Here is a 230686-nt window from a genome sequence, read left to right as displayed (position 1 = left end):
CACTCTCCATGTGCCCAGTTACTGTGAGACAGATCGTCCCTTTTGGATTTGTCGGTGATTGACGTCCCATTAATTTCGAGACGGGACAAAAAGATCACAGAAGCACTAGCGCGCATGCGGGCCATTACCGTACTGGAAGGGAGGCTTCGAAGCGCGTTCCCACTTCAAGGTCGGATTGCGCCCGGAGGGTGCCACCATGCGCTTTCACAATCTCATGGCAGATATACAAGCCAAGTCCCAGTCCAGCGGCAGCGTCCTGCCCTGCAGGGCGCCAATAGGGTTCGAATAGCCTTCCCAGATCTTCAGGGGCGATGGGCGTGCTGCCTGGCGGTGCGGGATTCGAAGCACAGGGCGGGGGCAGAGGTGTGGTTTTCGGTGGGCGCGGAAGCGCACGCCGTCGTCCCAGCATATCACCGCACTTCCGCATGGCAGCCTCCAAGAGGGCGAAAAAACTCCTAGTACCATCCAGTGGGATGGTGCTAGGATGGTTGCAGACCTAACCACTTAGCGGGCGACATGGAACGAAAAATGGACCTTGCGGCACAGGGCGGCGCACTTCGCCCCAAGGGCGGCGAGACCGAAAAAATCACGATCAACCTTGGGCCGGTGGACCTCGGGCAGATCGATCTGCTGGTGGAAGAGGGCTTCTATTCGAACCGCACGGATCTGATCCGGACCGCCATCCGCAATCAACTGGCCGTGCACCAGCAGGCCATTCATGAGACGGTGACGCGCCGCGCGCTGGTACTCGGTCTGCAGCATTTCTCGAAGCAGGACCTCGAGGCGGCGTTGGCAGCCAATGAGAAACTGGCCATCCATGTTCTTGGTCTGGCAAGTATTGCTGCCGATGTGAGCCCAGCGCTGGCATCGGCGACGATCGAATCGGTTGTTGTACTCGGCGCGTTTCATGCACCGCCCGCGGTCAAGGCCGCGCTGGCAGGACGCATACGGTAGCTTGCGGCAATGTCGCCGCGCCCGGTTCTTCGGGCCAGATGGGAAATCAACGTGAAAATGAACGACGCGTTTCTCGCCTCGATGCATGAGGCCATGCAGCTTCTTCAGACCGCAGGCCCGCTCGAGGCAACCGCCGTTATCCAACGGGCGCTTCGCCAACATTCGGCGGATGCACCCGCGCCGGAATCGCCGCCGATGCCGGCACAGGTGGTCCAGCACCTGCTGGAGCATCGCACCGCCGAGCCGGCTCCGGCTCCGGCTCCAGCTCCAGCCCCACGCGCCGAAGCCGTGGCAAAGGCGGGAGACTTCAGTCAGCGACGATTCGCCAATGAAGCTGGCAAGCGCGCCTACAAACTTTACAAGCCGACAGGCGAGGTGCACGGCCCGATGCCGCTGGTCGTCATGCTGCATGGTTGTACCCAGGATGCCGATGATTTCGCAGCGGGTACGCGCATGAATGCGCTTGCGGACAAGCTCGGCTTCATGGTCCTGTATCCGATTCAGCCGGCCGATGCCAATGCCTCGAAATGCTGGAACTGGTTCCGCCCGGGCGACCAGCAAGCGGGGCGTGGTGAGCCGTCGATCCTCGCGGGCATGACGCAGGAGGTCATTGCGCGCCACGGCGTCGATCCCGATCGCGTATACATTGCGGGCCTGTCAGCGGGCGGGGCGATGGCCGCCGTGATGGTCGAACGCTATCCCGAACTGTTTGCCGCGGCCGGCGTCCACTCGGGACTTCCGGCGGGCTGCGCCCATGACCTGCCATCGGCGCTCGCGGCGATGAAAGGCGGAAAGGGGCTGGGCGCTTCCAGGCGGGGCGCGTCGCCGCACGCCACGCCACGGCGCCCCTTTATTGTCTTCCACGGCGATGCCGACCACACTGTGCACCGCGCCAACGGCGACCGGCTGATCGAGCCCTACGAACAGGGCAGTGCCCAGAAGCGGATCGAGCGTGACGCCAGTCGCGCCGGCCGCCGCTACACGCGCAGCCTGATCACCACGCCGTCGGGCGTCGATGCCGAATACTGGCTGCTCCATGACGCCGGACATGCATGGTCAGGCGGAGGCACAGGCGGTTCGTACACCGATCCCAAGGGGCCGGACGCCAGTACGGAAATGCTCCGGTTCTTCCTGGCCCATCCGCGCCGTCCGCTGCCTCATCAATAAGAGACAATCCGCCGGGTGACGGTGACGGTGGCGAGCCACTGACTCGCCCCTGCGACCCGTAAGCCCGCATCCCTCCCATAGTCGGGTGTATCGGTCGCGCACACCCCACTTCGACACGCGTGCGATAGCGCTGCCTGCGTGATACCGTGCTCGCCGCCCTCACACTCTATCTGCCGACTATGGTCGCCATCCTGCTTCTGGTTGCCGCATTTCTGTTCATGGCCATGCTGTTGCCGGTCAAGGTTACCCTCGCCGTGGTGGTGATTACCGTGGTGATCGGCTTCGTGGTCAAGGTCGTCGCCAGGATGGTGACGGGCGAAGACCCGACCGTGGTCGAGGCCCTGAAGGCCGTGTTTGTAGCGCTACTGTTCAACGCCATCGCGGCGGCGGCCATGGCCAAGCTGACGGGCGGATCGCTGTCCGGCCCCGCCTCGCTCGTGACCTGGGTGGTGACGTTCATCGCGTTCTCGTTCGGCTTCGTCGTGATGCTGAAGGCCACGCTCAAGCAGAGCGCCGTGATCTCGCTGGTGTCCTCGCCGATCGCCGCGCTGATTCTCTTCGCGGCCGTCAAGATCTGACAGCGGCGCGGCCATCGCGCCGCGTTCCCCCGGCCGCTCAGGCCGTCACCCGCACCTTGCCATCTTCCGACCACAGCAGTTGCACGCGCTGGCCCGGGTAGAAGCTGCCTTCGGATGCCGACTGGGTGATCGCCTGCAGCCGGCCGTCGGGCAGTCGGACCGTGATTTCATATCCGGGGTGGCGCTCCACGCCCGACTCGATCTCGTGCCCGGCCAACCCGCCGGCAAGGCCGCCGGCCACACCTGCGAGCAGCGAACCATGGCCGTGCCCGATGGCGCTGCCGGCCACGGCGCCCAGCAGGCCGCCGCCCAGTTCGCCCACCAGGCTCGATCCCTGGCTGCTGTCGTCGATCTGCACCAACCGCACGCGCTCGACCGTGGCCATCGTCACGGTCTCGGGCAGCGATGTCTGTCCGGCGCTGTAGACGCTGCCCGGCGGCACGTACTCGGCGCAGGCAGAGGCAAGCAGCGTGCTGGCCAGCAGCATGGCGGCCAGCGGGAAGTGCAGCGATGAAGGACGACGTGTGGAAAACATGGGCGGCTCCTGTCGGACATTGACTGGAGCCACTCTACGGCTGGGCGGCGCAGGAGCGTTTTCCGAAAGCCGGGGGCTTTGCGTGTTCGCAGGATGCTAAGGCGCCAGGTGGCTGACAAACAGTTCGGCCAGCATGCGCGCGGACGTCCCCAGCGGCATCGCGCGCAGGCGGATGAGGCCGGCCTGCATCGGGGGCGGCAGCGGAGATAGCGCCGCGAACGCCTGCAGCCCGTTGCCATACATCGGATCGGCCAGCAGTTGCGTGGGGCAGTAGCCGATGGCATCGGTGCGGCGCATCAGTTCCGTCATCAGCGTGGGCGATGTGCACGCCGTGATCTGGCGCGGGACGGGCAGGTCGCTCGTCCGCAACCATTCCAGCAAGGTCTCGCTCTGGCTGCCCGGGGACAAGTTCAAGGTCCACCGGGCATGCTCCAGCGCCTGCCAGCCCGTCGCACCGGCGAGCGGATGGCCGACTCTGCCGGCCGGGACGGCGCTGACCTCGAACAGCGGTTCGAAGGCCAGTTCGGGCGGCAGCTCGTCCGGATCCGCGATGGCGATGGCGAAGTCCAGCCGGCCTTCGATCAGCCGTGGAATCAGGTCGGCAAGAAATCCTTCGCTCAATGACAGCCGCGCATCGGGCTGCCGGGCGGTGAAGGCCTCCCAGACGCGGGGCAGCACATCCAGCGCCAGAAGCGGGGTGACCGCCGCCGCCACGTGCGCGCCGGCACCGCCCTGCAACGCCCGGATCTCGTCCCGGGCCCGCTCCAGCGACGCCAGCGCCAGGCGGGCGTTGGTGAGCAGCACGCGCCCGGCCGCCGTGAACTCCACCCCCTTGTGGCTGCGCACGAGCAGCTCCGTCCCGACATCGTCCTCCAGTTCGCGCAGCGCCTTGGTCAGGGCGCTCTGGCTGAGATGCAGGCTCCGGGCTGCAGCACGGATGGTGCCGTTTTCGGCAACCTGGACGAGGGCTCGGAGCTGGTGCTGGCGCATGACAAGGGTTCCAGGGGAGGGTGGCGATGGTGAACACCAAAGGTGTTCACCATGGAAAATATATCGCCAATTGGTTTTCTCCGGGAGCCATATGATGGAGCGGACCAGAACCGATCCGACCCCCCATGACCGACGCGAACTGCAGTGACCCCGATGTGGACAATATGACGGCCTGGCGGCGGCGCTTCCACAGTCACCCGGAACTCGGCTTCGAGGAATTCCGGACCAGCGCCTTCGTGGCCGGCAAGCTGGAGGAATGGGGCTACGACGTCACCACGGGCATCGCTGGCACCGGGCTAGTCGGGCGGCTTCGCTTCGGCAAGGGCAGCCGCCAGCTCGGCCTGCGCGCGGAGATGGACGCGCTGCCCATTCAGGAGGCCACCGGGCTGCCATGGGCCAGCCAGATCCCCGGCAAGATGCATGGCTGTGGCCACGATGGCCACACGGCGATGCTGCTAGGCGCGGCCCAGCGTCTGGCGGCGATGCAGCGAGAGGGCGTGGATTGGGATGGCACCCTGCACCTGATCTTCCAGCCGGCCGAGGAACTGGGCGGCGCCGGCGGGGCGCGGCGGATGATGGACGAGGCCCTGTTCGCGCGCTTTCCGTGCGATGCCGTGTTCGCCATGCACAACTATCCGGGGCGCCCGGTCGGGCGCTTCTATGTCCGGGAGGGCGCGTTCATGGCGTCGTCCGACCGCGCCGTGATCACCTTCCACGGGGTCGGGGGGCATGGGGCGATGCCCCAACTGGCTGTCGATCCCACGATTGCCGCGGCTTCGACCGTGATGGCGCTGCAGAGCATCGTCGCCCGCAATGTCGATCCGCAGGCTGCCGCCGTCATCACCGTAGGGCGCCTCGAGGCGGGAACCACCTACAACATCATCCCGGAGTCGGCCGAACTGGAACTGAGCATCCGGGCGCTGCAGCCCGAGGTGCGGGCGCTGCTGGAACGGCGCATCCACGAAGTGGTCGAGGGCCAGGCGCGCGCGTTCGGTCTGCGGCATGCCATCGTCTATGAGCGCGGCTATCCGGTACTGGTCAACACCGGGCCGGAAACGGCGCTTGCCGTGCGGGTCGCCCGCAAGCTGTACGGGGCCGATTGCGTCGATGACGACGCGACGCCGCTGTGCGCCAGCGAGGACTTCGCCTACATGCTGGCCGAGCGCCCCGGCTGCTACCTGATGATCGGCAATGGCGACAATGGCCACGCGAGCGGCGTGCCGACCGGCCCCTGCAGCGTGCACAACCCCTCGTACGATTTCAACGACCGCTGCCTGGATACGGGCGCGGCATTCTGGGTGGCGCTCGCCACCGAATTCTTCCACCCCACTGCCTGACTGCCATGAACTCGATTCGCAGAATGCTTGCCCGTTGCACGTTTGCCGCTGTCGCTACGGTTGGCCTGCTCGCCACGCCGGGCGCGGGCGCGGCGGACGCGTATCCCTCCAAGCCAGTCGTGCTGATGGTGCCGTACCCGGCCGGCGGGCTCTCCGATGCGATTGCCCGCAGCATGAATACTCGGCTGTCGAAGGCGCTGGGCCAGCCGGTGCTGGTGGAGAATCTCGGCGGCGTCAGTGGCGCCATGGCGGCGCAGAAGGTGCTGAACGCGCCGGCGGACGGCTACATGATCTTCCTGGGCTCGCCGAACGAGGTCATCCTGTCGCCGCTGTCCAATGCGGCGGTGAAGCTGCGTACCGAGGATTTCCGCTTATTGACGCCGGTCACCGTCAACCGGCTCGTGATGGTGGCGCGGCCCGACCTGCCGGTCCGCAGCGTCGACGATCTCATCGCGCTGGCCAAGGCCAATCCGGCCAAGCCGCTGACGTACGGCAGCGTCGGTCCCGGGTCGATGTATCACCTGGTGACCGAGGACATGGCGACCCGGACCCATATCGGCGTGAGCCACATCCCCTACAAGGGCATGGCGCCGCTGATGCAGGACCTGGCCGGCAAGAACGTCGACTTCGCCATCCTGCCGTACGCGGCCAGCTTCCGCGGCTTGTCCGATCAGGGGCGACTGAAGCTCGTCGGCTGGGCCGGAAACAGCCGCAGCAAGGTCGATCCCGCCATCCCGGCCTTCGGCGAAGGGACGCAACTCAAGGACTTCGACCAGGCGACCTGGGCCGGCATCATGGTCAAGCAGGGCACGCCGGAGGCCGTGGTCGCGCGGCTGCACCAGGCGCTCGTCGAGACGCTGCAGGACGCACAGGTCGTCAGCGGTCTGGAGGCGACCGGTGCGGAGGTGGCCAAGCCCAGCTCGGTGGCTGACGCGCAGCGCTTCCTGCAAGCAGAGACCGGCAAGTTCCGCGCGATGGCGAAGCGGATCCATCTCCAGCCGCAGTAAGCCAGGACCGCAATGTAGAAAGGCCCGTGCCGCCATGCAGCATCGCWTGGCGGCACGGGCCTGTTGCGGCTAGCGCCTCAGCGCCTCAGCGCCTCAGCTCAGGCGCGCCGCGCCGTCAGCCACTTGTCCGACGCCAGCGGTTCCGTGCAGAGGCGCACTTCGCCGATCTGGCCGAGGAAGCCATTCGACGGGACGTTGCCGTAGACACCGCCGCCCACGAAGAAGCGGCTGGCAGCATTGACGGCGGCGATGCCGCGCGTGTTCGACGCGTTGCGCAGCACCGGGGCGCCTTCCACGTACATCACCGTCTCGTTCTTCGCCGGGTCGTTGACCACGGCGACGTGGACCCACTTCTCGGCGATGATCTCGCCAGACCAGTTTGCGGCCGGGTTCTTGGTGCCGGCCGTGCTCGGCGTGACTTCCCATTGCACTTCGCGCAGGCTGGAGATGGCGAAGATCAGCGGGCTTTCGTCGCCGTCGCCGCTGCCAAAGCCGGTGACCGTGCTGCGTCGGCCCTCGCGCTCCATGATGTTCATCCACGCGTTGTTGCCGGCCGTCCACGACGCCGGCACCTTGAGGAATGCCTCGACGGTGTAGCCGTTGTCGAACGTCAACGCATTCAGGGCCGCCGTGGTCTGCGTGGCGAAGTAGCTCATGCGCTGGGGACTGTTCAGTGAATTGGCGAACTTCACGCTGCCCGGGGCAGCCGACAGGAAGTGGTGATCGTTCGACCACGTCAGGTCGCCCAGTTGGGCCGCGCCGCCGTTGGCCAGCGCTTCACGCGAGAGCGGATTGGCACCGGTCAGGTCGTCGATCACCTGGCCGACCGGCACGGCTGCGCCGTCGGTGCCGCCGAAGAAGCGCCAGTGCGCCACGGTGGAAGCCACCAGCGGGTAGTCGTTGGTGTCGGCGGCGGCCTTCTTGTCGGTCAGGCTCGGCTCGGTGTAGTTGGCCAGGATCGCGGCCTTGGCGCGGTCGTTGATCGGATCGTTGCCGGCCGCCGGGATGGCGAAGTCGGCGTTGAAGCGCGCAAAGCGCTTGCGGAAATCGAAGTCGATCTCGAACTGCTGGTTCTTGTCGGTCAGCACCGCTACGTCGAACTCGTTCAGCGTCTCGGTGGGCTTCTGCGGCACCCACGGCGAGAACGAGATGACCTTGATCTTGTTATTGGTCAGGTCGAATTCGTACAGGCGCATCAAGCCGTTGCCGCCCATGTACGCCATCTGGTAGTCGACCACCATTTCCTCGACGGGGTTGCCGAAGTCGTTGGTCTTCGTGAGGTGCGCTGCGCCATGGTAGTGGCCGTTCAGCGTCATGAAGATCTGGTCGTTGTCCTTGATCAGCTTGTCCCACAGCATCAGGCCGTACGGCACTTCCAGCGGGCTGACGCCATCCGGGCCGATATTGAGCAACTGGTGGGTCGAGAGGATGACCGGCACCTTCGGGTAGCGCTTGAGCACGTTGCGCGCCCAGGTGATGGCGGCGTCGGAGGCGCGCCAGGACATCGACAGCACCATGAAGCGGTTGCCGTCCACGTCGAAGAAGTGGTACTCGTGGAAGCCCGACGGATCGCGACCGCCGAAGGTGGCCTGGCGCTGCGCGCGGGTGGTCGGGAAGGTCTTCAGGTACGGCTCGTTGGCCAGGTTGCGCTGCGCGTCGGTGTTCGACGCCTGGCTGCCGGCGTTGACGTAGTCCACGTCCGAGATCACATCGTGGTTGCCGGCCAGGATCGAGTACGGCGCGCGGGCCGCTTCCATGACTTCCATGGCCTCGTCGGCGATCTGCCATTGCAGCGGCTTGCCCTGCTGATCCACCACATCGCCGAGGTGGATCGTGAACGGGATGCGCAGGCTGGCGGCGTTCTGCGTGATCCACTTGGTCTGCGCCAGGAACGGCGTGGTGCCGTACTTGCGCTGGAACTGCAGGTTCTCGTCAGTGGTGGCGTAGCGCGAATAGAACTGCGTGTCGGGCAGCACGGCGAGCGCGAAGCTCGAAACCTTGCCGGACGGCGTGGAGCCACCCGGCGTGGTGCCGGGCGTGGTGCCGGGCGTCGTGGCCGGCGTGCCGGGCGCGGCATCGTCGCCGCCGCCGCACGCGGCCAGCAGGGCCGAGGTGCCGAACGACATGCCAAGGCCCGCTCTGAGCAGCAGGCGGCGCTGGCGGTCTGGAATGCCCTCGAGCTTGACGGTATCGATTGCGGATGGCTTGCCCGGTGTCTTGCTTTGCATTTCTACTTCCCTGTTGACCCACGAAAAGCCCGTGATTCTGGAGAGCGCTCGTGACAGGGTGTTGATCGAAATGTGACGGTTTGGATTGACGGAGGGTCCTGCAGATGAGCACACCGTGCGGCCGCTTTCTTCGGCCGCACGGCGTGCATTCCGACTAACAGAATGACGTTTAGAGCGTGCCCTCTAAACCATCAGGACGGCGGTGGCAATACCTTGCCACCGGTCCAACAGACAGGCGTCGCGCTGTCGCGACAGGACGTTATCTGTAGCGCTTACATACATTTTGCGTCGTGATTTAAGATCGCCCCGCATCACTTTGTGCCAATAACAATACAATTTGAACGGGGTAGTCAATGAACTCCAATTTTTGTCGTGGAATGCCGCGGGCCGGCGTGCGCGCGCCGCAAGCGTCCTCTATCACTCTGGCTGTTGCGCTGCTGTTTCCGATGGCTGCGTCGGCCGGCGAATATTTTGCTTCCAGTCTCGCCGAGCTGCAGTCGGCCATTGCGGCCGCCAATGCGGACGGCGATGCCACGGCCACCATTCGCCTGAGCGCTGACGTGACAATGCCAGGGGGCGCCTGGTCAATCGGCACGCCTACCAAGCCTATCACCCTCGATACCAATGGTTTTGTGCTGACGAAGACCGGCGCGCTGGGGAACTATGCGACATCCGCGGCGGGACCGCTGACGTTGAACGGCACCTATACGGTTGCCCCGAACACGGCGGGCGGCACGGCCATGCTGATCAGCGGAGGCGGCCAGGCCATCGTCAATGGCACCGTGACCGGCGGCAACACGACGGTAGCGGGCAGCGAGAGCGGGGCAGCCATCTCGGTACTGCCCAACGCATCCGTCGTCAACAAYGGTTCGGTCAAGGGCGGCAGCGGAACGAATTCGGCCAACGGTACGGCAGGCGCATCGCTCTCGACCAATGCCAGATTGGTCAACGCGGCCACTGGCACCATCACGGGGGGCGATGCCTCGGGTGGCCAGGCCGGCACCGCCGTGAACCTGACTGCGACCGTCACGGGCGGCGTGGTCAACGCGGGCATTATTCGCGGGGGCGCCGACCTGAGTGGTGGCGGGGCCGGTGGCGTCGGCATACGCGTGGCGGCGGGTACGCCTACCGTCACTAACACGGGGCTGATCGAAGCCGGTGCGGGCGCGGCGGCTATCGTCGTCAATAGCACCACCGGAACGCTGACGGTCGTCAACGCGGGCACCATCCGCGCCGGTACCGGTTACGCGAATGCCATTGAATATGCCTCGGGCGGCACGGGCAGGGCTGTGCTCGAACTGCAGGCCGGCTCCAGCATCGTCGGCAATGTCATCGCCAACGCCACGGTGGCCAATGACACCTTCCGCCTCGGCGGCGCCACCGACAGCGTGTTCGATGTCTCGACCATCGGCGACACCGCGCAGTACCGTTACTTCGACAACTTCGTGAAGACCGGCACCAGCACCTGGGCGCTGACGGGCACCGGCACAGTCACCGCGCCGTGGACCGTGGACCAGGGCACGCTGCAGATCGGCAATGGCGGCACCAGCGGCAGCCTGGCCGGCAATGTGGTCGTCAACAGCGGCGCCACGCTGGCGTTCAATCGTTCCGATGCCCACACCTATGGCGGCATCGTGTCGGGCGCGGGTAGCCTCGCGCAGAACGGCAGCGGCACCACCGTGCTGACCGGCGCCAACACCTACACGGGCAGCACCGCCGTCAACCTCGGCACGCTGGCCATCGACGGCTCGATCACCAGCCCGGTGACGGTAGCCACGGCCGGTACGCTGTCCGGCACCGGCACGATCTTCGGCAATGTCACGAACAGCGGTACGGTCACGCCGGGCGGCGGCTCGGGCGTGCTGACCATCGCCGGCAACTACATCGGCAACGGCGGCACGGTCCGCGTGAACACGGTGTTTGGCGGCGACGCATCGGCCACCGGGCGCCTTGTGGTGACCGGCGATACCTCGGGCAGCAGCCAGATCCGGGCGGTCAACATCGGCGGAGGGGGCGCGGCCACGGTCGAGGGGATCAAGGTCATCGACGTGCAGGGCGCGTCGAATGCCACCTTCACGCTCGCTGGCGACTACACATTCCAGGGCCAGCAGGCAGTGGTGGCCGGCCCGTACGCGTACCGGCTGGTCAAGAACGGCGTGTCGACGCCGACCGACGGTGACTGGTACCTGCGGTCCACGCTGGCCGAAACGCCTGCTGTCGGCGCCTCGGCGTCAGCCGCCGCCACGCCGCTGCTGGCCCCGACCGTGCCGCTGTACGAAGCCTATTCCAGCGTGCTGCAACGCTTCAACGAGCTGGGCACGCTCCAGCAGCGCGTGGGCAATCGTTCGTGGTCGCCCAACGCCGCCGTGCAGGCCGAGCAGGATGCGGGCAAGCCGGTCATTGGCCGTGGGGCGTGGGCGCGCGTGGAAGGTTCGAACACCCATATCGATCCGTCCACCAGCACGACCAGCGCCAGCTACAACGTCCGCATGTGGAAGTTCGAGGGTGGCGTGGATGCGCCGGTCATCGAGAATCAGGCCGGCACGCTGGTGGTGGGGCCGACCTTCCACTATGGCGTCGCCAATTCCAACGTCTCGTCGATGTTCGGCAACGGCGCGATCGATGCCACCGGCTACGGCTTTGGCGGCACGGCGACGTGGTATGGCAACAATGGATCGTATGTCGATGCCCGCGCGACCGTGACCTGGTACGACACCGATATCCGCTCGTCGACGCTGTCGACCAAGCTGGCCAACGGCAACCGGGGCAGCGGTGTAGCCACCAGCGTGGAAGCCGGCCACCAGCTCGCGCTGGGCGGCAACTGGTCGATCACGCCGCAGGCGCAGCTCGCCTGGTCGCAGGTGCGCTTCGACGCGTTCACGGACCAGTACGGCACCAATGTGTCGCGCGATAACGGCAACAGCCTGGTCTCCCGCCTGGGCGTGTCGCTCGATCACGAGGCCAAGTGGACCGCCAGCAACGGCAAGACGAGCCGCTCGCACGTCTACGGCATCACCAACCTGTACTACGACTTCCTGCACGGCACGTCGGCGCGCGTCGCCGACCTCAGCGTCGTCAGCAAGGAGCAGGCGCTGTGGGCTGGCCTGGGCATCGGTGCCTCGCTGAACTGGGACGACGATCGCTACACGGTCTATGGCGAGCTACTGGCGCGCACCAGCGTGCAGGACTTTGGCGACAGCAATGCGATTGGCGCCAAGCTTGGCGTGCGCTATCGTTGGTAAGGCAGCGGCGCGACCCCATGACTGTCCGGCACAGAAGGAATGCCGGCTCATGTCTGACCGGAGAAGCACCGCTGGTCAACCGTGTAACCGGCTGCGATCTCCACCGCCTGTTCGACGAACGGCAAGGTCAGCGGATTGCCGATTTCCTTGTGGAAGGCGATCCACAGTTCAAGGGTTGGTACGTCCCGATTGGCGATCCGTCGATACACCACGCCCTTGACCGGCTGCGCGGCGGCCGAGGCGGGCACCAGGGACACCGCCACGCCGGCGGCCACCATCGCCATCATGGCGTGGTGACGCGCCCCGTCGTGCATGCACGACGGTACGACGTTGTGCTCCGCCAGCCAGGTCATCATCAGGTCGTGCGCATACTGGCCGTGACGCCGTTCGAGCGTGGCAAGGCTTTGGCCATCGAGGTCACGCGCATTGACGCTGGATTTTCCGGCCAGCGGATGGTTCGCGGGGGCGGCCAGGACATAAGGCTCCGACATCAGGCGGCGCGCCTGCAGACGGGAATCGGTGACAGGCGGCCGCAGGATCGCCACATCGAGTTCGTTTCCCAGAAGGGACTGGATCATCGCTTCGGAGCTGGTCTCGCGCAGCGAGTACAGGACGCCGGGCACATGCGCCGAGAATTGCCGCAGGATGTCCGGCACCAGTTCGATGGCGGAGATCGCGGTCAGGCCGATGCCGAGGTGTCCGACGTTCTCCCCGCGATCCGCCTGGGTCACCATTTGCCGCGCGCGGTGCTCGATGTCGAACAGCTTTTCCGCCTCCGCCCGCAAGACCTGGCCTGCCGGCGTCAGTCTCACGCTGCGCTTGTTGCGCTCGAACAGCTGGGCGCCGATCTGCGCCTCCAACTGCTTGATCTGCAGGCTGAGGGGCGGCTGGGTCATATTCAGCCGCCGCGCCGCGCGCGTGAAATTGAGCTCGTCAGCCAGCACGAGAAACGAGGTCAATACGCGGAGTTCGAGGGGCGTGTACATATACAGGATTTGTATAAGTCAGATACAGAAGTAATATTGGAAATATAACTCGCGAGTACGCAGAATGTCTTCACCCAGTCCCCATCAAGGGGGCGAGACCAGAACAACTGCGCGAGACATGACCATCCAACACCCCCTCGACGACCGCCTCCCGGCGCTGCTGCGCAGCGGCGAGCCCCTCCGCGGTATCTTCACCGCCTTGCCCAGCCCGGCCATCGTGGAGATGTGCGCCTACGCGGGCTTCACCTTCGTCATCATCGACAATGAGCATGGCGCGGCCGGTTTCGAAACGACCGAGCACATGCTGCGCGCGGCGCGTGCCAGCGGGATCATTCCTGTTGTGCGCTGCTTCCCCGGCGATATGGCGCGGGTACTGGACATGGGGGCGAGCGGCGTCCAGGTGCCCATGATCGAGACCGCCGATGCGGCGCGCGACCTCGTGCAGCGCGTCCGCTACCCCGCCATCGGCCGGCGCGGCAGCGCCTTCAGCAGTCGCGCGGCCGGCTATGGCGCCTTTCCCGGCGCTCCGCACACCACGCGCAGCAACGAGGGCGTGGCGCTGATCGCCATGATCGAGACGCCCGAGGGCGTGGCCAACGCCGCGGAAATTGCGGCAGTCGAGGGAATCGACGCAGTGTTTGTTGGCCCCAACGACCTGTCGCACGCAATGGGCTTCGGCAACGACTGGAAGGCGCCGGCCGTGGCAGCGGCGATCGAGCAAGCGCTGCGTGCCATCGATGGTCAGGGCAAGTGCGCGGGCATCATCGCGCTGGGCGCCGACGACGAGCAGCGCTACGGCCAGTTTGGTGCGCGCTATTTCGCCACGGTCGCTACCACGCTGATCACGCAGGCGTTCCGGCAGGCGGCGCAGCCTCCCGACATGCCGGCGCCGACGCTGCGTTACTAGCTCGGCCCGGCACCGGGCCAGTCAGTGGCTCGCCATTCCCCATTCACGACGATATTCGCGTGCGCCGCTACGGCAAGCCGCGCCAGGCAGCATGAGCGCACGCCGGGACAGGCCGGTCGATTTCGGCGGCAGCGTAGTGCTGGTGACGGGCGCAACGGGCGGCCTGGGTCCGCCATCTGCCACGCGTTTGCGGGAGCGGGCGCGTCGGTGGCGGCAGCTTTATTGAGGCGGGGCCTCCCTACAAGAACTGGAGACAAAACATGAGATTCATGAATCGCTGCGCGCTGCGCGTTGCCCTGGCAATGGGAGGGCTCTCGCTGGTCATGGCCACGCCGGGCGTGCGGGCCGATACCTGGCCGAGCAAGCCAATCAAGTATGTGGTGCCGTTCTCGCCGGGCGGGGTGTCGGATGCCACTGCCCGCATCGTCGCCGAAGGCCTGTCGCAGCGATTGGGACAGCCGGTCGTGATCGACAACAAGCCTGGCGTATCGGGCATCCTCGGCACGCAATTTGTGGCCCGTGCCGAGCCCGATGGTTACACCATCATGGGCGGCACCATCACCACGCACGCGGTCAATCCCTTCTTCTACAAGAAGCTTGGCTATGACCCGGTCAAGGACTTCGTGGCGGTGAACCTTGTGGGCACGGTCAGCAACGTGCTGGTGGTGTCTAACGACAGCCAATACCAGTCGGTCGACCAGATCGTCGCGGCCTTGAAGGCCAAGCCTGGTGCGTTGACGTTCGGCACGGCGGGACCGGGCAGCTCGCAGCAATTGTCGGGCCAGTTATTCCAGAACATTACGGGTACGCGCCTGCAGCAGATCTCCTACAAGGGCGGCGCAGCGGCAATGACGGACCTGATCGGCGGCCAGATCGACATGGTGTTCGAGACGGTTGCCGCCGCCAAGCCCATGCTCGACGGCAAGCGCGTGCGCGCGATCGGCGTGACGTCGGCGCACCCGCTGCCGAGCCTGCCCGGGGTGCGGCCGCTGGCGGAGCAGGGTCTGAAGGGTTTCGAGATGCAGTCATGGCAGGGCATTTTCGCGCCAGCGGGCACGCCGAAGCCGATTGTCGATCGCCTCGCCACCGAGATCGCAGCTGTCGTCGCGACGCCGGCCGTGCAACAGCGCTTGCGCGCGCTCGGCGTGGAGCCGGAGGGAAAGCCGTCCGCTGCCTTCGCCGCGTTTCAGCGCTCGGAAGTCGCAAAGTGGGGCAAGATCATCCAGGCCGCCGGGGTGGTACCAGAATGAGCGAGACAGCACCTGCTTCCTTCTTTACGCCCGAGTACTTCAACGCCTTGCGCAGCGTCGATACACCAACCATCTGCAACGCGCTTGAGCTTGCCATCGGCACGCGCACCGCAAACGGCTTCACGCGCGGCACGCCTGTGGCCGCGCCGGAACCGCTGCCGCCCATCGTCGGATTTGCTCGCACGGCCCGCATTCGCGCTGCGGCGCCCGCGTCGGCGTCGCCGGATGCCATCCTCGCGACGCGACTCGCGTACTACCGGTATGTGTCGGAAGACGACGGTTTGCCACGTATTGTCGTGATGGAGGATGCCGACGCGACGGCGGGTGTCGGCGCCTTCTGGGGAGAGGTCAATACGCTCGTACATCGTGGCCTGGGCGTGTCTGGCGTGCTCACGAACGGCTCGGTCCGCGACCTCGATGTCATCGCGCCGGATTTTCCGGTGCTGGCGGGTAGTGTGGGGCCGTCGCACGCGTTCGTGCGCGTCGAGGCGTTTGCCTGTCCCGTCACAGTATTCGGGCTTGAGGTCTGCCACGGCGACTTGCTTCACGCGGACCGGCACGGCGCAGTCATCATTCCCGGCGCGGTTGCGCGGGATCTGCCTGCCTGCATTGATGAGGTGATGCGCAAGGAGGCGCCAATCCTCGCGGCCGCGCGGTCACCAGGCTTTGACATAACGGCGCTGGAAAGGGCGTTGCGGGCCTCCGCTGACATCCATTGACATGTGGCGGGCTGCCCCCCTCCCATGCACCGAAAACGCAAGTCATGCACCGAAATGTCCTCGCGTTAACCCTGTCCTGGCGCCGCCGCGCGGCATCTCCCATCTCATTCCCCCCAAAAGTTCTACGGGTTATTGCCCGTTGCCCCATGGCACGCCTGTTGCATAGGATTCAAGTGACTTGAATTTGGTGCAGAGGACTTTCCTCGATGTGTTCCGGCGTACGGTCGGCGCCTTGCACCCGTTCGGTCAGGCGCCGGGCCTGCCGCCCGTTGGACATGTCTATATAGGGGAACAGAGTGCTGAAGAAGAAAACTGCGGCCGCCGCCGCGATTGCCGCCGCTGCCACGGGAGTGGTGCTGATGTCCGCGCCGGCGCAGGCAAAGGACGTCGTCAAGATCGCCTTTGTGGGCCCGCTGACCGGTGGCGTGTCGTCGATCGGCTTGGGCGGGCGCAATTCCGCTGACCTGGCCGTCCGCCTGCGCAACGCCGATCCCAAGGCCAAATACACCTACGAACTGGTCGTCCAGGATGACGAATGCCGGCCCAACGTGGGCGTGCAGGTGGCCACCAAGATCGCCGCGGACAAGTCGATCGTCGGCGGCGTGACGCACTTCTGCTCGGCCGTGGCCATGGGCACCGTGGGTGTCTATAACCGCTTTGGCATGCCGGCGGTCGTCTGGGGCGCGGTGCTCCCCGAAGTCACGTACGGCAACAACTTCAAGGAGATCCATCGCGTCAACGGCACGATGATCAACCAGAGTGAAGTGGCGGCCAAGTTCATGACCGGCCTGGGCTACAAGAAGTGGGCGATCATTCACGACACCACCGATTACGGCAAGGGTCACAACAAATACTTCAGTGAATTCCTGAAGAAGGACGGCGGCACCATCGTCGGCACCTTCGGCGTGACGGCCGACCAGCAGGATTTCACGACCGAACTGACCAAGATCCGCGAACTGAAGCCGGACGTGGTCTATTTCGGTGGCCTGACGCCGCTCGGCGTCCGCATCCGCACCCAGATGGAGAAGCTGGGCATCAAGGCCCAGTTCGAAGGCACGTCAGGCATCAAGTCCGATGCCTATATCGAAGGCGTGGGCAAGCCCCTGTCTGAAGGCTCGCTGGCCTTTATCGAAGGGGCGCCGGTCGAGAAGCTGGCCGGCGGCCAGTTATTCATGGAGCGCTATACGCAGCAGAAGTACGGGGAGCCGCCTGAAGCCTATGGTCCGTTCGCCTTTGTCGCTGCCAACCTGATCATGGACGCCGTCGAGAAGGTCGGCCCGGATCGCAAGAAGGTCCGCGACGTGCTGAACGGTACGAAGGACGTCGACACCATTATCGGCAAGGTCACCTTCGATGAGCATGGCCAGAACGTGGTGCCGCTGATCACCAAGTACGTCGTCGAGGACGGCAAGTGGGTGATCTGGGAAGACAGCGCCTACGCCAAGGGCAAGAAGAAGCTGGCCGGACTGTAAGCGTGGTGCAGCAGCCGGGTCCGCGCCGTCTGCGGACCCGGCTCCGGCACTGCTGGACGGTCTATTCAGGCCATTCTGGGGATACCGATGAGTGTATTGGGACAGTACGTCTTCAACGGGCTGATGCTCGGCATGATCTACGCCATGGTGGCGGTCGGCTTCACGCTGTTCTTTGGCGTGCTGGACGTCATCAAGTTTTCTCACGGCGATGTGTTGATGGTGGGCGCCTTCGCAGGGCTTGCCGCATCGGCCGGCGTGTTGGCGCTGCATGTGGATTCGCCGTGGCTGCAATTGCTGGCCATCGTGGTGTGCGCGATTGTCGTGACCGGCTTGCTGGGCGCCGTGATTGCCCGTTTCCTGATCCTGCCTTTGCGCAAGGCGCCGCCGCTGAACACCCTGCTGGCCACCCTGATGCTGGGCACCGTGCTGCGCGAAGCCGTACGCCTGTTCTATCCGGATGGATCGAACCCGAAACCGTTTCCCGCGCTGCTGCCCACCACGGAACTGTCGCTCGGCGCGTTGACGCTTCGCGCCGATAACCTGATCTTGCTGGCGGCAGGTGTCGCCATCATCATCGGTGTCCATCTGTTGATCACGCGCACGCGTTTTGGCATGGCCATCCGCGCCGTGGCACAGGACGGCGAGACGGCGCGCCTGATGGGCATCAACTTCGAAGTGGTGGTGCTGGTCACGTTTGCGCTGGGCTCGGCCATGGCCGCGCTGGCCGGCGTGATGAACGGCCTCTATTACAACGAGATCAACTTCAACGTCGGGCTGCTCCTCGGCGTGATCGGCTTCGCTGCCGCCATCCTGGGTGGACTGGGCAACCTGTACGGCGCCATCCTCGGTGGCTTCCTGTTCGCGGCGCTCCAGGTGCTGGGCAGTGCGACGCTGCCGGCGCTGGTGCCCGATATCCCGAGCGCCTACAAGGATGTCTTTGCGTTCGCCGTGGTCATCGTGCTGATGGCCTTCAAGCCGACCGGACTTATTGCGGAGAAAGCCAGTGAACGTGTCTGACAACGTCTCGAATCCACTGCCCCCTGCCGTGGTTGGCGCCGGTGGCAAGCAGCGCAGCCCGGCCGTGGTGCTGGGCATCGCGGCCATCGTCATCGTCGCCTACCTCTATCTGTTCCTGCACGCGGAATCGCAGCTCTCCGTGGCCGCGCTGCTGGCACTGGCCGTCGCAGCGACGGTCATCGCAGGCAAGTTCAAGGTCACGCGGGCCGTGGAGCAGGCTGCCGCCCGGCGGCCCGGGCTGTCGCGGCTGTGGTCGGTCGTGGGCACGCTGGTGCTGATCGTGCTGTTCCACGAAAGCCATTTTGTCTTGCTGATGCTGTGCGCGGTGCTGTTGTATACCACTGCCTGCCTGGGCCTGACGGTGCAGTTCGGTTTCTCCGGTGTATCCAACTTCGCCGGCGCGGCGTTCTTCGGCATTGGCGCGTACGCCACGGCGGTGCTGGCCGCGCATACGCCCATCCCGTCGATCCTTGTGATCGTGCTGTCCGGCATCGCGGCTGCGGTCATCGGCTCGCTGCTGATCGCGCCGGTGTTGCGGACGCGTGGCCACTATGCGGCGCTGGTGACCATCGCGTTCGGCATCCTGTTCAAGACCTTTCTCGAAGTCAACGATGTGCTGGGCGGTCCGCAGGGCCTGCAGGTGCCCGGCATGACGCTGTTCGGCTTCCAGTTCAACGAAGGCTTGGCGCTGTTCGGCATCGACGTGTCGTTCTACGCCAGTTACGCACTGCTGAGTCTGGCGATCTGCGCGGGCACCTTTGCGGTGGTCAAGGCACTGGAACGCTCGTGGGTGGGGCTGGCCATGGACGTGGTGCGTACCGATGAAACCGCCGCTGCGACCTTCGGCCTCCATATCGCGCGCTGGAAAGTCATCGCATTCATGCTCGGCAACTTCTTCGCGGGCGTGGCGGGCAGCGTCTACGGCATGGTCACGGCGTTCGTGGCACCGAACAACTTCACGTTCGCCGACTCGCTGCTGATGCTGTCGATCGTCATTCTGGGTGGTCTGGGCAATGTCGTCGGCCTTATCCCGGCCGCCATCATCGTGCTGGTGCTCCCGGAGAAGCTGCAGTTCATCCAGGAGTACCGCTTCCTGTTCTACGCGGCGCTGGTCATCGCCATCCTGCTGTTCCGTCCGGACGGGCTATTGCCGCGCAAGATCCGTCTGTTCTTCCCGACCCAGGACGCCAAATGAGCGACGCGATGATCGAGGTACGCAATCTCACGATGCGATTCGGCGGCCTGACTGCGCTGGACAATCTCCAGCTCGACATCCGCCGCGGGGAAGTGCTGGGCCTGCTGGGGCCGAATGGCTCCGGCAAGACCACGTTCTTCAACGTGCTCACGGGCCTCTACAAGGCCAGCGCGGGCACCATCACGTACAACGGCGAGAACGTCATCGGCAAGACGCCGCAGGACATCTATCGTAGCGGCGTGGCGCGGACGTTCCAGCGCTCCCGCCTGTCGCTGCCCCTGACCGTCTTCGACAATATCGTGATCGGCGACTACCAGCACATGCAGCACGGGCTGGTGTTCAACCTGTTTCGACGCAAATCATTCCGGGCCGAATATGAGCGCTACGTGGAATCGGTGCGCGAACTGCTGGGCATCTTCAGCCCCCCGCTGGTGAGCCGGCTATTCGAGCCGGTCGAGTCGTTCACGATGATCGACCGTCGCCGGATCGAGGTCTGCCGCGCCCTGATGAGCCGGCCACGGCTGCTGCTGCTGGATGAACCTTCGGCAGGCATGACCCATGACGAAACCCATGAGCTGATGGACGATATCCTCCAGGTGCGAAGCAAGTTGCAGGACTTGTCCGTCGTGCTCATCGAGCACGAAATGAACGTGATCGAGCGCATCACCGATCGGTGCGTCGTGCTGAACTACGGCAAGAAGATCGCCGAAGGCACGTACGCCGAGATCACCGCCGATCCCGACGTGCAGACGGCCTATCTCGGGGAGGAAGCCGCATGAGCGATAACACGTTGCGCGTGGAGGGCCTGAGCACGGGCTATGACAAGGTCAACGTGCTGCACGACGTCTCCATCGAAGTGCCGCCCGGCAAGATCACCTGCATCCTCGGGGCGAACGGCGCGGGCAAAAGCACACTGATCCGGGCGATCCTGGGCCTGACGCCGGCGCGCAAAGGCCGCATCCTGTGGGATGGCGTGGACATCGCCGCGGAGAAGACGCACAACATCATCGCGCGCGGCATTTCCTGCATACCGGAAGGGCGCAAGGTATTTCCGCGCATGACCGTTGCCGAGAACCTGGCACTGGGCGCCTTCCTGGAGGCCGATCCGGCCAAGGTGCGGGAGCGCATCGCGCGCGTCTACGAGATATTTCCGCGCCTGCGCGAGCGGTCCGCACAGTTGGCCGGCACCATGTCGGGCGGCGAACAGGCCATGGTGTCGATTGGCCGCGGATTGATGGCGCAGCCGCGCCTGCTGGTCATCGATGAACCGTCGCTTGGGTTGTCGCCGCTGTACGTGAAGGAGAACTTCAAGGTCATCCAGCAGATCAACGATCTGGGCATGACCGTGCTGCTGGTCGAGCAGAACGCGCGCCAGACGCTGGCGATTGCGCACCAGGGCTATGTGCTGACGCAGGGGCGCGTGGTTGCGCAAGGCTCGGCGCAGGCATTGCGTGAGAATGACGAAGTGCGCGCCGCCTACTTTGGCTGAGTGCTGGCGGATCGATTCTGGAGACTGATGCTTTGGACCAATATCTCGATCTTCCCGTGCGCGAGCTGGTGGCGCGCATGGCCCGCCGCGAGCTGCGCGCGGAAACCGTCGTGCAGGCTGCGCTCGATCGCATCCGGGCGCAGGACGATGTCATCCATGCGTGGCAGCACGTTGGCGGTGAAGCGGCCATCGCGCAGGCGCGGCGTCTGGATGCCGGCACTGCCTCAGCGGCGCTGCACGGCGTACCGCTCGGCGTCAAGGATCTGATGGATACGGCGGATCTGCCGACGACCTATGGATCGCCGATCTACGCGGCGCATCGACCTGTGCTGGATGCCGCCGCCGTTGCACTGGCGCGAAGTGCTGGCGCGGTGGTGGTGGGCAAGACCGTGACCACGGAATTCGCGACATTTCAGCCGGGCCCCACGTGCAATCCACGCGCGCCCGTGAATGCCCCGCGCACGCCGGGTGGCTCGTCAAGTGGCTCTGCCGCCGCCGTGGCGGCTGGCATGGTGCCGCTGGCATTCGGCACGCAGACCGCAGGGTCGATCATTCGTCCTGCCGCCTACTGTGGCGTGATTGGCTACAAGCCCACCCACGCGACGTTGCCGCTGGCCGGTATCAAACCGTTGTCGCCCAGCCTGGATACGGTGGGTGTGCTGGCCCGACGCGTGGACGATGCGGCGTTGTTCATCGGCACGCTGGCACGCGATGTCTCGATCGCCGAGGCCTGTGCCCAGGCACCGACGCCGTTGCGCGTCGGCATCGTCCGCACGCCGCACTGGGAGCGCGCGGGTGCCGATGCGCGTGCCGCGCTGGAGACGGCGGTACGGACGCTGCAGGGCCTCGGCGCGTCGATTCAGGATGTCGAGTTGCCCGTCGCCTGCCATGGTCTCACCGAGGCCCAGATGGACATCATGGCCTTCGAAGCCGTCGCCGCGTTCGCACCGGAAGCGCGCGATCGGGCAGCGGATTTCAGCGCGGCCTTTGCCAGGCAGCTCGAAGTGGGGCGTGCGGTGACGGGCGAGCGCTTTCGCGCTGCGCTGGCGCTCGCGGAACAGGCGCGCATGTCGCTGGCAGTGTCGCTGGAAGGATTCGATGTGGTCCTGGCCCCCAGCGCAGAAGGCGAAGCGCCCGAGGGCCTCGCCGCTACCGGCGACCCGATTTTCTGCCGCATGTGGACGCTGCTCGGTACGCCTTGCGTCCATGTGCCGACCGGAACGGGCGCTGGCGGCATGCCTGTCGGCGTGACAGTGACCGCGCCACGCCACGCCGATGCACGCGTACTGGCCGTGGCCCATCGTTTATCTCAGGCGCTCGCTCTGGCAGCCTGACATCAGGAGAACATGTTGAATCGCTTGCATCAGCCTGCCGAGGCCATCGTGGATAACACCGTACAGGCCCTCGCCGAACGGGCACAGGACCATGTCGACGCCAATCGCCTGGCGGCATCGCTGGCCGCCTTGGCGCAGTTCGGCGGTCGTGACGACGGCGGCGTGTCGCGCGAAACGCTGACAGCCATCGACCTCGCGTCGCGCCGCCACCTCGTCGATCAGGCGCGCGCGCTGGGCTGCCAGGTGAGCATCGACGATTGCGGAAACCTGTTCTTCCGGCGGGCTGGTAGCGAGGATCTGCCTCCCGTGCTGACCGGGAGCCATGCCGATACCCAGCCGGTGGGCGGCAAGTACGACGGGGCGTATGGCGTGCTGGCCGGCCTCGAAGTGATCGCGGCGCTCAACGCGGCGGGCGTCGAAACGGTGCGACCCATCGAGGTGGTGTCGTGGACCAACGAGGAGGGCAGCCGCTTTGGGCCCGGCGCGATGGGCTCCAGCGCCTTCGTCGAGCCGGCGCGGCTGGCCGGCTATCGCGATGCCACCGACCAGACCGGCGTCCGGTTTGGCGATGCACTGGACGCGGCGCTGGCCGCCAGTCCTGACGTGGAGCGCGTGCCGATGGCGCGACCGATGTCCGCCTGCGTGGAACTCCATATCGAGCAGGGCCCCGTGCTGGAGGCTGCCTCCGTGCCGCTCGGGGTCGTCACGGGCATCCAGGCGGTGCGATGGTTCCGCGTGGAGTGCGCAGGCACCATGGCACACGCCGGCACCACGCCCATGGCCGTGCGGCGCGATGCGATGGCAGTGGCCGTCGCCATCGCGCAGGACCTCTACGCGCTGGCCCCACGCGAACCGGGGGCACCGGGCGCGCCGGAACTGCGCCTGACGCTTGGCCAATGGGCGGTGGTGCCGAATTCGGTCAACACCATCCCGGGCAAGGTGACGTTCACGGTGGACATGCGCTGCCTGGACGATGCCGCCCTCGATCGCGCCGAGGCCGCGCTGCGGCTGGCCTGCACGCGTCATGCCCCGGCCTCCGACGTAGCGATCACGCGCTTCTTCCATCGTGGCCCGACGTACTTTCCCGAATCCATGCTGGCGTCCATTCAGCGCGCCTGCGGGCGGGCGAGCCAGCTTGCTGGCCGAGCGCCGCCGATGCGGCTCACGTCCGGCGCCTTTCACGATGCCATGTACGTGGCCGATCATTGCCCGACCGCGATGATCTTCGTGCCGAGCAAGGACGGCATCAGCCACAACGCGGCGGAGGACACCGACGCCATGGACCTGTTCCTGGGCGCGCAGGCGCTGGCGTACACTGTCGCCGAACTGGCCTGCCGCCGGCCGTGACCGACCCCCGGTGCGCGTGGCGGCCCCTTTGAATACCAACCAACCAGCCCGCATGGCGAAGACCGCGAGCCCGATCCCGCAAGAGCCGGTCGACAGCAAGTCGGCCACCCTGACGCTTGGTGTCAAGCTGCGCCACGCGCGGCTGGTGGCCGGCTATACCTTATTGCAACTGGCTAACAAGGCCGGTTGCTCCGAGAGCCTGATCTCGAAGGTCGAGCGTGGCCTGGCCACGCCGTCATTCACCACGCTCCACCGGCTGGCCGTGGCGCTCGACACCAATATCGGCGCGCTCACCAGCGAGGATGACGCGCACCAGTCGCCGATCCTCCGTCACGGCGAACGGCCCGTGATCCGTGTGGGTGGCGTGGCGCTGGAACGCGTGGTGCTGCCCAAGCGCGGCGGCCTGCTGCAGGCCAACATCCACATCGTCTGGCCCGGCGAAGCCAGTGACGGCCAGATCGAGCATCAGGGCGAGGAAGTCGGCTACGTGCTGGAAGGCAAGCTGGAGCTGATGCTGGGCGACGATATCTACCTGATCGGCCCGGGCGATGCGTTTACGTTCTCGAGCCAGGTGCCGCATGGCTACCGCAACGTCGGCGATGTCGTGGCGAAGGTGCTCTGGGTGAATTCGCCAGCGACGTTCTAGGCGGTCACGGGTGCCACGTCGCCGGCTTGTCGACGGGCATGGCCGGCCGTTGGCTGCCCGCCATGGCGTACGAAAGCTTGTTCGCTGCATCGACGACCGTCTGCGCGAGTTCCAGCAGCCGGTCTTCCCCCAGACGCGCCGTCGGTCCCGAAATACACATCGATCCCAGCAGCCGCCAGTGCAGTCCGAATACGGGCGCCGAGACGCTCGATACCTCCGCTTCGCGCTCCCCAAGCGACAAATGGAAGCCACGGCGCCGGATCGTTTCATAGAGGTCGCCGGGCTCCCCTGAGAAGGCGAGGATCACCCGGCCGGGCGATCCACTGTCGAGGGGCAGGGCCGCGCCAATCCGCACATGGTGCCGGATCGCCTGCGGACCTTCCACACGCACCAGACAGGTCCGCTGTCTGCCTTCGCGAACATAGAACGACGCGCTTTCCCCGGTCTTGATGGTCAAATCGCGCAGCACCGGCTCCACCACGTCCTGCACGTTGAAGGTCGCCTGGTAGCACGCGCCCAGCCAGCCGGCCGCACGCCCAAGCCGCCAGCTCCCGTCTTCCTTCTGCACCAGATAGTTGTCCGCCGCCAGCGTGCGCGCCAGCCGCAGCACCGTGGTCTTGTGGATACCCGTCCTGCGGCTCAGTTCCGCCAGGGACAGCTGCGGATCGTTGACCCCGAAGGCCTCCAGCACGCGCAGCGCCCGCGTGACCGCGATGACGCCGCTCGCGGCCTCCTCAGTACCTGCGGGGCTGATTTCATCACTTTTTGGGTTCATGGCACGAAACGCGTTGCATGGTACGAAACGGCATTGTATGGCGTGAAACGTTCGACAACAATCCGTCTCACAACACAACGAGATTCGGAGACAGTCATGAGCGCGATTCGCCGCTGCATGTTCACCCTTGCCGTCACTTTGCTTGGCGCTGCCCACGTGGCGGCCGCCGCACCCGCCTATCCCTCCAAGCCGATTCGCGTCATCGTGCCGTTCCCGGCAGGCGGGGGCACCGACATCATCGCGCGGGAAGTGACCAACAAGGTTGCCATGTCGACGGGCTGGACCTTCGTGGTGGACAACAAGCCCGGCTCGGGCGGCAACCTGGGCGTGGACGCCGCAGCGAAGGCCCCCGCCGACGGCTACACCATCGTGCTGGGGCAGACCAGCAACCTTGCCATCAACCCCACACTGTTCAGCCATCTGCCTTATGACCCGGTCAAGGACCTGACGCCGATCAGCCTCGTGGCCAGCGCGCCGCTCGTTCTCGTGACGCCGGTCAGCTCGCCCTACAAGACCCTGGCCGATGTCATCAAGGCCAGCAAGGCAAAGCCGGGCGCGCTCAATATCGCCTCGCCCGGCAATGGCACCGTCGCCCATCTCTCGGGCGAGTTGCTGCAGAAGACGGCCGGCATCAAGCTGATTCACGTGCCGTACAAGGGCGCCGCCCAGGCGGTGAACGACCTGATCGGCGGTCAGGTCGACCTGTATCTCTCGTCGGTGCCGACCCTGCTGGCCCATATCAAGAGCGGCAAGCTGCGCCCGCTGGCGGTCACCTCGGCGAAGCGCGTGGACGATCTGCCCCAGGTACCCACCATCGCCGAGTCCGGCTACGCCGGCTTCGAGGCCTCGACCTGGTTCGGTTTCGCCGCACCGGCCGCCACGCCAAAGGACATCGTCACGCGGCTGAATGCCGAGTTCAACAAGGCGCTCAAGTCGCCCGATCTGGCGAAGAAGCTGAACGACCAGGGTGCGCTGGTCCTTGGCGGCTCCCCCGAGGCGTTCGGCACGCAGATCCGTCAGGACATCGCCCGCTGGGCTTCGATCATCAAGGACTCCGGCACCAAGCTGGACTAATCCTCCTCTCCCTTTCCCCTTGCCTACCGGAGCCAAGCCATGAGCCTGCCCAATATCAACCAATCGTTTGAACGCGTATCGGCCGCCGTTGTCGCCAAGGCCGCGAAATTCCAGCCGGCGATTCTCGCCGACGTCGCGGGCCGCCGTGGTGCGCTGCATGGCCGCATCAAGGCCCTGCGCCCGAGCATGAAGCTGGCTGGTCCGGCCTTCACGGTCGAGGTTCGCCCCGGCGACAACCTGATGATCCACGCGGCGCTGGCGCTGGCCCAACCGGGCGACATCCTCGTCATCGATGGCAAGGGCGACCAGACTTCCGCGCTGATGGGCACCATCATGATGAACGCGGCACGCCAGCTCGGGCTGGCCGGTGTGGTCATCGACGGCGCCGTGCGCGACAGCATCGAACTGGAGGAGATGCAGTTTCCGGTCTTCTCGGTGGGTACCAACCCGAACGGCCCGACCAAGGAAGTCGGCGGGCGCATCGGTCACCCGGTCTGCGTCGGCGGCGTGACGGTGTACCCCGGTGACTACGTCTGCGGCGATGCCGATGGCGTGGTCGTGGTCGAACGGGACAAGATCGAGTCGCTGCTCGCCGCCGCCGAACACAAGGAAGCGGCCGAAGCCAAGCGGATCGCACAGATCAAGGAAGGCAATACCACGGCGCCGTGGCTGCTGGCCTCGCTGGTGACCGCCGGCGTGCTCAAGCAGGGAGAAACGCTGTGACGAGCCGGCCCGCCATCATCGTGACGGGGGCGGACCTGGCGCCCGAAGCCCTCGCCATCCTCCAGGACTACGCAATCGTCTTCGCCGGCAAGACCCCGCAACCCGCTGACCTGGTTGCCCTCGCGAAACAACAAGACCCGGTTGCCATCATCGTCCGCTACGGTAGCGTGACGGCCGAGGTCATGGATGCCGCCCCGTCACTGCGGGTGATCGCCAAGCACGGCAGCGGCACGGATACCATCGACAAGGTTGCCGCCGCAGCGCGGGGCGTGGAGGTGCTGGCGGCGGTCGGTGCCAATGCCGCCGCCGTGGCGGAGCATGCGCTGGCGCTGATGCTGGCCTGCGCCAAGTCGATCGTGCCGCTCGATGCGCGCATGCACGGCGGCCACTGGGACAAGGCCACGCACAAGAGTGTTGAATTGAGCGGGCGCACCGTGGGACTGGTTGGCCTGGGCACCATCGGGCTGCGCTTTGCGCGGATGTGCCACGCCATGGATATGCGCGTGATCGGCTTCGACCCGTTCGCCAGGAATCTGCCCGACTACGTGCGGCCGGTCGGACTCGAGGCGATCTGGGCCGAGTCCGACGTGATCTCGCTGCATTGCCCGCTGACGGACGACAATCGCAAGATGCTGGACGCCGACGTGCTCGCGCGCTGCAAGCGGGGCTTGATCGTCGTCAACACCGCGCGCGGCGGGCTGATCGACGAACCGGCCCTGCTGGCGGCGGTCCAGTCGGGGCAAGTGGCTGGGGCCGGGCTCGATAGCTTCGCCGTCGAGCCGATGACCGCGCCGCATATTTTCCACGGGCAACCGGGCGTGATTCTGACGCCGCACATCGGCGGTGTGACGGGTGCGGCCTACGTCAACATGGGCGTGGCCGCGGCCAAGAACGTGCTGGGGGTACTGAACCGCGAGCGGGAGCCGGCGCTGACGAAGGGCTAGCGGGCGGCTTGAAATCCGCGCAACACGCATGGCGACCCCGCCTGGAGCGGGGCGATCAAAAAGACACAGCAGTTTGGAGACACACATGACCACGCAACAACGCGGCGCCGGATGGCTGCCGCAACTGGTAATGGCGGCGCTCGCCGTCCTTTCGATGGGCGTGCACGCCGAGACCTGGCCGGCCAAGCCCGTCAAGATCGTCGTGCCCTATCCGCCGGGCGGCGCCGTTGATGCGGTCACGCGCAAGATGGCGCAGCGCCTGACCGAGCAGACCGGCCAGAGCTTCTTCGTCGAAAACAAGGCCGGGGCGACGGGCACCATCGGCGCGGTCCAGGTGGCGCGATCGGCGCCGGATGGCTACACGCTGTTGGCCAACGACACGACCTACGCGCTGCTGCCCCATATCTTCAAGAAGCTCCCGTTCGACTACGCCCAAGACCTGCAGCCGGTTTGCGCCTATGTATTCGCGCCGATGGGCGTGGTGGTCAAGGCGGACAGCAAGTTCAAGACGCTGAACGATCTGGTTGCCGCCGCGAAGGGGGCGGACAGCAAGATCTCCTATGGCTCGGGTGGCCCGGGGTCGACGCCCCATTTCGCCAGTGAGGCGCTCGGGCTGGCCGCCGGCGCGCACTTCATGCATGTGCCGTTCAAGGGCGCGGGCGAGGCGACCGTGGCGCTGCTGGGTGGCACCGTGGACTTCCAGATGGCCTCCATCTCGGGCGTGATCGGCCAAGTGCAAGGCAACAAGCTGCGCGTGCTCGCCGTGAGCGGCGACAAGCGCCTGCCGGCGCTGCCCGGTGTGCCCACGTTCGCCGAGGCAGGCGTGCGCGGCTATGGCGTCACGAACTTCACGGGTCTTTGGGCGCCGAAGGGCACGCCGGCGGATGTCCTCGCTCGCCTGCAGAAGGAAGTCGCCACGGCGATGGCGACGCCCGACATGCGCACCTACGCCGAGAGCATCGGGGCCGATGCCGGCTATTGGGACGCCGGGGCCTTCCGCAAGGAGATGGGGGCGCGCACGGCGTTCTGGGGTAAGGTCGCCACTGCGACCGGCTTCGAGAAGCAGTGACCGGGCGGACACCCTGCGCAACCCTCTTCAGGTAATCGACATGTTCCTCCTCACCCCGCCAACGATCCGCCAGCCAGCGCGGTTCAGCAGCCTGCCGGAGCGCTATCGCAAACGTCGCCAGACTGATTGGTCCGACGCCAACCAGGGGGGACGGGCCATCGACTCGTTCCTCGAAGGTCCGGTCGTCGACGACGCGGGCAACCTCTATGTGACGGATATTCCCAACGGTCGCATCTTCCGGATCGACAACGGGGGAGAGTGGGAGGTGATCGCCGAGTGGGACGGCGAGCCCAACGGCATGAAGTTCATCGCTCCCGACCAACTGCTGGTCACGGACTACCGCAACGGACTGATGGTGGTGGAGACCCGCACGGGCGAGGTCCGGCCTTATCTGGCGCGCCGCAACACGGAAAGCTTCAAGGGCGTGAACGACCTGACGCTCGACTCGCAAGGCAACGTGTACTTCACGGACCAGGGCCAGACCGGCCTGCACGACCCCACCGGCCGGGTCTACCGGCTGACCCGCGAAGGCCGGCTGGACCTGCTGCTGTCCAACGTGCCGAGTCCCAATGGCATCGTCCTGTCCCCGGACGAACGTTTTTTGTTTGTGGCCGTGACGCGGGGGAACTGTGTGTGGCGGATGCCACTGCTCGCAGACGGCAGTGTGTCCAAGACGGGGCAGTTCTTCACGTCCTATGGTCCCAGCGGACCCGACGGGCTCGCGATGGACCAGTCCGGACGCCTGTTGGTGGCCAATCCCGGGCTCGCCTACGTCTGGGTGCTGAATCACCGGGCGGAATCTGTCGAGGTGATTTGTGGCACTCCCGGCCACTCGTTGACCAACGTGGCGTTCGGCGGACCGGCGCGCAAGACGCTCTACGTGACCGACTCCACCGCAGGCGAGATTCTTCGGGTCGAGATGGATGTGGCGGGCATGCGCTCGCCGCTGCTAGCGCCTGGCCTGCAGGAATGACGAGGGCGGCGCGCCCAGCGCCTTGCGGAACATCGTCGAGAACGCGCTCGGGCTGTCGTAGCCGAGATCGAGCGCCACCTCTGTGACAGGCGTTCCGGCCGACAGGCGCGACAGCGCGGCCAACAGGCACGCCTGCTGGCGCCATGCGCCGAACGACATCCCCGTTTGATGCTGGAACAGGCGCGCGAACGTGCGCGGGCTGCAGTGGAGCTGCCGCGCCCAGTCTTCGGCGGATGCGCCGATATCGGGGTGCGCCAGCAGTGCCGCGCAGAGCCTGGCGAGCGCCGGGTCGCGCGGCATCGGCGCAAACAGGGGCAAGGTTGGCGCGCGATTCAGTTCGAACAGGATGAGCTGCATCAGCGCCCCGTCGCGGCTGTCCGCCGTGTAGTGCGCGGGCACGTCCGCCGAGGCCAGCAGCAAGACATGCAGCAGCGGACTAACCACCAACACCTCGCAGCCCGCACCACTGCGCGGCGCCGACTCCGGCAGCACGTAGACGCTGCGCGTGCTGACCCCGTTCATGCGCACCCGATGCGGCTTCTGCGCCGGAATCCACACGCCCGTATAGGGCGGCACCACCCACGCGCCTTCCTCGGTGCCCACCTCCATCAATCCCGTCATGCCATACAGGAACTGGGCGCGGCGGTGGCTGTGCGTGTCGAGCAGCGTGCCGAAGGTGTAGTCGGTGCCGATGGCCAGTGCGGCACACGGGCTGGCATCGACGCTGTCGAGCGGAACATTGATCATCGGACACGAGAGACGTTGGCAGGATCTCGAAGATTATTGTCCAAACATCGCAAGTTTGCCAGCCGCATCCGCCGTATCGTGATCATCCGTTCGATGGGAAACGAGGGTTAACGATGTCGATGTACGCGGTACTCATGCTCTGCGGCGGCCTGGCCGGCGTGACGACGGTGCTGTTCGGGTTTGGCGGCGGTTTTGTCGTGGTGCCGCTGCTTTATACGATGCTGACGATGACGCACGCCGCCGGCAGCGCCGTGGCGCAGGCGGCCATGCAGATCGCCGTGGCCACCTCGTCGTGCGTGATGATCTTTGGCGCTTCCATGGCGACGTGGCGCCACCATCGCGCCGGCAATGTCGACTGGCCGCGCATCCGGGCGATGGGTGCCTATATCGCCGTCGGTGCGGTCATTGGCGCCGCCGCCGCGAGCTGGCTCAATGGCGACTGGGTGCGGTGGGCGTTCGTCGCCTATCTGGCCGTGACCATCGTGGACAGCACGCTGCGCCCCGGATTCATGCATGCCGGCCCGGGCACCGCGCAGCCGATGACCGCAGGCGCGACGGCCGCCATCGGCATCGGCATCGGGGCGATTGCCGCTTTCCTGGGCGTCGGCGGCAGCGTGATGACCGTGCCGCTGATGCGCCGGCGCGGGGCCACCATGACGCAGGCGACGGCGATGGCCAATCCGCTGTCATTGCCGATGGCGATTGCGGCCACCGTCACCTACGTCGCGCTGGCCTGGCAGCACGGCGCGACCTTCGGGCCCGGTCACGCCGGCTATGTCGACCTGCTGGCCTTTGTCGTGCTGGCGGCCGGCTCCTGGGTGGGGATCCGGCTGGCGGCACGCTGGATCGGCCGCATCCCGGACCGCGTCCACGCTGTCACGTATGTCGCGCTGCTCGCCCTGGTGCTGGTGATGATGGTAGCGGGCGGCAGCCTGGCGTGACTCGCCGGGCCTCAGTTGTCGATGAAAGAGACGAAAGCGTCGAGTTCCAGCCGCTGAATCGCCATGTTGTTCTCGGGCACGCTGTTGTCCGCATAACCCAGTGACATGCCGGCCACCACCATCTCGCAGTCGGGAATGCCGAGGCCCTTGCGGAGCACATCGGACTGCAGCGACCAGATCTGTTGCGGGCAGGTATCCAGCCCCTCCGCGCGCGCAGCCAGCATGACGTTCTGCAGGAAGCAGCCGTAGCAGAGGAAGCTGGCCCACTCCAGGCAGCGGTCCATCGTGAAGATCAGGCCGACCGGCGCGTCGAAGAAGCGGAACTGGCGTTCCACGTCGCGCCGGCGTCCGACGATATCGCTCCGGGCCACGCCCTGCGCGTCGCCTAGCATGCCGCGGAACATGTTGAAGCGTGACGAGTACGGCGCCGGCAGATCCTTCGGAAAGAACGGATACTCGTGGGCCAGCGTGTCGGGGCCGGCGCGGTAGGCGTCGACCGCGGCATCGGTGATTCGCTCGCGTGCGCTGCCGGTGAGCACATAGCATTTCCAGGGCTGGGTGTTGCTTGAACTCGGCGCGTACTTCGCCACCGACAGGATGTCTCTGACCGCCCGCAGCGGCACCGGCCGGTCCAGGAACGCGCGCTTGCTGCGGCGCCCGCGAATCAGTGTCTCGGTGAACCGCGTGGCCGCTGTGCTCATCTCCGTGTCCATCGCCATGTTCATCGCCATGTTCATCGCCGTCTCCATCTCAGCCTCCAATTCCATTTCCATCGCTCTTTTCTCCGTGGTGGGGTCGTGGTGAAAAAATCATAGCCGCGTGGTGGACGGTGAAAAGATGGCGATGCTTGCATGCTTCGTCCGAGAACGATGAACGATGCACCGCACCGGCGCGTCATGCGTGAAGACGGTGCCGAAGTCCGAGGGTTTACCTGTGTGAGCGGAGGTGAAAAACGTGCCGCTTGCACCGCTGCGTGGCCGCGATGCACCGTTGGCAGGCGCGCGCCAAGGCACGCATTCCGGCGTCCATATTCATGGACGCAATGTTCCTGAAAGCCGCGCGCACGGCTGAATCCGGATCGCCTATCTTCTCACTCGGGATCGATGCATCGATTGCATGCGACACACGTTGGAGTGAGTGGATGAACCAGTTGAAATGCCTGCCGCAAGAAGAAATTGTCTGGGGACACGACATCCTGGAGGACGTTGCCGCGTCGCTGGGAGACCGCGGCATCCGCCGCCCGATCACGTTCACGGTCGGGTTCCTCGAATCCTTGCATCGTGACGTCCTGCAGCCCGGCATCCGGGATGGCGTGGGGGCCTTTATCGACCTGCCACCGCATGTGCCGGACTTCGCCGTGCGCGACGGCCTGCAAGCGTGCCTCACGCGTGACGCACAGTCGATCGTCGCGCTGGGCGGGGGCTCGGTGCTCGACGCAGCGAAGGCGGTCTCCTACGCGCACTTCAAGCAGACCGGGCGCTACCTGCCCATCGCGGCCTTCCCGACGACCTTGTCCGGTTCCGAGTTCTCCCACTACTTCGGTGTGACGGAGACGGACGGTCCGCAGAAATTCAAGCGCAGCTACGCCGTGCGCGAAACGGCGCCCAAGATCGTTGCCATCGACCCCCGGCTGGTCATCGATACCCCGCGCGCGCTGTTGCTGAGCTCGGCCATCAAGGGCATCGACCACGCGGTGGAAGGGATGCGCAAGGTGGGCGTGGATCATCCGCACGCGATCCTGGCCGCGCGGGGCGTCGAGCGTTTCCTCGTCGTGTTGGAGAAGTGGCCGCAGCAGCTTGAGACACGGGAAGCCATCGCGCGCGGGCTGGTCTCGACCGAAGACATGCTGCAACTCCAGCTTGGCGCCTGGCAGTGCTACTTCTACCCCGCATCGGTCATCTACGGACTGAGCCATCGCATTGGGCACATCCTCGGCGGCACGTTCGGGCTGCCGCACAGCATGACCTCGTGCATCACGCTGGCGCCCGTCATTCGCGCCTGCGCCGAAGCCTATGGCGACAAGTTCGGCATCTTCGCTTCCGGCAAGGGGGACGTCACCGCTGCCACGGCACTGGCCAACCGCATTGCGGATGTCGTGGACGCGCTGCAACTGCCCAGCCGGCTGGCCGCGTTCGATTTCGACCGCGCGAAGCTGCCCGAGGTGGCGGCGCTCCTGAAGCAGAACTATCCCGCCGAGGTCGGTGACCTGGGCGACCACGCCGGCCAGAAGCTCGATGCACTGCTGGAGAGCATGTGGTGATGACCCATCTCGACGTCCATCCTGATCTCCATCCCGACCATCACCACCGTGATCTGCTGCAGTCGGCCCGCGCGGCCACGCAACCGGCCGGCCTGCGCAAGACGCTCGATGCCCTGGCGACGCGGCAGATATCCGCAACCGCGCTGGCGGAGCAGGCGCTCCACGCGGCGGAAGCGAGCCAGCGATCCATCAACGCCTTCTCGACCATCGACTGGGACCGCGCGCTCAAGGCGGCGGCAGAGAGTGACCGTCGTTACGCCGACAATCGGCAGCGTCCGCTGGAAGGGTTGCCCATCGCGATCAAGGACCTCATCGACACCAAAGGCTTGGAGACCCGCTACGGCTCGGCGGCCTACCTCGGGCACCTGCCCGCCGCCGATGCCGACATCGTGAAAGCGCTGACGGAGCGCGGCGCGATCCTCATCGGCAAGACCACGACCCATGAGTTCGCGTGGGGCGTGACCACCGCCAGTACAAAGTTTGGCGACACGCTGAACCCGCTCGACCGCACGCGCATCCCGGGCGGTTCCAGCGGCGGCGCGGCGGCGGCAATTGCCGATGGGGCCGTCATGGCCGGCGTGGGCACCGATACGGGTGGCTCGGTGCGCATTCCCGCCGCGCTGTGCGGCGTGGTCGGATACAAGCCGACGTTCGATACGTTCTCCACGCGCGGCGTGTTTCCGCTGGCACCCACGTGCGACCATGTCGGCCTGCTCGGGGCGCAGGTCGACGATGTGCTGTTGCTGGCCGATGCCCTTCATATCGAGGTACCCGAAAGCGATGCGTGGCTGTCCGCGCGCCTCGGCGTGATCCCGGAGATCGCGCCGGTGCCGACGAGCCCGGCAGTCGCCACGGCATTCAAGGGGGCGATCGGTCGACTGGGGCAGGTCTTCGCCTGCGTGGACGTCGACACGTCCGGCCTGTTCGATGCCGTATTCGATGCCTTCGCGACCATCGTGCTGATCGAAGGCGGCATCGAGCACTTCCGGCGCAACGATTGGGACCGCATCGCCACGCACTACAACCCGGAAACCGTCGACCGATTGCGGCGTGCGGAGACGATGGACCTGCGCGGCTATGCGGCGGCCCAGCAGACGCGGCGCCAGTTCACGGCCAGGCTGCAGGAGGCAATGTCGACGGTCGACTACCTCGTGCTGCCGACCTGCCCGTGCGTCGCCCCCCATCTTGGCGCTGCAAACGTCGAGATCGGCGCGTGGTCCGGCACGGTCCGCGAGGCGCTGATGACTTACACCGCGCCATTCAACATCGCCGGGTTTCCCGCCATCTCGATTCCATTGCCCACCGGCGACTGCGGCCTTCCCGCGGCGTTGCAGGTCGTGGCCAAGCCGGGCGACGACGGCGCGCTGCTCCAGATCGCGCAGCAGATGGAGTTGCTGCTGCGGGCAGGCACGGCCCACGAGATTTGACCCCCCACAACCAGGAGACGACGATGGACGAAACCGTCAAGCCAGAGCGCGCCGCCCCGGCCAGCGCTTCCCCCGGGCAGACGCCCTACAGCGCGTGGATGCGCACCGACGTGCTGCACTCGCTGCAACACCCGGTCAGCGATCATCCGGGCGAGCATGCGTGGATCACGTCGGTGCAGGTGTCCGAGTTGTACTGGATGCTGATCATCAAGGAGCTGCGGATCGCGCAGGCGCAGTTGCGCGCCAATGACCTGACGCAGGCCATCAAGACCCTGCAACGCGTGGTCGCCCATCATGAGCCGCTTAACGCGACGTGGCGCTCGCTGGCGTGGATGACGCCCAACGACCTGCTGGCTATCCTGTCCCGCGCGGTAGCGACGTTCGGCAAGGACACCGCGCTCCAGGGCTGGACCTACCGGCAGATGGTCTACCTGCTCGGCATCAAGCAGGCGGAGCACCTGCAGCATTTCGAACCGCAACCCGCGCGCTGGGACCAGCTCAACACGACGCTGCACCAGCCGAGCGTCTACGACGACGTGCTCGGCTACCTGGACCGCCACGGCTTCGCGGTGCCGGCCACGGTACTCAAGCGCGACTTCAGCCAGGCCTATGCACCCAGCAAGGATGTCGAGAAAGCCTGGCGCGTTGTGTATGCCAACCCGAACCAGCATGTCGAACTCCAGCGTCTTGGCGAGACCTTGGCCGATGTCGCCGAGGGCTTCTCCGCCTGGAAGCACCTGCACCTGATGGCCACGCGCCGCACGTTCGGCGCCCGCCCGGCCTACTTCGGCACGGAGGGCGTTGCCTGGCTGCTGCCGTCCATGGCGGAGATCCCGTTCCCGGAACTCTGGTCGGCGCGCGGTTTCATCGGCGACCCGCCGGCGGCATGCCCGCACATGCACAAGTAAGGAGAACACAGCAATGGACCATACGAGATTGAAGAGTCTGGCGGCCGATGCCCGTGCCGCCATGGCCGACCCCGCGCGGATCACCATCGTCGGGGACGACGCCGCGCCGCGTTTCGAGCTCTTTCATGCGGCGAGTTCGCTCTGCTCGCAGAAGGTGCGTACGGTCTTGGCCGAGAAGCGCCTGTCGTACCGCTCGAACGACATGATGATCCTCGGTTCGATGGGGCCGGAGGGTGTCGTCGCCGCCGAGCACTACCATCCGCCCTATGTCCGCCTGCGCCTGATCGCCGGGCGAGAGGTGGACAGGGCATTCGTCAGCGGCTACAGCGGGCGCACCTCGGTCGAGACCGAAGGCTTCGATCCGTGCGTGGTGCCGCTGCTGGTGGACTACGAGGCCGGCCGGGTCATCGCCGATTCGAAGCGGATCTGCTGCTACCTGGACGCGGTGTCCCATGACCCGGTGCAACTGGTGCCAGAGGACGCGGTCGCGCGCGCGGCGGTGATGCGTCAGGTCGATATCGTCGACAGGATCCCGAACGGCACGCTGCTCTATGGCTTTCATCCCGATGCGGATGCGCGGCCCGATGTGCTCAAGGCTGGCATGGAACGGGTCTACGACTACAAGATCATGGCGCTCGAGGCGATGATCGCCGCCAATGCGGACGATGCGGTGCTGGTGGCCGCCTATCGCGCCAAGATCGCCAAGGAGCGCGGTGGCAAGTCCGTCCGCCACGACGCGGCGTTCCAGCGGGCCGCGCGCCAGCACGTGGCCAGCCTGTTGAAGGATCTCGAAAACACGCTGTCCTCGTCGTCGGAAACCTATCTCAAGGGCGGCCCGTTCACGCTGGGCGATGTGCTGTGGGGCGTGAACCTGGTGCGGATGGCCTACCTCGGGCTGGCGTCGCTGTGGGAGGAACTGCCGAACGTCACGCGTTACGTGGAGCTGCTCGCCAGGCGCCCGTCGCTCTGCAAGGAGGCGATCCAGGCCACGCTCGGCGCGATGCCGCCTTCGCGGTACATGGAAACGGTGGCGTGCTGCGGCGAGGCCGTGGCGGCTTAGGTTTGGGGTAGAAGCAGTAACAGGAACCAGACGGAGGGGGCATAAAGAAGGGCGGGGACCACAAGTCCCCGCCCTTTCTCTTACCTCAAGCGACCTGGAACGACCTCAGGCGGCCACGGGTTCCTGCTCGCAATGCAGCGAACGTGCCACGGCGGTCACGCGGCGGCCCTGGAAGCGGGCCACGGCCAGGTGGTCCTCGTCGGGCTTGTCGGCGTCGAGGTGTGAGACATGGGTCGCACCGTAGGGCGTGCCGGCCTTGAACATCACGGCGTCGGCGTAGCCCAGCGGCACGATGATCAGGCCCAGGTGGGCCATCGGCGTGTAGATCGACAGCAGCGTCGATTCATTGCCGCCGTGGCGCGACGAGGTCGAGCCGAACACCGAGCCGACCTTGCCGTTGAGCTTGCCCTGGAACCACAGGCCGCCGAGGCCGTCGATATAGGCCTTGAGTTCCGTCGAGATCGAGCCGAAGCGCGTCGGCGTGCCGAAGACGATGGCATCGGCCCACTCGGCGTCGGCCTCGGTCGGCGCTTCGTAGCGGTCGTTCATGGCGGTGGCGTTCTCGAGCCAGCCCGGCGCCTGGCGCATGACGTCGGGGCCGACCACCTCGCGCGCGCGGCGCAGGCGGACTTCCGCGCCGGCCTCGATGGCGCCGGCTGCCACGGCCTTGGCCAGCAGTTCGGTCGAGCTGTTGCGGGAATAGAAGGCGATCAGTACTTTGGGTTTCTGCATGTCAGGTCCAGACAGGGTGAAGTCGGTCAAACGGAAATGGGTTCGAGTCGCCCGAGCAACTCGTCCTTGCGGTCGGCCAGCCAGGGCGGCAACTGGAATTCCTCGCCGAAGTGGCCGGGTTCTTCGTCGATGGCGAAGCCGATATCGGTCGTGGCCGCTTCGAACATCACACCGCCCGGCATCTTGAAATACATGGAGCGGAAGTAGTTGCGGTTCACCGACTCCGAGGTGTCGATGTAGCCCAGCGCCATGAACTTTTCCTTGAGGGCCATCTGCTGGTCCATGGTGTCGACGGCGAACGCCACATGGTGGATCGTGCCTTCGCCATAGACCGAGGAGCCCTGGTGACGATCCGGCTCATGCAGGAATTCGACAACCATGCCGGGGCCGCCGGTGTGCGTCTCGAAACGGTAGTACGGGCCGGTCTGGCCGACCTGGCGGAAGCCGATCGCCTCGCTCATGAAGCGGATCGATTCGGCCACCTCGCGCAGCGACAGCGTGATGCTGTGCACGCCGCGGATCGCGAATGCTTCGGGAATGTCGCTGGCCACGCAGGCCGGGCGCTTGTCGAGATCCGTCTCGACCAGATCGAACTCGATGCCGCAGGGGTGATGAAAACGCTGGCGCCGCTCGTCGAAGCGCGCGGTGATGGCGCTGTCGTAGCCAATGCCCATCGCGTCGAAGCGGGCGCGCCAGAAGTCGAGCGAGCCGGTGGGCACCGAATAGTTGATGACCCGGACCTGGCCCGAGCCGGGGCGCGCCGCAACCCCTTTCTGCCGGAACGGGAACGAGGTCACCAGCGTGCCCGGGTCACCGTTGGCGTTGCCGTAGTAGAGGTGATAGATCGGGTCCTCGCCGTCGAGAAGAACGGTCTTCTTGACGAGGCTTTGCCCCAGCAGCTTGACGTAAAAATCCACATCCTCCTGCGCGTGTCTTACGCCGGCGGTCAGATGATGAAATCCCTTGATCATCGACATTGTCCTCTCCACTTGAGTATTGACGGTCACGAGACAGCGCGGAGCCGCTCATGTGCAACAGCTTAAGCGTTCAATATCGATTGGGCAGCGGTCAGATCGTGTACGCAAGGTTCGGCAAAACCGAACGATGGTCGTACGGCGGGGGCAGGAAGTACCAAGGTTTGCCCGGATGCCACTGGGCGCGCGCGGTGCAGTATGATCGGACCTCGATACCATACCGATATGACAGCCGTTGCCATCGCGACAGCGGACTGCGCGCCCCCATCCAATGCTCGATCTGAAGGACGTGTATTTCTTCGTGCAGGTCGTTGACCGCGGTGGCTTCACCTCGGCCGGCGAGGTGCTGCGCCTGCCGAAGTCGACGCTGAGCCATCGGGTCAAGGAGCTGGAAGCGTCGCTGGGCGTGCGGCTCATCAATCGCACCTCGCGGCAGTTCGCCATGACCGAGGTGGGCCAGGAGTTCTACCAGTACGCGATGAACCTGCTGCGCAGCGCGGAGGTGGCCGAGGAGGCGATGCGCCAGCGGCTGGCCGAACCCAGCGGCGTGATCCGCGTGACCACCGCCGCCGAGATCGCGCAGTTTGCGCTGCGGCACGTGCTGCCCACCTTCCTGTCAGAGAATCCCAAGGTCAAGATCGTCGAGACCGCGACGGACAGGCTGGTGGATATCGTGGGGGAGGGCTTCGACCTGGCGATCCGGGGCCATACGGGGCAATTGCAGGACTCCAACCTGATCCAGCATCCGCTGGCCAAGGCGCCCTGGTACCTGTTCGCGGGTCCGGACTACCTTGAGCGAATGTCCGTGCCGGCGGAGCCGGAAGACCTGATGACCCATTCGCTCATCGGCATGGTCAGCAAGGGACCGCTGCAATGGCATTTGCAGGGCCCCGACAAACGCACCGTTACGGTGCCGATCGATCCGAGGTTCCAGAGCAACAGCCTGATTTCACTGAAGGAAGCCGCCTGCGCAAACATCGGCATCGCGGCGTTGCCAGGGTACATCTGCCAGACGGAGCTGAAAGCCGGCGCGCTGCGGCAGATTTTGCCGCAATGGATCGCCGCCGACGCGCGCATCACCGCGCTCATTCCCTACCGTATCGGCCTGCTGCCGGCGGTGCGCACGATGGTGGACTACCTCGCGGAGGTGCTACCCAAGGTGACCGCCTTCGACCGCGGCTAGTGACGCGGGGCTGGCGTTGGGTGAGCAGCGCACGGCTTTTCGCTACGCGCGATGAGTCGTCGTTGATCATTCACGGCTTCGAATATATGCTGCAGGCATCCCTCCCCACGCCGCACAGCGCGCGCCATGAACCGCAATATCTCCCTGCGTCACTTACGCTCGTTTGTCGAGGTGGCCAACGCCGGATCGTTCACCACGGCGGCGGCGCGCCTGTTTGTTACGCAGTCGGCGCTGACGGCGACCATCCAGCAGTTCGAGGAATCGGTCGGGCTCAAACTGTTCGACCGCAACACGCGGCGCGTGGTCATGACGCAGGAGGCGGTCCGCTTCAAGGCCGAGGCCGACAGGATCCTGCGGGATTTCGACAGCGCCATCTCCGACCTGCAATCGTTCGCGGACAGCCAGAAAGGGCATATCCGCATCGCGGCGGCGGCGTCGGTGATCTACCAGTTCCTGGTCACGGCCGTGGGCAAGTTTCGCCAGCAGTATCCGGGCGTCACGTTCACGCTGCGCGATGCCGGCGCGGAGCAGGTCGAACAGATGGTGATGGATGGGGAACTCGACTTCGCCATTACCAGCCGCCACAAGGGCATCGACGAACTCTCCTACGTGCCGCTGCTGGAAGACCGCTACGGCGTGGTCTGCCGCGCGGACTATCCGCTAGCCAAGCGCGCCGGTCCGTTGCGCTGGGCGGACCTCGAGCCGGAAGATTTTGTCGCCTTCACGGCCGACACGGGCATTGGCACCTTCCTGCACGAGAACGCGGGCCACTGGCCGGTCTTCGGCGGGGAACATGACGAGATTTCGAGCACGACGTCGCTGTTCGCGGTGCTCAACGAAGGCGCGCGATTCTCGATCATCCCGGCCCTGGCGGCCAAGGCGGCGGGCTTCACCGACCTGGCCTACCGTGAGCTGGCCGCGCCGGTGCTGTCACGCGAGATCTGCCTGATCACGCGGCGGCTGCGCTCGTTGTCGCCGAGTTCGCAACGCATGCTCGACATCATCATGGACACCATCCGTGCGCAGGCGCTGCCCGATGGCGTGTCGATCATCGGCGAGGAAGCCGCCCCGCGTCGCGCCACGCGCCGCACCACGCGCCGGAAGGCGGGCTGAAGCGGCCGGCCCCGCGCCCGCGCCGCCCCAGCCCTTCCGGCGTTGCAATCGTCAGTCGAGGTTGATGTGCGCCTCGTCGATGACCTGCTTCCACTTCTTCGTCTCGCTGCGAATCGTGCTGGCCAGGCGCTCCGGCGGGCCGCCGGCAACGTCGAAGCCGAGACTGGTGAGCCGCTCGCGCACCGCCTTGTCCTGCAGCGCCTCGTCGAACGCCTTGTTCAACTTGGAAACGATGGGCTGCGGCGTGGCGCGCGGCGCCAGGAAGGCATACCAGCCGACCAGCTCATAGCCCGGCACGCCGGCTTCGGCCACCGTCGGCATCTGCGGGGCGTTGGGGGTGGGCTTGGCCGTGGTCACGGCCAGTGCGCGCAGCTTGCCTTCCTTCACGAACGGCATCGCCTCGGGCAGGATCGCGAACATCAGCGACGTCTGCCCGCCGATGAGATCCGTCAGCGCCGGCGCTCCACCCTTGTAGGGCACATGATTCATCTGCACGCCCGCCATCTTCTTGTATAGCTCGCCACCGAGGTGGGCCGGCGTGCCGTTGCCGGATGACGCGTAGCTCGTGCCGGGATGCGCCTTCAGGTAGGCGCTCAGCTCCTGCATGGTCTTCACCGGCACCGATGGATTGACGACGACCAGGCTGGCGAGCGTCGTAGCCAGGATGATCGGCGCGAAATCCTTCTGCGGATCGTAAGGGAGCGTCTTGTACAGGCCGGGGTTGGCCGCTAGCGCAGTGGAGGTGCCGAGGAACAGCGTGTAGCCATCCGCCGGCGACTTGGCGACATAGCTCGCGCCGATATTGCCGCTGGCGCCGGGGCGATTCTCCACCACCACTGGCTGGCCCATTTCCTCGCCGATCTTCTGGCCGAGCACGCGCGCGAGCACGTCGGTGGAGCCACCGGCTGGATACGGCACGATGATGCGTACTGGCTTGTTGGGATACGCGGCAACCTCTGCCGGCGTGGCATCGGCCGCGTGGGCAAGGGGCGCCAGCAACCACAGCGCGACGGGCAGGGACAGCGTCTTGAAGATGCAATGCATGACTACCTCTCCACCGGTGCGGCGTGGGTCCGCCCGGATGTTGTGTGGTAAAGGCACCCTCAGGTGCCGGCTCTTGTCTCCTCCGCATGCATGATGCGTGTCGATTCAGGTGGCGTAGCCCTGTTCCCGATCGTACGCGATGCGCTCGAAGTCCCGTTCGGTGGCCGGGCCGAAGCCGCCGCCGCCCGGGGTACGCAGGATCACTTCGTCGCCGGGCTGCAGCGTCTGCGGCTGACGTGCATCCACCGCTTGCCCGTTGATCAGCACTTCCCCGCAGGCGCCGGCCTCGCCGCCGGCAAAACCCGGCGCCGGCACGATCAGCCGTTCCGTCAGGAAGACAATCGACAGGGGCGTGGGATGACGGCTGACGAAGCACACCTCCTCGCCAAGCCCGCCCCGCTGCCGGCCGGCACCGCCGGTGCCCGGGCGCAGTGCCTTGTAGCGGAAGAACAGCGGCGCGTCACGTTCCGCCACTTCCACCGGCGTCGGCGAAATATTGCTCGGCCAGGACATGACGGATGCGCCGTCCTTCCCGGCCGTGGCGCCCAGACCGCCGTTATAGAAGAGCACCGTGGCGAAGGGGCGGCCATCCTCGCGGGTGCCGCTGAGGTTGGCGATCCACAGCGGCGAGCCGGCGCCGGCCATCACGCGCTCGGGCAGCACCTGCTGCATGGCGCCGAAGATGACGGTGGGCACGTAGTGGCCGGTGCAGGCGCGGCCCCCCACCGGCGCGGGCGAGCGCGGATTGAGCAGCGAGCCTTCCGGCGCCACGGCGCGGATCGGGCGGAACAGCCCGTCGTTGTTGGGCAGGTCGGGCAGCAGCAGGCACTTGATGGCGTAGGCGGTCATCGCGCTCGTATAGGCCAGCACGCAGTTGATGCCGCGTGGCTGCTGCGGCGACGTGCCCGCGAAATCGCACTCGATCTCGCCGTTGCCGATGCGCGCCGTGACGGCATAGGTGAAGCGCTCGCCGAAGCCATCGGTCTGCATCATGTAGCGATATTCGCCCTCCGGCAGCTGCGCAATCGCGTGGCGCATGGCGGCCTCGCTGCGGTCGAACAGGGCCTGCGCCAGGTCGTCGATGCCGGGCAGGGCGTACTCGGCCAGGATGTCATCGAGCCGCGCCGCGATCAGTTCCACCGCGCCCACTTGCGACCAGATATCGCCCACGGTTTGCTCGGGCGTGCGCACATTGGTGCGGATCAACTGCAGCAGCGTCTCGTCCACCTGCCCCTCGCGCATGAGCGGCATCATCGGGATATGGAAACCTTCCTCGAACAGCTCGCGCGCATCCACCGAACGGATCTTGCCGCCGATGTCGGGAACGTGGCCCGCCGTCGCGGCGAAGCCCACCAGGCGATTGCCGTGGAATATCGGCTTGACCAGGCACACGTCGTTAAGGTGCCCCGTGCCGATCCACGGGTTATTGGTGATGAAGATGTCCCCCGGCCGCATATTGTCCGCACCGATCTGCGCGATGGCGGCGCGCACGGTGCGTGGCAGGGTGCCGATGAAGGAGGGAATGCTGCCGCTGTTCTCCGCCAACGCGCGACCCGCCGAATCGGTGACGACCACCGCGAAGTCGTTGGCCTCGGTGGAGAGGGTGGAGAAGGACGTGCGCACGATAAGCTTGGCGGCCTCGTTCACTACGGCGCGCACGCGCGTCCAGAACACTTCCAGGAAGATGGGGTCGGCGGCGGAAGCCGCGCCGGGTATGGGTTGGCGGGTCATGCTGCGTGCTCCTCCAGTTCGATGACGAGATTGCCGCTTGCCCCTTGCGTGACGCGGCCCTTCGGTCCCACGACCAGCGTGGAACCGGCGTCCTCGATCAGCAGCGGCCCCTGCGCGCGGAATCCCGCTGGCAGCGCAGCGCGGTCGAAGACCGGGGTGTCCAGGTAGCCATCGGCCTCCCTGAAATAGACCTTGCGCCGGCTGCCGGGCGCGACGGCCACGCCTTCAGGCAGCGTTTCGGCCACGAAGGCCTGTCGCGGCGGGGCCTCGCCCGTCACGCGCAACGTCACCAGTTCGACGGGCACATCGGGCGGGGTACGGCCAAATTTCTCGCGATAGCCGGATTCGAACGCGGCGATCAAGGCGGCGCGCACGATCTCCGCCGGCTGTTTGCCGGTGTAGGGGCCATCGGGCAGGCGCACCGACAGGTTGAAGCCCTGTCCGGCGAAGCGCCCGTCGGCATGGCGCGTCAGCCGTATCGGGCCGAAGCTCTCGTCCAGCGGCGCCAGCGCTTCGCGCGATTGCGATTCCAGTTCGGCAAAGGCGGTTTCCAGCCGCTCCAGCGAATCCGTGGCGGGCCGCACGCTCACCGTGCGCGAGCGGTCGGCGCGTGCCGGTGACACCAGCAGGCCGTATGCAGACGCCACGCCTGCGGCGGGCGGACACAGGATCGTCCGCACACCAATCTTCTGGGCAACGTAGTACGCATGCAATGGCCCCCCGCCACCGGTGCACAGCAGCACGAAGCCGCGCGGATCGCGCCCACGCTCGGCCACGTGCACGCGTGCGGCGCCCGCCATGTTCTCGGCGACGATGTCATGGATGCCCCAGGCCACGCCGGTCACGTCACGCGCCAGCCGCTCGCCCGCGCGGCCAAGCGCCTCGGCGGCGCGCGCCACGCTGATGGCCATCGTGCCGCCGGCGAAGTAATCGGGATTGAGGTAGCCGAGCACGAGATTCGCATCCGTCACGGTCGGATCAGTGCCGCCCAGCCCATAGCAGGCTGGCCCCGGCTCGGAGCCGGCGCTCTGCGGCCCCACCTTGAGGAGGCCCAGGGCGTCCTGATGGGCGATGCTGCCGCCGCCGGCGCCGATCTCGATCAGGTCGATGGTGGTAATGCGGATCGGTAGGCCGCTGCCTTCGGCAAAACGCTTGCGCCGTGCCGCCTCGAAGCCGAACGTGATGGCCGGCTTGCCATCCTCCACCAAACACAGCTTGGCCGTGGTGCCGCCCATGTCGAAGGCCAGCAGGTCTGGCTGCGCATCGCGCAGGCTGTAGTGGGCCGCCGAGATCGCGCCGGCCGCGGGGCCGGACTCGAGCAGCTCGATCGGATTGCGCTTGGCCTCGCCGATATGCGCCAGACCGCCGTTGGACAGCATCATCAGCACGCCGGCGTGCAGGCCGAGCGCTTGCAGGCGACCTTCGAGTGCGTCCAGGTAGCGCGTCGCCAGCGGCTTGATATAGGCATTGGCGACGGTGGTGGAATTGCGCTCGAATTCGCGGATGACGGGCGCGACATCCGATGACAGCGTGACGTGCAGGGTGGGGAAGTCGCGTTCGATCCAGTCGCGCACCAGCCGCTCGTGCGCCGGCGCGCCGTAGGCGTGCAGCAGGCACACGGCGAGCGAATCGACGCCTTGCTCCACCAACTGCCCCACCACCGCGCGCACTTCCTGGGCGTCCGGCGCCTCGATCTCATGGCCTTGCGCATCCATGCGCCCGCCAATCTCGGCGCGCAGCCGGCGCGGCACCAGCGCCGGCGCTGGCTCGATCGTCAGGTCATACAGGTCGTACTTGCGCTCGTGGCCAATCTCCAGCACGTCCCGGAAGCCCCGGGTCGTCAGCAGGCCGGTGGTGCTGCCGCGGCGTTCAATCAGCGCGTTGGTGAACAGCGTGGTGGCATGGACCACGCGCGTGACCCGCTGCGGGTCGATGTGGTGGGTGTGCATCAGCCGGCTGACGCCATCGGCCACGCCCTGCGCCGGGTCGCCGTGGGTGGTGAGGACCTTCAGGCTGACGAGCCTGCCCGCCCCGTAGTCCAGTGCGACGACATCCGTAAAGGTGCCGCCAATATCAATCCCAATTGCCCACATCGTCACAAGGCACTCCCGTCGTCATGAAGTCGTCAGACGATGATAGGAATACCGATTGATGATGACCAATGAAAAATAAAGATCGATTGATCAGTGCTGGCGATATATCGCCGTCGGGCCGCTATGCCGGCTGCCGTCTGGCCAGCAGCGTCACGCCCGGCGGCATGGGCATCTCGGTCAGCGTATCGGTCAGCAGGGCCAGCAGCCGTTGCGCGCTGGGCGCCAGCGAGCGCAGCGGCCGGGTCATCACGCAAAGCTCGCGCGACAGGCGCGGGCCGTGCAGCTCCCGGAACACGAGTTCCGGAAACTCGTTGCGCTGATACGCCAGCGCCGGCAGCACCGAGTAGTAGTTGCCGCGCGCCAGCATGGCGAAGAGGTAGGTGGTGCTTTCCACCTCATCGTGTTCGCCTTGCAGCATGGACCAGTGGGCCGCGTGCGTGCGCAGGAAGTGGCCGATGCCGGTGTCCGCGCTGAAGCCGACATAGCCGCCCGTGGGCAGGTCGGTCCAATCGATCGGCCGATCGAGGGTCGCGAGCGGCGAGTCCCGGTGGCAGACCGCGCCATAGCAGTCGCTCACCAGCGGCGTGTAGTCGAGTTCTTCCGCGCCCCGAAATTTGCTGTCGATGGCGAAGTCGACCTCCCCCTCAAGCACCAGCCGCTCGGTCTGCTGCGCGGCGGGGTTGCGCAGCGAGACCGTGATGCCCGGATACGCGTCGCGAAAACGCGGCAGCGCCGGCACTAGGAACTGGCTGATGACCGACGACGCCGCGCCGATGCGGATATGCCCGCGCTCGCCCTGGGCCAGCGCCACGAGGTCCGAGACGGCGCCGTCGATACCGTTGACCAGCCGTTCCGCCTCGGGCCGGAAGCGCTCCGCATGCCCGGTCAGCGTCACCCGGCGGGTGGTGCGGTCGAACAGCCGGAGCCCCAACACCTCCTCAAGCTGCTGGATGGTGGCGGTCAGCGCGGACTGGGTGATATGGAGCCGCAACGCCGCGGCGGTGAACGAACCGGTCTCGGCCACGGCCAGGAAACAGCGGAACTGCTTGAGGGTGACGTTGTGACGCATCAGGCGGGTGCGAAGGGGTGATTTATCAGAATTTGGTAATAGTGGGCGCAAAAAAGTCGATTGTCCACGGTAATGGCCGTCTCTAGACTGTGTTCGCAACCACGGGGCTGCATACGTGGCCAAGCGAAAAAAATCACACCCTCTGCCCAGGATCCCCCCATGAAGAACCTGTTTGGTCGCGCCGCAGTCCTGCTTGCCTGTTTGCCCACCTTCGCCTTTGCCGGCCCGGAAGATACCTATCCCGACAAGGCGGTCCGCATCGTCGTGCCGTTCGCCGCTGGTGGCTCCACCGACGTGGTGGCGCGCATTCTCGCCGAGAAGCTGCAGGAGCAGTTCAAGCAGCCGTTCGTGGTGGACAACCGCGCCGGCGCCAGCGGCAATATCGGCGCCGAACTGGTGGCCAAGTCTCCCGCTGACGGCTACACGCTGCTGATGGGGGCCACCGGCATCCTGTCGATCAACGACCACCTGTACGGCAAGCTCAACTACAACGCGGCCAAGGACTTCGTGCCTGTGAGCTATGCCACGCAGAATGCCAACATCCTCGTGGTGTCGCCGGGCATGCCGGCTACCAACGTGGCGGACCTCGTGCAACTGGCCAAGACGCGCCCCGGCGCGCTGAGCTTCGCGTCGTCCGGCCCCGGCAGTTCCACGCACCTGTCGGGCGAACTGTTCAAGTCGATGACCGGCGTGAACATGCTGCACGTGCCCTACAAGGGTAGTTCGCAGGCGCTGACCGACCTGCTGGGCGGCAATGTCACGATGCTGTTCGACAACGCGCCGTCGTCGATCGGCTTTGTGCAGCAAGGCAAGCTCAAGGCGCTGGCCGTGACCAGCCGCAAGCGCCTTCCCGGCCTGCCCAATGTGCCGACGCTCGACGAAGCCGGCGTCAAGGGCTACGAATCGCTGTCGTGGAGTGGGGTCGTGGCGCCAGCCGCCACGCCGCGCGCCATCGTGTTGAAGCTCAACCGTGCGATCGATGCGATCCTGAAGTCCGATGACGTCAAGGCGAAGCTCCTGAATCTGGGCGTGGAACCGGTCGGCGGCTCGCCCGAGGACTTCGCGCGCCTTATCCAGGCCGAGCACGACAAGTGGGGCAAGGTCATCAAGACCGCCCAGATCAAGCTCAACTGAGTCACGCCCTGATCGTTATGACGTCTCTCCAGCCGGCCGCCACGCGTGGCCAGACCCTTGCCGAGAAGTTGTTGTCGCGCGCCGCAGGCGAAGCGGTCTATGCCGACGACCTGGCGATCTGCGTGCCGCATGGCGCGATGGGCACCGACGGGTCGATCCCGATGGCGCTCGACTACTTCCGCGACATGCAGCCCGAGGGCGACTTGCCGCCGCCGGCCTTCCCGGAGCGGCTGGTGTTCGCGCTGGACCACTATGGCGCCCCGTCGGGCGAGCAGGCGCTGCGGCTGCAGGACCGGGCGCGCAGTTATGCCCAGACCCACGGCCTGTGCGTGTTCGAGGTAGGCGAGGGCATCGGCCATCAATTGATGCTGGAACGTGGCCGCGTGCTGCCGGGCCAGCTCGTGGTCGGTGCCGATTCGCATGCGGTCAGCTATGGCGCGCTCAACGCGTTTGGCTCCGGTATCGGCTCGTCCGATCTCGCCGGCATCTTCCAGTGCGGACAGCTCTGGCTGAAGGTCCCCGGCACGCTGCGCATCTGGCTGACGGGCACGCTGCCGGCCTACGCCTCGGCGAAAGATGTCGCCCTGACCATGGCCCGGCGGCTCGGCGTGGGCGGGGCCAACTATCTGGCACTGGAGTTCGCCGGCCCCGGCGTGGCGACGCTCGATATGGACGACCGGATCGTGCTCGCCAACATGTCGGTGGAAATGGGCGCCAAGGCCGGGCTGTTTCCGTTCGATGCATGCACGGCGGACTGGCTGTCGGCCAACGCGTCCGTCGACCCGGGCCGCTACACGCCGGTCTCGGCCGACGCCGATGCCAGCTATGTCGATACGATGACCTTCGACCTGTCGGCCGTCGCGCCGCAGGTGGCGTTGCCGCACCGCGTGGACAACGTGGTCGATCTGGCCGACGCGGGCGATACCAAGATCGACATCGTCTACCTCGGCACCTGTACCGGTGGCCGCGTGAAGGACTACCGCGAGGCGCTGTCCGTGCTGCACGCACGCGGCGGCGTCGCGCCGGGCGTGCGGCTGATCGTCACGCCGGCCTCCGAGCCGGTGCGGGCCGAGATGGAGCGCAACGGCATGCTCGCCGAATTCGTCGCCCTGGGCGCCGAGTTGCAGCCGCCCGGATGCGGCAGCTGCTGCGGCACCTGCGGCAGCATTCCAGCGGACGGCCAACGCGTGATCTCGACCGCCAACCGCAATTTCAAGGGGCGCATGGGCAATCGCCATGCGCAGATCTTCCTCGCCTCGCCGCTTGCCTGCGCCACCGCCGCAGCGAGTGGCCATCTGGCGGACCCCCGAGACCTCGTCGTCACGTCATGAATTCGCCGTTGCCCGCCGTCGCCAGTCCCCGTTCCCTTGTCATCGAAGGCCGCGCCCGTCGTCTGGGGGACGATATCAACACCGACTACATCATTGCCTCCAGCCGCAAGAAGCACAGTGTCGATCCGCACGTGTTGCGGCAGTTCCTGCTGGAAGACCTCGACCCCGACTTCGCGGGAAGCGTCCGCGATGGCGACATCCTCGTGGCAGGGCACAACTTCGGCTGTGGCTCCGCCATGGAGGTGGCCGTCACGGTGGTGCTGGCCGCCGGCATCCGCGTGGTCGTGGCGAAGAGTTTTGCCCGCACGTACTGGCGCAATGCCGTGAATAACGGCCTGCTGCTGATTACCGCCGATACCGCCGATACCGAGGCCGTGCCGGAAGGCGCGCCGCTCTCGCTGCGGCTTGCTGGCGCACAGGCCACGTTGCACGTCGGCGCCGAGGGCGCGCACGTGATTGCGTGCGAGCCTGTGCCCGATGTCGTCCTGACCATCCGCGAAGCTGGCGGCCTGGTGCCGTACCTGCGGCAGCACCGCCAGTTCCTCAAGCCATCCCGGCCGGGTTCCGTACCCGGTCCCATCACCCCCCAACCGCTCTGATCATGCCCCTCATTGCTGAACGCCTGAACCGTATCAAGCCGTCGCCCAGTTCCATGGCGGGCCAGCGCGCCCGGGAGTTGCGCGCCGCTGGCCGCGACATCATCGGACTGACTTCCGGCGAGCCTGACTTCGACACCCCGCAGAACATCTGCGAGGCCGCCACGCGCGCCATGTCGGCGTCGCAGACCAAGTACACCGACGTCGGCGGCACGCCGGAGCTGCGCGCGGCCGTTGCCGACAAGTTCCGCCGCGACAATAGGCTCGACTACGCGCCCAACGAGCTGATCGTCGGCACGGGTGGCAAGCAGATCATCTTCAACGCCTTCATGTGCACCCTGCAGGCCGGTGACGAAGTCATCGTGCCGGCGCCGTACTGGGTCTCGTATCCGGACATCGTGCTGCTGGCCGAAGGCAAGCCGGTCTTCGTCAACTGCCTGCCCGAGAACGCGTTCAAGCTCACGCCCGCCCAGCTCGAAGCGGCCATCACGCCGCGCACGCGCTGGCTGGTGCTGAATGCGCCGAACAACCCGAGCGGCGCCACTTATTCGTATGCGGAGCTGAAGGGCCTGGCCGAGGTGCTGCTGCGGCATCCGCATGTCTGGGTGATGACGGATGACATCTACGAGCACATCCTCTACGACGGCCGCGAGTTCGCGACCATCGCCCAGGTGGAGCCGGCGCTCAAGGAACGCACGCTGACCATCAACGGCGTCTCGAAGGCCTACGCCATGACCGGCTGGCGCATTGGCTACGGCGGTGCCCCGGCGGAACTGGTCAAGGCGATGGTCAAGCTGCAGTCGCAAAGCACGTCGAATCCGTCATCGATCAGCCAGGCCGCCGCGCTGGAGGCGCTGAATGGGCCGCAGGACTTCATCGCCGAACGCACCCGCGTGTTCCAGTCGCGCCGGGATGCGGTGGTGAGCGCGCTGAACACCATGCCCGGCATCACCTGCCATGCGCCCGAAGGCGCGTTCTACGTGTTTCCCTCGTGCGCGGCCTTGCTGGGCAAGACCACGCCCGATGGCAAGCGGATCGAGACGGACGAGGATTTCGTGATGTACCTGCTCGATGCGCAGAACCTGGCGGTGCTGCAGGGCGGCGCCTATGGCGTGTCGCCGTTCTTCCGCATCTCGTTCGCCACGTCGATGCAACGGCTCGAGGCCGGCCTGGCGCGTCTGCGCACGGCCTGCGAACAACTGCGCTGAATCACCGCTGACAAGGGAGCGTCCTGAATATGACCGATACCAACCAACCGGTGCAGTGGCCGGCCGGCTATCGCATCAACCCGCGCGCCGAGGGGCCCGCGAAAGCCATCGTCGACGCGTTCCGCGAGATGCCTGTGGCCGCCATCGGTGATGCCATGAGCCGCAACGTCGGCACATATGGCTTGCGGCAGTATCACGCGCGGCTGGAAACGGTGCTCTGCGGGCCGGCCGTGACCGTGCGCGTGCGGCCCGGTGACAACCTCATGATCCACAAGGCGCTGATGATGGTGCAGCCCGGCGACGTGCTCGTGATCGACGGCGGCGCCGACGTCACGCAGGCCCTCGTTGGCGGCCTGATGCGCACCACCTGCGTGGCCAAGCGCCTCGGCGGGCTGGTGATCGACGGGGCGATCCGCGACCTGCTGGAGTGGGCCGAGGACGGCATGCCGATTTTTGCGCGGGGCCATACCCATCGCGGCCCGAGCAAGGATGGTCCCGGCGAGATCAACGTGCCGGTGTCGTGCGCAGGCATGGCCGTCATGCCGGGCGACCTGATCGTCGGGGATGCCGATGGCGTCATCGCGGTACCGGCGGCCGATGCCGCTGATGTCTTGCGCCGCACGCGGCTGCACCTGGAGCGTGAGGCGAAGATCCGCGAAACGAACCGGCTCGGCACGGCGGACCCGGAACGGTTCGACGCCGTGCTGCGCGAGAAGGGCCTGCCGATCTGAGCGGCCCCCGGCTGGGCGTAGCGCTCAGCCGAACACCACCATCGGCGTACCCGGATGCACCGGGGAGTCGATGACGGTGGCGTCCATGCCGTAGACCGTAGCCAGATGGGCCGGGGACAGCACGTTCGCTGGCGTGCCGAGCGCGACGGTGCGCCCGTCGGCCAGCAACAGCAGGCGGTCGCACCAGCGGGCGGCGAGGTTGACGTCGTGGAGCACGACCAGCACCGCGAGGCCATCGGTGCGGCTCAGCGTCCGCACGGCCTGGAGCAGCAGCAACTGGTGGCGCGGGTCCAGGCTGGAAGTGGGTTCGTCGAGAAGGAGCACGCGGTACTCGTCTGCCGCCCGGCAGGCCAGCACCTGCACCAGCGTGCGGGCGAACTGTACGCGCTGCTGCTCGCCGCCGGACAGGCTCTGGTAGGCGCGCGGCGCCAGGGCGCTCACGTCGGCAATCTCCAAGGCGCGGTCGATCAGCGTCGCGAGCGCACGCGGCGTCAGTTCGGGAAACGGGTAGGCACCCATCGCCACCACCTCGTGCGCGGGCAGGTCGAAGCCGAGCCCCGGCGATTGCGGCAGCACGGCGCGGCAGCGCGCCAGCGACGCCACCGACCACGCCGCCATCTCGCGCCCGTTGAGCAACAAGCCCGGCTCCGGGCTCAGTTCCGGCTTCAGTTCGCCGGCCAGCGTGCCGAGCAGCGTGCTCTTGCCGGCGCCGTTGGCGCCCAGCACGCCAAGCACTTCGCCGGCGGGCAGGTCGATATCGATGGCGTCCAGCACGCGGCGGCGGCCACGGCTGCATTGCAGGTTGCGTGCAGTCAGCATGTCAGGCGCTCCGGCGCGTCAGCATCCACAACAGGAAAGGGCCGCCCACGAGGCTCGTGACAATGCCGATCGGCAGCTCGGCGGGAATCACCACCGTGCGCGCCAGCCAGTCGGCCAGCGTCAGGGCAATCGCGCCACCAGCCAGCGTATTCGGCAGCAGCCAGCGGTGATCGGCCCCCAGCGGCAGGCGGATCAGATGCGGTACCACCAGCCCGACAAAGGTGATGGTGCCGGTCACGGCGACGAGCGGTCCCACCAGCAGGGCCGTCAGCACGATCAGGCGCCGGCGCAGGCGCGCGAGGTCGAAGCCGAGGTGCTGCGCTTCCCGCTCGCCCAGCAGCAGCGCGTTCATGGCGCGCCAGTCGCGCAGCATCAGCGCGCAGATCACCACCACGAGCGGTACCAGCCAGGCCAGCATGCTCCAGGTGGCCCCGGCCAGACTGCCCATGTTCCAGAAAGTGAGGTTGCGCAGCTGCACATCGCTGGCCTGATAGGTAAAGAAGCCGACGATGCTGGCGCAGATGGCGTTGATGGCCACGCCGGCCAGCAACAGGTTGGCCACGCCGGGCCGCTGCGAGCCAAGGCGATAGGCCAGTGCGGTGGCGATCAGGCTGCCGCCGAACGCTGCCGGCGCGATGCCGAACAGCCCCTCGGCGCCCAGCACGATGGCCGCCACCGCACCGGCGGCACCGCCCAGCGAGATGCCGATCAGGCCCGGCTCCGCCAGCGGGTTGCGGAACAGCGCCTGCATCACCGCGCCGGAGAGCGCTAGCGCGGCGCCCACGGTCACCGCCAGCACAATGCGCGGCAGGCGCACTTCGATCAGGACATTGCGCCAGATCACATCGTCACCGTCGGTGGCGCCGGACCACAGCAGCGGCAGCAGCTTGTTGTGCGGGATCGACAGCGCGCCGCTGGCGGACGCCCATAGCGCGGAGACCACCAGCACGGCGCACAGGGCCGTGAATACGGCAAGCGGTGGCCGCGGCATCAGCGTGCGGCGGCCACCGGGCGGGCCGCAAAGCCGGCCTGCAGCTGGCGCAGCGCGTCCGGCAGGCGCGGGCCGAAGCCGAGCAGCAGCAGGTCATCCATGACAACCACGCGTTTCTGTCGCGCGGCCGGCGTGGCGTTCAGGCCGGGCTGCGCCAGGAACTTGTCCACGCTGCCGCTGGCACTGACGGACATCGTCGTGGTGACGATGACATCGGGTTTGAGCGCGGCGGCGGCCTCGGCCGAGAACGGCTTGTAGCCGGTCTGGCCGGCCAGCACGTTGGTCGCGCCGGCCAGCGCCAGCATCGCGTCGGCGGCGGTGTCCTCGCCGGCGGCCTGCATCTTGCCGGTATGGCTGCTCACCAGCAGCACGCGCGGACGCAGCGCCGGCGGCTTGATCTCGCGCAGTTCGGCATGGAGGCGTTCCACCATGGCGGTGCCCTGGGCCTGCATGTCCAGCGCGGCGGCCACGCCGAGGATGCGCTGGTCCAGCGCCGCCAGCGTGGGCGCGGAGGGCAGCACCACCACCTTGCTGCCCAGGCGCTGCAGTTGCTCGAAGGCCTGCGGCGGGCCGCTCTGGTCGGACGCCAGCACGAGGTTCGGCTTCAGGCTGGCAACGCCCTCCACAGAGAACGTGCGGTAGTAGCCCACCTTGGGCAGCTTGAGCGCCTCGGGCGGGTAGATGCTCGACGAATCGGCGCCGACCAGCGTGCCGCCGGCGTCGAGCGCATAGACAATCTCGGTGATGGCGCCGCCCAGCCCGACCACGCGGGCCGGCGGCGCCGCGTGGGTCATGCCGGCTGCGCACAGCAGCGAAAGCAGCGCCAGGCGCAGCAAAGTCATGATGAAAACTCCTTCCTGAAAAGACGGCTTACGCCGCCAGCGCCGTCGGGCACAGGGACTCCAGCAGGGCGCGCCACGCCGGCAACTCCGGCTTGCCGGGCTTGCGCTCGCCGAAGAACTGGACGATCAGCTCGCCCTCCGCGCTGTACAGCTCGAGCGACGTGACCCAGCCATCGACCGTGGGCTTGTTGACCACCCAGCTCGACGTCACCGCCGTGGTGTTCAGGTGCAGGTTGAAGGCCGGATCCAGCACGTTGAACCACGGGCCGGTCCGGACCAGCTTCTGCACCGGGCCGGTGTGGATCTGCACGATGCCGCGATTGGCGACAAAGCACATGATCGACAGCCCCGTCTCCGCCGCCTGCTGCAGCATCGTTTCCACCGCGCCGTCGGCCACCTGCTGCGCGAGGTCCTGGCCGGCCGTGCGCAGCGCGCCGATGCGCGACACCTTGTGCTGGCGCAGCATGCTGAAGAAGTCGTGCGTGTCCTTCAGGCCGCGCCAGTCGGCACGCAGCGCTTCGGGGTCGGCGGGCTGGGCGGCCTCGGTGGACGCCGCGAACGGCGCCACCACCACCGGCGTCACCGGCGACCCCGCCGGCAGGGCGTGCCGGTCGATGTACGCCTGCCAGGCTGCCGCGTCGGTGTGGTCGGTGCGGTAGATCTTGTGCACCGCCTCGCCGGCTTTGTCGAAGAACTGGATGCTGTCCCGGCCGTTCTCGGTCACCGCGTAGAAGTACTGCCACGCGCTGAAGAACATGCGCAGGTCGATGTCCGGCCCGAGCACGATGCCGACCGGGCCATCATCGGCCTGGATGTTGTCGTAGTGGCCGTGCCGCTCGTGCACGGCGGCGTCGTTGCGGGACAGCGCCATGACCGACCCGAGCGAGCCGAGGTCGCGGAACAGCGCCTGCGCGGTGCCGCCCAGCTGGCGCGAGGACACGCCGCAGCCGGCGGCTACCAGTTCGGCTTCGGTGGCGCCGAGGCGGCTGGCGCGCTCGCGGATGCGCAGGTCGGGTGTGGCGGCCACCAGCGCGGCGTGGCGCTGGCGCAGGGCTTCAAAACTATCTTGTGCCATAGGGTTCTTGGGTGTCGGGTATCAGGGCTGCACGTCGAAGTTGATGGTCCACGTCTGTGCGCTGCTGTTGACGTTCGGATCCGCGTACTGGATCTTGGTCAGGTGGAAGCGGGCGTAGGTGGAACCTTCGCCACCGCGCAGCATCACGGCGCCTTGCGGATTGGCGGCGATCAGGTGGGCCACGGCGGGCAGGCCGTTCGCGGCCGATGCGGCGGCGGTCGGGAAGTAGGAGAGCCAGCCGTAGTTCAGCGCGTTCGGGTAGGCGCCGGTGTACTTCGGGTTCAGCGCGGACGCGTTGGCGTCCTTGATCCACTGGTTGGCGGCCGTGGGCAGCGTCAGGTCCGGCGCGGTGAGGTCGGCCAGCGTGGCAGTGAGGTTCGAGGCATCGGTGAACTTCGACGCCACCGGCGCACCAGTGCCGTCATAGAAGCCCGCCGGCGTCTTGCCCAGGAAGCCCGCCACGGTGCCGCTGCCGGACTGGCCGCCGTTCAGCTTCACGTTGTAGCGGTTGAACGCGATATGCCACGTGCCGCTGGCCGTGCTGACGGCACCCGCCACCAGGTCGTAGTAGACCCAGTCCGCCGAGGCATTGACCTGGGCCGTGCGCACCACGCCCGGCGCGGTGCGGTCGATCCAGCGGAACGACGGATAACCCGACGTGGTGCCGCCCGAGCCGCCGTAGTAGCCGGTGACCTGCAGCGCGAAGACCGGCGCCCCCACGGTGCCCGTGGTGTCCGCGCTGGCGCTGTTGCTGGTGACGATGAAGGTGCGATAGGTGGGGTAGAGCAGGTGGTCGGTGGCGCTGGCCACGCCGTACTCGAAGGCTGCCGAGCTGATCGAGTTGCTGTTCGCGAACACGCCGGCAGCGGCGTCCTTCAGGAACACGGCGGCAGGCAGCGTGCCATTGACCGGATCGATGGTGGCGTTCTTCCAGGTGGACAGGTCAGCCCAGGTGTTCGCGAGGGGGCTGCCGAACACGCCGCCGCCGCCGGTACCGCTCGTGCCGCTATTGCTCCAGAGCGTGCCGGTGAGCCCGCTGCTGGTGACCTTCAGGTCCCAGCCGGTGCCCGTGCAGCCGGCGACTTCGGCCTTGGTGTTGAAGTCGTAGCACAGCGACGTGCCGGCGGCCGGCAGCGTGAACGTCCATTCGGCCGTCTGCGTGAAGCTCGACGTGGGCGTGACGGTCGGCGGCGCGACCACGCCGCCACCGCCGCTGGTGGGCGGCGTGGTGGCGGTACCGCCGTCGTCGCCGCCGCCGCCGCAGGCGGCAAGGGTCGCGGCGAGCGCGATGATACTGAGCGCGCCCAGCGCGCGGCGAGTGGTGGGTTGGGTATTGTTCATGGTAGTTCGCTCCCCTGGTTGCTTGTTGGAATCAGCGGACGACGTCGACATTGAATCGCGCGCCCAGATAGACAAAGCGCCCCGCCACGGGCCCGAAATCACTGGCATTCGAAAAATCGCGCTGGCGGCCGAACAGGTTGTTCACGCCCGCGAAGACGGCGGCATTGCGGCCGATGCGCTGGTTGACGACCAGATCGAGCGTGCCCCAGTCCGGCGAGCGCGCGCCGGTGGTGGAATCCGCCACTTCGCTGCTCTGGAAGCGCGCCCGTGCGGTGATCTCGGTGGATGGCAGCACGCGCCAGTCCGCGCCGAGCCGGCCCATATGGCGCGGACGGCGGGTCAGCTGCGCGCCGGTGTCGAGGTCGTCTGCGTCGGTGTAGGTGTAGGCGGCGGTCAGGCCCAGCGCCCCGGTGGCGCGCCAGCGCAGCGAGGTTTCCGCGCCCTGGGTGCGTGCCCGTGCCACGTTGCGGTAGGTGTAGGTGGCAATGCCGTTGACCAGCGTGAAGTTGGCCATGTCGGTCTGGATCAGGTCCGAGACGCGGTTGTAGAACAGGTTGGCATCCACCGTCACGCGGTCGCGCCAGCTCACCTGGCCGCCGAGCTGGAAGCTGTGCGACGACTCGGGCTTCAGGTCCGGGTTGCCCAGCACCATGTAGCCCAGCGAGCTGTGGTCGAACAGGTAGTGCCGTTCCTTGAGGTTCGGCACGCGATAGCCCTGGCCATAGTTGGCGCGCAGCACGCCCTTCCAGTCCTCGGTGGCGAGCAGGTTGCCGCGCACGCCGATCTTGGGCGCGAAGTGGCTGCCGAAGTCCGAATCCTGCTGGCCGCGCAGGCCGACGATCATCTCCCAGGTCTCGCTGAACAGGATGTCGTTCTGGAAGTAGAGCTCGCCGGCGCGGCGCTCGGCATTCCCGGCCAGCTCGGAGGCGCCGTTGACGGTCTGGTCCAGCCGCTCGCGGTGGAAATCGGCGCCGAACTGCCAGAGTTGCGAGTACCAAGCCGGCAGGTCGAACTGGGTCGACACATGGTCGGTGCGCTGCGAACTGTTGCGCGTGGCGGTCTGGAAGCTGTTGGAGAACTCGCGCGTGGTGGTGTCGTAGGTCTCGGCCACGCCCGCCAGCCGGGCCCGCACGCCGTTGTCGAAGCGCCATTGCCCGCCGTAGGTATAGCGGTTGCGGTCGATATCCTCGGTCTTGCGCTGCGGCACGTAGTTGGGCGGGGCGTAGTACTGGTAGCGCTGCTCGTCGGTCTCCCGATAGGCGCTGGCGTCGAACCAGAAGCTGCCTGCCTGCGTGGGCAGCCACTCCAGCCGGCCCGCGTACTGCTGGCGGCGCACCGCGTCGCCGTGGCGGGTCCAGCCATCGGGGTCCACCGCGAAGCCCTTGTTGTCCAGGCCATCGGCGGAAAGCCGGCCGCGGAACTGCTCGGTGCCGCCTTCCACGCGCACGTTGCCGTGCAGCAGGCCGGGCGAGCCATCGGCGTTCTGGCCGCCGTAGCTGCCGCCATCGGCCGAAACCGCGCCTGAAAAGCCCTTCCGGATGGGGCGCGTGATGACGTTGATCACGCCGCCCATGGCCGAACTGCCGTATTGCGCCGAACTGGCCCCCTTCACCACCTCCACCCGGTCCACGTCGGTCAGCAGGTACTGGGAGACATCCACCGTGGAGCCGGTGCTGGCCGTAATCGGCAGGCCGTCGATCAGCACCAGCACCTGGTCGCTGGTCATGCCCTGCAGCGTCACCTCGTAGCCCGACTTGCCGTGGATTTCCCGCAGTTGCAGGCCGGGCACGTTCTCCAGTGCGTCTTTCAGCGTGCGGGCGTGGGTGCGCTCGATTTCCTGGCGATCCACCACCTCGGTACGGATGGGCGTCTCATCGATCGACTTCTCCGAGCGGGTGCCGGTGACCACCACGGCCGGCAATTCCTGGCCGTCGGCCGCCAGGGCATGGGCTGCCGGCCACGTCGAAAGCAGGGAGCCGGTAACGAGCGCGATACGTGTGAGACGCATGAAATGTGGGGGCTAATACGAAACGAAGTACGAATGATAATGATTCGCATTGATTTGTACAAGATGACACATCTCGAAACATTTAGATGCATAGGGGAGAGTCAGGCGGGGTGCGGCGGAGCCGGGTCGTCCGGGTGGAGTGGGCTGGAGAGGGCGGCGCGTGCAGGCAGCGGGGCTGGTGCAGGGGTGCGCCGCCCGAGAAAAACGGCAGCCGTCAGGGCTGCCCGCGCGGCACCACCGGCGCAGCCGGCGGCGTGGTGGCCGGCCGCTGGGGATAGACCGACGTACCGAAGGTGTTCCCCATGCGATGGCTGGTGGCGGCGTTGTTATAGAGCCCCAACTGGTTCGACGGCCGTTGCACGATCGACTCGGACGACATCGTCGACTCTCCCTTGCCGGCCGGGCCGCCGCCCGTGGGTTTCAGCTTTTCGGTCAGGCAGTCGTACGAAGGCGCGCGTTCGCCGTTCACCTCCACTTCCACGCACGGCGCCGCCCAGGCCGACGCCATGGGCGCCGCGCTACCCGCCGCGATGGCGGCTATCGCCACCAGCCAGTTCTGCATGCCCATGTCGATGCCTCCGTTCGTGTCGTTCGTGTCGTTCCTGTCGTTCGTGTGGGCGCTCTGCCTCGCCCGAGTATAGCCAGCCGTGCCGCGCGGCCGCGCACCATTTTTTTCTCGATGAAGCTTTTGTGACAAACGACAGTCGGCGCCCGTGCCGGCCGTCTAGGCAACCGAGCGCAACGCTGACATGAAGGCTTTCCATCATGTCTCCCGCTGCCGAATGCTTCCGCATCACGGGCCTTGGTCGAGGCCGCGGGCGCGCCACGGCACCGATTCGAACAAGAGCAATTGAGTCAACAATGCATGACGTGAAGAAGAACGGCCCGCCTTCGAGCTGGAGTGCGGTGTGGCTGGCGGTCATTGGACTGGGAACCTCGGGTTTGGCAGGCGCGCAGCAGGCGGCCACGGCGGAGACGCCCGCCGCCAGCGCCACGGCCACCGCGCCGGGCAAGGTCGAGGCGGCGCGGCGTGTCAACGTCAACGAGTACATCGTGCGCGGCAATACCGTGCTCGACGTCCGCTCGATCGAGCGGGCGGTCCGCCCGTTCCTGGGCCCGGACCGCACCATGCAGGACATCGAGGGTGCGCGGGACGCGCTCACGGCGGCCTACCAGGCCAAGGGATACCAGTCGGTCTATGTCGAACTGCCCGAGCAGCAGGTCAGCGGCGGCATCGTGTTCCTGCAGGTCAGCGAGACGCGCGTGGGCCGCGTGCGCGTGGTGGGCACCGAGTACAACTCGCCGCGCGAGGTGCGCGAGCAGGTACCGGCGCTGAAGGAAGGCGCCGTGCCCGACTTCACGCAGGTGCAGGCGGAGCTGACCGCCGTGAATCGCGGCGCCAAGCGTCAGGTGGCGCCGCTGGTCCGGCAGGGCAGCCTGCCCGGCACGATGGATGTCGACCTGAAGGTGGATGACAGCAGCCCGTGGCGCGCCAGCGTCGGCCTGAACAACGACTACAGCCCCGATACCGAGGCCCTGCGCGCCACCGCCTCGCTGGGGCACGACAACCTCTGGCAGCTCGGCCACAGCGCCTCGCTGAGCTTCTTCGGCGCGCCGCAGGACATGAACCAGACCAAGGTGTTCTCGGGCTCCTACGTGGCGCCGTTCCGGGGCACGAACTGGAGCGTGGAAGCCTCGGGCTACAAGTCGGACAGCAATGTCGCCACCGTGGGCGGCACCAGCGTGCTCGGCAAGGGCCATTCGGTCGGGATCAAGGGCACCTACACCGTGCCGGACACCGGCGCGTGGTGGCACGCCCTGAGCCTGGGCGTGGACTTCAAGGACAACCAGGAAACCACCCGCCTCGGCAGCGCCAGCGACAACGTGCCGCTCAAGTACGCGCCCATCACGCTGTCCTATGCGGGCTTCACCCAGAGCGAGCGCGGCCAGTACGGGCTGAATATCGCGCTGGTATCCGGCACGCGCAGCTTCCTCGGCTACGGCAGCAACTGGGAACAGTTCGACTACAAGCGCTACAAGGCGTCGCCGAGCTTCACCGTGCTCAAGGCCGACACCACCGGCAGCTACAGCTTCCCCGGCAACACCCAGCTCGCATGGCGGCTGGCCGGGCAGATCACCGATTCCCCGCTGGTGTCGAGCGAACAGATCGCGGCCGGCGGCATGAACTCGGTGCGCGGCTACCTCTCGGCCGAAGCCACCGGCGACTACGGCGTGGTCGGCTCGGTCGAACTGCGCGCGCCGCCGCTGCCGTTCTTCCCCACCGTGGTCGAGGACTGGCGCGTGTACGCCTTCGTCGATGGCGGCCAGCTGCGGCTGCGCGAACCGCTGCCCGAGCAGGAAAGCACGTTCTCGCTGGCCTCGGTGGGCCTGGGCACCAGCTTCCGCCTCGGCCAGCAGGTCACGGGCCGCCTCGACCTGGGCTTCCCGCTCAAGGCCGGCCCCCGCACGGAACGCTTCGACCCACGCCTGAATTTCAGCGTCACCGCGAGCTACTGAGCGCGGGCGCCCCTCATATATCTACGGAGAACCCTTGTCATGCGACGCATCGTTTTGCTTCTGCTCGCGCTAGCGAGCACCCTGCTGCCGGGCCTGGCGCACGCCTGGTGGCAGCCCGACTGGGCCTATCGCAAGCCGGTCACGATCGATGCCGGCCCGCAGGGCGGCGCCATCGGCGGCGATGCCGGCCGCACGCCGGTGCTGCTGCGCCTGCATACCGGCAATTTCACCTTCGAGGGCGTCGGCGAGAGCGGCGCCGACCTGCGCTTTGTCGCCGGTGACGACAAGACCGTGCTGAACCACCAGATCGAACAGTTCGACCCGCTGCTGGGCATCGCGCTGGTCTGGGTGGATGTACCGGCCGTCTCGGCGGGCACCCCGCAGCAGATCTGGATGTACTACGGCAACCCCAAGGCACCCGCCTCGGGCAACGGCCAGCGCAGCTTCGACCCCGACTACACGCTGGTCTACCACTTCGCCGAGGCCAACGTGCCGGCGCGGGACTCCACCGCCTACGGCAACAACAGCCAGACCGCCGTGGTGAGCAAGGACGGCACCATCATCGGGCGTGGCGCCCAGCTCGGCACCGCACCGCTGATGCTGCCGGCCTCGCCGTCGCTGGCGCTCCAGGCCGGCGCTCCCTTCACGTTCTCGGCGTGGGTGCGCCCGGACCAGCTCGGCGCGCAGCAGGTGATCTATGCCCGCCGCGATGGCGCCAGCGAACTGGTGATCGGCATCGACCAGGGCGTGCCGTTCGTACAGGTCAACGGCCAGCGCAGCCGCCCGGGCCAGCCGGTGCAGGCCGGGCAGTGGTCGCACCTGGCGGTCAATGCGGATGGCAAGGCCGTCACGCTGTATGTGGGTGGCCGCTCGGCCGCAACGCTGCCGCTGGCGCTGCCGGCGCTGAACACGCCTGCCGCCATTGGCGCGCCGGTGGCCGGGGGTACCGCCGAAACCAGCGGCACGCCGTTCGCCGGTGCCATCGACGAACTGCGCCTGTCGAAGATCGCGCGCCCGGCGCCGCTGCTGCTGGCAGACGCCGTCTCGCAAGGCGCCGAATCGCGCCTGACGGCCTTCGGTCCCGATGAACAGCAGGCCGGCAAGAGCCACTTCGGCTTCATCCTCGCGGCCATGCCGCTGGACGCCTGGATCGTGGTGGCGCTGCTGGGCCTGATGATGGCCACGTCGTGGGCCATCATGATCACCAAGGGCCGCAGCTATGGCGCCAACGCGCGCGCCAACGCCGCCTTCATGACGCATTTCCGCGATACGTCCGCGGCTTCGCTGGACCATCTCGCCAAGACCGGCCGCGTGCCAGCGGAGGTGAAGGCGAACTCGTCGCTGTGGCGCCTGTACGAGGTGGCCACCGAGGAGCTGCACCGCCGCCACCAGATGGGCTACGACCTCAACGCGGTGTCCGACGCCACCATCAGCGCGATCCGCGCGGCGATGGACGGCGTGATGGTGCGCGAGAACGAGCGCATGGCACAACGCATGAACTGGCTCTCCACCACCATCGAAGGCGCCCCGTACGTGGGCCTGTTCGGCACCGTCATCGGCATCATGCTGGTGTTCGTGGTGGCGGCCATGGCCGGCGCCGTGGACATCAACTCGGTGGCACCGGGCATGGCCGCGGCGCTGCTGTGTACCGCCGCCGGCCTCGGCGTCGCCATTCCGGCGCTGTTCGGCTACAACTGGCTGGCCTCGCGCTCGGACGCCATCGGCGCCGACATGGCGGTGTTCGTGGACGAGTTCGCCACGCGCCTGGCCGAAGAGCAGGGCGAGGGCCGCCGCGTGCCCGCCGCGCTGCACAGCGCCTGACGGGGTACCGAAACCATGGCACACGCAGCCAAGTTCGGCACGAAGAAGCGCACCGGCGGCATCAACATCACGCCATTCGTGGATGTGCTGCTGGTGGTGCTGGTGATCTTCATCCTCACCAGCAACGCCAGCATCCCCGGCATCAAGGTGGATCTGCCGAAGGCCAGCGCCTCTGTGGCGCTGGAGAAGCCCAAGACCAAGGCGATCACCATCGACAACGCCGGCCAGGTGTTCCTGGACGCCTACCCGGTGTCACTGCCGGAGCTGGAGGAGCGCCTGCGCACCGAGAAGGCGCTGACGCCGGATTTCCCGGTGATCGTGCGCGGCGATGCCGCCGTGCAATACGCGAAGGTGGTGGAGGTGCTCGACCTGCTGCGGCGGATCGAGCTGAACCAGATCGGCCTCGTCACCGGCAAGCCGGCGTAAGGGAGACAGCGTGAACCGTCGCGATCCCCCGCCTGATTTCCGCGCGCGTGCCGCTGTGCGTATCGGCCCACTGTGGCGCCGCTGGGGCGGGCACCTGATTGGCGCGCTGGCGTTCGTGGTGCTCGCGGCCGTGGTCTGGTACCTGCTGTCCGGCACGGCCAGCACCAAGCGCGAGGTAGCCGCCACGCCCACGCTGGTGCTGCCCCCACCGCCGCCTCCGCCGCCCGAGCCCGAGAAGCTGCCCGAGCCCGAGCCGGAGAAGGTCAAGCCGGAAATCAAGGAGCCCGAGCCCAAGCCGATGGAGCCGCTCGATCCGCCCAAGGACGACAGCCCGCCCAGCCCCTCGAAGGACCTGGGCGACCCGGTCACCATCGACGGCGCCGCCCAGGCCGGCACCGATGCGTTCGGCATCGGCGCGGGCAGCGGCGGCGGCATGACCGGTGGCGGGGGCGGGCTCGGCAGCCGTTCCTACGCGTCGTGGCTGTCCAGCGCGCTGCAGCAGGCGTTTGCGCGTGACCCGCGCACCCGCCAGCTGGCGTTCGACGATATCCGCATCGACGTCTGGCTCGATGCGGACGGCACCGTCACGCGCGTGCAGCTCTCGCAAGGCACCGGCAACGCGAAGACCGACGAAGCGGTCCTCGCCATGGTGCGCGAATTCCGTGCCGACGAACGCCCGCCGGCCACGCTGCGCTCGCCGTTGCGCATGTCGATCAAGGGGCGCCGGCCATGACGATGCCGCGCGCTCCCCATTCCCAACACATCATGCAGAACACACCGATGAATCCCTCCGCCATCCACCCGCGCGCCACGCCCATCACGCGCGCTCCACGCACCCGGCGCCGCGCGCAGGCGCTTGCCCTGGCCGTCGCGCTGCTGGCCGCGGGTGGCGGCGCCAACGCGCAGACCGCCGCCCAGGGCGACAGCACCATGGTCAAGCTGATCCGTGGCCTGATCGAGAGCGGCGCGCTGCGCAAGGACGCCGGCGAGGCCCTGCTGGCGCAGGCCCAGACCGAGGCGATGGCCGCGCAGCAGACCCAGCGCCAACTGGCGACCATGCAGGCGTCCAGCGGCACGGGTGCCGGCGCCGGGGCCGGTGTCGCCACGGGTGCCGCTGCCGGTGCCGTGACCGCCGCCGCGCTGCAGCCTGGCGACGTACGCGTGCCGTACATCCCGGAAACCGTGCGGGACGAGATCCGCGACGAGGTGAAGGTGCAGGTAATGGCCCAGGCCAAGGCCGAAGGCTGGGCCGCGCCGAACGAAACGCCGGAGTGGACCAAGCGCATCCATGTCGAGGGCGATGTACGCCTGCGCAACGAATCGCGCTTCTACTCGGGCAACAACAGCAATATCGAGATCGACTGGGCCGCCATCAACTCGGGCGGTGGCTTCGACGTCAACCCGAACACCAACCTGGCGCTCCCGCCGCTGCTCAACACGCGCCAGAACCGCACGCTCCAGTGGAAGGCCCGCGCGCGGATTGGCGTGCTCGCCGATGTGTCCGAGAGCGTGAAGGCCGGCGTGCGCCTGGCCACCGGCAACGACAACAGCCCGGTCTCCACCAACCAGACGCTCGGCGGCGGGCTGGCCAAGAAGGACGTCTGGCTCGACCAGGGCTGGCTGTCGTACCAGCCGTTCGAATGGGTCAAGATCACCGGCGGCCGCTTCGGCAACCCGTTCGTGTCGTCGGACACGCTGTTCTCGAATGACCTGAATTTCGACGGCATCGCCGCGCAGTTCGACAAGGCGCTGCCCAACCGCGACATCTCGCTGTTCGGCTCGCTGGGCCTGATCCCGCTCGAATACTCGTCGGACGGCTTCCCGGGCAACAGCCAGGACAAGATGAGCAGCGAGAACAAGTGGCTGCTGGGCGCGCAGATCGGCGCGAGCTGGAAGGTGAACGACGACAACCGCCTGCGCGGCGCGCTGGCCTACTACGACTTCCACAACGTCAGCGGCCGGGTGTCCGACCCCTGCGCGCTGTACGCGGGCGCCACCAGCTGCAGCACCGACTGGAGCCGCCCGGCCTTCATGCAGAAGGGCAACACGCTGATGCTGCTGCGCAATATCGCGCTCAACCCGCTCGACCCGGCCAACACGCCGCAGCCGCAGTACGTGGGCCTGGCCTCGCAATTCCAGCTGCTCGACGTCAACCTGCGCTGGGACACCAAGGTGGCCGGCAAGTACATGCTGCGGCTGGACGGCAACTACATCCGCAACCTCGCCTACGACCCGGACGAGATGTTCGCGCGCGCCAACGGCGGCATTGTGAACAACTTCGGCGCCAGCGGCGGCACCAGCCGCGCGGACTTCAAGAGTGGCGGCAACGCCTACATGTTCCAGGCCACCTTCGGCAAGCCCACGCCTTCGGCACGCGGCGACTGGAACGTGCTGGCCGGCTACAAGCGCATCGAGCCGGACGCCATGCCGGACGGCTACAACGATTCGACCTTCCACATGGGCGGCACCAATGCGCGCGGCTACTACCTCGGCGGCTCCTACGCGTTCGACAAGAACGCCTGGGTGACCGGCCGCTGGATCTCGACCAAGGAAGTGTTCGGGCCGCCGCTGTCGATCGACACGCTGCAGCTTGAAGTCAACGCCCGTTTCTAAGGAGGACACCGTGTCCCATCCGTTCCTCCCCGGCATTGCCCTGGCCGCCGCCCTGCTGGTGGCAGGCGGCGCCGCCCATGCCCAGCAGGCCCCGGCCGGCCAGAGCATGGAAGAGCGCCTGCGCAACCAGCTCCGCAACACCACCGCGCAGCTTCAGCAGGCGCAGAACGAACTGGCCGTGCTCAAGGCAGGCGGCGGCAGCCAGCCCGCCGCCAAGGCTGGCGCGGCGCCGGCCGATGTCGACGCCCTGAAGAAGGAGCTGGAGGCTGCCCGCGCGCAGCTGGCCAGCGAGCGCCAGTCGCGCGACGCGTTGCGCCAGAGCCAGCAGCAGGGCCAGGCGCAGGTGGAAAAGGCTGGCGCGCAGATTGCCCAGTATCGCGGCGCGTACGACGAACTGCTCAAGATGGCACGCGGACTGGACGCCGAGCGCCAGCGCCTGGCCGCCGAGACCACCGCGCAGAAGACCGCGCTGACCCAGTGCGAAGCCAAGAACGCGCAGTTGTACGCGGTGGGCCAGGAGGTGCTGCAGGCCTACGAGACCGTCGATCTCGGCACGGTGCTGAGCGCACGCCAGCCCTTTGCCGCGCAGAGCCGCGTGCGCTACGAGCAGATCGCCCAGCAGTTTGGCGACAAGCTCTACGAAGGGCAGTTCTCCGCCGCTGCGGCGGCGCAGGCTGCCCCGTCGGCCCCGCCCGCCCAGTCGGCGAGCCAGCCGGACGCCGCGCCGCAAAAGACGCACTAACCCCTCTTCCACCGATTTCAGATTTCAGGACCAGCCCATGACCACCATCGCCACCCCGTTCGACACCGTCGCACAAACCATCGAACAACCCACCCCGACCCTCCTGCAGACCGTCACGCCGGAGCAGGTAGCGGACGCCATCAAGGCGGCCGGCTGCGCCGTCACCGTTATCGAGCAGGAGGGCGTGCCGCGCCTGCACAGCGCCAGCCATGGCGTCGGCTTCCAGGTGCTGTGGGGCAATGCCGCCGCGCCCGGCGAGTATGTGGATTTCACGCTGAGCTGCCCGCTGCGCGTGCAGGGCGGCACGCTGCCGGAGGGCGTTGTGGCCGAGTGGCACCGCAGCCGGCGCTTCGCGCGTGTGGCGCAGCACGGCGAGTTTGTCGTGCTGGAGATGGATGTGATGGTCTCCGGCGGCGTCGCGCCCACCTATCTCGGCGTGGCGATGCAGCTCTGGGTGCAGATGATGGGGCAGTTCTTCCTGCATCTGCGCAACTTCCAGGCTGCCGGGACGGAAGCGGCGACGGAAGCGGCGACCGATGCAGCCGTCACCGATGACGTCACCGCCGCCACCGCCGCCACCGACGCCGTTGCCGGCTGAAGCTTGCCACGCCCCCCTCCCGGAGGGGGGAGGGCAGTACGGCGCCTTGCAGTCACGGTTACGTCACACAGGAGTCCTACGATGCGGACCGGCTCAAGGCGCCCGCAAGCGGCGCCGTCGGGCATTCCTCAACGGACGACTCATCTTGGATCGTGATGGCAAGGCTGGTCGCATCGCCCAGTGCGCGCGCGCTGGTGGGTTACCTGACGCTGCTCGTGCTCTGCATGGCCTGCCAGAAGCTCCGCGCCCAGCAGGCCACGCCGGACGGCATGGCCGAGATCGCCTTCGACCTGCCGGCCCAGCCGTTGAAACAGGCGTTGGCGCAGTACGACAGGCTGACCAGCCTGTCCGTCTTCTTTCCTTCCGAACTCGCGGAGGGCCGCACTTCGAATCCGGTGCATGGCAGCTATCGCCCCGAGGACGCGCTGCGCAGGCTGGTGGACGGCACCGGGCTGACCGTGCAGGCCGCGGCGTCTGACGCCTTCGTGCTGATCCCCACACCCCGCCCGCCGGATGCGCCCGCGCCAGAGGCCACCGCCAGCCGGCAGCGCCAGGTCGACGGCGCGGTGCAGGCGCGCATCTACCGGGCGCTGTGCGCGCGGCCGTCGCTGGCGTTCGGGGAATACCGGCTGGCGCTGCGCGTGCATGTCGATGCCTCCGGCCATGTGCGGCAGGTGCGGCTGCTGGACACCACCGGCGACAAGGCACGCGATGCAGCCATCGTTGAGACCCTCGAACAGGTCGATGTGGGCCTGTCGCCCACCGATCCGTCGCGGCCCTTCGTGCTGCTGGCCCACCCCGTGCACTGCGACGCACGGGCGGCGCAGGCCGGCGCGTGCCGCCCGGCGTGCGAACGGCAGGCGGGCTGAGCCATGAGCGATTCCACCCGCGCCACCCTGCGCGACCTCCTCGCGCTGCGCTACGAAGACCTCAAGCGCCGCCTGACGTGGCGGCTCGGCTCGTCCGAGCTGGCCAGCGACGCGCTGCACGACACCTGGGTCCATCTGGAAGACCGCAGCGAGGAAAGCGGCCCGGTCAGCAGCCCGGCCGCCTACCTGATGCGGATGGCGACCAACCTCGCGCTGGACCGGCTCCAGCGCGACCGCCGCTATATGAGTGCGGACGAGGTGGACACGCTGATGCTCGAAATCGCCGATCCCGCCCCGGGGCCGGCGCAGACCGTGGCCGCCCGCGACGAGCTGGAGGCGCTGGCGCGGCTGATCGACAGCATGCCGCCCCGGCGGCGGGCGATCTTCCTCGCGGTGCGCGTGGAGGAGCGCTCCAACCAGGAGGTGGCGGTGCGCTTCGGCGTATCCACGCGACTGGTCGGCCTGGAACTGAAACGCGCCCATGAGTACTGCATGGCGCACATGCCGAAGCATGAGTGAAGAAATCGTGCCGATCCGCGTCCGCCCAACCGTCTTGTCTGTAAGCCTGCTGGCCGGGCGCTACCCGAGGATGGCTCGTCTGACGCCATGATCCCAACCATGAATGCTCCGTTCCCCCCACCGCGCGAACTGGATCCCGTCGAGCGGCAGGCGCTCGCCTGGGTGCGCCGTGTCGCGGCGGGCGAGATCACGCATGCCGACGGCGCGGCGCTGCGGCAGTGGTGCCAGGCGAACCCTGCCCACGCCGCCGCCTTTGCCGCCGCGCGCGCCCGCTGGGCCCAGCTCGGCGAGGCCGCCGCGATGGTCAAGGCGCGCAACCCCGCCGCCATGCACGCCAGCCTGCCGGCGGCACGGCGTCCGTCCAACTGGCAGCGGCGCGCGTTCCTCGGCGGCGCGCTGGGCGCCACCGCCGCCACGGCGGTGGCGGCCGTGGTCCACCCGCCGCTGGGCCTGTGGCCCGCCGCCAACGAATGGCGTGCCGACTACCGCACCGCCACCGGCGAGCAGCGGCGGCTGGCGCTGGGCGGCGCCGTCGATGTCGAACTCAATACGCGCACCAGCATCGCGGTGTGGCCCGGCGCGGGCGGCACGCGCGGCATCGACCTGATCGCCGGGGAAGCCGCCATCGACCTGAGCCGTGCCGAAACGCCCTTCGTGGTGGCGGCCGGCGCCGGCCATACGCAGGCGCTTCAGCGCCAGGCGGCGCGCTTCGAGGTCCGGCACCTGGACGGCGCGGTGTGCGTGACCTGCATCGACGGCCCGGTACAGGTGGCCCATGCCAGCGGCACCGTGCAACTGTCGGGCGGCCAGCGCCTGCGCTACGACGACCACACGCTGGGCCGCGCCGAGCAGCTCGATGCCGCGCGCATGCCGGGCTGGCGCCAGGGCTACCTGCGCTTCACCGATGCGCCGCTGGGCGAGGTGCTCGACGAGATCAATCGTTACCGCACCGGCAAGGTCGTGCTGCTGGACCGCCAACTCGCGGCGAAGCCGGTCACCGGCCGTTTTCAGATTCATGCGCTCGACAAGGCCATCGTCCAGATGCAGCGTTCGTTCGGGCTGCACGCGCGCACGCTGCCGGGCGGCATGGTGCTGCTGAGCTAGGTTTTTCGCAGGCACGGTGGTCCGGGTTTTCCCGGATCGCTGTCACGAAATCTTCAAGGAAAAGCTTGCCGATTCCCTTCGGCCCAATGGTCTAGGTCCCAGGAGCATCGACGGCGCTTGCCGTCGGTGGACATGACGACAGGGCCGCCACGCCACGCAGATTGCGAGAGGCGGCCCGCCAACGTTGCTTGACGGGATTGAGATCACCATGCAGATGCGCGCTCACAGCGGGAACATGCCTTCGCCACAATACGGCGGCGGCTTCCGGCTTCCGAATCCACGCCGCCGGCCGCTGGCCCATGCGATAGCGCTGCTGGTGGCAGCGGGCGGCATGCTCGATGGCGCGCACGCCCAGCAGGCCTTCAGCCGCGACTGGATGGCCCAGAAGAACATGATGCAGGGCACGGCGGCGGCCACCGGCCGGCTGCCCAACGGCATGCCGGCCTCCGCGCTGACCAACCCGTCCGCGCAGCAACAGCAGGCCAACCAGCAGCTCCAGCGTTCGATCCAGAACCTCGCCACCACCGCGCAGGCCATCGCCGCCATGCAGGCCGCGCAGGCTGCGGCGCGCAACGCCGCCGCGCAGGACCCGTCCGTCCCCGACGGGCTGGCCGAGGGCGGCCTCAAGGTCGATACCAACAGCCTGACGGCGGGCTGGCAGAACGCCCGGCCGCTGGACAAGGCCACCGGGCAGAAGGTTGTCGATGGCCGGACCGTGGTCTCCATCGAGCAGACCGGCGACCGCGCCATCCTGAACTGGGAAACCTTCAACGTGGGGCGCAACACCACGGTGGAGTTCCACCAGCAGGCCGACTGGGCGGTGCTCAACCGCGTGAACGATCCGCAGGCGCGGCCCAGCCAGATCCAGGGGCAGATCAAGGCCGATGGCACGGTGATGATCGTCAACCGCAACGGCATCGTCTTCAAGGGCACCAGCCAGGTCGACACGCGCAACCTCGTGGCCGCCGCCGCCGGCATGACCGATTCGCAGTTCCAGAAGGGGCTGTTCAGCGAGGCTAAGGGCAGCGGCTACGTCCCCACCTTCGCCAATGACCTGGTCTCGACGGCGACCACCACCTCTTTCGGCAATGCCACCGGCGACGTGGTGGTGGAAGCGGGCGCCCGCATCGCCACGCGCACCCCGCAGAGCGTGACCGAGGGCGGCGGCTATGTGCTGCTGGCCGGCCGCGAGGCGCACAACCGGGGCACCATCGTCACGCCGAACGGCCAGACCACGCTGGCCGCCGGCGACAGCTTCGTGATCCGCCGGGGCATGGGCACCGACGCGAACAAGACGTCCACCACGCGCGGCAATGAGGTGGACGTGCTGCGCAACACCGGCACCACGGCCGGGCTGGTCACCAACGCCGGCCTGATCCAGGCCGCCACGGGCGACATCACGCTCAAGGGCCATACGGTCGAGCAGCGCGGCGTGCTGCTCTCCAGCAGCTCGGTCACCACGCGCGGCACGGTGCACCTGCGTGCCGAGGGCGATGACAAGAGCCGCGTGACGCTGGCCCCGGGCAGCGTCAGCGCCATCCTGCTGGCCGACAGCAACGAGACCGCGCTCGACGTGCAGCGCGACGCGCTGATCAAGGATTCCGCCACCGCCAGCGAGGGCGGCTTCAACCGGCGCGACCAGTCGCTGGTGCAGATCGCCTCGGGCGGGGACGTGCTGTTCGACGCCGATTCGCTGGCGCTGGCCACCGGCGGACAGATCCAGGTCAATGCCGCGCGACGCACGCTGCTGGCCGATCGCGCCGTGCTGGATGTGTCGGGCGCGGTGGGCGTGCGCGTGGCGATGGAGTCCAACAACGTCGAGATCAACGTCCAGGGCAACGAGCAGCGCGACGCCCCGAATAACCGCGATTCCGGCAAGCTGAACAACACCACCATGTGGGTGGACCGGCGCTACCTCGTGCGCGTGCCGGCCGGCACCAACGGCGCCACCACGGACCGCTGGTACACCGGCGGCGGCCTGCTGGAAGTCAGCGGCTACCTGAACACGAGCGGCCACGGCATCGGCGAATGGGGCGCGCTGGGCGGCACCGTGCTGTTCGAAGGCGGCGAGCTGGTCTCGCGGGCGGGCTCGACCATCAATGTGGCGGGCGGCTCGCTGGACGTGCAGACCGGCAAGATCAAGCAGACCTGGCTGCGCGGCAGCGACGGCCAGCTCTACAACCTCGCCACCGCGCCCGGCGACATGACCTACGAGGGCGTGTATCGCGGCTTCGAGGCCACGCACAAGCGCTGGGGCGCCAAGGCCACCGAGCAGTTCTACAACCCGTTGATCGCGCCGCGCGAGCGGCTGGAGAACGGCTACACCGTGGGCCGCGATGCCGGCCGCGTGGTGGTGTCCACCGCCTCGGCCGTAATGGAAGGCGATATCGACGCCACCGTCTATCAGGGCCCGCGCCAGGGCCAGGCGCGTGATGCCGGGCTGGACGGCTACCAGCAGTCCCAGATTGCCGCGCCGCGGCGCGGACAGCTGGTGATCGGCAAGTTGACGCCGCTGTTCGACCCCGCCACCAACACGATCCGGGAAATCCCGACGGCGGTGGCCGGGCAGGTCGACATTGGCGCGGTGCAGGGCATCGCGCAGGGTATCGCGCTCGAAGACGCGCTGCCGGCGGATCAGAGCGGCGGCCACATCCGTCTCGACGCCGGCTGGCTCAACGGGCTGGAACTCGGCGGCTTCACGGTCTTCGCCAAGGATGGCATTGCCGTGGATGCGCCGCTGGCCGTGGCGACGGGCGGCGCGCTGGGGCTGCATGCCACCACGGTGGATATCGGCGCGGACCTTACCGCGCGTGGCGGCACCATCGCGCTCGGGGACATCGTCAGCCGGGGCAGCCCGGGCAACTGGATCGACCGGCCCGTCACCGACGCGCCCACCGGCACGGCAACCGTGACCGTGGCGCCCGGTGTCACCCTCGATGCGCGCGGCCTGTGGAGCAATCTCAAGCAGGACCCGGGCAACATCGACGGGCTGCCCTATGTGAACGGCGGGTCGGTCACGGTCAGCAGCTCGGGCGACGTCACGCTCGGCGCGGGCAGCCTGATCGACGTGTCGTCCGGTGCGGCGCTGATGGCGGACGGCTCGCTGCGCGGCGGGCGCGGCGGCAATATCACGCTCCGCTCGAACCAGTATGACGTGGCCGGCACCGGCTCGGGCACGCTGCGCATGGATGGCGATCTGCGCGGCTACGGGGTGAACGGCGGCGGTACGCTGACCATCGACTCGGGGCTGGGCGTCGCCATCGGCGGCGGCCTGCTGGCCGAATCCGGCGTGCTGCGCGCCGGGGAATCGGTGCCGGTGCACCTGACGCTGGACCAGCCGTTCACGATCAAGGCGGGCACGGTGCTGCCGGTGGATTACACGTTCACGTCCGACACCGCTGCGCCGGGCCAGGTGTCGCCGGGCACCATCGCCATCGCGCCGAGCCGGCCGCTCACGCTTGCTACGCCGTGGGTGGTGCCGCCGGGCGTCGGCTTCAACCCGTTCCTCGTGTACGACACGAACGGCGCCTGGTACGCGAGCGGCACCACGGTGCCCGCCGGGACCGTGCTGGTGCGCACGCAGGGCGAAATGGGCGCCGGTTACGTGGTGCCGGGCAACGTGTTCCCGAACGGCATGCCGGTGGCGATGTACAGCACCACGGTCAAGGCGGGCACGGCGTTCCAGACCGACCATGCGATGGCCGCCGGGGACCGCCTGCCGGCTGGCGTGGTGCTTTCCACCGACGTAGCGGTCAAGCCGCTGCTGGTGCTGGATACCGACCTGTTCCAGACCGGTTTTTCAAAGTACGACGTATCGGGCCAGCAGGGCTCGCAGATCGCCAACGGCGCCACCGTCGACGTCATCATGCCGGTGCTGCGCCATGACACCACGGCGGCGCACATGGTGCCCACCGGCGCGGACCCCTCGCAGGCGCTGGAGCGCTGGCTGCCGCCGCTGTGGGAGGCAGATCCGGTCCATGGCGTGCTGACGCAGCGGCGCGGCGCCGACCTCGTGCTGGGTGGCGGCAACGTCTACGGCCAGGCGCCGGTGACCGTGGGGCAGGGCGCCACGGTCACGGTCGATCCGGGCCACGCGCTGACGCTGCAGGGCAACGGCCAGATCACCATCGACGGTACGCTGAACGCCTGGGGCGGCAGCGTCGCCGTGTTGCAGACCGCGCTGGGCGTGGGCAATGCGGCGTCGCCGAGCGGCACGCCCGATGGCCGCTCGATCTGGATCGGCGGCGATGCCGTGATCGACGTGGCGGGCCGTGCGGTCACCGCGCGTGACGTGCAGGGCCGGGCCTATGGCGAGGTCGCCAACGGCGGCACCATCGAGATCGGCGCGCGCCATGTGGACGGCGCACGGGAGGTCGATGCGGCCGATTCCTTCGTGGTGGTGCGGCCCGGCGCGCGGCTGGACGCTTCCGGGGCGTCGGCAGTGGTGGACGTAGCCGGCGTCGGCCCGATCAACGTGGCCAGCAACGGCGGGGTGATCGCGCTCAGCTCGATGCGCGGCCTGTTCGTGGATGGCGACCTGCGCGCGGCAGCCGGTGGCGCGGGCGCGGCCGGCGGCACGCTGGCGATCAACCTGGAGACGCCGTCCTACCTCGGCGTGGACCGCAACACCCTGAAGGGCGCGGCCGTGGACGACGCGGTGCGCGTGCCGCGTGAACTGGTGGTGGCGCAAATGCAGGGCGACAGCGGCCTCTCCGACGGGCTGCGCCCCGGCATGCGCGATGCCGCGCTGCGCTACGGCACCGCCCGTATCGGCGTGGACCGCGTGGCGGCCGGTGGCTTCGACAACCTGGCGCTGCTCGCCAACGGCCTGATCAGCTTCGATGGCGACGTGAACCTGGCCATGGGCCAGAGCCTGAGCCTGACCGCCAGCGCCATCGGCCTGGCCGAACAGGCTGCGGCCGGCACGCGTGTCAGCCTGGCGGCGCCCTATATGCGCCTCGCCGGCACCACGCGCAGCCAGGGCGAAAACGGCATCATGCCGAACCCGGTGCGCGGCTCCAAGAATTCCGGCGCGGCGGGTGGCACGCTTGGTGTGCCACTGGTAGCGGACGGCACCAGCTTCCTGGCCGATGCGCAGTTCCTCGATATCGTGGGCGAGCTGAGCGTCGGCGCGCGCGGCGAAATCATCCAGAACGCGGTCGATCCGCTCAAGGTGGAGCGCGATGCCTTCGATCAGATGACGCTGCGCAGCGCCTCGGACATCCGCATGTCCGGCGCCGCGCTGTTGTACCAGCCGGGCGACCTGACGCTGGCCGCCTCGCAGATCTACCCGGCCATGCAGGACAGCGGCAGGGTCCTGGTCGGGCAGATCGACGGTGTCAACCAGTGGGGCAGCCCCATCCGCACCTTCGACCCGACCCGCGTGCTGAACATCGAGCGGGTGGGTGATGCACTCCCCGCCACGCCGTACTCGGTCTTCGGCACCCTGAGCCTGTCCGGCCCCACGGTCAACCAGGGCGGCGTGGTGCGGGCGCCGCTGGGGTCGGTCTCGATCGGGACCAGCGGCAACGGCACGGAAACCGGCGTGGTCAACGTGCTGCCGGGCAGCGTGACCTCGGTCAGCGCGAACGGGCTGGTGATGCCCTACGGCGGCACGCTGGACGGCCTGAGCTATATGCACAATGGCACGGACGTGGTGTACCCCGGCGTGGGCGCGGGGCCGACCATCAACCTGACCGGCCACGCCATCGACGTGCAGCCGGGCGCGCTGCTGGAAATGACCGGCGGCGGCGAGTTGACCGGCGCGGCCTTCCTGGCCGGGCGCGGCGGCTCCACCGACGCGCGGATGAACCCGCTGGTGCAGGTGTCGCCGAAGGGCGGCTTCACGCTGCCGGGCCTGGGCACCAATCCCATCTACGCCATCGTGCCGGGCGCGCAGGCCGGCTATGCGCCGATCGTGGCCGAGCACGGCGCCAGCGACCCGGCCATCGGCCGCCAGATCACCATCGGCGCGGGCGTGCCGGGGCTGCCTGCCGGCACCTACACGCTGCTGCCCTCGACCTTCGCGCTGCTGCCGGGCGCGTTCCGCGTGGAACTCAACGGCGCCAGCCAGGCTGGGCTGGGGCAGGGACCGGCGCTGGCCATGCGCAATGGCTCGTACGCCACCTCGGCGCAGCTCGGCACGGCCAACACGACCCTCCGCGATGCGCTGCCGACGCAGGTCTTCCTGACCTCGGCCGACAGGCTGCGCCGGCTGTCGCAGTACAACGAGACGAGCTACGCCGAATTCGGGCTGGCGAACGCGGCGCTCAACGGCGTGCCACGGCCCATGCTCGAGCGCGACGCCAAGGGCCTCCGGCTCGAATTCATCGCCGACATCCAGGCCGGCAAGATCGGTGACGCGCCCGCGCTGCGCTTTGCCAGCGGCACCACCGCCTACGGCACGCCGACGGGCGGCTATGGCGGCAGCGCGCTGGTCGTCAGCAACTCCGGCGACTACGAGATCCTGGCGGCCGGCGCGACGCCGCGGGCGCTGCCCGGCGGGGATCTGTTGAACCAGATCTCGCTGCACGCGGACGACCTCAATGCCATCGGCGCCAACCGCCTCGGCATCGGCGGCCTGCCCGCCGTGGTGCGCTCCGCCACCAACTCGCAGCGCGACAACATCGCCACCTTCACCGGCAATGCGCGGAACATCGTGCTGCGCGAAGGCGCGGTGCTCAAGGCCGGCGAGGTGTTCCTCGTCACCGGTCTCAAGTCTGGCGGCATCGTCATCGAGCAGGGCGCGGGCATCAACACGCTCGGCCAGGGCAAGGCCGCGTGGGATTCCATGGACGGCTACGTCTACGATCCGGCCCGGCTGTCCGTGCTGGCGGTGTCCAACGGCTGGCTGGACCTGCTGCCGCCTGCCATCGGCAATGACCCGGCGCAGGGCCCGGGCCGCATCGACATTGGCGCCTGCGCGGCGGGCGCCGTCTGCAACGGCACCACGCAGCTCTATTCGGAAGGCACCATCGCGGCGGCCACCGACCAGACCTTCGAGCTGCGCGACACGGCGCGCTACGGCACGCGCAACCTGACGCTGGCCGTGGGCGGCATCAACGTGGGGAGCGAGGCGTCGCTGGCCGCCGTGGCCGCGCGCAATGCCCTGACCCCGGGGCTGACCCTCAACCAGGGCGTGCTGGACCGCCTGCTGCGCGGCGACACCAGCGCGGGCGCGCCGGCACTGGAGAATCTGGTGCTGACGGCGCGCGACGCGGTCAATTTCTACGATTCGATCGAACTGTCCACCATCGATCCTGCCACCGGCAAGTCCTCGCTGGAACGGCTGGTGCTGACCACCCCGGCCATCTACGGCCTGGGAGACGCCGACGCCCGTGCCCGCATCCGTACCGACACGCTGGTCTGGAACGGCACCAACACCGCGCCGGGGCAGGTGGCGGCCGGTGGCGCAGGCAACGGCAGCGGGCAGTTCATCGTCGATGCGCGCCAGATCGAATTCGGCTACGGCCCCGGCACCCGTCCGGACACCATCCACGATATGGACCGGCTGGTGCTCGGCTTCGGCGGCGTGGAGTTGAACGCCAGCGAACGCGTCACGGCCAACCAGACCGGCTCGCTCGCGGTCTACCAGACGCGCGGCGCCTGGGATGCGGCCACTAACGCCTACGCCTACAACGGCGGCGACCTGACCATCCACACGCCGCTGCTGACCGGCGCGGCAGGCTCGGTCAACAAGATCCGCGCGGGCGGCGCGGTGAACGTGGCCGCGCCTGCCGGGGCTACCGCGCCCGCGCTGACGAATGTGGAGCTGATTGCCGCGCTGGGCGCGGAGGTGTCGCTCGCCGGGCGCAGCGTGGCGCTCGACACCACCGTGGCGCTGCCCAGCGGCAAGCTCACGGTGTCCGCCGAGGGCGATGTCGTGCTCGGCGATGGCGCCCGGCTGGACCTCGCCGGCCGCAAGGTCGATTTCTTCGACGTCAGCAAGTACAGCTGGGGCGGCGACGTGGTGCTGGAAAGCCAGTCCGGCAACATCCTGCAGACGGCTGGTTCGCGCATCGACCTCTCCGCGCTGGAGAACCGCGCCGGCAAGCTCACCGCCGTGGCGGTGGGGGCTGGCGCGGGCACGGTGGACCTGCGCGGTGCCATCGCCGGCGGCAGCACCGGCGACTACGATGCGGGCGGCACGTGGGTGCCGTACGCGGCCGGCGGCGCCGACATTCGCGGCCAGCAGGTGGCCGACTTCATCGGCCTCAACCAGCGCCTGACGGCGGGCGGGGTCACCGGCAGCCGCAACTTCCAGATCAAGCAGGGCGACCTGACGGTGGGCGACGAACTGAAGGCGCGCGAGATCAGCGTCTCGGTGGATGGCGGCCGGCTGGTAGTCAACGGCATCGTGGACGCCAGCGGCGAGCAGGTCGGCAGCATCCGCCTGGCCGCGCGCGATGGCGTGACGATTGGCGGCGGCGCGCTGCTGGACGCCCATGGCCGCGTGCTGCGCGTGGACAGCTACGGGCAGGTGATCGAGGCGCCCAACCGCGCCGTGATCGACATCAACGCGGGCCAAGGCCGGCTGACGCTGGCGGACGGCGCGCGCATGGACGTGCGCGCCGGCACCGACGGCACGCCGCTGTCGCTCGGCACGGTGGAGCTGAGCGCCCGCCGGCTGGGCGGCGCCACCGGCAACGACGTCGACATCGACGCATCAGGCAGCGTGCGCATCGACGGCGCGCGCGCGATCACCGTCAACGCCTTCCAGACCTACAACGACGCGCCACTGGTCTCCGGCGGCACGGCCGATGGGCGCGACTACCAGTCCATCACCCAGGGCTACCTGGACCAGAAGCACGCGGAGAGCCTGACCTTCATGGGCAACGCGCTGGCCAACGGCGACCTGATGACCCGCAGGCTGGCCGGGCTGCGTACCTACGCGGACGCGTTCCACCTGCGCCCGGGCGTGGAGATCGTCTCGATCACGCCCGATGGCGACCTGCATATCGACGGGGATATCGACCTGTCCGACTACCGCTACGCGAGCGTCAACCCGCATACGCAGCAGACCGGCGTGCGCGGCTCCGGCGAGGCGGGCGCGCTGGTGATGCGTGCCGGCGGGGACTTCAAGATCTTTGGCAGCGTGTCCGATGGCTTCGACGGCGCCGCGCTGCCCGTCACGCCGGACGACAACGGCTGGATGCTGGTCAAGGGCCGCGTGCCCTGGGGCGGCGACGTGGTGGTGCCGACCGACGGCAAGGTCACGCTGGCCGACGGCACATTCTTCCAGCCGGGCCGCGCGCTCAACTACGCGTTGCCGATCCAGGCCATGAGCCTGCGCGCCGGCACCGAGCTGCCCACGCGCGCCACGCTGACAGCGGACCTCGTGCTGCCGGCCGGCACCGTGCTGGGCGGCGCCATCCGCGACGGCGCGGGCAATGTGGTGCATCCGGCCGGCACGGTGCTCTCCGCCGCGCTCACGCTGACCACCGGCATGCAGCTCGACGCGGGCAACCGCCTGCCGGGCGCCGCGCATGTGGCGGCCATGACGTGGCCGGCCGGCGTGCCGCTGCCGTTCCCCGATGGCGCCGTGGTGGACATGCCCACCTACGGCCCGGTCAACGGCGTGGTGCTGGCGGGTGACCTGATGCTGCGCAAGGGCGCCATGATCCCGGCCGAAACCGTGGTGAAGCTGCCCGGCGACGCCACCACCGTGCTGATGCGCGACGCGGATGCCAGCGGCAACCAGGGCCGCACCTGGGCGCTGGCGCCGATGCTGGAGCAGGGCTCGCAGGCGTGGTCGATGCGGCTGGTGGGCGGCGCCGACCTCACGGCGGCCGACACCCGCGCGCTGCAGCCGCGCAGCACGCGCGGGCAGCTCCTGCTGGCCGATACCCACTACGGGCTGGCCCAGCAGACCGTGCTCAAGCCGGGCACGGGCATCCCGGGCAAGTACATCTGGGGGCCGGAGGCCTGGATGTTCGGCGAAGTGCCGGGCACGCCGATCAACCTCGAGGCGTATGGCGGTGAGGAAGCAGTGGCGGGGCTCAACGACCTGGGCCTCGGCATCCTCGTCGAGAAGATCGCCGATGGCACGCCGCCGGTCTATGAGGACAAGATGATGCCGGGGCGCCAGCAGATGTTCAGCGTGCTGCGCACCGGCACCGGCGACCTCGACCTGCTGGCCGCGGCCGACTTCACCATGACCTCGCCGTTCGGCGTCTATACCGCCGGCACGCAGGCGGCCGGCGTGGATGCCGCCTATAACCAGGCGCGCGCCAGGGGCGCGGACGGCACGCTGCTGGGCGCTAACGGCGCCTACCTCGAACCGTTCATCAACGGCGGCGCCCAGAGCACGTACCAGGCGTGGTATCCCGAGCACGGCGGCAACGTGCTGGTGCGCGCGCAGGGCGATGTGCGCGGCGACATCATCGGCACCAAGTCGGGCACCATCCGCAACGACGATGCGCTGGGCCAGATGCGCATCCACTTCGACACCTCGGCCGTGGGCGGCTGGCTGTGGCGCCAGGGCACCGGCAGCGCGGCAGCGCCCGGCGAGGGCGTGCCCACGGCGTGGTGGGTCAACTTCGGCAGCTATGTGGCGGCCAAGGACGACCAGTACGCAGTGCAGGGCACCCTGCCGTTCCTGGTGGGCTTTACCGGGATCGGCACGCTCGGCGGCGGCAATCTGGTGATGGAAGCCGGCGGCAACGCCGGCATGCTGGAATCGCGCATGGGCAATGGCGCGCCGGTGCTCTCGCGGAGCCAGGGTCTGGTGCTGGCCGTGGGCAGCACGGGCCGCGTCTCGGCTGATGGCAGCACGCTGACGCAGACCGGCGGGGGCGACCTCGACATCCGCATCGGCGGCGGCCTGAACCCGGTGGCGGAAGTCCGCAACCAGCCCGAGAGCAATGGCGAGATCACGCCGCTGACCCGCTTCTCGAATCCGCGCCTGGACCTGAACAGCACGTTCGTCAACCTGCGCGGCGCGCTGCGGCTGGAAGCCGGCGCCGTGGGCGGCATCGAGCTGCGCTACGACCGTGCCGATCCGATGGAGACGCGCGCCTACCAGCCCTATGTGGCCACCTCGTCCATCGCGGGCGGCGGGCCGGTGCTGGTGGTGGGCGATGCCGGCGTGCGCATCGAGTCGCGCGGCGACCTCGTCATCGGCGGCGTGGCGGATCCGGGCCGCGTGGCCCAGTTCCACAACGGCACGCCGTTCACGCTCGACGGCACCGCGCAGGATGGCGAGGGCTGGAGCTGGTTCTCGCTGTGGACGCCGTCCACCGCCATCGACCTGTTCAGCGCCGGCGGCAACCTGACGCCGTCCACGTCGTGGACGGACGACCGGGACCGCAGCAACCATAGCGCCACCGACGGCCGCTTCGTGATGCCGTCGATCCTGCGCGCGGCGGCGCCCAACGGCAGCCTGTACTACGGCAACGCGAGTTCCGGCCGGGTCAGCAACAACAGTCCGGAGCAGTCGCCGGTCGGCCTGATCCTGGCACCTTCGCCGGTGAGCCCGCATTTCGCGGTGACGGGCACCGGCGCGCTGGAGCTGCTGGCTGGCGATTCGATCTACGCCGCCGGCTACTCGGTGACCCAGTCCGGCGCCAATCCCACGCTGCTGCCGAGCCCGTTCAACCCCGGCTTCCTCGGCGTGGTCGGTACCGCGTGGTACGGCCAGCACGTGGTCGGCAATATCGACCCGCAGGGTCTGGCGCCCAGCGTGCTGTTCTCGAAGGGGGTGGAGAGCGAGCAGGCGTATCCGCTGTTCAGCCTCACGTCGCCCACCGCATCCGGCTATACCCGCGAGGGGCAGCCGCCCGCGCGCTTCTATGCGAACGAGGGCGATATCGTCGGCCTGCGCACCGGCACCATCATCTACGTGGGCAGCCTGACGGGCACGGTAGGCACCCAGAGCCCCTTGTACGAGGGGGGCGGGCCGGTGGCGATCCGCGCGGGGCGCGATATCGTCAACGCCGGCACGCCGCTGGGCACCTTCGCGATGGCACCGGAAGACGCGCTGGGCTGGTTCGGCCAGTACTACAGCTCCCAGCCCAACGCGCCGCTGCGGCCTACCCGGAACACGATCGCCACCACGCGCGGGAACCTGATCGTGCATGGCAACGACGATGACATCTCGGTGATCTCGGCGGGCCGCGACATCCGGGGCGGCAGCTTCTATGTGGCGGGCCCCGGCCTGCTGGAAGTGACTGCCGGGCGCGATCTCTACCTGGCGGACAAGGGCGAGCTGCGCAGCATCGGCGCGGTGGCCGGTTCGGCGCAGCACGACCGCTCGAACGGCGCGGCGATTGCCGTGGCCGCCGGTGTGGGCGCCAAGGGGCTCGACGGGCTGGGCTTCGACGCCTTCGCCGCGCGCTACCTGGATGCGGCCAATCAGGCCGACAGCGGGCGCCCGCTGGCCGACCAGCCGGGCAAGGCCGTGACCACCTACGGCGGCAAGCTGACGCTGGGTGACTGGCTGCGCGCCGAGTTCGGCTACACCGGCGACGAGGCCGGCGCCCCGGCCTTCCTGGCCGCCCGGCAGGCCGAGCTGGACCAGTCGCGCAAGGCGGCGCTGGCCGCCGGCACCGCGGCGCCCAGCCGCGACCTGCAGCGCGAATACGGACTGGCCGGCCAGCTACACCTGGTCAACTGGCTGACGGACCGCTTCGGCGGCAGCAACGGGCTGGGCGTGCATTTCGATGCCGCCACCATGGACGCGCGGCAGTTCCTCGCCGCGCTGCCGCCGGAACAGCAGCGCGCCTACCTGCGCAACGTGTATTACGCGGAACTCAAGGCCTCGGGCCGCGAGTTCAACGACGCCACCGGTCCGCGCGCGGGCAGCTACCTGCGTGGCCGCGAGGCCATCGCCACGCTGTTCCCGGGGCAGGCTGCCGGCGATCAGAGCGACTATCACGGTGACTATCAGGGCGACCTGACGATGTTCAGCAGCGCGCGGTTCTACCAGAGCGGGCAGGACAACCTGGACGGGCGCTTCACCACGCGTCCCAAACCGGGCACGAAGTACCTGAGCAAGGCCGAGTGGCTGGCCGCGGGCAGCCCCGGCAGCGTGCCGTTCTACGACGTGCTCGATGCCGGCATCCACACCGACTTCGGCGGCGACATCAGCGTGTTCACGCCGGGTGGCCGTACGCTGGTCGGCGTGGACGGCGGCTTCGTGCCGGGCGAGGGTTCCGGCGTGCTGACGCAGGGCGCGGGCGAGATCCAGATGTATGCCCGCGACAGTATCCTGCTAGGGCAGAGCCGCATCTTCACGACCTTCGGCGGCAATATCCTCGGCTGGTCGGCGCAGGGCGATATCAACGCCGGGCGCGGTTCCAAGTCCACCGTGGTCTACACGCCGCAGCGGCGTACCTATGACGATATCGGCCTGGTGGCGCTGTCACCGACCACGCCGAATACGGGCGCGGGTATCGCCACGCTGAACCCGATCCCGGAAGTACCGCCGGGCGATATCGACCTGATTGCGCCGCTTGGCACCATCGACGCGGGCGAGGCCGGTATCCGGGTCTCGGGCAACGTCAATCTGGCGGCGCTGCGGGTGGTCAATGCGGAGAACATCCAGGTGCAGGGCAAGGCGGCGGGCATGCCGGTGGTGGCGGCGATCAACGTGGGGGCGTTGAGCAACGCCAGCGCGGCGGCGTCGCAGGCGGCCAGCGCGGCGCAGGATGCCGTGCAGCGCGACCGCGCGGCGGCGCGCCAGGGCTTGCCGTCGGTGTTCACGGTGCGGGTGCTCGGCAACGGCAATGAGGGCGACGGCAGCGCCGGCGCCTACGCGCCGCGAGGACGCGAAGGCGCCAGCGCCACGCCGCCGAAGTACGATCCGCAAGGCGTGGTGCAGGTGCTGGGGCAGATGGACCTGGGCGAATCGCAGCTGCGCATGCTCACCGCCACGGAGCGCAAGAACCTGGAGCGCTAAAGGACCGTACAGCGGCCCTGACTGCGACCCTTACTGCAGGGGGATGCCAGCGCGGGAAGCCAGTTGCTTCCAGCGCTGGATTTCCTCCTGCTGGTACTGGCGCATCTCGGCCGGGCTGGACATGATGACCGTCGTGGACTGTCGCTTGTAGTAGTCCTTGAGTTCCGGTGTCTCTGCCGCCTGGTGGAACAGCGTGGCCCAGCGGCGCACCAGCTCCGGCGGCGTCTTGGCCGAGACTGCCGCGGCCACCCAGTTGTAGGCCAGGAACTGCGGAATGCCGGCCTCCTGCGCGTTCGGCACATCGGGCAGCAGGTGGGTGCGCTGCGGGGCTGTGTACGCCAGCGCGCGCAGCTTCCCACTCTTCACCAGCTCGATGGCGCCGCTGGCGTCCACCACCGCGAAGTCCACGGTGCCGGAGAGCGTCACGTTGATCGCATCGCCCGCCCCCTTGTAGTTGATGCCGGTGGAGCGCATGCCGGTCATGTCATTGAGCCATTCCGAATACAGCGTGTACGACATCGACCCGCTCGCGTAGTTGAGCGCGCCGGGGCGCTTCTTGCCGTCCGCGACCAGTTCCTCGACGTTCTTGTACGGCGAGTTCGGCGGCACGATGATCAGGCACGGGCCGCGCGTCAGCAGGCTGATGGGCGCGAAGTCGGTCAGCGGGTCGTAGGGCAGCTTGCGGAACGTGGCGGCGTTGGTGGAGAGCGTGGAGTTGCTGCCGATGAAGACCGTGTAGCCATCGGCCGGCGCATTGAGCGCGGTCTGCACACCGATAAAGCCGTTGCCGCCCGGCTTGTTTTCCACGGTGACCGGCTGGCCGGTGAGGTCGCCGATCTTCTTGGCGAAGATGCGCGCGCCAGTGTCCGTGCCGCTGCCTGGCGGAAACGGCACGATGAACTTCACGGGCCGGTTGGGGAAGCTGGCGGCATCGCCCTGCGCCAGGGCGGGGAGGGCAGCCAGCGGCGCCAGCCCGATGGCCGCCGCCAGGGTGGCCAGCGTGTGCAGCGTACGACGCCGGGTTTGGTGAGGGATGGCGCGAACGGTGTCCTGTCGGTGTCTCATGGTGGTCTCCTCCGCAACGGTGATCCGTCGTCGTTTGATGGAGGAAGAGCCTACTGGCTCGCCCTGCACCGAGGCAAGGCTCGGCGGGGCATATCCGTTATGCGCGGGCCGGTATGCGCCGCGCGGGCAGGGGGCCGGGTGCGGGGAAACCATGCCCCGGGCGCGCCGCACCTATCGCACGCATTTCGGATATGCCGTCCGTGCGATAGGTGCGGCGTCCGCGGCTTGCTAATCTCGTCGTCACTTTCGCGGGGCCCCCGGCAACGCGACACATGATAACGACAGGAGACAGCGTGGACACAGCCGCCAGGATAGTGATCCGCCCAGCCGAGCCCGATGGGCCGCTGGCACCATTGCGGGCCGAGGTGCGGGCATTTCTCGCCCGGGTCATGCCAGACCGGCCGCGCCCGTTGCGCGCCAAGAGCTGGAGCGGCTTCGATGCCGAGTTCAGCCTGGCGCTCGGCGCGCAGGGCTGGATCGGCATGACCTGGCCGCGCGAGTTCGGCGGCCAGGGGCGTTCGATGCTCGAACGCTACGTGGTCCTTGAGGAATTGCTCGCCGCCGGCGCGCCGGTCGGCGGCCACTGGGTGGCCGAGCGCCAGAGCGGACCGCTGCTGATGCGCTACGCCGATCCGGCCGTCGCCGCCGAGATCGTGCCGCGCATCACCCGTGGCGAGGTCTACTTCTGCATCGGCATGAGCGAGCCCGACTCGGGCTCCGACCTCGCCTCGATCCGCACCCGCGCCGACCGCGTGGAAGGCGGCTGGGTCATCAATGGCACCAAGCTCTGGACCTCCAACGCGCACCGCTCGCACTACATGATTGCGCTGGTGCGCACCGATCGCGGCGCCGACGAGAAGCACAAGGGCATGTCGCAGTTCCTGGTCGACATGAACTCGCCGGGCCTGCAGGTGCGGCCGATCCGCAGCCTCTCCGGCGAGGAGGGCTTCAACGAGGTGGTGTTTACCGATGTCTTCGTGCCGGACCGCATGCTGATCGGCAAGGAAGGCGACGGCTGGGCGCAGGTGACGGCCGAGCTGACGTTCGAGCGCAGCGGCCCCGAGCGCTACCTGAGCAGCTACGCGCTGCTGCCCCAGATGCTCGATCACGCCGACGCCGCGGACAGCCGCCAGGCCACGGAGCTGGGCCTGCTGGTGGCGGAACTGACCACCCTGCGGCAGATGTCGCGCGGCATTGCGGCCATGCTGAATCGCGGGGAGAACCCGCAGGTGGCCGCCGCCAACGTCAAGGACCTTGGCGCGCTGTTCGAACAGCGAATTCCCGAGGTGGCGCACCAGCTGTTCGGGGATGCCCTGCAGGGGAGCGCGTCGCCGTTCGCGGCCACGCACCGTTATCTGACACAGGTTGTGCCGTCCTTCTCGCTGCGCGGCGGCACCCGCGAAATCCTGCGCGGCATCATTGCCAAGGGACTGGGGGTCCGATGAACGAACTCGAACGCATGCTGGCGGACAGCGCCAGCCGTCTCTTTGCCGATGCCGTGACGCCGGCCCGGATCGACGCGATGGAACACGGCCTGTGGCCGGCCGAACTGTGGGACCAGGTGGAGGCCAGCGGCCTGACCCGCCTCTTCGTGCCGGAAGCGGACGAGGGCGCGCAGGCCAGCTGGACCGAGGGCCTGCCGGTGCTGCTGGCCGGCGCCAACGCCCCGGCGCCGTTCCTGGACACCGCAATGGCAGGCTGGGTCCTGAACCAGCTTGGCGTGGCGATGCCGGGCGGCCCCATCGGCCTTGCCGATCTCGCCGCGCCCGTCAGCGCCTGCCTGCATGACGATGGATGGGCACTCGATGGCGCGGTAGCGGTGCCGTGGGGCCGCTACGTGGGCCATGTGCTGATCCGCGCGATCGATGCCGAGACCAAGGCGCCGCTCTGGCTGCTCGCCGCGACCGGCGCCGCTGCGGTGGAGACCGGCGTGAACCTCGCCAACGAACCGCGCGACCGGCTCACCTTCCAGCGCGTGCCGGACAGCGCGGCCGTGCGCGGCGATCCGGCTGGATGGCCAGCGGCGCCACAGGCACTCGGCGCGCTGACGCGGGCGATCGGCATCGCTGGCCTGCTGGAGCGCATCCTGAACCAGACCGTGCAGTACGCGAACGAGCGGACGCAGTTCGGCCGCCCGATCGGCAAGTTCCAGGCGGTGCAGCAGCAACTGGCCATCCTCGCCAACGAGACCGTGGCCGCGCGCATGGCCGTGGCGTCCGCCTGCGCGGCGGTCGATGCCGGCGACTGGACGCAGGCGGCGATGGTCGCCAAGGTGATCTGCGGGCAGTCCGCCGGCCGCGCGGCGGCCATCGCGCATCAGGTGCATGGGGCGATCGGCTTCACGCACGAGCATTCGCTGCACCAATCCACGCGGCGCGTGTGGGCCTGGCGTGCCGAGTGCGGCACCGAGGCGTACTGGGCGGCCGAGATTGGCCGGCGTGCGATTGCGCGCGGCGGCGATGCGCTGTGGGCGGACCTGACCGCCGCGGCGGCCTAGCCTTCAGACGACACACGGGGAGACACCATGACATGGCTGAAGACGATGCTGGCCGGGGTGGCCGCCACGCTGCTCGCCTACGCGCCGACGGCGCAAGCGGGCGAGCGCGCGCAGGACTTCCCCTCGAAGCCCTTGCGGATCATCGTGCCGTTCACGCCCGGCAGCGGCTCGGACGCCTCGGCGCGCTTCTACGGCGAGGCGCTGGCGCGCGAACTCGGCCAGGCGGTCGTGGTGGAGAACCGGCCCGGGGCCAATGGCGTCATCGGCATCCAGGCGCTCAAGAGCGCGCCGGCGGACGGCTACACGATCCTGCTGGCCAGCAATTCGCCGATGTCGGTCAATCCCCTCGTCATCAAGCAGTTGCCCTATGACCCCGTCGCCGATCTGCGCCCGGTGGCGGGCCTGAGCCGCAATATGAATGTGTTCGTGGTGCCGCTGACGTCGCCGCTGAAGACCATGGGCGATCTGGCCGCCGCCGCGAAGAAGCAGGAGCGGCCGTTCAACGTCGGCACCTACTCCGCCGGCTACCAGCTCGCGGCGGTCTGGTTCGGCTCGCTCGCGGGCATCCGCTTCACCAATATCCCGTACAAGGGCCAGGCGCAGATCATGTCCGACATCCTCGGCAGCCAGCTTGACCTGGCGCTGGTCGATACCGGGGGGGCGCTACCGCTGCTGAAGCAGGGCAAGCTGCGCGCGCTGGCGGTGTCCGGCGAGCGCCGGCATCCGGAGCTGCCGGACGTGCCCACGGTGCGCGAGAGCGGCTATCCGGACTACATCCAGTACAGCTGGGTGTCGTTCTACGTGCGCGCGCAGACGCCGGACGATATCGTCGGCCGGCTGGCCACGACGATGCAGGCCATCCTGAAGACGCCGGAGTCCGCCGCCTACGTCGCGCGTTCAGGGTCGAGCCTGATGCCCTACGACCCCGACGCGATGCGCAGCTTCCACCAGACCGAGATGGCGCGCTTCCGCAGGGTGGCGCAGGCGGCGGGCATCCGTCCGGAGTAGCCGCGATGGGGCGCAGCCGCCATGGACACCCCGGGACGTCAGTGCGCCAGCGGCGCGGCGGCCTGCGTCAGCAGCGTGCGCAGCACCGACACGAAGGGGTGCGTGTGGACGTTGTTGTGCCAGCACAGGTGCACCGGCACGGTCAGCAGCGGGTCCACCACTGGCGCGAAGCGCACGCCGGGATGGCGGCACAGCAGCGGGGCGAGGTAGCCGGGCACCATCGCGTACATGGCGGTGCCCGCCACGGCGTCCGGCACGGCCAGATAGCTGGTCAGCGTGCCGACGATGTTGCGCGTGGTGCCGTGGGCGCTGAAGTATCGGTCGATCAGCTTGGTCACCAGGCCGAACTGCGAGACATCGAGGCAGGGCAGCGGCGTCAGGTCGGCCGGCGTCGGGTGGTCGCCGATCTGGCGATTGCCGGTGGCGCACAGGCAGCCGAACTGGGCGTTGAACAGCAGCTCCGCGCGCAGCGATTCGTGCTCCTCGGCCGGGTGGAAGGCCACCATGACGTCGATGGCGCCGCTGGACAGCGCGCTGACGCCGCTCGGCATCGGCACCGGCTGCATGCGCACGCGCGCACGCGGCGCGGTCTGGCGCAGCGCCTCCAGGAAGCCGGGCGCGATCACGGCCTGCAGGGAGTCGTTGATGCCGATGGCGTAGGAGCCGGTTTCCAGCGCCGGATCGTAGTCGGCCGCCTGGGTGTAGATTTGCTCGATCTGGCGCAGCACGTTTTCGAGCAGCGGCTGCAGTTCCTGGGCGCGGCGCGTGGGCAGCATCTTCAGCGCGCTCTTGATCAGCAGCGGATCGCCGATTTCGTCGCGCAGTCGCTCCAGCATGCGGCTGGTGGACGGCTGGGTGCTGTCGAGCCGCTTGGCGGCCTCGCTCACGCTGTTGCTCTCCAGCAGTGCGGCAAGCACCACCAGCAGGTTGAGGTCCTTCTTGCGCAGGTCCGCGAGCGGCAGGCGTCGGCCGCCCGTGGTGTCGCCCGTGGTGTCGCCTGGTCCGGCGAGGCTGTCTCCTTGCTCCATCGATGTCCCTAGATTTTGTAAGTTGAGGCCGGGCATCGCCCCTGGCGGGGTGCGTCCGGTGGACCCCCGCAGTGTATATCGATCCAGACATAACCCACTATTCGTGCGCCTGATCGGCGCCATCCAACCGAAGGAGACACCCCCATGCATACGAAACGTCCCGTGTCCGAGCTTTCCACCGACATGGTCCAGGTGGCCATGACAGGCCATGTGGCGCAGGTGACGCTGCGCCGTCCGCCGCACAATTACGTGGACGAGGCGTGCATGACGCAGCTGGCCGAAGCCTTCGCCGCGCTCGACGAGACGCCCGAATGCCGCGCCATCGTGCTGGCGGCGGAGGGCAAGGCGTTCTGCGCCGGCGCCAACTTCGGCGCGCAGGACAGCAGCGTGGCGCGCGACCCGAGCCCGTTCTACCGGCAGGCCATGCGCCTGTTCCGCACGGCCAAGCCGATCGTGGCCGCCGTGCATGGCCCGGCCGTTGGCGCCGGCGTGGGGCTGGCGCTGGTTGCGGATTTCCGCGTGACGAGCCGCGACGCGCGCTTCAGCGTGAATTTCAACCGGCTCGGCTTCCATCCGGGCTTCGGCCTCAGCGTGACGCTGCCGCGCCTGATCGGCGAGCAGCAGGCGGCACTGCTGTTCTACACGGGCCGGCGCATCGATGGCGCGCGTGCTGTGGAGATCGGGCTGGCCGACGTGCTCGCCGAGCCCGGCGATGAACTGGCGCAGGCCCACGCACTGGCGGCGGAGATCGCCATTTCCGCGCCGATGGCTGTGCGCAGCACCCGCGCCACGCTGCGGCAGGGGCTGGCGGACCGCATCGTCGAGGGCAACCGGCAGGAGCTGGCGGCGCAACTGAAGGAGTTCGCCAGCGAGGACTTCCGCGAGGGCGTGGCGGCGATGGCCGAGCGGCGCCTGCCGCAGTTCCAGGGGCGCTGAGCATGGAGCGGACTGCCAAGAGCGATCGATCGACGCCCAACGCGCCGGCCGCCATCGGCCCGCTGCATGGCGTGCGGGTGCTGGACCTGTCCTCAGTCGTGCTGGGGCCGATGGCCACGCAGCTGCTGGCCGACATGGGCGCCGACGTGATCAAGGTGGAGGCGCCCGAAGGCGACCTGATGCGCGCCAACGGCGTGGTGCACCACGTGGGCATGAGTTCGATCTTCCTCGCCCTGAACCGCAACAAGCGCTCCATCGTGCTCGACCTGAAAAGCCCGGCCGGACGCGAGGCGCTGGAGCGGCTGATCCCGACCGCGGACGTGCTGATCCACAACATGCGCGTCGGTGCCATCGAGCGGCTTGGCCTTGGCTACGCGGCCGTGGCGGCGCTGAAGCCGGACATCGTCTACTGCGCCGCCACCGGTTTTGGCCAGGACGGGCCGCACCGCGACAAGCCGGCGTTCGACGACATCATCCAGGCTGCGTGTGGTTTCGTGGGGGCGGCGTCGGGGGATGGTGCCGCGCCGGACTACATGCCGAGCCTGATCGCGGACAAGACCACAGGGCTGGCGGTGGCCAACGCGGTGCTGGCGGCGCTGTTCCATCGCGAGCGGCATGGCGCGGGGCAGTACGTGGAGGTGCCGATGCTGGAAACCATGACCGCCTTCGTGCTGACCGAGCATATGGGCGGCATGACGTTCCCGGACAACCCGGGCAAGGCCGGCTACGCGCGGCTGCTCGGCGGCGGGCGCAAGCCGGTGCGCACCGCCGACGGCTGGATGAGTCTGCTGCCGTACACCGAGAAGCACTGGCATGCCTTCTTTGCCGAAGTGGGCCGGAACGACCTCGCCAGCCGCTACGACATCGCCAGCCGGCGCGCGCGCAATGCGCATATCCAGGCGCTGTACGGCCACCTGCGCGAACTGGCGCCCGAGCGGACCACGGCGCAATGGATGGCGATGTGCGAGCGGGTGGACATCCCCGCCACGCCGATCTACGGCCTGGACGACCTGCCGGCGCATCCGCATCTGCGCGAGGTGGGTTTGTTCGAGGAATCCACGCATCCGGTGGTCGGGCCGATCCGCCAGATCCGGCCGACGGCGAAGTTCTCCGAAACGCCGACCGCGATCCACCGCCCGGCGCCGGCGCTGGGCGAGCACACGGCCGAGGTGCTGGGGGAGACGGGGATGGACGCCGCCGAGATCACGGCGATGATTGCCGGGAACGCGCGCTAGGCGTCGAGCGTGGGCACCGTGAACTGGAACACGGCGCCACGCGCCTCGTTCTCGCAGAGTTCCAGGGTGCCGCCATGGGCCTGGATGATCGATCGGCAGATCGTCAGGCCCATGCCCATGCCGCTGGACTTCGTCGTGCAGAACGGTTCGAAGAGCCGCACCGCGTGCTCGGGCGGTACACCCGGTCCGGAGTCGCGCACCGTCACCACCACGGCATGTCCCGCATCGGCGGCGGTGCGGATCGTCAGTTCCCGGGGGCCGTCGTCCACGGCGCTCATCGCTTCCACGGCATTCATGATCAGGTTCAGCATGGCCTGCTGCAGCTGGACACGATCACCCTTGACCGGCGGCAGATCCTCCGCGAGCTGCATCTGCACCGCCACGCCATGCTGGACGACTTCGCCGCGCGTCAGGGTAATGACTTCGCGAATCGCCTCGTTGATCTGCACCCCCTCCTTTTGCAGCGGGGCGTTCTTGAACAGGTCTCGGATGTGGCTCATCATGTCGCTGGCCTGCCGGGCATCCTTGTTGATCCGCTCGAAGGCGAGGCGCGCTTCTTCCAGATTCGGCGGTTGCGCCGCGAGCCAGCGCAGGCCCGCGCTGGCGTTCATCGCACAGGCGCCGATCGGCTGCTTCAGCTCATGGCTGATGGAGGCCGTGAGCTGCCCCATGGTCGTGACCCGGTTGACGTGCGCCAACGCGCTTTGGGTTTCCCGGTAACGGCGCTCGCTTTCGCGGGCGTCGGCTTCGGCGAGCTTGCGTTCGGTCAAATCCAGCACGAACGCGACCCCCTCCTTGCCGCCGTCCTCGAACCGGGCCACGCCCATCATCACCGGCACCCGGCTGCCATCCTTGCGGAAATATTCCTTCTCGAACGGTTGCAGGCGGCCGCTGCGCTTGAGTACCGGCAACCGGTCTCGCAGATCCACCTCGAGCCAATCCGGCGGGGTCATCGCGGTCCAACGCATGCCGCGCGATCGCAAATCCTCGCGGTCGTAGCCGACGATCCGCAGGAAGGCGTCATTGGCCTCGACGATGACCTGGGTGTCCACCTCCCAGAGGAAGATGCCGATGATGTCGGCGTCCACCAGGCGCCGGATCCTGGCCTGGCTTTCCGCAAGCTGGCCGCTCAAGGCCATCAGCATGTTCAGGTCGGCTTGCAGGATGTCCCGGCACATCGACAGCAGCCGGAGAAACTGGTTGCTGTAGGCGTTCTTCTTCCGGTCGAGCACGCAGATCGTGCCGAACACTTCGCCATCGGGCCAGCTGATCGGGAGCCCCATGTACGAGATCATGCCCAGCTTGATATCCGGGTTGGCATTCCAGTCCACGTCCGCGAGGGCATCCGGCACCAGCAGCGGCTGGCGGGTCTCCATCACGGTCTCGCAATACAGCCCCGTATCCAGCGGGGCGGTTTCGGCCGCCTCATAAGGATTGCCCTCCGAATGGCTCGATACCAGCACTTCGATATTGGGTGCCTTGGTCCGCATGATCAGCGCGGACGGCACGCACATGATCTCGGCGAGCAGATTGACAATGTCTTGCCATTTGTCGACGGTTGACAGGGGGACTTCGATGGCGTGGGGCATGGGTAGGACGGGAAGTGCGAATCTGATGTTCTGCGGCGGGAATTCGGTTCAGATGGTAGCGCTAAACCGGAACGACTGAGATGACGGACACGTTACTGCCACATAAGTGACATATCAGGCATTTATTGCCGCCTTCGTCACCATGCACGCACAAAGTCCAATTAAGGCTTGTTTTTTGCTGACCTGTCAATTATTGTTCAGGCAAATAACGCGCAGCACGGCCAAATTGTACGAAAAGCCCACGCTGCGCCACTTTTTTGCATGATTAACTGACAGGTCAGATAATGTTCGAGCAATCTAAGGGAATGCCGCGCGGGGTGAGTCGCCTGGCCAGGCCAGTGCTGTCGACCCTCGTGGTCGCGGTGCTGGCGGGCTGTGCGAACTACGCCGGCATCCGAAGCGACCGCCAGATGGCGCAGCCCGGCCAATACGCCACCACGCAGAGCCTTCCGGCGGAGCAGGGCCGATGGCCCGCGGCGGATTGGGCCGACCAGTTCGGGGATGCGCAACTCAAGGCGTTGATCGCGGAGGCGTTGAAAGACAGCCCGACACTCGACAAGGCCCGCGCCCGCGTGGCGGCGGCGGTGGCGTTCAGCGAAACCGCCAACGCCAATACGCTGCCGCAGGTGGGGGCCGGCTATAGCTGGACGCGCCAGCGCCTGACCGAAAGCACCTTTATCCCGCCCGCGTTCGCCGGCAGCTGGCAATCGGAAAACAAGGCCTTCCTCGGCGCCAGCTACGAGCTGGACCTGTGGGGCAAGAACCGTGAGGCGTTGCGGTCGGCCGTGTCGACGGTGCACGCCAGCGAGGCCGAAGCCGAGCAGGTGCGCCTGACGCTGACGAGCGCCATCGCCCGCAGCTACAACGAGCTGGGGCGCCTCTACGCCCTGCTCGACATTGCGCGCGACGAAGTCGGCCAGCGCACCGAAGTGCTGCGCGTGGCGCGGGGCCGGGTGAAGATGGGGCTCGATACCGAAGTCGAGCTGCGCACTGCCGAGGCCAATCTGGCCGCCGCGCAAGTCAGTGTCTCCGCGCTGGAAGGCAATATCCAGCGCACCCGCTATCAACTGGGCGCGCTGCTCGGGCAGGGGCCGGATCGCGGCCTGGCCATCGCACGTCCCAAGCTTGGCGTGGGCGACGAGATCCATCTGCCGGCCAACCTGCCCGCCGACCTCGTCTCGCGCCGCCCGGACATCGTGGCCGCGCGCTGGCGCGTGGAGGCCACCACGCACGACATCAAGGTGGCCAAGGCCGAGTTCTATCCGGATATCAACCTGAGCGCGGCCATCGGCCTCGATGCCTTTGGCTGGGGCCGCTTCCTGCGCGCGGCGAGCCGCACGGCATCGGCCGGGCCGGCCATCCATCTGCCGATCTTCGACGGCGGCGCGCTGCGTGCGCAGCTCAAGGGGCGCTATGCCGAGTTCGACTTCGCGGTGGCGAACTACAACGACACGCTGATCCAGGCGCTGACCGATGTGGCCACGCAACTGGCCGATATCCGCGCGGTGGACGCGCAGTTGGTCAACGCCACGCGGTCCGACGAGGCCGCGCAGCGCGCGCTCCGGCTGGCGATGGCCCAGTACCAGGGCGGCCTGACCACGCAGTTGACCGTGCTCAACGCCCAGACCACGGCGCTGGCCAGCAGCCAGGTGGTGACCAACCTGCGCATGCAACGCCGCGACCGGCAGATCGCGCTGGCTACCGCGCTTGGCGGTGGGTACACCGAGACCGCCCAGACCGCCCAGACCGCCGAGACCGCCGCCCACACCCAACAGACAGCGGCGGTCCGCTGATCGCCCCCCTTCCTTCGATAACAGACCCTCTCATGACCTCGACTCCTTCCTCCGCTGACAAGCCGTCCGCCACCGCGCCGAAGTCTTCCCGCAAGCGCCTGCTGGCGCTGCTGGGTTTGACCACGCTCCTGGCCGCCGCAGGCTATGGCGCCTACTACTACGGGGTGGCCCGGTTCCACGAACACACCGACGATGCCTACGTGAACGGCAACCTCGTGCAACTGACGCCCCAGGTGAGCGGCACCGTGGTGTCGGTCAACGCCGACGACACGCAGGTCGTGCGGGCCGGCGAGCCGGTCGTGACGCTGGACCCTGCCGATACCCGCATTGCGCTGGCCAACGCCGAGGCCGCGCTGGGCCAGACCGTGCGGCAGGTGAGCGCGCTCTATATCAACAACGATGTGCTGGCCGCCACCGTGCGGCAGCGGGAGGCCGATGTGGCGCGCGTGCGTGACGATCTGCGCCGACGCACCGCCGTCTCCGAGAGCGGCGCTGTGGCGGTCGAGGACATCGCCCATGCCCGCGATGCAGTCAAGTCCGCCGAAGCCGCGCTGGAGACGGCCCGCCAGCAACTCGCCTCGAACCATGCCCTGACCGACGGGGCCGCCGTGGCCGACCACCCCAGCGTGGAGGCCGCCGCCGCACGCGTGCGCGACGCCTACCTCGCCAATGCCCGCAATACGCTGCCGGCGCCGGTCACCGGCTATGTGGCGCGCCGCTCCGTGCAGGTGGGGCAGCGGGTGGCGCCGGGCAATCCGCTGATGGCCATCGTGCCGCTGGACGGCGTCTGGGTGGATGCCAACTTCAAGGAAGTCCAGCTCAAGCACATCCGCATCGGCCAGCCGGTGGCACTGCATGCCGACCTCTACGGCAGCACGGTGACGTACCACGGCAAGGTGGTCGGCTTCTCGGCCGGCACCGGCAGCGCGTTCTCGGCCCTGCCGGCGCAGAACGCCACGGGGAACTGGATCAAGGTGGTGCAGCGCCTGCCGGTGCGGATCGCGCTCGACCCGGCCGAGCTGCGCGCCCATCCGCTGCAGATCGGGCTGTCGATGCAGGTGGATGTGGAAACCAAGGCGCGTGGCGATGCCCTCGACGCCACACGCAACCCCACGCGCAACGCCGCCCCGGTCCGCACCACGTACAGCACGGACGTGTTCCGGCAGTACGGCGCCGAAGCGGATGCCGAGATCGACCGCATCATCGCGCGCAACCGGGGGCAGGGCGGCGAGCAAAGCGCGGCGCGCAAGCGTGAGACCCCCGCGCGCACCGCGTCGTAACCCAGCCATCCCCCAGCCATCACCGCAACCGGAGCCGCATCATGTCTACCGCGACCCCCTTCCAGCCGCCCCCGCCGCTCACCGGCGGCAGGCTGGTGCTGGGCAGCTTTGCCGTGGCGCTCGCCACCTTTATGAACGTGCTGGATTCGTCGATCGCCAACGTGGCGATTCCGACCATCTCCGGCAACCTCGGCGTGTCCGTCCATGAAGGCACGTGGGTCATCACGCTGTTCGCCGCCGCCAACGCCGTGGCCATTCCGCTGACCGGCTGGCTCACGCAGCGCGTGGGGCAGATCCGGCTGTTCGTCGGCTCGCTGCTGCTGTTCGTGCTGGCGTCATGGCTGTGCGGCATCGCGCCGAACCTGACCGCGCTGCTGGCCGCACGCATCCTGCAGGGCGCGGTGGCCGGGCCGCTGATTCCGCTGTCGCAGGCCATCCTGCTCGGCTCCTTTCCGAAGGAGAAGAGTTCGCAGGCGCTGGCGCTGTGGGCCATGACGGCCACCGTGGGGCCGATTGCCGGCCCGGCGCTGGGCGGATGGATGACCGACAGCTACTCCTGGGCGTGGATCTTCTACATCAACGTGCCGGTGGGGCTGTTCGCCGCCGCCGTGACCTGGGCGGTCTATCGCGACCGCGAATCACCGGTGCGCAAGCTGCCGATCGACACGGTTGGCCTGGCCTCGCTGATTACCTGGGTGGCGTCGCTGCAGATCATGCTCGACAAGGGCAAGGATCTCGATTGGTTCGCCTCGCCCGTGATCATCGGCCTTGGGGTGGTGGCGCTGCTCAGCTTCGTCTTCTTCGTGATCTGGGAGCTGACCGAGCCTGACCCGATCATCGACCTGCGCCTGTTCAAGGGCCGCAACTTCCTGGCGGGCACGGCGGCGATCTCGGTGGGCTTTGCCTTGTTCTTCGCCAACCTCGTGGTGCTGCCCCAGTGGATGCAGCAGTACCTGGCGTATCCGGCGGTCAACGCGGGTCTCGTCACGGCGCCGCTGGGCATCTTTGCCGTGCTGCTGGCGCCGGTGGTCGGCAAGCTGCTGCCGAAGGCCGAGTTGCGTGTGCTGGCGACGCTGGCGTTCCTGGGCTTTGCCGCCGTGTTCTTCATGCGCTCGCAATACACGACCGGCGTGGATACCTTCACGCTGGTGCTGCCCACGCTGCTGCAGGGCATTCCGATGGCGCTGTTCTTCGTGCCGCTGACGGCCATCATCCTCTCCGGCCTGCCGCCGGAGAAGATTCCGGCTGCGGCTGGTTTGTCGAACTTCGTGCGGGTCTTCTTCGGCGCGGCCGGCACGTCGCTGGCCACCACGGTGTGGAACGATCGCGCGGTGCTCCACCACGCCCGGCTCGCGGAACAGGCCGGCCCGGGCAATCCGCTCTATACGACCGCGCTCGAGTCGATCCAGACGGCCATGCATCTGTCGCCGGACCAGGCCGTGGCGTTCTTCGAACGGGGGATGAATGCGCAGGCGATCATGCTCGGGCTCAACGATATCTTCTGGGTCTCGGCGGTGATCTTCGTCGCCATCATCCCGTTGATCTGGCTGACCCGGCCTGCGAAGGGCAAGATGTCGAGCGCTGCTGCGGCGGCCCACTGAGGGCCACCCCTTGCTGCTCAGGCGGCTTCGGAGAATTTGTGCAGCAGGCGCAGGAACTCGCTGAACTCCTCCCGCGAGAAATGGCGCAGGCGGTGGTTCAGCACATCCGGGGCGATGTCAGGCACGCGGCTGGCCACGTCCCGGCCCTTGTCGGTCACGATCAGGTTCACCACGCGCCGGTCTGCCTCGCTCCGCTGCCGCTGCAGCATGCCCTTGCTCTCCAGCTTGTCGAGCATGCGCGTCATCAGGCCGGTGTCGATCTCCAGCAGCTTGCTGATCTCCAGCGGCGTGCTGGCCGCGCCCTGCGTGAGCGACAGCAGGATGCCCATCTGCTGGCCGGTGATGTCCAGCGGACGGAGCGCCGCGTCGATCTCCATCAGCAGCCCGTTGCGGGCCTTGTTCAGATGGAAGCCAACGCTCTGCGTCAATCGGAAGTTCTCGCGGTTGTAGTGTTTCACGGCGCCTCGGAAAAGCCAGGAGCCGTCAATGTATCTGATGCGTCAGTCAATGGGAAGGGCGTGCGCCGAGGCCAGCAAGCCGGGCGCTCAGCGGATCACCTTCTGGGTCAGGCTCACGACGATGGCCAGCACGGCCACCACGGCGAGCGCGCGGAAGTGGTCGAGATTGGCCAGCAGGGCGGATTGCTGCGCGAGCACCTGGGCGATCTGCGCCGTGGCGAGTTCGGCGGCGCGCACCGGATCGGACGACGCGGCAATCGCCGCCGTGAAGCGCGCGTGGGCGTCCTGGAACTGCGGGCTGTTGAGGTGGATGGTGTCATGCAGCGTGCTGTAGTGCCGCGTGGTCAGCCATTGCTGGCCCACCGTGGCGATGGTCACGCCCAGCGCCTGGCCGAGCTGGCCGAGCATGTTCTTGGTCTGCTGCGCGTTGGAGAACACGGACTCGTCGTGCGCCACGCCGCTGAAAGTCTGCATGGCCGTCACCGGCATCAGGATCATGATGAAGACCCCGTAGAACGCGAGCGCCGGCAGCACGTGGCCCCACAGGTCGGGCGCGGGTGGCATCCGGCTCATCATCCAGGCCGAGATGGCCAGCGACAGAAAGCCGGCGACGAAGTACTTGCGCGGACTGGGCCAGCGCGGCAGCAGGCGCGAGACGGTCAGCCAGGTGAGCACGCCCGCCGACAACCCCATCGCATAGAACTGCCCGGCGGTGGACCAGGCATGCCCGAGCGAGCGCTGCAGGACAATGGGCAGCAGGTAGCCATTCGCGCCCAGCGTGACGTAGCAGAACGTGAACAGCGCCAGCCCGCACAGGTAGCGCGGCTCGACCAGATGGCGCAGCCGCAGCAGCGGACGTTCGCTGCGGGACTCCGTCCAGATGAAGCCGAGCAGGGCGGTGCCGCCCGCGATGGCGCCGATCACCAGCCAGAGCCGGTCCGCGTAGAAATCGTAGTAGGAACGCTGCAGCACATACAGGACCAGGAAGCTGCCCACGGCCAGCGCGGCGAGGCGCAGTGGATGGGCATCCGAGCGTTGCGTGGGCGGCGCCGTGGCCTCCGGCAGGACGCTGGTGGCCGGGAGCAGCGCCAGCGTGCACCCGGCCACCAGCCAGAAGATCAGCGGCCAGCGGTCCGCGCTGACGATGGCGGAGGCCAGCCAGGGTGCCAGCGCCATGCCGCAGCACACGCCGGACGCCAGCGCCTTGATGCCGAAGAATCGCGCCGGGCTGGGCGGGATCAGGTTCACGGTCAGCCGCGACGACGTCACCATGCCGGCACAGCCGAGCGCCATGACCATGCGGGCGACCAGGAAGGTCTCGTAGCTGTCGGCATGGGCGCACAGGAGCGCCCCCAGCGCCGCCGCCGCCAGCGACCCCTGGACGTAGCGCCGCCATCCCACGCGCTCCACGATCCAGCGCTGCAGCGCGATCACCACCACCGCCACGCTGGCGTAGGCCGCCGCAACGGTGCTGTACTGGTCCGGGCTCGCGCCGATCTCGCCCATGATCGGCGCGGCGGAGAAGGCCACCATGCCGTTCTGGAGGAAGTCGATCGTGGTCAGCGCGCCTATCGTCAGCAGGAGACGTCGGGGAGGCGCGGAAGGCATGGCGGAGGTCATGGCGGAGGTCATGGCGCGCCTAGGAGTTGTCGTCGATGATGCGGCGCACGTGCGCTTCGGCGCGCGCCAGTTCGTCCGCGAACACCGTGGTGCGGTAGTTCTGGCTGGAGGCGTCGATGGCCACCAGCCGCTTGCCGTCCCGGGCGCGCGTATCGACGGCGACCTTCATCGACAAGCCGATCTGTAGCGGGTGGGCCGTCACTTCCGCCGGGTCCAGCGCGATGCGCACCGGCACACGCTGCACCACCTTGATCCAGTTGCCGGTGGCGTTCTGCGCCGGCAGCAGCGCAAACGCGCTGCCGGTGCCGGCGTCCTGCCCGATGACCCGGCCGTGGTACACCACCCGCCGGCCGTACAGGTCGGTGGTCAGCGTCACCGGCTGGCCGAGGCGGATATCGCGCAACTGCGACTCCTTCAGGTTGGCCGTGACCCACAGGTGATCCAGCGGCACCACGGACATCATCGACACGCCCGGGCTGACGCGCTGCCCCACCTGCACCGAGCGCTTGGTCACCACGCCCCCCACCGGCGCCAGGATGCGCGTGCGCGAGAGGGCGATGCTGGCATTGCGCACCTGCGCGGCGGCGGCGAGCACATCGGGGTGAGACCCCACCGACGTCCGCTCGACCAGCGCCTGGTTGCGCTTGAGCTGCTCGCTGGCCATGGTCAGGGCGGCCTGTGCGGCGCGTACAGCATGGCGCGCATGGATCAGTTCTTCGCCCGAGATCGCCCCGCTGGCGACCAGCGCCGAGCGCCGCGTCATGTTCTCCTGCTCCCGCGCCAAGTCGACCGTGCGCAGTTCCACATTGGCGCGATCCTGGCCGACGGCGGCAAACTGCCCGCGCACCTGCCGCACCGTGCGGGCGAGCTGGGCCTGCGCGGCCGCCAGCGCCAGCTGGGCATCCACGCCATTGAGTTCGACCAGCGTCACGCCCGAGGCGACCAGATCCGTGTTGTCGGCGAGGATCGCGGTGACCACGCCGCTGACCTGCGGCGTGACCTGCACCACGTTGCCTTCGACATAGGCATCTTCGGTGGAAACCTGGTCCCGGCCGTATTGCAGCCAGTAGCCGGCCGCGCCAGCAAGCAGGAGGACGAGCAGGACGCCACCGGCGATGCGCCGGCGCCGTGCCGGACGGAGATCGACGGGCGGCGCGGCGGTGGCTTGCGCGGGCGTGGGCTGGCTGGCGGGATTCATGATGCGCTCCGGGTGGCCGCACCGGCGCCTTGGGCCGGCGCTGTCGCGGTGTCATACCCGCCGCCCAGCGCGCGGATCAGTTCGAGGTGCAACGTACGCTCCTGGGTTTCAAGGTCGATCAGCAATTGCTTCTGTTGCAGGACCTGGCCCTCGGCCGACAGCACCTGCAGATAGTTGCCCACGCCGCTGCGATAGCGCGACACGGCCATGTCATAGGCTTCCTGCGTCAGTCGCAGCGCCTGTTGCTGCTCGTCGGCGCGCTCGGCATGCCAGCGCAGGGACACCAGCTGGTTGACCACATCGTGCAGCGCGGTAATCAGCGTGGCGTTGTACTGCTCTGTTGCGGCGTCGTACTCGGCCTGCCTGACGCCGAGGTTGGCGCGCAGCCGGCCCCCGTCGAAAATCGGCAACGATAGCGCCGGGCCGATGCCAAGGGTGCGGCTGCCCGCGGTAAAGAAGTCGGACAGGCTCAGGCTGGACAGCCCGGCAAAGGCGTTCAGGCTGATGTTCGGATAGAACTCGGCCTTGGCGGCGCGGATGTCGTGGCTCGCCGCTTCCACGCGCCAGCGCTGCGCCACCACATCCGGCCGGCGGCCGATCAGTTCGGCCGGCAGGGTGGCCGGCACCGCCGCCGCGTAGCGGTCGCGCAGTTGCGGGGGGCGGATGTCGGCGCCGGCATCCGGCCCCTTGCCCGCCAGTGCCGCGAGCTGGTTCTGGGTCAGCGCGATGATCTCGTTGATGGCGGCAAGGCGCTCGCGCGTGGCGGGGAGGGCGGCTTCGGCCTGCTTCATGTCGAAGGCCGAGTCGAGTTGCGCATCCACGCGCCGGCGTGTCAGGTCGAACGTGTTCTGGCGCTGGCGGTAGGTCTGCTCGGTCAGCGCGCGCTGGGCGTAGGCGGCATCGAGCCGCAGGTAGGTGCGCACGACGGAGGTGGTCAGCATCAGTTCCGCTGCGTGGTAGTCGACCTCGGCGGCGCGCACGCGGTCCAGCGCGGCGTCGAACGCGGCGCGGTTCTTGCCCCAGAAGTCGAGTTCGTAGCCGAGACCGAGCTGCACGTCACTGGCCCATTTCCAGCTGCCGCCGAGCGGGGGTGGCACAAGGCCGTTCTCGCTGAAGCGCTGGCGCGTGGTCCGGGCGTCCAGGTTGACCTGCGGATACAGGGCGGCTTCGGAGCGGCCGGCGAGCGCATCGGCCTGGCGCACCCGCGCGGCGGCGATGCGCAGCGTGGGTTGCCCGGCCAGTGCCGTTTTCACGAGCGCGGTGAGCTGCGGATCACCGAAGCCTTCCCACCATGCGCGGTCCGGCCAGGCGGCCGGCGACAGGGGCGTGTCGGCGAGCGATGCGGTGGCGGCCAGGCGGTTGGGGTCATCGACCGTAGCTTGGGTCTTGAGCCCCTTCATGCTGGCGCAGCCCGGCAGGAATACCGCTGCGCCCAACACGCCAAGGCATACCCAGGCCGGCACGGTACGCGTCTTTGGCTTCGCCATCATTGCTTCTCCGCAACCTTCGCCCGGACGACATGGCCGGGGCTGAACATCGGCCCCGACGACAGGCCGGTTGCCTGATACCAAAGTAGCGGTCGGCCCCGCACGCCGGTAGTGCCCCGCCGGCGCGCACGGTGTTGCCGGAGAGGCACCAATCCTGTGGGTGTTTTCGTTGTTCAATGGGAACCAGCAACAAGCGCACTGTCGTTCACCCCCGATTCTCAACCTCGCAGCAAAACAAGGATCTTCGCCATGTCTTCCGATCAGAGTCTCCCGAATCGCGTGTCACGTCGTAACCTGCTGCTCGGCAGCGCCGCCGCAGCCTCCGCGCTGGTGGCCACCAGCATTCCCGGCGGCGCCGAAGCCGCACAGGCCGCCAAAGGGGCCAGCGCCTCGGCAGCGGGCAAGCCGCACGGCAGCTACATCACCGCCCGCGACGGCACGCAGCTCTACTACAAGGACTGGGGATCGGGTCGGCCCGTAGTGTTCAGTCATGGCTGGCCGCTGCATTCCGATAGCTGGGAATCGCAGATGCTGCTGGTAGCCAGCTCGGGCTTCCGCGCCGTGGCGCATGACCGTCGTGGCCATGGCCGGTCGAGCCAGCCGTGGGAGGGCAATGACATGGACCACTATGCCGACGACCTCGCCACGGTGATCGAAACCCTCGACCTGCGCGACGCCATCCTGGTGGGCTTCTCCACCGGCGGCGGCGAAGTGGCGCGCTACCTCGGCCGCCACGGCACGCGTCGCGTGTCCAAGGTCGTCCTGGTCTCGGCCGTGCCCCCGGTGATGGTCAAGACGCCGGCCAACCCGAACGGCCTGCCGGTGGAGGTCTTCGACGGCCTGCGCGCGGCCCAGCTCGCCAACCGCTCGCAGTTCTATCGCGACGTGCCGTCCGGCCCGTTCTACGGCTACAACCGTCCGGGCGCCAAGCCGTCCCAGGGGCTGATCGATGCCTGGTGGGCGCAAGGGATGCAGGGCGGACACAAGAACACCCTGGACTCGATCAAGGCCTTCTCAGAAACCGATTTCACCGAAGACCTCAAGAAGATCGACAAGCCGACGCTGATCATCCACGGTGACGACGACCAGATCGTGCCGATCGACGCCGCCGGCCGCGCCTCGGCGAAGCTGATCAAGGGCTCCAAGCTGATCGTCTACCCGGGCGCGCCGCACGGCCTGACCGACACCCACAAGGAGAAATTCAACGCCGATTTGCTGGCGTTTATCCGCAGCTGACCTGCGCAACTTCACCTGAAAGGCCCCCACCATGTGCAATGCCAACCCTGCCTACAAGGACCCGGCCGAGCCGGGCCTGCCCAGCGCCGACCTGACGCTGGACCTCGCGCGTACCGCGCTGGTCGTGATCGACCCGCAGGTCGATTTCATGAGTCCCGAAGGGCGGAGTTGGGGCGTGGTGGGGGAGAGCGTGACCGAGCAGAACCTGGTGCCCAACCTCGTCCGCCTGTTCGCGGCGGCGAAGCAGGCCGGGATCTGCGTCGCCATCTCTCCGCACTACTATTTTCCGCACGACCACAAGTGGAAGGTGGCGGGACCGGCGGAGATGTTCCAGCATGCCGTCGGCATGTTCGACCGCCCCGGCGCGCTGACGCTGGAGGGCTTCCGTGACTCGGGCGCCGACTTCATGCCCGAGCTGAAGCCTTACATCGAGGACGGCGAGACCATCATCTGCTCGACCCACAAGCTCTATGGGCCGCAGGCCAACGATCTGGTCCTGCAGTTGCGCAAGCAGCGGGTGGATCAGGTCATCCTCGCCGGCATGGCGGCCAACCTGTGCGTGGAGTCCCATCTGCGCGACCTGCTCGAGCACGGCTTCGAGGTGGCGGTGGTGCGCGATGCCGTGGCCGGCCCCAAGCTGCCCGAGGGTGATGGCTACCATGCGGCGCTGGTCAACTTCCGCTACATCGCCAACGCGCTCTGGGACACCGACGAGACGCTCAGGCGGCTGGCGCGGTAAGCCGGTTCAATCTGCCCGGTCGTCCATCCGATAGTGCGCCGCCATGAATTCGACGAAGGCACGCGCACGCGGCGTGAGATGTCGGGTGTGGGGGTACAGCGCGTAGTAGTGGCTGGTGCTGTCGGCCAACGGCGTGCTGCTGATGCGCAGTGCCACGTCGAAACGCTCGGCCACCAGATCCACGAATTGGTCGCTGCACGACAGGTCCAGGGCGAAATCGGGAAAGCTTGCCTGGAAGGCCGGCAGCCAGTCCGGCAGCTCCAGCGTGCCGATGGCCAGCGGCACTGTCACCCGCAGCGGCCCGGCGAGATGCTCGCGCTCGCCGGTCATCGCCGCTGTCATGGCGTCCAGGCGCGCGGGGATGTCGAGGCTGTACTGGTGATAGCGCTCGCCCGCCGCGGTCAGCGCGAAGCGGCGCGTGGTGCGGTTCAGCAGCTGCACGCCCATGGCGGCTTCGAGCTGCTTTAACTGCCGCGAGACGGTGGAGTGCGACATGTCGAGCCGCTCCGCCGCCGAGAACCCCTTGGTCTCGACGATGCAGCAGAAGATGCGCATGGCAAGCAACTGATCCATGAAGTATCGCGATGTGTCCGGCCAAATGAGAAACGCCCCGCAGGGCGCAGCATGCCCGGCTCGAACGACACCGTGTCCCCATCGGCCGCAAACAAGGCGGAGCCGGCCGGCGCCACATGCTGCACCTGGAACACCGGCATCCGCGCCTGATCCGCGAACGCCACCAGCCGCTGCGCCTGCGCCAGCGCACGCCGGCCGTCCGGGATGGGCAGCCGGCCGGAGAAGTATTCCTTCTGGAAGTCGATGATGACCAGCGCGGTGGTGCTGGCCTCGAGATGGTCGATGGGCTGGGCGCCGAGAATCGCGCGGATACCCGGATGCGGGTTCGCCCCGGCGGCGCCGGTCGATGCGGCCGATACGACGAGCGAGACCCCGACGGTAGCGAAGCGCAAATAGCGTGGCAGATGGAAGTTCATGGAAGGGCTCCTCAGGAAAGAGGCGCCAGTCTAGGTACCGCCACGCTGCACTACAACGCCATGCGCCGCACAGGATTTGTGCGGCGGCTGCACAGGCGGCGCCCTACAACACCCTCCCAAACCACCACAGCGACAGCAACCCGGCGCAGCCGGCCAGCAGGGCGCCCAGCGCGGCGAAGAAGGCGGTGATTTCCACCTGGTTGCGTTTGTCGAACGCCAGCTTGGCGCTGAGGGCGCGGTAGACCTTTTTGAGCTGGCTGGCATCTTCCAGGCGGAAGTATTCGGCGCCGGTCACGTCGGCCACCTGTTTCAGGACCTTTTCGTCGAGCTTGACCCGGGCCGACCAGCCGTCCACCGAGAGCACCACGCCGTCCGTCGTGCCCACGCCTACCGTGTAGATGCGGACGCCGTGGGCGGCGGCGAGTTGGGCGGCCTGGACCACCGCCGGGCCGGCGTTGCTTTCGCCGTCGGAGAACAGGACGATGGCGCCCGAGGCGTAGGAGCCGGGTCGCTTGTCGCCGTCGCTACCCAGCGCATCGGCGGTCTTCTGCGGGGGGATGTCGTCGTCCATGAGGAGCGCCGCGTCGGGGGTGGCCTGCGGGAGCAGCGTGGTGAGCGCGATCAGCAGGCCGTTGCCGAGTGCCGTGCCGCCCTGCGGTTTCAGGCGGTCGATGGCGCTGGCCACGTCTTCCCGGTTGCGGCTGGGCGCGTGCGCCACGGCGGCCGTGGCGGCCATCGCCACCACGCCCACCTTGACCCCCGAGGGCTGGGCGTCCAGCAGCACCTTGGCGGCCTGCTGGGCGGCGCGAATGCGGCTCGGCTTCACGTCCTGCGCGCGCATGCTGCCGGACAGGTCCATCACCAGCATGACGGTATCGATGCGGGACGGCAGCATCAGCACGGCCTGCGGGCGGGCGATGGCGAAGATCAACGCGCTCAGGGCCAGCAGCGCCAGCACGGGCGACACGTGCCGGCGCCAGCCGGCGCCGCCCGTGGTGGTCAGGCCGACGCTGCGCAGCGCGGGATAGTGCACCGCTGCGCGGCGCCGGCGCGCATCGAGCCAGACATAGCCGGCCCCCAGCACCAGCACGAAGCCGAGCAGCCACAGCATTTCAGGCCACAGGAAACTGAAGAGGGGCAGGCGGCTCATCGCATCGATCATGCTGCCCCCGCGCCGCTCGCGGCCCCTTGCCGATGGCGTCGCTGCCGGGCGAAGTGCAGCAGCGCCAGATCGAGCCGGGCGTAGGTCGACAGGGTCAGGCACTCCACGCCGGCCCGCGCGAAGCCCTGCCGCAACTCCGCCTCGCGCGCCTCCGCGGCGGCCGCAAAGCGCTTGCGGAAGGCCGGGTCATGGGTGTCGACGAACATCTGCTCGCCGGTTTCGGCATCCTGCAGCACCACCAGCCCAAGATCAGGCAGGGCCACTTCCAGCGGATCGACCAGCCGCACGGCGACGATTTCGTGGCGCCGGGCCAGCATGGCGAGCGAGGCCTGCCAGCCCGGCGCGCTGATGAAGTCGGAGACCACGAACATCACGGAGCGGCGCTTCGCCACGGACCGCGCGCGTTCGAGCAGGTCGCGCAGCCGGGTGTCGCCCGGCGAAGCGGCGGGCGTGGCCTGCATGCGGTCGAGCAGGTGCAGCAACTGGCGGCGCCCCGCGCGCGCCGGGATCACCGAGGTGGCGATCTCGCCCGCGCCGCCGTAGAACACCGCGCCTACCCGGTTGCCATAGCGCGTCAGCAGCAGCGCCAGCACGGTGGTGAAATCGTTCAGCAGGTCGCGCTTGCGCACGCTGCCGGAGCCGAAGTCGATCGAGCCGCTCAGGTCCAGCAGGAACCAGACTGCCACCTCGCGGTCTTCCTGGAACTCGCGCACATGCGGCGTCTGCAGCCGCGCGGTCACGTTCCAGTCGATGTGGCGCACATCGTCGCCGGGACGATATTCGCGCAGATCGGCCAGGTCGAGCCCAAAGCCGCGGAACAGGGTACGGTAGTCGCCCTGGAGCATGCCGTCCAGCCGGCGCACCACGGTCCATTCCAGGCGGCGCACCAGCGCCTCGGTCTGGCTGACGCGCGGGCCGCCCAGCGGCGCCTCCGCAGGCGGGGGGACCGGCGGGAGCGGGGCGGCGGCGGCAATGCCGTCCGCGCCGGCCCGGCGCCTACCGAACAGCCGCCCGAGCATGGGTTTCCAGTGGCCGTTCCGGCACCGGCAGGGCCTTGAGGATGCGTGCGATCAACTGGTCCGCCGTCACGCCATCGGACATGGCCTCGTAGGAGAGCGCCAGCCGGTGGCGCAGGACATCGGGCACCAGATCCACCACGTCCTCGGGCACGGCATAGTGCCGGCCGCGCAGGAAGGCCAGCGCGCGGGCGCCTTCGATCAGGCCGATGGTGGCGCGGGGGCTGGCGCCGAAGGACACGTAGCGATCCATGTCGGCGAGATCGTAGTTGCCGGGCTTGCGGGTGGCCGCCACCACGCGCACCGCGTACTGGATCAGTTCCGGGTCGACATAGACCTTGCGGCAGGCTTCCTGCAATTCGACCAGATGCTCCGGCGTGGCAATCGCCCCGACATGGATGCGCGGGCCGGTCACGCGATTGACGATGACAACCTCCTCCTCTTCGCTCGGGTAGCCCACCAGCACCTTCATCATGAAGCGGTCCACCTGCGCCTCGGGCAGCGGGTAGGTGCCCTCGGTCTCGATCGGGTTCTGGGTGGCCATGACGAGGAAGGGCGCCGGCACGCGATGCGTCTCCCCGGCGATGGTGACCTGCTTCTCCTGCATCACTTCCAGCAGCGCGCTCTGCACCTTGGCCGGGGCGCGATTGATTTCATCGGCCAGCAGCAGGTTGGCGAACACCGGCCCGCGCACGGTGGAGAACTCGCCGGTGCCCTGGTTGTACATGCGCGTGCCGACCAGGTCCGCCGGCAGCAGGTCCGGCGTGAACTGGATACGCTTGAACGTGCCGCTCATGGTGCGGGCGAGCGTGTTGACGGTCAGCGTCTTGGCCAGGCCCGGCACGCCTTCCACCAGCAGGTGCCCGCCAGCCAGCACGGCCACCAGTACCCGCTCCAGGAAGTGGTCCTGCCCCACCACCACGCGCTTCACCTCGTACAGCAGGCGTTCCATCAGGTTGGCGCTGTCCGCAGCGCTCCGGGCTTCGTCGTTCATAGGCCTCCGCGTCTAGAAGGGGGAAGATCCGATGGATGCGCCGGCACTTTCGATGGTGATGGCAAAGCCAATACCGAGGAAAGTGCCGTCCTTGTTGGGGTTGAGGATGGCCGTGACGATGCCCACCACCTCGCCGTTCATGTTGACCAGCGGCCCGCCCGAGTTGCCCGGGTTGGCGGCGGCGTCGAACTGGATCAGCTTGTCCAGCTTCTGCTTGTTGTCCGGCGAGATGAACTGGCGGTCCAGCCCGGACACCACGCCGGCGGAGACGGACGGGCCGATGCCGAACGGAAAGCCCACCGCCACGACTTCGGCGCCGGGCGCCAGCTCCCGGCTGGAGCCGAGCGTGGCCGCCGGCAGGTCGTCGGGGATGGATTTGGCCTGCAGGATGGCGATGTCCTTTTCCGGAATCGCCTGGAGGATGGACGCCTCGGCGACATGCCCGTCGTGGAAGCGGATTTCCACGCGGCTGGCATCGGCAATGACGTGGTGATTGGTGATGACGATGCCACTTTCCGTCACGACCACGCCGGTGCCGATCTGGCGCTCTTCGGTCTTGTGGTCGGGCATGCCTTCCGTGGCGATTTCGTCACGCGGCGGGGCGGGGGCCGGCGCGGGCGAAGGTGCGGAGGATTTTGGCGAGGATTTCGGCGACGGCTTGGTGTGTGCCTTGGCGGATGGCGCCGGCTTGCTGTTGGGCGCCGCCGGTGCCGGTTGCGCCTTGTCTTCCCCGGGCGCGTAGCTGCGGACTTCCACCACCGACTCGCGCACCGCCTCTGCGGCGCGCGCCGTGCGCGACGGCAGGCTCTTGGTTTGCAGCGTATGGAGCACGGCCGAGTCGATGTCTGCCTGCGTGGGTGCGCGCGGCGGGGCCGGCTGCATCAGCCAGGCGGAGCCCACACCCAAGGAGAAAACGAGCGCGACTGCCGCCGAGAGCCATCCGTAGATCGTCACCCGTTTCATTGCTGCTCCCGAGGTCCCGTCCCGCCGTTGGAAAATACAGTACCATCGTTCTCACTCACGCGCCAAGGAGCAGGGCATGCAGTTTCTCTGGCCGCAAATGCTCTGGTTGCTGCTGGCGCTCCCGCTGCTGGCCGCGGCCTATCTCTATCTGCTGGCACGGCGTAAGAAGACCGCGCTGCTTTATGCCAGCCTGACGCTGCCCCGCGCCGCGCTTGGCACGCGCCAACGCCTGCGGCGCCATATTCCACCCCTGCTGTACTTCGTGGCGCTGGCCCTGGCGCTACTGGCCTGCGCGCGCCCCAGCGCCACCATCACCCTGCCATCGGACACCGTCACGCTGGTGCTTGCCATGGACACCTCGCGCAGCATGGAAGCCACCGACGTGGCGCCCACACGCATCAGCGCCGCGCAGCAGGCGGCGCGGGACCTCATCATCGGCCTGCCGGCCAGCGTGCGCCTGGGCATCGTGTCCTTCGCCACGACTGCCACGGTGGTGCTGCCGCCCACCAACAACCGGCAGGACATGCTGGACGCCATCGAGCGCTTCCAGCTCCAGCGTGGCACGGCCACCGGCAGCGGGCTGATCCAGGCGCTGGCGGTGCTGTTTCCCGACGATGGCATCGATCTCGAGGACATCCTGTTCAATGGCATGTCAGCCCGCCCCGGGCGCGGCCCGCGCTCGCTGGACGAGGCCGCGTCGGCCGATGCCGCGCGCAAGCGCGATCAGGAGCGGGAGGCGGTGCAGCCGGGCTCGTACCGGCACGGCGCGGTGATCCTGCTGAGTGATGGGCGCCGCACCACCGGCCCGGACCCGGCGGAAGCCGCGCGCATGGCGGCCCAGCGCGGGGTGCGTGTCTATACCGTGGGATTTGGGTCGACGCAGGGCGGCGCGGCGGGGGAATCGAACCTGTCTTACTTCATGCAGCTCGATGAACCGGCGCTGCGCGCGGTGGCGACGATGACGGGTGGGGAGTACTTCCAGGCCGGGTCGGCGGCCGACCTGAGTCAGGTTTATCGCCAGCTCAGTGCCCGCTTTGCGATGGAGCGCAAGGAAACCGAGGTGAGCGCGCTGCTGGCGGCGGCGTCGGTGGTGTTGCTGGTGGCGGCCTGCGCCTTGTCGATGCTGTGGTTCCGGCGGTGAGCGCTGGCACGCCGGGGCACCAGCGCGGTGCCTCGGCGTGCCGGGCTGAACGGGCTGGATCAGGCCCCGTCGAGGAAACTGCTGCGCTGGCCGAGCCGCGAGCCTAGTGCGTCGGGCGGCAAGGTGGTGTTCGCTGCCGCGCTCGGGTCCATCGCCGGACTCATGGTGGGGGCGGGGGTGACGGTTGCCGCGATGGGCGCGCCAGCCGACGGCGGCACGCCGTACTGGACCGACTGGCCGGAGCCTTGCGCATAGGTGTCGGGTGCAGCAGGCGGCACGCCTTGCTGCACGCCCACCGGGGACGGCGCGGCCGACTGCATCGGCGGTTGACCCTGTTGCGCCGGTTGCATCGGCTGGGCCGGCAGCGTCTGCTGCGCCAGCAGCGGATAAGACGCGATCATCGCACCAGCCATCAACAGGGATTTCGCCAGATGTTGCTTCATTCGTGTACCTCCTAAAACGCCTACAGGCATGGGAGTGACCACTGTAGCGTCGAGGCACCTGACATTCTGTTTGATTGTGCAACTGTCATTTACGAGCCTTGCCCGTCACGGCAAGGCCGGTTAGTTACGCGCGCGAACCCTGATTAGCGGGGCCTACACCCGGAACTCGGCCAGCAGCCGGGCGCGGTCCTGGTCGAGCGCCGGCGGGTTGCGCACGCCAGAGAGCGCGTCCGCCGTGCCGATCTTGATCGGGTTGCCGGCCACGCGCAGCGCCTTGCCATCGCCGATGCCGATGTCCAGCAGCATGCCGCGCGCCGCCACGTGCGCGTTCTCGACCAGCTCCGGCACGCCGTTGAGTGGACCATGCGGCACCCCGGCGGCTTCCAGCGCAGCTTCCCACTCCGCGGTGGAGGCATCGGCCAGCCGGGCTTCCAGCGCGTCTTTCAGGATGGCGTGGTGCTCGTTGCGGGCCGGCACCGTGGCAAAGCGCGGGTCGCGCGCCCATTCCTCGCGCCCCAGCGCCGCGCAAAGTGTGGTGAACAGCGCATCGTTGCCCACGGCGATGACGATGAAGCCGTCGCGCGTGGCGAACATGTCGAAGGGGGTGATCGACGGATGCCGTGTGCCCAGCGGCTTCGGCACGCCGCCCGTGGCCGAGTAGCGTGCGATCGGGTTCTCCAGCAGCGCCACCTGGCAGTCGAGCATCGAGATGTCCACGCGTTCGCCCAGCCCCGTGGCCGCGCGCTTGAGCAGCGCGGACTGGATGCCGATGGTGGCGTACAGCCCCGCGCCGATATCGCCAATCGATACGCCCACGCGCGCCGGGTTGCCACCGGCCTCGCCGGTCACGCTCATCAGGCCGCCCATGGCCTGCACCACCATGTCGTAGGCGGGGCGGTTCCGATAGGGGCCGGTCTGCCCGAAGCCGGAAATCGACGCGAACACCAGGCGCGGGTAGCGCGCGTGCAGGGTCGCCCAGGTGTAGCCGAGCTTCTCCATCACGCCGGCGCGGAAGTTCTCGATCAGCACGTCGGCCGACTCCAGCATCTTTTCGAGCACCTTGCGGTCGTCGGCCTGCTTTAGATCCAGCGCGATCGATTCCTTGTTCCGGTTGATGGAGGCGAAGTAGGCCGACTCGCCATCCACGAACGGGCCGACCTGGCGCGAGTCGTCGCCGCCGTTGGGGTGCTCGATCTTGATGACGCGGGCGCCAAGGTCGGCCAGCATCATCGTGCAGTAGGGGCCGGACAGCACCCGCGTGAGATCCACCACCGTGAGGCCCGCCAGCGGCAGCAGGCTCTGGCCCGCCGGAGGCGTGGGGGTGGGATTGGCCGGGTTTGTCATTGCATGCTCCATGTCATTCAATCGATCTTCGCGCCGCTGGAGACCGCCAGGTCCACGCCGATCCGGCCTTCGCGCGCCGCGTATTCCTGGAATTCGGCCACCGAGGCGGAGACCGCCACTTCGTCGCCCTGCATCAGGAATTTCTTCTTCAGTTCGGGGTTGGCCATGACCTTGGCGGTGGCCGCGTAGAGCTTGTCGATGATCTCGGGCGGCGTCTTGGCGGGCGCGAACAGGCCGTACCACGCGGACAGGTCGTAGCCCTTCACGCCGCCTTCGGCGATGGTCGGCAACTGGGGGTTGGCCGGCGAGCGCTGGGCGGACGTCACGGCAATCGGCACGATCTTGCCGGTGTCGATCATCGGCTTGACGGACGGCGCCGTGCCGAAGGTGAGCTGCACGTCGCCGGCGGCCACGGCCTGCGCGGACGGCGCGCCGCCCTTATACGGCACGTGGGTCATCTTCACGCCGGCCAGCTTGGTGAAGTAGACGCCGGCCAGATGCGTGATGACGCCGTTGCCGGAGGACGAATAGTTCAGCGAGCCCGGGTGCGCCTTGGCCTGCGCCACGAGGTCCGCCACGTTGCGGATGCCGATGTCCTTGTTCACGGCCAGGATCATCGGCGCCGCCACCAGCCGGGTGATGGGGATGAAATCGGACGGCTCGTACTTGATGTTCTTGTAGAGCACCTTGTCGCCGCCCATCAGGCTGGCCGTGGCGATGTAGAGCGTGTAGCCGTCCGCCGGCGCCTTGGCGACGAACTCGGCGGCGATGGTGGTGCCCGCGCCGGGCCGGTTGTCGACGATGACGGGCTGGCCCAGTTCGCGGCTCAGCGCATCGCCATACAGCCGTGCCGTGTTGTCCGCGCCGCCGCCGGCGGGAAAGCCGATGACGAGGCGGATGGGTTTGGTCGGGTACGCCGTCTGCGGCGAAGCCTGTGCAGGCAGTGCGGTGGCGACGAGGGCCAACGTGGCCAGGGCGGCCAGTGACTGCGTGGATACGGGGGTCTTTTTCATGGTGTGTGTCTCCTCCGGGTAGCTGTATCGCTACTTGCCGCTGAATACCGGCTGGCGCTTTTCCTTCCACGCCGCCGCGCCTTCCCGGAGATCTGCCGAGATCTCCGAGCGATGGATGTCCCGCGCCAGCGCGTCGGCATCGAGCGTGCCGCGCGCCAGCGCGTTGAGGTGCTGCTTCATGCCGAGCAGGGCGATGGGCGCCATGCCGGCAAGCTGGGTGGACAACTGGTCCACCCGCGCGTGGAGCGCCTCCGGCTCGACCATCTCGGTCAGGAAGCCGATGTCCAGCATGGTGGCGGCGTCGATCCGGTCAGTGGTCAGAAACAGGCGCTTGGCGGCGTTCAGGCCGAGCCGCGAGACGTAGCGCGCCATGCCGCCGCGATAGAAATGCAGGCCCAGGCGGGCGGCCGGCATAAACATGTCGCAGCCGGGCACGCCGATGCGGAAGTCGCACGCCAGGCAAAGATCGGTGGCGCCGCCGTAGACGCCGCCGTTGATGGCGGCGATGGTGACCGGGCGGGCGGCTTCGATGACGTCCATGACTTCGCCGAAATTCAGCGCGCCTTCGTCGGCCTTGCCGGCCAGCGAGCCGATGTCGTAGCCGCTGCAGAAATACTTGCCGGCGCTGACGAAGCGGAGCACCAGCACGCGCTCCATCTCATTGACCGCCTCGATGTGATGCCGTATGGCGCGCAGATCACCTGGGTTGAGCCGGTTTGCCACCTCGGGGCGGCGTAGCGCGATGGTGGCGATGGGGCCGTCCACAGTGAGCAGAGGCGAGTTATCATCCATTCCGAAATATCTCCCGGTCGTCTTGATATATTCACGAAGCCTACAGATATTTTCTATCCGGAACAAAAGAGGGTATACCCGTGCAATCACTCCAGGATCGCATCCGAGAAAACGTGGTGTCGGCCATTCAGACCGGCGCGCTGCCCCCGGGGGCACAGATCGACGAGAAGGCGCTGGCCGACGCGTTCGAGAGCTCGCGCACGCCGGTGCGCGAGGCGCTGCTGATGCTGGCCGCTCAGGGGCTGGTGACCATCGTGCCGCGCGCTGGCATGTTCGTGCACCAGCCGACCGCCGCCGAACTGGTGGCGATGTTCGAGACGCTGGCCGAGATGGAGGGCGTGGTGGCGCGGCTGGCAACCCAGCGCATTACGGCGGCCGGCAAGAAAGTGCTGGCCAATGCGCACGAAGCGGCAGCCGAGCACGTCGAGCGCGGGGATACCGCCGGCTATATCGAGGCCAATCGCAAATTCCACGACGTGCTGTACCAGGCGGCAGCCAATCCGTTCCTGTCCGAGCAGATCGTGCAGTTGCGCCGCCGGCTGGCGATCTACTGGCAGAAGAAGGGGCTGATCAACGACGCCCGCGTGCCCAGCTCCCACCGCGAGCACGGGCATGTGGTGGAGGCGGTGCTGGCGGGCCATGCCGACGTCGCCGCCGAGGCCATGCGGACGCATATCTCGGCAGGCGGCAAGGCCATCGCCGATCTCGTGCTGCTGGCCAGTGCGGCGGTGGACCAGGGCGGCGTGCAATCCAGATAGCCAGTCCGGCCCTATGGTAGAAATGCCACACAACTTCTGGTAACTCTCCCGGGTCAGGCGCGCGCCCGCGCCCCAGGCATCTCACCCATACCCAGGAGTTTTCCGATGCGAGGTTTGTTCGTCGCGATCATTGCGGCCTGCGTTTCGGCCGTGGCCAGCGCGGAGATCGTGTGGCCGCCGAATGCCGTCGGCGGTTTCACCCGCAACGGTCTCTGGCGCAACGTGCAGGCGCGCTGCCTCACGGACGGCACGCCGCGCCACGCCGACTGCGCCGTGGTCGATCGCGACCGGGGCCTCGTGCTCTACAAGGACTACGTCGGCGCCTCGCACTACCTCGTGATTCCCGATCATTCCGTCAGCGGTGTGGAAGACGCGCGCGTCTGGACGGGCACGCGCGCCAACGGCTGGGCCTTCGGGTGGGAAGAACGCCAGATCGTGGCGAAGGCGGTCGGCAAGCCCCTGCCCGATACGCTGATCGGCCTCGCCGTGAATTCCCGGGGCTCGCGCAGCCAGGACCAGCTCCATATCCATCTGGATTGCATCAGCGGCGCCGCTCAGAAGTTTCTGAACCAGAGCGGCATTTCGCCGGCATGGGGGGAGTTCACGTTCGCGGGGAAGCGCGTCCGGGCGAAGCGCGTGCCGGTGGACCAGCCGGTGCTGGCCTTCAATCCGTTCGATGAGGTGCATCGCGAAACGGCGGGCACCGCCGGCGACACGCAGGACCGCGGCATCTTTCTCGCTTACGCGGGCGGCGGCTTTGTCGTCGTGGATGAGCCGGTCGCTCTCGCGCCGGCCAACAACGGCCATGCCAGCGATTTCCTGGACCGTGGCTGCAAGCTAGGCCGATAGATCGGGCCCCTGGGAAGGCGCCGGCCTGACCTCAGGCAATTCCGAGAAAGCCTAGGAAATTCAAGCAATTAGTCACACATGACGTAGCGCAAACAGCGCGCTTTGGGCGCTTCCGGCGCCATCGAAACGGAGTACGGTTCTGCCGCAAATCCGAGTCGATGGGGAAGGAAGTGGAAGCAATAGCGCAGCGGAAGGAATACTGGGCGGACGACGGCGACGCCCGGCTGAAGAGGAGGCAGGTCTACTACCTCGACGTGCCCGGCGCCGCGAATGCCGCCGCGCTGTCGGTGGTGTCATTCACTGCCGAAGAACGGCTTGGCGAGACCTACGTCGTCACGGTGCAGTTCACGCACCCGCTCGAACTCGAGCGTGCCGACTATCTCGGCAAGGCCGCCACCTTCCGCATTGACCATGGCGACCCCATCGACGGGGCCGCGCCGCGCCAGTTCGCCGGCTGCATCACCCGGCTCAGCCGGCTCCAGCGCTCCCGCGACCTGTTTAGCTACGAGGCCGTGGTCGAACCGCTCGCCGCACGGCTGAAGCTCACGCAGGCCAGCCGCATCTACCAGCACCAGACCGCGCCGCAGATCATCGAGGCCATCCTGCGCCGGCACGACCTGCAGGGCCATCAGTTCGCCTTCCGGCTGCGCCGCAAGTATCCGCAGCACGCGTTCCGCTTCCAGTACCAGATGTCCGACTGGGCCTACATCCGGCTGCTGATGGAGCAGGAGGGGCTGTACAGCTACTTCGTGCCCGGCAAGTTCGGCGAGATGCTGGTGGTCGGGGATGACATCGACCATTACCTCTACCAGCCGGAACTGCGCGTGCCGTACCGCGAAACCGCCGGGCTGGAGGCGGGCGTGGAGGCGGTGCTGGCGCTGCAATCTCATGCGACGACCGTGGCGGCGTCATTTCGCGTGGCCGATTACCACCCGGGCAGCGCGTGGGAGCGCTTCACCGGCGAGGCCAACGTCGCGCGCAAGGAGGCGACGACCTACGGGCAGTCCTATGTCTTCGGCACCCATCATCTGGACTTCGAGGGCGGCAAGTGGGAGGCGCAGCTACGCCATGAAGCGGCGATGGCCGGCCAGTTGGTGTTCTCGGGCGAGAGCAACGTGCTGGACCTGCGCCCGGCGCGCATCCTCCGCATGGATCTGGCGCTGGCGGAGGCGCCGAACGGGCAGGTCATCACCGAGGTTATCCACACCGGCGCGCGCGATGCCGCCTATCGCAACACGTTCAAGGCCATTCCCTCTGACCGGCGCTTCCGCCTGCCGCTGGCCGAAGACCGCTGGCCGAGGATCCAGGGCACGCTGTCTGCCCGCGTGACCTCGCCGGGCCAGTACAAGTACGCCTACCTGACGCAGCAGGGGCACTACACGGTCCGCTTCGACCTCGATTTCGACACCTGGCCGAACGGCGGCGAAAGCGTGCCGCTGGCGCTGGCCAAGCCGTTCGCCGGGGCGAGGCAGACCGGCTTCCACTTTCCGCTCGTCGATGGCACCTATGTGGACGTGGCCTTCCGCGACGGCAATCCGAACAAGCCATACATCGCCCACGTGCAGCACAACAGCCAGCACGAGGACCTGATCACCAACCGGGACCGATGGCTGTCTCGCAACGTGATCCGCACCCAGAGCAATAACAAGCTGCGTTTCGAGGACTGGGAGGGGCAGGAGGGCGTCAAGCTCTCCACCGACTTTGCGCGCAAGTCGCAGCTGAATCTCGGCTATCTGGTCGACGACAAACGGCAGAAGCGCGGTGAGGGCTTCGAGCTGCGCACGTCCGGGTGGGGCGCCATCCGGGGCGGCAAGGGCCTGTTCCTGTCGGCGGACGACCAGCCCAGCGCCAAGGGCCCACAGCTCGGCATGGACGCGGCCCGGGGTTTGCTCCAGCAGGCGCTCAGTCAGGCCGAAGCGCTGGCCTCCGCCGCGCAGGCGGCACAGGCGGTGGCGGCAGACTACGGCCGCCAGAAGGCGCTGCTCGACAACACGCTGGACACCCTCAAGCAGGCCGGCCTGCTGGCCAGCGCCCCGGCCGGCATGGCGCTGGCGTCTGGCGGCGACCTGCAACTGAGCGCGAGCCAGAACTTGATCGGCACATCGGGTGGCCACGCGGACTTCAGCGCGCTGAAGCGCTTCACCGTCGCCGCCGGCGAGCTGGTGTCGATCTTCGCGCAAAAGCTCGGCATCAAGCTGTTCGCCGCGCGGGGGCCCATCGACATCCAGGCGCAGAGCGACGACATGCGCCTGCTGGCCGACAAGAACGTCACCATCAGCAGCGCCAACGGCCGCGTGGTGATCGAGGCAGAGAAGGAACTGCTGCTGAAGTGCGGCGGCTCGTATCTGCGGTTGTCGCTCACGGGCATCGAGGACGGCACGCGTGGGGACCGGATCATCCGCACGGCCGCTTACACGCTCGATCAAAAGCAGTCGCTCTCGCAGGCAATGAATACGTGGAAGCACGCGGAGTTCGATGAAGCGTTCACGGTCCGGTGGCCGTTCGACGACGAGCCCGCCAGCCATGAGTCGTATGCCGTGCTCCGCGACGACGGCAGCCGCATTCGTGGCGCGGCCGATGCGGAAGGCAAGACGTCGCTGCAGAAGAGCCTCTTCGCCGAGAGCGTCGACCTGCTTTGCCCATTGAAATCCTGAGGACCCCATCTTGGCAGCAAGAGAACGCATCATTCCACCCGAAATCCAGGCGGACGGCTCGGTCCGTTACCGCTCCGTCATGACCCCGCCGGACGACAGCGTTGCGGTCTGCTATCTGGTGTCACGCAGGATGATTCCGGTGGTCTTCGTGCCGGGGGTGATGGGGTCGAATCTGCTTGGATTACGACCCAGACGGCGGTTCAACGGCGAGATTGAACTGACGAAGGAGCCTGTATGGCTGCTCGACAGCGTGGCCGACGCGGCGACCTGGATTCCCGTCGGCGCCGAGTTCCGCAAGATCATGCTGGACCCACTGACGACTTCCGTCTATGGCGGCGGAAAGCTCCCTACCGGGACGTCGCTGACGGAAGACGAGATGAGGCGCCGTGGTTGGGGAGAGATCGCCCACATCAGCTACGGCGGGTTTCTGGCCTGGCTGGAGAACGCCCTCAACGACACCCACGACTTCCTGACGGGCGTGCGCTCGCAACTGATGGAGCCGAGCACCGTGCAACGCGTGGGCGTACAGCCGCTGACGCGTGCGGAGGTGGCGCTGTCCTACAAATACCGATACCCGGTGCATGCCGTGGGCTACAACTGGCTGCAGTCGAACCGCGCATCGGCGGAGCACCTGAAGGCGCGCGTCGAGGCATTCATGGCCTATTACCGGAAGCAGGGATTCATGTGCGACCGGGTGATCCTCGTCACGCATTCCATGGGCGGGCTGGTGTCACGCTGCTACACCGAAGTGCTGGGCGGGCGCGACCGGGTGCTGGGCGTCGTGCATGGCGTCATGCCCGCCACCGGCGCGCCGGCCGCCTACAAGCGCGTCAAGGCGGGAACGGAAAAACCGGCTGGCTGGGCACTGGGCTGCGATGCGGAGGAAATGACTGCGGTCTTCGCACAGTCACCGGGCCCGCTGCAACTGCTGCCGACGCCGGAATACGGCATGCGGTGGCTGAAGTTTCGGGATGGGGACCGTGTGGTGACGTTGCCTAATTCGGATCCATACGAAGAGATCTATATCAAGCGAGGACGATGGTGGAGCCTATGCGATGACAAGCTGATCAATCCTGCGGATAAGAAGAAGGAGACCCTCGAGCGCGACTGGAAGACATATGAATCGATGGTCAAGGATGACGTCAGGCCGTTTCATCAGGCAATCTCCGGTCGATACCATCCGAACTCGTACGCCTTCTTTGGTGATGATGCCAATCACAAGAGCTGGGGCGAGGTGACATGGCAGCGACGCCATCAGGCAGGCCTCGGGCCCGCAAGAGGCTTGCCGGTCGATGACCCGCTGGAGGGCAAGGTAGTGGCGAACAAGGGCACCGGGGAGATCGCCGTCCACACCCGGCGCGGTGAAAACACCGTTCGTACGGTCTTCCAGATCCAACCCGCAGCAGAAAGCGGTGACGGTACGGTCCCGCTCCGCTCGGGTGCCGCGCCAAAAGGAAAGACAAAGGTCTGTCTTGCCTATCGTGGCATCGACCACGAAGGCGCCTTCAAGGCGCTACCCATCCAACTCTTTACGCTTTGGTCGATCGTGAAGATCACCGACGCCGTCAAGCTCACCTCCATGGCGTACAGCAAATGAAGTTCAGCCGTAGATGCTTTACCGCCGGCCTTTGCCTGACGCTTGCAGGCTGCGATTTCTCTCCGAAAATGACCGAGCAAGAACAACAAGCCATCCAGGCACTGACTACCCGGCTCGTCCCGCAATGCGTGGGGCGCTATCTCATCGATATGCCTGCGCAAGTCGAATTGAGCGGCATGGTGAAGATGCGAGGTGCCATCGTCGAGACCATGGCCATGTCGCTGGAAGAGTTCCGGAAAGCGATGGCGGCTCGGGAGGCCGAACTCACCAAGACGCGAAGCATCGATGCGCATCCCTTCCTGTACGTGAACGCGCCGGCGTGGGATGAACATTCACGCTACTTCCTGCATCGTGGCTCGATCGGGGACGATCCGGGAAACCGGGTGCTGGAAGGGTATCGCTGGGAGAACGGTGTCTTCATCAGTATCCAACTTCGATCCTCGGACTACACAAAGCCAGATCAGACCAAGGATCCGCTTGTACGGCAGATGGCGGTCAAGAACGACGTGCCTCGCGCCGCCACACAGGTGTTCGAAATGCTCACCAGCTTCCGCGGCCGGCCGGATGGCGCGATTCCCACGGAGCCCGGCCTCTGCGTTCCCGGCGGGATTCTCCTGGGCAAGTCGAAGGATGACGAGCAGGTCGACGTCGATTTCAATTTGCCGGCCTATCCCGACGTCTACTTCAACGTATTCACCCATTCCAGCCTTCAGGAGAAGACCTCCTTGCTGTGGCGGGGCGGCCCGATTGCCGCTGCGCAACGCGTGCTCGATGACGGGAAGACGTTACGCAGGGGCACGGTGGAGCTGCCCGGTGGCCGGGGCGAGGAGATGGTTATTGCGGGGCCGATGATCGTGACGAACGTCCAGGGGCAGGCGTTCCGGCTGGAGAGCAACGCCACGACCGGCAGCCCGGAGACACCGTTCGTCGCCGTCAAGCTGAGCAACGGCGGCCCCACGGGTCTGGAAGAGCCGTTGAAGAAGGCCTCGCTGACGGAGGCGCAGGCACTGGCCCTATGGGACGCCGTGTCCCGCACCCTGCGGCCCAGGCCGGGTGCTCTCTGAGAAGCCGGCGATGGTCAACGTCAAACAACAACGGTGATGTCATGGAAGTCACGCAACGCATTATCCCGCCCGAGATTCAGGAAGACGGCTCCGTGCGGTATCGATCCGTCATGTCGAAGGGAAAGACCGAGGCGATTTGTTATCTGGTGTCGCGGCGGGTCATACCGGTGGTGTTCGTGCCGGGGGTGATGGGGTCGAATTTGGCTGATAAGGATGAGCAAGAGAACCCCGTTTGGCTTCTGGATAGCGTTAGTACCGTGTTCCATTGGATGAATCGAAATGCGGCCGAGCGGAAGGCGGCATTGAATCCGGAGGACACAGTTGTGTACGGCGGCGGCAAGCTCCCGTCCGAGACCCCCCTGTCGACAGCGGAAATGCGGCGGCGAGGCTGGGGCGAAGTGGCATTTATGAGCTATGGGGAGTTCCTCGCGTGGCTTGAAGGGGCGCTCAACGATACGCATCAATGGCAGACGGGCATACGTTCGACGCTGCTAAATGAGGCGAAGGCCCGCGCGATCGGCGTGGCCCCGCTCACGCGAGACGAAGCCGCCTTGTCCTACAAGTACCGCTATCCCGTCCATGCCGTGGGATACAACTGGCTGCAGTCCAACGAAGATTCGGCAAAGCGCCTGGCGGCCAGAGTCAATGCGTTCATGGCCTTCTACCGGAGTAAGGGATTCATGTGCGACCGCGCCATCCTCGTCACGCATTCGATGGGCGGACTTGTCGGGAGGTATTTCACTGAGTCGATGGGCGGCAGGGAAGTCATCCTCGGTGTGGTGAATGGGGTCATGCCGGCGACCGGCGCTGCGGCAGCCTACAAGCGGGTGAAAGCCGGTACGGAGGGTGCGGCGGGAAGCGTCCTGGGTAGTAATGCCGAAGAAGTGACGGCGGTTTTTGCACAAGCGCCCGGACCCCTGCAATTGCTGCCCACGCCCGAGTACGGCAGCCATTGGCTGAAGATCCGTGATGGCAACCGCATGGTCTCGCTTCCGCAGTCAGATCCCTACAACGAGATCTACACCGTGCGGGGAAAGTGGTGGGCGCTATGCCACGAACACCTTATCAATCCGCTCGATACGTACAAAAAAACAGTAAACGAGGACTGGCAACGGTACGTGGAAACCGTTGAGACGCTAGTGCGCCCATTTCATCGTGCCATCGCGAACCGATATCACGCGAATACGTATGCGTTCTACGGCGACGATACCGCACACAAGACATGGGGAGAGGTCACATGGGGGCGGCGTTATGCTGGGCCGCGCTTCGGGCCGCGCGCCATTGATGACCTTGCCGAGGGAACGGTAATGCACGACACAGGCCGTGGCACCCTTTCGGTCCTCACGCGCAGCGCCGGAAACCCATTGCACGTTGTCTTTGACCTGAACGGTGCAGACGAGAGCGGCGACGGCACTGTCCCGCGCCGGTCCGGCGCAGCGCCACGGGAGAAAGCGAAGGTCTGCCTGGCTTACCGAGGGATAGAGCACGAAGCCGCGTACAAGGTCTTGCCACTCCAGCTATTCACCGTATGGTCGATCGTCAAGATCACGGATGCCGTGAAACAAACTTCCATGGCCTATCGCAAATGAAACGCTTCTCATCGCTACTTATCGTGATCTTTTCGCTTGCGCTACCGGCTTGTGGGAAGACCCCTCCATTGACGCCTCAGGAACAACAGACGGTGAATGCCCTGACTACCAACCTAATCCCGCGTTGTGTGGGACGCCATCTTATCGATTTGCCCGCCGGCGTGACGGTCAAAGGGTCCGCCACTGTGGAAGACGCACGGCTCGAGACGAAGATCATGTCCCTCGATGCATTCAACAAGGAAATCTCCGCGCGCGAGGCGGAACTCAAGGCGGTGAAGAGCATGGACGCTCACCCATTTCTCTATCTTAATGTGCCCGCGTGGGATGAGCACTCCCGCTACTTCATGCACCGGGGTTCGGAACACAGTCACATCGCAATCCGGAAACTGGAAGGCTATCGTTGGGAGAATGGTGTTCGTGTCAAGGTCACGCTGGACGCGTCCGATTTCACCAGTCCCGATCTGGCGGATAACCCAATCGTGCAGCGTATGGAAATCAAGAACAGTGTGCCGCGAAAGGCCAACCATGTCTTTGAACTGCTCACGAATTTTCGCGGCCGGGCCGATGACGATATTCCAACGGAGCCTGGATTATGTCTCCCTCGCGGATACATCCGCGGCAAGGCGCGCGAGGAGGAACGCACAAAGTCGAGGTTCCGTCTTGCAAGCCATGAGGATCTCGGTTTCACCATTCTGACGGACTCAAGTGTCGTTGAAAGGGACTCGCTTCTGCAGAGGCATCGTCAGATCGAGCAGGCGTTGTCGCAGGTCGAGGGCGGGCGAACGGTTCGTAAAGGAAAGGTCGCATTGACCGGCGTCGACGCAGAAGAATGGCTGTTGGAAGGCCCAAGACCCACCACGGAAGTGCACGGGCACCTCTTTGCGCTGGAGGGGAACGCGCTCGCGGACGATGTACTGACGCCTTTCGTGCGGCTCGAAATGGATACAGCGAATCCGCTTCCGGACTATCGTCCGCTCGGACGCGCATCGCTGACCGACGCCGAGGCCCTCGCGGTCTGGGACGCCATCTCCCGAACCCTGCGGCCCCGGCCGAATGCCTTCTGAGCGCGCCGCGATGATGAAACGATATGTGGTGATCAGCGCGCTCGCGGGCGTAGCGCTTGTGCTGCCGGCTTGTGCGAAATCCCCTTCATTGACGGCTCAGGAACAACAGACAGTGAATGCCCTGACTACCAACCTAATCCCGCGTTGTGTGGGACGCCATCTTATCGATTTGCCCGCCGGCGTGACGGTCAAAGGGTCCGCCACTGTGGAAAGCGCACGGCTCGAGACGAAGATCATGCCCCTCGATGCATTCAACGAGGAGATCTCCGCGCGCGAAGCCGAACTCAAGGCGGTGAAGAGCATGGATGCGCATCCTTTTCTCTATCTCAACGTGCCCGCGTGGGATGAGCATTCCCGCTACTTCATGCACCGGGGCTCGGAATACAGCCACATCGCAAACCGGATTCTGGAAGGCTATCGTTGGGAGAATGGGGTTCGCGTCAAGGTCACGCTGGAGGCGTCAGATTTCAGCAGCCCCGATCAGGCGGATGACCCGATCGTGCAGCGTATGGATGTCAAGAACAGTGTGCCGACAAAGGCCAATCATGTCTTTGAACTGCTCACGAATTTCCGGGGCCGCGGCGAGAACGAGATTCCATCGGAGCCGGGATTGTGCTTGCCGGACGGTCTGATTCTCGGAAAAGCGAAAGAGGACGAACGCGTGACTGCGATGTTCAACGTCGCAAGCCATGAGGACGTCGAATTCACACTTGTGACGGATTCGGATCTCGTTGAAAGGAGTTCGCTATTGCAGAGGCATCGCCAGATCGAGGACGCATTGTCGCAGATCGAGGGGGGGCGAACGGTTCGAAAAGGCAAGGTTGCTTTGGCCGGCGTTGACGCCGAGGAATGGCTGTTGGCAGGCCCGAGACCCACCACGGAAGTGCATGGGCATCTCTTCAGCCTGGAAGGCAACGCGCTTGAGAACGATGTGCTGGCGCCTTTCGTAGGGCTCGATATGGAGACAGCGGTCCCGCTCCCGGACGATCGCGGGCTAGAGCGCGCATCGCTGACGGACGCCGAGGCCCTCGCGGTCTGGGACGCCATCTCCCGAACCCTGCGGCCCCGGCCGAATGCCTTCTGAGCGCGCCGCGATGATGAAACGATATGTGGTGATCAGCGCGATCCTGGGCGCATCGCTGGCGCTCCCGGCTTGTGGGAAAGCCCCTCCATTGACGCTTCAGGAACAACAGACGGTGAATGCCCTGACTACCAACCTAATCCCGCGTTGTGTGGGACGCCATCTCATCGACCTGCCCGCAGGAACTTCGGTCACAGGCTCCGCCACCGTGGAAGACGCACGGCTCGAGACGAAGATCATGTCCCTCGATGCATTCAACAAGGAAATCTCCGCGCGGGAAGCGGAACTCAAGGCGGTGAAGAGCATGGATGCGCATCCATTTCTCTATCTCAATCTGCCCGCGTGGGATGAGCACTCCCGCTATTTTATGCACCGGGGTTCGGAACGCAGCCACATCGCAAACCGGATTCTGGAGGGCTATCGTTGGGAGAATGGGGTTCGTGTCAAAGTCACGCTGGAGGCGTCAGATTTCAGCAGCCCCGATCAGGCGGATGACCCGATCGTGCAGCGCATGGACATCAAGAACGATGTTCCCCCGAAGGCCAACCATGTCTTTGAACTGCTTACGAACTTTCGCGGCCGCGCCGAGAACGAGATTCCAACGGAGCCGGGATTGTGCCTGCCGTACGGTCTGATTCTGGGCAAGGCGCGAGAAGGTGAGCGCGTGACTGGGATTTTCACTCTTGCAAGCCACGAGGATGTCGACTTCACACTTGTGACGGATTCAGGTCTCGCTGCAGTAGGTTCGCTATTGCAGCGGCATCGGCAGATTGAGGAGGCGTTGTCGCAGATCAAGGGCGGACGAACGGTGCGTAAAGGGAAGGTCGCTTTGACCGGCGTTGACGCCGAGGAATGGCTGTTGGCAGGCCCAAGACCCACCACGGAAGTGCATGGGCATCTCTTCACCCTGGAAGGGAACGCCCTCGCGGACGATGTGTTGGCACCTTTCGTACGGCTCGATATGGAGACGGCGAACCCGCTCCCGGACGATCGTCCGCTCGAACGTGCATCGCTGACCGACGCCGAGGCCCTCGCGGTCTGGGACGCCATCTCCCGAACCCTGCGGCCCCGACCGAATGCCTTCTGACGGTGGAGTGCATGTGAAAGCGCGCGCCGCAGCAGCCCTCACACTCTGCGCCACCCTGGCGCTCGGGGCCTGTGGCAAGGCCCCCACGATGTCCATGCCGGAACAACAGGCCGTGGATGCGCTGACCCACAAGCTCATTCCCCATTGCGTCGGACGCTACCTGCTGGAGATGCCGCCGGGCATGACGACGCGCGGCACGACGAAGATTCGCGGCATCATGATCTCCACGCAAGCCATGGCCATCGACGCCTTTCAGGCAGAGATCGCCAAGCGCGGCGCCGAACTCAAGGCCGTGAAGAGCGTCGATGCCGATCCCTTCCTGTACGCGAACACGACGTCGCCAGACGGGCAGCCAGGCTACTTCATGCACCGAGGCGCGGTAGACGCCGATCCGGCCAGGCGGACGCTGGAAGGCTATCGCTGGGAGAACGGCGTCCGCATCCAGATCCAGCGCGAGGCCTGGGATTTCACCGACCCGGACCAGTCCGCCAACCCGCTCGTTGGCAACGTGACGGTCAAGAACAACGTTCCCCAGCGCCGCTTTGAAGTGCTGAACATGCTGGACAGCTTTCGAGGTCTCCCCGCCGGCAGTGTTCCGACGAAGCCCGCGCTCTGCATTCCCGGCGGCTATCTGCTGGGCAAATCCAGGCCGTACGAGTATGTCGATGTGCGCTTCGATCTGCCGTCCTACCCCGGCGTCTCGTTCCACATCCTCACGCATTCCAGCCTGCATGAAGCCCCGTCGCTGCTTGAGCGAGACGGGTTCGATGCGGCCACGGGTGCACCGGACGGCTGGCGCACCCTGCGGAAGGGCGTCGTCAGGCTGCCGATGGAACTGGGCGAGGAATGGCTGATCGGCAGGCCGGCGGGCACGGCAGGGGAGCAGGAACATCTGTTCCGGCTGGAGATCGGCGCGACGGACGGCAGCCCGGACACGCCTTACTTCGCGCTGACGATGCGCAATCGTGGACCTGCCTCGCGTGAAGATCCGTCAACGCCAGCCGCCTTCACCGAGGCGCAGGCGTTGGCCCTCTGGGACGCCGTATCGACAACCCTCCGCCCGCGCCCGAACGCCTTCTAGCCTACCTGCACGTCGATCTCGAAAAGTGACGTCCGCTGCAGCGCTCAATTGCAGCCACAGGTAGCCCCACCCGGTAATCGCTGCAACGTTCTTGCCACTTTCCCGTGCCAGCGCCTTGTTCCGCAAGGCCCGGCGCGGCCCGTCGCCCGCAGGCACCGTTCGTGCTTGGTGCCTGAGATGGGCCCCACATGGACAACCGGAAATCAGTTCCGCCTACTCGAAAACGGGGAAGAATACTTCCCGAGGGTACTGGCGGCCATCGAAGGCGCGCAGCAAAGCGTGCTGCTGGAGACCTTCATCTTGTTCGATGACGAGGTCGGCCAGCCGCTGCGCGACGCGCTGATCGCGGCGGCGCGCCGGGGCATCAGCGTGGCGCTGACGGTCGACGGCTTCGGCTCGGCCGATCTGTCGCCCGCATTCCTGGGCGGACTGGTGGAGGCCGGCGTGGTCGTCCATCTGTTCTCGCCCCGCCGGAGGTTGGTTGGCATGCGTACCAACCTGTTCCGGCGCCTGCACCGCAAGCTGGTCGCCGTGGATGCCAGCGTGGCCTTTGTCGGCGGCATCAACGTCTCGGTCCAGCACCTGATCGATTCCGGCCCGCTGGCCAAGCAGGACTATGCGGTCGAGGTGCAAGGCCCCGCCGCGCGCGAAATCCACGAGTTCCTGCTGGACGCCATCCACGCCAGCTCACCCGGCCCGAAGGCGCCGCCCCGGCGTCCGGTACGCCGGGTGAGCGAGGCTGGCGCGCCCGCTGGCCCCGGCACCGCGCTCCTCGTCACGCGTGACAACGACCGGCACCGCCGCGACATCGAGCGCCAATACCTGCTGGCCATCCGTGGTGCGGAGCGCGAGCTGATCATCGCCAACGCCTATTTCCTGCCCGGTTACCGTTTGCTCCAGGCGATCTGCGATGCCGCCCGGCGCGGCGTGGACGTGCAGCTGATCGTCCAGGGCAACCCGGACATGATGTGGGTCAAGCGCACCGTGGACATGCTGTACGCCCACCTGCGCGAGGCTGGCGTGCGCATTTTCGAGTACTGCGAGCGGCCCTTGCACGGCAAGGTCGCCGTGGTCGATGACGACTGGGCGACGGTCGGATCGAGCAATCTCGATCCGCTGAGCCTGTTCCTGAACCTCGAAGCCAACCTCATCATCCGCGACGCGGACTTTGCCGCCGCGCTGAAGCAGAACCTGCGCACGCGCATGGAAAGCAGCTGCCAGGAAGTGCCGGCCACGCCGGACGGTATCCGCCCGCGCTGGCAAGGGCTGGCCACGGCGCTGGTCTTTCACGCGCTGCGGCGCTTCCCGGCCTGGGCGGGGTGGCTGCCGGCGCATACGCCCAAGCTGCTGACGCCGACGCTGGACGCGCCCCCGTCCGGCTGGCAAGCCGGCGTGCCCACGCCCCCGCGCGAACAGGATTGCCCATGACGATGATCGCCAAGGCGCGCCGGCGCATTCCATGGAAAGCCGTCAAACGGGTGGCCGGCGTGGCCTTCGTCGTGCTGGTGGCGGTGCTGATCTTCCGCGCGCTGGGCGGCATTGACTGGACCAAGGTGTGGCAGTCGCTGAAGGGCTACGATGCCCGTACGCTGCTGCCAGCCGCCGGGCTGGCGTGCGTGAGCTTCTTGCTCCACGCCTCGTTCGACCTGCTCGGCCGCCACTACACGCGTCACCACCTGTCGACGGTGCGCGTGATGCTGACCGCGTTCATCGCCTACATCTTCAACCTCAATATCGGCGCCGTGGTGGGCGGCCTCGGGGTGCGGCTGCGGCTCTATTCGAAGGCCGAGGTCAGCGGCTCGCAGGTCGCTGGCGTCTACACCATCGCCATCGTCACGAACTGGACTGGCTACATGCTGATCGCCGGCGTCGTCTTCAGCCTGTATCCGCCGGGGCTGCCGCCCGCCTGGGGCATCAGCGAACTGGCGCTGCGTGGCCTGGGCGTGCTGATGTTCCTCGCCGGGCTGGCGTACTGGCTGGCCTGCGCGAAGGCTACGCGGCGCCGCATCAAGATTCGCGGGCACGTGTTCAGCCTGCCCAGCCTGCGCTTCGCCCTGCTGCAAAGCGCGCTGTCGATCACCAACTGGATCACGCTCGCCGCCATCATCAACCTGTTGCTGCCGAAGGAGGTCAACCTGGCGGCAGTGCTGAGCGTGCTGCTGATTGGCAGCGTGGCGGGCGCGCTGGCGCATATTCCCGCCGGCCTCGGCGTGCTGGAGACGGTGTTCGTGCTGCTGCTGGGCAATCAGGTGCCCCAGCACACGCTGCTGGCGGCGCTGATCGTCTACCGCGCGCTGTATTACCTGATCCCGATGGTCTTCGCCTCCGCGCTGTACGCGTGGATGGAGATGCGGACTGGGCCGCCGCAGCCGAGAACGGACAGCGCGTAGCCCTGACACCATGGACATTCCTGCCTCGATCATCGTGATTTCGCCGCACCTGGACGATGCCGTGTTCAGTTGCGGCAACCTGATCGCCGCGTGCCCAGCGGCACTGGTCGTGACCGTCTTTGCCGGCGAGCCTGCTGCAACACTTGATGCGCCGGAATGGGACCTTGCCGCCGGGTTCACCAGCGGCGCCCAGGCCGTGCGAGCGCGGCGGCAGGAGGATGGGCGTGCCTTGCGGCGACTGGGTGCCGAGCCGGTCTGGCTGGACTTTCTCGATGGCCAGTACGGCGAGCGGCGCAGCGCGGTGGACATCGCCGTGCGCCTTGGCCGCCTGCTGTCCTTGCAGCAGCGCGCCACCATCGTCGCGCCGATGGGCGTGTATCACCCCGACCACGTCCTCGTGAACGCCGCCTGCATGCTGCTGCGCGAGGCCGTAGCGGTAGACCAGTCGGCGCTGGCCGCCGGCGACGCCGAGACGCTGATCCCCGCCCCCCAGCAGTGGTTGTTCTATGAAGACGCGATCCACCGCTGCATGCCCGGCGCGGTGCAGAGCCGCCTGGCGGGATGGTGGCAGGAGGGCCTGGTTGCCGCGCCCGTGCACCTGCCGGTGTCCCAGCAGCAGCTCCGCAAGGCGCAGGCCGTGGAAGCCTACGAGAGCCAGTTGCGGCTGTTCAATGCCCAGCAACTGGCCGATATCAGCGTGCCGGAGCGCTACTGGACCCTCGACCCGCTCGCCAATGCCCGCGGTGCGCGGCCCAATGAGCGGTAGCCGTTACCCAACGTTGTAAGGCTTACCCGGCCCTACCAGTACGTGGCGATGTAGGCCGCCAGCATCAGCGCGATGCCGCCGAGGATCAGCGGATGGGTCCAGACCCGACGCGGCTTGCCGCGCAAACGGTGCATTTTCTGGTGCTTGTCCTGCACGTCGCCATGAAGCATGGAATCTCCCAGGTGAGTGAGCCCATTCGGGCCAGGTCTCCGCCATGTGCAGATTGCGTGCCACCCGCCCGGAACTTCGAGCGGAACAGCCGGTCCTGCCGATAGGACCAGCTGGTCCCATTGAACCGCCCCGGCCGCTCCCCTAGAGTCAGTCTCCATAACACCGATACCCACCGGAGACAGGACGTGCACCCCAATCGACGACAATTCCTCGCCCGATTCCTCGGCCGATTCCTCGGCCGATTCCTCGGTCAATTCCTCGGCCATTGCGCCGTGGCCGCAGTGGCCACCGTGGCGATGACCGCGTCCCCGCTGGCCATGGCGCAGGACAAGCCCATCACCATCGTCGTGGGCAGCCCGGCGGGCGGCACCACCGACGCACTGGCCCGGCTGATCGCCCGCTCGATGGGGGACTCGCTCCATCGCACCGTGGTGGTGGACAACCGGCCCGGCGCGGGCGGCAATATCGCGGCGCAGTACGTGGCGCGCAGCACGCCGGACGGCAGCACGCTGCTGATGAGCTTCACCGGCCACACGATCAACGCCTCGCTCTACAAGAACCTGCCGTTCGATGCCGTGCGTGACTTCACACCCATCACCATGGTGGCGCGGGTGCCCAGCGTGCTGGTGGCGCGCAAGAACGCGCCGTTCGACACCACGGCCGGCCTGATCGACTATGCCAAGCGCAACCCCGGCAAGCTGAGTTTCGCCATCGGCGCGCAGGGCTCGTCGCTGCATCTGGCCAGCGAGCAGTTCAAGCTCCAGACCGGCACGGACATCCTCAACATCCCCTACAAGGGCACCAATCCCGCGCTGACCGACCTGCTCGGCGGCACGGTGGACCTGATGTTCGCGAGTACCGTGAACGTGCTGCCGCACGCGCGCAGCGGCGCGATCAAGATCCTCGGCGTCAGCAGCAAGGACCCGCTGCCGCAGTTCCCCGGCGTGCCGGCCATCGCCGCTACGGTGAAGGGCTTCGAGTCGAGCGCGTGGTTTGGCCTGTTCGGCCCGGCCAAGCTGCCGCCGGCCACGGTCGACCAGCTCTATCGCGCCGTGCGCGTGGCCGTGGAAGACCCGGCCTACCGGCAGCGCATGGAGACCGAGGCGGCCACGGCGGTGAGCATGACGCCGCAGCAGTTTGGACAGTTTGTCCGCAACGATATCCAGCACTGGGCCAAGGTGATCCAGGCGTCTGGCACGAAGGTGGAATAAGTGGGAATGACCGAAATTTCGCCGCAGATCGCGCCGCAGACGTTAGCGCAGAAGCTGCTGGCACGCGCCACGGGGCGCCAGCATGTGTCCCCGGGCGAGATCGTCACGTGTGGCGTGGATCTGGCGATGATGCACGACTCGGGCGGCCCCCGGCGCGTGAAGCCGATGCTTGAGAAGCTCGGTGCCAAGGTCTGGGACCCGGACAAGGTCGTGGTGGTGACCGACCACTACGTGCCCGCCCATGACGCGGACAGCCGGGCCATCGTCCAGCTCGCGCGGGACTGGGTGAAGTCCGCCGGCGTGGCGCGCTTCCACGACATGGAAGGCATCTGCCACGTGGTGCTGCCCGAGAAGGGCTACCTGCGCCCCGGCATGTTCGCGGTGGGCGGGGACAGCCATTCGTGCACCGGCGGCGCGTTCGGCGCGTACATGTTCGGCATCGGCGCCACGGAGATGCTTGGCGTGCTGGTCACGGGCGAGATCTGGGTGCGCGTGCCGGAGACTATCCGCCTGCATTGGCATGGCCGGCTCCAGCCGGGCGTTTCGGCCAAGGACATGATGCTGCGCATGTGCACGCAGCTCGGCATGGATGGCGGCCAGTATCAGGCCGTCGAATACACGGGCGAGGCGGTACGCGCGCTGCCGATGCAGGAGCGCATGACGCTGTCCAATATGACCGTCGAACTGGGCGCGCAGGTCGGCCTGATCGCGCCGGATGCCGTTACGCGGGACTGGCTCGCCCGCGTGGGCGTGGCCGATGCTGACCAGATCGACCTGGCCGCCTGGCAGTCCGACGCGGACGCGCCGTGCCTGGCCGAGCACCGTTTCGACGCTGCCGCGCTGGCCCCGCAGGTCTCGCGCCCGCACAGCCCGGCCGGGGCCGATGACGCCGGCGTGTTCGCCGATGTCTCGGTCGATATCGCCTATATCGGCGCCTGCACCGGCGCCAAGCTCGAGGATTTGCGGATGGCGGCCCACGTGCTGCGCGGCCAGCGCGTGGCCAAGGGCGTGCGGCTGCTGGTGGCGCCGGCCAGCGCGGCCGATCAGGCCCGGGCCGCCGCCGATGGCACGCTCGGCGCGCTGGAGGCCGCCGGGGCCGAATTGCTGCCCAATGCCTGTGGCGCCTGCGCCGGCTACGGCGCCCACCGCTTCGGCGAGGATTCCGTGGCCATCAGCACCACCGCCCGTAATTTCAAGGGGCGGATGGGCGCGGCCTCGTCGCAGGTCTATCTGGCTTCGCCCTACACGGTGGCAGCCTCGGCCATCGCCGGCCGCATCACCGATCCCCGCGAGGTCATGGCATGAACGCCCCCCAGAAACCCGTCTTCGGCCGCGCCTGGGTCTTCGGCGATGACGTCAACACCGACCTGCTGGCGCCCGGCGCCTATATGAAATACGGCATCGGCGAGATCGCCAAACACTGCCTGGAAGCGCTCGATCCCACCTTCGCGCAGGCGGTGCAACCCGGCGACGTGGTGATCGGCGGACGGAACTTCGGTGCCGGATCCTCGCGCGAGCAGGCTGTCGAGGTGCTGCGCCACCTGGGCGTGGCCGCCGTCGTGGCGCCCGCGTTCGCCGGCCTGTTCTATCGCAATGGCTTCAACCTCGGCCTGCCGCTGCTGATCTGCCCGGAGGCGGGCGTGGTGCAGCCGGGCCAGCGCGTGCATGCCGATATCGACGCCGCGCGGGTGCATGTGGCCGAGACCGGCGCGGTGCTCGCCTGCGAATCGATTCCGCCACACCTGATCGCCATGATTCGCGATGGTGGCCTGGTGCCACATCTCGCGCGTAAACTCGCGGCACGACAAATCGGACAGTCCCTCACGGAGGCAACACCATGAATCTCAAGGAACGGCTGCAGGCGCCGGGTATCGTCACCGCACCGGGCGTGTACGACGCCTTCTCGGCGCTGCTGGTGGAGCAGGCCGGCTTCCAGGCCGCCTACCTGTCCGGCGCCAGCATCGCCTACACGCGCTTCGGGCGGCCGGACATCGGCTTCCTGTCGCTGGACGACGTGGCGTCGGTCACGCGCAATATCCGCGAACGGGTGGACCTGCCGCTGATCGTCGATGCCGACACGGGCTTCGGCAACGCGCTCAACGTGATGCAGACCGTGCGGGTGCTGGAGCGCGCCGGCGCCTCGGCGATCCAGTTCGAGGACCAGGCGGCGCCCAAGCGCTGCGGCCACCTGGACGGCAAGACGCTGATTTCGGCCCAGGAAATGGCTGGCAAGATCCGCGCCGCCTGCGACGCCCGCCGTGACGCCAACACGCTGATCGTCGCCCGCACGGACGCCGTGGCGGTAGAGGGCCTGGAGCCCGCGCTGGCCCGGGCGGAGATGTTCGCCGATGCCGGCGCCGACGTGCTGTTCGTGGAGGCCCTGCGCAGCCGCGAGGACATGGGCACGGCCATCGCCCGGCTCGGCCACCGCGCGCCGCTGCTGGCCAATATGGTCGAAGGCGGCAAGACGCCGGTCCTGCCGGCGGCGGAACTCGAGGAAATCGGCTTCCGCATCGTGATTTTCCCCGGCGGCACGGCGCGGGCGCTCAGCTTCGCGCTGCGCGACTACCTCGGCAGCCTGGCCGCCCACGGCACCACCACGCCGTACCTGCCCAAGATGCTGACGTTTGCCGAGCTGAACGAGGTGATCGGCACGCCCGAGATGCTGGCGCTGGGCAAGCGCTACGAATAAGGGGGAGGTTGCGGAGGGGGCGCGGCGCGCGTACCGTGGCGAGATGTTCGTTACGCCACTTTGTTAAGCCACCTGCCATGTTGCCCGATGTCGACATCACGCTGCCCCGGTTCCAGCAGGTTCGCCTGATCCTGCGTGACCGCCTCCGCGCCGGCTTCTACGAGAGCGGGCTGCCCATGCCGGGCGAGCGCCAGCTGGCCGAGGAATTCGGCGTGGCGCGCGTGACGGTGCGGTCCGCGCTGGCCCGGCTCCAGGAGGAGGGGCTGGTGGCCCGGCTGCGCGGCAAGGGGACGGTGCCGACCGTGCCGTCCGCGCGCCACGAGGCCCCGCCCGGCGCCGCGCTGGGCACGTCGCACGGCGGCGGCCTGCTCGACAACATCGTCAGCATGAGCCTGCGCACGCGGGTTTCCGTGCTCGAATGGCGCCAGATGGCCGCCCCCGCCCGGGTCAGCGCGGCGCTGGGCCTGCCGCCCGGCGCGCCGGTGCTCAAGGTGGTGCGGGTGCGCAAGTTCAAGACCCATCCCATCGCCTATACCGAGGTCTTCCTGCCCGCCGACCTCGCCGTGGCCATCGATCGCCATACCCTCCAGGACACACCGATGCTCGTGGCGCTGGAGCAACACGGCGTGGAGGTGGTCTCCGCCGAGCAGACGCTGGGCGCGGCGGCGGCGGACCTGGACGTGGCCCGCATCCTGCGCATCGCACCCGGCGTGCCGCTGTTGCGCGTGTCCCGCGTGGCCAGCGACCGCAACGGCCGGGCCGTGCAGTTCCTGGTGGGCCTGTATCACCCGGAGCGCTACGCCTACCAGATGCGGCTCACGCGCGTGGGGGCGTCTACCAAGGTTTGGATCGACGCGGACCCGTCCACGCAGCCGGCCGCCAGCGACGACGTCTAGGCGGGTTCCGCGCCGACAGCCCATTGGGAAGAAGTCCTACACCCGCCGGGCGCCAGCCTTCCTACACTGTCCATTAGCGCCGTGCCCCCGGGATACCGGAATCCGGGCGCGGACTGTCTCAACCTGACCGATGGAGACCTCACCATGAACAAGGATCAAGTGAAGGGCCGTGTGGAAGAGGCCAAGGGCAAGGCCAAGGAAGTCGCCGGCAAGATGACCGGCAAGACCACGACGGAAATGAAGGGCAAGGCGCAGCAAGTGGCCGGCCGCACCCAGGCCGCATACGGCGACGCCAAGCAGGACATGAAGGACACGAAGAAGCCGCGCTAAGGCAAGCCGGCCCAGGTCGGTCCAAGCCGGAAAAAAGGGCGCCTGGGCGCCCTTCGGTAACGCAAAAAAGGCGGGGTGGCTCCCTGCCTTCCTTATTTGGGGCTGTCCAACGCCGGCAGCACCCGCCCCGGATTCAGCAAATTCTTCGGGTCCAGCGCCCGTTTCACCTGCCACATCAGTTCGAGTTCGACCTGGGACTTGTATTGCCGCAGGTCGTCGCGCTTGGCCACGCCGATGCCATGTTCGGCCGAGATCGAGCCGTTTTCGGCGTGGGCCAGGCCGTCCACGAGGTCCGAGACGGGCTTGTACCACTGGCCGAGGAAGTCGGCGGCGCTGCGGTCCTTGGGGCGGAGCGGGTTGAAGTGGACGTTGCCGTCGCCCATGTGACCGTAGATGACCATGCGCGTGGCCGGCTCCAGCGCCAGCACGCGGGCGGAGGCGCTGCCGATGAATTCGGCGATGCGCGACAGCGGCACCGAGACGTCGCACTTGATGCTGCCGCCGGTGCGCGTCTGGGCGTCCGAGATTTCCTCGCGGATGCGCCAGAAGGTCTGCGCGTCGGCCCCGCTCGCCGCCACGGCGGCGTCCTTGACCCAGCCGCGCTCCAGCCCGCTTTCCAGGATCTGCATCAGCGTGGCGTTCAGCGCGGCCTCGTCGGCGCCCGAGGTCAGTTCGATCAGCACCATCCAGTCGTGCCGCTCCGGCAGCGGCGAGGCGGTGTCGCCCAGGTACTCGAGCACCAGCTCCAGCGCCGGTGCGGAGATCAGTTCGAACGCGGTCACGGCCGGGCCGGCGATCTGGCGCGCTTCGCCGAGCAGCTTCACGGCGGCGTCCGGGCTTTCCACGGCGATAAAGGCCACCGCCGACGCGCGCGGCTGCGGCATCAGCTTCAGCACGGCGGCCGTGATAATGCCCAGCGTGCCCTCGGCGCCAACGAACAGGTGCTTGAGGTCGTAGCCGGTGTTGTCCTTGCGCAGCCCGCGCAGCGACGAGAACACCCGCCCGTCCGGCAGCACCACTTCCATGCCCAGCACGAGATCGCGCATATTGCCGTAGCGCAGCACGGCCGTGCCGCCGGCGTTGGTGGAGAGGTTGCCGCCGATCTGGCAGGAGCCCTCCGAGCCGATGCGCAGCGGGAACAGCCGCTGGCTGTCCTCGGCGGCGGCGCGGGCGCCGGCCAGCGTCACGCCGGCCTGCACGGTCATGGTGTCGTTGATCGTGTCGATGGCCAGCACGCGGTTCATGCGGCGCAGGTTGATGACCACGGCGGTGCCGCTGTCGTCCGGCACGGCGCCGCCCATCAGCGAGGTGTTGCCGCCCTGCGGCACCACGGGCACGTCGTGGGCGTAGCACCACGCCATGACCGCGCTGACCTGCTCGGTCGTGGACGGCAGCACCACCACGGGCGACTTGCCGCGATACAGGCGGCGATAGTCGGTGACGTACGACTCGGTGTCGGCCGCGTCAGTCAGGCAGCCGGAGGCGCCGACGATGTCTTGCATCGCGGCGAGGATGGTTTCGGGAGAGGGCAGGGCGGTCATCGCTTGGAATTCTGGCAATCAGCAATCAGCAATCAGGCAATCAGTAGGCGGCGCCGGGGCGCGTGGCGGCGGCGGTGGCCGTGTCGGGCAGGAACTCGGCGGCGAGCTTGCGGGCGGCGTTGGCATAGACCAGCACGTCCACGCCGGTGGCGACGAAGGTGCAGCCCAGTTCCAGGTAGCGGCGCGCGAGCGCGGGGTCGGACGTCAGCGTGCCGGCCGCCTTGCCGCTGGCGATGATGGTGCGCATGGCGGTTTCGATCTGCGCCTGCACCTCGGGGTGGCCGGGCTTGCCGCGATGGCCCATGGACGCCGCCAGGTCGGCCGGGCCGATAAACACGCCGTCCACGCCATCGACGGCGCAGATCGCCTCCAGATTCTGCATGGCAGCCACAGTCTCGGCCTGCACCAGCAGGCAGACTTCGTCATCGGCGATGTCGAGGTAGTCCGTGCGCGCGCTCCACTGCGACACCCGTGCCACCGCGCTGCCCACGCCGCGCACGCCGAAGGGCGGATAGCGCGTGGCGCGCACCAGCGCCGCTGCCTGCTCGGCGGTATCGACCATCGGCACCAGCAGGGTCCGGGCGCCCACATCCAGCAGTTGCTTGATCAGCGCGGTTTCGCCGGCCACGGCGCGCACCACGGGCTGGGAGCGGTAGGGCGCCAGCGTCTGCAAGGTCTGGAGGATGGTGCGCACGTCGTTGGGCGCGTGCTCGCCGTCGATCAGCAGCCAGTCGAAACCGGCCGTGGCGGTGATTTCCGCCAGGTAGGGCGTGGCGGCGGACATCCACAGGCCGATCTGGGCCTGGCGCGCGGCCAGGGCGGCCTTGAAGGGGTTGTGGGCGGGCATCGGGAATCTCCTCTTTTGATGGGGTCGGCCGGTTTGGACCAAGGTGCTCAGAGCAGCTGGCCCTGGCAGAGGTACTTAGTATGCATGTAGTCGTCCAGGCCGTGGCGAGATCCCTCGCGCCCGTAGCCGGATTCCTTCACCCCGCCGAACGGCGCCGCCTCGGACGCCAGCGCGCCCTCGTTGATGCCGACGATGCCGGTTTCCAGCGCCTGCGCCACGCGCCAGATGCGCCGCACATCGTTCGAATAGAAGTACGCGGCCAGCCCGAACGGGGTGTCGTTGGCGTGGCGGACTACCTCATCCTCGTCGTGGAAGCGGAACACCGGCGCCACCGGGCCGAAGGTTTCCTCGCCGGCCAGCGCCATCGCCGGGGTGGCGTTCACGAGCACGGTGGGCGCGTAGTAGTGGGGGCCGTCGGCGGTGCGCACGCGCGTGCCGCCGGTGACCACCCGCGCGCCATGGGCGACGGCATCCTGCACATGGCGGTCGATCTTGTCCACGGCGCGGGCGTTGATCATCGGGCCGATCTGCGCGGCCGGCTCGGTGGCCGGGCCCACGTGCAGCGCCTGCACGCGGGCGGCCAGCCGTGCGACGAAGTCGTCATGCACGGCGTCCTGCACGTAGACGCGGTTCGGGCACACGCAGGTCTGGCCGCCGTTGCGGAACTTGGCGGCCATCAGGCCGTCCACGGCGGCGTCCAGGTCGGCATCGTCGAAGACGATGAACGGCGCGTTGCCGCCCAGCTCCAGCGACAGCTTCTTGAGCGTGCCGGCCGACTCGCGGGCCAGATGCTTGCCCACCGGCGTGGAGCCGGTGAAGGTGATCTTGCGCACGCGCGGATCGGCCAGCCAGCTATCCACCACGGCCGGCGTGTGTTCGCGCGAAGCCGTGACGATATTGAGCACGCCCGCCGGCAGCCCGGCCTGCTGGGCCAGCCAGACCAGCGCCAGCGCGGTCAGCGGGGTGTCCTCGGCCGGCTTGGCCACCACGGTGCAGCCGGCCGCCAGCGCCGGGGCGATCTTGCGTGCGATCATCGCCAGCGGGAAATTCCACGGCGTGATGGCGGCCACAACGCCCACCGGCTCCTTGATCACCAGCATCTTGCGGCCTGGCACGGCCTCGGCAATCACGTCGCCGCAGATGCGCGTGGCTTCCTCCGCGAACCATTCGACGTAAGACGCCCCGTAGCGCACCTCGCCCGTGCTCTCGTGCAGCGGCTTGCCCTGCTCGGCGGAGATGATGCGGGCCAGATCTGCCTCATGCGCGAGGATCAGCGCGTGCCAGCGCTTGATGATCTGCGCGCGCTCCCGGGCGGTGCGGCGGCTCCAGGCGGGGAAAGCGGCCGCGGCGGCTTCGGCGGCCAGCGCGGCATCGGCGGCGTGGCTGTCCGGCACGCTGGCGATGACCTCGCCGGTGGCCGGGTTGGTCACGGCCAGCCGCTGGCCGGCGCGGGCATCGGACCATTCCTGGCCGACGAGGTTCTGCGAACGCAACAGGTCCGCCTGAGCGAGGGAATCAAGCATGGGTGCGGGGACGGTGGATGAAGGGTTAGCTGACGATGCCGAGATGCCAGGGCACGAATTCATGGTCGCCCAGGCCCAGCAGCTCGCTCTTGGTGGATTCGCCGGAGGCGGCGCGCAGGATATGGGCGAAGATCCGCTCGCCCATCTGCGCCACGCTCAGTTCGCCGTCGAGCACGAGGCCGCAGTTGATGTCCATGTCCTCTTCCAGCCGGTGGAACATCGGCGAGTTGGAGGCCAGCTTGATCGTCGGCGCCGGCTTGGAGCCGAACATCGACCCCCGCCCGGTGGTGAAGCAGATCAGGTTGGCGCCGCTGGCGATCTGGCCCGTGGCGGCCACCGGGTCGTAGCCGGGCGAGTCCATGAAGACGAAGCCGGCCTGATCGATCGGCTCGGCGTACTCGTACACGGCCTGCAGTGGCGTGGTGCCGCCCTTCATGGCCGAGCCGAGCGATTTCTCGAAGATGTTGGCGAGGCCGCCCTGCTGGTTGCCGTGGCCCACCACGCCGTTGAACTGGGCGTTGTGGCCGGCGGTGTAGCGCTCCCACCAGGCGAGGCGGTCAAGCAGCTTCTGGCCGACTTCGGGCGTCACGGCGCGGCGCGTGAGCATGTATTCCACGCCGTGGATTTCGGGCGTCTCGGAGAGGATGGCCGTGCCGCCGTGGCGCACCAGGATGTCCATGGCCGCGCCGAGCGCCGGGTTGGCGGTGATGCCCGAGAAGCCGTCCGATCCGCCGCATTCCAGCCCGATCTTGAGGTGGCTGGCCGGCACCGGCTGCCGCGTGGCGGCATTGGCGGCGGGCAGCATGGCCTCGATCGCCCGGATGCCGGCGGCGATGGTTTCGCGCGTGCCGCCGGTGTCCTGCATCACCAGCGTGTGGAGGTTCTCGCCCGGCACCAGCCCCTGCGAGTCGACCAGCGAGGCCACCTGGTTGCGCTCGCACCCGAGCCCGACGATCAGCACGCCAGCCAGGTTCGGATGGCGCGCGTAGCCGGCCAGCGTGCGGCGCAGCACATCGAAATGCTCGCTGGGGGAGGACATGCCGCAGCCGCTGCTCTGGGCGAAGGCGGCCACCCCATCGACATTCGGATACGCCGCCAGCCGCTCCGGCGTGAAGTGCGCGGCGATGTGCTTGATCACCGTGGCCGAACAGTTCACCGAGGACAGGATGCCGATGAAGTTGCGCGTGCCGACCCGGCCATCCGGGCGGACGTAGCCCATGAAGGTGGCGCGCTCGGCCTCGGGCACGTACTGCACCGGGCGCACGTCGCGGCAGAACTCGGGGTCGCGGTAGAAGTCCACCAGCCGCAGGTTGTGGCTGTGCACGTGCTCCCCGGCGGCGATGTCGCGGTCAGCCACGCCGATCACGGTGTCGTACTTGCGCACGGCCTCGCCCTGGGCAATGGCGCGCGCGGCAATCTTGTGGCCGGCCGGCACCTGCGCGCGGGCGCGCACGCCCAGGTCGGGCAGGCGCTGGCCCAGCGTGAGGTCGCTGCGCGCGATCAGCACGTTGTCGTTGGCATGGAGCCGGATGACGGGGTTCGGATTCACGATGGACGTTGCCGTTCAAAAATGCGTTGGGATCAGCTCAGGTCAGCTCTGCTGAAGCATTTCCTTCAGTTTCAGGCGCTGGATCAACTGGGTTTCCTGGTCGTAGACCGTGGACACGTACTTCTTGTAGTCCGGTCCGTCGAGGTACATCACGGGCGCGTCGATGCGAGCGGCCACGGCCTTGAACTCGTTGCTGGCCACGGCGGCGCGGAAGGCCTCGCGCAGCTTCTTCTCGACAGCCGGCGGCAGGCCCTTGGGCGCGCCGATGCCGTTGGGGGCCTCCACCACCACGTTGTAGCCCAGCTCCTTGAGCGTGGGCGTGCTGGCGAAGCGCGGCGTGCGCTGCTCGCCCCAGGTGGCCAGCAGGCGCAGCTTGCCGGCCTCCACATGCGGTGCCCACGAGCTGGAGTCCGCCAGCAGGTCCACCTGACCGGCCAGCACGTCCTGCAGCGCCTGCGAGCCGCCCTTGTAGGCGATGGCGTTGAACTTGACGCCGGCCGCCATCGCAAACTGCTCCATGCCCACGTGCGTGGCGCCGCCGATGCCGGCGTGCGCATAGGTCAGCTTGCCCGGGTCCGCCTTGGCGGCGGCAATCACGTCCTGCAGCGTGTGGAAGCGGGAATTGGCCGGCACGGCGATGCCGAAGGTCTGGCCGGAGGTGCGCGCCAGATAGGTCAGCTCGGTGCGCGGGTCCAGTTGCAGCATGCCAAGCTGGGAGAAGCGCGTGACGGAGATCGGGATCTGGCCGATGGTGTAGCCGTCCGGGTTGGCGCGCGCCAGCGCCTTGGTGCCGATCATGCCGGACGCGCCGGCCTGGTTTTCCACCACCACCGACTGGCCGAGCAGGCCGGCTGCCACCTGGCACAGCGCGCGCATCGACTGGTCCGCCGTGCCGCCCACGGGCCACGGGCAGATGAACTTGATCGGGCGCTCGGGGTAGGCCGCCGCGGCGCGGGCGCCGCTCGGCAGGATCAGCCCGGCGGTGCCGGTGGCAGCCGCCACGGCGCTGGCCGCACCGCCCAGCAACAGCCGGCGGCGGGCGAGACTGGTCGGCAGTTCTGAAGGGGAAGCGATGAGGGAAGCGGTGGGGATACCGTGTGGCATGTTGTCTCCGTCTCTTTTGTGTTTGCGTTCTGGGCGATGGTGCTTTGCCATCGCCATGCCCTCATTGTGGGCATGTCAGTCATAACAATCCAATCAAGAAATGGCATTGCTTCATAACCTTAAGGTTAGATAGACTGCCCGGATGGCCCATATCGACCGCGCGCTGCGCTCCAATATCAAGCTGCGCCACCTGCAACTGCTGGTGGCGCTGGACGAATTCCGCCATCTGGGCCGCACGGCCGAGTTCCTGGCGGTGAGCCAGCCGGCGGTGTCCAAGGTGCTGGCCGAGGTGGAGAAGATGCTGGGCATGACGCTCTTCACGCGCTCCACGCGCGGCACGGAGCCCACGCCGGCGGGGGAATCGCTGGTGCGCTTCGCGCGTTCGGTGCTGGCGCAGTACGAGGTCACGCGCGACGAGATCGAGTCCGTGGCCAGCGGCGCCGCCGGCCGGGTGCGGGTGGGGTCGATGGGCGCTGCGCTGCCGGTGCTGCTGGCGCGCGCCGTCACGCGGCTCAAGACGCAGTCCCCGCGCGCCACGGTGCTGGTGGAGGAGGGCGACCTGACGCACCTGCTGCCGCGCCTGCGCCTGAGCGAACTGGATGTGATCGTGGGGCGGCTGGAGCCCGCCTACGCGGCGCCGGATCTGGTGACCGAGCCGCTCTATGACGAGCCGATGGTGGCTATCGTCGGCGCCGGTCATCCGCTCGCCGGCAAGGCCCGGCCGGACTGGGCCGACCTCGCGGCCATGCCCTGCGTGCTGCCGCCGCCGTGGGCGTCGTTGCGCGTGAAGATCGAACAGACCTTTTTCCGGCACGGCCAGCAGCCGCCTGCCGATGTGATGGAATCGTCATCCTATCTGGCCGTGACGACCTTCGTCGCCCAGCGCGGCGCGGCAGGGTTCGTGGCGAGGTCGGTGGGGCAGCAGCTGGAGGCGGAAGGGCGCTTCCATGTGCTGCCGCTGGACGTGGAGGTGGCGTTGCCGCCCGTGGGCCTGATCCGGCTGCGCGAGCGCCGGCAGGCCCCGAGCGCGGAGCAGTTGATCGACTGCCTCCGGGCGGAGGCAGCGTCGATCCAATCGTCTGGTCAATCGTCGATCAAACCGCCGAAACGTCCCGCGCCGGCTCCGTCGCGCCGGACAACGGCGGATCGGTAACGATGGAGCGCAGCGCCGGTTCGGGCGCGGCCAGCGCGGCCAGGTCCGGCACCGGGCGGCGCAGGGCGGGCGAGGTGGCGAAGGCGGTTTCCATCGCCTGCGCCACGCCCAGCGTCTGCCGGTCCGCGCGGAAGCCACCCGTCACCTGGAGCCCGAACGGCATGCCGGCGAGGTCGGTGCCGCAGGGCAGCGCGATCGACGGATGCGTGGTCAGCGTGACCACATAGGTCAGCGCCAGCCAGCGGTAGTAGTTGGCCTGCGGCTGGCCGCCCACGGTGTCGGCGTAGAGGCGCGTCCACGGGAACGGGGAGACCGGCGTGGTCGGCGACAGGATCACGTCATAGTCCCGATACGCGGCCTGGAAGCGCTGCAAAATGCGCGTCTGCTCGGCTTGTGCCCACGCGCTGTCCACCAGCGACATGCGCGCGCCCATCTCGTAATTCGCACGGGTATTCGGCCCCAGGCTCGACGGATCGCGCGTGTAGGCGTCGTGCATGCCGGCCACGAAGCTCTCGGCGCGCAGCACGTCGAAGCAGCGGTGTACATCGCCCAGATCGAACGCCACCGGCTCGCAGGTGCGGAACAGGTGCTTCATCGCGGCGATTTTGGCGCGGAAGGTCTGGCGGATGTCGTCATCCACATCGCAGCAGCCGAAGTCCTCGGTGTAGCCCACGCGCAGCGAGCCCAGGTCGACGTTGGCCGGCACCAGAAAACCAAGCGGATCGCTCTCGTAACTCAGCGGGTCCGTCACCGACATTCCGGCCGAGGCGGCCAACTGCAGGCAGGCATCGGCCACCGTGCGGCCCATCGGGCCGACCACCGAGATCGGCGTCCAGCCCAGCAGCTTGCGCGAACTCGGCACCAGCCCCGGCGAAGGCCGGAAGCCCACCACGCCGCACTTTGCGGCCGGAATGCGCAGCGAGCCGCCCGTGTCCGAGCCGGTGCAGACCGGCAGGAAGTCCGCCGCCAGCGCGGCGGCCGAGCCGCCCGAGGACCCGCCGGCATTGAGATTCGGATTGAACGGATTGCCGGTGGCGCCCCAGACCACGTTGCGCGAATTGGCGCCGGCGCCCATCTCGGGCACGTTGGTCTTCGCCGTGACGATGGCGCCGGCGGCGCGCAGGCGGGCGACCAGCACGTTGTCCTGCGCCGGCACATTGCCGCGATACAGCGGCGAGCCGAAGGTGGTCAGCAGGCCAGCGGTGGCCTCCAGATCCTTCACGCCGAGCGGCAGGCCGTGCAGCAGGCCGAGCGGCTCGCCGCGCATCACGGCGCGTTCGGCTTCGCGCGCCTGCTCGCGGGCGCGCTCGAAGTCCGTGGCCGTAATCGCGTTGATCTTCGGGTTGTAGGCCTCGATCCGCGCGATGCAGGCATCGAGCAGTGCGACGGGCGAGATTTCCTTGTTGCCGATCAGGCGGCGCAGTTCCACTGCCGACAAGGTCGGCAGGCTGTCTTGCAGGGGCATGCTGTCTCCGGAGCCAGGCGTCAGGGTTGGGTTACTCGGCCTGGATATTGGCGGCGCGCGCGATGGCGCGCATCTGGGGCGTTTCCTTGACGATCTTCGCGGCCACCTGCGCGCCGGTGGCGTAGGTCGGCTCGAAGCCGTTGTCGATCAGCTTCTGGCGCGTGGCGGGGTCCGCGACCACTTCGCCGAGCGTCTTCTCCAGCTTGGCCTTCACCTCGGCGGGCACGCCGGCCGGGGCGACGATGACGAGCCACGTGGCGGCGTCCATGCCGGGGTAGCCGCTCTCGGCCACCGTGGGCACGTCCGGCAGCAGGGCCGAGCGCTTGGCCGTGGTCACGGCAATCGCCTTGACCTTGCCGGCCTTCACCTGCGGGATGGCGGCGGTGACGGTGTCCATGCTGAACGGGATCTGGCCGCCGATCAGGTCGGTCATGGCCGGCGCGCTGCCCTTGTATGGCACGTGGAGCATCTTGGTGCCGGTGAGGGTTTGCAGCGCCTCGCCCGCGAAGTGCGCCGTGGTGCCGGCGCCGAACGAGCCATAGGAATACTTGCCCGGCGAGGGTTTGACCATCGCCACGTATTCCTTGAGGTTGTTGGCCGGTGTGTCGCGGTTGGCCAGCAGGATCAGCCCGGTCACGCCCACCTGGGCCACGGGGTCGAAGCTCTTGATCGGGTCGTACGGCAGCTTGGCGTGGATGGCCGGGTTGACCGTGAAGGTGGTGCCGGAGGTAACCAGCAGCGTGTAGCCGTCAGGTGCCGCCTTCGCCACGAAACTGGCGCCAACGATGGTGCCTGCGCCGGGTCGGTTGTCCACCACCACGGTCTGGCCGAGCCGTTCACCGAGCTTCTGGCCGACGATGCGGCCGATCACGTCAGTGGATCCGCCCGGCGGGAACGGAATCACGAGTTGGATCGGCTTGGTCGGATATCCGCCCTGCGCGGCGGCGGTGCCGGCCACGCTGGCCAGGCCGAGCGCGAGGGCGCCGGCCATGGGGGCCAGCGTCAGGCGACGGCCACGCGAAAAGCGATTCGAAAGACGGGGGGCGGGGAAAAGCATGAACAGGCTCCGGCAGTAGAGAGAAAGGACACGTCACAGGCTTCGTTGGATCTCATCGTAAGCCGGTCCATGCTTGCGGTGTGCGCAATCTTTCGAATATTCGATTGCCATATCGGCAATCTTCGCTAGACTGGCGACGTTGATGTCACGTGTCATCCCGGAGATTCCATGTCGTATCGCACCCTGCAGGAAACCGCCGTCCGCTACTTCCTGGAAGTGGTGCGGACGGGGTCGGTCAAGGACGCCGCGCTGAAGCTGAACGTGGCGCCCTCCGCCGTGAGCCGGCAGGTGGCGCGGCTGGAGGCCGAACTGGACACCCTGTTGTTCGACCGCCGCGCACGCGGGCTGGTGCCCAATGCGGCGGGCGAATTGCTGGCCGCCTACGCCAAGCGCACGCAACAGGACATCGAGCGGGTGACCGGCGACATCCAGGCCCTGCGCGGCCTGCGCGCCGGCCGGGTGCGGCTGGCCAGCGTGGCCGGGCTGGCGCACGAGTTCCTGCCCTCGCTCGCGGCGGCGTTCCGCGCCCAGCACACCGGCATCCGCTTCGATCTCGAGGTCTGCCCGCAGGCTGACGTGGCGCGCCGCATTCGCGACGGTGAGGCCGATATCGGCGTGACCCTGAGCGGGCTGCCCGAGCCGAGCATCGAGGTGGAGCTGCGCCATCCGGCGCCGGTGCTGGCCATCATGGCGCCCGACCATCCGCTGGCCAGCCAGCGCCAGATCTCGCTCTCGCAGGTGGTGGCCTACCCGCTGGCGCTGGCGCCCGCGGACAGCTCGCTGCGCCAGTTGCTGGACACCAGTTGCAGCCGGCAGGGCCTGAACTACGAAACCATCTTTTCCAGCAATTACCTTGATTCACTGGTGTCGTTCGCGGCGGCAGGCGGGGGCGCGATCACGTTCTATGGCGAGGTGTCCGTGCGCAGCCGGCTGGCCGCCGGGCTGATCGCCGCCGTGCCACTGCGCGACCGCGAGATGAATGAGCGCTATATCGAGATCCAGACCCTGGCCAAGCGCAACCTGCCCGAGGCCGCCCGGGCCTTCCTCCAGCAATTGACTGATTCGCTGACCGGCATGGGGGATCTCCATGATTGACATGGATTGCCAAACCGGCAATCGAGTCTTCGATTCATTGCACATCATGGATGCACCGCCGCCCGGCCTGCCTTGGCAGAATCGTGGCTGACACCGCCCCCCCTCTATATAGATACCTCTCGATATGACCGATTCGTCCGCGCCCGGTAACCCTTCCTCCACCGCAGTCATCGTCCTGGGCGCCGGCATCGTGGGCGTCTCCACCGCGCTGGCCTTGCAGCAGCGCGGCCACGCGGTCTGTCTGGTCGATCGGCAGGCGCCGGGCCGGGCCACCTCCTACGGCAATTGCGGCATCCTCCAGCGCGAGGCGGTGCGGCCCTACGCCTTCCCCCGCGACTGGCAGGCGCTGCTGCGCGTGGCCACGGGGCAAGGCAACGACGTGCACTACCACCTGCGCGCGCTGCCGGCACTGGTGCCCGCACTGGCCCGCTACTGGCATGCCTCGGCGCCCGCGCGCTATGCCGGCACGGTGGCGGCCTACAGCGCGCTGATCCGCCATTGCCTCGATGAACACGCGCCGTGGATCGCCCGGGCCGGGGCGCAGGACCTCGTCCGCCACGATGGCTGGCTGGAGGCCTACCGCAGCGAAGCCGAGTTCGACGCCGCCGCCCGCGACGCCACGGCCGTGGCCGCCGACCATGCGCTCGATCACGCCCTGCTGGACCGCGCGGCGCTGCAGCAGGCCGAGCCGGCCCTGCGCGACGTGCTGGCCGGCGCCATCCACTGGCGCGACCCATGGACCGTGAGCGATCCCGGCGAACTGGTCGCCCGCTATGCCGCGCTGTTCGAGCGGCAGGGCGGCACCTTCTGCCATGGCGACGCCGCCACGCTGCGCGCCAGCGGTTCGGGCTGGCAGGTGTCTACGGAGGACGGCAAGGTCGAGGCGGCGCAGGCCGTAATCGCGCTGGGGCCGTGGGCGGCGGATCTGACCACGCGGCTGGGCTATCGGCTGCCGCTATTCGTAAAACGCGGCTATCACCGCCACTATGCGACCGAGGCGATGCCGTCCAAGCCGGTGCTGGACGCCGAGAACGGCGTGCTGCTGGTGCCGATGCGGCAGGGCCTGCGCGTGACAACGGGCGCGGAGTTCGCCCATCGCGACGCACCGCCCACGCCGGTCCAGTCCGGCCGGGCCGAGCAGATCGCCGCGCAGATGGTGCGGCTGGGCGCCCCCGTGGAGGCGCAGCCGTGGATGGGCGCCCGCCCGTGCATCGCCGACATGCTGCCCGTGGTGGGCCGCGCGCCGCGCCATCCCGGCCTCTGGCTCCATTTCGGGCATGGCCATCAGGGGCTGACGCTTGGGCCGGCCACCGCCCGGCTGCTGGCCGAGCTGTTCGACGGGGACGCGACGTATGTCGACGCCGCACCGTACGATCCGCGTCGGTTTGGAGATTGAGCGGGCCGGACTTCGTCCGAGACGCCGACCCTCTCCCCCGGCCCCTCTCCCGGAGGGAGAGGGGAGAAAACGGCGAGATTTCCAAGTGCCGACGGTTTGCTCCCCTCGCCCGCTTGCGGGAGAGGGGTCGGGGGAGAGGGCCAGCGCTTCCCTTCACTGGCGCCGGCAGATTGCGCCTGACGCCGCGCCGCCGTCGGTTCGCCGCGTGGGGCTGTTGCGACGGGTGGCGCCGGTGGTAACCTCCCAGCGTTCCCGATCCGCCACAAAGCCCCCCACCGTGCGCCATTCCGATCCGCAGATGTGGCGGTCCGCCGCCGACCAACGCGCCTATGAGGAAGCCCGCCGCAACGTGCGCGCGCTGCGCGGCTTCTATATCCACCTGACGCTCTACGTGGTGGTCAACACCATCCTCGTGCTCTGGAACGTGTTCGGCGCCTCGCACCGGCCCTGGTCCGGCGCGCCGCTGCTGGGCTGGGGACTGGGGCTGACCGCCCATGGCGTGCTGGTCTGGAGCCGCGTGGGCCTGCTCGGGCGCCGCTGGGAGGAGCGCAAGATCGCCGAGTACATGGCGCGCGAGCAGGTGCGCACGATCTCCACCGAGAAGCAGCTGGTGGAGGCGCAGATGCGGCTGCTGCAGGCCCAGATCGAGCCGCATTTCCTGTTCAACACGCTGGCCAACGTGGTGAGCCTGATCGAGCCGGCGCCGCGCAAAGCCACGCTGATGCTCGAACACTTCATCGCCTACCTCCGCGCGTCGCTGGCCGCGAGCCGGGCTACGCAGGGCACGGTGGCGCAGGAGGCCACGCTGCTGCGCGACTACCTCGCCCTGATCAAGATCCGCATGGGCGAGCGGCTCCAGTATCGTATCGACGTGGACCCGGCGCTGAACGAGGTGCCGCTGGCGCCGATGCTGCTGCAGCCGGTGGTGGAGAACGCGATCCGGCACGGGCTGGAACCGAAGATCGAGGGCGGGCACCTGACCGTGCGGCTGACGCGGCGCGGCGGGCGCATGCTGGCTTCGATCGAGGATGACGGCATGGGCTTCCGCCCATCGGCCAGCGCCGGCGTGGGGCTGTCCAACCTGCGCGACCGGCTGGCCGTGCTCTACGACGGCGAGGCTCAGGTGCGCATCGAGGAGCGCTCGCCCGGCACGGCCGTCCACATCGACATTCCGCTGTCCGCCCCCTTCCGCAACGGAGAGACCCCATGACCCGGATGCCCACCGCCTTGATTGCCGATGACGAGGAGCACCTGCGCACGCATCTGCGCGGCAAGCTGGAGCGGCTGTGGCCCGAGTTGCGCATCGTGGGGGAGGCGGCCAATGGCGTGGAGGCCGCGCAGGCCATCGCACAACTGGCGCCGGCGGTGGCCTTTCTCGATATCAAGATGCCGGGGCTGTCCGGGCTGGAGGTGGCGCAGGGCATCGAGACCGATACGCGGGTGGTCTTCGTCACCGCCTTCGACCAGTACGCGCTGGACGCCTTCGAGCGCGAGGCCGTGGACTATCTCGTCAAGCCGGTGACGGACGAACGTCTGGCGCGGTCCGTGGAGCGGCTGCGCAAGGCCTTCCAGGAGGCGGCGCCGCTGCCGGAGCTGGCGCAGTTGCTGAGCCAGCTCACGCGCGGCCCGGCCCGCCCGGAGGCCGGCGCGGCGCCGCTGCGCTGGGTGCGGGCGAGCCGGGGCAACACCACCAGCCACGTGCCGATCCAGGACGTGCTGTACTTCCAGGCCGACGACAAATACGTGGTGGTGCATACGCGCGACGGCGAGCACCTGATCCGCACGCCGCTGGCCGAGCTGATGGAAGGGCTCGACCCGGACACCTTCTGGCAGGTGCATCGCTCGACCATCGTCAATATGGAATACGTGGCCGGCACGCGGCGGGATGACAGCGGGCGGCTGTTCGTGCGCCTCCAGAATCGGGAAACCAAAAGCGAGACCGAACTGCCGGTCTCGCGCGCCTACGTGCACCGCTTCCGCCAGATGTAGCGGGCGAGGGGAGGTTTAGTCGCGGTTCATGAACTGGTCGATCTTGCGGGACTCCCAGTCGCGCCCACGTTGCGAGACGCGCCACCAGACCAGCAGGCCATGGATCGTCAGCCCCAGCCCCCAGGCCAGCGTGGTGGTGAGCGGCCACGGCCAGCCGGCCTCAAGCGAGCGGTGCGCCCAGCTGGGCGACGGCATGAACAGGAAGCGGAACCAGAGCCATCCGTTCACGGCGAGGTAGATCAGCAGGTGCAGATACCAGCCGCGCAGCGCCCGGACCATGCGGTGGGCGCGCCAGTACGCCATGGCGTTCTCGTCGGCGGGGTTGGTCGGGCGGTGCATCGCGTCGTGTCGCATCGGGAACCTCATCGGAAAGGGTTGATGAGGACAAATTACGCCGCCGGCGGGTGGGATGCCAGGGCGAGGCGCCGAATCGACGGATCCGCTTCGCGAATGACCGGAACGGGGCGTCAACGACAGGGCGCGTTGCAAGGGAATTGAAAGCTTATGGCGGGTTAACGCGCGACTATCGCAGCGATTAGACGCATTGGCTGGAACAGTCTGTTGCCCATCCCGCCCATTGCATTGCAGCAATCACCACCTAATCTTCGTGGGACAGTTCTTTCGGTTACAACAAGGAGGTACCGCCATGAACCTGACGCTCGAAGCCATTCTGCCCGCCCAACGCGAAACCGGCGCGGCCGTGGGGGACTCGGTCACTGCCATTCAACACCAGGACATCGTTGTCGCGTTCTCCGCGCTGATGGCTTCGCAGCAAGTGGCGGTGCTGCACATGCTCTATCCGCGCACCGATGCGCGCACGCACCGCAGCCTCGGCCACCTGGTCAACGCGCTGCACGGCCACGGCCTGCACCGCGTGGCGGAGCTGGTGGATCAGGAAGCGCACTACCTCGTCTTCAAGGACCCGACCGAAGCCTGGCGCGCCATGCACGAGATTCGCCATGACTCGCTGGCCATCGGCGTGCACCTGTACTACAAGGGCAAGACCGGCGATGCCGCCGAGGTGGCGCTGGACGTCGACGCCCATCGCGCGCACTGACTCGGACCGCCCCGGGATCTTATTCCGGGGCCTCCACGCGACAGGTCATGGCGGGCTTGCCCGGTAGCTCAAACTGGGCCTCGGGGCCCTTGTCCCAGAACATCGCCTCGCCGGCGTCGGTCGTGGCCGCATAGCGGGCACCCGACGCCGCGCGCGTCTGCGACAACAGCAGCTTCTTGTCCAGCCACGTCAGGTAGGCGTAGCCGGGTTCGGTCTGCACGAAGGTGGCCAGGATCAGCGCGTCGGCCCCCGGGCAGCGCACCGAGAACGGCCCCCGGGTGATGCCCTTGGCGTCCTGCGTGCGCGGGCCGGCGAAGTTCTGCCGCAGCAAGTGAATCCGATCGATGTATTCGGCGGTGGTGCACGCGCGTGCGTCGCTCGCCTTCCAGCAGTCGTTGCGACCCTTGATCCAGCCGCGCTGCTCGGCCAGCAACGTCTTCTTGCGGCTCGTGCTCATGGAGCGCGCGTCGAGCGCCAGCCCGTACAGGCGCGTCGTTTCCTTGTCGAGCTTCGCCAGCGTATCGTCCTTGCAGATCATCTGCTCGATCTGGCCTTCGGCCCGCTTGCAGTCGAAGCTGGGGCTGGCGGCGTGCCCCGCGCCTGTCAGCACGCCGAGCACGGCACCCAGCAGGATACGGCGTGGAAGCATGGCCAGACCTCCTCCGGGCGTGGTCAGCCCGCGTTGCGTTCCAGGACGACGAAGTGCTTGCGCACGGGCTCGATCACTTCAAATACCCCTTCGAAACCAGCCGGGATCACGCAGGCATCCCCGGGCCCGAACTCGCGCGTCACGCCGGCATGGTCGGTGATCCGCAGCCGGCCGCTGATGACGTGGAAAAACTCCTCCTTGCCAGCCGGAAACGCAATACGCCACGCGCCGGGCTCGCACGCCCAGATCCCACAATCGAAATCGCCCGCCGCGGCGCTGTAGTGCGTCCACGTGGTGCGATCCGGGTTGCCCTCGACAAGGCGATCCGGCCTAGGCCGGTCGTGCGTGGGCGCAGGGTCGGCGCGGAAATCGGTCAGGACGGGCAGGGCAGGAAGGGTAGAAAGGGGTTTGGACACGGCTGTACTGGACGGAATGAATGCTCAACAAATGGCAGCCGCCAGTGTAGCCCGCCCGGTCGGCTTCTCGGGGTGGGCCACCGCACCGTCATGGATGTGCGCTTGGGGCATCACGGCTTGGTGGCCAGGGGGAGTCATGGATCATGCTTCACGCCATCGATCCATCGCACATTGTCGGTGTACTGCCGCCCCGGAATGCTGGATGACGGAAGCGAAGCGGCATGCGCGCTTGCCGGACGATGGCCCGAGAACGGATTCAGGATCCTCACTCCCGTACTGGCGAAGTCGCGGACGTTCTGGCGGCTATGCGTCACTGATACCGGGCGAAGTCCTCGTCGTCATGCGCGTCGCCCCGGTGCCGTGAAAAGGAGGGTCAAAACGTGTCCAGTTGTTGCGGCCACTTGATGCAGCGCAAGAAAGGTCGGCGTGCGGTGGGGGGACGGATCGCGCTGGGGCGTGGCGGGGCGTGGCGGGGCGTGGCGGGGGGAGCGGGGCGCGTGGCAAAACCTGCGCGCACAAAAAAGCGGTCCCACAAAGAAATACCCCGACGCGCGGGATCGTCGGGGTAGTAAGAGTTGCCAAGTCGTTTGGGGTCGTGTCGAGTGACCCTGGGGCAAGTGTGACCTGCGCTGCTACGCCCGCCAATAACTCAGCTGAGTTATTGCGGGAAACGAGGACAAAGCTCGCAAATTCGGCTGCTGCACTGCGAGATTCTGAACAAAAGAACGAAATTCCATGATGCGCACCGAAAGGCGCCGCCAGCCCCGCTGCACGCGTGGCATCACTCGTTAGGGTGATGGGCGCGGTTACCCGTTGGCGTCGCGCCGGCCGGCCGCGCTGTGCGTTGCGGGATGGTGGGGGTATTCCATGAGCAGCGCGCTTACCACGCCGTTGGTCCAGCCGAAGCCGTCCTGGAGCGGATATTCGCCGCCGCCGCCGCCCTCTGCGCCGTCCATGCGCGGCTCCAGCCGATATTTCTCGACTAGCTTGTACTCGTGGGTGTAGAGGCTGCCCACCGTGGCGAGCCAGCGGTGCGCGATCTCGTCGGCCAGCGCCTCGCAGCCGTAGCGCCGCAGCCCGTGGATGGCGATCCACTGCAACGGGGCCCAGCCGTTGGGCTGGTCCCACTGCTGGCCGGAGTCCCGCTCGGTCGTAGCCAGGCCGCCTGCCTCGAGCAGCCGGGCGCCCGCCACGTCGGCCACGCGCGCGGCCTGCGCGGGCGTGGCCATCCGCAGGTAGAGCGGCATCAGCGTAGCCGCCGTCAACAGTTCGCGCCGCTTGCCGCGCTGCCAGTCGAAATCGAAGAACGCGCCGGCGTCCTCGTCCCACATGGTGGCGAAGATGGCGTGGCGCCGCCGCTCGGCAGCTTCCGCATATTGCCTGGCGGAATCGGGTTCGCCGGTGGCGTTGCACAGCGCGGCCAGGCGGATTTCGGCATGCCAGAGCAGGGCGTTGAGGTCGATGGGCAGGATGCAGGTGGTGCGGATGGTGGCGAGGTCGCTCGCCGGCGCCTGGGAGAACCCGGTGATCGCATCGGGCTGGCCGTCGCACCATCGCGAACTGAAGTCCCAGCCTGACTCGGCCGCCGCACGCAGGTCGCGGTACACGATATGGTGGGGCCGGCCGCTGCGCCGCGCCGTCTCCACGTCCTCGAGGTAGGCCTCCTCGCGCGGATGGGCGCGGTCGTCCCAATAGCGGTTCAGCACCGCGCCGTCAGGCAGCCGCACCACGCGCCGGTGGGCCGCGCCGGGCCGCAGATGCGCCGCGCCGTCCATCCAGAACGCATATTCCAGCTTCAACTGCGGCAGGTAGGCGTGCGCCGCTTCGACGGCATGGTCCTCGAACAGCGTGGTCATCAGGGAGAACACGGGCGGCTGCGAGCGGGTGAGGTAATACGTGCGCGTGCCGTTGGGCACCAGCCCGTAGGTGTCGATCAGGTAGGCGAAGTTGTCCGCCATCGCGCGCAGCAGGTCATGCCGGCCGCTGGCCGCCAGCCCGAGCATCGTGAAATACGAATCCCAGTAATAGAGTTCGCGGAAGCGCCCGCCCGGCACCACGTAGGGGCGCGGCAGCGGCAGCAGCGAGCAGAGCGACGGATGCTCGGCGGGCTCGCGCGTCAGCACCGGCCACAGGCCGTCGATATGGTCGCGCAGGGAATGGTCGGGGTTGGAGACGTAGTGCTCGTCCGGAATCGATTCGCGCGCGAAGTGCGCCTGCACGAATGCTGCGAGCGAGAAATCCGCCGACTCGCGTTGCGCGCGATAGCGCTCCAGGATGACCTCTGGCGCCACCAGCGGCACGCAATCGGGAAAGGTCTTGCTGTCGGCGAACAGGCCGCTGGCCTGCACATCGACGAACAGTTCGGCGTAGCGCTCAGCCGGCGACACCGCATCGGCCGCCGCGCAGCCATGGAGCGTGCGCGGACCGGGGCAGGGGAGGTGGGTGACCGATGGCGCCAGCGCGTGGCAATGCGCGGGGCGAGGCGTGTCGGCGCAACTGGCTTGCCGCGCGCCAGCATCGGCCGCCGCGGGGCGGGTGTGGGCCACCACGTGCGGCACGGCGTGGGGCTCGGCATGAGCCTCCTGCCCGGGCGTGGCGCCGTCTCCCGCCGTCCTGCCTTGCAGTCGCATGGCCATGCCTCCCAGGGGTTTGTTTCACGGTGAGAGTCGGGGGGATTGGGCAAAGTTCAAACCGACTGGCCCTCGGCACCCGCAATGCGGGGAATGCGCTTGCGGGGCTTCTGCGCGGCCTGCCACAGGTCATAGGTCGTCTGCATGCCGCTCCACATCTCTCGGCTCGCGCCCAGTGCCTCTTCCAGCCGGATCGAGATATCAGGCGTAATGGCCGCATGGCCATTCACGATGCGCGACAGCGTGGCGCGCGTCACCCCGATATGGCGGGCGAAGGCGGAGATGGTCATGGAATCCAGGCCGTCCAGCCATTCGGCGAGCACCGAGCCCGGGTGGGGAGGATTGTGCATTCGAGTCATGCGTTGTCTCGCGTCTTTCAGTGATGGCCCGATGTTCGATTAAATCAGTTCGCCTTCGCGCCCATTTGGCCAAACGCGCGCGGATCTGTTACGAAGCGTGCAAATCCTGATGCAGTCCGTTGTCCAGCGGCGACAAACTCGCCTGCAACGCCCCCCTCACCGCCCCGCCGCAATCCCCCGAATCCCCGCCACAAATGCCTCCGCCACCGGTTCCAGTGTCCGGTCGCTGCGGCGGAGGAGGCCGATGGGTTCTTCGGTGCCTTGGGTGTCCACGGGCAGGAGGACCATTTCGCCGGCGGCGACGGCGCGGCGGGTGGCGGAGAGGGGGGCGGCCCAGACGGTGTCGCTCTGCTGCGTGAGCAGGCGGCCGAGGTAGGCGTCGGCGGTTTCCACGCAGCCTTCGGGCAGGGTGTGGCCGTGGCGTGCCAGCAGGCTCTCGGTACTGTGGCGCGGGATCGAGCCGACGGCGGGAATCACCAGCGGCCACGCCAGCACCTCGCGCAGGGTCGGGCGCGCGTTGTCGGCGAGCGGATGGCCCGCGCGCACGGCCAGCACCAGCGGCTCCGGGCCGAGCGATTCGAACCAGAGGCCTTCCATCGCGGCGGGGTCGTCCATGCGGCCGATGACGAGGTCGAGCACGTCGGCCTTGAGCAGGTCGATCAGCGTGCGGTTCATGCCGGTCTGCACGGCCAGCGCCACCTCGGGGTGCGCGGTGCGGAATTGCGCGACGGCGTCGAGCAGCAGCGCCGGCACGATGCTCGGCAGCGCGCCCAGCCGGATGCGTTCGTGGCGCGGGGCATCAGCGCCGGCCAGGCTGTCCGCCGCCGCGTCCACGTCCTCGATGATGCGCAGCGCATGGCGCAGGAAGCGCATGCCCGCCGCCGTCAGGTCCGTGCCGGCGCGCTGGCGCACCAGCAGCCGGGCGCCTACCAGTTCCTCGAGTTCGGTCAGCGTCTTGGACACCGCCGGCTGGGTCAGGCCCAGCCGCGCACCGGCCCGGCCCAGGTGCTGGGTCTGCGCCACGGTGACGAAGCAGTGCAGGTGCCGCAGCCGGATACGGGTGCGGAACAGATCGGGCGACGGATCCGATACATCCATAACTAAAAGTCATCCAAATTACGCGAAAACTCAATTTACATGACTTCCGGCGGTGCTTACAGTCTAAGTCTCGCCCCACACACCAAAACGGAGACAGCGCGATGCCCCCACGCCCCGGTCCCTACCGTCGCCCGTACTGGGACACCCAGCCCCCGTACCGCTTCGACCCCTATGGGTCCACGCAACTGCGCGCGCCGTCCCAGCCGCTGATCGCGCTGCCGCAATCGATTTCCGAGCTGACTGGCCCGACTTTCGGCCCCGAATTCGTCCGTGACGGTGACAACGACCTGACCGCCGGCCATGGCGGCGAGCCGATCGGCGAGCGGATTCTCGTGACGGGCCGCGTGCTCGACGAGAACGGCCGCCCGGTGCCGCACGCGCTGATCGAGATCTGGCAGGCCAACGCCGCCGGCCGCTATGTGCACAAGCGCGACCAGCACGACGCGCCGCTCGACCCCAATTTCACGGGCGATGGCCGCACCCTGACCGATGCGCAGGGCCGCTACCAGTTCAAGACGATCAAGCCGGGTGCCTACCCTTGGCGCAATCATCACAACGCGTGGCGTCCGCAGCACATTCACTTTTCGCTGTTCGGCAATGCCTACGCCACGCGCCTGGTCACGCAGATGTATTTCCCCGGCGACCCGCTGCTCGCGTTCGACCCGATCTTCAACTGCGTGCCCGATGCCAAGGCGCGCGACCGCCTGATCGCCACGTTCGACTGGGCGACCACCTCGCCCGAATACGCGCTCGGCTACCAATTCGATATCGTGCTGCGTGGCCGCGATGCCACGCCGATGGAGTAAGGCCATGCTCTACGCTACCGCCTCCCAAACCGTTGGGCCGTACCTCCATATCGGCCTTGCCGCGCTGGACTGCGCCGACCTGACCGCCGATGCCCCCGACCTGGCCGGGCAGCGCATCGTGATCGAGGGCCGTGTGATCGATGGCCGCGGCGAGCCCGTGCCGGACGGCATGGTCGAGATCTGGCAGGCCAACCCCGCCGGCCGCTATCGGCATGAGGAAGACACCGGCGACGCGCCGCTGGTGCCCGGCTTCACCGGCTTCGGCCGCGTGCCGACCGGCCCGGATGGCGACTTCCGCTTCGTCACGGTGAAGCCCGGCCCGGTGCCGGATCTCGCCGGTGGCCTGCAGGCGCCGCACATCATGGTGTCCGTGTTCACACGCGGGCTGGTCAAGCACGTGGCCACGCGGCTGTACTTCGGCGATGAAGCCGCCGCCAACGCCGCCGACAGCGTGCTCGGCCTGGTGCCGCCCGCGCGCCGCGCCACGCTGGTTGCCGAGGCCACGGCGCCCGGCAGCTACCGCTGGAACGTGGTGCTGCAGGGCGCGGACGAAACTGTGTTCTTCGATATCTGACCCCGGCACGCCTCGCCCTCCGCGAGGCGTTTTGCCGCACAATCGGAGCATTCCTACCGGTCCGCCCCCGCCGACGATGCCCTCAATTTCCCGCCTGACCGATCCGATGTTCGGCAGTCCCGCAGTGCTCGCGATCTTTTCCGATACCGGCACCGTGCGGCGCATGCTCGATGCCGAGGCGGCCCTCGCGCGCGCCGAGGCGCACTGCGGCGTGATTCCCGCGCAGGCCGCTGCCGTCATCACCGAAGTCTGTGCCGATGTCGGCGTGATCGACCTTGATGCCCTCGCGCAGTCCGCCGTCGCCGCCGGCAACCTCGCCATCCCGTTCGTAAAGCAGTTGACCGCCGCCGTGGCGCGGCGCGATGCCGAGGCTGGCCGCTACGTCCATTGGGGCGCGACCAGCCAGGACATCATCGACACCGGCGCCATGCTGCAACTGGCCGATGCCCTGCAGGCCATCGACATCGACCTGCTGCGCCTGGGCGATGCCTGCGCGACGCTGGCCACCGCCCACCGGACCACGCCGATGGTGGCGCGCACCTGGCTCCAGCACGCGCTGCCCACCACCTTCGGCCTGAAGGCTGGCGGCTGGCTCGATGCGCTGCGCCGCGACGTGATCCGCCTGCGCCAGTCCGCCGATCAGGCGCGCGTGCTGCAATTCGGCGGTGCCGCCGGCACGCTGGCCAGCCTGGGCGACAAGGCGCCCGCCGTGGCCGCGCAGTTCGCCCGCGAGCTGGGCCTGGACCTGCCCGCGCTGCCGTGGCACGCGCATCGTGACCGGCTGGTGGCGGTGGCGACGGCTTTGGGCCTGCTCACCGGCACGCTCGGCAAGATGGCGCGCGATCTGTCCCTGATGATGCAGACCGAAGTGGGCGAGGTGGCCGAGCCATCGGGCCCGGGCCGGGGCGGCTCCAGCACGATGCCGCACAAGCGCAACCCGGTGGGCTGCGCGGCGGTGCTGACCGTGGCCGTGCGCGTGCCGCCGCTGGTGGCGACGATGCTCGCCGGCATGGTGCAGGAGCATGAGCGCGCGCTGGGCGGCTGGCAGGCCGAGTGGGACACGCTGCCGCAAATCGTCACGCTCGCGGCCGGCGCGCTGCGCCAACTGGGCGACGTGGCGGCGGGCCTGGAAGTGGATGCCGCCCGCATGCGCGCCAATCTCGACCTGACGCACGGCCTGATCCTGGGCGAGGCTGCGATGCTGGCCCTCGGCGGCCGCATCGGCCGGCTGGAGGCGCACCACGTGGTGGACGCGGCCTCGCGCCGCGCCGTGGAGCAGGGCGAGACGCTGCGCGTGGCGCTGGCCGCCACGCTCGCCGCCAATCCCGCGCACGCCACGCTGTTGGATGACGCCGAACTGGACCGCCTCAGCGACCCGGCGCACTACGCCGGGCAGTCCGCCGCCTTCGCCGATGCCGCCGTGGCCGCCTGGCAGGCCCTGCGCGCCGCCTGACCCTATACCGACAAGGAGACCACGTTGCCCTATCTCGACCACGCCGGCGCCCGGCTGTTCTACACCGTCGATGGCCCGGACACCGCGCCCGCCATCGTCTTTTCCAACTCGCTGGGCACCGATTACACGATGTGGCAGCCGCAGGCCGCCGCGCTGGCGGGCCGCTTCCGGGTGGTGCGCTACGACGTGCGCGGCCACGGCCGCTCCACCGCGCCCGAGGGCGCCATCACGGTGGACGTGCTGGGCCGCGACGTGGTGGCCATCCTCGACGCCCTGCAGATCGGGCGGGCCGTGTTCTGCGGCCTGTCGATGGGCGGCCTTACCGGCATGTGGCTGGGCGCGCATGCGCCGGAGCGCTTCAGCCGCATCGTGCTGGCCAACACGGCGGCCAAGATCGGCACGGCAGACGCCTGGAACAGCCGCATCGACATGGTGCTGCGCGACGGCATGGCGCCGCTGACTGATGCCTCGCTGCAACGCTGGTTCACGCCGGGCTTCCTCGCCACCGCCGGCCATGCGCTCGATGACCTGCGCGCGGTGCTCGCTGGCCTCGACCCGCGTGGCTACGCCGGTAGCTGCGGCGCCGTGCGCGACGCGGACCTGCGCGAGGCCGTGAAGACCATCCCCGTGCCGGTGCTGGTGATTGCGGGCAGCGACGATCCATCGACCACGGCGGCGCAGGGCCGCGAACTCGCCGCCGCCATCCCCGGGGCGATCTATGTCGAACTGCACGCCGCGCACCTGTCCAACCGCGAGCAGCCGGGCCGCTTCACTGCCGCGCTGCTCGACTTCATCCTCGGCCGCCGCCCGGTGACCGACGACGCCGCGCGCTATGAGGCCGGGCTATCGGTGCGGCGCGACGTGCTGGGCAGCGCCCACGTGGACCGCTCGCTGCAACGGATCTCGCCGCTGACCGAGGAATTCCAGAACCTGATCACGCGCTACGCCTGGGGCGAGATCTGGACGCGCGAGGGCCTGCCGCGCCATACGCGCAGCCTGATCACGATTGCGATGATGGTGGCGCTGAACCGCTCGGAGGAGCTGAAGCTCCATCTGCGCGCCGCCGCCAACAACGGCGTCACGCGCGACGAGATCAAGGAAGTGCTGTTGCAGACCGCGATCTATTGCGGCGTGCCGGCGGCGAATTCGGCGTTCCACATGGCGGAGGAGGTCTTCGCCGAGCTTGACCGGTAGTTGGTAGTCAGCCGCACACCATAAAAAAACGGATCGGGAGACAGGCCATGGGTCAGCAGGGCAACGGCATGCCGCGCGCCACGCGCGTGGCGATCATCGGAGCAGGGCCGGCCGGGCTGTTGCTCGGGCAACTGCTTACCGTGGCCGGCATCGACAACGTCATCATCGAGCAGCGCAGCGCCGAACACGTGCTGGGGCGCATCCGCGCCGGCATCCTCGAATCGGTGACCGTGGATGCGCTCACGCGCGCCGGCGTGGACCAGCGGCTGCGCGCGGAGGGGCTGCGGCACCATGGCATCGAGCTGTCGTACCAGGGCGCGCGCCACCGCATCGACTTCCACGCGCTGATTGGCCGCGACGTCACCGTGTATGGCCAGACCGAGGTCACGCGGGACCTGATGGCGGCGCGCGCAGCGTCTGGCATGCCCATCGTCTACGAGGCCACCGAGGTCTCCCTGCACGATTTCGATACGGACCGGCCCCGCGTGACCTTCCGCCACGCCGGCAGCGCGCACGAACTGGCCTGCGACTATGTGGCCGGCTGCGATGGCTTCCATGGCGTGAGCCGGGCCAGCGTGCCGGAGGCATCGACACGGATCTTCGAGCGGGTCTATCCGTTCGGCTGGCTCGGCGTGCTGTCCGAGACGCCGCCGGTGGCCGACGAACTGATCTACGCCAGCCACGAACGCGGGTTTGCGCTGTGCAGCATGCGGTCGAAGACGCGCAGCCGCTACTACGTGCAGGTGCCGGCCACGGAGCGCGCGGAGAACTGGTCCGATGCGCGCTTCTGGGACGAACTGCGCGCCCGGCTCGATCCCGCCGCCGCGCAGGCGCTGGTCACCGGCCCGAGCATCGAGAAAAGCATCGCGCCGCTGCGCAGCTTCGTCTGCGAGCCGATGCGCTTTGGGCGCCTGTTCCTGGCGGGCGATGCCGCGCATATCGTGCCGCCCACCGGCGCCAAGGGGCTGAACCTGGCCGCCAGCGACGTGCTGTACCTCGCCGACGGGCTGATCGCCCAGTACCAGCACGGCGATCCGGCCGAACTCGACGCCTATTCCGCGAAATGCCTGCGGCGCGTGTGGAAGGCGGAGCGGTTCTCGTGGTGGATGACGGCGCTGCTGCACCGCTTCCCCGATGCCGATGCGTTCGCGCACCGCATCCAGCAGGCCGAACTCGACTATCTGGTCGGCTCCGAGGCTGCCTGCCGGGCGCTGGCCGAGAACTACGTGGGGCTGCCGGCGTAGGACGCTTGCCGAGGCGCAAGTCGTCTGCCGGCGGACAGCAGGGGGCGGCGATGGCACGCGACAATGCCGCTATCGCCCCCCCCGGAGGTCCGCCATGAAGCGTGTCGTGCTCGGGCTTGCTGCCCTCGTTGCCCTCACCACTGCCGCGCTGATCCCGGCGCGCGCCGAGCCGGCCGCGCCGCTGGCGCCCATCGCCTCGCTCGACGTGGCCCGCTACATGGGCACGTGGTACGAAATCGCCAAATATCCGAACCGCTTCCAGCGCCAGTGCGCCGGCCACACCACGGCGCAGTACGCGGCGCGGTCCGATGGGCGGGTCGACGTGGTGAACCGCTGCCGCAAGGCGGATGGGACGAGCGATGACGCCACCGGCGTGGCCCGGCCGGTGGGGGAGGCCGGCACGCCGAAGCTGGAGGTGCGATTCGCCCCGGCGTGGCTGTCCTTCCTGCCGTGGGTCTGGGGCGACTACTGGGTGATCGACCTCGACCCCGGCTACACGCTTGCTGCCGTCAGCGAGCCGGGCCGGGACTACCTCTGGATTCTTTCCCGCACGCCCACCGTGGATTCCGGCGCCTATCAGGCGCTGCTGCGCCGGCTGGAGGCGAAGGGCTTCGACATCACCCGGCTCCAGGCTACGCCGCAGGACTGACGTCCATCCATCCATATTCATGAAGTATGGATGCGCCATCCGACATATATTTTACGTAGCACCAAGCCGGTGATACCGTCTCGCTCCAACATGCGGCACAAGCACCGCATGCGCTTGGAGGAGACCACAACATGACATCCGGATCGAACGTCCGGCGGCGCCTGGCGCTGCTGGCGGCTGCCTGTGCGGCCACTGCATTGATGGCCGCGTGCGGCGGTGGCGACGACGCCCCGACGGCGTCGGGCGGGGCGCCCAGCACCGGCGCCCCCGGCACTGACAACCCCGACATCCCGACCCAGCCGGCCCAGCCGACCCAGCCGACCCAGCCGACGTTAAGCGCGCTGGAGGCCTGCAACGCGCTGAACGGCGCCAGCCTGCCGGCCTCGGCGCTGACGCTGGCCTCGGGCGGCGCCACGGTCAAGGCGGCTACGCTGGTTGCCGCCGATGCCACCGGCAACACGCTCGGCGAGTACTGCCAGGTGCGCGGCACCATCGCTCCCGTGGACGCTGCCGCGTCCAACATCAACTTCGCGGTGAACCTGCCGACGCAGTGGAACGGCAAGGGCATCCAGTTCGGCGGCGGCGGGTTCGACGGCACGCTGATCGATGGCACCGAGACCGTACGCTTCGCGCTGCCGGACGACCCGGCGCCGCTGGCGCGCGGCTACGCCACCTGGGGCGACGATTCGGGCCACCAGAGCACCAGCATCACCGATGGGCGCTTCGCCACCAACGACGAGCAACTCGCCAACTATGGCGGCGACACGCTCAAGAAAACCCATGACGTGGCCCTGGCGATGATCCGCCAGCGCTATGGCCGTGCGCCCACGCGGGCGTACTTCCTCGGCACCTCCACGGGCGGGCGGGATGCGCTGAGCTACATCCAGCGCTGGCCGGCCGACTACGACGGCGTCATCGCCAACGAGCCGGCGCTCAACTACACCGGCACGCGCCTCTCCAACGTGGCCGTGGGCCGCGCGCTCTACCTGAACGGCGGCGCCGGCTGGCTCAACATCAACAAGACGCTGATGGTGCAGGCCGCTGCCTTGGCCGCCTGCGACACGCTGGACGGCGTGGCCGACAAGGTGGTCAGCAATGTCGAGGGCTGCCGCCTTGGCGCGATGCAGGTACTGGCCAACCTGCGCTGCCCCGGCGGTACGGACACGGGCGACACCTGCCTCTCGGACGCGCAGATTGCCACCGTCAAGACCATCGAGCAGCCGCTCCAGCTGACCTACCCGCTGGCCAACGGCGTGACCGTGGCCGGCGGCTACAACATCCTGGAAGGCGCGCTGGTGGCGGGGCCGTTCACCACGCGTGACCTCGGCACGCGGCCAGTGCCCGGCAATCCGGCCACCACGGCGGATTCGAACATGTACCTCACCGGCGACCAATGGGTGAAGTACTTCGTCACCCGCGCCGCCACGTTCGACGCGCTGACCTTCGACCCCGCCAGCCCGGGTAGCTGGACCTCGCGCGTGCAGACCGTCTCGGCGCTGACCGATGCCACCAACCCGGACCTGTCCGCGTTCCTGGCGAAGGGCGGCCGGCTGATCCTGCTGCACGGGCTGGCTGACGAGGTCATCAGCCCCAATTCGACCATCGCCTGGTACAAGGCTGTGATCGCGCGGGTAGGGCAGGCGGCGGTGGACCAGGGCATCACGTTCTACACGGTGCCGGGCATGGGCCATGGCACGGGCAGCTTCCTGCCGGCGTGGAACTCCCTGACCGCACTCGAGAACTGGGTGGAGATGGGCGTGGCGCCGGGCCAGCGTACGGTGATGGACACCAACGCCGGCACCTATGGCCGCACGCGGCCGCTGTGCCAGTACCCGGCATGGCCGAAGTACAAGGGCTCGGGCAGCCAGGACGCGTCCATCAACTACACCTGCGAGGGCGCGTCGGGCATCGTGCAGTCCTGCCTGAACCTGCCGGCCGTGGCCACCACGTGGAAGGGCGGCAACACCAACGGCGAGGAACTGTCGGTGCGTGTGGACCCGGCCACCCTCCAGTACACCGTGACGATCGATGCCAGCCTGCAACGGACCGCCGGCGTGACGCGCACCGGCCAGCTTGTCTCGCAGGGCGGGTGCACTTATGCCAGCGACGAGAACGGCGCCAACTTCACCTTCACCGGCGGCGGGGTGCTGGCGGGCGGGGTGAGGCCGCTCTCGGGCGCTGGCTTCCTGCCGCTGGTGGCCTTCCAGACCGTGTCGTCGGACTTCAAGGCGGTGGCCGACATCTACAACGTCAATGGCGTGCAGACGGCGGTGGCGGGTGGCGCGGTGACACTGCGTACCGGCTCGGCACGGCTGCGCTCGTCGGCAGCCACGTGGCAGACCTGCTCGGCAACGGCGGCGGGCGGTTTCATGGTCTATGACGCGGCCTGCGCCAACACCAGCAAGGGCTACATTGTCTGGAACCCGGCGCGCAACGCGTTCGACTACTTCGTGGGCGGCACCATCGCCGCCGGCGACGGCGTGCTGAGCGGGTCGCTGATCAGCGGCATCGTCAACGGCAAGCCGGTGCCGCTGGTCCTCACGCGCTCGGCCACGGCCTACGGGATGAACGTGTACGCCTCGCAGCCCACGGCACCGCTGACGGCGGGCGCGGCCGATGGCCGGTACCGCATGATGGGTACCGATGGCAGCCAGGTCAGCGCCGACCTCAACGCCACGGCCATCGTGCGCGACGGCGCCTCGGGCGTGCTGACCTACAACCAGCCGGTGGCGGGCGTGCTCGACGCCTCGGGCGGGGTGGTGGCGTCGTACCTGTCGAACGGTGGTCTGCTGATCGGTACGTCGGCGGGACGGTTCGAGCTGGGGTTACTGAATTGATGTGACGCGGTGATGACGAAAAAGCGGGCCTTGATGGCCCGCTTTTAGCGCTCCTTTTTGGGCCGTAGCGCCGGCCCCCGCCCGCGATTCATTCCGCTATCAACTTCCAATGTCTTCCGTCTGACTCCAGCCGGTGCGTCAATCGAAGCGACTGCAGGAAACGTGTGTCGTGAGAGGCCACGACCAGGGCGCCGGGATAATCGTCCAATGCCTGCTCTACCGCCTGGATGGATTCCAGATCGACGTGATTGGTCGGCTCGTCCAGCAATAGCAGCTGCGCGGGCTCGGTGCTCCACAGCACGCACGCCAGCGCACCCTTGAGTCGCTCACCGCCGCTCAACGCACCGGACGGCAGGTTCACAAGGTCGGCGTTCAAGCCCAGCAGCGAAAGATGGCTGCGCAATACCCCGTCCGGCAGCGGCGTTTCCAGTTCATGCAGGCGTTCGAGAACCGACAGGTGGGGTGGCAACACGCTGGTCGCTCGCTGATCGAGCCATGCGCTGCGCACGCCGGTCTGGCAAATACCAGAGACCGGGGCAATGGTGCCCGCCAACATCTTCAGCAACGTTGTCTTGCCGCAGCCATTCGGACCGGTCACGGCGACGCGCACGGGTCCCGTCAGCGTCAGCGTAAGGGGCGCACCGTCTTCCGGAAACGGCGCGACGGCGTCTTCCAGATGGATCACGCGTTTGCCAGCCGCAATGGCAGTTGCTGGCAGGATAAGTGCGACAGCTTTATCGGGCTCGATTCGACGTGCTGCCAATTGAACCGCCTCGTCGAGCTTGAACTGCACGTCCTGCTGACGAAGTCGCTGCCGGCCTGCAAATACCTCTGCGCCATCCTTGCGGCGGCCCATGGCGATCCCCGGAAGATTCGCGTCCTTTGCGCCTTTCGTCTGACGTGCGGTGCGGCGCTGTTGCGCGTCATGTTGACGCTGCGCCGCACGCTCGGCGGCGTTGCGATCCGTCCTTGCGCGGTCGAGCGAAGCCTGCGCCGCCGCCGCTTCGGTGCTGCGCTGAGCCTGATAGAGCGTGTAATTGCCGCCGTAACTGCGCATCCCGCCCGGTGTCAGTTCGACGATGCGGTCCATCAGGTCCAGCAATTCCCGGTCGTGACTGACGAGAATCAGGCCGCCGGTCCATCGCTGCAACTTGTCACGCAGCCATTCGCGCGCGGTGTGATCCAGATGGTTCGTGGGTTCGTCGAGCACCAGGCCTTCCGCGTCGGATAGAAAGGCGCCGATCAGCGCAACGCGGGTAAGTTCGCCACCGCTCAGCGATCCCGCCAGCCCTTTTGGGTGCAGGTGCGGCAGTCCGCTGTCCGCCAGCGCCTGCTCCAGACTGGCGCGGATATGCCACCGTCCATCCAGTAAATCGAAGTCGGTGGGATGCGGCGTACCGCCTTCCATTCGCGCCAGCGCATCGAGTATTGGTGTCAATCCGGCGACATCGGCAACCGTCGCGCCTTTTGCGGGGACGATTTCCTGCGGCACGTAGGCGACCGTGCCATGGCGCGTGACCTGCCCGGTCTCCGGCTGGAACAAACCGACCAACACCCTCGCCAGCACACTCTTGCCCGCGCCATTCCGGCCGAGCAAGCCGGTACGCTCGCGCTGGAAGGTGTCATTCAGATCGTGTAGGAGCGTCCTGCCGTCCGGCAACGTCACCGTGACATGCCGCACGGAGATGGAGAAACCCGTGGCGTCCGGTGGGAGGCCATCGGAAGCAACGGGAGGCGCAAGCGTTAATACCCCAAGGGCTTCGCGTTCGATATCCGCCATAGTCGAATTCAAATGTTGATACAGCCGAGTGTCTCACGAAGGCCGGCGATTGTTGCCGCCAGGACAACATGCTGAGGGCCTTCACGATACTACTGGCGCCGGCTCCCCCTGACTACACTGCGTCACACGGTAGGTCGAATCGCGAGCACAACGAAGCGCGCGAATTTCGCGGTCGTTCTCGTCCACCGCGCCGCCCCACGCGGCTCACCCCATCAAACCAACAGGACTACTGAAAATGAGCGAAACAATCCACAATGTGCAGCCGGTTATCGCCAACGTTGGCAAAGAAGGTTTTGGCGAACTCGTGTCTTCCCGCTACGCCGTGCGCGTGGGTGACGTCGACGTCCTGCTGATCAGCGATGGGGTTCTGCCGCTGCCGACCTCCACCATGTCCACCAACGTGAAGGAAGCCGACCGCAACGAATGGTTCGACGATCGCTTCCTGCAGCGCGACATGTTCGACTGGGCGCTGAATATCGCCCTCGTGCGCAGCGGCGACCGCCTGATCCTGGTCGACTCCGGTGTGGGCGACGGTTTCGAATACTTCTCGCGCGCCGGTCGCTCGGTGCTGCGCCTGGAAACGGCTGGCATCGACCTCGCAGCCATCACCGACATCGTGATTACCCATATGCATATGGACCACGTCGGCGGGCTGAATGTGGATGGCGTCAAGGCCAAGCTGCGCCCGGACGTGCGCATTCACGTGGCGGCCGCGGAAGTGGAGTTCTGGAAGAACCCGGACTTTAGCAAGACGGTGATGCCGGAAGCGGTGCCACCCGCGCTCCGCAAGGCCGCCGCAACGTTCGTGGAACTCTACAGCAAGAACATCGTGCAGTTCGGCCAGACCGTGCAAGTGGCGGCGGGCGTGTCGGCGCGCGTGACCGGCGGCCACACGCCGGGACACTGCGTGGTGGACGTCGCATCGAAGGGCGAGAAGCTGACGTTCGTCGGCGACGCGATCTTCGAGGTCGGCTTCGAGCATCCCGCATGGCAAAACGGCTTCGAGCACGAGCCTGAAGTGGCCACGGAAGTCCGCATCGCGCTGCTCGACGAAGCCGCCGAAACCGGCTCCATGCTGGCCGCCGCGCACGTCGCATTCCCGTCCATCGGTCATATTGCGAAGAACGGTGATGCCTACCGCTTCGTGCCGGTGCAGTGGGATTACTGATATCGGTTGCACTGACGACTGTCAAAGAAGCCGCCGCGAGTTCATAAGACTCGCGGCGGTTTTTTTTCATCGCATGCTGGACGAATGCGCGACGCGTCTTCTACGCGAGCATCAGGTCCAGGTTTTGAATTGCGGCGCCGGATGCGCCCTTGCCTAGATTATCGAAAACCGCAGACAGGAGAACGTGCCCGTGCTCCATGCTGGGAAATACGCTCAAGCGCATGTCGTTTGTGCCGTTCAGCATTTGCGGATCCAGCTGCTTTACGGCGCTCGATTCTTGCAGCGGCAAGACATGTACGTGGTCCGTCTTGGCATAGTGGCGCGCGAGGCAGGCGTGCAACGTGGCGCCATTTGCGCCGGGTGCCAGCAGCCGCAACGTTAGCGGCACCGTCAGCACGATGCCCTGGCGGAACGCTCCGTATGCAGGGACGAAAATGGGCGGCTGCGCGAGCCCGGCGTGCTGCTGGATCTCCGGCGTGTGCTTGTGCGCGAGTTCCAGGCCATAGACCTGATATGAAGGCGCGTTAGCGGCTCCCGGCCCCTCATATTCCTCCACGCCGGCGCGTCCGCGTCCGGAATAGCCCGATACCGCATGAATGCTGATGGGGTAATCGCCCGGTATCAGCCCCGCTTGCACCAACGGACGCAGCAGGCCAATCGCACCGGTCGGATAGCACCCAGGGTTGGTGACCCGACGTGCGTTGGCAATGCGCTCGGCCTGCCCCGGCGCCATCTCCGGAAATCCGTAAGTCCAGTCCGGCTGTGTACGGTGGGCGGAGCTTGCGTCGATGACGCGAACCGCAGGATTGACGATGGTGGCCACTGCCTCGCGCGCGGCGGCATCCGGCAAACAGAGGAGGGCGATGTCGCAGGCGTTGATGGCTTCTGCGCGACGCCGCAAATCCTTGCGCTCCGCAGCAGCAAGCGTAATCAGCCTGATGTCGGTCCGGTTACGGAGCCGTTCGTGGATGAGCAAGCCGGTGGTGCCCTGGTCGCCATCGATGAAAACAACGGGAGAGCTCATACGTGAAAGACTCCGCTGACTTTGGGTTGTAAGAAATAGAGAGAAGCCTCATATTGCGTGGACCACTACAATAGAGAAAGTTGAATTTCATAACCTGAACATTCAGTTTTCCTGAACCTGGACGCCGACATGCGAGAGATCAGCCTGGACCGCCTGCGCACGCTGGTCGCCATTGCAGACCGCGGCTCATTTGCCGAAGCGGCGCGTGCATTGCACCTGGCGCCGCCAACGGTCAGCCTTCATATCGCTGAACTGGAAGACCGCATTGGGGCGCCACTCCTGTCGCGGAAGCGCGGACAGGTCAGGCCGTCGGCGATAGGGGAGGTGCTGGTGGAGCGCGCGCGTCGACTGCTGGCCGATGCGGAGCAGGCGTTGGACGATATTCAACGCCAGGTGCAGGGGCTCGAAGGGCGCGTGCGGCTCGGTGCGTCGACTGGCGCGATCGCGCATCTGTTGCCGCAAGCGCTTGAAGTGCTGCGCCAGCACCATCCCGCCATCGACATTCAGGTTGCGGTGCTGACTTCACATGAAACCTTGTCCCGACTGGCGGATGGGACGCTGGACGTTGGGCTGGTCGCACTGCCTCAGCCCCCGGTGGCTGGACTCGTGATCAAGCCTTGGCGGCGCGACCCCGTGATGGCCTTTGTGCCGGCGCATTGGCAGTGTCCGGCCCGCGTCACGCCTGATTGGCTCGCTGCCCAACCTCTCATTCTCAATGACGCGACCACGCGTCTTTCCCGTCTGACTGCGGAGTGGTTCGCAGCCGGGGGGTGTCATCCTGCGCCTCGCATTCAGCTCAACTACAACGACGCGATCAAGAGTCTGGTAGCGGCAGGTTACGGCGCCGCGCTGTTGCCCCATGAGGCGACGTCGCCATTGCCCGACACGCGCATTGTCATGCGTCCGTTGCGCCCGGCGCTGTGGCGTCGGCTCGGCATTGCACATCGTGCGGGGTACGTTGAGCGTTCGACGCAACACGTGCTTGATATGTTGCGGGATCTGCGCTTGGCGTAGGCGTTGCCCTTTTCCGCTGCCTCGTCGCACCGTCCAATGGCACTATTTGTGGATCCAGTCCCGCATCTGAACAACAGGATGACTTATGTATCACCTGTCAGGCGTCTACACGGAGGAAAACGATGGCACGCGTTCGCGTTGAAGGCTTCACCATTTCGCTCGACGGATACGGAGCGGGTCCGAACCAAGACCTCAGCCATCCGCTCGGCGTTGGCGGGACGGAACTCCACCAGTGGCTAGTCCCGACACGCACCTTCCAGCAAGCCTTGTTCGGCAAGGAAGGCGGTACGACCGGGATTGACGACGATTTCGCCGCCCGAAGCTTTCAGAATGTCGGCGCCTGGATTCTTGGGCGGAACATGTTCGGACCCATTCGTGGGGATTGGCCGGACGAAAGCTGGAAAGGCTGGTGGGGAGATAGTCCGCCGTACCACGTTCCGGTCTTCGTCCTGACCCATCATGCTCGGCCTTCCATCGAGATGGAAGGCGGCACCACGTTCCACTTCATAACAGGCGGCATTCGCGAGGCGCTCGACCGTGCACGCGACGCCGCTGCCGGCATGGACGTGCGGATCGGCGGTGGGGCGCATACGATCCGGCAGTATCTTCGCGAGGGCTTGATTGACGAGCTGCACATTGCAATCTCYCCGGTCCTGCTTGGGCGGGGAGAGTCGCTGTTCGACGGGGTTGACCTGGTGGCGCTGGGATACCAATGCGTGAAATCCGTAGCGTCGGAGAAGGCTACGCATGTGATCCTGCGGCGCCAGGCGCGCTAGGACGCCTAGTCACGCGTTGAAGGCCGACATTACTGAAGGGCCGATTTCAATCCGGCAACGCCTCGCCCACCGCGTCCCGATCCTTCCTGTGCCTGGCCGCAATCCTGTGCGTCAGCGCCACCAGCGCCGCAACGGCCGGGTCGGCGTCGTTGGCCCGGTAGCCAAGGGTGAGCGGGGCGCGCAGGCGGTCGGTCTCGACCATGCGGCAGTAGGCCACGCCGTGGCGGTTGAGGCCGGCCATCGACGCCGGCACCACGCTCACGCCGGCGCCAGCGGCTACCAGGTTGAGGTTGGTCAGCATGCGTTCCACCTCGGCGCCGATGCGCGGCGTGAAGCCCAGCGCCTCGCATTCGCGCAGCAGGTCGCCGTACATGCCTGGCGCGCCGGGCCGGCGGACCAGGATGAACGGATCGCCCTTCAGTTCGCGCAGTGACACCGGCGTGCCGGCGGCCACGCCTTCGGCCGCCCGGCGGCGCAGCAGCGCGTGGTCCAGCGGCAGGGCGATCACCATTTCTTCCTCGAGCAGGAGGTCGAAGCGCACGCCTTCCGGGTGTTGCACCGGGGCGCGCAGCAGCGCCGCGCTGAGCGTGCCATCGGCCAGTTGCTCGATGCCTTCGGCCGCGTTGCGCTCGGTCAGGGAGAGCGTCACGCGCGGAAACTGCCGCCGGCAGGCGCGTAGCACCTCGGGGGTGAGCTTGTGCGCCGCCGCCGAACTGGTGAAGCCGATGGCCAGCGCGCCTTCGTCGCCACGCGCCATGCGGTGCATGCGCGCGCGCATTTGCTCGATACGGGCGAACAACTCCACGGCGTCGCCATGGAGCGCGGTCCCGGCGGCGGTCAGCGCCACGCCGCGCGGCTGGCGGTCGAACAGGGACACGCCCAGCTCGGTCTCCAGTGCCTTCAACTGCTGGGAGAGCGGGGGCTGCTGGATGCCCAGCTGCTCGGCGGCGCGGGTCACGGAGCCGGTTTCGGCCACGGCCAGGAAATAACGCAGGTGTCTCAGTTCCATCGGTGGTCCGATATGTCGTGGATATGGCAGATGCCGAAAGCATATATTTTACGAGCGGGCCCGGCCGTCCTAGTATTGGCGTTTTGCCTGATACGGCAGACATAAGACCAAGGAGACACCATGCCCGGCGCGCCACGTTTCGCCCGATTCACTTTGCTGATGGCCGCCACGGCGGCGCTTGCTGCCGGCTGCGCCAGCCAGCCCCCGGCGCCTTCCGCCTCTGGCGAAGCACCTGCCACATCCGCCGCCAAGCCCCAATGGCAGCGCGTGCACCTGGGCAGTGGCGCCGGCTATGACTTCCCGGTCTACGCCAACCATCCGCTGACGGCGGACCTGCGCGGCATTCGCGAGGTGGTATTCGTGCAGCACGGTCTCCAGCGCAATGGCGACGATTACTACGCAGCCGGCGCCGCACTGCTCCAGGCCAGCGGCCGCAAGCCGGAAGAGGTGCTGCTGATCGCCCCGAACTTCCCCGGCACGCCCGACGCCGCCAAGCACTTCGACAACATGCCGGTCTGGACCGTGCAAGGCTGGATCGGCGGCGAAGACGCGGTGTCCGGCCCCGGCGCCGGCGTCAGCTCGCTCCAGGTGCTGGACGACCTGCTGGCCTTCGTCACGGACAAGTCGCGCTTCCCCGCCGTGAACAAGGTCACCGTGGCGGGCCATTCGGGCGGCGCCCAGATCGTCCACCGCTACGCCGTGCTGAACAACGTGGACGAGCGCGTGCGCGCGGGCGGCATCGATCTGCGCTACGTGGTGGCCAATCCCTCGTCCTATCTCTACTTCACGCCGGACCGGCCGGTGGCGCCTGATCTCAAGCGCTTCGCGCCGTACAGCACCACGACCTGCGCGGACTACGACAAGTACCGCTACGGCATGCAGGACATGGTGGCCTACGCCAAGGGCGCCAGTGGCATGACGCTCTACCAGCGCTACATGCAGCGGCAGGTCACCTATATGGTGGGTAGCGAGGATAACGATCCGAATCACCGTGTGCTCGATAAGGCATGCGGCGCCGAGGCCGAAGGCCCCACGCGCCTCCAGCGCGGGCGCGCCTACCAGCGCTACGAGCAATTCCTCGCCAAGCCGGGCCAGACCAGCCGCCATCGCGCCTTTGAAGTGGTGGGCGTGGGGCACGATCAGGCGCGCATGTTCGGCTCGCAGTGCGGCGCGCAGGCGGTGTTCGGCATGGAACCAGCCGCCAACGCGGCGGGCGCCGTGTGCCGGGCACCGCAGCTGTGAGGGCCTGGGCAAGACGGGGTTTGCCCCCAAGGCGGGCAGGGCGGGCTGGTGCTAGCATGCCGCGAGCTATTCGACTCGCGCCCCTGCATCCATGCCGTTCCCTCCGGTTCCGCCTGATCGGGCCCGCCGCCGCCTGACCCATGGTCTGGCTGGGCTGGCCGGGCTGGCGGTACTCCCGCTGTTCCCCCGCGCCGCATGTGGCGCAGACACCACGCACCTGCTGGTCGGCTATGCCGCCGGCGGGGGTGCCGACCATATCGCCCGTCTCGTCGCCGACAGCCTGACCACGGACGGCGTGCCCACCATCGTCGAGAACCGCCCCGGCGCCGCCGGCCAGATCGCCCTGCACCAGGTGGCGCGCGCCACGTCCGGCCCGCGCACCTTGCTGCTCGGCACAGTAGGCTCGGTCAGCATCGGCCCGCTATTGGCCGCCGCGCCCGAGCCGCCGGCCACGCCGTTGCAGCCGGTGGCCATCGTCGCCACCACGCCGCACGTGCTGCTGGCCTCCGCGGAGGCGCCCGCTGCCACGCAGACGCTCCAGGCCCGGCTGGCCGAAGCGCGTCGGCGCCCCGGCGAACTGGCCTACGCCTCCCTCGGCATTCATTCCAGCGCCCATCTGGTGGGCGAATTGATCTGCCAGCAGGCGGGTGTGTCGATGAACCACGTGCCGTATCCCGGCAGTGCGCGCGCATTGGTCGATCTGCAGGGCGGACACGTGGCGCTGCTGGTGAGCACGCTGCAGGCCGCGTTGCCGCTGATGCGTCAGGGCAAGGTGCGCGCGCTGGCGGTGACCGGTGCCGCGCGCAGCCCGCTCGCGCCGAACGTGCCGACGTTCGAGGAGGCCGGCGTGCCCGGCATGCGGCAGGACGCCTGGTACGGCGTGCTGGCGGCGCCCAGCATGTCCGCGCGCGCCTGCGCGGCGCTGGCGGACCGCTTCACGCGGCTGCTGCGCACGCCGGCTCTGCGGCAACGTCTGGGTCAGGACGGCGCCGAGCCGCTGGCGCTCACCGGCGCGCAGGCTTCCGACTACCTGGCGCGCGAGCGCGAGGTCTGGCGGCAGGCCATCGGCCGCGTGGCCAGCCGGCTCGCCTGACGGTTCGCCCGGGCGCGCTGCCTATATATAGAGGGAATCCCACGAAAGACACCGGGGCACCCTTGCGAGTGCCCCGGCGGTGGACCCCGAGTTATCCGCGCGCCTTGAACTTCAGCGCACTGCGGCAACCGTGGAAATGCCGCGCGGGGTCCGAAAAGACGAAGAGGAAGCCGACTTACGGCTGGCGGCTCTTGTCCTGGTCCTTCTGGCCACCTTGCTGGCCTTGTTGCCCTTGCTGGCCGCCTTGCTGACCGCCACCTTGCTGGCCTTGACGGCCGGACTCCTGTTGCTGCTGGCCACCGCGTTGGTCCTGGTTGCCCATCTGGCCCCCGCCCTGGCGTTGTTGGTCCTGGCTGCCACCTTGCTGGTTACCGCGCTGGCCGGGTTGCTGCTGCTCTTGCTGCTTCTGGCCCGGTTGGGATTGGTTCCCCTGTTGCTGCTGTCCCATTGCTAGTCTCCATGTCGCGGCGAGGCTGCCGCAGGCCCAGAGTCGCAATGGCCGTGCCAAGCCCTCGGAGGTTGAGAATGTGGGGGAAAAGTGGGGGTTATGGCATCTTTAGGGCATCTGTCAGACATACAGGTAACGCATGCGTGGCTCCCCATGTGCGCCGATTTACAACGCGTGCCGTGTTTTTACCGGTCGGGCGCGTCGCCCACGCGGCCCCGGCGCGGAAAACCGCCGCGAGGCCCTGTCCACGCGTCATTTGGGCGATCTGGCACGCGATGTGCAGAACAGTGGCTGTCACTTCCTCAACAAGGAGATCGAGCATGAAGACAGCACAGACCCTGCGCATTACACGTATTGCACTGATGACCGCCGCGCTCGCCGCTGCGGGTGGCGCGCATGCCCTGGACATGGGGGCTGGCGGCTTCATCAAGGTGGCCGACACCAGTGTCCGCAGCGATAACAGCGCGGCCCCGCCGGCAAACAATGCGTCGGGCATGCCTGGCCATACCGAAGGTGACAAGGAAAAGCGTCCCGCCGCGACCACTGACGCCAAGATGGACGCCAGCGTGGACAAGGGCGTGGATAACTCCAAGCAGGTTGTCACCGACAGCGCGTTGACCACCAAGGTCAAGACGAAGCTGCTGGCGACCAAGGACCTCAAGTCCACCGGCATCCACGTGAAGACCAAGGACCGCGTGGTGGCCCTGACCGGCACGGTGCCGACCAAGGACCAGCACGAGATGGCGCTGGAAACGGTGCGCTCGGTGGAAGGTGTGAATTCGGTGCGCGACAACCTGAAGGTGTCGTCGCGTTAATGCACACGCGCTAGTTTTTTATGCGCGGCGACCTCGTCGTCGCCCTCTGCGCGGAGCCGCGGTCATCCCACGTACCGCGGCTCTTTTTGCGGCTCGTCTTGCGGCTTTGACTTCGGTCAAGCCGCTTTGCGCTTTTTGGCGAGTGCGGCCTTTCTGGCTGCGGCCTTCTTCGGCGCGGCTTTCTTGGTCGCCGCTTCCTTTGTCGATGTCTTTGTCGATGCCTTCTTCGCCGTCGCCTTCCCCGTAGCCTTCTTCGTCGCCGGCTTTTCCTCCTCCTCGTCTTCCAGAAGATCGGCATTGCGGCTGGCCGGCCTGGCCGGTGCCTTGCCCCGCTTACCGATGCTCTGCTTGAGCAGCGCCATCATGTCGATGACCTTCGCGCCCTTGCCGCTGGGCGCCGCTTCCTCGGACGCTGGCGTCAGCAGGTGCGTCTTGCCGGCCTTGATCTTGGCGTGGATGCGCGCCATCAGGTCTTCGCGATAGGTGTCGTGGTACTGCTCCGGCTTCCAGTCCTCGCTCATGTCCTTCACCAGCCTGGTGGCCATGGCCACCTCGCGCGGGGTCGCCGCCTTGCCCTTGCCACCAGAAGGCAGGCTGAGATCCTCGATCGGCACCACCTCGTCCGCAAAGCGCATCGTGTTCAACACCAGCGCCTTGCCCACCACCAGCAGCGCCGCCAGGTGCTGGCGGTTGCGCAGTACCACCAGCGCCAGCGCGGCGCGGCCGGTCTTGCGCAGGGTCTCGTGCAGCAGCGCGTAGCCGCGCTCGCCGCGCTTGTCCGGCTCCAGGTAGTAGGGGGTGTCGAAGTAGTAGGGCGGAATGCTGTCCGCTTGCACGAAGCTGACGATGTCGACGGTCTGCGTGGCCTCGACGTTGGCCTGCCGGAAGTCCTCGTCGCTGAGCACCACGTACTCGTCCTTCTCGTACTGGTAGCCCTTGACGATGTGCTCGCTGTCGATGACCTTGCCGGTGTGCTTGTTGATGCGCTGGTAGCCCACCGGCGCCATGTCGCGCTGGTCCAGCAGGTCGAGGTCCAGCGTATGGCTGCGCGAGGCGGTCTTCAGCGCGACGGGGATATTGACGAGGCCAAAGCTGATGGCCCCCTTCCAGATGATGCGGGACATGGCCCGGTCGCTCCGGTCGCCCTACGCGCGCTGCGGCGGCGGGGGCGGGAGATCGCCCGGGGGCGGATCGCTGACCGGCTCGGGCGGACCCGGCGGCGGCTCCGGCGGCGGGGCCTCGGGCGGCGGGGGCACCATGTCGGGTTCGGGCGTGATGTGCAGGTGCAGGGGCAGGGGCAGGGGCAGGGGCTGATGCAGCATGAGGCTCCTCGGGGTCAGGCGTCTAGTTCATCGAGCATGCGGGTCAGGGCACCGAGGTCGGCGGGTTTGACCAGATGCAGGTCGAACCCCGCCGCGCGCGTGCGCCGGCGGTCATCGGGCTGGCCGAAGCCGGTCAGCGCCACGATGCGCGCGTGGCGCAGCTCGGGAATCTCGCGCAGCCGGCGCGCGGTCTCGAAGCCGTCCATGGTCGGCATGCCGAGGTCCAGCAGCACCACGTCCGGCCGCACGCTGGCCGCGCACGCCACGGCGCTCTGGCCATCGGGCGCCGTCACCACGGTGTGGCCGAGCGTCTCCAGCGTCATGGTCATGGCCTCCAGCGCATCGACGTTGTCATCGACCAGCATGATGGTGTGCGCGGTGCCCGGCTGGGGGCGCGATTTCCCGGTCGGCGGATGCCAGTTCTGCCACGGTTCCACGGGCAGTTCCACGACGAAGGTGCTGCCCATGTTGCGGCCCGGGCTTGCGGCGCTGACCCGGCCGCCATGCAGCGTGACCAGCTTCTGCACCAGCGTCAGGCCAATGCCGGCGCCTTCGCGCGCGGCAAAGGTATCGGGATCCGTGGCGATATCGGCCGGCTGGGGCGCGTCGCCGTCCCGGTCATCGTGCTCGGCATGCAGCGCGGCCAGGCTCGGGACCGGATTGGCCGCGACGTTGGCGGCTGCGATCGACGCGGCATCGGGCGTCGGCGTTTCTTCCAGCGGATTGCCGGACTCCGGCGCCAGCGGATCGAACAACTGCCGTTGCAGCGCCTGGGAAAGCCCGGCGCCGTTGTCGCTCACCCGCACGATCACGCGGCCATCGGCTGCGGCGGCCTCCACGGCCAGCGTGCCGCCCTCGGGCGTGTACTTGGCGGCGTTGTGCAGCAGGTTGGCGAAGATCTGCGTCAGACGGACCATGTCGCCGCGAATCGGCAGCGGCTGCTCGGGCAGCGACAGGCGCAACGTGTGCTGGCGCTCCTCCAGTAGCGGGCGCACCGTTTCCACGGCCGTGTTCAGCGCACCGCGCAACTCCACGAGGTCTCGCCGCAGGGTGATCTTGCCCTGGTTGAAGCGGGACACGTCGAGCAGTTCGTCGACCAGCCGGGTCATGTGATGCAACTGCCGGCCGATGATGTCCCGCGCGCGGAACATGTCCTCGCGGCTTGGGGAGAACTGCTGGAGCAGGTCCACCGCGCTGCGCATCGGCGCCAGCGGGTTGCGCAGTTCGTGGGCCAGCATGGCGAGGAATTCGTCCTTGCGGCGTTCCTCGTTATGCAGCGTGCGCTCGGCGCGCTTGTGGCGCGTCACGTCCTGGCAGATGCCCGCCACGCGCAGGCAGCGGCCATCCGCCCCGCGCACGGGGAAGGCGCGCATATGGACTTCGCGGATCTCGCCGTTGGGGCGTTCGAGCTGGAATTCGGTGTCGAGCAGGCCATCGCGCAGCATGCTCTGCCATTCGGCTTCCATGCGCGAGCGTTCCTCGGGCAGCACCCATTCGAGCCAGCGGTGCGGGTCTTGCAGCACCGCCTGGGCCGGGCGGCCCCAGAGCGATTCGAACGAGGGGCTGACGAACAGGAAGCGTCGGGTGGTCGGGTCGAGAATCCAGACCACATCGGCCAGCGCCTCCGCCAGTTGGCGGAACAGGTCTTCGTTTTCGTGCAGCGCCTGCGAGGTGCGGCGGAAGGCATCCTCAGCCCCGCGCATGCGCAGCAGGGCGTTGATGCTGGAGACCAGTTCCTCCGACTCCACTGGCTCGATCAGGAAGCTGTCGGCGCCGCCGTTGAGCGCCTGTACGCGCCGGTGGGAATCGGACATGCCGGGTGACGTCAGCAGCACCAGGGTGCGCGCGCTCTGCGGATCATTCTTGATCAGGCGGCAGACTTCCAGTCCGTCCACGTCGGGCAACTGGGTGCCGAGCAGCACGAGATCCGGGGTGTGCTGGCGGACCAGCGACAGCGCAGCCTGGCCGTTCGACGCCTCCAGCACCGAGAAGTCGGCCCGGTGGAGGATCCGGCTCTTGACGTAGCGCGGCCCCTCGCGGTCTTCCACGTTGAGAATCAGCGGGCGCCGGCTGGGATGGGCGGTCGAGGCGTTCATGGCTGGCAGGCGGCAGGATCGGCCGCGATAGTGAAGACGGATGCCCGGAGTGCGCCACGCGTGGCAAGGCCGGCCGGACGTGCCGGCAGGGCGGCGTCAGGTGTCGGGAATAAGGATCGTATTGTAATAATTACCTGCATACCGCCCGGTTCCGTTGTAGTTTCGACATGCGAAGTTCAGGCTTGAAAAGTGGCGATAAATTCACGTGCTCTTTGCTGTGATGGGCTGTTATTTGCGCTGCGCCTCGCCGCTGTGGGCTTCCGCGCTGGGCGACGTCCCGCCTTGCGGGCCTGCCGAGCCCGGCGCCTCTACGGACTTTTGCGGCACCTTGCTCTCCGAGGTCTGACCGCTGGGGCTAGGGCCCTTGCCGAAGCGGGCTGCCAGTTTGTCCTGCACCGCCGCCAGTTGAGCCGCCTGCACCTTGGCTTCCTCGGCTTCCTTGACCTTCTTGGCCTCGGCTGCCTGCTGCTGTTCAGGTGTGGGCGGAGGCAGCTTGGCCTCGGCGGTGGAGGCCAGCAGGACGGCCAGTGCGAGCGTCAGCCCGCCCAGGACCGCGCGTTGCCAGAAGTCGTTCGAGAACCATGGGTCAGGGAGATGTTTCATCGGATTTGCCTCGTCTTATGTGCCGGCGTGGGCGGGGGTTTTCCGATGGGAGTGGCAAGAAGCGTGCCGCGCATGCCGAGGCGCTGACAGACGGAGCCGGACAGGCCGCCCGGGCCAGTGCCGGACGGCCTTCGGGGTGGTCCTGCCGGGCTCAGGAGCCGGCCAGCCGCTTGCTGGCCTGGGTCAGCGTCTGGCGTACGGCGTCGTGCCCGGCCCACGGGTCGTGCCGGGCCATTTCCTCCAGGCGCGGACCCACGTTGGCGATGGTCCAGTGCGCCGCCGAGGTCAGGTCGACCAGTTCCTCCCAGGCTACCGGCACGGACACGCCCAGCCCGGGCCGCGCGCGTGCCGAGAACGCGGCGGCCGTGGTAGCCCCGACACCGTTGCGCAGGTAATCGATGAAAATCTTGCCAACCCGGTTGCGCGGCCCGCTCTTGGCCACGAAGCGGTCGGGAATCATGGTCGCCATGTGCTGCACCACGGCCTGGGCGAAGTCCCGCACGGGGTCCCAGCCCCAGTTCGCACGCGGCGCCAGCGGCACCACCACGTGCAGGCCCTTGCCGCCGCTGGTCTTCAGGAAGCTTTGCAGCCCCAGTTCGTCCAGCAGCCCCTTGGTCAGCGTGGCGGCCTCCCGGATGGCCGGCCACTTCACCCCCTCGCCGGGGTCGATGTCGAAAATGACCCGGTTCGGCCTGTCGAGGCTGCGCGCCACCGCGTTCCAGGTGTGGAACTCCACCACGTTGAGCTGCGCCACCGCGACGATGGCCGCCTCCGTGGCGATCTCCAGCAGCGGCGGATGGCCGGGCCAAAGCTTGGGGTCGAGCGGCTTCACGCCGTCGAGCTTGAGGGTGTCGCCGTGGCGCTGGAAGAACTGTTCGCCATCCACGCCGGACGGGGCGCGCACCAGCGCAATCGGCCGGCCCTTGAGGTAGGGCAGCATCAGCCCGGCGGCGCTGGCGTAATAGCGCACGAGGTCGCCCTTGGTCAGCCCGGTGGAGGTGTCGATCACCCGGTCCGCATGGCTGACGACGATCTTGCCGATGGTCTCCTTGGCCGGGGCTTTCCTGGCCGGGGCTTTCTTTGCTGCCGACTTGGCCGCCTTGGCCGACGTGCCCGACTTCGCCGCCGCCGCCGGCTTCTCCACCGACACCGCGCCGGCCGGCTTGTCCGTGCGCAGGCCGTGGAACACCGAATGCCGCACGCGGCCCTCCTTGGTCCACGCGCCGAAGGACACCTCCGCCACCAGCTTCGGCTTGACCCAGTGGCCGCGAATGCCGCGCGGCAGGTCGTCGAACGGCGGGGCGTCCGTGACCAGCGGATCGAGCTGCTTGCGCAGCGTGCCGAGCATCGCCGTGTCGAACCCCGTGCCGACGTTGCCGGCGTAGCGCAGCTTGCCCTGCGCGTCGTGCACGCCCAGCAGCAGGGAGCCCAGCCCGCTGCGGCTGCCCTTCGGGTCGGTAAAGCCGCCGATCACGAACTCCTGCCGCAGCGTGCATTTGAGCTTGATCCACGTGTTGGCGCGCGTGCTGACGTAGGGCGCGTCGTTGCGCTTGCCGATCACGCCTTCCAGCTTCATGCGGCAGGCGGCGGCGAGCATCTCGTCCGGGCTGGCCTCGAAGCTCTCGCTGAAATGGAGCCGGGGCGCGGTGTTGGCCTCGAACAGCCGGCGCAGCAGCAGCCGGCGCTGGTCCAGCGGCACGGCGCGCAGGTCGTGGCCGGCGTAGTAGGGGAGGTCGAAAGCGTAGAACTGGATGGCGTCCGCGCGCGAGGTCTCGAACGCGTTCTGCAGCGCCTGGAAGTCGGTGATGCCCTGCGCGTCCACCACCACGATCTCGCCGTCCAGCCAGCCGTCGGGCAGGCCCAGCGTACGGATCTCCGCCGCCAGGGCGCGCAGCTTGGAAGTCCAGTCGTTGCCCTGGCGGGTGAACAGGCGCACGTCGTCGCCATCGACCCGGGCCAGCACGCGGTAGCCATCGAACTTGATCTCGTACTGCCACTGGCTGCTGTCGGCCGGCGCTTTTTCCACCAGCGTGGCGAGCTGGGGTGCCAGCGCCAGCGGCAGCTTGGCCTTCTTGGCGCCCTCGGGCAGGGCGGGGAGGTCGCGGGCCTTGGTCTTTTTGGCGGCTGCTGACTTGGCCGATTTGGCCGGTGCTTTCTTTGCCACCTTCTTCGCCGCCTTGGCCGTGCCGGCCAGCACGCTGTCCGGCATGGCGTCCACCACATTGAAGGCCGACGCGGCCTGCGCGTACTCGTCGCGCTCCTTGATCAGCAGCCAGCCGTTGTCGCGTTGGTCGTCGCGCTGGCGCTTGCCGCCCATGCGCACGAGGGTCCAGTGGCCCTGCAGCTTCTCCCCGCGCAATTCGAACTTGAGCTTGCCGTCCCGATAGCCGGCCGCCGGGTCGCCATCGGGCAGCCAGGTGCCCCGGTCCCACACGATGACCGTGCCGGCGCCGTAGTGCCCGGCCGGAATCACGCCTTCGAAGTTGGCGTAGTCGAGGGGGTGGTCCTCCACGTGCACGGCCATGCGCTTGTCGGCCGGGTCGTAGCTCGGGCCCTTGGGCACGGCCCAGCTCTTCAGCGTGCCGTCCAGTTCGAGCCGGAAGTCGTAATGGAGCCGCCGCGCGGCGTGTTTCTGGATCACGAAGGACAGCGCCGGCGCCGCGCGCTTGCGGGCCGGCTTTGCCAATTTGGCCGCCTTGTTGGCCTTGCCCCCGCTGGGCTCCGGCGTGGCCGCGAAGTCGCGCTTGCGCCGGTACTTGCCGAGCGGTTCGGCGGCGTCCGGAGCGGGGTCGGCGGCACGGGTGGCACGGGTAGGTTGAGCCATGATCTGTCCTTCGGAGGCGGCGGGGCTGCGGCTTTCAGCTTATGCAGCACACGCCGCTTGCGAAAGCGGGAGCCGTCCTACACGCCGCCACTTACCCGTTGTTGTAATTCCTGACAGCCGATGCTGCGCCGCACATCGGCGTGTCGCCGCCGCCAGCCGGGAACGGGACTTGCGGACTCGACAGGGGAGACACGCCACAGTGTCGCCAGCGTCAACAGTGCGCCCGCAGCAGCCCGGATGCCCGCGCGCCGCATCCCATCCGAACCGGGCCTGGCAGAGGACGACACGGAAATGAGACCCCTGAAACCAATTGGCTCGCAGGTCATCGTGCTGACGGGTGCCACCAGCGGCGTAGGCCTGATCACGGCGCGCAAGGCGGCCGCCGCCGGCGCCCGGCTCGTGCTGGCGGCGCGCAGCGAGGACGTGCTGCACAAGCTGGCCGAGGAGTTGCGCGAACACGGGACCGAGGTCATCACCGTCAGGACCGACGTGGGCAACCAGGACGACGTGGCCAGGCTGGCCGAGGCGGCCATCGAGCGCTTCGGCGGCTTCGACACCTGGGTCAACAATGCCGGCGTGACCATCTTCGGCCGCCATGACGACGTGCCGCTGGAAGACCAGCGCCGCCTGTTCGACACCAACTACTGGGGCGTGGTGCACGGCTCGCTGGCCGCCGCCACGCACCTGCGCCAGCACGGCGGGGCGATCATCAACATGGGCAGCGAGGCCTCCGACTGCGCCATGCCGCTGCAGGGCGCCTACGCGGCGTCCCAGCACGCCATCAAGGGCTTCACGGACACCCTGCGGCTGGAACTGGAGCAGGAGAAGGCACCGATCTCGGTAACGCTGATCAAACCGGCCGGGCTGGAGACGCCGATGGTCAGCCACGCCAAGAACTTCCTGCATGTGGAGCCGAAACTGGCGGCGCCGCTCTATGACCCCGCGATGGCCGCCGACGCGATCCTGTTCGCCGCCGCGCACCCGCGCCGGGACATGTTCGTGGGCGCCTCCGCCAAGGCGTTCTCGGCCGCCGCCTACCACGCGCCGCACGCGTTCGACCGCTTTATGAGTCGCTTCATGGGCCGCGCCCAGCAGACGCGCGACCCGGCCGGCCCGCGCGAGGACAACACGCTCTACGAGGCTGGCAACTGCCTGCGGGAGCGCACTGGCAACCGCAAGGCGATCCAGTCCTGCCCGTACACGACGTCGGCCCGGCATCCGCTGCTGACGACGGCGCTGATGGTGGGCGCGGCGGCGACGATGGCGGGGCTGGTGCAACTGAGGCGGCGCTAGGGTGAGAGGGTGCGGGCCGGTTGTCGATTCAAGCCCGCACCAGCAGCGCCACCGGCAGGCTGGCCAGCGCGTCCTTCACGCGCACATAACCCGCGTGGGACGGCACCGCGTGGCCGGTCAGCACATCGACCCAATCCCCCTCGGCATGCAGCGCGGTGTCGCCCCAGCAATGCGGCGGAATGCGGGGTAGCGCCGGGTCCACATGGGCGGCGGCCAGCCGCGTCACGATGATCATCGCTTCCACCGGCCCGCAGCGACGCGAGAACGCCAGCACCTGCGGCGCCAGCTTGCCGATGGCCGCCCGCGCCGTGTATTCGCCCCGGCTGAACAGCGCCGGCTGTTCGGCCCGGTACGCCAGCACCGATCGGATCACCTGCTGCTTGATGCGGCCGTCGCGCCAGCGCGCCAGCCACTGGGCCCAGCCAGCCCGGCAGTCCAACCGCGCCTGAAGCTGCGCGTAGTCCGGCGGGCGCCGGTTGTCCGGATCGACGAGGCTGAAGTCCCAGCCCTCGTTGCCTTGATAGCGGTCCGGCACGCCGGGCGCCGTCAGCGCGAGCAGGGTCTGGGCGAGGCTGTTGAGCGCGGAGGCCGGGCCGATCCGGTCCGCGAAGCGGCCGATCTGCTCCAGCACGCTGTCTTCGCCACCAGACCCCAACGCGGCGAGGAACGCTTCGCAGGCTGCCTCGTAGGCCTCGTCGGGATGGGTCCAGCTCCCGTGGCGCTTGGCTTCGCGGATGGCCTTGCGCTGCCACGCCAGAATCCGCTCGATGAAATCGCGCTGGGCGTCCTCGCTCGCCAGCGCGCCGGCCTCCGCCGGCCAGGCGCCCAGCAGCGTCTGGTAAAGCATCGCCCGATCGGTGCCATCCGGCCCCTTGGGGGAGGCCACCAGCAGCGGCCCGATCTGCGCTTCCCAGCCGGCCACGGCCTCGGCCCATGGCTCGGCGACCTCGCTCAGTACCGCCAGCCGCATGCGGGCATCCTCGCCGCGCTTGTGGTCGTGCGTGGCCACGGCCAGCATGGCGTGCGGCCAGTGCGCCTGCCGGTGCGCCATGCGCGCGTGGAACCGTTCCGGCGCCAGCGCCAGCGTGCCGGGAAAACTGCCGACTTCGTTACGGGACAGCAGCCGGCCGTAGCGATAGAAGGCGGTGTCTTCCGTGGATTTGGCCGCCAGCGCTGGCATGACCTGTTGCAGCCGGGTGCGGATGGTGCCGGCCGGGGTGTCGGCTGCGGCATCGCTTTGCAGGCAGCCCAGGAGGAAGTCGAGCGCCGCCGCCTCGTCCGGGGCGAGGTGGGTGCGCGCCTGCCCGGCAGCGGTGGCGACCATCGCGTCGTCGAAGGCTGGCTCGCCGGCCACGCCGGTGTAGTAGCTCCGATACACCGGCACCGCCGCGAGGAAGGCGGTCAGCGCGTGGCGCAGCGCGTGGGCGGTGAGGTCGCGCGTGGCCGGCACCGACCGCGCCAGCGCGTGCAGGCGCGTGCAGACCGCGTCGATCTCGGCCACGAGATGCCGGGCGATCACGCGGTGGCGGGCCGACTTCACATAGTCGGGGTAGGGCCGGCTGTCGCCGCTGATGCGCATCCAGAGCATGTTCAGCGCGCCTTCGCCGCTGGCGTCGTGGAGTACGGCGGCCACCTCGTCCATGAAGTCGTAGCCGGTGGTGCCGTCCACGCCCCAGTCGGCCGGCAGCGGTTCATCCTCGCCGAGGATTTTCTCCACCACGATCCACGGGTGCGCGCGGGCCCCCTCGGCGGGGCGGCCGGGGCGCAGCATGTCCAGCCGGGCGCGAAGCTGCCGGCAGTAGCCAGCGGGGTCGGCCAGCCCATCGACATGATCGACGCGCAGCCCGTCCACCCAGCCTTCGGCATAGAGGCGGAAGGCCAGCGCGTGGACGGCCTCGAACACGTCCGCGTTTTCCTCCCTCACGCCAACCAGCTCGGTGATCTCGAAAAAGCGCCGCCAGGTCAGTTCGGCGGCGCCAGTGCGCCACCACGCCAGCCGGTAGTGCTGGCGCTCCAGCAGCGCGTGCAGGGCTTCCGGGGTGCCCGGCGCGGCCATGTCGAGCATGGGCTCGGCCAGCGGCAGGCTGTGGTCGCCGTAGCGCAGCGTGGCCGGGCCGCCGGGCGGGCGCTCCAGCTTGAGCGCGCCCGAGGTCAGCGTGTCCCAGTACGGATCGCCGAGGATCGGCAGCAGCACCTTGCCATGCAGCGCGGGGTCGGCGGGCTGCCAGTCGATGTCGAAATATTGCGCATGGGCGCTGCGCTGGCCGTGTGCGAGCACGTCGCGCCACCAGCCGTTGTGCGTGGCATCGGCGGCCATGTGGTTGGGCACGATGTCCACCACCAGGCCCAGCCCCGCCGCGCGGGCGCGCGTGGCCAGCGCCAGCAGGCCATCTTCGCCGCCCAGTTCCGGGTTGACCTGTGTGAAGTCGGTGACGTCGTAGCCGTGCGTGGAGCCGGGGCGCGCCGTGGTGACCGGCGACAGATACAGGTGGCTGACGCCCAGCCCGGCGTAATAGGGCACCAGCGCCTCGGCATCGGCAAAGGTGAACCCGGCGTGCAGCTGGAGGCGCGCGGTGGCGCGCGGCACGCCGGCGTGGTCGAGATCGCTCATGGATGTTGCAGGCAGGTCACGCAGCAGTGTTCGGGGAGCGTGCCGGCGGCCAGCGTGGCGATGGCGCCGGGCTGGCTGGCGTGGATCATCGCGCCGCCGTCACAGTCGACCACCACGGGTTCCTCGCCCAGATTGAGCCAGATCGACAGCCGGCTGCCGTCGCCCAGCCGCCAGCGCGCCACGAGGGCCTTGTCGCCCAGCACGGTCACGCCCTCGGCGCGGGCGTTGCGCAGGCGCGGCATCAGCTCGTTGCGGCGGATCGACAGCAACTCGCCGTAGTAGTGGTGCCACGCGCGGCAATAGCCGTCGGTGTCATCGCAGATCGGGCGGGACGCCTCGAAGGTCTCCGGCGCGTTGGGATCGGCGATCTGCGCCGAGCGGGTGTCGTCGCGGAAGGCTTCGGACGCCGCGAACTCGCGCCGGCGGCCATCGCGCACGGCCTGCGCCAGTTCGGGCGGGTGATCGGTGAAGTACAGGAACGGCGAGCGCGCGCCGTGCTCCTCGCCCATGAAGACGAGCGGGATCTGTGGGCAGAGCAGTTGCAGCGCCACGGCGGCGCGCAGTGCGTCCGGCTCCGCCAGGCTGGCCAGCCGCTCGCCGAAGGCGCGGTTGCCGGTCTGGTCGTGGTTCTGGAGGAAGGTGACGAAGGCTGTCGGCGGCAGTTGGGCGCTGGGCTGGCCGCGCCGCACCTCGCGGCCCTGCAGCGGGCCGTTCTCGTCGCCGGAGCGATGGGGCGATACCTCGCCCTGCCACGCGAAGCCTTCGGCCAGCACCCGGGCGAGGTGGTGGATGGGCGCCGTACTTGCGTCGGCAGCCACGGTCTCGGGCAGGCCGGCGTGGTACTCCCTGTAGTAGCCGTCATGCTCGCCGGTCAGCAGCACGTGCAGCGCGTGGTGGGCGTCGTCGTTCCACTGGGCGTCGTAGCCGGCGGCCAGCAGCGCGGCGTCGTTGTGGTCGTTCTCCAGCACCAGGTGCAGATGGCGGCCCGGCAGGCAATGGCGCAGGTCGTGCGCCAGTTGCGGCAGCCAGCCTTCGTCCTCGATGGCGTGGACGGCGTCCAGCCGCAGGCCGTCGAAGCGGAACGATTCCAGCCAGTAGCGCGCGCTCTCGCCAAAGAAGCGCCGCACCTCGGGGCGCCGGAAATCGATGGCCGGCCCCCACGGGGTCTGGCGGTCGTCGCGGAAAAAGCCGCTGGCGTAGCGGTGCAGATAGTTGCCCTCGGGGCCGAAGTGGTTGTAGACCACATCGAGCAGCACCATCATGCCCAGCCCGTGCGCGGTGTCGACCAGCGTGCGCAGGTCGTCCGGCGTGCCATAGCTGCGCTCGGGCGCGAACGGCAGCACGCCGTCATAGCCCCAGTTGCGCGCGCCGGGAAACTCGGCCAGCGGCATCAGTTCGATGGCGGTGAAGCCCAGCGCGGCCAGCCGGTGCAGTTGCGCGGTGGCGCCGGCGTAGCCGCCGGCCAGCCCCACGTGCATTTCATAGATCACGGCCTCGTGCCAGGGGCGCCCGCGCCATTCGGTGTGGTGCCACGCGAACGGCTCGGCCGGCTGGCACAGCACGCTGGCGCCGTGCACGTCCTCGGCCTGAAGCCGGGAGGCGGGGTCCGGCACGATGGTGCCGTCGTCGAGCCGGAACCAGTAGCGCGCGCCGTCGCAGCAGGCGGTCACGGCTTCGTACCAGCCGTGCTCGGTGGGCGCCATCATCACCGGCGCCATGCCGGCCACTTCGAGCCGCACGGGCTGGTCCTCCGCGGCGGCGTCCGGCGCCCAGAGGCGGAAGCGCACGCGGCCATCAGCCAGCCGCACCGGGCCGAAGCGGTAGGATTCGGCGCTTTCATCGTCACATGGCAACAGGCGCGTGTCCGCGCCGAGCGTCTGCCATTGCGGAACCGGGGGCACGGGCCTGGCGCCGGTACCGGGCGCGGGCATGGCATACATCATGGTGCGCTACCTTCAGGCCGGCAGGCCCGGTGTGACCGGTTCCACGGCGGGCGTGGGCAGGGCGGGACGAGGGGCGCGCGACGGACGCGCGGCGGGGGCCGCCACGGCATCCGGCAGCGGGGCGGATACTGCGGCGGGAACATGGGCGAGGGCCGGCGCCAGCGCGCGGTACATCGCCAGATACTGTTGCGCCGGACCTTCCCAGCCGAACTCCGTCTGCATGCCGGCACGCTGCATCGCGCGCCAGTGGCGGGGGCGGTGGAACCAGTCTAGTGCGCGCGTGATGGCGGCGCCCATCGTTTCGACCGAATCGCCATCGAACACGATGCCGGTGGCGCGGGGAGCAGGCAAGGCATCCTCGCCCACATCGCGCACGGTGTCAGCCATGCCGCCCACGCGGGAGACGATGGGCACTGTGCCGTAGCGCATGGCGTAGACCGGGGTCAGGCCGAACGGCTCGAAGCGGCTGCCGTGCAGCAGGGCGTCCGCGCCGGCGTGGAGCAGGTGGGCGTCTTCCTCGCGATAGCCGATGGACACGCCCACGCGGTCCGGGTGGCGGGCGCCGAGCGCGCGATAGGCCGCCTCCAGCGCCGGATCGCCGCAGCCGAGCACCGCGAACTGCACAAGGTCATGGCGGCGCAGCGCGGCCTCCATCGCCAGCACGGCCACATCGGCCATTTTCTGGTGGGTGAGCCGGCTGCCCATGGCGATCAGGGGCCGGTCCGGCGCCTGCGCCAGGCCGTGGCGCGCCTGCAGCGCGGCCTTGCAGGCGCGCTTGCCGGCGAGGTCGCGGGCGTCGTAGCGCTGCGGCAGCAGGCGGTCGGCGCGGGGCGACCACGCGTCCGTGTCCACGCCATTGGGAATGGCGCCGAGCACCTCGGCGCGGTGGCGCAGCAGGCCGTCCAGCCCATGGCCGAAGGGTTCGGTGAGGATCTCGCGCGCATAGGTGTGGCTCACCGTGGTCACGCGGTCCGCGTAGCGGATACCGGCCTTCAGGAAATTGACCTTGCCCCAGAACTCGATGCCATCCGGCGTCAGGCAGGCCGGCGGCAGGCCCAGCGCGGCGGCGCGCTCCATCGGAAACACGCCCTGGAAGGCGAGGTTGTGGATGGTGGCCACCGTGGGCACCGGCAGGCCGCGCGCGCGCATCAGCAGTGGCGTGAGCGCCGCATGCCAGTCGTGCGCGTGGACCAGTTGCGGCGCCGGCAGCGGGGTCTCGCCGGCGGCGATGAGCGTGGCGGCGTGGGCCAGTGCGGCGAATCGCTGGGCGTTGTCGCAGAAGTCGCGCCCGGTGGCGTCTACATAGAGCGAGCCGGGCCGGTCATAGAGCGAGGGGCAGTCCAGCAGCACCACGCGCACGCCGCTATCGGGCGTCTGGCCTTCCAGCAGCCGCGCCGGGCTGTGGCCGGGCGGCAGCGCCATCGGCAGCCGGATCGCGCCGAGGCTGCGCAACTGCTTCGCCGCCGCCATGGCCCGGGGATAACCGGGCATCAGGATCGTGACATCGGCGCCGCGCTGATGCAGCGCCTGCGCCAGTCCGCCCACCACATCCGCCAGCCCGCCGGTCTTTGCCAGGGGGTGCGCCTCTGCCGCCACAAACAGGATGTTCGCGTTCAAGATGAGACTCCGCTTCCAGGTCGGTTGGAAACGAACGCGCGGGCGGCTTGCCTGCCGCCATCGCACCGGGTTCGTTCCTCTTGGCTTGCCTGCGCATTGCGCCACCGCGCACGGGAGCGCCGATCCGCTGGGGCCGGAAGGCGGCGGATGGCGAGCGAACAACCCGGGGTGCGAAGGGGCGCAGAAAATCGCGCGGCTTCAGCAATGCGAACTCCGTGCCAGCATGCTGCACTGCGTGACCGGCGCGCCGCGTCGTGGCTGGTGGGGACGGCGGCGGCCCGGCAGGGCGGGGTTGTGTATAAGGTGCCCGCCCGGTTGTAGAAACTACCGCGCCTGCTGCCGTCGAAGAGCCATCGACAACATTTACGATCCACTGCCCCCGCAGCGCTCGCTGAAGGTGTCGATGCCTTCGGCCTCCGCAAGACGGGCGCCTTGCACCTGCCCGCTGGACCGGTGCAGCAGGCACACCGGCACCGCCCGTGCGCGCCAGACGCGCTGGCAGTACTGCTCGATCGCCCGGTCGGACGAGAACCGCCCCGAGCGCGCGCTGGAGAGCACGGACATGCGTTGCCAGCGCTCGTTGTCGACGTAGGCGGCCGAGACCTGCTGCTGGCAGTGCAGGTAGGAGGCGAAGTCGGCCATCAGCAGGTAGGGGTCGTGCTGGAGCAGGCCGTCGAACAGCGGGCGGAACACGGCGGCGTCGCCCTTCGAGAAGAAGCCGTGCTGGATCAGGTCCACCACCGCGCGCAGCTCGGGGCTGCTGTCGTAGTAGGTGGAGGGGTGGTAGCCGGCGGCCTTGAGCGCGTAGACCTCGGACGCGTTGAGGCCGAACGGGAAGAAGTTGTCGGCGCCGATGGCGTCGCGCAGCTCGATATTGGCGCCATCCATGGTGCCGATGGTGATGGCGCCGTTCATCGCGAACTTCATGTTGCCGGTGCCGGAGGCCTCCTTGCCGGCCAGCGAGATCTGCTCGGAGAGGTCGGCGGCGGGGTAGATCTTCTGGCCGTGGGTGACGTTGAAGTTGGGCAGGAACACCACCTTCAGGCGGTCTCGCACCTGCGGGTCGCGGTTGACCACGCCCGCCACCGAGGTGACGAAGCGGATCATCAGCTTGGCGTAGTGGTAGCCGGGCGCGGCCTTGCCGGCGAACAGGAAGGTGCGCGGCTGCACGTCCGCGTGCGGATCGGACTTGATGCGGTGGTAGAGCGCGATGATATGGAGCACGGCCAGGTGCTGGCGCTTGTACTCGTGGATGCGCTTGACCATCACGTCGAACATCGAGTCCGGGTCCACCACCACGCCGGTGGTGTCGCGCACGAGGCGAGCCAGGTCCTGCTTGTTCTCGCGCCGCACGGCCTGCCAGCGTTCCCGGAAGGCGGGGTCGTCGGCGTACGGCTCCAGCGCCTGGATCTGGTCGAGGTCCTTGATCCAGCCGTCGCCGATGGCTTCGCTGACCAGCCGCGTCAGCCGGGGGTTGGCCAGCGCCAGCCAGCGGCGCGGCGTGACGCCGTTGGTGATGCTGGTGAACTTCTCCGGCCACATCTCGTAGAGGTCCTTGAGCACGTCCTCGCGCATCAGCCGGGAGTGCAGCTCCGCCACCCCGTTGATGGTGTGACTGCCGACGCACGCCAGATGGGCCATGCGGACGTGCCGCTCGCCGTGCTCGCTGATCAGCGAGAGCCGCGCCAGCCGCGATTCATCGCCATAGAAGCGGATGCGCACCTCGTCCAGGAAGCGCGCGTTGATCTCGTAGATGATTTCCAGGTGGCGCGGCAGGATGCGCTGGAACAGCGGCAGCGGCCATTGCTCCAGCGCCTCCGGCAGCAGGGTGTGGTTGGTGTAGGCGAAGGCGCGGCGGGTGATGTGCCAGGCTTCGTCCCAGGCCAGGTCATGGTCGTCGATCAGCAGCCGCATCAGTTCGGCAATGCCCACCGCCGGGTGGGTGTCGTTGAGCTGCACCGTGAACTTCTCGTGGAAGCGCGTGACCGGCAGGCCCTGCGTGGCCAGCAGGCGCAGCATGTCCTGCAGCGAGCAGGACACGAAGAAGTACTGCTGCTCCAGCCGCAACTCCTTGCCCTGCTGGGTCTCGTCGTTGGGGTAGAGCACCTTGGTGAGGTTCTCCGACGTCACTTTCTTGTTCACCGCGCCGAGATAATCGCCCCGGTTGAAGGTGTGGAAGTCGAACGCCTCGGTGGCTTCCGCGCGCCACAGCCGCAGTGTGTTGACCGTGTTGACGCGGTAGCCGAGGATCGGCGAGTCGAACGGCACCCCCACCACCATCTTGGCCGGCACCCAGCGCACGCGGTAGCGGCCGCGGTCGTCGGTGTAGTGCTCGGTATGGCCGCCCAGCCGCACCTCCACCGCCCATTCGGAGCGCTGGATCTCCCACGGATTGCCGTTGCGCAGCCACGTGTCGGTGCTCTCCACCTGCATGCCGTCGATGATGCTCTGGTGGAAGATGCCGTACTCGTAGCGGATGCCGTAGCCCAGCGCCGGAATCTCCAGCGTGGCGAGCGAATCCATGAAGCAGGCCGCCAGTCGCCCCAGGCCGCCGTTGCCGAGGCCGGGCTCCTCCTCCTGCGCGAGGATATGGTCGAGGTCCAGGTTGAGCGCGGCCATGGCGGCGCGCACTTCGTCCGCGATGCCGAGGTTGACGAGGTTGTTGCCGAGGTGCGGCCCCATCAGGAATTCGGCGGACAGGTAGGCCACCGTGCGCGACGGCTGGCTCTGGTAGGCCTCGGCGGTGCTGATCCAGCGCTGCACCAGGCGGTCGCGCACGGTGTGGGCGAGCGCCTGGTAGAGGTCGTTGCCGCTGGCGTGGCTGGGCACCATGCCCTGGGTGTAGAACACGTGATCGAGAAAGGCCCGCCGGATGGTGGCGCTGGACATCGACGTCCGGGTGTCGTCCGAGTGTTCGGCCGCGGGAGAGGGACCAGAGGGACCAGAAGGGCCGGAAGGGGCTGGCCGCAGCCGGGATGCTTCGTTCATCACTTGGCTCCTGAAAAGCTGAGAAAGCTGGCTGGTATGGAAACTGCTGCCTTGTCGGGGGTGTCTACCTGTGGGTGTCCTACCCATGGGTGTTCCACCCACTCCCTGCGACGACGAGGCCCCCAGCATGTCGAACCATATTCCGCATGATCCCGCGCGCCGGCCAGACCGCCGGCCCGACCAGTGTCCCGACCACAACAAGGAGAAGGGAGACCAGCCCGCGCGCAACCTGCCCGACAAGCATCCGGTGCCGCCTTCCGTGAAGCGGCACAACAGCGAATCGGACGAGCCGCCCGTCGAGAATTACTGAAACGGTTCATTATCGACAGACCCCCGGCGGCGCCGTCTGGTTCACCCCCGGCGGCGCCCTCACCTTGTCCATGGCGCGGGCGTGAGCACCGTCTATGATGAAAGCGCCGGTGCTCACGCCGGCGGGAGTCGTGCTCCCAAATCGTGCTCCCACCTACGGGCCGGGATAACCGCCATCCCCCGGTCCCTCCAGGTTGGCTTCCAAGAATAGCCGCGACTGCGCCATAAGAGAGGGAGTTCCTATGCCGGATCGGCAGATGCCGGGCCTCGCATCCATGGGTGAGGGGGCCCGTGCCGCCGCAGGCGCCATGCATGACACGGCGCCCCTTGCTCCGCGCACGAGTGCCTGGCTCGCCGCGCTGGATGACGTCGCCATCTTCGACCTCACGCCCGAGGGCTGCGTGCGCACGTGGTCCGAGGCCGCCGAACGTGCCTTGCTCTACACCGCCGACGAGGTGACCGGCTGCCAGCTCGCCCGCTTCCACACCCCCGAATCGATCCAGTCCGGCGAGCCCGCGCGCCTGCTGGACACCGCCCGTACGCTGGGCCGGGCCGAGGAACGCGGCTGGCGCGTGCGCCGCGACGGCACCGCGTTCTACGCCGCCGTGGTGATCCAGGCCATCAACTACGCCGATGGCGCCCCGGACGGCTTCGCGGTGGTCTACCGCGACATCACCATCCGCTACGCCGCCGAGGAACGCGCCCGGGAGGTGGAGGCGCGCCACCAGCAACTGCTCGACACGCTGCACGAGCAGGCAGTCTGCGAACTCGGGTTCGATGGCGAGATCCGCGTCTGGAATGCCGGCGCGACGGCGCTGTTCGGCTACAGCCCGGAGGCGGCGGTGGGCCGGCCGGTCTCGCTGCTGTATTCCCGCCAGGACGTGGCCAGCGGCCATGACCTCGCCACGCTGGGCGAGGTGCGCACCAACGGCCAGTGGACCGGCGAGGCGCGCCTGCAGCGGCAGGACGGCATGCTGGTGCGCTGCCATATCCGGCAGGCGCTGCTGCGCGATGCCGGCGGCTGCCCGGTCGGCATCCTGTGGACGGCGCGCGATATGTCTGACATGGCCCGGCTCGAGGAACTGGAGGGCGCCGGCCGGCGCGTGCAGGCCTTCCTCGCCATCCTGGCCCACGAGCTGCGCAATCCGCTGGCGCCCATCCGCAATGCCGTGGATGTGATCCGCCTGACGCCCTCGACCGACACGCGCATCCGCCACTGCGCCGAAATCATCGGCCGCCAGCTGCAACTGCTGACGCGGCTGGTCGCCGATTTGATGGACGTGGGCCGCGTCACCACGGGCAAGCTCAAGGTGCAGCCGGTGCCGACGATGGTCAACGACATCGTCACGTCGGCCGTGGAGGCCATCCGGCCCGCGCTGGACGCGGCGGGGCAGAGCCTCTCGCTCACGCTGCCCGCTGGCCCGGTCTTCGTCAATGCCGATGCCGGGCGGCTGGGGCAGGTGCTCTCGAACCTGCTGAGCAACGCCACCAAGTACACGCCGCGTGGCGGCGCCGTCTCGATCCACGTGACCACCGAGGGTGGCAACGTGATCACGGCGATTGGCGACTCGGGCAAGGGCATCGCGCCGGAGGCGCTCGACCGCATCTTCAACCTGTTCGCGCAGGAGGGCGACGATGGCGAGCGCGGCGGGCTCGGCATCGGCCTGGCGCTGGCGCGCGCCGTGGTGGAAGCACATGGCGGCGCCATCCAGGCCAGCAGCGGCGGGCCGGGGCGCGGCAGCACCTTCACCGTGATCCTGCCGGAGGTGGAAATGGACGGCGCCACCGTGCCACGGGCGACGGCCACCGATTGCACCGGGCTGCGCATCCTGATCGTGGATGACAGCGCCGACTCCGCCGACAGCATGGCCGAACTGCTGACCGTGCTCGGCCACGACGCCCGGCCGGCCTACAGCGGCATGCAGGCGCTGGAACTGGTGGCCAGCTTCGCCCCGGACGTGGTGCTGCTCGACCTGGAAATGCCGGACATGAACGGCTTCGAGGTGCTGGCGGTGCTGCGGCCCGATCCGGCCAACACCGCCAATGCCGATGGCACCGGCCCGCGCATCTTCGCCCTGACCGGGCGCGGCACGTCGCACGACCGCAAGCGCACACTGGCGGCCGGCTTCGATGAGCACCTCGTCAAGCCGCTGTCGATCGAGACGCTGTGCCGGGCGCTGGCGGGGGATGGGGCGGGGTGATGTCACGGGTCCGCCCCTACCGACCACGCCCATCTCAACCATCTCCCCGCACCGCCGCCACACGCGTGCGCACGTCCGCATGATCGAAGAGCTCGCGGACGTCGACGTCGAGCCGGCGCTGCCAGTTGGGGTGCCCGGTCACCGTGCCGGGCAGGTTGGGCTGCTCGGCGGCGCCCAGCAGGTCTTCCACGGGCACCAGCCGTAGCGGGGTCCGCGCGCGGGCCAGCCAGCGCAGCACCGCTTCCACGGGGGCGGACGCCGCGTCGGGCTCGGCACCATCGACCACCCCGCCCGCACACATCGCCTGCCACAACGCCGTGCGCTCGGCGGCGCGCAGCGCCATCAGGCCGGCTTCGGTCTCCCCCTCGCCCAGTTGATGCAGCCGCGCGCGCCAGGCGATGTCGTGGCCGGCCCACCAGCCGACGATGGTCGGCAGGTCGTGCGTGGTGGTGGTGGCTACCGCCTGCGCGGGCCATTGCTCGGGCGGCAGGAACGGGGCGGGGGTGTCGGTGTCTTCGGCAGCATCGTCGTCCGCCGGCTGGCGTTCGAACCACAGCACGTCGATGCCCATCACGCCGCGCGCGGCCAGTGCCGTGTTGAGCGTCTCCGGCACCGTGCCGAGGTTCTCGCCGATGATGATGGCCCGCTGCCGCCACGACTCGATCGCCACCAGCCGCAGCAGATCATCCAGCGGATAGGTCAGGTAGGCGCCCGCCGTGGCCGGCGCGCCGGCCGGCACCAGCCACATCCGCGCCAGCCCCAGCACGTGGTCGATGCGCAGCCCGCCGGCATGGGCGAGGTTGGCGCGCAGCATCTCGATAAAGGCGGCGTAGCCGTTGCGGCGCAGGCCGCGCGGCGAGAACACCGCCACGCCCCAGTCCTGCCCGAGCGGGTTGTAGACGTCTGGCGGCGCGCCGGCGTGGAAGCCGTTGAGGATCTCGGTCTGGCGCATCCACGCGTGGCTGCCGCCGGGGTCGGTGCCCACGGCGAGGTCGGCGATCAGTCCCACGGCCATGCCGGCGGCGCGCGCGCGGTGCTGCGCGGTGTCCAGCCCGTGCGCGGCCAGCCATTGCAGGAAGGCGTGATAGCCGATCTCCTGCGGAAACTGGGTCTCGAAGGCGGCCACCGCCGAACTGTCTGGCGAGCGCAGGGTGACCGGCCATTGGCGCCAGTCGGATGCCGCTTGTCGCCGCGCGTCATCCCCGTCATTGCTCGCCTGCGCCAGCAGGCTGGCCTGGATGGCCTCGAAGCAGGCATGGGCCAGCAGCCCGCTGCCGCCGCGCGCGCGGAAGGCGGCGAAGGCCTGTTGGGCGTCCGTGCTGAGCAGGGTGTCATGGCGGTCCCACAGCCAGCGCAGCAGCGCATGGCGTGCCACGGACAGCGTGGGCCAGTCGATTTCGTCGCGCGCCTCGGCGGCGGCCAGCCGGTGGCCGATGTTCAACGCCGCGATGCCCTGATCGACCGCGTCCTGCCCGAACACGGCGGCGGGGTCGGCGTAGAGCGCGTTGTGGAAGATCCGGCTCGACGGCGCGTAGGGGCTGTAGCGCGCCGGCAGCGCCGCAAAGCCGGCGTGGAGCGGGTTGATGGCGACGGCGTCGGCGCCTTCGCGCGCGGCCGCCTCGCAGGTCAGGGCCAGCGTGGTGAGATCGCCCAGCCCGGTGGGTGCACCCCGGCGCAGGCCGTAGAGCTGCACGGAGAGCCCCCACGGCTTGCTCGCATGTACCGCGCGCGGGTTGGCGGATGGGTTGGCAGACAGTGCATCGGCCACGCCGTAGCAGCGCGGCGGCGCCACGGCCAGCGTGGTGGACAGATCGCCGAGCAGCAGGCGGTGGTAGCCCCAGTCCGCGACCGGCGGGATTTCCATCAGCCCGTCCGCATTGCGCTGGGCGATGCCCTCGATCACGCGGCCATCCTCCAGTTCGAGCCGATAGGGGCGCTGCGCCAGCGTGTGCGCCCACCGCACGGTCACGGGCTGGCCCTGATCAGCCGTGAGCAGCGGCGGCAGCGGGTGGGATGCGTCGTCGGCGGCGAGCCGCGCGAGCGAGGATTCACAGGCGCCGGGCGTGTCGCAGGGCAGGTCGAGCGCGGCCAGCACCGCGTGCAGGGCGTCCTCGGTAAGGGCCTGGGGCCGGCCCCAGGCATCGCGCCACTGGGTCTGCAGGCCGGCGCGTTCGGCCAGCCGCTGCAGGGCGTCGGTGTCGTGGCTCATCGCGGGGGTTCCTCTTTGCGGACGTCTTCATTGCGAACCCTTGGCACGCTGGCCAGCAGTAGCGCCACGCTGTGGGCCACCACGGTGTAGCCGGGCTGGCCGTCGTCGCCGTTCGCAAGCGGGCTTTCGCCGGCATCCGGCGCGGCGCTGTCGAACAGCACGCGCCAGTCCTCGCCTGGGGCCGGCGCGCGGAAGGTGACGTCGTCGTTGCCGGCGTTCAGGCACAGCAGCATCACCGCCACCTCGTCCTCGCCGTTGCCGGGCGTGGCGCGGCGCAGCGCCAGTGTGCGATCTTCGCCATTGGCCCACTGCTCGGGCGACAGCTCGTTGCCATCGGCCCCGAACCACGCAATGTCCGGCACGCCCGGCGCCGGGCGCGAGCGGCCGTGCACGAAGCGGTTCTCGGTCAGCATCGGTACCTGTCGGCGCAGCGCCAGCAACTGGCTCACGCAGGCCATCATCGGCGCGTTGGCGGGGTTGGCGGCATCCTCCCAGTTCAGCCACGAGAGCGGGCTGTCCTGGCAGTAGGCGTTGTTGTTGCCCTGCTGGCTGCGGCCCCATTCGTCGCCGGCGGTGAGCATCGGCGTGCCCTGGGAGAGCAGCAGCGTGGCCATCATCGCCCGGGCCACGCGGCCACGGGTTTCGAGGATCTGCTCGTCGTCGGTGGGGCCTTCCACGCTGCCGTCCGGGCTCCAGTTGGCGCTGGCGTTGTCGTCGTTGCCGTCGCGGTTGTCCTCGCCGTTGGCCTCGTTGTGCTTGCTGCTGTAGCTGACGAGGTCGGCCAGCGTGAAGCCATCGTGCGCGGTGATGAAGTTGACGCTGGCCCACGGCTTGCGGTGGCGGCGGTCGAACAGGTCCGCCGAGCCGGTGAGCCGCGCGGCCAGTTCGCCGCGCTGGCCGGCATCGCCACGCCAGAAGCGGCGCACGTTGTCGCGGAACTTGTCGTTCCATTCGGCAAAGCCGGGCGGATGGTTGCCTACCTGATAGCCGCCGGGGCCGAGGTCCCACGGCTCCGAGATCAGCTTCACGCGCGACAGCACCGGGTCCTGGAGGAGGGCGTCGAAGAAGCCCGCGCCGGGGTCGAAGCCGGTGGCCTCGCGGCCCAGCGTGCTGCCGAGGTCGAAGCGGAAACCATCCACGTGGAAGGCCTCCACCCAGTAGCGCAGCGAGTCCATCACCATCTGCAGCACGCGCGGGTGCGAGAGGTTCAGCGTATTGCCGCAGCCGGTGTCGTTGATGTAGTGGCGCTCGTCGCCCGGAATCAGCCGGTAGTAGCTGGCGTTGTCCAGCCCGCGCCAGGACATGGTCGGCCCCAGCTCGTTGCCTTCGCAGGTGTGGTTGTAGACCACGTCGAGAATGACCTCGATGCCGGCCGCGTGGAGCCGGCGGATGGCCACCTTGGCCTCGTGCAGCTCGTTGGCGGACAGGTAGAGCGGCTCCGGCGCGAAGAACGCCAGCGTGTTGTAGCCCCAGTAGTTGCGCAGGCCGCGCTCCACGAGGAAGCGGTCCTGCAGGAAGGCGTGGATCGGCAGCAGCTCCACCGCCGTCACGCCGAGCCGGTGCAGGTGATCGACGAAACGCGGATCGGCCAGCGCGGCGAAGGTGCCGCGATGGTGCGGCAGCAGGTCTTCGCGCTGCATGGAGGCGCCGCGCACGTGCACCTCGTAGATCGAGGTTTCCGGCCACGGGCGGTCCAGCCGGCGGTCTTCGCCCCAGTGGAAGCTTTCGTCGACGACCACGGCCTTCGGCATCATCGGCGCGCTGTCGCGGCGGTCGGGCGTGAGGTCCGCGCGCGGGCTGTTGAGCCGGTAGCCGAACAGCGCGTCCGACCAGCGCGCCGGGCCGTTCAGCAGCCGCGCGTAGGGGTCCAGCAGCAGCTTGTGGGGGTTGAAGCGGTGGCCCCGGGTCGGCTCGTAGGGGCCGTAGGCGCGGTAGCCGTACAGCGCGCCGGGCTGGGCCAGCGGCAGGTAGCCGTGCCAGACCTCGTCGGTGCATTCGGGCAGCGGCAGGCGGTGGATCTCCCTGCGGCCGTTGGCGGAGAACAGGCACAGCTCGATGCGCGTGGCATTGGCGGAGAAGACTGCGAAGTTGACGCCCAGGCCGTCCCAATGCGCGCCAAGGGGGTAGGGCTTGCCGGGCAGCAGACGGTCGATCGTGGCAATCGCCATGTGCATGGCTCCTTTCTTCTGGTTATTCTGGGTGGCTCGTGATGACAGCTTTCAGAGGGTGTCAGCGGGGTGTCAACGGGGCGGGCGGTAGCGCAGGACCAGCGTAGCCAGCGGCGGCAGGGTCAGCGTGACCGAGGCCGGCTGGCCGTGGGACGCCGCGTGGGACGCCTCCACCCGGCCGCCATTACCGAGGTTGCTGCCGCCGTAGTAGCCGGCATCGGTATTCAGGCATTCCTCCCAGTCGCCCGCGAACGGCACGCCGAGGCGGTAGCCCTCGCGCGGCACCGGGGTCATGTTGACGACCACCAGCGCCACCTCCTGGCTGTCTGGCGCGGCGCGGCGCAGGTAGGCGAAGACGCTGTTCTGGTGATCGTCGCCGACAATCCACTGGAAGCCCTCGGGCCGGTGATCCATGGCGTGGAGGGCCGGCAGCTCGCGGTACAGCCGGTTCAGGTCGCGCACCAGCGAGTGCACGCCACGGTGTAGCGGCTGGTCCAGCAGCGGCCAGTCGAGTTCCTCGTCGTGGTTCCACTCGCGCCATTGGGCGAATTCGCCGCCCATGAACAGCAGCTTCTTGCCGGGATGCGTCCACATGAAGCCGTAGTAGGCGCGCAGGTTGGCAAAGCGCTGCCAGTCGTCCCCGGGCGCCTTGCCGATCATCGACCCCTTGCCGTGTACCACTTCATCGTGCGAAAGCGGCAGCACGAAGGCTTCCGACCATGCGTAGACCAGCCCGAAGGTCAACTCGTTGTGATGCCAGGGGCGGTGGATCGGGTTCTGGCTCAGGTAGCGCAGCGAGTCGTGCATCCAGCCCATATTCCACTTGAAGTCGAAGCCGAGCCCGCCGGACGCCACGCTGGCCGTCACGCCGGGCCACGCCGTGGATTCCTCGGCGATGGTCAGTGCGCCGGGGCAGCGCTCGTGGACGATGGTGTTCAGGTCGCGCAGGAAGGCCACGGCCTCCAGGTTCTCGCGCCCGCCGAAGCGGTTGGGCACCCACTGGCCCGGCTCGCGGCTGTAGTCGCGGTAGAGCATGGACGCCACGGCGTCCACGCGCAGCGCATCGGCATGGAACTGTTCGAGCCAGTGCACCGCCCCCGCCAGCAGGAAGCCGCGCACCTCGTTGCGGCCGAGGTTGTAGATCAGTGTGTTCCAGTCCTGATGGAAGCCCTCGCGCGGGTCCTGGTGCTCGTAGAGCGCCGTGCCGTCGAACTCGGCCAGCCCGTGCGGGTCGGTGGGGAAGTGCGCGGGCACCCAGTCGAGGATCACGCCGATGTCGGCCTGATGGCAGCGATCGACGAAGGCGGCGAACTGGTCCGGCGGGCCGAGTCGCGAGGTGGGCGCGAACAGCGACAGCGGCTGGTAGCCCCAGGAGCCGCCGAACGGGTGCTCGGTGATCGGCAGCAGCTCGATATGCGTGAAGCCAAGGTCGCGGATATAGGGCACCAGCCGGTCGGCCAGGATCTCCCAGCCGTGCGCGGTGTCGTTGGCGGCGCGCTGCCAGGACATCGCGTGGAGTTCGTAGACGGACATCGGCGTGGCATACGGATCGGCGCTGGCGCGCTTCTCCATCCACGCCTGGTCGTTCCACTGGAATGGCGGGGCGCCGTGGCCGCGGCAGGCCACCACGGAGGCCGTGGCGGGCGGCGGCTCGGTGGCCAGCGCCACCGGGTCCGCCTTGTCCGGCAGGGCGTGGCCCTGCGCGCCGATGATGTCGTACTTATAGCGGCTGCCGCCGTGGGCGCCGAGCGCCTCCGGGATGAACACTTCCCAGATGCCGGCGCCGTGGCGCAGGCGCATGGGGTGGCGCACCGGGTTCCAGCCGTTGAAGTCGGCGATGACCGATACGCGCTGGGCGTTGGGCGCCCACACCGCGAAGCGCACGCCGGCTTCGCCATCGACGGTCAGGCATTGCGCGCCGAGGCACTGGCCGAGTTCGAGGTGGCGGCCTTCGTTGAGCAGGTGCAGGTCCAGATCGCCCAGCAGCAGGCCGAAGGCGTAGGGGTCGGCGCTGCATTGCTCGTTGCCGTCCGGCCAGCGGATCAGCAGGCGGTAGTCGCCCGGTTGTGGGGGCTCCGTGCCGGGCAGGCGGCCGGCGAACACGCCGCCGGGGTGCAGCGCGGTCATCGGCGCGATGGGTTTGCCCGCCCGGTCAGCCAGCGAGACCGATTCCGCGCCCGGTGCGATGGCGCGCACCACCACGCCGTGGTCGTCCCGGTGGGGGCCGAGCACGCCGAACGGGTCGGCCAGCCGGCCCTGCAGCAGCGCGTCGATCACGGCATCGGGCAGCGTCGGGGTGCGTTCCATCGTGGCGCTATTAGTTCGTGCCATCGTTGGCTCCCAGCAGCTTGCGGACGAGCCGGGCCAGCCCGCTCGTGGGCAGGTCGATCCATGCCACGCGGTTGGCGGCCTCATAGCCCACTTCATAGGCGGCGCGCTCAAGCAGGAACAGGTCGAGCAATTGCGCCATCTGTCCCGGCTCGGCCCATTGCTGCGGCGCGGCCTGCATCGACTGCTGGTAGCAGTTCAGGAAGGCCTGGCTGGCGGCGCTGCGGAAGCGCTCCAGCAGCGCGGCGCGGCGCTCCGCCAGCGCGGGCGGCAGCGTGGCGTGGGTGCGCTCCTGCCGGTCCGTGCCGACCGTGGCCGCCGCATAGTCGAGCGAGCGCAGCAGCCCCGCCACATCGCGCAGCGGCGAGGTCTTGCGCCGGCGGAAGGCCAGCGGCTGGCGCGGTTCGCCTTCGAAATCGACGATATAGGTGTCGCTCTGGGCGATCAGCACCTGCCCGAAGTGGAAATCGCCGTGGATGCGGGTCTGGAGGCTGCCCGGGGCGGCCTGCGCCAGGCGTGCCACCAGCTTGGGCAGCTTGCCGCGCGCGGCGACCAGCGTCTCGATATCGGTGGCGAAGGCGCCGGTGGCGTTCTGGCGGCGGGCTTCAAGCAGATCGAGCGCTTCGTTGAGGGACTTCAGCGCTTCCTCGGCCCATTCGCCGGCCTGCGCCTCGGTGGCGGGTTCGGGCGAGAAGGCGGCCTCGTCGCTGGGCCGGGCCAGCACCGCGTGCAACTCGGCCAGACGGCGGCCCAGCGTGCCGACCATGGTCGAATAGCCGGCCATGGCTTCGACGAACTCGCCGTCGGCGTCTTCGGACGGCATGGCGTCGTCGATCAGGCGGCTCAGGTAGTCGAGCGTCCAGTCCCAGCCATCGCCCTGATTGAGGATGTAGCCCTGCAGCAGCATCAGCGTGTGCGGCGTGCCATCGGCGCCGGTGCGCACCACCTCGCCCAGCAGCGGCGCGGAGTGTGCGTAGCCTTGGCTGGTCAGGTAGCGCGTCATCTCGGCTTCCGGATGGATGCCGCCCGCCACCCGGCGCACCAGCTTGAGCACGCCGTTGTTGCCGTAAGCGAGTGAGCTGTTGGACTGTTCGGCGGACATCCACTGCACGGGCTGGTCTTCCAGCGTCACCCCGGCCAGCCCTGGCTCGGGCAGGAAGCGGATCACGCCGTGCGTGGTCGGTGCCTCGGTGCCGTCGCGCATGGCCTTGACCACGGCGCGGGCGTAGGCCTCCACCACGAAGCCATCGGTGGCCACGCCCACGCGGCTGCCCCGGCGCACGCGCGCCATGGACAGGCCGTGCATCAGTTGCGGCATGCCTTCGGTGTTCTCGCGGTCCCACAGCAGCGCCACCGGTAGCTGGTAGCACTCGGTGCGGCCCGGCAGGGCCACCTCGACCTCGCAATGGAAGACCTCCTCGTTATTGCCGACGCGGGCGATCGGCCATGCGTAGGTCACGGTCACGCGCTCGATGCGGTCCGCCTTGGAGGCGAACCAGCGCCGGCGGGCGAGGTAGATCGGCAGGACTTCGGTGGTCAGCGCGCGGCGGGCGGACTCGGTCAGTTCCGAGCGTCCGGCGTTGTTCTGGAGTACCAGGGTGATTTGATCGGCCATTTGCTCGGGGGCGTCCACGTGCCAGGAAGGCGGCTGGGCGTCCTCGCTCAACACAAACCAGTAGAAACCATACGGCGGCAGCGTGAGCAGGTAGGTCAGCTGGCCGATGGCCGGGAAGGGCGTGGCGCCAAGCATCTCCACCGGCACGCGACCCTGGAACTGCGAGAGGTCCAGCTCCACGGCCTGCGGCGCGCGGGACAGGTTGGCCACGCACAGGATGTGCTCGCCATCGAACTCGCGCAGATAGGCCAGCACCTTGCGGTTGCCGGGGAACAGGAAGCGCAGCGTGCCGCGCCCGAAGGCGTGATGCTGCCGGCGCAGGGCCAGCATGCGGCGCATCCAGTTCAGCAGCGAGTGCGGGTCGCGGTTCTGGGCCTCCACGTTGACGGCCTCGTAGCCGTACAGCGGCCCCTGCAGCGGCGGCAGCACCAGCCGCTCGGGGTCGGCGTGGGAGAAGCCGCCATTGCGGTCCGGCGACCACTGCATCGGCGTGCGCACGCCATCGCGGTCGCCGAGGTGGATGTTGTCGCCCATGCCGATCTCGTCGCCGTAGTAGATCACCGGCGTGCCGGGCATCGAGAACAGCAGGCTGTTCATCAGCTCGATGCGGCGGCGGTCGCGCTCCATCAGCGGCGCCAGCCGGCGGCGGATGCCGAGGTTGATGCGCGCGCGGCGGTCGGAGGCGTAGACCTCCCACAGGTAGTCCCGCTCGCTGCTGGTGACCATCTCCAGCGTCAGTTCGTCGTGGTTGCGCAGGAAGATCGCCCACTGGCAGTTCGGCGGCACCTCGGGGGTCTGCCGCATGATGTCGGTGATCGGGAAGCGGTCTTCCCGGGCGATGGCCATGTACATGCGCGGCATCAGCGGGAAGTGGAAGGCCATGTGGCATTCGTCGCCGACCACGCCGCCGTCCGGGCTGGCCGCGCCGGTGGTGTCGGCCGTGCCGCCGCCGCTGGCGCCGCCAAAGTACTGCTGGGCGTCTTCCGGCCACATATTGGCCTCGGCCAGCAGCAGGCGGCCGGCGTAGCGCTCGTCCAGGTGGCTGCGGATCTTGCGGATGACCTCGTGCGTCTCGGGCAGGTTCTCGTTGGTCGTGCCTTCGCGCTCCACCAGATAGGGCACGGCGTCCAGCCGCAGGCCGTCGATGCCGATGTCGAGCCAGAACCGCATCACGCTCAGCACCTCGTTGAGCACCTGCGGGTTGTCGAAGTTCAGGTCCGGCTGGTGCGAGTAGAAGCGGTGCCAGAAGTAGGCGCCGGCCTCGGCGTCCCAGCTCCAGTTCGACTTCTCGGTGTCGCAGAAGATGATGCGCGTGCCGGCGTAGGACTGGTCGTTGTCGGACCACACGTAGTAGTTGCGGGCGGCCGAGCCGGGCTTGGCCTTGCGCGCGCGCTGGAACCACGGGTGCTGGTCGGACGTGTGGTTGATCACCAGTTCGGTGATCACGCGCAGCCCGCGCGCGTGGGCTGCCGCCACGAAGCGGCGCGCCTCGGTCAGCGTGCCGTAGTCGGGGTGCACGCTGCGGTAGTCGGCAATGTCGTAGCCATCGTCACGGCGCGGCGAGGGATAGAACGGCAGCAGCCAGATGGTGTCCACGCCGAGGTTGACCAGATAGTCGAGCTTGGCCAGCAGCCCCGCGAAGTCGCCGACGCCATCGCCATTGGCGTCATAGAACGACTTGATGTGCAGTTGATAGATGACCGCGTCCTTGTACCAGAGCGGGTCGGCGTTGAGCAGGGCGGCGCTGACGCGGTCGGATGCGCGCTTCATGCCGTATCTCCGGTTTGTTGTTGGGGCCGGACGTGCCAGAGGGCGAACGGCAGTTCATGCGGATTGAGGCGGATGCGCTGGGCCTTGCCGGTCCAGGTGAAGCGGCGGCCGGACATCAGCTCTTCGGCCTGCAGGGCGCCGTGGTCGGGCAGGCCCCACTCCCACAGCGGCAGTTCGATCGTGGATTCGCGCGGCGCGCGCGGGTCCAGGCTGATGGCGGCCAGCAGCACGTCGCTGCCGAAGGTGGGGCCGCTGCTGGTTCCTCCGGCAGGGCCCCCGGGCTCGGCCGGGACGTAGCGGGCGAAGTACAGCACCGCGTCGTCGCTGGCGTGGTAGAAGCGCACGCCCAGATGATCCTGCAGGGCCGGATGGCTGGCGCGGATCTGGTTCAGCCGCGAGATCTCTGCCACGATGTTGCCGGGCTGGTTCCAGTCGCGCACGCGGATCTGGTACTTCTCGGAGTCGAGGTATTCCTCGCGTTCCACGCCGTTCAGCACCAGCGGCGCGCCCTCGCAGACCTCGAAGCCGTTGTACATGCCCCAGAGCCCGGAGAGCAGCGCCGCCAGCGCCGCGCGGATCAGGAACGCCGGGCGTCCGCCGTCGTGCAGGAAGAACGGGTTGATGTCCGGCGTGTTGACGAAGAAGTGCGGGCGATAGAACTCGCGCAGCGGGCTCTGCGTCAGCTCGGTCATGTACTCGGTCAGCTCGGCCTTGGTGTTGCGCCAGGTGAAGTAGGTGTACGACTGCGAGAAGCCGAGTTTGGCCAGCCGCGCCATCATCTTGGGCCGCGTGAAGGCTTCGGCCAAGAACAGCGTGTCCGGGTGCTTGGCGCGCACGTCGGCAATCATCCACTCCCAGAACGGCAGCGGCTTGGTGTGCGGGTTATCCACCCGGAAGATGCGTACGCCCTGGTCGGCCCAGAACATCACCACGTCGCGCAGCGCCTGCCAGAGATGCTCGCCGCCGGGCGGGGCCGCGTAGAAATCGACGTTGACGATGTCCTCGTACTTCTTGGGCGGATTCTCGGCGTAGCGCAGCGAGCCGTCCGGACGGTGCGAGAACCACTCGGGGTGCTCGCGCAGCCACGGGTGGTCCGGCGAGCACTGGATGGCGAAGTCGAGCGCCAGTTCCAGGCCGTGGTCGGCGGCGGCGCGGCGCAGGCGCTGGAAGTCCTCGAACGTGCCGAGTTGCGGGTGGAGGGCGTCGTGGCCGCCTTCGGCACTGCCGATGGCGTATGGGCTGCCCACATCGCCCGGCTCGGCCTCGAGGCTGTTGTTGCGGCCCTTGCGGTGGGCCTGGCCGATGGGGTGGATCGGCGGAAAGTAGAGCACGTCGAAGCCCATCGCACGGATGGCCGGCAGCCGGCGGATCACATCGTCGAAGTTGCCGTGGCGATTTTCATCGCCGCTTTCCGAGCGCGGGAACAGCTCGTACCAGCTCGCGAAGCGGGCGGCGAGGCGGTCTGCCTCCACCGGCATCGCCGTGGGGTAGCGGCTGACGAACGGGCGCCCGGCCGGGGTGTCCATGGCGGCGTGCATGGCGGCTTCGGTGCGCGGGGAGAGCAGGATTTCGAGCCGCAGGGCGTCGTCGCCGGCGGCGGCCTTCAGTTCGGCCAGCAGGGCGCCGGCATCGGGGATGGCGCTGCCCTCGGGGGTGTCCAGCGTGGCGGCCACCAGCCGGGCGCCTTCCTCGATCTCCAGCGTCACGTCCACGCCGGCCTTGCGCTTCTTGCCGATCTCGTCGAGCCAACTCGCGAAGGTATCGCGCCATGCTTCCACCGTGAACTCGTGGCGGCCCAGCGCCACGATCGGGAAGCTGCCGCGCCAGCGGTCGTTGATGACGGGGGTCATCGGCGAGGCATGCCAGACCTGCTCGCCGGGCGCGCGCCACAGCACGGCGGCGGCGAGCTTGTCGTGGCCGTCCATCCAGATATCGGCGGTGACCTCCACGCGCTCGCCCACCGTGCGGCGCACGGCGAAGCGGCCGTGGTCGGCAGAGGGCGCCAGGTTCTCGATGGCCACGCGCGGCGCCTGCATGGCGGTGGCCAGGTCGCGGTCGATGGCTTTGCGGTGATTGCCATTGCCATTGCCGCTGCCATTGCGGCGCGCGCGGGCCTGCGCGCTGACCGGCAGCGCGTCATAGAGGCGGATATCGGCCGGTGCCAGCGTGATCGTGGCGCTGGGGTCGAGCTGGTGGGCGGCGTCCAGCGTGCCGCCGGGGCCGCCATCGGCCGATTGCAACGTGGCGGCGGCCTGCGGCAGCGCGCTCAGCACGCGGTCCGCGCCGAACGAGGCGGGCTCGATCGGGCAGGGGTTCAGCACCACGATCAGCGCAGCGGGGCCGGTGGCGCCGTTCGAACCATTGGCGAGGTGGCGCGGCAGGCGGGCCAGCACGGTAAGCGGCGCGTCCGGGCCGCTCACCTGCCGGACCGCGACGGCCGGCGCCGGGTCACGCGCGGCCAGCCAGGCGTTGCACTGGATCAGCTCGTGGGTGAGGTCGTAGGGGGCATCGACGATGTCATCGGGATGGCCATCGGACTGCGCCTCGGGGGCGGTATCAAGGGGCGCGCTGCCATGGGCGCCGGTCTCGAAGCCGGCCGGCACCATCAGCCCGTCGCCGATGGCGGCGGCGGTCCACAGCGCGCGGCGGGCGGCCAGCACGTCGGTGCCGTCGGGCGCCAGCGAGGGGGCGGCCAGCACGCGGCCGAAGTCGCGCAGGCGCGCCATCTCCTCGGTCAGCCACGCGCTGCGGTAGTCCCACCACGGGAGCGAGCAGAACGCGCCGTCGAACGGCGCTTTGGCAAGGTCGGCCAGTTGTTGCGGGTTGGTACCGGGGGTGAAGGCCAGGAACACGGGATCTTCGCCGCCGTTCTCGGTACTGTCAGTACTGCTCCGCCCGGCGGTCTCGATGATCTCCGCCCAGTGCCGGCCCGGCACGCGAGACGGGGCGCGGCAACAGAAGCCGGCCGCGCCGGCATCGATCGCTTCGCGGATCTGGGCGCTCCACCAGGCCACCAGCGCGGGGGCGAGCCCCTCGTCGTACCAGCGCAGCCGCACGCCGGGCAGGTGGCTGTCCGTGGCATCCGGGCTGCCGCCGGGGCGGGCATGGTCGACCCAGCCATCGTGCATGCCTGCCGCCTCGGCCGGAAAGCGGTCGAGGGCGAGATCGAGCAGGGGAAGCAGCCCATGTGACCGGCACGCCGCAAAGGTCGCTGCCAGGATGTCGGGGCGGATATGGGGAATGGCCCAGCCGGCCAGCAATACATGGTCGAAACCGAGTGTGGCGGTGCGCGCGAGCGCTTCCGGGTCCACCGCTCGGGAATCGGTCAGGTTCAGTTGGCAGATTCGCACGTCACAGGTCCTTGGCCGTGGCGCCGCTGCGCGCCGATTCTGACCGGGCACGCGAAGGCTGTGCCAACGCGGCGGGGTCCGGGAGCGCGCGGGCCGGGAACTGCGGTGCAGCAAGGGCAGGGGCCGATGCGGTCCGGCCGCGCGTCCGGGTCGCATATGTAAGAAATACACGGTGCCCGGCGGATGTAAAGTAAGGAATACGGCTTTCGTGAAATCCGACGAGGCGGAAGGCTATCGATAAATGGGGGCGATAATCGGCACGCCGGCGCGGAATAAATCGGCAAAAAAATCCCCGCCAAGGGGCGGGGACGATTTTCAGCGGAGGCGGCGCGCCATTATCCGGCGCGATAGACATCCAGCCGGTTGTAGAGCGTCTTCAGGCTGATGCCAAGCGCCTTGGCGGCCTGCCGCTTGTCGCCGTCGAAGCGCGACAGCGTGGCCAGGATAATCTCCCGCTGGGTATCGGCCAGTGTCGTCCCCACCCGTACGCTGACCACGCCATCGACGGTCGTCGGCCGCATCGGCTGGCTGGCGAGATTGGGATTGCCGATTTCCACGAGTTTATCGGCCAGAATATAGGCGCGATATACGGAATTCTTCAGTTCGCGCACATTGCCGGGCCAGTCATAGCGCACCAGCCGTTCGAGCGTGCTGGCCGAAAATGCTTTCTCGGTCTGCTCCATGGCGTTGAATTCGGCCAGGAAATGGCGCGCCAGCGGGACGATGTCCTCGGTGCGTTCGCGCAGCGGCGGAATATGGAGCGGGAAGACGGCCAGGCGGTACAGCAGGTCTTCGCGCAACTGGCCGTCCCGGACGGCCTCCATGGGGTCGCGGTTGGTGGCGGCCAGGATGCGGACGTCGCTCACCAGCAGGGTGTCGCCGCCCACGCGGTGGAAGTTACGGCTTTCCAGCACGCGCAGCAGCTTGATCTGCATCTCCACCGGCATTTCGGTGACTTCGTCCAGGAACAGCGTGCCGCCCTGGGCCTGCTCGAAGTAGCCGGCCTTCTGCTCCAGCGCGCCCGTGAAGCCGCCTTTCTCGTGGCCGAACAATTCGGATTCGATCAGCGTGGGGGCGATGGCACCGCAGTTGACCGCCACGAACGGGCCGCCGGCGCGGCTGCTGCGCTCGTGCACGGCGCGCGCCACCACTTCCTTGCCGCTGCCGCTCTCGCCCACCGCCAGCATCGTCACGTCCGTCCCCGCCACCCGGTTGAGCTGGGCGATCAACCGCTGCATGGCTGGCGCGGTACTCTCCCAGAGCAGGGAGACCTGCCCGGGCGCGGCACGGCGGCCCGGCGCGCGCGGCGGGGGCGCCGAGGAACGTGCGGATGGAAGCGTCGCGGTGGTGGACACGGGTGGCAGTGTGGCCGCCTGCGCCCGCCATCCCAGGAAAGTGGGGGAAGGGTGCCGACGGCGTCGGATTGGTCAATGATGTTTTAATGCTATCCGGTCGCGCTGCGGGTGGCTACATCCCATGCCGCCGTCGCGGAAAGGTCCGACACCTGTGTCAGACGGACACTGGCATATCGGCCAAGCGCCTGTAGCTAGACTTCAGCGTATCTTGCCGCCTGTGTTGCCCCTGTGCCGCCCGTTGCACGGCGAGACTTTTGCCAGGCGGTTTGCCGCCGCGTAATCTCAGTAGTATCTGAAGCGCCGCAGCACCCTGCATCCACCGAACCGAAAGGCCAACGGGCTCATGAGAATCAGACTCCGGACCGATTTCCGACAGGAATCCCGCGCCAACGGACGCCAGCGCAGCCTATGCCACACATCCTGATCGTAGACGACGACGAAAACGCCTGCGCGGCGCTGGCAGAAATTGTCGCGATCGAGGGGTTTTCCTCCGCCACCGCCGGCAACCTGCGCGAGGCGCGCCTCCAGATAGGCTGGCGCATGCCCGACGCGGTGCTGGCCGACCTGCGCCTGCCCGATGGCAGCGGCATGGAGCTGTTCGAGGAAGTCGGCTCGTCCGGCGTGGAAGTCATCCTGACCACCGGCTACGCCAGCGTGGAGAGCGCCGTGGAGGCGCTGCGCCTGGGCGCCACCGACTACCTCGTCAAGCCGATCAACGTCACGCGGCTCCAGACCGTCCTCAAGCGTATTGCCACCACCGGCGAGCTGAAAGCGGAGATCCATTCGCTGCGCGGCGAGCTGCGCCGCTATGGCCGCTTCGGCCGGCTGCTGGGCAGTTCCGAAGCCATGCAGGCGGTCTATGACCAGCTCAGCAAGGTCGGCCCGACCGAGGCCACCGTGCTGCTGATTGGCGAGAGCGGCACCGGCAAGGAACTGGCCGCGCAGACCGTGCACGAACTATCCCCGCGCCGGCGCCAGCCCTTCCTGGCCGTGAACTGCGGGGCGATCTCGCCCACGCTGATCGAAACCGAGATGTTCGGCCACGAGCGCGGCAGCTTCACCGGCGCCGACCGCCAGCACAAGGGCTATTTCGAACGCGCCGACGGCGGCACGCTGTTCCTCGACGAAATCACCGAGATGCCGCTGGAGCTGCAGGTCAAGCTGCTGCGCGTGCTCGAGACCGGCACCTTCATGCGCGTGGGCACCAACCGCGAACAGCATGCCGATGTGCGCGTGCTGGCCGCCACCAACCGCAACCCCGAGGAAGCCGTGGCGGAGGGCAAGCTGCGCGCCGACCTGTACCACCGGCTGAACGTGTTCCCGATCGAACTGCCGCCGCTGCGCGCGCGCGGCGACGACGTGGTGCAGATCGCCAACACCATGCTGGAACAGCTGAACGGCGAGCAGGGCACGCAACGGCGCTTTGCCGCCAGCGTGCTGGAGAGCCTGCGCATGCACGCCTGGCCTGGCAACGTGCGCGAGCTGCGCAACTTCGTGCAGCGCGCCTACATCATGGCCGACCAGGATGTGATTACCGAGGTACAGATTCCGCTCCAGGTGGCGGCGGCGCCCTCGGCCGGTACGGCCGTTGTCTCGGTGCCGGTGGGCATGTCCCTGGCCGAGGCGGACCGCCAACTGATCTTCGCCACGCTGGAGCAGTGCTCGGGCGTGAAGAAGCACGCGGCGGAGATTCTGGGCATCAGTTTGAAGACTTTATACAACCGGCTGGAAGACTATGCGGCCAAGGGCGAGCTGCCCGAATGGCTGCGCGCGTCGCGCAATGGCGACTCCAGCCCGCCCGCCGCCTCGTGAGGGCGGGCGAGTGCAGGCTGCGTGACAGGGAATCCACGGCGCCGGACTTGTCGGCGCATGGTTCTTGCATGAGGACCGTGATTGGCGGCTTCCTTTCGATTCACACGCTGACTGAGCAGACCTGAAAATGGCCATGGCCGACGCACCCAGCCCCACCCCAAAACCCGCGCACGACGGCGCCGCCGCCGGGGATCGCGCGTTCCCGGCCGTGCGCAGCATTGGCGAGGTGGCCGCGCTGATCGAGCAGGCGTCCCATGACCTGCGCTCGTCACTCAACGCGATCCAGAGCTGGGGCTACGTGCTGGACCGTTCGATCGATACCCCCGCCCCCCCGGCGCAGCGCGCGCTCGACGGCATCCGCTCCGGCATGCAGCAACAGCTGGCACTGATCGAGGAAATGGAGGAGGCCGTGCGCCTGCTGGCCGACGAGCGCAAGCCGGAGTGGGAAACCACCGACCTGCGCGACGCCGCCGAGGAAGCCATGGGCGACAAGCGGGCGGCGGCCGAAGCGCGCGGCGTGACGCTGGGCTCGATCGAATGCCAGAGCCCCGGCGGACAGGACTTCTGCGTGCAGGGCGATGCGCTGCGGCTGGCGCCGCTGCTGCGCCATCTGCTGATCCATTGCATCTGGCGCGCGCCGACCGGCGGATCGGTGCGCGTGCACCTGGTGGCCGAGGCCGAGTACGTGAAATTCCGCATCTCCGAAAGCCCGCCGCTGGACCGCTCGCGCGGGGCCTCCCGGCTGGCCGTGCTGACCGACTTCTTCGGGCGCAGCGTGGCCGAGGCCGGCGCCCACTCGCCCCGGCAGAGCACCGCGCTGCTGCTCACGCGGCGCATGGTGGAACTGCAGGGCGCCCAGCTGACCGCCGAGAATGACAACTGCGACGCCGACAATGTCAGCGTCTGCATCGCCGTGCGCATCCCCCGCCAACCGGCCGCCTGATCTCCGCGCCCGCCCCGCCTTCCGGCATTTTTTACCGCATCCAGCACAATCTGCACCGTCCGCCGCCCGTCAAAGCGGCGTCGATGGCCCATGGGCCGCTGGCCCACCGTTTGCATGGTTATCCGTGGAGCCCCGCCATGAGGGGACCCGAACTCGATACCCAACAGGAGAGATGCCATGCACAAAGCCCACGCTTCCAAGGGATCGCAAAGCCCCTTCCCGACCTCTGCCAATCATCCCGCCGCGCCTGCAATCACTGGCGCCGAGAAGGCGGATGGCAAGCACGAGAAGGACAAGCCGAAAAAGAAGACCTATCAGGCCGCCGTGGACGACTCGCTCGATATGACCTTCCCGGCCAGCGACCCGATTTCGCCGAGCGCGGCGATGCATGCCGAGAAGAAGACCACCACCAAGCGCGACGATGTGGACTGGACCCTGAAGAAGGGCAGCGAGCATCAGGCCGCCAGCGGCAAGGCCGCTGCCGAAAGGAAGGGAGCCAGCGACAAGGCGGCCGATAAGGCGGGCAAGTCTGGCAAATCCGCCCACAAGGACAAGAGCACGGCCAAGTCGGGCAAGAAGTAATTCGGACGCCAGGCGGCCCTCCCTTTGGATGGCCGCTTGTGATTCTTCGTGCGCCCCGGCACGCCTGTACCGCATCAACGCTTTGAACGGAGCATCCCTATGTCTACGATCATCGCAGGACGATTCGATACGTTTGACCACGCAGAGACCGCCGCGGCCCGTTTGCGGGCCAAGGGGCTGAGCGAGCAGGATCTCAGCCTGTTCTATGTGAACCCGGCCGGCCAGCACGCCACGTTCCCGATCGGGGGCGACCAGGCGGTGGATCCGGCCGCCCGGCAGACCGGCAAGGGCGCCGGGCGGGGCCTGATGATTGGCGCGGCGCTGGGTGCGGCCGTGGGGATCTGCCTGGCCGCCGCCGTGCGCGCGTGGTTCGCCACGCCGCCGCAGCCGTGGGTGTTCGTGTTGATCCTGGCGATTGCCACGGGCGTGGGCGCCTATGGCGGGTCGTTGATGGGCGCGTTGTCGATGACCCGCACCGGCCAGCGCGATCCGCGCACCGGCGAGGTCCGCATGCGGCATGCCGGCGTGCTGCTGGCCGCGCATGTGTCGCCCGACAACACCGCGCTGGTGGCCAACGAGTTGCGGCAGGGCGGCGCGGAAGACGTCGAGCGCGCCGAAGGCCAGTGGCGCGATGGCCGCTGGGAAGATTTCGATCCGCTGGCACCGCCCGTGCCGGCAGGACAGTTGACCGGGGAAGATTCAGCGCGCGCGCGGCAGCGGCAGTAAGCGCCGCGCGGTTTTTTCCATCACCATGCCTTTCACCCTTTCACAAAAAGGAGCAGCCATGCAACGCATCGACAACACGCCAGAGCCGCCCGGCATCCCGCCCGGCGGCCCCGGAACGAAGGGCGCGGCCATTATCGGCGGGGCGGAACAGCACAGCGCCGGGCCGGGACCGTTCGTGATGGCGTCCGACACCCTCGAAGGCAACAAGGTAGTGGACCCTTCGGGCGAGGAGATCGGCACCATCGACCACATCATGCTCGACGTGCTCGGCGGCCGCATCGCCTATGCGGTGCTGGCGATGGGCGGCTTCCTCGGCATCGGCGAGAAGCTGCACGCGCTGCCGTGGTCTGCGCTGACGCTGGACACGCGGCGCAAGTGTTTCGTGCTGGGTGTGGAGCGCGAGCGCATCAAGGCCGCGCCGGGCTTCGACAAGGAGCACTGGCCGACCATGGCGAACTCGCAGTGGGCTACCACGATCCACGAGTACTACGGCATTTCACCGTACTGGGAGAAGGATCGCTACGATCCGTGGGCTTGAGGCCCGTACCGATGAAAACCGGCGCCCTGGGGCGCCGGTTTTTTCGTTTGAGGGAGGGAAGGGTTCAGACCTTGTGGTTCACCTGCCCCGAGGGTTTGCTCGACGGGTCCGCGCGCATGCCACTGGCCTGCGGCTGGCCGGCCGGCTCCGGGGGCGGCGGCACCCGCGTGGTGAGCTGGTTCGACACACCGAGAATCCCCGGCGGCGTGGCGGCGGCCTTTTCCAGCCGTTGCGACAGGTCGATGTCCTCCACGCGGCCCGTCAGCGTGACGCGCCGGTCCACCACGTGCACGGCCACGCCATCGGGCATGTCACCGCCGCACGCTTCGGCGATGCATGTGCCCACGCGTTCGCGCAGCAATTCGTCGTCTTCGTCTGGACTGGTCCGGGCGGTGTCCTGGGTTTCCGTCTGCATGGCGCTTCCTTTCGCTGGTAACAAGAGTCCTGCATGACCGTGCGACGCAATCGGCATGCCTGCGGCGCCACAGCGCAGGCGCCGCCCAAGCCGGCGCCGTCTTGTAAAAACGACGCGTCACAACGCGCCGACAGCCTTGTAGGACACCGCCGGCTGATCAGGCGGCGGTCCGCTCTCTACAATGTAGACAGTCGTGCGTTCCGCAGGAGCCTTTCATGAAACAGCGCCGGATGATGCATCTGTTCGATCACTTCGCCGGCGCCGCCACGCGCCACGCGGGTTCCCCGGCGGCCTTCGTGCTGGCCGTGCTGGTGGTGGTGGTCTGGGCGCTGACCGGCCCGATCTTCGGTTACTCGGAGACGTGGCAGCTGATCATCAACACCGGCACCACCATCGTCACCTTCCTGATGGTGTTCCTGATCCAGCAGAGTCAGAACAAGGACTCGATGGCCGTGCACCTGAAGCTGAATGAGCTGCTGGCATCGAGCAAGCCGGCGAGCAACCATCTGATCTCGATCGAGGAACTCGACGAGGACGAGTTGCGCCAGCTTGTGCTGTTCTATCGCCATCTGGCGGAACTGGCGGACAAGGAGGGCGGGGTGAAGTGCAGCCACTCCCTGGACGATGCCAACGAGAACCATGCCGCGAAACGGCGCGCGCGCCACGCGCGGCGTCAAGCGGATGCCGCCCCGGCCGATGCCGAGCCCGCCACCTAGCTGGCATGGATCTGGCTCGGCTTGGCGGCGCATGCCCGGTGCGTTCCGGGCACGTCTGTTCCCTGAGGAGACCATTTTGGCCACCCCGGCAACTCCGAATCCCGCAGTTACGACGGCATCCAACGAGCCGGCGCCGCTGGCCCAGCCACGCGAGGTGCGCGTGGTTGTCTACGGGCGCGCCGATTGCGACGACCCGGCGAGTCATCCGGGCGTCACGCTGCGGAACATCGCGGAGCGCGTGGCGGCCCTCGCGGGTTTCCGCTACGCGGGCAGCTACGACGCCGTGACCCACGGCGCGGCGGCGGACCGTCTCTACTTCGTGCCGGCCGACACGCTGACTGGCATCGACAGCGCCCGCCAGCTCGGCATCGACAGCCTGCATGACCTGCTCGGCGGCGTGGTGCCGCACGACTTCGTCGGCACCAAGGCGATCTCCCACGGGCTGATTTCTCCCGATGCAAGGGCGCCGGAGGGCTGGAGCCATGACTTCGGCGCGCGCATCGAGCCCTACGTCCTGCCCGGCTACACAGCGTTCTCGGTGGAGGATGCCCGGCGCGCCGGGCAGGCCATGCTGGGCGAGGGCAAGGTCCGTGTGAAGGAGCCGTGCGGCATCGGCGGACTCGGCCAGCAGGTGGTGGCGAACGCGGCCGAACTGGACGCCGCGCTGGAAGCGCTGGACGCCCGGCGGATCGAGTGCGAAGGCTTGGTGCTCGAACGCAACCTCGAGGGCGTGACGACGTTCAGCGTCGGTCAGCTGGAGGTGGGCAACCTGCGCGCGAGCTACTGCGGCACCCAGGGCCTCACCCGCAATCACGCCGGCAAGCTGGTCTACGGCGGGTCCACGCTGCGCGTGGTGCGGGGCTCGCTGGAAGACCTGTGCGCGCATCCGATCGAGGCGCACCTGCGCGAGGCCGTGCAGGCCGCGCTGGCCTATCACGCCGCGGCGGTGGAGTGTTTTCCGGGCACGATGGTGTCCCGCTGCAACTACGATGTGGCGATGGGCACCGACAACGGCCGGCAGCGGCTCGGCGTGCTCGAACAGTCATGGCGCGTGGGCGGCGCCACCGGGGCCGAACTGGCCGCGCTGGCGGCCTTCCAGACCGACCCCCAATGCGTGCGGGCCACCGCCAGCACGCGCGAGATCTATGGCAGCGACGTATCCGTGCCGCCCGGCGCGGACGTCTATTACCAGGGAGAAGACCGCAACGTCGGCCCGTTGACGAAGTACGCAATTCTGGAGTCCAGTTCTGATGGCCACACATGAGGAATCGTTACAGGTCCATACCGATGGCGGTACCATCGCCGGCACGCTGATCACGCCGGCCACCAAGCTCCCCGGCGTGCTGTTCGTGCACGGCTGGGGCGGCAGCCAGCAGCAGTACCTGGCGCGTGCGCGCGAGGTGGCCGGCCTGGGCTGCGTCTGCATGACCTTCGACCTGACCGGTCATGCCGGAACCGCCGCGCAATACGAAACCGTCAGCCGCATGCGCAACCTGGCCGATGTCCTGGCTGCCTATGACGTGCTGGTGCGGCACCCCGAGGTGGACCGCAACGCCATCGCCGTGGTGGGCAGCAGCTACGGCGGCTACCTGGCCGCCGTGCTCTGCGAACTGCGCCCGGTGCGCTGGCTGGCCCTGCGCGCGCCGGCGCTCTACATGGATAGCGGATGGGAGTCGCCCAAGCGGCAGCTCCACCACGACCAGGATCTCGTGGCGTACCGGCGCAAGGTGGTAGCCCCCGATACCAACCGGGCCCTGCGCGCCTGTACCAACTTCAAGGGCGATGTGCTGGTCGTGGAATCGCAGCATGACAGCATCGTGCCCCACGCGGCGGTGCTCAGCTACGTGGACGCCTGCTGCGAGGCCTGGTCGATCACGTACCGGGTACTGAAAGGCGCCGACCACGGTCTGTCGACAGAGGACTGCCAGCGTGCCTATGGCAAGTTGCTGGTGGGATGGCTGCGCGAGATGGTGACCGAAGCGCGTACCGGCCCGGCGGTGGCGCCGCCCCGGCCAAGCACACCGTCCACCGTGAAGAAGGCAACGGCAACCGAATCCCCCGAATACACGGTGTCGCGCCAAAAGCCGCCCCCGCCGCGTGCCGATGCCGGCCTGGCGCCTGATGAGGACGACAACGAGACCGCCGTGGCGGCTGGCGATGCCGACGACGAGAACGACCCGCAGGTGATCGCGGCGTCGGCGCCGAAGGCACGCAAGTAGCGCGGGGCAGCGCGTGCGAGTCGCTTTGTAGCGATTGCAGGCCGTGTTGTTTCTGCCAGTCGCACCGGAAATTCTTGCAAAACCCGCATAAAGTGCGGTCGCCACTGGCTGGCATTGTTTGTGCGTTGGCGGACCCACATGAGCCCCGCGTCCGTCACCCCTTCGCCCGCAGCGACCGCCGAGCAAGCCGCCGACGCCGCGTTGCGTGCCGTGGGGCTGCGGCACGCCGACGACGGCGAAGCCGGCATCGCCCGGCGCCGCGCGGGCACGGGCTTCTACTATGCCGATGCCAAGGGCAAGCGCATCGAGGACAAGGCCACGCTCGCGCGCATCCAGGCGCTGGCGATTCCGCCGGCCTACGAGGCGGTCTGGATCTGCGCCGACCCCACCGGCCACCTCCAGGCCACGGGCCGCGATGCGCGGGGCCGGAAGCAATACGTCTATCACCCGGACTGGGCCGCGCTGCGCGACACCGACAAGTACACCCGCCTGATGGCCTTCGGGCATGCGCTGCCGCGTCTGCGCGGGCGGCTGGCCCGAGATCTGGCGCGCAACGGCATGCCGCGCGAGAAGATCCTCGCCGCCGTGGTGACGTTGCTGGATGCCACCCTCGTGCGCGTCGGCACGCCGCGTTACGCGCGCCAGAATCGCACCTATGGGCTGACCACGCTGCACCGGCGCCATGTGGCCGTGCGCGGCAGCCGCCTGCGCTTCCAGTTCACCGGCAAGAGCGGTGTGACCCACGACGTGTCCGTCAACGATGCCCGCCTGGCCCGCATCGTCCGCAATTGCACGGAGCTGCCGGGGCAGCGGCTGTTCAAGTACAAGGACCCGGAGGGCGAGATCCGCGAGATCGGCTCGGTCGATGTCAACGCTTACCTGCAGGAGGTGACCGGCGGCGATTTCACGGCCAAGGACTTCCGCACCTGGGCCGGCAGCGTCCACGCGCTCGCGCTGCTGCGCAAGACCACGGCCGACAGCGAGACCGCGCGCAAGAAGGCCGTGACCGAGGTCATCCGCGAAGTGGCGCAGCGGCTGCGCAACACCATGGCCGTCTGTCGAAAATGCTACGTACACCCGGATGTGCTCGCGGCCTTCATGGATGACACCTTGCAAGCCTTGCCGGCCCCGCGTGCCGGCGTGCGCCTGCGTGCCGACGAAGCGCGCCTGCTGGCGCTGCTGGAGAGCACCTGTGCGCCGGTGGCGACGCCTCGCAAAGCAGCATGAGGTGAGCCCGCGTTGTCCGGCACGGCAATTGCATCGCTACGCCTACCAATGAATAACAACAGCGTAGCGAGTCTAGCAAGAGGCCAAGGTGGAAAACGCAGTCTTCAGTTGCCTGAGTATCGACGGCAGCCAGCAGGAAACGGTGCATCAGGACTTCCCGCAAACGGAGTCCATCGTTGCAGCCCTCAACAACCACAACCATCAAGAAGTGCCGATGCCACGGCTGGCCACGGTTCCCTGCAAGGGGCGCGGTGGCACGGTCCGGCCGCTACGCGGGCGGGATCTCCGGCAGGCGCGCGTGCTGATGCAGGCGTTGTGCGAGATGCGCCTGGACCTCGGCAATGGCGAGGGGCGCTGGGAGCCCTCCACGCTGGCTAGTCGGCAGATGTCGACGATGGCGCTCTGGCGCAACCGTGCACGCCATCTGTTCACGGAAGCGGAATGGGAAAGCGGCATCGAGGCCCGGCTCGACGCGGGCTTCCGGCAGGCCGGTAACGGCTGCCCGCGCGAAGCGGCCAACGAGTTCAAGCGGGCCTACTACCTGCTGTGCTGCGTGCTGACGCAGGCGCGCGACATGGCACGCCGGGGCGATGGCCCCGATCGCCGCGATGCCCCGCAGCCCGCCAAGACGCCGCGTCCTGATGCGCCGCTCGATCGCGGCGCCTGACTAGGTCTTTTTCTTCTTCGACGCAGCGCGCTTGCGGCATGGCCCGATATAGCCGGGCAGCCCGCGCGCCTTGGTGCTCAGCGCCAGTTGCACCGCGCGCGCCAGCGCGGTGGCAAAGCCGTGATGGGTGTCGAACGGCCCTTCGATGTGCTTGCGGAAGAAGTCGGCCCAGCGGAAATCCGGATAGGCGGCCTTGACCTTGCGATAGCCGCCGGCCAGCTGCACGAACGCCTCCAGGCTCCGATACGGATCGTCCCGCATGGCATGGATGTCCGGCGGCAGCGCCTTGATGGGCTGGCGCCGGCCCTGCTCGTCGTACGGGTGGACCATGTGGTTCTCGACCATGTACGCCCAGAACTTGCGCTGGGACAGGTGGCTCAGGTCTTCCCGCACGTGCGCCGGCACCATCTCCATGCCCATCTCATGCCAGGCACGCACCCAGTGGTGGTGATCCACCACGTAGAGCGTGTGCTCCGGGCCGAGCACCACGTGAACGCGGTGTTTGTCGAGAAAGCCGGGCAGATCGGCGTGCGACAGGCGCCGCGTGACATGAATCTTCTGCGCGACGTGGTAGCCGCCGATGGTGATCTGCGTGGGCCGCAGATGATCCATCGGCACCATCAGCTTTGCGCCTGCGCGCAGCAGTTTTGCCATGGGGGTGGCCTCAGCTCTTGTTCAGCGTGCGTTCGGGGGAGGTGGTGGCTTCGCCGGTTTCCGAGCCGGATGCCCAGCTACCGATGCTGTCGCGTTGGGCGGAGTCGGCTCCCTCGCCCGGCCGGCGCACGCGGATCTGGTTTTCCACGTCCTTCACGCCGTACACGGCATCGGCGATCTCCTCGACGATGTATTTCTGGCGCCGGTCTCCGACCGTGCCGCCGAGCTTGACCAGCCCCTTGTCGACATCGACGGTCACATCGGAGACGTCCACGTCGGGATGGTGGGCGAGGCGGTCGCACACATCGCCCAGCACCCGCTCGTCGGGCCGTTCGTAGTTCTTTGGCCCCACCGGGCGGCGGCTGCCGACACCGGTGCCGGAGAGCGTTTGCGGCCGCGTGGGATGTTCGCGATAGCCGGGATCGCCCGGATACACGCGTTGTGCACTGTTGAACGACTGTCCGCCGCTGCGGCTGTCGCCGTAGTAGCCAGCGCCGCCGTAGGTCGTATCGCCGCGCCAGTCTTCGCCCCATTCCTGTCCCCAGTCCTCATGCGTCGGGCTGGCCGGCTCGGGCTTGGCGCGGCCCGTGCGGCTGGCACCGCGGTCTCCTCGGAAATTGAACATGTCGCGCTCCTTGCGGTTCGGTGTTCGCCAAGCCGCAAGTTCCATGCCGCGCGGAGGCCGGTCGGGGCCGTACCCGCGCGATGTGCGCGATGCGAGTCGCGCGCGGCGCCGGGTGCAATCCTTGCCACACGTTGTAACCGTTACGCGCGGCGAGGGCGCCAGCCGCCTAATCTTCCCTTGCGGGCGGGCCACGGCGCGCGGCATGGAATTTGCGCAGACCTTGCCTATATCCAATTCCGATCCCCTTCTCACAGGTATTGCCATGGCTACACCCAAGCAGGTACCGCCCCAGCACCAGGAACATCAGCCAGGCCTGGAAAGCGAGATGGAACCGCGCCCGGATAGCGGCGCCGACGACTACGTGGGCAGCGGGCGCCTGGAAGGCAAAGTGGCGCTGGTGACCGGCGGCGACAGTGGCATCGGCCGCGCCATCGCCGTGGCCTACGCGCGCGAGGGCGCCGACGTGGCCATCGCCTATCTGGACGAGCACGGCGACGCGAAGGAAACCGCCAGCCTGATCGAGCAGGCTGGCCGCCGGGCGCTGGTCATCGCCGGGGATCTGGCCGAGGTCAGCCATGCCGACGCCGTGGTGGCCCAGACCATCAAGCAGTTCGGCCGGCTCGACATCCTGGTCAACAACGCCGCCGAGCAGCATCCACAGGATTCGCTCGAAGACATCGACACCAGCCAGCTCGAAGCCACCTTCCGCACCAATGTCTTCGCCATGTTCCACGTCACGCGCGCCGCGCTGCCGCACCTGCAGAAGGGCGCGTCGATCCTGAATACGACCTCGGTGACGGCCTATCGCGGTAGCGGCCATCTGCTCGATTATTCGGCGACGAAGGGGGCCATCGTGTCGTTCACGCGCTCGCTGGCCCTACAGATCGTCAAGCGTGGCATCCGCGTCAACGGCGTGGCGCCGGGGCCGATCTGGACGCCGCTGATTCCGTCCACGTTCACTGAGGAAGAAGTGGCCAAGTTCGGCAAGAAGACGCCGATGGGGCGGCCCGGCCAGCCTTTCGAGGTGGCGGCCGGCTATGTGTTCCTGGCGTCTGACGCCGCGAGCTACATCACCGGCCAGATTCTGCATATCAATGGCGGGGAAGTGGTCAACGGTTGACCGCGCCCGCATCGATCGATAAATCGCGACGTATCGCAAGGGAGCCCATCATGTCATCCATCGTAGCCGGCCGGTTCGCGTCCATCCCGGACGCCGAGGAGATCGCCCAAAAGTTGTATGCGCGCGGGTTCTCGGTCTGGGATGTGTCGATCATGTCCGTCAACCCGGGCGGCGCCCGCCCGCCGGGCGTGCTGCTGGCCGCCCGCGCCAAGGGCGACCGCCGCGAGGAAGTGGCCGATGTGCTGCGCGAAGGCGGCGCCTGCGACATCGAGCGGGCGAGCGGCACCTGGGAAGGCGGCCAGTGGGCCGACTTCGATCCGAAGCGACAGCCCAAGCTGGTGGACACGCAGGAAGGCGAGTGCTGGCCCGCGCCGGCCGCCTCCCGGCAGTCCGGCCAGTCCGGACAGTCCAATGGCGAGGCCCGGCCCGCGCACGCCGGGCCGGTGGCCGAGGAGGCCGTCGCCGTGGACAGCACGGGCAACGAAGATCCGGGCAGCGAACTGGAGCATTACGTCGATCGGCAGGTATCGAGCCATAGCTGAGGCGCCCGCCATGGCCAAGACCGACACGGCGGACCTGGACACCCTGCGCCCCACGCAGCTGACGCTGGGCTTCTATCAGGTCCACGAGAAGATGGACGTCAGCGCCCAGCCGCGCGAGCCGGCCGCGATGCGCAAGTTCCTCCGCGAACACTGCATCCGGACCATCGCCGGGCCGGGTGGGGCGCTGTATATCGCCGATCATCACCATTGGGCGCGCGCGTGGCTGGAACTGGGCTGGCGCACGGCACCGGTCTGCATCGACGCCGATCTCAGCGACCTGTCGCCCAGCGCGTTCTGGAAGAAGATGCGCGCGCTCGGGCATGTGCATCCGGTGGATGAGCACGGCAAGCATCTGGACGTCGATGCGCTGCCCGCCACGGTGATGGGGATGCGCGACGACCCGTACCGCAGCCTGGCCGCCTTCACGCGCAACGCCGGCGCCTACCAGAAACCGGGCAATGCCTACGGCGATTTCAGCTGGGCGGGCTTCTTGCGGCGCCATGTGGAAGAAGACATGCATAGCATCGCCGGCTTCGCCCGCGCGATGACGCTCGCCATTCCGCTGGCGCGCAGCAGCAAGGCGCGCAGGCTCCCGGGATGGATTGGCCCCTGCGTGCCGCGCAAGAAGTAACCCCCCTGAAATGCCTCGTGCCCCTGCGGATAGGATCCGGCAGGGGCACGAGGTTCCGCGAGATGCGGCTGCGAGATGCGGCAGCGATCAGCTCTTGGCCTTGTGCGTCGGCTTGCCCTTTTGCTTGGTGCTGGCCATCTTGTCCAGCTCCTTTTCGCTCATGGACTTGTACATCGACTTGGACGCGCCTTTCAGCGCGCCAGCCTTGGTGTCTCCACGCTTGGCGGAGAGCGCCGCACCGGCGGCCATTTGCTGTGCCTTCGATTTCGCTGGCATGACAATCACTCCTTATATTCGGCCCAATACCACCAGCAGGACCACGATGAGAACGATAAGACCCAGCCCGCCGCTGGGCCAATAACCCCAGCCCGTGCTATACGGCCACRCCGGAAGCGCGCCGACGAGCAGCAGAATCAGAATAATGAGAAGAATGGTGCCGATACCCATGGCGTGCTCCTTGTTTCCCTATTGTTGTTCCGGAGGCGCAGCCCAAGCCTTGCCTCAGCGTTGCCTTGTAGATTCAGGGTAGAACAGCAGGCGGCACAACCAAGGCGGGCTAGGGCTGATATCGGTGTAGGAATTGGACGACTTTGGGTTATATAGGGTGGTTTCGCCTGCGTGCCCAATGCCGCCTTGGGCGGGGGCGGAATGGCCAGGCCCGTGGCGGGGTCGAGGTTCTTGGCCTTGCACGCGCGGAGGATCAGGTCGTCCGACGGTTTTGGCGGTGGTTCGGCGGCTTCCTGTTCCTTCTGCCACTGGAAGGTGCCGTCCCAGGGCGGAAGCTTGGCCGGGGGCAGGGGGACGATTTTGTCGATGTCGGGGAGCTTGGGATTTTTCCCGTCGAAGCGGCGGAACAGCTTCCGAATCTCACCATAGCGTCGGGAACGCTCGGAATCGTGCGGTAGTGCGAGATAGTTCATATCCGTTGGCGGAACTCCATTGAATCCTCCTTCTAGCGAAAGGGCCGACAACACATGCCCAAGGGCCACACCTTTCTGATACGCGATTGTCGCTTCTGGGTAGAGCTGGTCGGTCTGCAAATCTATTCCCAACGTGTTTGCCGCATCGCGGTGCCCTTGATCGGTGGCGCATTGGCGCATCCTTCGCGCGATATCCGGTGCCTTGTCCAGAGGATCGAGCAAGCCTGCCACGTATGCCTGAGCGTTGGCGTTACCAAGATCGGCGGCTTTGCGAAAGTACCGCAACGCCATTTCTCTGTCCTGTTTCAGGCCATAACCCAAGTTCAGGTAGTACCCAATGTCGTAATACCCTGACGGCACGCCTTCAGCGATTAGCTGTGCCGCCAGATCGACACTCTCCTTTTGTGCGAGAGGTGAAGACGCCAATCCGTGTGACACCAACTGCTGCAGGTTGTTATTGGCTTTGTAGTGACCGTGGGCCGCGGCGATCCGATAGTAGCGCGCGACTTCGTCGAAATCCTTCGGGCCGCGCCGCTTTTCCAGATGGCGTGCATACCGAAAGACTGCATCGGTCTCAGGGTCGAGGTGAGGCAGGCGTGCAGCTTCATGGACACATTCGAATGCAAGATTGGCGCGGACACTGGCCAGATCCGGGACGGTTCGCATAGGGGTCTCCTTTGAACATGCGATCGTCGTAAACGCCATGGCAAAAAACAAGGGAAAGGTTCGCATTTCAGTCCGGATCGGAGCGCTTTGGATCGTCTCGATAAGATTCGATCAATGAGGCCACCGGTGACTTCCATTTGTTTCGATGGTCTTTGTTTGTGCCAATACGGCTTTGGGTCATCAAGGGGCGCCGGTCGGTCAGGTTTCCTTGTCGTGGGCCACCAGTTTCCAGGTGACGGCCACGTCCTGATAGCGCAAGCCCAGAAAATCGTCGAGCCAGTCGAAGATGCGCCGGTTGGGGACGTAGAGCGCGGGCATCGTCTCGCCTTTACGGAAATGCCCGGTGGCGTCCTGTAGAAAGCTGAACCGGGTGGCGCGCCATGTTCCGGATTCGGGGCACGGTGTGCCGGTGTTCGCCTGCGTGCCCAATGCCGCCTTGGGCGGGGGCGGAATGGCCAGGCCCGTGGCGGGGTCGAGGTTCTTGGCCTTGCACAGGCGGAGGATGAGTTCATCCGACGGCTTTGGCGGTGGTTCGGCGGCTTCCTGTTCCTTCTGCCACTGGAAGGTGCCGTCCCAGGGCGGAAGCTTGGCCGGGGGCAGGGGGACGATTTTGTCGATGTCGGGGAGCTTGGGGTTTTGGCCGTCGTAGCGGTCTAGGAATTTGCCGATTTGCTCATAACGGCGGGAGCGTTCGGGGTCGGGAGGTAAGGCAAGATAGTCCATATCCTCTGGGAGAACCGGCTTGAAGCCGTACTCCAGCACCAGGGCGGCTATCGAATTTCCGGCGGCTACGCCCTTCTGAAATGCTTTTACCGCTTCCGCATACAGTTGGTCGCCCTGCAAGTTGGTTCCCAGCGCGTTTGCCGCCTCGCCATGTCCCTGATCGGTGGCGCACTGGCGCATGCTTCTCGCTATTGCAGGAGCCTTGTCCCAGCCTGCAAGCAACTCCGCAACGTAGACTTGTGCGTTGGCGTTGCCAAGGTCGGCTGCCTTGCGGATGTACCGTAGCGCCATTTCCTTATCTTGCTTGAGGCCATAGCCGAGGTTCAAGTAATACCCAATGTCGTAATACCCGGACGGCACCCCCTCCTCGATTAACTGCGCAGCCAGGTCGACGCTTTCCTTTTGCGCGAGCGGCGAGGAAGCCAAACCGTGTGAAATCAGTTGCTGCAGGTTATTGTTTGCCTTGTAGTGTCCATGGGCAGCTGCTACTCGATAGTAGAGAGCCACCTCATCGAAATCCTTTGGGCCGCTAAGCCTTTCCAGATGCCGAGCATACCGAAACAATACATCGGCCTCCGGATAGAGCGGAGGAAGACTTGCTGCTTCATACGTACATTCGAAAGCAAGATTCGCGCGGACACTGGCCAAATCCGGGACGGTTCGCATAGGGGTTTCCTTTGAGCAGGCGTTCGTTGCAAGTGCGATCGCGACGAGGGCGAAGGGGAGTCGCATTGTTCAGTCCAGGTGAGTACGTTTAGGATCGTCTCGATAAAATTCGATCAATGAGGCAACCGGCGCCCTTCCATTCTTCTGATGGTCCTTGTTCTTCGTAATGATCCGGGCCCACCGTCTAAACGCCTCCCTAATATCCTCCTGCGCCCCCTTTCCTCCCGTATGTATCCCCCACAACCGCTTCCGTAGCGGCCCCGTCACCCCCGTATGCTCATGGCAGATATTCAATTCACTATCCGCCGCCATGCTGCGGGTATTGATATTCGCCGAGCCCAGCGTCATGAACACATCGTCAATAATCATCAGCTTTGAGTGCACATACACGTGCTCCCATTTTCCGGGTGGGGAATCCGGCGCGACCAGCGTGCAGATGTGGACTTTCAGGCCGGGGATTTCTGACGGGACGATGGCCTCCTGGGGGGCTTTCATCTGATCGACCAGTTCTGCCTGTCGCTCTCGTGCCCGCCTCAGGTTCTCGATGGCCTCGGCCAGCTTCTTCGCGGTGACTTCGCTGTCCACGTATCGGCGCATTCCCTCGGCGCCCTGCATCGCTCCACGGGCCTGCTTATCCGCCGCGACCGCCTCGTCATATTCCTTTTGCAAGGCCTCGCGCCGCTTGTCCTGCCGTTCGAGTTTCGCCACATCGGGGATGGTGTCGGCGCGGCCCAGGGCCTCGAGCATCCGGTAGGTGTTCACCGTGCCGGGGCCGATGCCCTCGTCGCTCGCATTGGTGACGACAAACAGGTGGATGGGGCCATGCTCGCCCGGGTCGCGGCCCCAGGCTATCTGCTTTGCGGCGGCCGCCTTGATTTGCTCGGCCAATGGCGGAAAGCGGAAATACTGATTCTCGATATAGACAAAGCTGCAGGCGTTGTTGACCACCTGCAAATACATTTTCTCGATATCGAACTTGCCGTGTTCCGGCTGAGTCCTCAGCACCTGGGCCATGACCCGCACGCCGGTTTTGGGCAGCATTTTGAGCGCCGTCGCGGCAGGTTTCCGGGTGGTTTGCAGCGCTTCACCGGTGGCGCGGTCCCATGCCTCGCAGAAATTCTGGTTCAGATACCGGAGAACCGGGCCGGTGACCCGGCTTGAAATGTCCTGCCGTGGTGTCGCGCCATTCCGGCCCTGATCGCCCGAGAGACGCACCGCGCTATGGTCGTCCTTGTCCCAGTACGGGTCGAGCATGTTGTGGCCCATGACATAGCCAACTGCCCGGTCAGGCAATTCATAATCGACCAGCACCATTTTCTGGTGGTGCGTCGGCACGATCGCGCCCATGATGGCGCCGCCTTGGGCCTTATTGCCGGCAGAGCGCGTGTCGTCGGTCCCCCACAAGGCCGTGCGAAATGCGATTTCCAGCCGGTTAGACAGGCCAAAATCCCGCACGACAAATTCGACGTTGACCAGCTTCGGCAGCCCCAGCAATCCCGGCAGCTTTTCCATGACCTGCGATGGAACAGGCCCTTTGAATATCTTGGCGGTAGGGGAGGTGCGTGCTGCACGCCAATGCCAGTACCGGTTGAATTCCTTGGGATTGACGCGGGGATTGGGTGGACGCGAGAACCAGGGATGCTGATGCATGCGGTCAGGCAGGTTCGGCTCGTCGCCCATATCTGACATGCCGGGAATGCCCAATGCTTCGCCGCCCCAGCTAAGCAGACGGACCTTTACCCCGCGCTTTCCCGCTGCCTCGAGCAGGTCGCCAATACAAGGCGTGCCGCGCTCCCTGGCGCCGCGTTTGAAGAACATTGATGGCTGGAAGCCCCAACAGATAATGTCGACGGTCTTCTGCGCGGCGGAAATGGTGTCGTGGAGGTCGCCGAACGCCTCTTCGCCATTGACGAGGGGATGAAAGGTGCAGGGCTGAGGCGCATATTCGGCACGCTGGACGAACCACGGCAGCGTGATGAGCGCCCGATTGGTACGCGACAGAGCGATGGGCGTGGTAATGGGTTGTTGTCTCATACCTGATCCTCGGGTGTTGAGCCGAGCAGTTGGTCATAAACCTGGCGATGGACGGCGCGATCGGGCGCCTCGGGCGTTCCGGGTGCGGACTCGAAGAATTGAAAGCCGCGCGCGGCAAGTTCGCCGTTTTCGGCGTTGCCGCGATATTCCTCAGTAGTAGGAATGGCGTGGACCGCGCCGCCAGCCAATTGCAGTTCGTACTGCTTGGTGGCCATCTGATGGTCGATCGGAATGTCGCCTGTTTCGTCGATCACGCCCTGCCGGAACAGCACGCCTTCGGCAAACAGCTTGTACGGCATGCCGACAGGCAGCCGGGTTCTCGATGCCGGCGAGGCGCCGGTGTTCAGCGTCAGCGGGTGTGCGGGCAGAACGTTTGCCATTTCGGCGTGGATCTGCATCGAGGCGGGCGGGCGCTTAACCCACACCGCGCACTTTTCGAAGATGTCTCCCGGCGTTGCATTTTCGATCCCGCACTGCGTAATCCGAATGTAAGACCCGCCCGACCCAATCCACACCTCCTTGGCGGCCGACAGCACCAGCTTCCCGTCCGTACTGCTAATGGTGACGTCCTTAAGCGCCGCCAACTGCAACTCATCGCCCTGCGCCTGAATCTCGACCTTCCCGCCCGCCGCGAACAGTTTCATGCCGAGTTTCTGCGCGAACAGGGACACGGCGTCGCCGGCGGCAACGGTGAAGCGCTTGACCGCGCTGATGTCCGCATTCCCGCCCGCTGTGGCGATGAGATGGTTTGCCGCGCTGGTTTGCAGGTCCGCCCCGGACACCAGGGCGATACCAGCGGGCGCGCTGGCGAGCAGGCCGGCATCGCGGAGTTGCTTGAGGCTGTCATTGAGCAGGGCCTGCTGGCGCTCGCAGTCGGCGGCGAGGGCTTGTGCTGCCCTGGCGGTCTCGGCCAGTGCCTGGCTTTGCTGGAGCGCTTGTTCGAGCAGGCGCTGAGCCGGGGCCATGTCGAGTTGCTGTCCGCTGGCCTTTGGCTGGTCATCGGCGGTGATGAACAACCCCTTGCCGCCCCGGATGGCCCCCCAGCCAGACGTCCTGAGTTCGAACCCCTCCCCCCGCCGCTTCCACTTCCCGTCGACCATATGGCCAAGCGTCAGCTGGGATTTGCCGGAATGCTCGGTGGACAGCTTGACGTGCTCCTGTCCCTCCCAATCCTCGAATTCGAGCTTGTTGTCGCTCTGCGTGCGAATAACGTTGCGGGATAGCCAACGATCCTGATTGGTAATCAGATCCGTCTGGCGACTGTTATGGTGGGTG

Annotated in this window: 190 protein-coding genes; 111 read left to right on the top strand and 79 right to left on the bottom strand. The window is 67.9% G+C overall.

Going from position 1 to position 230686, the window contains the following annotated elements; genetic code table 11:
- Positions 1-124: 124 nt before the first annotated feature.
- Positions 125-409, bottom strand: a complete 285-nt coding sequence (locus tag AC1DP9_RS13310; protein ID WP_255370863.1) for a sensor histidine kinase — start codon at positions 407-409, stop codon at positions 125-127.
- A 119-nt stretch (positions 410-528) separates the two neighbouring features.
- Between AC1DP9_RS13310 and AC1DP9_RS13305 the strand changes: the two genes are divergently transcribed.
- From AC1DP9_RS13305 to AC1DP9_RS13295, 3 genes are all read left to right on the top strand, one after another.
- The gene (locus tag AC1DP9_RS13305) at positions 529-954 is read left to right on the top strand and encodes a CopG family transcriptional regulator (protein ID WP_441592431.1); all 426 of its coding nucleotides are present in this window, start codon (positions 529-531) and stop codon (positions 952-954) included.
- A 51-nt stretch (positions 955-1005) separates the two neighbouring features.
- The gene (locus AC1DP9_RS13300) at positions 1006-2121 is read left to right on the top strand and encodes an extracellular catalytic domain type 1 short-chain-length polyhydroxyalkanoate depolymerase (protein ID WP_477107613.1); all 1116 of its coding nucleotides are present in this window, start codon (positions 1006-1008) and stop codon (positions 2119-2121) included.
- Between the two features lie 218 nt (positions 2122-2339).
- Complete coding sequence (locus AC1DP9_RS13295; protein ID WP_143093904.1) at positions 2340-2699, top strand: hypothetical protein; 360 nt, start codon at positions 2340-2342, stop codon at positions 2697-2699.
- A gap of 37 nt (positions 2700-2736) precedes the next feature.
- On the opposite strand, the gene AC1DP9_RS13290 is transcribed toward AC1DP9_RS13295, so the two are convergent.
- Both AC1DP9_RS13290 and AC1DP9_RS13285 read right to left on the bottom strand, forming a co-directional pair.
- Positions 2737-3234: an outer membrane lipoprotein gene (locus AC1DP9_RS13290; protein WP_477107612.1), complete on the bottom strand. Its 498-nt coding sequence runs from the start codon at positions 3232-3234 to the stop codon at positions 2737-2739.
- A gap of 96 nt (positions 3235-3330) precedes the next feature.
- Positions 3331-4224 carry a LysR substrate-binding domain-containing protein gene (locus AC1DP9_RS13285; protein WP_441592436.1) on the bottom strand — a complete coding sequence of 298 codons (894 nt, stop codon included), beginning with the start codon at positions 4222-4224 and terminating at the stop codon, positions 3331-3333.
- A 125-nt stretch (positions 4225-4349) separates the two neighbouring features.
- Here AC1DP9_RS13285 and AC1DP9_RS13280 point away from each other — a divergent pair, with 125 nt between their 5' ends.
- A complete protein-coding gene (locus AC1DP9_RS13280; RefSeq protein WP_477107611.1) occupies positions 4350-5561 on the top strand; it encodes a M20 aminoacylase family protein in 1212 nt (403 codons plus the stop codon).
- A 23-nt stretch (positions 5562-5584) separates the two neighbouring features.
- Positions 5585-6568, top strand: a complete 984-nt coding sequence (locus AC1DP9_RS13275) for a Bug family tripartite tricarboxylate transporter substrate binding protein (protein WP_441592440.1) — start codon at positions 5585-5587, stop codon at positions 6566-6568.
- A 98-nt stretch (positions 6569-6666) separates the two neighbouring features.
- Here the strand turns inward: AC1DP9_RS13275 and AC1DP9_RS13270 are convergent, their stop codons facing one another.
- A complete protein-coding gene (locus tag AC1DP9_RS13270; protein WP_477107610.1) occupies positions 6667-8796 on the bottom strand; it encodes a LamG-like jellyroll fold domain-containing protein in 2130 nt (709 codons plus the stop codon).
- A gap of 446 nt (positions 8797-9242) precedes the next feature.
- Between AC1DP9_RS13270 and AC1DP9_RS13265 the strand changes: the two genes are divergently transcribed.
- On the top strand, positions 9243-12038 hold the full coding sequence (locus AC1DP9_RS13265) for an autotransporter family protein (protein WP_477107609.1): 2796 nt from the start codon (positions 9243-9245) through the stop codon (positions 12036-12038).
- A 47-nt stretch (positions 12039-12085) separates the two neighbouring features.
- On the opposite strand, the gene AC1DP9_RS13260 is transcribed toward AC1DP9_RS13265, so the two are convergent.
- Positions 12086-13024 carry a LysR family transcriptional regulator gene (locus tag AC1DP9_RS13260; protein WP_441592446.1) on the bottom strand — a complete coding sequence of 313 codons (939 nt, stop codon included), beginning with the start codon at positions 13022-13024 and terminating at the stop codon, positions 12086-12088.
- 118 nt (positions 13025-13142) lie between these two features.
- Between AC1DP9_RS13260 and AC1DP9_RS13255 the strand changes: the two genes are divergently transcribed.
- The 11 genes from AC1DP9_RS13255 (at position 13143) to AC1DP9_RS13205 (ending at position 24400) form a co-directional block, all read left to right on the top strand.
- A complete protein-coding gene (locus AC1DP9_RS13255) occupies positions 13143-13931 on the top strand; it encodes an HpcH/HpaI aldolase family protein (RefSeq protein ID WP_441645669.1) in 789 nt (262 codons plus the stop codon).
- Positions 13932-14200: 269 nt separating this feature from the next.
- Positions 14201-15181: a Bug family tripartite tricarboxylate transporter substrate binding protein gene (locus tag AC1DP9_RS13250; protein WP_477107608.1), complete on the top strand. Its 981-nt coding sequence runs from the start codon at positions 14201-14203 to the stop codon at positions 15179-15181.
- Entirely contained in the window at positions 15178-15900 is a 723-nt protein-coding gene (locus AC1DP9_RS13245; protein ID WP_477107607.1) for an RraA family protein, read from the top strand. Before AC1DP9_RS13250 ends, AC1DP9_RS13245 begins: the two co-directional genes overlap by 4 nt.
- 296 nt (positions 15901-16196) lie before the next feature.
- Positions 16197-17372, top strand: a complete 1176-nt coding sequence (locus AC1DP9_RS13240; protein WP_477107606.1) for a branched-chain amino acid ABC transporter substrate-binding protein — start codon at positions 16197-16199, stop codon at positions 17370-17372.
- 87 nt (positions 17373-17459) lie between these two features.
- Positions 17460-18389 (top strand): branched-chain amino acid ABC transporter permease, encoded by a 930-nt coding sequence (locus tag AC1DP9_RS13235; protein WP_092295344.1) that lies wholly within the window; start codon positions 17460-17462, stop codon positions 18387-18389.
- Positions 18376-19584 (top strand): branched-chain amino acid ABC transporter permease, encoded by a 1209-nt coding sequence (locus tag AC1DP9_RS13230; RefSeq protein WP_477107605.1) that lies wholly within the window; start codon positions 18376-18378, stop codon positions 19582-19584. The genes AC1DP9_RS13235 and AC1DP9_RS13230 overlap by 14 nt, the downstream gene beginning before the upstream one ends.
- Positions 19581-20363, top strand: a complete 783-nt coding sequence (locus AC1DP9_RS13225; RefSeq protein WP_477107604.1) for an ABC transporter ATP-binding protein — start codon at positions 19581-19583, stop codon at positions 20361-20363. The genes AC1DP9_RS13230 and AC1DP9_RS13225 overlap by 4 nt, the downstream gene beginning before the upstream one ends.
- Positions 20360-21073 carry an ABC transporter ATP-binding protein gene (locus tag AC1DP9_RS13220; protein ID WP_477107603.1) on the top strand — a complete coding sequence of 238 codons (714 nt, stop codon included), beginning with the start codon at positions 20360-20362 and terminating at the stop codon, positions 21071-21073. Before AC1DP9_RS13225 ends, AC1DP9_RS13220 begins: the two co-directional genes overlap by 4 nt.
- A gap of 32 nt (positions 21074-21105) precedes the next feature.
- On the top strand, positions 21106-22407 hold the full coding sequence (locus AC1DP9_RS13215) for an amidase (RefSeq protein ID WP_477107602.1): 1302 nt from the start codon (positions 21106-21108) through the stop codon (positions 22405-22407).
- Between the two features lie 12 nt (positions 22408-22419).
- Positions 22420-23754, top strand: coding sequence for a M20 family metallo-hydrolase (locus tag AC1DP9_RS13210; RefSeq protein WP_477107601.1), 1335 nt, complete (start codon positions 22420-22422; stop codon positions 23752-23754).
- 52 nt (positions 23755-23806) lie between these two features.
- Positions 23807-24400, top strand: a complete 594-nt coding sequence (locus AC1DP9_RS13205; protein WP_092295329.1) for a helix-turn-helix domain-containing protein — start codon at positions 23807-23809, stop codon at positions 24398-24400.
- Between the two features lie 4 nt (positions 24401-24404).
- Here the strand turns inward: AC1DP9_RS13205 and AC1DP9_RS13200 are convergent, their stop codons facing one another.
- Positions 24405-25175 (bottom strand): IclR family transcriptional regulator, encoded by a 771-nt coding sequence (locus tag AC1DP9_RS13200; RefSeq protein WP_477107600.1) that lies wholly within the window; start codon positions 25173-25175, stop codon positions 24405-24407.
- A 96-nt stretch (positions 25176-25271) separates the two neighbouring features.
- Here AC1DP9_RS13200 and AC1DP9_RS13195 point away from each other — a divergent pair, with 96 nt between their 5' ends.
- The 5 genes from AC1DP9_RS13195 to AC1DP9_RS13175 all read left to right on the top strand — a co-directional run bounded on the left by AC1DP9_RS13195 (position 25272) and on the right by AC1DP9_RS13175 (position 29958).
- Positions 25272-26249: a Bug family tripartite tricarboxylate transporter substrate binding protein gene (locus AC1DP9_RS13195; protein ID WP_092295323.1), complete on the top strand. Its 978-nt coding sequence runs from the start codon at positions 25272-25274 to the stop codon at positions 26247-26249.
- Positions 26250-26288: 39 nt separating this feature from the next.
- Positions 26289-26972, top strand: a complete 684-nt coding sequence (locus AC1DP9_RS13190; RefSeq protein ID WP_092295320.1) for an RraA family protein — start codon at positions 26289-26291, stop codon at positions 26970-26972.
- Positions 26969-27916, top strand: coding sequence for an NAD(P)-dependent oxidoreductase (locus tag AC1DP9_RS13185; protein ID WP_477107599.1), 948 nt, complete (start codon positions 26969-26971; stop codon positions 27914-27916). Before AC1DP9_RS13190 ends, AC1DP9_RS13185 begins: the two co-directional genes overlap by 4 nt.
- Before the next feature lie 85 nt (positions 27917-28001).
- On the top strand, positions 28002-28985 hold the full coding sequence (locus tag AC1DP9_RS13180; RefSeq protein WP_255370841.1) for a Bug family tripartite tricarboxylate transporter substrate binding protein: 984 nt from the start codon (positions 28002-28004) through the stop codon (positions 28983-28985).
- A 40-nt stretch (positions 28986-29025) separates the two neighbouring features.
- Positions 29026-29958 carry an SMP-30/gluconolactonase/LRE family protein gene (locus AC1DP9_RS13175; protein ID WP_477107598.1) on the top strand — a complete coding sequence of 311 codons (933 nt, stop codon included), beginning with the start codon at positions 29026-29028 and terminating at the stop codon, positions 29956-29958.
- Here the strand turns inward: AC1DP9_RS13175 and AC1DP9_RS13170 are convergent.
- Positions 29935-30705, bottom strand: a complete 771-nt coding sequence (locus tag AC1DP9_RS13170) for an AraC family transcriptional regulator (protein ID WP_477107597.1) — start codon at positions 30703-30705, stop codon at positions 29935-29937. The genes AC1DP9_RS13175 and AC1DP9_RS13170 overlap by 24 nt on opposite strands.
- A 119-nt stretch (positions 30706-30824) precedes the next feature.
- On the opposite strand from AC1DP9_RS13170, the gene AC1DP9_RS13165 reads away from it, so the two are divergent.
- The gene (locus tag AC1DP9_RS13165; protein WP_477107661.1) at positions 30825-31646 is read left to right on the top strand and encodes a sulfite exporter TauE/SafE family protein; all 822 of its coding nucleotides are present in this window, start codon (positions 30825-30827) and stop codon (positions 31644-31646) included.
- A gap of 11 nt (positions 31647-31657) precedes the next feature.
- On the opposite strand, the gene AC1DP9_RS13160 is transcribed toward AC1DP9_RS13165, so the two are convergent.
- Positions 31658-32347, bottom strand: a complete 690-nt coding sequence (locus AC1DP9_RS13160) for a nitroreductase (protein WP_369823446.1) — start codon at positions 32345-32347, stop codon at positions 31658-31660.
- 440 nt (positions 32348-32787) lie between these two features.
- On the opposite strand from AC1DP9_RS13160, the gene AC1DP9_RS13155 reads away from it, so the two are divergent.
- Genes AC1DP9_RS13155 through AC1DP9_RS13140 form a run of 4 tightly spaced genes read left to right on the top strand, consistent with a single transcriptional unit; the run spans position 32788 to position 37301 of the window.
- Positions 32788-33906: an iron-containing alcohol dehydrogenase gene (locus AC1DP9_RS13155; RefSeq protein WP_477107596.1), complete on the top strand. Its 1119-nt coding sequence runs from the start codon at positions 32788-32790 to the stop codon at positions 33904-33906.
- Positions 33906-35333, top strand: a complete 1428-nt coding sequence (locus AC1DP9_RS13150) for an amidase (protein WP_477107595.1) — start codon at positions 33906-33908, stop codon at positions 35331-35333. The genes AC1DP9_RS13155 and AC1DP9_RS13150 overlap by 1 nt, the downstream gene beginning before the upstream one ends.
- A 23-nt stretch (positions 35334-35356) precedes the next feature.
- Complete coding sequence (locus AC1DP9_RS13145) at positions 35357-36241, top strand: tryptophan 2,3-dioxygenase (protein WP_092295306.1); 885 nt, start codon at positions 35357-35359, stop codon at positions 36239-36241.
- Between the two features lie 13 nt (positions 36242-36254).
- Positions 36255-37301: a glutathione S-transferase family protein gene (locus AC1DP9_RS13140; protein ID WP_477107594.1), complete on the top strand. Its 1047-nt coding sequence runs from the start codon at positions 36255-36257 to the stop codon at positions 37299-37301.
- A gap of 105 nt (positions 37302-37406) precedes the next feature.
- Here AC1DP9_RS13140 and wrbA read toward each other — a convergent pair whose 3' ends face one another.
- Both wrbA and AC1DP9_RS13130 read right to left on the bottom strand, forming a co-directional pair.
- Positions 37407-38033 carry an NAD(P)H:quinone oxidoreductase gene (gene wrbA / locus AC1DP9_RS13135; protein ID WP_092295301.1) on the bottom strand — a complete coding sequence of 209 codons (627 nt, stop codon included), beginning with the start codon at positions 38031-38033 and terminating at the stop codon, positions 37407-37409.
- Positions 38034-38059: 26 nt separating this feature from the next.
- Positions 38060-39010: a ring-cleaving dioxygenase gene (locus tag AC1DP9_RS13130; RefSeq protein ID WP_477107593.1), complete on the bottom strand. Its 951-nt coding sequence runs from the start codon at positions 39008-39010 to the stop codon at positions 38060-38062.
- Positions 39011-39278: 268 nt separating this feature from the next.
- Here AC1DP9_RS13130 and AC1DP9_RS13125 point away from each other — a divergent pair, with 268 nt between their 5' ends.
- Complete coding sequence (locus AC1DP9_RS13125; protein ID WP_477107592.1) at positions 39279-40190, top strand: LysR substrate-binding domain-containing protein; 912 nt, start codon at positions 39279-39281, stop codon at positions 40188-40190.
- 126 nt (positions 40191-40316) lie between these two features.
- Positions 40317-41303 (top strand): LysR family transcriptional regulator, encoded by a 987-nt coding sequence (locus tag AC1DP9_RS13120; RefSeq protein ID WP_477107591.1) that lies wholly within the window; start codon positions 40317-40319, stop codon positions 41301-41303.
- Positions 41304-41354: 51 nt separating this feature from the next.
- Here AC1DP9_RS13120 and AC1DP9_RS13115 read toward each other — a convergent pair whose 3' ends face one another.
- From AC1DP9_RS13115 to AC1DP9_RS13100, 4 genes are all read right to left on the bottom strand, one after another.
- Complete coding sequence (locus AC1DP9_RS13115) at positions 41355-42347, bottom strand: Bug family tripartite tricarboxylate transporter substrate binding protein (RefSeq protein WP_177219932.1); 993 nt, start codon at positions 42345-42347, stop codon at positions 41355-41357.
- Between the two features lie 105 nt (positions 42348-42452).
- Entirely contained in the window at positions 42453-44078 is a 1626-nt protein-coding gene (locus tag AC1DP9_RS13110) for a hydantoinase B/oxoprolinase family protein (RefSeq protein ID WP_477107590.1), read from the bottom strand.
- Positions 44075-46171, bottom strand: a complete 2097-nt coding sequence (locus AC1DP9_RS13105; RefSeq protein WP_092295287.1) for a hydantoinase/oxoprolinase family protein — start codon at positions 46169-46171, stop codon at positions 44075-44077. The genes AC1DP9_RS13110 and AC1DP9_RS13105 overlap by 4 nt, the downstream gene beginning before the upstream one ends.
- Positions 46172-46292: 121 nt before the next feature.
- Positions 46293-47240: a LysR family transcriptional regulator gene (locus AC1DP9_RS13100; RefSeq protein WP_092295284.1), complete on the bottom strand. Its 948-nt coding sequence runs from the start codon at positions 47238-47240 to the stop codon at positions 46293-46295.
- A 159-nt stretch (positions 47241-47399) separates the two neighbouring features.
- Here AC1DP9_RS13100 and AC1DP9_RS13095 point away from each other — a divergent pair, with 159 nt between their 5' ends.
- Genes AC1DP9_RS13095 through AC1DP9_RS13075 form a run of 5 tightly spaced genes read left to right on the top strand, consistent with a single transcriptional unit; the run spans position 47400 to position 52240 of the window.
- On the top strand, positions 47400-48374 hold the full coding sequence (locus AC1DP9_RS13095; protein WP_092295281.1) for a Bug family tripartite tricarboxylate transporter substrate binding protein: 975 nt from the start codon (positions 47400-47402) through the stop codon (positions 48372-48374).
- 17 nt (positions 48375-48391) lie between these two features.
- On the top strand, positions 48392-49705 hold the full coding sequence (locus AC1DP9_RS13090) for a 3-isopropylmalate dehydratase large subunit (RefSeq protein WP_477107589.1): 1314 nt from the start codon (positions 48392-48394) through the stop codon (positions 49703-49705).
- The gene (locus AC1DP9_RS13085) at positions 49702-50304 is read left to right on the top strand and encodes a LeuD/DmdB family oxidoreductase small subunit (RefSeq protein ID WP_092295275.1); all 603 of its coding nucleotides are present in this window, start codon (positions 49702-49704) and stop codon (positions 50302-50304) included. Before AC1DP9_RS13090 ends, AC1DP9_RS13085 begins: the two co-directional genes overlap by 4 nt.
- A 2-nt stretch (positions 50305-50306) precedes the next feature.
- Positions 50307-51509, top strand: coding sequence for a pyridoxal phosphate-dependent aminotransferase (locus AC1DP9_RS13080; protein ID WP_477107588.1), 1203 nt, complete (start codon positions 50307-50309; stop codon positions 51507-51509).
- Between the two features lie 29 nt (positions 51510-51538).
- A complete protein-coding gene (locus AC1DP9_RS13075; RefSeq protein WP_441592481.1) occupies positions 51539-52240 on the top strand; it encodes an RraA family protein in 702 nt (233 codons plus the stop codon).
- 24 nt (positions 52241-52264) lie between these two features.
- On the opposite strand, the gene AC1DP9_RS13070 is transcribed toward AC1DP9_RS13075, so the two are convergent.
- From AC1DP9_RS13070 to AC1DP9_RS13040, 7 genes are all read right to left on the bottom strand, one after another.
- On the bottom strand, positions 52265-53059 hold the full coding sequence (locus AC1DP9_RS13070; RefSeq protein WP_477107587.1) for a heme ABC transporter ATP-binding protein: 795 nt from the start codon (positions 53057-53059) through the stop codon (positions 52265-52267).
- Between the two features lies 1 nt (position 53060).
- Positions 53061-54050 (bottom strand): FecCD family ABC transporter permease, encoded by a 990-nt coding sequence (locus tag AC1DP9_RS13065; protein ID WP_477107586.1) that lies wholly within the window; start codon positions 54048-54050, stop codon positions 53061-53063.
- Positions 54050-54892 (bottom strand): heme/hemin ABC transporter substrate-binding protein, encoded by an 843-nt coding sequence (locus tag AC1DP9_RS13060; RefSeq protein WP_477107585.1) that lies wholly within the window; start codon positions 54890-54892, stop codon positions 54050-54052. The genes AC1DP9_RS13065 and AC1DP9_RS13060 overlap by 1 nt, the downstream gene beginning before the upstream one ends.
- 28 nt (positions 54893-54920) lie before the next feature.
- Positions 54921-55967 (bottom strand): hemin-degrading factor, encoded by a 1047-nt coding sequence (locus tag AC1DP9_RS13055; RefSeq protein WP_477107584.1) that lies wholly within the window; start codon positions 55965-55967, stop codon positions 54921-54923.
- Between the two features lie 21 nt (positions 55968-55988).
- Positions 55989-57308 carry an HmuY family protein gene (locus AC1DP9_RS13050; protein ID WP_477107583.1) on the bottom strand — a complete coding sequence of 440 codons (1320 nt, stop codon included), beginning with the start codon at positions 57306-57308 and terminating at the stop codon, positions 55989-55991.
- A 31-nt stretch (positions 57309-57339) separates the two neighbouring features.
- On the bottom strand, positions 57340-59316 hold the full coding sequence (locus AC1DP9_RS13045) for a TonB-dependent receptor plug domain-containing protein (protein WP_477107582.1): 1977 nt from the start codon (positions 59314-59316) through the stop codon (positions 57340-57342).
- A gap of 214 nt (positions 59317-59530) precedes the next feature.
- Positions 59531-59884, bottom strand: a complete 354-nt coding sequence (locus tag AC1DP9_RS13040; RefSeq protein WP_477107581.1) for a hypothetical protein — start codon at positions 59882-59884, stop codon at positions 59531-59533.
- A 293-nt stretch (positions 59885-60177) separates the two neighbouring features.
- On the opposite strand from AC1DP9_RS13040, the gene AC1DP9_RS13035 reads away from it, so the two are divergent.
- From AC1DP9_RS13035 to AC1DP9_RS12985, 11 genes are all read left to right on the top strand, one after another.
- Positions 60178-61833, top strand: a complete 1656-nt coding sequence (locus AC1DP9_RS13035; RefSeq protein WP_477107580.1) for a ShlB/FhaC/HecB family hemolysin secretion/activation protein — start codon at positions 60178-60180, stop codon at positions 61831-61833.
- Between the two features lie 39 nt (positions 61834-61872).
- Positions 61873-63654, top strand: coding sequence for a DUF2341 domain-containing protein (locus AC1DP9_RS13030; RefSeq protein ID WP_477107579.1), 1782 nt, complete (start codon positions 61873-61875; stop codon positions 63652-63654).
- 15 nt (positions 63655-63669) lie between these two features.
- Positions 63670-64080 carry an ExbD/TolR family protein gene (locus AC1DP9_RS13025; RefSeq protein ID WP_092295239.1) on the top strand — a complete coding sequence of 137 codons (411 nt, stop codon included), beginning with the start codon at positions 63670-63672 and terminating at the stop codon, positions 64078-64080.
- A gap of 10 nt (positions 64081-64090) precedes the next feature.
- Positions 64091-64813 carry an energy transducer TonB family protein gene (locus tag AC1DP9_RS13020; protein ID WP_477107578.1) on the top strand — a complete coding sequence of 241 codons (723 nt, stop codon included), beginning with the start codon at positions 64091-64093 and terminating at the stop codon, positions 64811-64813.
- Positions 64814-64860: 47 nt separating this feature from the next.
- Positions 64861-66693 carry a putative porin gene (locus tag AC1DP9_RS13015; RefSeq protein WP_477107577.1) on the top strand — a complete coding sequence of 611 codons (1833 nt, stop codon included), beginning with the start codon at positions 64861-64863 and terminating at the stop codon, positions 66691-66693.
- Positions 66694-66703: 10 nt separating this feature from the next.
- Positions 66704-67435 carry a hypothetical protein gene (locus AC1DP9_RS13010; RefSeq protein WP_477107576.1) on the top strand — a complete coding sequence of 244 codons (732 nt, stop codon included), beginning with the start codon at positions 66704-66706 and terminating at the stop codon, positions 67433-67435.
- A 37-nt stretch (positions 67436-67472) separates the two neighbouring features.
- Complete coding sequence (locus tag AC1DP9_RS13005; protein ID WP_477107575.1) at positions 67473-68033, top strand: YbjN domain-containing protein; 561 nt, start codon at positions 67473-67475, stop codon at positions 68031-68033.
- Between the two features lie 155 nt (positions 68034-68188).
- The gene (locus AC1DP9_RS13000) at positions 68189-68902 is read left to right on the top strand and encodes an STN domain-containing protein (protein WP_092295227.1); all 714 of its coding nucleotides are present in this window, start codon (positions 68189-68191) and stop codon (positions 68900-68902) included.
- A gap of 3 nt (positions 68903-68905) precedes the next feature.
- Positions 68906-69421 (top strand): RNA polymerase sigma factor, encoded by a 516-nt coding sequence (locus AC1DP9_RS12995; protein WP_092295224.1) that lies wholly within the window; start codon positions 68906-68908, stop codon positions 69419-69421.
- A gap of 99 nt (positions 69422-69520) precedes the next feature.
- Positions 69521-70525 carry a FecR family protein gene (locus tag AC1DP9_RS12990; protein ID WP_477107574.1) on the top strand — a complete coding sequence of 335 codons (1005 nt, stop codon included), beginning with the start codon at positions 69521-69523 and terminating at the stop codon, positions 70523-70525.
- A gap of 235 nt (positions 70526-70760) precedes the next feature.
- A complete protein-coding gene (locus tag AC1DP9_RS12985) occupies positions 70761-84422 on the top strand; it encodes a filamentous haemagglutinin family protein (RefSeq protein WP_477107573.1) in 13662 nt (4553 codons plus the stop codon).
- A 30-nt stretch (positions 84423-84452) separates the two neighbouring features.
- On the opposite strand, the gene AC1DP9_RS12980 is transcribed toward AC1DP9_RS12985, so the two are convergent.
- Positions 84453-85487 (bottom strand): Bug family tripartite tricarboxylate transporter substrate binding protein, encoded by a 1035-nt coding sequence (locus AC1DP9_RS12980; RefSeq protein WP_477107572.1) that lies wholly within the window; start codon positions 85485-85487, stop codon positions 84453-84455.
- Between the two features lie 272 nt (positions 85488-85759).
- Between AC1DP9_RS12980 and AC1DP9_RS12975 the strand changes: the two genes are divergently transcribed.
- From AC1DP9_RS12975 to AC1DP9_RS12965, 3 genes are read left to right on the top strand one after another with little or no spacing between them, the layout of a single operon-like run.
- Positions 85760-86932 (top strand): acyl-CoA dehydrogenase family protein, encoded by a 1173-nt coding sequence (locus tag AC1DP9_RS12975; protein WP_441592501.1) that lies wholly within the window; start codon positions 85760-85762, stop codon positions 86930-86932.
- The gene (locus AC1DP9_RS12970) at positions 86929-87984 is read left to right on the top strand and encodes an acyl-CoA dehydrogenase family protein (RefSeq protein ID WP_477107571.1); all 1056 of its coding nucleotides are present in this window, start codon (positions 86929-86931) and stop codon (positions 87982-87984) included. Before AC1DP9_RS12975 ends, AC1DP9_RS12970 begins: the two co-directional genes overlap by 4 nt.
- 27 nt (positions 87985-88011) lie before the next feature.
- The gene (locus AC1DP9_RS12965; RefSeq protein ID WP_477107570.1) at positions 88012-88992 is read left to right on the top strand and encodes a Bug family tripartite tricarboxylate transporter substrate binding protein; all 981 of its coding nucleotides are present in this window, start codon (positions 88012-88014) and stop codon (positions 88990-88992) included.
- Positions 88993-89030: 38 nt separating this feature from the next.
- Here the strand turns inward: AC1DP9_RS12965 and AC1DP9_RS12960 are convergent, their stop codons facing one another.
- Positions 89031-90020, bottom strand: coding sequence for a LysR family transcriptional regulator (locus AC1DP9_RS12960; protein WP_477107569.1), 990 nt, complete (start codon positions 90018-90020; stop codon positions 89031-89033).
- Positions 90021-90164: 144 nt separating this feature from the next.
- Between AC1DP9_RS12960 and AC1DP9_RS12955 the strand changes: the two genes are divergently transcribed.
- Both AC1DP9_RS12955 and AC1DP9_RS12950 read left to right on the top strand, forming a co-directional pair.
- On the top strand, positions 90165-90956 hold the full coding sequence (locus tag AC1DP9_RS12955) for an enoyl-CoA hydratase/isomerase family protein (RefSeq protein ID WP_092295200.1): 792 nt from the start codon (positions 90165-90167) through the stop codon (positions 90954-90956).
- 2 nt (positions 90957-90958) lie between these two features.
- Entirely contained in the window at positions 90959-92191 is a 1233-nt protein-coding gene (locus tag AC1DP9_RS12950; RefSeq protein ID WP_477107568.1) for a CaiB/BaiF CoA transferase family protein, read from the top strand.
- On the opposite strand, the gene AC1DP9_RS12945 is transcribed toward AC1DP9_RS12950, so the two are convergent.
- On the bottom strand, positions 92188-93780 hold the full coding sequence (locus AC1DP9_RS12945) for an ATP-binding protein (protein WP_477107567.1): 1593 nt from the start codon (positions 93778-93780) through the stop codon (positions 92188-92190). The genes AC1DP9_RS12950 and AC1DP9_RS12945 overlap by 4 nt on opposite strands.
- A gap of 305 nt (positions 93781-94085) precedes the next feature.
- Between AC1DP9_RS12945 and AC1DP9_RS12940 the strand changes: the two genes are divergently transcribed.
- The 3 genes from AC1DP9_RS12940 to AC1DP9_RS12930 are packed head-to-tail and all read left to right on the top strand — an operon-like array spanning position 94086 to position 98454.
- On the top strand, positions 94086-95573 hold the full coding sequence (locus tag AC1DP9_RS12940; protein WP_477107660.1) for an efflux transporter outer membrane subunit: 1488 nt from the start codon (positions 94086-94088) through the stop codon (positions 95571-95573).
- Positions 95574-95605: 32 nt separating this feature from the next.
- Positions 95606-96853 (top strand): HlyD/EmrA/EmrK family protein, encoded by a 1248-nt coding sequence (locus AC1DP9_RS12935; protein ID WP_092295190.1) that lies wholly within the window; start codon positions 95606-95608, stop codon positions 96851-96853.
- Positions 96854-96894: 41 nt separating this feature from the next.
- Positions 96895-98454 carry a DHA2 family efflux MFS transporter permease subunit gene (locus AC1DP9_RS12930; RefSeq protein WP_477107566.1) on the top strand — a complete coding sequence of 520 codons (1560 nt, stop codon included), beginning with the start codon at positions 96895-96897 and terminating at the stop codon, positions 98452-98454.
- A gap of 17 nt (positions 98455-98471) precedes the next feature.
- Here AC1DP9_RS12930 and AC1DP9_RS12925 read toward each other — a convergent pair whose 3' ends face one another.
- The 4 genes from AC1DP9_RS12925 to AC1DP9_RS12910 all read right to left on the bottom strand — a co-directional run bounded on the left by AC1DP9_RS12925 (position 98472) and on the right by AC1DP9_RS12910 (position 103220).
- Positions 98472-98912 carry a MarR family winged helix-turn-helix transcriptional regulator gene (locus AC1DP9_RS12925; RefSeq protein ID WP_092295184.1) on the bottom strand — a complete coding sequence of 147 codons (441 nt, stop codon included), beginning with the start codon at positions 98910-98912 and terminating at the stop codon, positions 98472-98474.
- A gap of 87 nt (positions 98913-98999) precedes the next feature.
- Complete coding sequence (locus AC1DP9_RS12920) at positions 99000-100544, bottom strand: MFS transporter (RefSeq protein WP_477107565.1); 1545 nt, start codon at positions 100542-100544, stop codon at positions 99000-99002.
- Positions 100545-100551: 7 nt separating this feature from the next.
- Positions 100552-101730 carry an HlyD/EmrA/EmrK family protein gene (locus AC1DP9_RS12915; RefSeq protein ID WP_092295182.1) on the bottom strand — a complete coding sequence of 393 codons (1179 nt, stop codon included), beginning with the start codon at positions 101728-101730 and terminating at the stop codon, positions 100552-100554.
- Positions 101727-103220 carry an efflux transporter outer membrane subunit gene (locus AC1DP9_RS12910; protein ID WP_477107564.1) on the bottom strand — a complete coding sequence of 498 codons (1494 nt, stop codon included), beginning with the start codon at positions 103218-103220 and terminating at the stop codon, positions 101727-101729. Before AC1DP9_RS12910 ends, AC1DP9_RS12915 begins: the two co-directional genes overlap by 4 nt.
- A gap of 246 nt (positions 103221-103466) precedes the next feature.
- Here AC1DP9_RS12910 and AC1DP9_RS12905 point away from each other — a divergent pair, with 246 nt between their 5' ends.
- Together AC1DP9_RS12905 and AC1DP9_RS12900 are read left to right on the top strand one after the other, a co-directional pair.
- Positions 103467-104453: an alpha/beta fold hydrolase gene (locus tag AC1DP9_RS12905; protein ID WP_092295178.1), complete on the top strand. Its 987-nt coding sequence runs from the start codon at positions 103467-103469 to the stop codon at positions 104451-104453.
- A gap of 31 nt (positions 104454-104484) precedes the next feature.
- Positions 104485-105192, top strand: coding sequence for a cysteine hydrolase family protein (locus AC1DP9_RS12900; protein WP_477107563.1), 708 nt, complete (start codon positions 104485-104487; stop codon positions 105190-105192).
- A 6-nt stretch (positions 105193-105198) separates the two neighbouring features.
- On the opposite strand, the gene AC1DP9_RS12895 is transcribed toward AC1DP9_RS12900, so the two are convergent.
- From AC1DP9_RS12895 to AC1DP9_RS12870, 6 genes are all read right to left on the bottom strand, one after another.
- Positions 105199-105765, bottom strand: coding sequence for a LysR family transcriptional regulator (locus AC1DP9_RS12895; RefSeq protein ID WP_477107562.1), 567 nt, complete (start codon positions 105763-105765; stop codon positions 105199-105201).
- Positions 105657-106181: an isochorismatase family protein gene (locus AC1DP9_RS12890; RefSeq protein ID WP_477107561.1), complete on the bottom strand. Its 525-nt coding sequence runs from the start codon at positions 106179-106181 to the stop codon at positions 105657-105659. The genes AC1DP9_RS12895 and AC1DP9_RS12890 overlap by 109 nt, the downstream gene beginning before the upstream one ends.
- Positions 106182-106284: 103 nt before the next feature.
- Positions 106285-107343 carry a VWA domain-containing protein gene (locus AC1DP9_RS12885; protein ID WP_477107560.1) on the bottom strand — a complete coding sequence of 353 codons (1059 nt, stop codon included), beginning with the start codon at positions 107341-107343 and terminating at the stop codon, positions 106285-106287.
- On the bottom strand, positions 107340-108362 hold the full coding sequence (locus AC1DP9_RS12880; protein WP_477107559.1) for a DUF58 domain-containing protein: 1023 nt from the start codon (positions 108360-108362) through the stop codon (positions 107340-107342). The genes AC1DP9_RS12885 and AC1DP9_RS12880 overlap by 4 nt, the downstream gene beginning before the upstream one ends.
- The gene (locus AC1DP9_RS12875; RefSeq protein WP_441645765.1) at positions 108340-109353 is read right to left on the bottom strand and encodes an AAA family ATPase; all 1014 of its coding nucleotides are present in this window, start codon (positions 109351-109353) and stop codon (positions 108340-108342) included. The genes AC1DP9_RS12880 and AC1DP9_RS12875 overlap by 23 nt, the downstream gene beginning before the upstream one ends.
- A 12-nt stretch (positions 109354-109365) precedes the next feature.
- Positions 109366-110316, bottom strand: a complete 951-nt coding sequence (locus AC1DP9_RS12870; protein ID WP_477107558.1) for a S1C family serine protease — start codon at positions 110314-110316, stop codon at positions 109366-109368.
- Between the two features lie 76 nt (positions 110317-110392).
- On the opposite strand from AC1DP9_RS12870, the gene AC1DP9_RS12865 reads away from it, so the two are divergent.
- Positions 110393-111457 (top strand): VWA domain-containing protein, encoded by a 1065-nt coding sequence (locus AC1DP9_RS12865; protein WP_092295159.1) that lies wholly within the window; start codon positions 110393-110395, stop codon positions 111455-111457.
- Between the two features lie 59 nt (positions 111458-111516).
- On the opposite strand, the gene AC1DP9_RS12860 is transcribed toward AC1DP9_RS12865, so the two are convergent.
- The 4 genes from AC1DP9_RS12860 to AC1DP9_RS12845 all read right to left on the bottom strand — a co-directional run bounded on the left by AC1DP9_RS12860 (position 111517) and on the right by AC1DP9_RS12845 (position 115049).
- On the bottom strand, positions 111517-111900 hold the full coding sequence (locus AC1DP9_RS12860) for a hypothetical protein (protein WP_477107557.1): 384 nt from the start codon (positions 111898-111900) through the stop codon (positions 111517-111519).
- A gap of 153 nt (positions 111901-112053) precedes the next feature.
- A complete protein-coding gene (locus AC1DP9_RS12855; protein WP_477107556.1) occupies positions 112054-113244 on the bottom strand; it encodes a CaiB/BaiF CoA transferase family protein in 1191 nt (396 codons plus the stop codon).
- Positions 113245-113261: 17 nt separating this feature from the next.
- The gene (locus AC1DP9_RS12850) at positions 113262-114257 is read right to left on the bottom strand and encodes a tripartite tricarboxylate transporter substrate binding protein (protein ID WP_092295153.1); all 996 of its coding nucleotides are present in this window, start codon (positions 114255-114257) and stop codon (positions 113262-113264) included.
- Positions 114258-114287: 30 nt separating this feature from the next.
- The gene (locus AC1DP9_RS12845; RefSeq protein WP_477107555.1) at positions 114288-115049 is read right to left on the bottom strand and encodes an enoyl-CoA hydratase/isomerase family protein; all 762 of its coding nucleotides are present in this window, start codon (positions 115047-115049) and stop codon (positions 114288-114290) included.
- Between the two features lie 80 nt (positions 115050-115129).
- On the opposite strand from AC1DP9_RS12845, the gene AC1DP9_RS12840 reads away from it, so the two are divergent.
- The 13 genes from AC1DP9_RS12840 to AC1DP9_RS12780 all read left to right on the top strand — a co-directional run bounded on the left by AC1DP9_RS12840 (position 115130) and on the right by AC1DP9_RS12780 (position 131029).
- On the top strand, positions 115130-115807 hold the full coding sequence (locus AC1DP9_RS12840; RefSeq protein ID WP_092295149.1) for a GntR family transcriptional regulator: 678 nt from the start codon (positions 115130-115132) through the stop codon (positions 115805-115807).
- A 105-nt stretch (positions 115808-115912) separates the two neighbouring features.
- Positions 115913-116656: a CDP-diacylglycerol diphosphatase gene (locus AC1DP9_RS12835; protein ID WP_477107554.1), complete on the top strand. Its 744-nt coding sequence runs from the start codon at positions 115913-115915 to the stop codon at positions 116654-116656.
- A 179-nt stretch (positions 116657-116835) separates the two neighbouring features.
- Positions 116836-119310, top strand: a complete 2475-nt coding sequence (locus AC1DP9_RS12830) for a type VI secretion system Vgr family protein (protein ID WP_477107659.1) — start codon at positions 116836-116838, stop codon at positions 119308-119310.
- Positions 119311-119320: 10 nt separating this feature from the next.
- On the top strand, positions 119321-120907 hold the full coding sequence (locus tag AC1DP9_RS12825; RefSeq protein ID WP_477107553.1) for a lipase/acyltransferase domain-containing protein: 1587 nt from the start codon (positions 119321-119323) through the stop codon (positions 120905-120907).
- On the top strand, positions 120904-121971 hold the full coding sequence (locus AC1DP9_RS12820; protein ID WP_477107552.1) for a T6SS immunity protein Tli4 family protein: 1068 nt from the start codon (positions 120904-120906) through the stop codon (positions 121969-121971). Before AC1DP9_RS12825 ends, AC1DP9_RS12820 begins: the two co-directional genes overlap by 4 nt.
- 41 nt (positions 121972-122012) lie before the next feature.
- Positions 122013-123560, top strand: a complete 1548-nt coding sequence (locus AC1DP9_RS12815) for an esterase/lipase family protein (RefSeq protein ID WP_477107551.1) — start codon at positions 122013-122015, stop codon at positions 123558-123560.
- The gene (locus AC1DP9_RS12810; protein WP_477107550.1) at positions 123557-124624 is read left to right on the top strand and encodes a T6SS immunity protein Tli4 family protein; all 1068 of its coding nucleotides are present in this window, start codon (positions 123557-123559) and stop codon (positions 124622-124624) included. Before AC1DP9_RS12815 ends, AC1DP9_RS12810 begins: the two co-directional genes overlap by 4 nt.
- Before the next feature lie 10 nt (positions 124625-124634).
- Positions 124635-125708 carry a T6SS immunity protein Tli4 family protein gene (locus AC1DP9_RS12805; protein ID WP_477107549.1) on the top strand — a complete coding sequence of 358 codons (1074 nt, stop codon included), beginning with the start codon at positions 124635-124637 and terminating at the stop codon, positions 125706-125708.
- 10 nt (positions 125709-125718) lie between these two features.
- Positions 125719-126792 carry a T6SS immunity protein Tli4 family protein gene (locus AC1DP9_RS12800; protein ID WP_477107548.1) on the top strand — a complete coding sequence of 358 codons (1074 nt, stop codon included), beginning with the start codon at positions 125719-125721 and terminating at the stop codon, positions 126790-126792.
- 13 nt (positions 126793-126805) lie between these two features.
- Entirely contained in the window at positions 126806-127873 is a 1068-nt protein-coding gene (locus AC1DP9_RS12795; RefSeq protein ID WP_477107547.1) for a T6SS immunity protein Tli4 family protein, read from the top strand.
- A 177-nt stretch (positions 127874-128050) separates the two neighbouring features.
- Positions 128051-129301: a cardiolipin synthase ClsB gene (gene clsB, locus AC1DP9_RS12790; protein WP_441592522.1), complete on the top strand. Its 1251-nt coding sequence runs from the start codon at positions 128051-128053 to the stop codon at positions 129299-129301.
- Positions 129298-130263: a lysylphosphatidylglycerol synthase domain-containing protein gene (locus tag AC1DP9_RS12785; protein WP_092301527.1), complete on the top strand. Its 966-nt coding sequence runs from the start codon at positions 129298-129300 to the stop codon at positions 130261-130263. The genes clsB and AC1DP9_RS12785 overlap by 4 nt, the downstream gene beginning before the upstream one ends.
- A 10-nt stretch (positions 130264-130273) precedes the next feature.
- Complete coding sequence (locus tag AC1DP9_RS12780; RefSeq protein WP_477107546.1) at positions 130274-131029, top strand: PIG-L deacetylase family protein; 756 nt, start codon at positions 130274-130276, stop codon at positions 131027-131029.
- A gap of 32 nt (positions 131030-131061) precedes the next feature.
- Here AC1DP9_RS12780 and AC1DP9_RS12775 read toward each other — a convergent pair whose 3' ends face one another.
- Complete coding sequence (locus AC1DP9_RS12775) at positions 131062-131199, bottom strand: hypothetical protein (RefSeq protein WP_441592524.1); 138 nt, start codon at positions 131197-131199, stop codon at positions 131062-131064.
- A gap of 297 nt (positions 131200-131496) precedes the next feature.
- On the opposite strand from AC1DP9_RS12775, the gene AC1DP9_RS12770 reads away from it, so the two are divergent.
- From AC1DP9_RS12770 to AC1DP9_RS12745, 6 genes are all read left to right on the top strand, one after another.
- Complete coding sequence (locus tag AC1DP9_RS12770; protein WP_092301578.1) at positions 131497-132411, top strand: tripartite tricarboxylate transporter substrate binding protein; 915 nt, start codon at positions 131497-131499, stop codon at positions 132409-132411.
- Positions 132412-132417: 6 nt separating this feature from the next.
- Entirely contained in the window at positions 132418-133716 is a 1299-nt protein-coding gene (locus AC1DP9_RS12765; protein WP_477107545.1) for a 3-isopropylmalate dehydratase large subunit, read from the top strand.
- Complete coding sequence (locus AC1DP9_RS12760) at positions 133713-134252, top strand: LeuD/DmdB family oxidoreductase small subunit (RefSeq protein WP_441592526.1); 540 nt, start codon at positions 133713-133715, stop codon at positions 134250-134252. Before AC1DP9_RS12765 ends, AC1DP9_RS12760 begins: the two co-directional genes overlap by 4 nt.
- The gene (locus tag AC1DP9_RS12755; RefSeq protein WP_477107544.1) at positions 134249-135103 is read left to right on the top strand and encodes an isocitrate lyase/PEP mutase family protein; all 855 of its coding nucleotides are present in this window, start codon (positions 134249-134251) and stop codon (positions 135101-135103) included. The genes AC1DP9_RS12760 and AC1DP9_RS12755 overlap by 4 nt, the downstream gene beginning before the upstream one ends.
- Positions 135104-135180: 77 nt before the next feature.
- On the top strand, positions 135181-135999 hold the full coding sequence (locus AC1DP9_RS12750; protein ID WP_441592528.1) for a GntR family transcriptional regulator: 819 nt from the start codon (positions 135181-135183) through the stop codon (positions 135997-135999).
- A 144-nt stretch (positions 136000-136143) separates the two neighbouring features.
- On the top strand, positions 136144-136329 hold the full coding sequence (locus tag AC1DP9_RS12745; RefSeq protein WP_092301512.1) for a CsbD family protein: 186 nt from the start codon (positions 136144-136146) through the stop codon (positions 136327-136329).
- Positions 136330-136421: 92 nt separating this feature from the next.
- Here the strand turns inward: AC1DP9_RS12745 and AC1DP9_RS12740 are convergent, their stop codons facing one another.
- Genes AC1DP9_RS12740 through AC1DP9_RS12720 form a run of 5 tightly spaced genes read right to left on the bottom strand, consistent with a single transcriptional unit; the run spans position 136422 to position 142893 of the window.
- Positions 136422-137870 carry an FAD-binding oxidoreductase gene (locus tag AC1DP9_RS12740; protein ID WP_477107543.1) on the bottom strand — a complete coding sequence of 483 codons (1449 nt, stop codon included), beginning with the start codon at positions 137868-137870 and terminating at the stop codon, positions 136422-136424.
- Positions 137871-137910: 40 nt separating this feature from the next.
- Positions 137911-138717: a 4-hydroxy-2-oxoheptanedioate aldolase gene (gene hpaI / locus AC1DP9_RS12735; protein WP_477107542.1), complete on the bottom strand. Its 807-nt coding sequence runs from the start codon at positions 138715-138717 to the stop codon at positions 137911-137913.
- Between the two features lie 47 nt (positions 138718-138764).
- Positions 138765-140240 carry an NAD-dependent succinate-semialdehyde dehydrogenase gene (locus AC1DP9_RS12730; protein ID WP_477107541.1) on the bottom strand — a complete coding sequence of 492 codons (1476 nt, stop codon included), beginning with the start codon at positions 140238-140240 and terminating at the stop codon, positions 138765-138767.
- Between the two features lie 25 nt (positions 140241-140265).
- On the bottom strand, positions 140266-141789 hold the full coding sequence (locus AC1DP9_RS12725) for a UxaA family hydrolase (protein WP_477107540.1): 1524 nt from the start codon (positions 141787-141789) through the stop codon (positions 140266-140268).
- Positions 141790-141831: 42 nt separating this feature from the next.
- Positions 141832-142893 (bottom strand): tripartite tricarboxylate transporter substrate binding protein, encoded by a 1062-nt coding sequence (locus AC1DP9_RS12720; RefSeq protein ID WP_454757644.1) that lies wholly within the window; start codon positions 142891-142893, stop codon positions 141832-141834.
- A 142-nt stretch (positions 142894-143035) separates the two neighbouring features.
- Here AC1DP9_RS12720 and AC1DP9_RS12715 point away from each other — a divergent pair, with 142 nt between their 5' ends.
- Positions 143036-144046, top strand: a complete 1011-nt coding sequence (locus AC1DP9_RS12715; protein WP_441592534.1) for a LysR substrate-binding domain-containing protein — start codon at positions 143036-143038, stop codon at positions 144044-144046.
- Here the strand turns inward: AC1DP9_RS12715 and AC1DP9_RS12710 are convergent.
- Positions 143988-145511 (bottom strand): amidase, encoded by a 1524-nt coding sequence (locus AC1DP9_RS12710; protein WP_092301490.1) that lies wholly within the window; start codon positions 145509-145511, stop codon positions 143988-143990. The two genes, AC1DP9_RS12715 and AC1DP9_RS12710, sit on opposite strands and share 59 nt — an antisense overlap.
- Positions 145512-145542: 31 nt before the next feature.
- The gene (locus tag AC1DP9_RS12705) at positions 145543-146502 is read right to left on the bottom strand and encodes a Bug family tripartite tricarboxylate transporter substrate binding protein (protein ID WP_092301487.1); all 960 of its coding nucleotides are present in this window, start codon (positions 146500-146502) and stop codon (positions 145543-145545) included.
- 234 nt (positions 146503-146736) lie between these two features.
- Here AC1DP9_RS12705 and AC1DP9_RS12700 point away from each other — a divergent pair, with 234 nt between their 5' ends.
- The 4 genes from AC1DP9_RS12700 to AC1DP9_RS12685 all read left to right on the top strand — a co-directional run bounded on the left by AC1DP9_RS12700 (position 146737) and on the right by AC1DP9_RS12685 (position 151048).
- Positions 146737-147663: a LysR family transcriptional regulator gene (locus AC1DP9_RS12700; protein ID WP_092301484.1), complete on the top strand. Its 927-nt coding sequence runs from the start codon at positions 146737-146739 to the stop codon at positions 147661-147663.
- Between the two features lie 124 nt (positions 147664-147787).
- Complete coding sequence (locus AC1DP9_RS12695) at positions 147788-149059, top strand: NAD(P)/FAD-dependent oxidoreductase (RefSeq protein WP_477107539.1); 1272 nt, start codon at positions 147788-147790, stop codon at positions 149057-149059.
- A 298-nt stretch (positions 149060-149357) separates the two neighbouring features.
- Complete coding sequence (locus AC1DP9_RS12690; protein WP_092301478.1) at positions 149358-150269, top strand: sensor histidine kinase; 912 nt, start codon at positions 149358-149360, stop codon at positions 150267-150269.
- A 5-nt stretch (positions 150270-150274) separates the two neighbouring features.
- Positions 150275-151048, top strand: a complete 774-nt coding sequence (locus tag AC1DP9_RS12685; RefSeq protein WP_092301572.1) for a LytR/AlgR family response regulator transcription factor — start codon at positions 150275-150277, stop codon at positions 151046-151048.
- Positions 151049-151063: 15 nt separating this feature from the next.
- On the opposite strand, the gene AC1DP9_RS12680 is transcribed toward AC1DP9_RS12685, so the two are convergent.
- Complete coding sequence (locus tag AC1DP9_RS12680) at positions 151064-151402, bottom strand: 2TM domain-containing protein (RefSeq protein ID WP_477107538.1); 339 nt, start codon at positions 151400-151402, stop codon at positions 151064-151066.
- Positions 151403-151694: 292 nt separating this feature from the next.
- On the opposite strand from AC1DP9_RS12680, the gene AC1DP9_RS12675 reads away from it, so the two are divergent.
- Positions 151695-152105, top strand: a complete 411-nt coding sequence (locus AC1DP9_RS12675; protein WP_454757648.1) for a hypothetical protein — start codon at positions 151695-151697, stop codon at positions 152103-152105.
- A gap of 19 nt (positions 152106-152124) precedes the next feature.
- Here AC1DP9_RS12675 and AC1DP9_RS12670 read toward each other — a convergent pair whose 3' ends face one another.
- From AC1DP9_RS12670 to AC1DP9_RS12650, 5 genes are all read right to left on the bottom strand, one after another.
- Complete coding sequence (locus AC1DP9_RS12670) at positions 152125-152754, bottom strand: MliC family protein (protein ID WP_477107537.1); 630 nt, start codon at positions 152752-152754, stop codon at positions 152125-152127.
- 23 nt (positions 152755-152777) lie between these two features.
- Positions 152778-153170, bottom strand: a complete 393-nt coding sequence (locus AC1DP9_RS12665; RefSeq protein ID WP_477107536.1) for a cupin domain-containing protein — start codon at positions 153168-153170, stop codon at positions 152778-152780.
- A gap of 806 nt (positions 153171-153976) precedes the next feature.
- On the bottom strand, positions 153977-155800 hold the full coding sequence (treF, locus tag AC1DP9_RS12660) for an alpha,alpha-trehalase TreF (RefSeq protein WP_477107535.1): 1824 nt from the start codon (positions 155798-155800) through the stop codon (positions 153977-153979).
- Between the two features lie 56 nt (positions 155801-155856).
- Positions 155857-156159, bottom strand: coding sequence for a HigA family addiction module antitoxin (locus AC1DP9_RS12655; protein ID WP_477107534.1), 303 nt, complete (start codon positions 156157-156159; stop codon positions 155857-155859).
- 156 nt (positions 156160-156315) lie between these two features.
- Entirely contained in the window at positions 156316-157257 is a 942-nt protein-coding gene (locus AC1DP9_RS12650; protein WP_477107533.1) for a LysR substrate-binding domain-containing protein, read from the bottom strand.
- Between the two features lie 101 nt (positions 157258-157358).
- Between AC1DP9_RS12650 and pcaH the strand changes: the two genes are divergently transcribed.
- From pcaH to AC1DP9_RS12615, 7 genes are all read left to right on the top strand, one after another.
- Entirely contained in the window at positions 157359-158063 is a 705-nt protein-coding gene (gene pcaH, locus AC1DP9_RS12645; RefSeq protein ID WP_092301461.1) for a protocatechuate 3,4-dioxygenase subunit beta, read from the top strand.
- Between the two features lie 4 nt (positions 158064-158067).
- On the top strand, positions 158068-158637 hold the full coding sequence (gene pcaG, locus AC1DP9_RS12640) for a protocatechuate 3,4-dioxygenase subunit alpha (RefSeq protein WP_477107532.1): 570 nt from the start codon (positions 158068-158070) through the stop codon (positions 158635-158637).
- 76 nt (positions 158638-158713) lie between these two features.
- Positions 158714-160090, top strand: a complete 1377-nt coding sequence (locus AC1DP9_RS12635) for a 3-carboxy-cis,cis-muconate cycloisomerase (protein ID WP_477107531.1) — start codon at positions 158714-158716, stop codon at positions 160088-160090.
- A gap of 24 nt (positions 160091-160114) precedes the next feature.
- Positions 160115-161284 (top strand): bifunctional 3-oxoadipate enol-lactonase/4-carboxymuconolactone decarboxylase PcaDC, encoded by a 1170-nt coding sequence (gene pcaDC / locus AC1DP9_RS12630; RefSeq protein ID WP_477107530.1) that lies wholly within the window; start codon positions 160115-160117, stop codon positions 161282-161284.
- A 47-nt stretch (positions 161285-161331) separates the two neighbouring features.
- A complete protein-coding gene (pobA, locus tag AC1DP9_RS12625; RefSeq protein WP_441592542.1) occupies positions 161332-162528 on the top strand; it encodes a 4-hydroxybenzoate 3-monooxygenase in 1197 nt (398 codons plus the stop codon).
- Between the two features lie 94 nt (positions 162529-162622).
- Positions 162623-163177, top strand: coding sequence for a lipocalin family protein (locus tag AC1DP9_RS12620; RefSeq protein ID WP_477107529.1), 555 nt, complete (start codon positions 162623-162625; stop codon positions 163175-163177).
- A 131-nt stretch (positions 163178-163308) separates the two neighbouring features.
- The gene (locus AC1DP9_RS12615; RefSeq protein ID WP_477107528.1) at positions 163309-166014 is read left to right on the top strand and encodes a tannase/feruloyl esterase family alpha/beta hydrolase; all 2706 of its coding nucleotides are present in this window, start codon (positions 163309-163311) and stop codon (positions 166012-166014) included.
- Between the two features lie 88 nt (positions 166015-166102).
- On the opposite strand, the gene AC1DP9_RS12610 is transcribed toward AC1DP9_RS12615, so the two are convergent.
- On the bottom strand, positions 166103-167794 hold the full coding sequence (locus tag AC1DP9_RS12610; RefSeq protein WP_477107527.1) for an ABC-F family ATP-binding cassette domain-containing protein: 1692 nt from the start codon (positions 167792-167794) through the stop codon (positions 166103-166105).
- Between the two features lie 235 nt (positions 167795-168029).
- Between AC1DP9_RS12610 and AC1DP9_RS12605 the strand changes: the two genes are divergently transcribed.
- The gene (locus tag AC1DP9_RS12605) at positions 168030-168962 is read left to right on the top strand and encodes an MBL fold metallo-hydrolase (RefSeq protein WP_454757654.1); all 933 of its coding nucleotides are present in this window, start codon (positions 168030-168032) and stop codon (positions 168960-168962) included.
- 100 nt (positions 168963-169062) lie between these two features.
- On the opposite strand, the gene argC is transcribed toward AC1DP9_RS12605, so the two are convergent.
- Positions 169063-169986: an N-acetyl-gamma-glutamyl-phosphate reductase gene (gene argC, locus AC1DP9_RS12600; RefSeq protein WP_477107526.1), complete on the bottom strand. Its 924-nt coding sequence runs from the start codon at positions 169984-169986 to the stop codon at positions 169063-169065.
- 129 nt (positions 169987-170115) lie between these two features.
- Here argC and AC1DP9_RS12595 point away from each other — a divergent pair, with 129 nt between their 5' ends.
- Both AC1DP9_RS12595 and AC1DP9_RS12590 read left to right on the top strand, forming a co-directional pair.
- Positions 170116-171000 (top strand): LysR family transcriptional regulator, encoded by an 885-nt coding sequence (locus tag AC1DP9_RS12595; protein WP_477107525.1) that lies wholly within the window; start codon positions 170116-170118, stop codon positions 170998-171000.
- Positions 171001-171122: 122 nt separating this feature from the next.
- Positions 171123-171776: a dihydrofolate reductase family protein gene (locus tag AC1DP9_RS12590; RefSeq protein WP_092301434.1), complete on the top strand. Its 654-nt coding sequence runs from the start codon at positions 171123-171125 to the stop codon at positions 171774-171776.
- A gap of 46 nt (positions 171777-171822) precedes the next feature.
- Here the strand turns inward: AC1DP9_RS12590 and AC1DP9_RS12585 are convergent, their stop codons facing one another.
- Entirely contained in the window at positions 171823-172785 is a 963-nt protein-coding gene (locus AC1DP9_RS12585; protein ID WP_477107524.1) for a LysR family transcriptional regulator, read from the bottom strand.
- Between the two features lie 120 nt (positions 172786-172905).
- On the opposite strand from AC1DP9_RS12585, the gene AC1DP9_RS12580 reads away from it, so the two are divergent.
- From AC1DP9_RS12580 to AC1DP9_RS12565, 4 genes are all read left to right on the top strand, one after another.
- Complete coding sequence (locus AC1DP9_RS12580; RefSeq protein ID WP_477107523.1) at positions 172906-174027, top strand: hypothetical protein; 1122 nt, start codon at positions 172906-172908, stop codon at positions 174025-174027.
- A gap of 91 nt (positions 174028-174118) precedes the next feature.
- A complete protein-coding gene (locus tag AC1DP9_RS12575) occupies positions 174119-175120 on the top strand; it encodes a tripartite tricarboxylate transporter substrate binding protein (RefSeq protein ID WP_477107522.1) in 1002 nt (333 codons plus the stop codon).
- A 130-nt stretch (positions 175121-175250) separates the two neighbouring features.
- A complete protein-coding gene (locus AC1DP9_RS12570) occupies positions 175251-175574 on the top strand; it encodes a hypothetical protein (protein ID WP_441592552.1) in 324 nt (107 codons plus the stop codon).
- A 314-nt stretch (positions 175575-175888) separates the two neighbouring features.
- Positions 175889-176383, top strand: a complete 495-nt coding sequence (locus AC1DP9_RS12565; RefSeq protein WP_477107521.1) for a BON domain-containing protein — start codon at positions 175889-175891, stop codon at positions 176381-176383.
- A 116-nt stretch (positions 176384-176499) separates the two neighbouring features.
- Here the strand turns inward: AC1DP9_RS12565 and ku are convergent, their stop codons facing one another.
- From ku to ligD, 5 genes are all read right to left on the bottom strand, one after another.
- On the bottom strand, positions 176500-177507 hold the full coding sequence (gene ku / locus AC1DP9_RS12560; RefSeq protein ID WP_477107520.1) for a non-homologous end joining protein Ku: 1008 nt from the start codon (positions 177505-177507) through the stop codon (positions 176500-176502).
- A 21-nt stretch (positions 177508-177528) separates the two neighbouring features.
- Positions 177529-177705: a hypothetical protein gene (locus AC1DP9_RS12555; RefSeq protein WP_477107519.1), complete on the bottom strand. Its 177-nt coding sequence runs from the start codon at positions 177703-177705 to the stop codon at positions 177529-177531.
- Positions 177706-177719: 14 nt separating this feature from the next.
- The gene (locus tag AC1DP9_RS12550; RefSeq protein ID WP_477107518.1) at positions 177720-179801 is read right to left on the bottom strand and encodes a hybrid sensor histidine kinase/response regulator; all 2082 of its coding nucleotides are present in this window, start codon (positions 179799-179801) and stop codon (positions 177720-177722) included.
- A gap of 228 nt (positions 179802-180029) precedes the next feature.
- On the bottom strand, positions 180030-180404 hold the full coding sequence (locus tag AC1DP9_RS12545) for a hypothetical protein (RefSeq protein WP_177220017.1): 375 nt from the start codon (positions 180402-180404) through the stop codon (positions 180030-180032).
- A gap of 151 nt (positions 180405-180555) precedes the next feature.
- The gene (ligD, locus tag AC1DP9_RS12540; protein WP_477107517.1) at positions 180556-183228 is read right to left on the bottom strand and encodes a DNA ligase D; all 2673 of its coding nucleotides are present in this window, start codon (positions 183226-183228) and stop codon (positions 180556-180558) included.
- Positions 183229-183519: 291 nt separating this feature from the next.
- Here ligD and AC1DP9_RS12535 point away from each other — a divergent pair, with 291 nt between their 5' ends.
- A complete protein-coding gene (locus AC1DP9_RS12535) occupies positions 183520-184521 on the top strand; it encodes an SDR family oxidoreductase (RefSeq protein ID WP_477107516.1) in 1002 nt (333 codons plus the stop codon).
- A 28-nt stretch (positions 184522-184549) separates the two neighbouring features.
- Here AC1DP9_RS12535 and treY read toward each other — a convergent pair whose 3' ends face one another.
- From treY to AC1DP9_RS12515, 4 genes are all read right to left on the bottom strand, one after another.
- Positions 184550-187132, bottom strand: coding sequence for a malto-oligosyltrehalose synthase (gene treY, locus AC1DP9_RS12530; RefSeq protein ID WP_477107515.1), 2583 nt, complete (start codon positions 187130-187132; stop codon positions 184550-184552).
- On the bottom strand, positions 187129-189072 hold the full coding sequence (gene treZ, locus AC1DP9_RS12525; RefSeq protein WP_477107658.1) for a malto-oligosyltrehalose trehalohydrolase: 1944 nt from the start codon (positions 189070-189072) through the stop codon (positions 187129-187131). The genes treY and treZ overlap by 4 nt, the downstream gene beginning before the upstream one ends.
- 15 nt (positions 189073-189087) lie before the next feature.
- Positions 189088-190692 carry a glycogen synthase GlgA gene (glgA, locus tag AC1DP9_RS12520; RefSeq protein ID WP_477107514.1) on the bottom strand — a complete coding sequence of 535 codons (1605 nt, stop codon included), beginning with the start codon at positions 190690-190692 and terminating at the stop codon, positions 189088-189090.
- Positions 190693-191055: 363 nt separating this feature from the next.
- Positions 191056-193581, bottom strand: coding sequence for a glycogen/starch/alpha-glucan phosphorylase (locus tag AC1DP9_RS12515; RefSeq protein WP_092301409.1), 2526 nt, complete (start codon positions 193579-193581; stop codon positions 191056-191058).
- Between the two features lie 226 nt (positions 193582-193807).
- Between AC1DP9_RS12515 and AC1DP9_RS12510 the strand changes: the two genes are divergently transcribed.
- Positions 193808-193990 (top strand): hypothetical protein, encoded by a 183-nt coding sequence (locus tag AC1DP9_RS12510; RefSeq protein ID WP_092301406.1) that lies wholly within the window; start codon positions 193808-193810, stop codon positions 193988-193990.
- A 307-nt stretch (positions 193991-194297) separates the two neighbouring features.
- On the top strand, positions 194298-196190 hold the full coding sequence (locus AC1DP9_RS12505; RefSeq protein ID WP_477107513.1) for a hybrid sensor histidine kinase/response regulator: 1893 nt from the start codon (positions 194298-194300) through the stop codon (positions 196188-196190).
- A gap of 34 nt (positions 196191-196224) precedes the next feature.
- Here the strand turns inward: AC1DP9_RS12505 and malQ are convergent, their stop codons facing one another.
- The 6 genes from malQ to AC1DP9_RS12475 form a co-directional block, all read right to left on the bottom strand.
- Entirely contained in the window at positions 196225-198399 is a 2175-nt protein-coding gene (gene malQ, locus AC1DP9_RS12500) for a 4-alpha-glucanotransferase (protein ID WP_477107512.1), read from the bottom strand.
- On the bottom strand, positions 198396-200567 hold the full coding sequence (gene glgX, locus AC1DP9_RS12495; RefSeq protein ID WP_092301400.1) for a glycogen debranching protein GlgX: 2172 nt from the start codon (positions 200565-200567) through the stop codon (positions 198396-198398). The genes malQ and glgX overlap by 4 nt, the downstream gene beginning before the upstream one ends.
- 72 nt (positions 200568-200639) lie before the next feature.
- The gene (glgB, locus tag AC1DP9_RS12490) at positions 200640-202898 is read right to left on the bottom strand and encodes a 1,4-alpha-glucan branching protein GlgB (RefSeq protein ID WP_477107511.1); all 2259 of its coding nucleotides are present in this window, start codon (positions 202896-202898) and stop codon (positions 200640-200642) included.
- Entirely contained in the window at positions 202885-206280 is a 3396-nt protein-coding gene (treS, locus tag AC1DP9_RS12485) for a maltose alpha-D-glucosyltransferase (protein ID WP_441592560.1), read from the bottom strand. The genes glgB and treS overlap by 14 nt, the downstream gene beginning before the upstream one ends.
- Entirely contained in the window at positions 206277-209630 is a 3354-nt protein-coding gene (locus tag AC1DP9_RS12480) for a maltotransferase domain-containing protein (protein WP_477107510.1), read from the bottom strand. The genes treS and AC1DP9_RS12480 overlap by 4 nt, the downstream gene beginning before the upstream one ends.
- A 335-nt stretch (positions 209631-209965) precedes the next feature.
- Positions 209966-210985, bottom strand: a complete 1020-nt coding sequence (locus tag AC1DP9_RS12475; protein WP_092301388.1) for a sigma-54 interaction domain-containing protein — start codon at positions 210983-210985, stop codon at positions 209966-209968.
- Positions 210986-211393: 408 nt separating this feature from the next.
- Between AC1DP9_RS12475 and AC1DP9_RS12470 the strand changes: the two genes are divergently transcribed.
- From AC1DP9_RS12470 to AC1DP9_RS12450, 5 genes are all read left to right on the top strand, one after another.
- Positions 211394-212797 carry a sigma-54-dependent transcriptional regulator gene (locus AC1DP9_RS12470; protein WP_477107509.1) on the top strand — a complete coding sequence of 468 codons (1404 nt, stop codon included), beginning with the start codon at positions 211394-211396 and terminating at the stop codon, positions 212795-212797.
- A 133-nt stretch (positions 212798-212930) separates the two neighbouring features.
- Entirely contained in the window at positions 212931-213740 is an 810-nt protein-coding gene (locus AC1DP9_RS12465) for a sensor histidine kinase (protein ID WP_477107508.1), read from the top strand.
- A 177-nt stretch (positions 213741-213917) separates the two neighbouring features.
- Entirely contained in the window at positions 213918-214322 is a 405-nt protein-coding gene (locus AC1DP9_RS12460; protein ID WP_255370989.1) for a hypothetical protein, read from the top strand.
- 99 nt (positions 214323-214421) lie between these two features.
- The gene (locus tag AC1DP9_RS12455; RefSeq protein ID WP_092301382.1) at positions 214422-215048 is read left to right on the top strand and encodes a hypothetical protein; all 627 of its coding nucleotides are present in this window, start codon (positions 214422-214424) and stop codon (positions 215046-215048) included.
- A 58-nt stretch (positions 215049-215106) separates the two neighbouring features.
- A complete protein-coding gene (locus tag AC1DP9_RS12450) occupies positions 215107-215586 on the top strand; it encodes a PRC-barrel domain-containing protein (RefSeq protein ID WP_092301379.1) in 480 nt (159 codons plus the stop codon).
- A 64-nt stretch (positions 215587-215650) separates the two neighbouring features.
- Here AC1DP9_RS12450 and AC1DP9_RS12445 read toward each other — a convergent pair whose 3' ends face one another.
- Positions 215651-216001 (bottom strand): BON domain-containing protein, encoded by a 351-nt coding sequence (locus tag AC1DP9_RS12445; protein ID WP_092301376.1) that lies wholly within the window; start codon positions 215999-216001, stop codon positions 215651-215653.
- 215 nt (positions 216002-216216) lie between these two features.
- Here AC1DP9_RS12445 and AC1DP9_RS12440 point away from each other — a divergent pair, with 215 nt between their 5' ends.
- The 5 genes from AC1DP9_RS12440 (at position 216217) to AC1DP9_RS12420 (ending at position 220830) form a co-directional block, all read left to right on the top strand.
- Entirely contained in the window at positions 216217-216717 is a 501-nt protein-coding gene (locus AC1DP9_RS12440; protein ID WP_441645098.1) for a low affinity iron permease family protein, read from the top strand.
- A gap of 76 nt (positions 216718-216793) precedes the next feature.
- Entirely contained in the window at positions 216794-217981 is a 1188-nt protein-coding gene (locus AC1DP9_RS12435) for a DUF3182 family protein (protein WP_477107507.1), read from the top strand.
- The gene (locus AC1DP9_RS12430) at positions 217968-218936 is read left to right on the top strand and encodes an alpha/beta hydrolase family protein (protein WP_441645096.1); all 969 of its coding nucleotides are present in this window, start codon (positions 217968-217970) and stop codon (positions 218934-218936) included. The genes AC1DP9_RS12435 and AC1DP9_RS12430 overlap by 14 nt, the downstream gene beginning before the upstream one ends.
- A 138-nt stretch (positions 218937-219074) precedes the next feature.
- Positions 219075-220163, top strand: coding sequence for a DNA topoisomerase IB (locus tag AC1DP9_RS12425; RefSeq protein ID WP_477107506.1), 1089 nt, complete (start codon positions 219075-219077; stop codon positions 220161-220163).
- Positions 220164-220251: 88 nt separating this feature from the next.
- Entirely contained in the window at positions 220252-220830 is a 579-nt protein-coding gene (locus tag AC1DP9_RS12420; protein ID WP_477105624.1) for a hypothetical protein, read from the top strand.
- Here the strand turns inward: AC1DP9_RS12420 and AC1DP9_RS12415 are convergent, their stop codons facing one another.
- Both AC1DP9_RS12415 and AC1DP9_RS12410 read right to left on the bottom strand, forming a co-directional pair.
- Positions 220831-221484, bottom strand: a complete 654-nt coding sequence (locus AC1DP9_RS12415; protein ID WP_441592566.1) for a ParB-like protein — start codon at positions 221482-221484, stop codon at positions 220831-220833.
- A gap of 10 nt (positions 221485-221494) precedes the next feature.
- Entirely contained in the window at positions 221495-222109 is a 615-nt protein-coding gene (locus AC1DP9_RS12410; protein ID WP_255370986.1) for a BON domain-containing protein, read from the bottom strand.
- A 262-nt stretch (positions 222110-222371) separates the two neighbouring features.
- Between AC1DP9_RS12410 and AC1DP9_RS12405 the strand changes: the two genes are divergently transcribed.
- Genes AC1DP9_RS12405 through AC1DP9_RS12395 form a run of 3 tightly spaced genes read left to right on the top strand, consistent with a single transcriptional unit; the run spans position 222372 to position 224402 of the window.
- Positions 222372-223229 (top strand): SDR family oxidoreductase, encoded by an 858-nt coding sequence (locus AC1DP9_RS12405; RefSeq protein ID WP_092301356.1) that lies wholly within the window; start codon positions 222372-222374, stop codon positions 223227-223229.
- Between the two features lie 50 nt (positions 223230-223279).
- Positions 223280-223771, top strand: coding sequence for a hypothetical protein (locus AC1DP9_RS12400; protein ID WP_477107505.1), 492 nt, complete (start codon positions 223280-223282; stop codon positions 223769-223771).
- 10 nt (positions 223772-223781) lie between these two features.
- Entirely contained in the window at positions 223782-224402 is a 621-nt protein-coding gene (locus AC1DP9_RS12395; protein ID WP_477107504.1) for a ParB-like protein, read from the top strand.
- A gap of 87 nt (positions 224403-224489) precedes the next feature.
- Here AC1DP9_RS12395 and AC1DP9_RS12390 read toward each other — a convergent pair whose 3' ends face one another.
- The 6 genes from AC1DP9_RS12390 to AC1DP9_RS12365 form a co-directional block, all read right to left on the bottom strand.
- Entirely contained in the window at positions 224490-224678 is a 189-nt protein-coding gene (locus tag AC1DP9_RS12390) for a DUF3008 family protein (RefSeq protein ID WP_092301347.1), read from the bottom strand.
- A gap of 12 nt (positions 224679-224690) precedes the next feature.
- On the bottom strand, positions 224691-224849 hold the full coding sequence (locus AC1DP9_RS12385) for a DUF3309 family protein (protein ID WP_477107503.1): 159 nt from the start codon (positions 224847-224849) through the stop codon (positions 224691-224693).
- Entirely contained in the window at positions 224816-226054 is a 1239-nt protein-coding gene (locus AC1DP9_RS12380; RefSeq protein ID WP_477107502.1) for an SEL1-like repeat protein, read from the bottom strand. Before AC1DP9_RS12380 ends, AC1DP9_RS12385 begins: the two co-directional genes overlap by 34 nt.
- A 132-nt stretch (positions 226055-226186) precedes the next feature.
- Positions 226187-227443: a tetratricopeptide repeat protein gene (locus AC1DP9_RS12375; protein WP_092301344.1), complete on the bottom strand. Its 1257-nt coding sequence runs from the start codon at positions 227441-227443 to the stop codon at positions 226187-226189.
- A gap of 3 nt (positions 227444-227446) precedes the next feature.
- A complete protein-coding gene (locus AC1DP9_RS12370) occupies positions 227447-229411 on the bottom strand; it encodes a phospholipase D-like domain-containing protein (protein ID WP_477107501.1) in 1965 nt (654 codons plus the stop codon).
- Positions 229408-230686, bottom strand: a 1279-nt coding sequence (locus AC1DP9_RS12365; protein ID WP_477107500.1) for a DUF2345 domain-containing protein, incomplete at its 5' end; no start/stop codon positions are given. The genes AC1DP9_RS12370 and AC1DP9_RS12365, both read right to left, overlap by 4 nt.

Source organism: Cupriavidus sp. 01L43 (assembly GCF_056399925.1).
This window is presented reverse-complemented; position numbering and strand designations above follow the sequence as displayed.

What these genes read in the sequence shown, in the direction of transcription:
- AC1DP9_RS13310 (WP_255370863.1), bottom strand. Translation starts at nt 409, where the DNA reads ATGCTGGGACGACGGCGTGCGCTTCCGCGCCCACCGAAAACCACACCT.
- AC1DP9_RS13305 (WP_441592431.1), top strand. Translation starts at nt 529, where the DNA reads ATGGACCTTGCGGCACAGGGCGGCGCACTTCGCCCCAAGGGCGGCGAG.
- AC1DP9_RS13295 (WP_143093904.1), top strand. Translation starts at nt 2,340, where the DNA reads ATGGCCATGCTGTTGCCGGTCAAGGTTACCCTCGCCGTGGTGGTGATT.
- AC1DP9_RS13290 (WP_477107612.1), bottom strand. Translation starts at nt 3,234, where the DNA reads ATGTTTTCCACACGTCGTCCTTCATCGCTGCACTTCCCGCTGGCCGCC.
- AC1DP9_RS13285 (WP_441592436.1), bottom strand. Translation starts at nt 4,224, where the DNA reads ATGCGCCAGCACCAGCTCCGAGCCCTCGTCCAGGTTGCCGAAAACGGC.
- AC1DP9_RS13280 (WP_477107611.1), top strand. Translation starts at nt 4,350, where the DNA reads ATGACCGACGCGAACTGCAGTGACCCCGATGTGGACAATATGACGGCC.
- AC1DP9_RS13275 (WP_441592440.1), top strand. Translation starts at nt 5,585, where the DNA reads ATGCTTGCCCGTTGCACGTTTGCCGCTGTCGCTACGGTTGGCCTGCTC.
- AC1DP9_RS13270 (WP_477107610.1), bottom strand. Translation starts at nt 8,796, where the DNA reads ATGCAAAGCAAGACACCGGGCAAGCCATCCGCAATCGATACCGTCAAG.
- AC1DP9_RS13260 (WP_441592446.1), bottom strand. Translation starts at nt 13,024, where the DNA reads ATGTACACGCCCCTCGAACTCCGCGTATTGACCTCGTTTCTCGTGCTG.
- AC1DP9_RS13255 (WP_441645669.1), top strand. Translation starts at nt 13,143, where the DNA reads ATGACCATCCAACACCCCCTCGACGACCGCCTCCCGGCGCTGCTGCGC.
- AC1DP9_RS13250 (WP_477107608.1), top strand. Translation starts at nt 14,201, where the DNA reads ATGAATCGCTGCGCGCTGCGCGTTGCCCTGGCAATGGGAGGGCTCTCG.
- AC1DP9_RS13245 (WP_477107607.1), top strand. Translation starts at nt 15,178, where the DNA reads ATGAGCGAGACAGCACCTGCTTCCTTCTTTACGCCCGAGTACTTCAAC.
- AC1DP9_RS13235 (WP_092295344.1), top strand. Translation starts at nt 17,460, where the DNA reads ATGAGTGTATTGGGACAGTACGTCTTCAACGGGCTGATGCTCGGCATG.
- AC1DP9_RS13225 (WP_477107604.1), top strand. Translation starts at nt 19,581, where the DNA reads ATGAGCGACGCGATGATCGAGGTACGCAATCTCACGATGCGATTCGGC.
- AC1DP9_RS13220 (WP_477107603.1), top strand. Translation starts at nt 20,360, where the DNA reads ATGAGCGATAACACGTTGCGCGTGGAGGGCCTGAGCACGGGCTATGAC.
- AC1DP9_RS13210 (WP_477107601.1), top strand. Translation starts at nt 22,420, where the DNA reads ATGTTGAATCGCTTGCATCAGCCTGCCGAGGCCATCGTGGATAACACC.
- AC1DP9_RS13205 (WP_092295329.1), top strand. Translation starts at nt 23,807, where the DNA reads ATGGCGAAGACCGCGAGCCCGATCCCGCAAGAGCCGGTCGACAGCAAG.
- AC1DP9_RS13200 (WP_477107600.1), bottom strand. Translation starts at nt 25,175, where the DNA reads ATGAACCCAAAAAGTGATGAAATCAGCCCCGCAGGTACTGAGGAGGCC.
- AC1DP9_RS13195 (WP_092295323.1), top strand. Translation starts at nt 25,272, where the DNA reads ATGAGCGCGATTCGCCGCTGCATGTTCACCCTTGCCGTCACTTTGCTT.
- AC1DP9_RS13190 (WP_092295320.1), top strand. Translation starts at nt 26,289, where the DNA reads ATGAGCCTGCCCAATATCAACCAATCGTTTGAACGCGTATCGGCCGCC.
- AC1DP9_RS13180 (WP_255370841.1), top strand. Translation starts at nt 28,002, where the DNA reads ATGACCACGCAACAACGCGGCGCCGGATGGCTGCCGCAACTGGTAATG.
- AC1DP9_RS13175 (WP_477107598.1), top strand. Translation starts at nt 29,026, where the DNA reads ATGTTCCTCCTCACCCCGCCAACGATCCGCCAGCCAGCGCGGTTCAGC.
- AC1DP9_RS13170 (WP_477107597.1), bottom strand. Translation starts at nt 30,705, where the DNA reads ATGATCAATGTTCCGCTCGACAGCGTCGATGCCAGCCCGTGTGCCGCA.
- AC1DP9_RS13165 (WP_477107661.1), top strand. Translation starts at nt 30,825, where the DNA reads ATGTACGCGGTACTCATGCTCTGCGGCGGCCTGGCCGGCGTGACGACG.
- AC1DP9_RS13160 (WP_369823446.1), bottom strand. Translation starts at nt 32,347, where the DNA reads ATGAGCACAGCGGCCACGCGGTTCACCGAGACACTGATTCGCGGGCGC.
- AC1DP9_RS13155 (WP_477107596.1), top strand. Translation starts at nt 32,788, where the DNA reads ATGAACCAGTTGAAATGCCTGCCGCAAGAAGAAATTGTCTGGGGACAC.
- AC1DP9_RS13150 (WP_477107595.1), top strand. Translation starts at nt 33,906, where the DNA reads ATGACCCATCTCGACGTCCATCCTGATCTCCATCCCGACCATCACCAC.
- AC1DP9_RS13145 (WP_092295306.1), top strand. Translation starts at nt 35,357, where the DNA reads ATGGACGAAACCGTCAAGCCAGAGCGCGCCGCCCCGGCCAGCGCTTCC.
- AC1DP9_RS13140 (WP_477107594.1), top strand. Translation starts at nt 36,255, where the DNA reads ATGGACCATACGAGATTGAAGAGTCTGGCGGCCGATGCCCGTGCCGCC.
- wrbA (WP_092295301.1), bottom strand. Translation starts at nt 38,033, where the DNA reads ATGCAGAAACCCAAAGTACTGATCGCCTTCTATTCCCGCAACAGCTCG.
- AC1DP9_RS13130 (WP_477107593.1), bottom strand. Translation starts at nt 39,010, where the DNA reads ATGTCGATGATCAAGGGATTTCATCATCTGACCGCCGGCGTAAGACAC.
- AC1DP9_RS13125 (WP_477107592.1), top strand. Translation starts at nt 39,279, where the DNA reads ATGCTCGATCTGAAGGACGTGTATTTCTTCGTGCAGGTCGTTGACCGC.
- AC1DP9_RS13120 (WP_477107591.1), top strand. Translation starts at nt 40,317, where the DNA reads ATGAACCGCAATATCTCCCTGCGTCACTTACGCTCGTTTGTCGAGGTG.
- AC1DP9_RS13115 (WP_177219932.1), bottom strand. Translation starts at nt 42,347, where the DNA reads ATGCATTGCATCTTCAAGACGCTGTCCCTGCCCGTCGCGCTGTGGTTG.
- AC1DP9_RS13110 (WP_477107590.1), bottom strand. Translation starts at nt 44,078, where the DNA reads ATGACCCGCCAACCCATACCCGGCGCGGCTTCCGCCGCCGACCCCATC.
- AC1DP9_RS13105 (WP_092295287.1), bottom strand. Translation starts at nt 46,171, where the DNA reads ATGTGGGCAATTGGGATTGATATTGGCGGCACCTTTACGGATGTCGTC.
- AC1DP9_RS13100 (WP_092295284.1), bottom strand. Translation starts at nt 47,240, where the DNA reads ATGCGTCACAACGTCACCCTCAAGCAGTTCCGCTGTTTCCTGGCCGTG.
- AC1DP9_RS13095 (WP_092295281.1), top strand. Translation starts at nt 47,400, where the DNA reads ATGAAGAACCTGTTTGGTCGCGCCGCAGTCCTGCTTGCCTGTTTGCCC.
- AC1DP9_RS13090 (WP_477107589.1), top strand. Translation starts at nt 48,392, where the DNA reads ATGACGTCTCTCCAGCCGGCCGCCACGCGTGGCCAGACCCTTGCCGAG.
- AC1DP9_RS13085 (WP_092295275.1), top strand. Translation starts at nt 49,702, where the DNA reads ATGAATTCGCCGTTGCCCGCCGTCGCCAGTCCCCGTTCCCTTGTCATC.
- AC1DP9_RS13080 (WP_477107588.1), top strand. Translation starts at nt 50,307, where the DNA reads ATGCCCCTCATTGCTGAACGCCTGAACCGTATCAAGCCGTCGCCCAGT.
- AC1DP9_RS13075 (WP_441592481.1), top strand. Translation starts at nt 51,539, where the DNA reads ATGACCGATACCAACCAACCGGTGCAGTGGCCGGCCGGCTATCGCATC.
- AC1DP9_RS13070 (WP_477107587.1), bottom strand. Translation starts at nt 53,059, where the DNA reads ATGCTGACTGCACGCAACCTGCAATGCAGCCGTGGCCGCCGCCGCGTG.
- AC1DP9_RS13065 (WP_477107586.1), bottom strand. Translation starts at nt 54,050, where the DNA reads ATGCCGCGGCCACCGCTTGCCGTATTCACGGCCCTGTGCGCCGTGCTG.
- AC1DP9_RS13060 (WP_477107585.1), bottom strand. Translation starts at nt 54,892, where the DNA reads ATGACTTTGCTGCGCCTGGCGCTGCTTTCGCTGCTGTGCGCAGCCGGC.
- AC1DP9_RS13055 (WP_477107584.1), bottom strand. Translation starts at nt 55,967, where the DNA reads ATGGCACAAGATAGTTTTGAAGCCCTGCGCCAGCGCCACGCCGCGCTG.
- AC1DP9_RS13050 (WP_477107583.1), bottom strand. Translation starts at nt 57,308, where the DNA reads ATGAACAATACCCAACCCACCACTCGCCGCGCGCTGGGCGCGCTCAGT.
- AC1DP9_RS13045 (WP_477107582.1), bottom strand. Translation starts at nt 59,316, where the DNA reads ATGCGTCTCACACGTATCGCGCTCGTTACCGGCTCCCTGCTTTCGACG.
- AC1DP9_RS13040 (WP_477107581.1), bottom strand. Translation starts at nt 59,884, where the DNA reads ATGGGCATGCAGAACTGGCTGGTGGCGATAGCCGCCATCGCGGCGGGT.
- AC1DP9_RS13035 (WP_477107580.1), top strand. Translation starts at nt 60,178, where the DNA reads ATGCATGACGTGAAGAAGAACGGCCCGCCTTCGAGCTGGAGTGCGGTG.
- AC1DP9_RS13030 (WP_477107579.1), top strand. Translation starts at nt 61,873, where the DNA reads ATGCGACGCATCGTTTTGCTTCTGCTCGCGCTAGCGAGCACCCTGCTG.
- AC1DP9_RS13025 (WP_092295239.1), top strand. Translation starts at nt 63,670, where the DNA reads ATGGCACACGCAGCCAAGTTCGGCACGAAGAAGCGCACCGGCGGCATC.
- AC1DP9_RS13015 (WP_477107577.1), top strand. Translation starts at nt 64,861, where the DNA reads ATGAATCCCTCCGCCATCCACCCGCGCGCCACGCCCATCACGCGCGCT.
- AC1DP9_RS13005 (WP_477107575.1), top strand. Translation starts at nt 67,473, where the DNA reads ATGACCACCATCGCCACCCCGTTCGACACCGTCGCACAAACCATCGAA.
- AC1DP9_RS13000 (WP_092295227.1), top strand. Translation starts at nt 68,189, where the DNA reads ATGGCAAGGCTGGTCGCATCGCCCAGTGCGCGCGCGCTGGTGGGTTAC.
- AC1DP9_RS12995 (WP_092295224.1), top strand. Translation starts at nt 68,906, where the DNA reads ATGAGCGATTCCACCCGCGCCACCCTGCGCGACCTCCTCGCGCTGCGC.
- AC1DP9_RS12990 (WP_477107574.1), top strand. Translation starts at nt 69,521, where the DNA reads ATGAATGCTCCGTTCCCCCCACCGCGCGAACTGGATCCCGTCGAGCGG.
- AC1DP9_RS12985 (WP_477107573.1), top strand. Translation starts at nt 70,761, where the DNA reads ATGCCTTCGCCACAATACGGCGGCGGCTTCCGGCTTCCGAATCCACGC.
- AC1DP9_RS12980 (WP_477107572.1), bottom strand. Translation starts at nt 85,487, where the DNA reads ATGAGACACCGACAGGACACCGTTCGCGCCATCCCTCACCAAACCCGG.
- AC1DP9_RS12975 (WP_441592501.1), top strand. Translation starts at nt 85,760, where the DNA reads ATGATAACGACAGGAGACAGCGTGGACACAGCCGCCAGGATAGTGATC.
- AC1DP9_RS12970 (WP_477107571.1), top strand. Translation starts at nt 86,929, where the DNA reads ATGAACGAACTCGAACGCATGCTGGCGGACAGCGCCAGCCGTCTCTTT.
- AC1DP9_RS12965 (WP_477107570.1), top strand. Translation starts at nt 88,012, where the DNA reads ATGACATGGCTGAAGACGATGCTGGCCGGGGTGGCCGCCACGCTGCTC.
- AC1DP9_RS12960 (WP_477107569.1), bottom strand. Translation starts at nt 90,020, where the DNA reads ATGGAGCAAGGAGACAGCCTCGCCGGACCAGGCGACACCACGGGCGAC.
- AC1DP9_RS12955 (WP_092295200.1), top strand. Translation starts at nt 90,165, where the DNA reads ATGCATACGAAACGTCCCGTGTCCGAGCTTTCCACCGACATGGTCCAG.
- AC1DP9_RS12950 (WP_477107568.1), top strand. Translation starts at nt 90,959, where the DNA reads ATGGAGCGGACTGCCAAGAGCGATCGATCGACGCCCAACGCGCCGGCC.
- AC1DP9_RS12945 (WP_477107567.1), bottom strand. Translation starts at nt 93,780, where the DNA reads ATGCCCCACGCCATCGAAGTCCCCCTGTCAACCGTCGACAAATGGCAA.
- AC1DP9_RS12940 (WP_477107660.1), top strand. Translation starts at nt 94,086, where the DNA reads ATGCCGCGCGGGGTGAGTCGCCTGGCCAGGCCAGTGCTGTCGACCCTC.
- AC1DP9_RS12935 (WP_092295190.1), top strand. Translation starts at nt 95,606, where the DNA reads ATGACCTCGACTCCTTCCTCCGCTGACAAGCCGTCCGCCACCGCGCCG.
- AC1DP9_RS12930 (WP_477107566.1), top strand. Translation starts at nt 96,895, where the DNA reads ATGTCTACCGCGACCCCCTTCCAGCCGCCCCCGCCGCTCACCGGCGGC.
- AC1DP9_RS12920 (WP_477107565.1), bottom strand. Translation starts at nt 100,544, where the DNA reads ATGACCTCCGCCATGACCTCCGCCATGCCTTCCGCGCCTCCCCGACGT.
- AC1DP9_RS12915 (WP_092295182.1), bottom strand. Translation starts at nt 101,730, where the DNA reads ATGAATCCCGCCAGCCAGCCCACGCCCGCGCAAGCCACCGCCGCGCCG.
- AC1DP9_RS12910 (WP_477107564.1), bottom strand. Translation starts at nt 103,220, where the DNA reads ATGATGGCGAAGCCAAAGACGCGTACCGTGCCGGCCTGGGTATGCCTT.
- AC1DP9_RS12905 (WP_092295178.1), top strand. Translation starts at nt 103,467, where the DNA reads ATGTCTTCCGATCAGAGTCTCCCGAATCGCGTGTCACGTCGTAACCTG.
- AC1DP9_RS12900 (WP_477107563.1), top strand. Translation starts at nt 104,485, where the DNA reads ATGTGCAATGCCAACCCTGCCTACAAGGACCCGGCCGAGCCGGGCCTG.
- AC1DP9_RS12895 (WP_477107562.1), bottom strand. Translation starts at nt 105,765, where the DNA reads ATGGATCAGTTGCTTGCCATGCGCATCTTCTGCTGCATCGTCGAGACC.
- AC1DP9_RS12890 (WP_477107561.1), bottom strand. Translation starts at nt 106,181, where the DNA reads ATGAACTTCCATCTGCCACGCTATTTGCGCTTCGCTACCGTCGGGGTC.
- AC1DP9_RS12885 (WP_477107560.1), bottom strand. Translation starts at nt 107,343, where the DNA reads ATGATCGATGCGATGAGCCGCCTGCCCCTCTTCAGTTTCCTGTGGCCT.
- AC1DP9_RS12880 (WP_477107559.1), bottom strand. Translation starts at nt 108,362, where the DNA reads ATGCTCGGGCGGCTGTTCGGTAGGCGCCGGGCCGGCGCGGACGGCATT.
- AC1DP9_RS12875 (WP_441645765.1), bottom strand. Translation starts at nt 109,353, where the DNA reads ATGAACGACGAAGCCCGGAGCGCTGCGGACAGCGCCAACCTGATGGAA.
- AC1DP9_RS12870 (WP_477107558.1), bottom strand. Translation starts at nt 110,316, where the DNA reads ATGAAACGGGTGACGATCTACGGATGGCTCTCGGCGGCAGTCGCGCTC.
- AC1DP9_RS12865 (WP_092295159.1), top strand. Translation starts at nt 110,393, where the DNA reads ATGCAGTTTCTCTGGCCGCAAATGCTCTGGTTGCTGCTGGCGCTCCCG.
- AC1DP9_RS12860 (WP_477107557.1), bottom strand. Translation starts at nt 111,900, where the DNA reads ATGAAGCAACATCTGGCGAAATCCCTGTTGATGGCTGGTGCGATGATC.
- AC1DP9_RS12855 (WP_477107556.1), bottom strand. Translation starts at nt 113,244, where the DNA reads ATGACAAACCCGGCCAATCCCACCCCCACGCCTCCGGCGGGCCAGAGC.
- AC1DP9_RS12850 (WP_092295153.1), bottom strand. Translation starts at nt 114,257, where the DNA reads ATGAAAAAGACCCCCGTATCCACGCAGTCACTGGCCGCCCTGGCCACG.
- AC1DP9_RS12845 (WP_477107555.1), bottom strand. Translation starts at nt 115,049, where the DNA reads ATGGATGATAACTCGCCTCTGCTCACTGTGGACGGCCCCATCGCCACC.
- AC1DP9_RS12835 (WP_477107554.1), top strand. Translation starts at nt 115,913, where the DNA reads ATGCGAGGTTTGTTCGTCGCGATCATTGCGGCCTGCGTTTCGGCCGTG.
- AC1DP9_RS12820 (WP_477107552.1), top strand. Translation starts at nt 120,904, where the DNA reads ATGAAGTTCAGCCGTAGATGCTTTACCGCCGGCCTTTGCCTGACGCTT.
- AC1DP9_RS12815 (WP_477107551.1), top strand. Translation starts at nt 122,013, where the DNA reads ATGGAAGTCACGCAACGCATTATCCCGCCCGAGATTCAGGAAGACGGC.
- AC1DP9_RS12810 (WP_477107550.1), top strand. Translation starts at nt 123,557, where the DNA reads ATGAAACGCTTCTCATCGCTACTTATCGTGATCTTTTCGCTTGCGCTA.
- AC1DP9_RS12805 (WP_477107549.1), top strand. Translation starts at nt 124,635, where the DNA reads ATGATGAAACGATATGTGGTGATCAGCGCGCTCGCGGGCGTAGCGCTT.
- AC1DP9_RS12800 (WP_477107548.1), top strand. Translation starts at nt 125,719, where the DNA reads ATGATGAAACGATATGTGGTGATCAGCGCGATCCTGGGCGCATCGCTG.
- clsB (WP_441592522.1), top strand. Translation starts at nt 128,051, where the DNA reads ATGGGCCCCACATGGACAACCGGAAATCAGTTCCGCCTACTCGAAAAC.
- AC1DP9_RS12785 (WP_092301527.1), top strand. Translation starts at nt 129,298, where the DNA reads ATGACGATGATCGCCAAGGCGCGCCGGCGCATTCCATGGAAAGCCGTC.
- AC1DP9_RS12780 (WP_477107546.1), top strand. Translation starts at nt 130,274, where the DNA reads ATGGACATTCCTGCCTCGATCATCGTGATTTCGCCGCACCTGGACGAT.
- AC1DP9_RS12775 (WP_441592524.1), bottom strand. Translation starts at nt 131,199, where the DNA reads ATGCTTCATGGCGACGTGCAGGACAAGCACCAGAAAATGCACCGTTTG.
- AC1DP9_RS12770 (WP_092301578.1), top strand. Translation starts at nt 131,497, where the DNA reads ATGACCGCGTCCCCGCTGGCCATGGCGCAGGACAAGCCCATCACCATC.
- AC1DP9_RS12765 (WP_477107545.1), top strand. Translation starts at nt 132,418, where the DNA reads ATGACCGAAATTTCGCCGCAGATCGCGCCGCAGACGTTAGCGCAGAAG.
- AC1DP9_RS12760 (WP_441592526.1), top strand. Translation starts at nt 133,713, where the DNA reads ATGAACGCCCCCCAGAAACCCGTCTTCGGCCGCGCCTGGGTCTTCGGC.
- AC1DP9_RS12755 (WP_477107544.1), top strand. Translation starts at nt 134,249, where the DNA reads ATGAATCTCAAGGAACGGCTGCAGGCGCCGGGTATCGTCACCGCACCG.
- AC1DP9_RS12750 (WP_441592528.1), top strand. Translation starts at nt 135,181, where the DNA reads ATGTTGCCCGATGTCGACATCACGCTGCCCCGGTTCCAGCAGGTTCGC.
- AC1DP9_RS12745 (WP_092301512.1), top strand. Translation starts at nt 136,144, where the DNA reads ATGAACAAGGATCAAGTGAAGGGCCGTGTGGAAGAGGCCAAGGGCAAG.
- AC1DP9_RS12740 (WP_477107543.1), bottom strand. Translation starts at nt 137,870, where the DNA reads ATGACCGCCCTGCCCTCTCCCGAAACCATCCTCGCCGCGATGCAAGAC.
- hpaI (WP_477107542.1), bottom strand. Translation starts at nt 138,717, where the DNA reads ATGCCCGCCCACAACCCCTTCAAGGCCGCCCTGGCCGCGCGCCAGGCC.
- AC1DP9_RS12730 (WP_477107541.1), bottom strand. Translation starts at nt 140,240, where the DNA reads ATGCTTGATTCCCTCGCTCAGGCGGACCTGTTGCGTTCGCAGAACCTC.
- AC1DP9_RS12720 (WP_454757644.1), bottom strand. Translation starts at nt 142,893, where the DNA reads ATGCCACACGGTATCCCCACCGCTTCCCTCATCGCTTCCCCTTCAGAA.
- AC1DP9_RS12715 (WP_441592534.1), top strand. Translation starts at nt 143,036, where the DNA reads ATGGCCCATATCGACCGCGCGCTGCGCTCCAATATCAAGCTGCGCCAC.
- AC1DP9_RS12710 (WP_092301490.1), bottom strand. Translation starts at nt 145,511, where the DNA reads ATGCCCCTGCAAGACAGCCTGCCGACCTTGTCGGCAGTGGAACTGCGC.
- AC1DP9_RS12705 (WP_092301487.1), bottom strand. Translation starts at nt 146,502, where the DNA reads ATGGCCGGCGCCCTCGCGCTCGGCCTGGCCAGCGTGGCCGGCACCGCC.
- AC1DP9_RS12700 (WP_092301484.1), top strand. Translation starts at nt 146,737, where the DNA reads ATGTCGTATCGCACCCTGCAGGAAACCGCCGTCCGCTACTTCCTGGAA.
- AC1DP9_RS12695 (WP_477107539.1), top strand. Translation starts at nt 147,788, where the DNA reads ATGACCGATTCGTCCGCGCCCGGTAACCCTTCCTCCACCGCAGTCATC.
- AC1DP9_RS12690 (WP_092301478.1), top strand. Translation starts at nt 149,358, where the DNA reads ATGTGGCGGTCCGCCGCCGACCAACGCGCCTATGAGGAAGCCCGCCGC.
- AC1DP9_RS12685 (WP_092301572.1), top strand. Translation starts at nt 150,275, where the DNA reads ATGCCCACCGCCTTGATTGCCGATGACGAGGAGCACCTGCGCACGCAT.
- AC1DP9_RS12680 (WP_477107538.1), bottom strand. Translation starts at nt 151,402, where the DNA reads ATGCGACACGACGCGATGCACCGCCCGACCAACCCCGCCGACGAGAAC.
- AC1DP9_RS12675 (WP_454757648.1), top strand. Translation starts at nt 151,695, where the DNA reads ATGAACCTGACGCTCGAAGCCATTCTGCCCGCCCAACGCGAAACCGGC.
- AC1DP9_RS12670 (WP_477107537.1), bottom strand. Translation starts at nt 152,754, where the DNA reads ATGCTTCCACGCCGTATCCTGCTGGGTGCCGTGCTCGGCGTGCTGACA.
- treF (WP_477107535.1), bottom strand. Translation starts at nt 155,800, where the DNA reads ATGCGACTGCAAGGCAGGACGGCGGGAGACGGCGCCACGCCCGGGCAG.
- AC1DP9_RS12655 (WP_477107534.1), bottom strand. Translation starts at nt 156,159, where the DNA reads ATGACTCGAATGCACAATCCTCCCCACCCGGGCTCGGTGCTCGCCGAA.
- AC1DP9_RS12650 (WP_477107533.1), bottom strand. Translation starts at nt 157,257, where the DNA reads ATGGATGTATCGGATCCGTCGCCCGATCTGTTCCGCACCCGTATCCGG.
- pcaH (WP_092301461.1), top strand. Translation starts at nt 157,359, where the DNA reads ATGCCCCCACGCCCCGGTCCCTACCGTCGCCCGTACTGGGACACCCAG.
- pcaG (WP_477107532.1), top strand. Translation starts at nt 158,068, where the DNA reads ATGCTCTACGCTACCGCCTCCCAAACCGTTGGGCCGTACCTCCATATC.
- AC1DP9_RS12635 (WP_477107531.1), top strand. Translation starts at nt 158,714, where the DNA reads ATGCCCTCAATTTCCCGCCTGACCGATCCGATGTTCGGCAGTCCCGCA.
- pobA (WP_441592542.1), top strand. Translation starts at nt 161,332, where the DNA reads ATGGGTCAGCAGGGCAACGGCATGCCGCGCGCCACGCGCGTGGCGATC.
- AC1DP9_RS12620 (WP_477107529.1), top strand. Translation starts at nt 162,623, where the DNA reads ATGAAGCGTGTCGTGCTCGGGCTTGCTGCCCTCGTTGCCCTCACCACT.
- AC1DP9_RS12615 (WP_477107528.1), top strand. Translation starts at nt 163,309, where the DNA reads ATGACATCCGGATCGAACGTCCGGCGGCGCCTGGCGCTGCTGGCGGCT.
- AC1DP9_RS12610 (WP_477107527.1), bottom strand. Translation starts at nt 167,794, where the DNA reads ATGGCGGATATCGAACGCGAAGCCCTTGGGGTATTAACGCTTGCGCCT.
- AC1DP9_RS12605 (WP_454757654.1), top strand. Translation starts at nt 168,030, where the DNA reads ATGAGCGAAACAATCCACAATGTGCAGCCGGTTATCGCCAACGTTGGC.
- argC (WP_477107526.1), bottom strand. Translation starts at nt 169,986, where the DNA reads ATGAGCTCTCCCGTTGTTTTCATCGATGGCGACCAGGGCACCACCGGC.
- AC1DP9_RS12595 (WP_477107525.1), top strand. Translation starts at nt 170,116, where the DNA reads ATGCGAGAGATCAGCCTGGACCGCCTGCGCACGCTGGTCGCCATTGCA.
- AC1DP9_RS12585 (WP_477107524.1), bottom strand. Translation starts at nt 172,785, where the DNA reads ATGGAACTGAGACACCTGCGTTATTTCCTGGCCGTGGCCGAAACCGGC.
- AC1DP9_RS12580 (WP_477107523.1), top strand. Translation starts at nt 172,906, where the DNA reads ATGCCCGGCGCGCCACGTTTCGCCCGATTCACTTTGCTGATGGCCGCC.
- AC1DP9_RS12575 (WP_477107522.1), top strand. Translation starts at nt 174,119, where the DNA reads ATGCCGTTCCCTCCGGTTCCGCCTGATCGGGCCCGCCGCCGCCTGACC.
- AC1DP9_RS12565 (WP_477107521.1), top strand. Translation starts at nt 175,889, where the DNA reads ATGAAGACAGCACAGACCCTGCGCATTACACGTATTGCACTGATGACC.
- ku (WP_477107520.1), bottom strand. Translation starts at nt 177,507, where the DNA reads ATGTCCCGCATCATCTGGAAGGGGGCCATCAGCTTTGGCCTCGTCAAT.
- AC1DP9_RS12555 (WP_477107519.1), bottom strand. Translation starts at nt 177,705, where the DNA reads ATGCTGCATCAGCCCCTGCCCCTGCCCCTGCCCCTGCACCTGCACATC.
- AC1DP9_RS12550 (WP_477107518.1), bottom strand. Translation starts at nt 179,801, where the DNA reads ATGAACGCCTCGACCGCCCATCCCAGCCGGCGCCCGCTGATTCTCAAC.
- AC1DP9_RS12545 (WP_177220017.1), bottom strand. Translation starts at nt 180,404, where the DNA reads ATGAAACATCTCCCTGACCCATGGTTCTCGAACGACTTCTGGCAACGC.
- ligD (WP_477107517.1), bottom strand. Translation starts at nt 183,228, where the DNA reads ATGGCTCAACCTACCCGTGCCACCCGTGCCGCCGACCCCGCTCCGGAC.
- AC1DP9_RS12535 (WP_477107516.1), top strand. Translation starts at nt 183,520, where the DNA reads ATGAGACCCCTGAAACCAATTGGCTCGCAGGTCATCGTGCTGACGGGT.
- treY (WP_477107515.1), bottom strand. Translation starts at nt 187,132, where the DNA reads ATGAGCGATCTCGACCACGCCGGCGTGCCGCGCGCCACCGCGCGCCTC.
- treZ (WP_477107658.1), bottom strand. Translation starts at nt 189,072, where the DNA reads ATGTATGCCATGCCCGCGCCCGGTACCGGCGCCAGGCCCGTGCCCCCG.
- AC1DP9_RS12515 (WP_092301409.1), bottom strand. Translation starts at nt 193,581, where the DNA reads ATGTCCAGCGCCACCATCCGGCGGGCCTTTCTCGATCACGTGTTCTAC.
- AC1DP9_RS12510 (WP_092301406.1), top strand. Translation starts at nt 193,808, where the DNA reads ATGTCGAACCATATTCCGCATGATCCCGCGCGCCGGCCAGACCGCCGG.
- AC1DP9_RS12505 (WP_477107513.1), top strand. Translation starts at nt 194,298, where the DNA reads ATGCATGACACGGCGCCCCTTGCTCCGCGCACGAGTGCCTGGCTCGCC.
- malQ (WP_477107512.1), bottom strand. Translation starts at nt 198,399, where the DNA reads ATGAGCCACGACACCGACGCCCTGCAGCGGCTGGCCGAACGCGCCGGC.
- glgX (WP_092301400.1), bottom strand. Translation starts at nt 200,567, where the DNA reads ATGGCGATTGCCACGATCGACCGTCTGCTGCCCGGCAAGCCCTACCCC.
- glgB (WP_477107511.1), bottom strand. Translation starts at nt 202,898, where the DNA reads ATGGCACGAACTAATAGCGCCACGATGGAACGCACCCCGACGCTGCCC.
- treS (WP_441592560.1), bottom strand. Translation starts at nt 206,280, where the DNA reads ATGAAGCGCGCATCCGACCGCGTCAGCGCCGCCCTGCTCAACGCCGAC.
- AC1DP9_RS12470 (WP_477107509.1), top strand. Translation starts at nt 211,394, where the DNA reads ATGCCACACATCCTGATCGTAGACGACGACGAAAACGCCTGCGCGGCG.
- AC1DP9_RS12465 (WP_477107508.1), top strand. Translation starts at nt 212,931, where the DNA reads ATGGCCGACGCACCCAGCCCCACCCCAAAACCCGCGCACGACGGCGCC.
- AC1DP9_RS12460 (WP_255370989.1), top strand. Translation starts at nt 213,918, where the DNA reads ATGCACAAAGCCCACGCTTCCAAGGGATCGCAAAGCCCCTTCCCGACC.
- AC1DP9_RS12455 (WP_092301382.1), top strand. Translation starts at nt 214,422, where the DNA reads ATGTCTACGATCATCGCAGGACGATTCGATACGTTTGACCACGCAGAG.
- AC1DP9_RS12450 (WP_092301379.1), top strand. Translation starts at nt 215,107, where the DNA reads ATGCAACGCATCGACAACACGCCAGAGCCGCCCGGCATCCCGCCCGGC.
- AC1DP9_RS12445 (WP_092301376.1), bottom strand. Translation starts at nt 216,001, where the DNA reads ATGCAGACGGAAACCCAGGACACCGCCCGGACCAGTCCAGACGAAGAC.
- AC1DP9_RS12440 (WP_441645098.1), top strand. Translation starts at nt 216,217, where the DNA reads ATGAAACAGCGCCGGATGATGCATCTGTTCGATCACTTCGCCGGCGCC.
- AC1DP9_RS12430 (WP_441645096.1), top strand. Translation starts at nt 217,968, where the DNA reads ATGGCCACACATGAGGAATCGTTACAGGTCCATACCGATGGCGGTACC.
- AC1DP9_RS12425 (WP_477107506.1), top strand. Translation starts at nt 219,075, where the DNA reads ATGAGCCCCGCGTCCGTCACCCCTTCGCCCGCAGCGACCGCCGAGCAA.
- AC1DP9_RS12415 (WP_441592566.1), bottom strand. Translation starts at nt 221,484, where the DNA reads ATGGCAAAACTGCTGCGCGCAGGCGCAAAGCTGATGGTGCCGATGGAT.
- AC1DP9_RS12410 (WP_255370986.1), bottom strand. Translation starts at nt 222,109, where the DNA reads ATGTTCAATTTCCGAGGAGACCGCGGTGCCAGCCGCACGGGCCGCGCC.
- AC1DP9_RS12405 (WP_092301356.1), top strand. Translation starts at nt 222,372, where the DNA reads ATGGCTACACCCAAGCAGGTACCGCCCCAGCACCAGGAACATCAGCCA.
- AC1DP9_RS12400 (WP_477107505.1), top strand. Translation starts at nt 223,280, where the DNA reads ATGTCATCCATCGTAGCCGGCCGGTTCGCGTCCATCCCGGACGCCGAG.
- AC1DP9_RS12395 (WP_477107504.1), top strand. Translation starts at nt 223,782, where the DNA reads ATGGCCAAGACCGACACGGCGGACCTGGACACCCTGCGCCCCACGCAG.
- AC1DP9_RS12390 (WP_092301347.1), bottom strand. Translation starts at nt 224,678, where the DNA reads ATGCCAGCGAAATCGAAGGCACAGCAAATGGCCGCCGGTGCGGCGCTC.
- AC1DP9_RS12380 (WP_477107502.1), bottom strand. Translation starts at nt 226,054, where the DNA reads ATGCGAACCTTTCCCTTGTTTTTTGCCATGGCGTTTACGACGATCGCA.
- AC1DP9_RS12375 (WP_092301344.1), bottom strand. Translation starts at nt 227,443, where the DNA reads ATGCGACTCCCCTTCGCCCTCGTCGCGATCGCACTTGCAACGAACGCC.
- AC1DP9_RS12370 (WP_477107501.1), bottom strand. Translation starts at nt 229,411, where the DNA reads ATGAGACAACAACCCATTACCACGCCCATCGCTCTGTCGCGTACCAAT.